Source organism: Actinomycetospora soli (assembly GCF_021026295.1).
Lineage (GTDB): Bacteria > Actinomycetota > Actinomycetes > Mycobacteriales > Pseudonocardiaceae > Actinomycetospora > Actinomycetospora soli.
On sequence record NZ_JAJNDA010000009.1, the window covers coordinates 1 to 224,546 of the forward strand.

Here is a 224,546-nt window from a genome sequence, read left to right on the forward strand (position 1 = left end):
CGGTCGAGCAGGCCGGACGACGGACCGGAGCCGCGGGACGTCGTGGAACCGCCGGTCGCCAGGGTCGACGTCGCCGCCGCGGCGACCGCCGCGTTGGCCACGCCGGCGGAGGCGGCGGACGTGCTCGCGGCGCGTCGGGGGGCCGCGGCGCGGGGGGCGACCGCGAGGACCGCGCCGACCGCGATCGCGGTCTTCGGGTCCGCGTCCACGGCGACCGGACGGCCGAGCTCCTCGGAGACCATCTGCGCCACGAGCGGGATGCGCGAGGAGCCCCCGACGAGCAGGACGGCCTGCAGGTCGTCGGCGGACAGACCGGCGGAGGCGACGGTGCGGGTCAGCGCGGCCACGGTGTGGTCGAGCGAGCCGCGGATCATCGCCTCGAACTCGCGGCGGGTGAGCCGGACGTTGGTGCGGACCGTGGGCAGCAGGACCGGGATGGTCACCTCGGTGTCGGAGGAGAGCGCCTCCTTGGCCTCGACGCACTCCTGCCGCAGGCGGGTGATCGCGGAGACGACGTCCGGGTCCTCGGGGTCGAGCTCGTCGAACGCGGCGCCGACCCCGGCCCGGGCGTGGTCGAACACGCGGTCGTCGAAGTCGACGCCGCCCAGCTGCTCGATGCCCTCCGGGGCGCCCGGCAGCTCGAAGCCGTCGGCGGTCTTCCGGACGACGGCGGAGTCGAAGGTGCCGCCGCCGAGGTCGTACACGGCGACCGCGCCACCGGTCCCGACGTGCTCCTTCGCGGCGTACGCGACCGCGGCGGCCTGGGGCTCGGGGAGGAACGTGGTGGCCGGCAGCCCGACCTCGCGCAGGGCCGTGGCCAGCAGCTCGCGCTTGTGCCCGCCCCAGCTCGCGGGGTGCGTCACCGCGACGGTCTCGGCCGGCCCGCCCTCCCGCTCGGCGACCTTGTCGGTGACCCAGCGGGCCATCCGCGCGGCGAGCTCCTGGGCGGTGTGCACGGCGTCGCCGACGACGAGCGGGACGTCGTCCCCGATCCGGCGCTTGAACTGGCGGACGACCCGCTCCGGCTCGGTCCGGGCCCGACGCTCGGCGGACTCGCCCACCAGCACCGTGCCGTCCGGGGCGAGGTAGAGCACCGACGACACCGACGCCGACCGGCTCCCGAGCGCGACGATCTCGGGCTCGCCCCAGGCGGACCCGCCCGCGGGCCGCGAGACGGCGGCCGCGGTGTAGGTCGTGCCCAGGTCGATGCCGAGCCGGTAGCGCGGGCTGCTCATGCCGTCGTCCCCTTCCTCGTGCCGTGCGGTCGTGACCGGCCGAGTATCGCGGGCTCGCGATGGACTCAGCGGGGTCGCGACGGGGACTAGGGCCAATCCCCGCATCCGATCGGGTGACGTGCCCCCTCCCACCTATCACCGTGGGTCAGCACACTCCGCACTCGTTCCCCCTCGGCCGACGGATTCGCCCCGATGGCCCGGGGGCTGCCGATTCCTAGCGTTCTCGTCATCGCCGCACCGGAGGAGACCGGGACGGCCGCCGACCGGCACCACGACCGAGGAGTGATCCCGATGAGCCAGGCCCCGATCGCCACCAACGAGTCCCAGAACGACCTCGCCGAGGCGTGGGACCGCGTCATCCAGTACCTGATGGGCCTCTCGCCCGACGCCCGGGCGGAGGCGCTCGCCAACCCCGGCGACACGCTCGACAACGCCGGCCTCGGCGACGTCGACGGCCCGACCCTGCAGCAGGCCATCGTCAACTCGGGCAGCTTCAACCGCGAGTACAACATCGGCAACCAGAGCGGCGGCTCGGGTGGCTCCGGCGGCGGGCACGGTGGCGGTGGGCACGTCGCGCCGCCGCCCCCGCCGAACTGCGACCCGCTCCCGGGCGAGACGCACCACGAGGCCGCCGAGCGGGTCATGAACTACTACATCAACAACACCTACACCTCGATCGTCGACCAGTCGACGAACATCGGCGGCAACAACTACGGCGACATCACCAACCGCCAGGTCGCCGGCGACAACAACCAGGTCGGCGACGGCAGCACGTTCGGCGACAACCTCGACATCGACGGCGACGACGCCGTGGTCACCACCGGCGACAACAACCAGGTCGCGCCCGGCAACGGCAACGTGCTGATCGGCGACAACAACACCCTCGACGACATCACCACCGGGAACGGCAACGCCGTCGGCGACGGCTCCGCGGTGGGCGCAGGCAACGCGACCGGCGACGGCGCCGTCGCCCTCGGCGGCGGCTCGGTCGGCGGCAACGTCAACACCGGTCAGGGCGCGCAGGTCGGTGACGGCTCGGCCTTCGGGACCGGCTCGGCGGCGGGCGGCGGCTCGGTGTCCAACAGCGGGGTGCAGGGCAACGGCAACACCACCGGCTTCGGCGACGGCGGGGTCAACAGCGGCTCCATCGACGCCTCGCACGGCGGCGCGGTCGGCACGGGCAGCGGCCCGGTGACCTCGAACAACACCGAGGACAACGACGGCGTCGACAACGACAACTCGCACAACGACAACTCGACCGACAACTCGGACAACTCCGACAACTCGACGAACGACTCCTACAACCAGGACAACGACCAGGACAACGACACCAACAACGTCGACGCCGAGGTCGACGTCTCCGTGATCTGACCCCCGTCGTCCCCGGCCCGGCCCGCCTCCGCGGGTCGGGCCGGTGCCCGGACCCGGTACGACGACGAGGAGGTGACCACGCGTGACGGACACGGCGCCCGGGGCGGAGAGCCTGCTCGACTGGATGACCGGCCTCGTCGCGGACCCCGTCGCACGGGCGCGGTTCGCCGCCGACCCGCAGCACGAGATCGACGCGCAGGGCCTCGCCGACCTCGACCCGGCGGACGTCGCGCACTCCATGCCGCTCGTGACCGACACGGTCGCCGCCCGCTTCGACGCGGTCGTCGACCTCCCCGCCACGCCCGTGCAGCTCGTGGGGGAGAGCGCCGTCGACGCCCTCGCCCGGCACTTCGGCGTGGTCCCGTCCGTCGTGGACGCGGGGGCCGCGCCCGTGGAGGACGACCTCGACGACTGGACCGAGACCCTCGTCGACGATCTCGCCGGCGCCCCGGACGGGCTCGAGGGGGTCGTCGACGCCGGCCCCGGGATCGACCTCGACCTCGACGGCACGGGCGACCTCGACGGCGCCCACCACGACCACGACCTCGACGTCATGACCCGCCTCGACGTCGACCACGACCTCGACGGCTCGCACGCGGCCGTCGCCGCCGCGGCCCCGACGCTCGCCTTCCTCCCCGGAGCGGGGGCGCCGCCGCCCGGCGCGTCGACGCCGCCCGACGAGCCGGTCGAGCCCGACGAGCCGGTCGACCTGCACGACCACGCGGCGGACCCGTCGCCCGATCACCCGCCCGAACACCCGGCCGAGGACGAGCTCGACGCCCACCACCCCCTGGCCGACGACCACCACGGCCTCGATCCCGACCTCGACGTGGCCCCGTGACCGGGCGCTCCAGGAGACGATGACCATGACCACCGCCGGTTCCCCCGTGGACGACCCGCTCGGCGAGTCGGGCGACGCCCTGCCCGCGCCGGGCACCGACGAGGGCTGGGCGGCGCTCGCCGCCGAGGCCGCGAGCCACGGCTACCCCGACCCGCAGTCCTACGTCGCCGCGTACCAGGCGGGCCACGTCAATGTCGGCTTCGCCGGCTACCAGCCGGGCAATCCGCACACCGGGTTCGGGCAGCTCCAGGCCTACGACCGTGCCGCGGGCGAGGCCGGCGTCCCCCTCGGCGAGTACGCCGAGATGCACACCCCGGAGGCCCTGGCGGCCGCCCGCGGCGAGACGCCCCCGGGCGTCGACCACCCCTTCACGCCGCCCGCGAACTTCACCGCCGACGGGCACCCGATCGAGTACGGGCCGGACGGGACCGGGATCGTCACCAACGACCACCGGGAGCTGCCGGACGGCGTCGACCACTACGACCGCTACACCGGCGAACCGCTCGACGCGGAGGGACACATCGTGCCGGGCGTCGCGAACGCCGGGGACGGCTACGCGTTCTCCAGCGCCCGCGACCAGCGCATCGGGCTCGACGAGCACGGGCGGCTCGACCCGGAGGAGATCGACCGGCTCGAGGCCGGGGCGCGCGAGCACGGCCGCGCCACCGTGTCCGACGACATCGCCGCGACCACGCGCCCGTTCCCGGGCCACCCGCTCTCCGACACCGGGGCGTACGCGCGCCCCGTCGTCGGGCCGGGGCAGCCACCCATCGCCTACTCCGGACCCGACGGCACCTACGTCATCGCCGGCGACGGCATGGTGCTCACCGGGGAGCCGGGCCGCGAGCTGCTCTATGAGGGCGAGCACGGGTCGGCCGTCGTGGGCGCGGACGGGCGGGTGATCACGACCGACGAGCACGGGCGGATCACGGTGACCGAGCCCGCGGTCGAGTACCGGGAGGAGCACCAGGCCTTCCTGCCCGAGGACGACCTCGTCCAGAACATCCTCCACGAGCGCCTCGACGTCGACGACCCCGACTTCCCGCGGGACGCCGGCCTCGACGACGAGGACCCGCCGGCCGGTGAGGACCACGGGCTCGACGAGGGGTTCGGCCCGGGGGGACCGGCGACCGACGACGCCGGGCCCGCCGCTCCGGATGCGGACGGCACCTTCGGGCACGGTGCCCCGGACCCGCGGGTCACGACGACCGCGGACGACCTGCGGCCCTCCGACGATCCCGACGACGCGTCCGGCCCCGGCTCCGGCGCCGACCCCGACCCGCGGGACGAGGACCTGTCGTCGGGCGCGGACCACGACCTCGACACCGCCGGGCACCACGGGTCGGGCGAGGACGGCTCGGACCACGGCTCGGACGGGGGTCCGGACGACAGCTCCGACCACGACTCCGACCACGGCGCCGACGCCCAGCTCGACCCCGCCTGACCGACCTGCCCCGACCAGCCCCCGGAGGGAGACGACGGTGGCGGAGACGAACCGCTCGCTCGCGTTGATCGACCTGGCGCTCCAGGCCACCGAGGCCTACGACCGCCCCGACCTGTCCGAGCGGCTGCGCGCCACCCGCCGTCGTATCGCCGACCCCGACATCCGGGTGCTGATCGTCGGGGAGTTCAAGCAGGGCAAGAGCGCGCTGGTGAACGCCCTGGTCAACGCGGAGATCTGCCCCGTCGACGACGACATCTCGACCGCGGTGACGACCGTCGTGAAGTACACGAGCGGGCAGCCGTCGGTGACGGTGGTGCGCGAGCAGGCCGTCGACGGGCAGGGCGAGTCGCGGGAGGAACGCACCGACGTCGACCTCGGCGACATCCGCCGCTACGTCTCGGAGGCCGGCAATCCCGGCAACCGGGAGAACGTCAGCTACGTCGAGGTGCGGCTGCCGCGGCGGGTGCTCTCGACCGGCCTCGTCGTCGTCGACACCCCGGGCGTCGGCGGCCTCGGCTCGGCGCACGGGCAGATGACGATGGGGGCCCTCCCGACGGCGGACGCGGTGCTGCTGATCTCGGACGCCGCGCAGGAGTACACGGCGCCCGAGCTGCGGTTCCTGTCCCAGGCGATGGCGCTGTGCCCGAACGTGGCGTGCGTGCTGACGAAGACCGACCTGTACCCGGAGTGGCGGCGGATCGCCGAGCTCGACCGCGGGCACCTGACCCGCGCCGGGATCGCCGCGGAGCTGCTGCCGACGTCCTCGGTCCTGCGCCAGGTCGCCGCGCGGACCAACGACGCCGCGCTCAACGAGGAGGCCGGGTTCAAGGCCCTGGTCGGCTACCTGCGCGACCGCGTCACCAAGCAGGCCGAGGTCATGGACCGGCGCTCGGCCTCCCGGGACGTGCAGTCCGCCGTCGAGCAGATGTCGCAGAAGATGCGCACCGAGCTGGAGGCGCAGCAGGACCCGGGGAACGCGGAGCTGCTGATCGCGCGGCTCAAGGAGGCCCAGGAGCGCGCGGAGAACCTCAAGAAGCGCTCCGCGCGCTGGCAGCTGACCCTCAACGACGGCTTCGGGGACCTGACGTCGGACATCGAGTACGACCTGCGCGACCGCATGCGGTCGATCCAGAAGGAGGCCGAGGAACGCATCGACGAGAGCGATCCGGCCGAGATCTGGGACCAGTTCGCCGACTGGGTGCACACCGGCGTCGCCGCCGCGGCGTCGACGAACTTCGTGTGGGCCTCGCAGCGCGCGCGGCACCTGGCCGGGCAGGTGGCCGACCACTTCGTCGCGGGCGGCCAGGCGGCCCTGCCGGACGTCGACCGCATCTCCTCCCGCGGGCTCGGCGGGCAGGTCAACCCGATGGTCCGCCCGGACATGGAGCGCTACCGCTTCGGGCAGAAGCTCTTCACCGGCATCCGCGGCGGCTACGGCGGCATGCTCATGGCCGGCATGGCGACCTCGTTGGCCGGCCTCGCGATGATCAACCCGATCTCCGGGGGCGTCGCGCTCGTCCTCGGGGTGAAGGGCGTCAAGGAGGAGAAGGCGCGCCTGCTCGCGAAGCGTCGCAACGACGCCAAGACCGCGGTGCGCAAGCACGTCGACGACGTGTCCTTCCAGGTCGGGAAGGACTCGCGCGACATGCTGCGCATCGTCCAGCGCACGCTGCGCGACCACTTCCAGGAACTCGCCCAGGAACTGACCACGTCGATGGCGGAGTCGGTCAAGTCGGCGCAGGAGGCCGTCCGGACGGTCACGACCGACCGGGAGCGACGCATCGCGGACCTCGAGGCGGAGCTCGGCCGGTTGGCCGCCCTCGAGACGCAGGCGCGTGAGCTCGTTGCGGGGGACCCTCAGCGATGACGACGACCGCGCCCCGACAGAACCTCGGCTCGCGGGCCCGCTCGCTGCTGCGGGCGGCCCTCGACGAGTACGGGGACAGCCCGCGGGCGGCCGGCTGGCTGCGGCACCACCTCGACCGGTTCGACGAACCGCTGCGCCTCGCGATCGCCGGGAAGGTCAAGGCCGGCAAGTCGACGCTGCTCAACGCCCTCGTCGGGGAGGAGATCGCGGCGACCGACGCGGGGGAGTGCACGCGGGTCGTCACCTGGTACTCCGACGGCCCCAGCCCGCGGATCGTCCTGCACCCGCGGCGCGGGGAGCCGCGCCCGCTGCGCACCCACCGCGACGAGCACGGCGGTCTCGTCATCGACCTCGACGGCACCGACCCCGAGACCGTCGACCGGCTGATGGTGGACTGGCCGTCGGCGGGACTGCGGACGACCGCGCTGATCGACACGCCCGGCATCGCCTCGCTGACCGTCGACGCGGCGGGCCGGGCGGGGGAGTTCCTCACCCCCGAGGACGCGCCGGGGCAGGCCGACGCCGTGCTCTACCTGATGCGCCACCTGCACGCGGCCGACGCCCGGTTCCTCGAGTCGTTCCACGACCGGCACGTCGCCCGCGCGACCCCGGTGAACACGGTCGCCGTCCTGTCCCGGGCCGACGAGATCGGGTCCGGCCGGCTCGACGCGCTGATCTCCGCGCGGCGGATCGCGGGTCGGTACCGCACCGACGAGAAGCTCTCGACCCTCTGCCAGACCGTCGTCGCCGTGGCCGGGCTCCTCGCGCTGACCGGACGGACCCTGCGGCAGGACGAGTACCTCGCGCTGCGTGCGCTCGCCGGGGTCGATCCCGACGTCACCGAGGCGATGCTGCTGTCGGCCGACCGCTTCGTCGCGCCCCCGCCCTCGGTGGTCGCGGCCCTGCCCGACGACGTCGGCGGCGCGGGCCGGGCGGCCCTGCTCGGCCGGCTCGGGCTGTTCGGCATCCGGACGTCGCTCGCCCTGCTCCGTCAGGGGACCGACGCGGGGGCGCCCCCGGACGCGGCCGCCCTGGCCGCCGAACTGGTGCGGCGCAGCGGTCTCGACGAGCTGCGGGAGGTGCTGGCGACCCAGTTCGCCGAGCGGCGGGACCTCTTGAAGGCCCGGTCGGCGCTGCTCGCCGTCGAGCTGGTGCTGCGGCGCGAGCCGCGGCCCGCGGCGACGGCGTTGGCGACCGAGGTCGAGCGGGTGTTCGCGAGCGGCCACGAGTTCGCCGAGCTCCGGCTGCTGGCGGCGCTGCGCTCGCGGGCGGTGGGCCTGCCGCCCGAGGTGCGGGACGAGGCCGAGCGCCTCGTCGGGGGCGCCGGGACGCGGACCGCGGTGCGCCTGGGGCTCGACCCGGAGGCCGACGCGGCCACGGCCCGGGCCGCGGCCGTCGAGGCCCTGCAGCGGTGGCGCAGGCGGGCGACCTCGCCGTTGTCGGACCGGACGACGACCGACGCGTGCGGCGTCGTCGTGCGAAGCATCGAGGGCATGCTGGTGTCGCTCACGAGCACCTGACACTCGAACGAGTGGTGCTTACGGACGCAGAGTCAGTGCACCGATCGGAGTATCAGGAGCGCCATACGGACGCGCCGTTGTCGGTGGTGGACAGCGCGCGGCCGGATCGTCTCCCCGGCCGGGCGGCCCCTCGGACAACGGAGGCACTGTGGGCGGGCTGGCGGATCCGGAGTTCGTGCGTCTCGGCGAGGCCCTGCAGCGCCGGCACCGGGTGCAGGGCCGGGTGCGGCGTACGGCGGTCACCGTGGCCTGCGCGGTCCCGGCGGTGCGTGAGCGGGTGCCGGCGCTGGCCGAGCTGCCGCAGCTGACGGTGACCTGCTCGGACTCCGCCACGGGGGACCGGATGGCGGCCAAGTACGACGGGTCGCGCTCCGGCGTGCCGCGGCGTCTCGCGGTGTCGGTGCTCGCGCTGCCCGGGTCGGTCGAGGACTACCTGCGCGGGCGCTCGAAGCAGGCCCTGCGGACGAACAGCCGCCGGGCCCGCGAGGCCGGCGTGACCTGCCGTCGGATGGGCCGGGTGGAGGCCGAGGTCCGGCTCGCCGCCCTGCTGCGTGCCCGCGAGGAGGAGGACCTGCTGCCCGAGGTGCGCGGCGACCTCGTCGCCGGCGTGGTGCAGGCGTGGGTGGCGCGCGACGCCGACGACGCGACGGAGGTCATCGCCCTCACCTCCGTCGACGGCACCTTCGCGCGCCTCGACCTGATGCTCTCCGCGCCCGACCGCGAGGCCGGCCCCGCCCGCTACCTGCTCTCGGCGCACCTCGTCGAGGCGCTGATCGAGCGCGGCGTGCGGCACCTCGCCGTCGACACCGCGCTCTGGCTCGACGCCGGGCTGCGCCACTTCCAGCGCCTCCTCGGCTTCGCACCGACGACGCTCGAGTTCGCCCGGGGAGCCGCCGTCGAGGCCCTTTCCGACGACGGGCCGTTCCCGGCCCCGCGCGTCTCCTCCGGTCCGCTCCCGGTGCCGGCCGGGGTGGGCTCGGCGGCGTCCTGATCCCGTCCCGTTCCTGCGTCCCGGGCCTGACGGGGGTCGGGCCCGGGACGCGTCCCCCTCAGGTCGCCCAGCCACCCGAGATCGGGATCAGCTGGCCGGCGAGGAAGTCGCTCGCCCCCGTCGCGAGGGCCAGTGCCAGCTCCGCCGCCTCGTGGCCCTTCCCGAGCCGCCCGGCCGGGATCTGCGACTCGAACGACTCCCGCACCGCGGGGTCGGCCAGCATCTCGTCGGTGTAGTACATGTTGTTCTCGATGTGCGCCGGCCCGAAGGCGTTGACCTGCACGCCGTGCGGAGCCGCCTCCGCGCCCACCACCTGCAGGAACGCGTTCTGCGCCCCGCGGGCCGCGGAGTAGATCGACAGTCCCGGGATCGCCCGCACCGGCGACGCGCTCGTCGCCGCGACGATCTTGCCGGCCCGCCGCTCGATCATCTGCGGCAGCACGGCGCGCACCACCCGCACGAGCGGCCACACCAGTTCGTCGAGGTAGCCCTGGAACGCGTCGTCGGTGAACGCCGTCGGATCCACGAGCATCGAGGTCACCGGCATCGTCGAGCGCGGCCCGGCGAAGTTCGCGACCAGGACGTCGATCGGCCCGGCCTGCGCCACGAGCCGGTCGGCGTCGCCGGCCACCGTGAGGTCGTCGGTCGAGTCGAGCACCTCCGCCCCCTCGGCGCGGAACAGCTCCACCACGGGCGGCCCCATGTAGCGGTCCGCGTGGGTCACGAGCACGCGGCGTCCGTCGAGTCGTCCACTCATGGGCGATCTCTACCCCGGACCGCCCACCAACTCCCGCAACCGGGCGAACAGTTCGCCGCGGCTCGTCGACCCCAGCCGTTGGCGGATGCGGGCGACGTGGTGCTCGACGGTCTTCGCCGAGATGTAGAGCTGCGCCCCGATCTGCTTGTGCGTGAGCCCGGCGAGCACGAGCCGCGCGACCTCCCGCTCGCGCTCGGAGAGCGAGACCTCCCCGGGCTCGGCGACCAGACCCGACGTCGGGACGGGGTCTCCGCCGTCGGCCGCCGGCCGGCCCGCGTCCGCGAGGGAGCGGGCGCAGGCCAGGAGGGTCGCCATGGCGCGCCGGTCGCGCGTGCGGATGGCGGCCTCGCCGGCGAGCCGCGCGCCGTCCCACGTCCAGCCGAGCCGGTGCAGACCGCGTGCCGCGTTCTCCACCGTCGCCGGGTCGACCTCCCCGGCCAACGCCGCGAGCCACACCTCGGCGCACCGCGTCAGGGCACCGGCCAGCACCGACGAGTGCGCCACCCCCTGCAACGCCGCGAGCTGCCGCTCCGCCTCGGGGACGTCCTCCGCGGTGACGGCGGCCGTCAGGGCGTACCAACTGGTGGTCGCCCGCCACAGCGGCGGGTCGCCGAGCGCGGTGAGCAGCGCGTCGGCCGCGTCCCACGCCACCCGCACCGCCGACCGCTCCCGCAGCCGCGCCGCCCCCACGAGCAGCTCGCCGAGGGGGAGGAGCACGAACAGGTCGACCGGGTGGCGCACGAGCGCCTCGCGGGCCCGGCTCCACCCCGCCTTGAGGCCCGCCGAGTCGCCGGTCCGGCGCGCCACGGCGATCTCCAGGACCGCGGCCGGCAGCTCGTCGCGCGGCTCCAACGTCCGGTCCGCGCGGGCGGCGGCGACCTGCTCGCGCACCGCGGCCACGTCGCCGCGCACCATCGCCACCCACGCCAGCAGCAGCCGGTGCCGCGGCACGAGGGCGGGTCCGCCCGGGGTGGTCTCGATCGCGCGGCGCAGCACCGACTCCGCGACGTCGACCTCCCCGGCGTGCAGCGCGACGAGGGCGGCCAGCGCCGACGGCGAGTCGGGCAGCAGGACCCCCGACCCGAGCGGCTCGAGCAGCGACGCCGCGCGGGTCAGCTCCGAGAGGGCGGCCGAGGCCGCGCCGGGGTCGGTGCGCAGGGAGGTGAGGACGCCCTCGGCGGTCAGCGCGACCGCGGACCGCACGGTGGTCGACCCGATCGTCGTGCCGGCCTCGGGCAGGACGTCGGCCCGCTCCCGGTCCCCGTTCCCGACGAGGCCCGGCGCGGCCAGGGCCCGCAGGCCCGGCTCCGCGTCGAGCATCGCGGCGGCCCGTCGGCCGGTGCCGCGGTGCGCCATCACGGTGGCGACCACGGTGACGGCGCGCGCCCGCTCCTCCTCCACGCGACTCGCCGTGAGGGGATCGGCCAGGCGGAGGGCCGTGTCGAGGTCGCCCGCGAGCGCGGCCGCCTCGGCGCGGCGCAGCACCACCGACTCCGGAGGCGCGCCCGCGGCCACCGCGTCGGCGTACAGGGCCCCGGCGAGGTGCGGGGCCGACGCGAGGGCCTCGTCCCCGGCGACGGTGAACACCCGCGGCAGGTCCCCGCCGCGCAGGCCGGACCCGAGCAACCGCCGCGCCGGCCCGAGGACCGAAGCACCGCGCGCGAGCGCCTGCTCGGCGATGCGGCGCTCGAGGTCGAGCCGTTCGTCGGCCGCGGCCAGCCGGACGAGGCTGCGCCGGGCCAGCGGCGGCACCGTCTCCACCGGGGCGCCGAGCTCGGGCGGGGCGTCGGGCGCCGGCAGCAGCAGGCCGCTGGCCCGGGCGCGCTCCCGCCGGTCCTCGAGGGTGGTGCGGTCGACCCCCAGGACGTCCGCGAGGGCGGCGGGCACGCGCGGCGCCCCCACGGCGAGGGCGAGGAGCAGCCGCCGCGTGCCGTCGTCGAGCCCGCCGACCTCGTGGCGCAGCAGGTCGAGCACGCCGGGCGGGATCTCCTGCGAGCCCCGCTCGGCCGCGGCCGACACCCCGCGGGGGCCGCCGTCGCGGATCTGGGTGACGAGCCGGTCGACCACGGCGGGCGATCCCCCGGAGAGCCGCCGCAACGTCGTCGCCAGGGTCGGGGGGCACCGCGAACCGAGCACGGCCGACGCGCGGTCGCCCGTCCCGGCCGCCGTCAGCGGCTCGAGCGTCACGGGCGCACGCTCGCGGCCGAGCGCGAGCCACAGGGTCGAGAGCGCGCGCGGGCAGGGCCACGGGCGGGCGGTGACGACGAGGCGGGCGTCCGGGTCGTCGGCGACGTCGGTCAGCTCGGCGAGCGTCGCCTCGTCCAGGGTGTGCGCGTCGTCGACGAGCAGCAGGGCGTCCTCGTCGGAGGGGAACGGCACGGTGTCGCCGGAGCGGATGCGCCGGGTCGTCACCCCTCGTCGTCGGGCCGAGCGGACGAGCGCGGAGATCACGGCGCTCTTCCCCGATCCGCCCGGCCCGACGACGGCGGCCGCGAGCGGCGCGCGGGGGTCGGCGCGGTGCGCCGCGAGGAGCGCCACCGCACCCGGCAGCCCCGCGACCATCGGGTCGCGTGCCGCCTCGACCTCCTCGCCCCCCGCCGCCCGCAGCCGCCCGGGCATCGTCAGGATCCCTGACGACGGGTCGCACGGGCCCGTCCCGCACGCGGGTGCAGGCCGTCGGACATACGCCGGATTGTCCGCGACGGTGGGTGACGACGGAACCGGTCAGGGCGGAGTGCAGTAGTCGGAACGCCGACTACTGCAAGCGGAGCGTGACGGGGTAACCACACGTGTGGGCGGCGTCGCGGTCCGGTGGTGACGGTGAGCGCCGCTCCGCGCGAGCGGGCAGACTCGGAACACCACCACTCCGACGTCGAGGGGACCGCCCATGCGGATCGCCGTCGTCGCGACCTGCCTCGGGGACGCGATGTTCCCGCAGGCGCCGATCGCGACGGTGCAGCTGCTCGAACGGCTCGGTCACCAGGTCGTCTTCCCGGCCGACCAGACCTGCTGCGGCCAGATGCACGTCAACACGGGCTACCTGGACGCGGCGCTGCCGGTGGTGCGCCACCACGTCGAGGTGTTCGGGCGGGCCCTCGACGACGGGGTGGACGCGATCGTGGCGCCGTCGGGCTCCTGCGTGGGGTGCGTGCGCCACCAGCACGCGATGGTCGCGCGGCGGGCCGGCGACGAGGGGCTCGCGCGCGCCGCCGAGGAGGGCGCGGCGCGCACCTACGAGCTCTCCGAGCTGCTCGTCGACGTGCTCGGGGTGACCGACGTCGGCGCCTACTACCCGCACCGCGTCACCTACCACCCGACGTGTCACTCGCTGCGGATGCTGCGGGTCGCCGACAAGCCGCTGCAGCTGCTGCGGAACGTGCGCGGCCTCCAGCTCGTCGAGCTGCCCGAGGCCGAGGTGTGCTGCGGGTTCGGCGGGACGTTCGCGGTGAAGAACGCGGAGACCTCGACGGCGATGCTCGCGGACAAGATGGCCAACGTGCTCTCGTCGCGCGCCGAGGTGTGCACGGCCGGCGACTCGTCGTGCCTCATGCACATCGGCGGCGGCCTCTCGCGGCTGCGCTCCGGGGTCCGCACCGTGCACCTGGCCGAGATCCTCGCGTCGACCGACCGCGACTCCGCTGTCCCTGCCTCGACCGACATCGTCTTCGAGGAGGCCTCGCGATGACCGCGGTCGAGCTGGGCATGCCCACCGTCGCGTCCGACCCGCACGGTCACCTCCGCGGCACCGAGTCCTTCCCGCGGGCCGCGCACCGCGCGCTCGCCGACACCCAGCTGCGGCGCAACCTCGGCCACGCGACCCGCACGATCCGGGCGAAGCGGGCCGCCGTCGTCGGCGAGGTCGACGACTGGGAGGAGCTCCGCCGCGCGGGCGAGTCCCTCAAGGCCGACACCATGGCGCGCCTGCCGGAGCTGCTCGTGCAGCTCGAGGAGCAGGTGACCGGGCGCGGCGGGACGGTCCACTGGGCCCGCGACGCCGAGGAGGCCAACCGCATCGTCGTCGACCTCGTGCGCGGCACCGGGGCCGACGAGGTCGTCAAGGTCAAGTCGATGGCCACCCAGGAGACCGGGCTCAACGAGGCCCTCGAGGCCGCCGGGGTGGCGGCGTTCGAGACCGACCTGGCCGAGCTCATCGTGCAGCTCTCGCACGACCGGCCCTCGCACTTCCTCGTCCCCGCCATCCACCGCAACCGGGCCGAGATCCGCGAGATCTTCCTGCGCGAGATGCCCGGGGTGGACCCGTCGCTCACCGACGAGCCCCGGCGGCTCGCGATGGCGGCCCGCGCCCACCTGCGGCGCAAGTTCCTGACGGCGAGGGTGGGCATCTCGGGCGTGAACTTCGCCGTGGCCGAGACGGGCACGCTCTCGGTCGTCGAGTCCGAGGGCAACGGGCGGATGTGCCTGACGCTGCCCGACACGCTGATCACGGTGATGGGCGTGGAGAAGGTGGTGCCGACCTGGCGCGACCTCGAGGTGTTCCTCCAGCTGCTGCCGCGCAGCTCGACCGGCGAGCGGATGAACCCGTACACGTCGACCTGGACCGGTGTGACGCCCGGCGACGGGCCGCAGACCTTCCACCTCGTGCTGCTCGACAACGGCCGCTCGAACGTGCTGGCCTCGCCCGACGGGCGCCAGGCGCTGCACTGCATCCGGTGCTCGGCGTGCCTCAACGTCTGCCCGGTGTACGAGCGGACCGGCGGCCACGCCTACGGCTCGATCTACCCCGGACCGATCGGTGCGGTGCTCTCCCCGCAGCTCACGGGCATCTCCGGGCCGGACGACGTGAACGCCTCGCTGCCCTACGCCTCGTCGCTCTGCGGGGCGTGCTTCGACGCGTGCCCGGTGCGCATCGACATCCCGCACCTGCTCGTGCAGCAGCGCGCGGCGGCCGTGGCGGCGCACACGCGCCCGACGGGGCAGGACCTGACGATGCAGGCCGCGGCGATCGCCATGACGACGCCGGGCCGGTTCAAGCTCGCCGAGAAGGCCCTCGGGCTGGGGCGTGTCCTCGCCGGTCGGAAGGGCCGGATCACCGGTCTGCCGTGGCCGATGTCGGGGTGGACGAACGCCCGCGACCTCCCGGCGCCGCCGGCCGAGACGTTCCGGCAGTGGTGGGAGAGGACGCACTCGTGAACGCGCGTGAGGAGGTCCTCGCCCGGCTGCGCACCGCGCGGGACGCCGGCAACCCGGCCACACCCGTCGTCGTCACCCGCGACTTCGCGACGACGGGTCGGCTCGACCCGGGCAGCGCGGCGGTGCTGGAACGGCTCGACGAGACGCTGACCGACTACAAGGCCACGGTGCACCGCGTGGCCTCGGAGGCCGAGATCGCCGGCGCGGTCGTCGGGGTCCTGGGCGAGGCGCGCAGCATCGTCGTCCCGGCGGGGCTGCCGGGCGACTGGCTCCGCGGGTATGCGGGCCAGGTCCGCACCGACGGCCCGCCGCTGGCGGTCGACGAGCTCGACGCGGTGGACGCGGTGGTCACCGGCGCCGCCGTGGCGATCGCCGACACCGGGACCTTCGTCCTCGCGTCCGCGGCCTCCGACCAGGGTCGACGCGCGATCACGCTCGTCCCCGACCACCACGTGTGCGTGATCCGCGCGGCCGACGTCGTGTGCTCGGTGCCGGAGGCGATCGCCCGGCTGGACCCGTCGTCGCCGTTGACGTTCGTGTCCGGGCCCTCGGCGACGAGCGACATCGAGCTGGACCGCGTCGAGGGCGTGCACGGGCCGCGCCGCCTCGACGTCGTGCTCGTCGGGCCCGGGTAGCTCAGCTCATCCCAGAGGCGGCGAGCGGGTCGTAGCCCGGCGTCCGGAGCAGCGCCTGGAGCTGACGGCGGCGGACGCCGATGTTGCTGCCCTCGATGAGCGGGTAGGCCAGGGCCTCCTGCAGGTACTCCGCGAGGGGGAACCGCTCGTCGTAGGCGGTGACCCCGACGACCTGCATGAGGCGTTGGACGACCTCGACGGCGGTCTCGGAGCCGAGGACCTTCGCGTGGAGCCCGAGTTCGAGGGCGCTCGGGTGCTGTGACATCACGGCGTCGAGGGCACGCCAGGACAGCAGGCGGACGGCCTCGATGCGGCCCTTCGCGTCCGACAGTGCATCCGCGACCGCCTGGTGGGCGATGATCGGCTCCGCTCCACCGCGAGTCTCGGTGGTCGCGAAGCGGTGGGCGAGCTCGAAGGCCCCGCGCATCGCCGCGACGGCGAAGATGCCGATCGAGGCGCCGCTCGGCAGGAAGGCGTTCCGGGTGAGGGCGACCCCCTGCCCCTCCGCGCCGAGCAGGTTCGCGCGCGGGACGCGGACGTCGCGCAACCGCACGCGCGAGGTGAGGCAGCCGCGGAGCCCGGGGAGGTCGTAGTGCTCCTCGACCTCGAGGTGGCCGGCGAGATGCTCCCGCTCGGCGACGAGGAGGGACACACCCCCGGGGGCGCGGCAGACGATCGTCATGAGGTCGGGGCCGTCGCCGTCCCAGCCGGAGAGGTGCGAGGCCCAGGCCTTGGTGCCGTTGACGACGTAGTGGTCGCCGTCGGGGACGGCCGTCGTGGTGGTCCCCGCCGCCGGGGCCTCGGCGTCGAAGTTGGCGCTCCCGCCGGGCTCGCTGAACGCCATCGCGGCCAGGGGCGCCCCGGAGTCGGCGAGGAACGGTGCGACGAACCGCTGCACCTGCTCCGGCGTGCCGACCTCGTAGACCGGCATGAGCGCGATCAACGGGCCCGCGAAGGAGATGGTGAAGTCGGGGCTCTGGGTCGCCCACTCCTCGACGAAGATCGCGGCGTCGACGCCGCTGCCGGCCGCCCCGCCGACCGCGGTCGGGATGAGGCCCTTGAGGAAACCGGCGCCGACGGCCTTCTCGAACGCGGGCCGGGCGAGCAGGGCCCGGGTCAGGGGGTCGGGCTCGGCGCGCACGGCCGCCGCGAGGTCACGCAGGTGTTCCTCGGCGAACGCCCGAGCCCCCACCTTGAGCTGCTCCTGCTCCGGGCTCAACTGGAACGACACGACCACGGCGGCCTCCTCGACCTCGGCTCCTCCTGCGCAGCCTGGCCCCCGGGGTACGCACGGTCTCGGCGTTCCGTGCACGGCGACCGTGCCGTCCGTGCAGGTCGGTGCAGGACGGTGCAGGTTCAGTCCCGCGCCGCCGCCCGCACCTCCCGCGGGGAGACACCGAACCGGCGACGGAAGGCGCGGGTGAACGAGGTCGGGTCGTCGAAGCCGTGCGCGGCGGCGAGCGCCGTCACCGTCGCGGTGGTGCCCGGGTCGCGCAGCATCGCCGCGCACCGGTCCAGCCGCAGCCGGCGCACGGTCGCGGCGTAGGACTCGTCGCCGTCGGCGAACAGGTTGTGCAGCGTGCGCGGCGAGACGGCGAACCGGCGGCAGACCGCACTCACCCCGAGGTCCCCGCCGAGGTGTGCCTGGACGTGGGCGAGCACGGCCGAGCGGGTCAGCCCGACCCGCTCGTCGGGCGCCGCGGTGGCGGCCGCGACGGCGCTGGTGAAGGAACGCACCAGGTCGTCGCCGCCTGCAGCGTCCTCGTCGACTGACCACAACGTCGTCATGAGGGTGCGCACGACCGTGCCGGCGCCCTCGGCGCCGATCGGGCGTCCGAGGGCCGGACGCCGACCGGCCAAGGGCTGCGCGAGCAGGTGGTGGGGTACGCGGTAGGACACCATCTGCCACGGCCGGTCGAAGTCGAAGAAGTACGGCTCCGCGGTGTCGACCACCACGAACTGGCCCTCCTCCACCACCTCGGTCCGCCCCCGGACGGTCGTCGCGCACCGTCCGCGCAGCTGCAGGTTGACGAAGTAGAAGCCGGCGTCGGTCCGGGCGACCTCGCGGGGGCCGTGGTCGGTCCGCTGCGGCCGCGACCGGATGCGGGCCCGGTTGACGCCGGCGAGTGTGCGGGTCTCGACGGTCGCGGCGAAGCCGTCCTCGGCGAGGGTGCGGTGCGGCGTGAGCGGGACGAAGGCCTGGCAGATGACCTCGTGCCAGAAGGCGAACTGCTCGCGCGGCGCCAGCCCGCCGCTGTCCCAGAGCCCCATGGGCCCACCTCAACGCATCGGTCGTCGACGCGACAAGGGTCAGACCGTCGGGACGGTGCCGCCGTCGATGACGTACTCCGCGCCGACGATCGCCGTGGCGCGATCGGAGACCAGGAAGCCGACCAGGTCTGCGATCTCCTCGGGCCGCGCGAACCGACCGAGGGGCACGCCCCCCAGGGAGTCGAGGATCTGCTGCTTCGCCGCGTCGCGGGTGATGGCGTTGCCCTCGGCGATCCGGTCCACGAACTGCTCGTAGGCCTCGGTCTCGATCCCGCCGGGGCTGACGGCGTCGACCCGGATCCCCGCGGGGCGAGCTCGTTCGCCAGCCCCTTGCTGTACGTGCGCAGGGCCGCCTTCGCCGCCGCGTACGCCAGGGACGCGTCGTACTGCGGCAGTTCCCGTTGGATCGAGGTGGTGTGCACGACGACGCCCGACCCGGCCTCGAGCATGGCCGGGAGGAGCGCCCGGTCGAGCCGGACCGCGCCGAGGAGGTTGAGGTCCAGCTCGGCGAGCCACTGGTCGTCGGTGATCACCGCGAAGCCGCCGGGCGCCCGTCGAGGCGATCACGATCGTTGCCCATGGGTCGTCCCCTCAGGACTCGTGGCCGGCGATGACGAGCTCGGCCACGAGGTCGTCCCGCAGCGCGAACCGGTAGTCGAGCTCGGCGACGCCACCTGGGAACGTGCCCTCGAGCCGGACGGTGACCACCGCGTGGGTGTCGTCGACGCGGCGGGCGCCGATCGGCGTCGTCGTCGTCACCGGCGACGTGGGCGGCCATGAAGTCGCGGACGGTTCTCGGGAGCGAGTCGGAGCGCAGGGCGATGTTCTCGGTCATGGGCCCACCGTGTGGCCTCGCGAGGCGGGAGGGTCGAGGCGTGGACTCTCCCCCGGGGAGAGGGTCCAGGCTGCAGGAGTGCTGACCATCGGGGAGTTCTCGCAGCTGACCCACCTGAGCGTGCGGACGCTGCGCCGCTACCACGAGGCGAGCCTGCTCGAGCCCGCCGTGGTCGACGAGGCCACCGGCTACCGCTACTACGCGGTGGAGCAGATCCCGACCGCGCAGGTCATCCAGCGGCTGCGGGAGCTCGACGTCCCCCTGGGCGACGTCCGGCGGATCCTGCGGACCCCCGACCCGGAGGTCCGGGCGACGCTGGTCGCCGACCACCTGGGGCGCCTCGAGGACGAGCTCGCGCGGACGCGGGCCGCGGTCGTCTCGCTCCGCCGCCTGCTCCGGCCCGACCCCGCGCCGCTCGACGTCGAGCTGCGCGCCGAGCCCGGCCGGACGGTCGCGGCGGTGGAGGGCGTCCTCGCGCACCACGAGGTGGAGAGCTGGTTCGCCGGCGCCGTCGCCGAGCTGGACGCGGCCGTCGGCCTCGCCGCGGCCGGGCCCCTCGGCGGCACCTACGAGAACGCCCTCTTCCAGCAGGAGCGCGGCCACGCCCTCCTGTACCTGCCGACCGCGGCGCCGCCGCGCACCGGACGCGTGCACCCCGCGGACCTGCCGCCGGTGGAACTGGCCGTCACCACGCACGTCGGCGAGCACGACGGCATCGAGGTCACGTACGGCCAGCTCGGGACCTGGGTCGTGGAGAACGCGATGGCGGTGGCCGGGCCGGTGCGGGAGCGCTACCTCGTCGGGCCGCGGGACGACCCCGACCCGGCCGCCTGGCGCACCGAGATCGGGTGGCCGGTCTTCCGGGTCGGCTGATCACGGGCGACCCCACGGCCGCGACACCTTCCACCTCGTGGAGCAGGAGGAGTCGTCATGAGCACGACGGAGCAGATCCTCGCGATCGTCGGGTCGGTCCCGCCGGGGCGGGCGACCACCTACGGCGCGATCGCCGACGTCGTCGAGGGCGCGAGCGCGCGCAGCGTGGGACACGTGCTGCGCACGGACGGCCACGACGTGCCGTGGTGGCGGGTCGTCACGGCGGGCGGTCGTCCCGCGCCCGGGGTCGAGGCCACCGCGTACGAGCGCTTCCGTCCGGAGGGGACCCCGCTGGTCCCGACCGGCGACGGGGGTTACGCGGTCGACGTCGCGGCCGCGATGTGGTGAGGCGGCCGGAGACCGCGGACGAGGTCGATCGCGCGGCCGAGCGTGGTGAGGCGCTCGTCGAGGGTGTCGCCGGCCGGGTAGAGCCGGACCGTGTCGACGCCCGCGTCGGACCACACCCGCAGGCGCTCGCGGACCCTGTCCTCGGTGCCGATCAGCGTCGTGGCCAGCACCATCGCGTCGGGGACCAGCTCGGCGGCGCCGTCCCGGTCGCCCGCCTGCCACCGGTCGCGCACGGCCACGGCGACGTCGGCGAAGCCCTGACGGGCGTAGGCGTCGTGGTAGAAGTTCGTGCTCGCCGTGCCCATGCCGCCGAGCGAGAAGGCGAGCCCCTTCCGCCGCGCGGCGATCATGCCCGCGAGCTCGTCCTCGTCGTCGGCGAAGGCGACCTCGGCCCCCTGGCAGACGGTCAGGTCCCGCCGCTCGCGCCCGGCCGCCGCGAGCCCGGCGTCGAGGTGCTCGAGGTAGGCCGCGGCGCCCTCGGGGACGAAGCTGGTGCCGAGCCAGCCGTCCGCGACCTCCCCGGTCAGGGCGAGCATGCGCGGCGAGAGCGAGGCGACGTAGACCGGGATGTCGGGGTTCGCGCGCGTCGAGAGCCGCATCGGGCGGCCCTCGCCGTCGGGCCGCGGGATCGTGATCGAGCGTCCCGCGAACTGCACCTTCTCGCCCGCGAACACCTGGCGGACCACCGCGATCGTCTCGCGCATCCGGGTCCGCGGACGGTCGAAGGGCACGCCGTGCAGGCCCTCGAGGACCTGCGGTCCGGAAGCCCCGAGGCCGAGGGAGAAGCGGCCGCCCGAGAGCTCCGCGAGCGTGAGCGCGGCCTGTGCGATCGCGACCGGGGACCGGGTGCCGAGCGGGATCACCCCGCTGCCGAGCCGCATCCGTCGCGTGCGCGCCGCGAGGAACCCGAGCGTCGACACCGCGTCGCTGCCCCAGGCCTCGGCCACCCAGCACTCGTCGAGCCCCAGGTTCTCGGCCTCGACGACGAAGGTGGCGAGCTCGGGGTCGGAGGACGCCTCGACGGTCGTGGCCGTCCTCATCCGGCGGCCTCCGCCTCGGCGCGGATCGACTCCAGGGTGTGGGTGATCGCGGCCTCGAACTCGCGGAGCCGCACGAAGACGATCTTCTGCTCCTTGTCCGGCATGGCGTCGATCGCGCGGCTCAGCCCGGACCGGCCCGGGCCCATGCGGGCCCGCTGGATCAGCCGCGTGCCGCCGTCGTCGGGAACGAGCTCGAAGCTCCACCGCGCCGACGGCGCGTCCTCGCCGTCCATCTCCCAGGCGAAGCGCGTCGGCGCCTCGCACTCCACGACGGTGCCCTCGACCGACCAGGTGCCCAGCGAGGGGTGCGCGTTGTGCCCGACGAAGCGGGCGCCCGCGGCCGGACCGTCGGAGCGCCACGACAGCGACACGAGCTCGGTGCTCCGCGCCGGCATCCGCTCGAGCTCGGCCACGAGCGGCCACACCCGCTCGGGCGCGGCGGCGATCCAGGTGTCCGCGGACACCTCGGGCTGGTCGGCGTAGCGCGCTCCGGTCCACTCCATGGAAGGAGCGTAGAGGGCTGAGTTTCTCGTGGCTACTCAGATGTGAAGTACCGCCGCGGGTTGTCCACCATCATCGTCGTGATCTGGGCGTCGGTGACCCCGGCGGCACGCAGGGCGGGCAGCACGTCGCGGCTGATGTGCTCGTAGTGCCAGTTGGGTGCGGCGGCCCGCAGGGCCCGCTGGGTCTCCTCCCCGGCGTAGAAGTCGATGTAGCAGGACGCGTCGTGGGACAGCGCGATCCGGTCCGCGTAGCCCTCTTCGCACAGCGCGGCGATCGTCGCGACCCGCCGGTCGGTGGTGTTGTACTTGTCCAGCCCGAAGCGGTCGCAGCCCAGCGTGGCGCCGCGGTCGGCCAGCGAGCGCAGGTAGTCCAGGTCGTTGGAGTCGCCCGCGTGGCCGACCACGACCTTCGTCAGGTCGACGCCGGCGGCGGCGTAGAAGTCGAGCGCGAGCGTGCCGGTACGGTGCGCGGCGTTGGTGTGCACCGTGATCGGCACCCCGGTCTCGCGGTGCGCCGTCGCGATCGCGGCGTGGACGCGCTGCTGGTCCGGCGTCAGCCCGATCTCCTCGACGACGCCCTTGAGCAGGGCGGCCTTCACGTCGGTGCCGCCGATGCCCTCGCGGATGTCGCGCAGGAACATCGCGGTCAGGGGCTCGTCGCCGCCGAACGGCGTGCCCGGCCCGCGGTTCTGCAGCTGGCGGGGCAGCTCGGCGAACGTGTAGAGCCCCGTGGCGACGACGATGTTGAGGTCGACCTCGGCGTTCACCCGGGCCACCCGCGGGACGTAGCGGCCGAGCCCGACGACCGTCGGGTCGACGATGGTCTCGACCCCGAGCTCCCGGAGCCGGCGCAGCTTCGTGATCGCGTCCGCGACGCGCAGCTCCTCGTCCCAGTAGTCCGCGCCGTAGTTGGCGAGCAGGTCCGGGGTGAGGACGAAGACGTGCTCGTGCATGAGGGTCGTCCCGAGCTGCGCCGCGTCGACGGGGCCGCGCACCGTGTCCACCATGGCGCCATCGTCGCGCGGGCGCGGCGGAGGTCGCTCAGCGGTGCCGGGCGGCGAGGGTGAGCAGGCGGCGCAGCCGACCGGCGAGCGCGTCCTTCGACAGCGGCGGCTCGGCCCGGGTCGCGAGCTCGGGCAGACCGAGGTCGGGGTGGGCGAGGCGCAGCCGACCCGCCGCGGCGAGCCCGGCCGGGATCGCGACGCCGGCCCGCTCCAGGGTCGCGAACGCCTCCGCGACCGCCGCGCCCGCCCGGGAGGCGGCGACGGTGGCCCGCGCGTCGTTGGCGGACGCGCGGCCGTCGGTGTCCTCCGGCGGCGCGACCCCCGCGACCTCGGCGGTGCCGCGCCCGCCGCAGGTGGTGAGGAGCAGGGCGACCTCGGTCGGTTCCGCGACCGTCAACCGCGTCCCGGAGCCCTGTCGACGGGCCCGGACGCCGAGCCGCAGGCCGAGCTCGGCGAGCGCGAGCGCGGCCGCCGGGGCGGGACAGTCCAGGGTGACCGCGCCGTCGGCCAGCGCGCCCCGCGCGAGCAGGGCGCCGCGCCACGTGGCGACCGCCCCGGGCAACGACCCGCCGGTCAGCCAGTCCGGCGGGGTCGGCAGCGGGCGGCCCCGACTGTCGACGAGGCCGAGCCGGACCGCCAGCGGGTCACCGGTCGAGGTGTCCGGGCCGACGTCCACCCGCCACCGGTCCCGCGCCGCGTCGCCGTGGACCGTGCCGTCGTCGGCGCCGAGGCGGGTGAGGAGCGAGACGAGGCGGGAGGCCGCCTCGGGGGTGTCGAGGTCGGCCGCGAGCGTGCCGCGGCGGTACCGGGCGCCGGACCACCGGACGACGGCCGCCGCCTCGGCGCCCGCGTCGCGGTCGCGGGCGGGCGGGGCGACCCCGGCCAGCGCGGCGACGACCGCTCGCGTGTGCGCGGAGCGGACGGGGGCGGGTGCGGGCGCGTCCTGCCGTCCGGCCGTGCTCATCCGCTCGCCTCCTCCCGTCCGTCGCGCCGTGGGACTCACGGCAGCGTCACACACGAGAACGCGCGACGGCCGAGGGGGCTGCTGCCCACGCGACGAGGCGGACATCCACCCGAACGTGTGTCCGGGCCCCGGCGGAGCACCCTGCAGGGGGACGTGCGGCGGCGGTCGGCGACGACGCTGGGCCGACCGTGCGGCGCGGCGCGCGGGGACGCCTCGCCCAGTCCGGGCGTGCCGGTGACCGCATGCCGTCGGACCACTCGATCGGTGGATCACCCTGCCGTGCGGGAGGCGCGCCGGGGTCCCCGATCCGCGTCACCGGCCCGGCTATACCTGGACCGTCCGTGATCGAGGAGACCCGGGAGGGCCGACGCCGTGACGGTCACACCGATCTTCGACGACCTCGCGGCGGCCTGGGCGGCGGACCGGGCGCCCGCTCCCCACCGGGTCGTGTCCCCGTCCCGCCGCCCGTCCCCGCGGCCCCGTGTCGCGGCCCGGCAGGGCGCCGTCGTCGGGGCCGACGCCTTCGGTCGCGGGTGCCTGGAGGCGGGGATCGAGGAGCCCGTCGCGACCGACGACGAGGTCACCCGGCTGCTGGAGGGCGCCCGCCGGGAGGCGGTGGCGCTGGGCCGCCACTGGGTGGACACGGTGCACCTGGCGCTGGCCGCGGTGCGGGCCGGGGGCGACGTCGGACGCGTGTTCGGGATGCGCGGGGTCGGACCGGCCGTGCTGCTGGCCGCGCTCGACGGCGCTCCCGCGGACCGGACGGCGGCCGACGACCCCGGCGGCGACCCGGCGCGGCCGGCGCTGAGCTCGGTGGCGCGGACCGTGCTGCACCGGGCGGGCCACTGCGCCGCCCGCGAGGGCCGCGCGGTCACTGCCGCCGAGCTCGCGGCCGCGGTGGCCCGCACCGGGCGGGTGGCCGACCTGCTCGCGGGGCTCGGCGTGGACCTCGACGATCTCGCGGACGCCCTGGCGGCCACCGCGGGCCCGGAGGCGTGCCCCGGGGCCGACCCGGGGACGCACCCGGTGCCGCGGTCCGACGGGCCGACCCGACGACCGCCGGTGCCGGCGGGCGTGGTCGCACCGGTGACCGTGATGCTCCCGGTCGCGGCCGCCACCGCACCGCGGCCGCGGGCCGACGTCCCCGCGTGACGCGGGCCCGGCGTCAGGGCCGGTAGGCGAGCAGCCGGACCCCGAGGGCGGACTCGACGCGCCGGACCTCGGCGAGCTGGTCGTCGGACAGCTCGGCGTAGGGGCTCTCGGGCTCGTAGGCCACCACCGGCGCCCCGAGGGTCTCCTCGAGGCGGCGGACGTCGGCGAGGGCGGTCTCGTCGAGGGCGGCGGGACGGAGTTCGGGGCTGGTCATGGGAGTCCTCCTCGGGTGCACCTGCTGCTGCGATACCCCGCGACCGCACACGTGACGCCGATGACACGGACGAGTCCGCTCACCGGCGCGTCGGCCGCGTCGGCAGGGCCCGCACGAGGGGCAGGACCCGGGCCGGAACCCGCTCGGTCAACGAGATCTCCGACTGCGTCCGCTCCACCCCGGGGGAGGCCAGCACACCTTGGATCACCTGCTCGAGGTGGGCGTTGTCGCGGGCGACCACCCGGCACCAGAGGTCGCCGTCGCCGGTGATCGAGTGGGCCTCCACCACCTCCGGGATCGACGCCAGGTGCTCGGCCACCGCGTCGAGCCGGCCCTGCGCGATGTGCAGCGTGACGAACGCGAGGACCCCGTACCCGAGCGCCGACGGGGCGACGCGGGGCGCGAAGCCGGTGATGACGCCCGCCTCCTGCAGCCGCTCGAAGCGGGCCTGGACGGTGCCGCGGGCGACGCCCAGGGAGCGGGCGTGCTCCCGCAGGCCCACGCGGGGGCGTTCCAGCAGCGCGAGGAGCAGCGCGCGGTCGAGGTCGTCCAGGGTCATCCGCGTCTCCCGGCTGGTCCAACGGTCCGCCCGTGGCCGTCGTCGATCGCACTGAACTGTACCAACGGCTCAGATCATTCCGGATCGCTTGGACCACTGGCGAGTAGGTGGCTAGCTTCTCGGACCATCCGAGCACGAACACCCGGGCGGACCGGCGCCGGCGATCCCGACGGCGGGTCCCGTCCCGCCCCGATCGGAGGTCGCCACCATGACCCTCGACCTTCCCGCCCGCCCCGCACCCCGCGTGGCGCCGCAGGCCCCCGCCGCCCGTCCGTTCACCCTGCGCGACCGGTACACCGAGACCGACGGCACCGTGCAGCTGACCGGGGTCCAGGCCCTCGTACGCCTGCCGATGGACCAGCGCCGGGCCGACGCCGCGGCCGGCCTGCACACCGGGGGCTACGTCTCGGGGTACGAGGGCTCGCCGCTCGCGGGCTACGACCTCGAGCTCGCCCGGCAGCGTGAGCTGCTCGACGCCCACGGTGTCGTGTTCGCGCCCGGGCTGAACGAGGAGATCGCGCTGACCGCCGTGCAGGGCGGCCAGCTCGCGCCGTCGACCGGCGCGCTGCGCGAGGACGTCGCGGACGGCATCACCGGCTACTGGTACGGCAAGGCGCCCGGCCTCGACCGCGCCACCGACGCGCTGCGGCACGCCAATCTCTCCGGGACCTCGCGGTACGGCGGTGCCCTGGCGATCGTCGGTGACGACCCGGCCGCGAAGTCCTCGTCGGTCCCCTGCGCCTCCGAGGCCGCCCTCGCCGACATGGCGCTGCCGGTCCTCTACCCGGCCGACGTGCAGGACGTCCTCGACCTCGGCCGGCACGCGGTGGAGCTCTCCCGCGTCTCCGGGCTCTGGGTCGGGTTCAAGATGGTCACCGCCGTCGCCGACGGGTCCGGCACCGCCGTCGTCGCGCCGGACCGCGTCCTCCCGGTCCTCCCCGACGTCACGTTCGACGGCCGGCCGTTCCGGCACGAGCCGCACGCGAAGCTCCTCGGTCCCCGCCTCGCCCCGCTCGAGCGCGACCTGCACGCGAAGCGGCTCGTCGTCGCCCGCCGGTACGCGGCCGCGAACGGGCTGAACACGATCGTCGGGTCCGGCCCGGCGAGGATCGGGATCGTCGCGGCCGGCAAGTCCTGGCTCGACCTCCGTCAGGCCCTCACGACCCTGGGGCTGGACGACCGCGAGCTCGCCCGCCGCGGGGTGCGCCTGCTGCGCGTCGGCATGCCCTGGCCGCTGGAGGACGGCGTCGTCGACCGCTTCGCCGACGGCCTGGACGAGATCGTCGTCGTCGAGGAGAAGCGGGCGTTCCTGGAGACCCAGATCAAGGACCGGCTCTACGGGCGGACCGGGGCGCCGGCGGTGCACGGCAAGCGCGGGCCGGACGGTCGTCCGCTGTTCGCCGAGCACGGCGACCTCGACCCGGACGCGGTGGCCCTCGGGCTGGCGTCGCGTCTGACCGGCATCCCGGGCGTCGAGGCGTGGGAGACCAGTCGTCGGGAGCGGCGCACCCGTATCGACCTCCCGCTCGCGGGCGCGACGCGCAACCCGTACTTCTGCTCCGGCTGCCCGCACAACACCTCGACGACGACCGCGCCCGAGGGCTCGCTCGTCGGCGCCGGCATCGGCTGCCACACGATGGTCATGCTCATGCCGGAGGCCCAGGTCGGCGAGGTCACGGGCATCACGCAGATGGGCGGCGAGGGCGCGCACTGGCTCGGCACCGAGCCGTTCGCCGATCCGGCGAAGGCCGCGCACTGGGTGCAGAACATGGGCGACGGCACCTTCCACCACTCCGGCAGCCTCATGGTCCGCGCGGCCGTCGCCGCGGGAGCGCACGTGACGTTCCGCCTGCTGCGCAACGGCGCGGCGGCGATGACCGGCGGGCAGGACGCGGTCGGCGAGCTGTCGATGCCGCAGCTGGTGCGGGTGCTGCTCGACGAGGGCGTCGCCCGGGTGATCGTGACGACCGAGGACACGGCTCGCTACCGGCGCGTGAGGCTCGCGAAGGGCGTGCCGGTCTGGGACCGCTCGCGCATCGACGAAGCGCAGGAGCTGCTCGCGGCCACTCCCGGGGTCACCGTCCTGATCCACGACCAGGAGTGCGCGGCGCAGAAGCGGCGCAAGCGCAAGCGCGGGAAGCTGGCCGACCCGACCACGCGCGTGGTCATCAACGAGCGGGTGTGCGAGGGCTGCGGCGACTGCGGGCAGACCTCGAACTGCCTGTCGGTGACGCCGGTGGACACCGAGTTCGGCCGCAAGACCCGCATCCACCAGGCGTCCTGCAACAAGGACTACTCCTGCCTCGACGGCGACTGCCCGGCGTTCACCGTCGTCGAGCCGGGCGGGGACCGCGTGGCCGCGGCCGTCGAGCCGCTGGGCGCGGACGTGCTGCCGGCGCCGCGGCGGTCCGTTCCCGACGACGCCGTGGTCCGGCTGGCGGGCATCGGCGGCACGGGCGTCACCACGATCGCCCAGGTGCTGGCCGCCGCCGCCCGGATCGCCGGCCGACCGACCCGCGGGCTCGACCAGACCGGGCTCGCGCAGAAGGGCGGCGCGGTCGTCTCCGACGTCAAGATCGGCGACGGCGAGCTCGCCGGCCGCGCAGCCGAGGGGGAGTGCGACCTCTACCTGGGCGCCGACCTGCTCGTCGCGGCCGACCCGGCGTACCTGAGGGCGGCCTCGTCGTCGCGCACGGTCGGCGTCGTGTCGAGCGCGAAGATCCCGACCGGCGACCAGGTGGTCGACCCGACGGTGACCTACCCGCCCGTGGACGCGGTGCTGGGTCGCATCCGCGGGGCCGTGCGGACCGACGTCGGCGCGGTGCTCGACGCCCGGGCGCTCGCCGAGGCCCTCTTCGGCGACGACCAGTTCGCCCTGACGATCCTGCTCGGGGCGGCCCACCAGCTCGGGGCGCTCCCGCTGCCGGCCGCCGCGGTGGAGGCGGCGTTCGAGCTCAACGGTGCGGCCGTCGAGAAGAACGTGCAGGCGTTCCGGCGGGGCCGCCAGTCGGTCGCGGACCCGACCGCGTTCGCCGCGGTCGTCGAGGCGGCGACCCGTCCGGCGTCGGACGGTGTCCCCGGCCTGACGACGGCGGGTGCGGCCGCGGCGGCGGAGATCGTCGCCGCGATCGGGGCGCCGACCGGGTCGGAGCTGGAGCGGCTGGTGTCGGTCCGGGTGCCGGAGCTCGTCGCCTACCAGGACGCCGCGTACGCGCGGTCGTACGCCGACGTGGTGCGCGGGCTGGTCGACGGGCCCGCCCGGCTGGCCGAGGCGGTGGCGGTCGGGCTGCACAAGCTGATGGCCTACAAGGACGAGTACGAGGTCGCCCGGCTCTCGCTCGACCCGGCCTTCGGGGCGTCGGTACGGGCGGAGTTCGGGGCCGACGCGCGGATCTCGTGGAAGCTGCACCCGCCGTCGCTGCGGGCGATGGGGCTGCGCCGGAAGCTGACGCTCGGGCCGTGGTTCCGGCCGGGGTACGTCTCGCTGCGCGCGCTGCGTCGGCTGCGGGGGACCCCGCTCGACCCGTTCGGGCGCGCCGAGGTCCGGCGGGTCGAGCGTGAGCTGGTGGGCGAGTACCGGGCGCTGGTCCCGCGGTTGGCGGAGCTCGCGGCCGCCGGGGAGGTCGACCGGGCGGCGCGGGTCGCGGCCCTGCCGGACATGGTCCGCGGCTACGAGGACATCAAGCTCGCCAACGTCGCGCGCTACCGGGAGGCCCTCGCCGACGAGGGGCTCTGAGCCCCGGCGGCGAAGTCGAGCCACCAGCGGCGCAGGGACCGGCCGAGCGGCTCGACGTCGTCGTCCCAGGACGCCCCGGCCAGCATCGGGGCGTCCTGCCAGGCCTCGCGGCCGCCGAAGAGGAACGGCAGCTCGATGGCGTGGCAGGCCCCGAGACCGGACCCGGGCGCCGACCACGTGAAGCGGTAGGTGCTCACCGTGGTGCCGGCGGCCGCGGCGCGGGTGGCCAGGCGCTGCGCCGGCGCGGTGAACACCCGCTGCGTGGCGAGGCGCGACCCGACGTCGACCAGGGTCGGGAACCGCCGCCGGAGCCGCCGGAGCCCCGGGGCGATGTGGACGAAGGTGTTCGCCTCGTCCGCCGTCGTCCCGATGATCATCGGGTGGCCGGAGTGTGCGGCGGCCACCCACGGGTCGGCGGCGGCCACCCCGACCAGCGGCTCGATGCCGGCGACGGGTGTGAACGCGGGCGCCGAGTTGATCCCGCCGGGGCCGGCGTGCCGGACCATGGCACGGCGCTGCGCCTCGAGCAGGTCGTCGATCGGCACGGTCCGCGGGTCGGCGCCCGCCAGGGCGTCGCGCACGTACCCCGCCACCCGGGCCGCGGTGCGGTCGGTGCCGAGCCCGAGTCCGAGCTGGCCGGACTGGAGGACGACCCGCTGGAACAGGCCGCGCAGCGCGGGTGCGCCCATGAGGCAGGTGATCGCGTGGGCGCCCGCCGACTCTCCGACGAGGGTGACCGCCCCCGGGTTCCCGCCGAACGCCCCCACGTGGGTGCGGATCCAGCGCAGCGCGGCCGCGAGGTCGGCGAGGCCGAGGTTGCCGGGTGAGACCCCGGGCATGCGCAGCCAGCCGAGGATCCCGAGCCGGTAGCCGAGGCTCACGGTCACGACACGGCCCTCGCGGACGAGCCGGGACGTGTCGTACCAGGCCAGGTCGACGCCGCCGATCACGTACGCGCCGCCGTGGATCCACACGAGCACCGGCAGCCGCTCGCCGGGCGCGAGGTCGTCCGGGGCGCGGACCGTCAGGCGCAGGCAGTCCTCGTCCTGGCCGAGGTCGTCGGCGTTCGACGGCCCGGCGATCGCGTCCATCCGCGACGCGAGCTGCGGACACTGCGGGCCGGGGGTGCGGGCGTCGCGGGTGCCGGTCCAGGCGGGCTCCGGCGTGGGCGCGCCGAAGCGCTCCGCCCGGGCGAAGCGCAGGCCGAGGAACTCGACCACCCCGCCGTCGCGGTGGAGCCGGCCCCGGACCGTGCCGGAGGGGGTGTCGACGACGGGTGCGTCCGCGTCGGTCGTGACCGTCACCGCGACGCGTCCCGGGTGTCCCCGCGGGCGGGTCCACCGTCGGTGCCGCCGGTGCGGTCCCCGTGGGTCCCGTCGTCGTCCCGGTCGCCGTGGTCCGCGTCGTCCCGACGTGCCCCGGCGGGCTCGTCGTCGGCCCGGTCGTCGGTCTCGTCGTCGTCGGCCTCGATCACCCGGGGCTCGTCCTCGCGGGCGCGTTCCTCCCGGGCCCACTCCTCCTCGCGACGGCGGCGGTAGGCGGTCTCGTCGTCGTCGTACCCGGTGCCGTCGTCCTGCTCGGAGGGTGACGGCTCCCAGTCCGCCTCGTAGAACTCGGCGTCGACGATGTCGTCGTGGTCGCCCGAGGACATGACGCGGGTGGCGTGCCGGTCGGGGTCGTACGGGGCGCCGTCGTCGGTCGCGGGACCGAGGTCGGGCTCGGGCTCCGGCCCGTCGTCGACGTACCCGCCGGGGTCGGAGCGCCAAGACCGTTCGTCCTCCTCGAGGCGCTCCCGGGCCCGTTGCCCGGCGTACAGCCCGCCGCCGGCGAGCACGCAGAGCACCCCGAACACCGCGAACCCCACGGAGCTCATCAGCACGGCGGTGATCAGGGCGACGACACCGAAGCCGGCCCAGACGATCCCGATGACGACGAGCTTCGGTCGGGGGCCGTCCTGGCGCGGGGTTCCGAACAGGCCCCCGTCGCTCGTCACGTGGTGAAGCCCTCCCGGGCCGCCCGGTCGACGGAGGCCTGGACCTCCTTCTCGGCGGCCGCGCGGCCCACCCACTCGTGGCCCTCGACCGCCTTGTCGGGCTCCAGCGCCTTGTAGACCTCGAAGAAGTGCTGGATCTCCATGCGGTGGTACTGGTCGAGGTGGTGGATGTCGCGCAGGTGCTCCAGGCGCGGGTCGTCCACCGGCACGCAGAGGACCTTGTCGTCGCCGCCGGCCTCGTCGGTCATGCGGAACATGCCGATGGCGCGGCTGCGGACCAGACAGCCCGGGAAGGTCGGCTCCTGCACCAGCACGAGGGCGTCGAGCGGATCGCCGTCCTGCCCGAGGGTGTTCTCGATGAAGCCGTAGTCCGCCGGGTACTGCGTGGCGGTGAACAGCGTCCGGTCCAGCCGGAGCTTGCCGGACTCGTGGTCCAGCTCGTACTTGTTGCGGCTGCCCCGAGGCACCTCGACGAAGACGTCGAAATCCACGACCTGCCCCTCTCGGTCACCGACGGTGGGGAGCCAGTGTGGCGGGTGTGATCCCGCCCGGCCACCCCGGGCGGATCAGGTCGGGGCCTGGCCGATCGTCCGGCCCAACCGGTACCCCAGATCGGCCGCCGCCGACCGACCGGCGGGGTCGAGCGCGGCCCGACCGGGGCCGGCGAGGTAGTCCGGGTCGGGCCCGACGACGGTGATCCCGGCGCCGGTCGTCCGCAGGTCCGCGAGCTCGTCGTCGAGGGACCGCAGGCCCGTGCCGCCGGCCGCGGGGAACGGGACGAGCACGACGACGTGGTCGTACCCGGCCGCCAGGTCGGCGTGGCAGAGCGACGCGACGCCGCCGTCCATGAGGTCACGGTCGCCGATCCGGACCACCGGCCACACGCCGGGCACCGCGCAGCTCGCCGCCACGGCGTCGTCCAGCTCCACCCCGGCGGCGGCGTCGTGGACGACGACCTCGCCCGAGTGCGCGTCGACCGCGGTGACGCGCAGCGGCGTGGTGGGCCACGCGTGCACGGGGAGCCGCGCGGCCACGGCCGCCCGGCGGTCGGCCGACACCGCACGGTCGACGCCGAGGGCGAGCTCGCCGACCTCCCGCCGTGCCGCGCGCGGGTCCGTCGTCGTGGTGGCGGTCATGCGCTCGAACAGCGCGTCGAGGTCGACGGCGCGCGGCAGTTCCGTCGTCGAGGGCGCGCGCTGGGCGGCGAGGGCGTCCGCGAGGTCCCAGTCGGGACCGCGGTCGGCGGCCGCGGCCACGAGCGTGCCGACGACCGACCCCGCGGAGGTCCCGACGACGAGCGCCGGGGCGTCGAGCGCCGCGGCGAGCGGCCCCCCGACGGCCCGCAGCCCGGCCAGGACGCCGATCTCCCAGGCGATGCCGGTGACTCCACCGCCGCCGAGGACCAGGGCCGTCCGACCGGGCTGCGCTGCCGTGCTCATGGGGCGCTGTCCATCAGGCCTGCTTGATGGCCGAGATGTCGAACTCGAGGCCGACCTTGTCGCTCACCAGCACGCCGCCGGTCTCCAGCGCGGCGTTGAAGGTGATGCCGTAGTCCTTGCGGTTGATCGTGGTCGAGCCCTCGAAGCCGGCGCGCTCGTTGCCGAACGGGTCCTTCGCCACGCCGTTCTGCTCGAAGTCGACGGTGATCGAGTTGGTGACGTCGCGGATCGTGAGGTCACCGGTGATGCGCCAGACGTCGTCGGAGACCTTCTCGACCGCGGTCGAGCGGAAGGTGATCTCCGGGTAGACCTCCACGTTGAGGAAGTCGCCGCTCTTGACGTGGCCGTCGCGCTGCTCCTGGCTGGAGTCGAAGCTGGCGGCGGCGATGACGATCTCGGTGGACGACGCGGCCGGGTTCGCCTCGTCGATGACGGCGGTGCCCCGGAACTCGCCGAACGAGCCCCGCACCTTCGTGACCATCGCGTGGCGGGCGGTGAAGCCGATCCGGCTGTGGGCCGGGTCGATCTGGTAGGAGCCGGCCAGGGTCAGCTGCGGGGCGGCGGTCTCGGTCATGGTGTTCTCCAGACGCTTGAAGCATCAACTGATAGGGGTGAGCCTAGCACTCGAGCTTCAAGCTTCAAGTGTCAGGGGTGTGGTGTGGGCCTCGTGCCCACACCGGGAGGGATCAGGCGGCGGCGGTCTCGGGCGCGCCGACCTCGACGGCGCCCGACCAGCGCGTCCGCAGACGGGCGGCGAACGCGGGGGCACCCGCGCCGAGCACGCGCACCACGAGCCGGTCGCCCGCGAGCCCGCTCGCGCTGGTGGCGAAGCGGGCGACCGCCTCGACGTCCCAGGCGCGCGCACGGATCGGCACGATCACCTGCACGCGGGTGGTGGCGAGCAGGACGGCGAGGGCCTGGGCGGTCGCCGGCCAGTGACGCGGCGCCGGGGCGCCGGCCCCCGCGGCCGGCACGAGCACGGCGGCGGCGCCGGCCCGCTCGGCCTCGCGGGCCTCGTCGAGCATGGCGTCGAGATCGCGGCTGCCGCCCGCGGGATCGACGAGCCCGTGGTGGACCGGGTCGAGGGCGACGGTGGCGGGGGTGGAGACGCTGACGGTGGACATGGCGGATGAGGTCCTTCGAACGAGGGTCGCGGAGCGGACGCGCAGGTCAGACGCTCGGGCGACAGAACTCGTCGAAGGCGTCGAGGCGGCGGCTCGGCCAGAACCGCTCCAGATCCTCGGTGCCCACACGCAGTTCCTACACCGCCGACACCCCTCGGTGCCACTCTCGACGTCGTGATCCACCACGCTCTCCTCGACGACATGACCCCGCGGGACCTCCACGACGTGCTCGCCCTGCGGGTCGCCGTGTTCGTCGTGGAGCAGGACTGCGCCTTCCTGGAGATCGACGGCCGGGACCCCGAGGCGGAGCACTGGTGGTCGCGCGGCGCGGACGGCGCGCTCACCGCCTGCCTGCGGGTCCTGGCCGAGGCGGACGGGACCACCCGGATCGGACGGGTGGTCTCCGCTCCGGCCGCCCGCGGGACCGGCGCGGGCGCAGCGCTGTTCGCCGCGGCCCTGGCGACCCTCCCGGGGCCCGTCGTGCTCGGGGCGCAGGTCCGCTCGCAGGGGTTCTACGAGCGGTTCGGCTTCGTCGTCTCCGGTCCGGGCTACGACGAGGACGGCATCCCCCACGTCCCGATGCTCAGGGCCGCCACAGCCGACGCACAGCCGCCGGGCGGACCGTCGGGGACGTGACCGTCCTGCTCGTCCTCCTCGTCGTCGTCGGACTGCTCGCCCTCGCCCTCGGCCGCCGCCCCGGGCGACCCACCGCCGCGGGTCCGGCCGACCTCGCGGACGCCGAGGCGGAGGCCCGCCGCTGGTACGACCGGCTGGGCGGCCAGGTCCTCGCCCTCACCGGCACCGACGAGCCGTCGCGACAGGCCCTCGCCGACGCCGCGGAGCGCTACACGGCCGCGGGCTCCCAGCTCGCCTCCGCCTCGACGCCCGCGCAGTGGCGGCTCGTCACCGACACCGCCCTCGAGGGGCTGCACTTCGTCCGCGCGGCCCGCATCGCGGTGGGCCTCGACCCCGGCCCCGACCTGCCGACGGGGGCCGACCGTGCCCGCGCCGGCACGCTGACCGGGGAACGCGCCGTCGACGTCGGCGGCCGGACCGTGCTCGGCTCGCCCGACCCGTCCGCCCGCACCGCGCACTACTACCCGGGCGGCACCGTCGCCGGGCGCCCGGTGGCCGCGGGCTGGTACTCCGAGCCGTGGTGGAAGCCGATGCTGCTGGGCGGCGTCGGCGCGGTGGGCGGGGTGCTGCTCGCCGACGCGTTGTTCTCGGGCTTCGGCGGCGGTCCCGACGTCGGGTGGGGTGGTCCGGGGTTCGACGCCGCCGGCTGGGGCGGTGATCTCGACGACGGGTTCGACGGCTTCGGCGGCTTCGGCGACGGGTGGTGAGCCGACCGCTCACGTGCCCCTGACCTGCGGTTGACCCGGGCTGGAGGTGCGGCGGAGGCTTCGGGTGGGCGATTTCGGAGAGTGATTACGGGGCTACGTTCCGCGCTCGTCCGGACGGGCTGGCCGTCCGGCGTCGGGGAGAGGAGCTCGTCATGGCGAGCACGTTCCGCAGGATCACCGTCGCGGCCGGCCTCGTGGCCGCCGCCTCCGTCGGGGCCGTCGGGGTCGCGAACGCCGCCCCGGTGGCGCCCGCGCCGCACGGCGGGACCGGCACCACCACCGCGCCGACCGCCCACGCGCACGGCACGAGGGTCCACGCCACGAAGGCGCACGCCATTAAGCACCACACCGCCGGGCACCACGCGGTGCAGGGTCACGCGGCGCCGGCGCACGTGGCGCCCGCCCACCACGGGGTCACCACGAAGCGCTGACCCGGTCCGGCGCCTTGTCGCGCGTTCCCGGCCTCCTCGTCCCGCCTTGTCGTGGTGAATCGCAACGACAAGGTGGGGGTGCACTGTGGGTTCCCCGCGACAAGGTGTGCCGGCGCAGGGACGTCACCGCAGGTCGGGCACGTCCCAGCCCGTGGTGCCGGCTGCGGACCCCACGTCCTGCAGGTCCGCGACCGAGAGCAGGCCCAGGTAGTCGACGAGGTCGGCCGCGATCTCGCGGTCGTCCGCCCCGAGCACCCGACCGTCCGCACCGACGAGCAGGAGCCCGTCGTCGCCCTCGCCGAGCGGCCAGCGCCCGACCATTTCCCGCTCGCCCGCGAGTTCGCCCGCCCGCCGGAGCGGGCAGAACACCCGGGCGGGGAACAGGGTCGGCCCACCCACCTGCGCCGGGTCGGCCTGGCCGTCGGTGAGCGCGTACACCGCGCGGACCGGGTCGGGCAGGGCGAACCCCACGGCCTGCTCCGCGGCCGCGATCGCGCTCGGCGCGGCGCCGGGGCGCAGGACCGGTGACGGGTCCCGGCCGCGGGTCCGCAGCGTGCCGAGCCAGCGGGACCAGGCCGCGCGGACCTCGTCGTCGGGGACGCCGCCGCGGGCGGTGCCGCGGGGCCGGTCGGAGAGCGGCTGCCGGCCGTCGGTCACCGGCGGGTCTCCCGCCGGCCCGCGGGCTCGTCGTCGACGAAGCGCAGCAGCGCGTCCATGCCCTCCGGGGCAGTGCCCTGCGCGAACCGCACGCCCTGGCGGGCCCCGTCGTCGTCGTCCACGGTGACCTCGTAGGAGAAGCCGTCACGCAGCGCCGGGGCGACGGGGCCGGACCGCTCGCGGAACGAGCAGCCCGCGACGAGCGTGCGCAGCGCCTCGGTGCGGGCGTCGTCGAGGTCGGCGGCGTCGAGGGTCGTCGTCACGACCATCCCGGCGATCCCGCCCGCCCGCACCACGGTCACCCTCATCGCGGGTCCGGGGTGGGCACGACCTTCACCGCGTCCCACCCGCCGCGCACCGCGTCGTGCTCGCGCGAGCCGTCGCCGTAGCGCTCCGCGGCGACCGCGACGGTGGCCGCGGCGGCGTCCGCGAACTGCGCGTTCGCCCGCAGCCGCTCGGTGAGCACCGTGTACCAGACCGGCCCGACCGTCTCCCACGCGTTCCCGCCGAGGGTGCGCGCCGCCTCGGCGAACGCGCGGTTGGGGATGCCGGAGTTGATGTGGACGCCGCCGGAGTCGTTGCGCGGGTCGTCGTCGACCGGGAGGTCGCGGTAGGAGTCCATGTCGGCCGGCTGGTCGTCCCCGGTGTACGCGGTGCCCGGCGCGAGCATGCTGCGCAGCGCGGTCCCGAGCGAGGGCTCGAGCGCGCCCGCGCCGATCAGCCAGTCCGAGGTCGCCGCGTCGATGCCTCCGGCCCGCTGCTTGACGAGGATGCCGAAGACGTCGGAGAAGGACTCGTTGAGCGCGCCGCTCTGGGCCTCGTAGACCAGGTTCGCGGTGTACTGGGTGACCCCGTGGGTCAGCTCGTGGGCGATGACGTCGAGCGAGCGGGTGAGGGCGCCGGCGACGAACGTGCCGCCCCCGCCGTCGCCGTAGACCATCTGCTCGCCGGTCCAGAACGCGTTGTCGTAGCGCTGTCCGAAGTGCACCGACGACACCAGATCCAGCCCGCGCCCGTCGATCGACTCGCGGGCGAACACGTCGCGGTAGAAGGCGACCGTGGTCGCGGCGTTGTCGTAGGCCTCGTTCACCGCGGTGTCCGACGAGGGCGGGTCGCCGTCCGTGCGGAGCCGGCGGCCGGGCAGCGCGGACTCCTCGCCGCCCTCGACGTCGAAGACCGTGTTCGCGGTGACGCCCGGCCGGTCCGGCGGCACCGCCGCGCCCTGCTCGCGCAGCGCCCGCGCGACCGCGATGCGGCGACCGCGGAGGCGCTCGGAGACCCGCTGCGTCTCCAGCGCCGCCTCGCGGGCGGCCGCCGACCCGGACTCGGCCAGGCGCAGCAGGAGGGACGGGGGCGCGATCGCGCACAGGTGCATGGCACGCAATGTGGCACACCGCACCGACGGCCCGGCACCGCTGATCAGGAGACCCCTACGCGGTACCGCGCGTAACACGAACCGATCGCCCCGCTCCGGTTCCGTAGCGTGGGAGGACGTGGTGGCCCCTCCGGCCGACTGGACGATCGACCGTCTGGCGGCGCACGCCGGGATGACGGTGCGCAACGTCCGCGCGCACGCCGCCCGCGGCCTGCTCCCACCGCCCCGGATGCAGGGCCGGACCGGCTTCTACGGCGCCGACCACCTCGCCCGTCTCGACCTCATCACGCACCTCCAGGCCGAGGGCTTCTCGCTCGCCGCGATCGAGCGCCTCGTCGAGGCGACCCCGAACCAGTCCGCCGAGCGGGCGCTCTCGCAGTACCTGGAGATGCTCACGCCCTGGCGCGCCGAACCGCCGGTGGAGCTCACCCGCGAGGAGTTCGGCTCGTGGCTCGGGGACGAGCCCGCCTCCTTCGCCGCCCTCGTGGCGGCCGGGATGGTCGAGGAGCTCGCCGACGACCGCATCCGCGTGCACAGCCCGGAGATGGTGCGCGCCGGGGTGGAGGCGGCCGCGCTGGGCCTGCCCGTCGAGGCGCTGCTGCGCACCCGGGAGACCGTGCTCGCCCACCTCGACGAGGTCGCCGACGGCTTCGTCGACCTCTTCCGGCGCACCGTCTGGCAGGAGTTCGTCGCGGCCGGCCTGCCGCCGGAGCGGCTCGACGACGTCCGGCACGCGGTGACCGACCTGCAGCCGATCGCGGCCCGGACGGTCATGTCGGCGTTCCGCGAGACGATGCCCCGCGCGGTCGGGGAACTGGTCCGCGAGGCCTCGCAGATCCTCGAGGACGGCGGCGGCGACCCCATGTGACATCCCGGGATGTCATATGACACCCGAGGATGTTTTGATCTGCCTCACAGCGGACATCCCGGCGCCACGCTCCCCGGCTCACCCGTCGGGACGCGTCGCAGGGACCGGTCAGTGGCGATACGGAGGCGGTCGTGAACGAGGCGTCGGCGAAGCTCCCCCGACCGGTCCAGCGGCTCCGTGCCGCGGCGTCCCGGTTCACCACCCCGCTGTTACCGGACGACTACCTCACCCTGCTCAACCCGCTGTGGTCCGCGCGTGAGCTGCGGGGCAAGGTCGTCAAGGTCGTGCAGGAGACCGACGACGCCGCCACCCTCGTCATCAAGCCCGGCTGGGGCTGGTCGTTCGACCACCAGGCGGGCCAGTACGTCGGCATCGCGGTGCAGGTCGACGGCCGCTTCCACTGGCGGTCCTACTCCCTGACCTCCCCGCCCAAGCGCGACGCGGGGCACCTGTCGGTGACCGTCAAGGCGCAGCCCGAGGGTTTCCTGTCCCAGCACCTCGTCCGCGGCGTCGCGCCCGGCACGATCGTGCGCCTGGCGCCCCCGCAGGGCGACTTCGTCCTCCCCGACCCGCCGCCGAAGAAGATCCTCTTCCTGACCGCGGGGTCGGGCATCACGCCGATCATGGCGTTCCTGCGCACCCTCGACCGGCGCGCGACGATGCCCGACGTCGTCGTCGTGCACTCCGCGCCGGACCCCGAGCACTTCCTGTTCTCCGACGAGCTGGACGAGATGGAGGCGAAGCACGGCAGCCTCACCGTCGTCCGGCGCCACACCCGCGAGGACGGGCACCTCGACCTGGACGCGCTGCACGAGGTGTGCGCCGACTGGGCCGAGCGCGAGGCCTGGGTGTGCGGGCCGAACGAGATGCTCGACGAGGCCGAGCGGGTGTGGGGCGAGGCCGAGCTGGACGACCACCTCCACGTCGAGCGGTTCTCGGCGAACCTCGCGGGCGGCGAGGCGGAGGGCGGCACCGTCACGTTCTCGAACTCCGACGCCGAGATCGAGATCGACGGCGCGACGACGCTGCTGGAGGCCGGCGAGCAGGCCGGGCTGCAGCTCCCGTTCGGCTGTCGGATGGGCATCTGCCACACCTGTGTGGTGCCGCTGCGCTCCGGCGTGGTGCGGGACCTGCGCGACGGCACGGAGCACCGCGCCGACGGCACCGGCGGCCAGAGCTGGGACGCCGTGAAGATCCAGACCTGTGTCACCGCGGCAGCGGGCGACTGCGTCGTCGACGCCTGACCCGAGAACGACCCACCGAGAAGGAGAACCGACGTGGCCATCCGGGACGTCAAGGAGTTCGCGCACCTCACCGAGGCGGACGTCGAGGCGCTGGGCCGGGAGTTCGACCAGATCCGGGCCGACATCGAGGAGTCGCGGGGCGACAAGGACGCCGCGTACATCCGGCGGTTGATCACGATCCAGCGGCGGCTCAACGTGGCCGCCCGCGTGATGATGTTCGGCAGCCACCGCCGCGAGCTGTGGTGGGCCGGCGCGATCACGCTCGGCGTGGCCAAGATCCTCGAGAACATGGAGATCGGCCACAACGTCATGCACGGCGAGTGGGACTGGATGAACGATCCGGAGATCCACTCGTCGACGTGGGAGTGGGACAACGTCTGCCCCGCCGACCAGTGGAAGCACTCCCACAACTACCTGCACCACACGTACACGAACGTGATCGGCAAGGACAAGGACGTGGGGTACGAGATCCTCCGCGTCCGCTCCGACCAGCCGTGGCACCCGTACTACCTGACGCAGCCCGTGGTGAACGCGCTGCTCATGACGTTCTTCGAGTACGGCGTCTCGCTGCACGACCTCGACATCGACGGCCTCGTGAAGCTCCGGCTCGAGGACCCCGAGGAGTTCAAGCAGAAGTTCCTCGACATCCTGCGCAAGCAGGCCCGCCAGGTCGGCAAGGACTACGTCCTGTTCCCGGCGCTGACCGGGCCGAACGCGGTGCACACCGCGTCGGCGAACTTCACCGCGAACATCATCCGCAACGTGTGGTCCTACGCGATCATCTTCTGCGGGCACTTCCCCGACGGCGCCGAGGTGTTCACCGAGGAGGAGCTGGAGAACGAGACGCAGGGCGAGTGGTACCTGCGCCAGCTGCTCGGCTCGGCCAACTTCACCGGCAACCGGCTCATGCACATCATGTCCGGGTCGCTGGGCTACCAGATCGAGCACCACCTCTACCCGGACCTGCCGTCGAACCGGTACCCGGAGATCCAGACCCGGGTGCAGGCGCTCTGCGAGAAGTACGAGCTGCCCTACACCACCGGCTCGTTCCCGCGGCAGTTCTGGCAGGCCACCCGTTCGATCTGGCGACTCTCGCTGCCCGCGCGGAAGATCCGCGAGGCGAACCAGCAGCGCATCGACCGCGGCCTCCCGCGCCAGCACGGCAAGATCTCGCCCGGGGGCGCCGAGAACGCGTCGGTCGCGCCGGCCCCGTCGTCGACGCCCGGACACCCGACGTCGGTCTCGCCGGCCGACGCGTGACCGGCGCCGGGGGCGACCCGGCGCACCGCGACCTGCAACGACGCACCAAGGTCGTCCTCGGTGGCTTCGTCGTGGTCGCGAACGTGGTGGGCGCGGCGGTGGTCCTGACCCTCGCGGGCTGGGTGCTGCCGACGCGCTCGCTGGTCACCGACGTCGACGGGGCGGTCGCGGCGAACGTCGCGCTGTTCGCGGCCTACCTCGCCGTCGCCGTGGTGGTCGGCGTGGTCTGGGGGATCGCGTGGAGCCGGGTCCCCCGTCCGCCCGCCGACCCGGCCCCGGCGACGCGCTGGGTCCGCCACCGTCGGGCCACCCGCCGCGTGGTGCTGCGGGTGCCGACCCGGCTCGCCGTCGTGCAGGCCGTGCCGTGGGCCGTGGCGGTCGCGGTGTTCGCGGCCCTGAACGCGGCGTGGTCGCTGCGCCTGGCCCTGGTGGTCGGCTGCGTGGTCGCACTCGGCGGGCTCGCCACCGTCGCGGTCGCCTACCGGCTCTCCGAGCTGGCCCTGCGCCGCGAGGTCGCCCGCGTCCTCGCGTACGACCCGCCGAGCGGCTACCGCCTCTCCGGGGTGGGCGTGCGCTCGGTCGGCGGCTGGGTGCTCGGCACGGGCGTCCCCGCGCTCGGCGTGGCCCTCGTGGCGGCCACGAGCCTGCTGGTCCCCGAGCAGTACACGGTGCGGTCGCTCGGGCTCGCCGTCCTCGTCCTCGCCCTGATCGCCCTGGTGGTGGGCTTCGGCCTGAACGCGCTCACCGCCGCGTCGATCGCCGGCCCGGTGGTCGCGGTGCGCCGCGCGCTCGGACGGGTCGAGAACGGGGACCTCGACGTCACGGTGGCGGTCACCGACGCCACCGAGCTGGGGCTGCTCCAGGCCGGGTTCAACACCATGGCGGGCGGCCTGCGCGAGCGCGACCGCATCCGCGCCCTGTTCGGCCGCCACGTCGGCGAGGACGTCGCGCGCGCCGCCATGGAGGGCGAGCTCGAGCTGGGCGGGGAGGTCCGCGAGGTCGCCGTGCTGTTCGTCGACCTCGTCGGCTCCACCCGCATGGCCCTCGACCGTCCCCCGCAGGAGGTCGTCGAGCTCCTCAACACGTTCTTCGGCGAGGTCGTCGACGCCGTCGAGGCCCACCACGGCTGGATCAACAAGTTCGAGGGCGACGCCGCGCTCGCCGTGTTCGGCACCCCCGGCGACCTTCCCGACCCCGCCGGCTGCGCCCTCGCCGCCGCCCGCGACCTCGCCGCCCGGCTCGATGCACTGGACACGGTCTCGGCGGGCATCGGGGTGTCCGCGGGGCCCGCCGTGGCCGGCAACATCGGCGACGCCCGGCGCTACGAGTACACCGTGATCGGTGACCCGGTGAACGAGGCCGCGCGGCTCACCGACCTGGCGAAGACCGTCCCGGGCTGCGTCGCCGCGTCGGGCGCGGCCCTGGCCCGGGCGAACGACGAGGAGCGCGCCCGCTGGCAGGTGGTGGGCCTGCAGCAGCTCCGCGGCCGGCACGAGGAGACCGAGTACTCCGCGCCCGCCGAGCGGCTCGCGGCCCACGAGCCGTGCGAGCCCGACGCGACCACACCCGGCGTCGGGAACGGGAAGGACCTGGCCGCGCAGGCCTGACCCGGTCGGGTCGATCCGGCCACATCGAGCACCCGGACGCCGGTGGTGTCACTACGTTCGGTGACGTGCCGGACGAGACGCGGGAGGCCCCGCACCAGGTCGCGTGGTCGACCAAGGTGCTGGTCGGCGCGCTGATCGTCGCCTCGAACGTGGTGGGCGCGGCCATCCTGGTCGGCCTCGCGGGCTGGGTCCTGCCGTTCCGGGCGCTGGTGGCGGACGAGACGACCGCGCTGCGGGCGAACCTGGTGCTGCTCGGCGTCTACGCCCCGCTGGCCGGGCTCGGGGCGTTCGCCTTCGGGTGGGCGTGGCTGCGGGTGCCGGAGCCCCCGGGTCCGCACCCCTCGGCGGCGGAGCTGGCGTGCCACCGGCAGCGGGCGCGGCGCGTGGTGCTGCGGGCGCCGGTGCGCCTCGCCGTGGTGCAGGCCGTGCCGTGGGTGATCGGGGTGGCGCTGTTCGCCGTGGTCGACGCGACGTGGTCGCGCACGCTGGCCGTGGCCGTCGCCTGCATGATCGCGCTCGGCGGCATCGCGACCGTCACCGTGGCCTACCGGTTCTCGGAACTGGTGATGCGCCGCGAGGTCGCCCGGGTCTTCGTGCACGAACCGCCGACCGAGAAGGGGCTGCCGGGCGTCGCCGTGCGCTCGCTCGGGGCGTGGGTGATGGGCACCGGGGTGCCGCTGCTCGGCGTCGTCATCACCGCCGGGACGTCGCTGGTCTACGCCGACTACTTCACCGTCGAACGGCTGGGGCTCGTGGTCCTGGTGCTGGCGTTCGTCGCGCTCGGGGTCGGGTTCCTGGTCACGGTCCTGTCGTCCACCTCGATCGTCGCGTCGGTGACCGCGGTGCGGCGCGCCCTGCAGCGGGTGGAGGGCGGCGACCTGGAGACCCGCGTCCTCGTGTCCGACACGACCGAGCTCGGGCTGCTGCAGGCGGGCTTCAACACGATGGTCGCGGGCCTGCGCGAGCGCGACCGGGTCCGCGAGCTGTTCGGCCGCCAGGTCGGGGAGGACGTGGCCGAGGCCGCGCTGGCCGGGGACGTCGAGCTCGGCGGGGAGGTCCGCGAGGTCGCGGTGCTGTTCGTCGACCTCGTCGGCTCCACCGCCCTGGCCGCCGCGCGGCCCCCGCAGGAGGTCGTCGCGCGGCTGAACGCCTTCTTCGGCGAGGTGGTCGACGCGGTCGAGCGGCACGGCGGGTGGGTGAACAAGTTCGAGGGCGACGCCGCGCTCGCCGTGTTCGGGGCGCCGCAGCACGTCGACGACCCGGCCGCCCGGGCCCTCGCGACCGCCCGCGAGCTCGCCGACCGGCTCGAGCGCACCGGGGCGTACGCCGGCATCGGGGTGTCCGCCGGGGAGGCCGTCGCGGGTCACGTCGGCGACGCGCGGCGCTACGAGTACACCGTGATCGGCGACCCGGTGAACGAGGCCGCGCGGCTCTGCGACCTCGCCAAGCGCAGCCGTCGCTGGGGCGAGGGCGGCGACGCCGCGTGGCGCGGGGTGGCCGCCTCGGGGGCCGCGCTGGAGCGGGCGGACGTCGCCGAGGGCCGGCGTTGGCTGGTCATCGGGGCGGAGCGGCTGCGCGGCCGCACCGCCGACACGCGGGTCGCCGTGCCCCGCGACCGCCACGTCTCGTCGTCGGCCGCTCCCGTTCGGGCCACGTCGGAGGTCACCCGCGGTTAAGGTCCCCGCTCGTGACGACGGCGGGGGCGGCACCGTCCGGGCGAACGCGCCCGGGCACGCGGACGGAGCGCTTCGTCATCTGCGGGGAGAACCTGCTCACCCTCCGGATCGTGGAGGCGCTGCGGCGCCAGCGGGGTGACGGCACCGAGATCGTCGTCGTGGTCGCCGACCGCGGCGGGCGCTACGTCGACCGGATCGAGGCCGCGCCCGGCGTGCGGGTGGTCGAGAGCGGGCCCGCCGACGACGACCGGACGCTGCTCGCGGCGGGCGTCCACGGCGCCACGGCCGTCGCCCTGGTCGACCGCGAGGACGTCACCAACATCCACCGCGCGCTGCGCGTGCAGGAGATCGACCCCTCGGTCCGGCTCGTCGTCCGGCTGTTCAACACCCGCCTCGGCGCCCGCATCGAGGGCATCCTCCCGACGGCGACGGTGCTCTCGGTCTCCGAGACCGCGGCGCCCTCGTTCGTGGCGCAGGCGATCGGCCGCACCACCCGCCAGCACGTCCGCCTGGCCGGGCGCACGTTCGTCGTGGCCGGGCGCCGCGAGGTCGACGACGGGGCGGTGCTCTGCGGGCTGGCCGCCAACTCGCAGACCGGCGCGACGGGCGGCCCGCGGCTGCTGCCCGACGAGGGCGCGGACCCGGCCGACTACGTCCTCGCGCTCGCCGTGTCCCGCGCGCGGGTCACCGACCAGCTGCACCGCCCGCGCACCGAGCGCGTCCGCAACCTCGTCGACCGGGTCGTGGTCCGCGTCCGCGGCACCCTCACCCGCCGGCTCGCCCGCGCCACGCTCGCGCTGTTCCTGCTGTTCGTGGCCGGGACCGTCGCCTTCGCGACGGCGGGTGGCTACTCGCTCGGCGACGCGATCTACCTCGCGGTCCTGGACTCGGCGGGCGCGGCGCAGCCCGACACCTCGGCGAGCGTGCCCGTGCGGGTCATCCAGGCCTTCGTCACCGTCGTCGGCATCGCGATCATCCCGCTCGTCACGGCCGTGGTGGTGGAGAGCGCCGTGAGCGCCCGGACCGTCGGCGGGCCGGTGCGACGGATGCCCCGGCGCGACCACGTGGTGGTCGTGGGGCTCGGCAACGTCGGCCTGCGCATCGTCACGACCCTGCGCGAGCGTGGCGTACCCGTCGTCGGGGTGGAGCGCGAGGAGGACACCGCCGGCGCCGCCGCGGCCGCCCGCGCGGGGGTGCCGGTGGTGCTCGGCGACGCCACCCGCGAGCGGGTCCTGCGCGAGGCCGGGGCAGAGGAGGCGCGCGCGATCGTCGCCGTGACCAGTGACGACGCCACCAACCTGCAGGCCGCCCTGACCGCCCGCTCGGTGCAGCGCACCGTGCGCGTGGTGCTGCGCCTGCGCGACGACGACCTCGCCGCCCGCGTGGAACGCAGCATGGACGCGATCTCGCGCAGCGTCTCCTACGTCGCGGCCCCGGTCTTCGCGGCGGCCCTGCGCGACGGGCAGGTGCTCGCCACCATCCCGGTCGGCCGCCGCATCCTGCTGATGGCCGAGGTGGCGGTGGGCCGGGCGTCGTTGATGACGGGGCTGCCGGTCGCCGTGCTCACCGAGGCCGGCCAGGTCCGCGTCGTCGGCGTGTTCCGCGGCGCCGGGCCGGAGGCGGTCCTGGAGATGCCGCCACGTCCGCGCCGCGCGCTCAAGGTCGGCGACCGGCTGCTCGTGGTCGCCACCCGCGGCGGGCTCGGGACGGTGCTCGAACGCTGCAGCTCGCGGACGGTCGTCGCAGGATGAGCACCGTGATCCGCAACGTCGTGGTGGGTGTGGCGAAGGACGGCGTGACCGCCGAGCAGATCGAGGAGGCGCTGCAGGCCCTGCGCGACCTGCGCGTCGAGGGGCTGACGTTCGACCTGCTCGCGGGCCAGGACCGCGGGCTGCGGCCCGGGAACGCGTCCTACTGCCTCACCGTCGACTTCCCCGACGACGAGGCCTACCGCGTCTACGACGCCGACCCCGAGCACAACCGCATCCGCCGGGAGTTGTTCGCGCCGATCTCGACGGAGATCCGGCGGATCCAGTTCGCGCTGCCGGGCCATCTCTGACGCGCCCGCCCGCCCTTGTTGAACGAAGGGCACCTTCGGTCGCATAGATCGACCGGAGGTGCCCTTCGCTCAGAACGAGCCGCGCCGGCGCAGGGCGCCCACGGGCGGATAGACCGACCGAAGGTGCCCTTCGCTCAACAGTGGCTGGGTGGTGCGACCGTCAGGCCACACCCTCCGGCGAGGCGCCGGAGACCTGCACGCCGTCGGCGGTGATCTTCTCGATCTCGGCGAGGTCGTCGGCCGACAGCTCGACGTCGACCGCCGCGAGCGAGCGCTCGATGTTGCGGTCGGAGCGGGCGCCGACGATCGCGACGTCGATGCCCTCCTGGGCCAGCACCCAGGCGATGGCGAGCTGCGAGACCTCGACACCCTTGTCGGAGGCGAAAGAGCGCAGCCGCTCGACGACCGCGAGGTTCTGCTCGAACTTCTCGCCCGAGAACGCCGACGCCTGCGAGCGCCAGTCCGAGTCCTCGAAGGTGGTCGACGAGTCCATCGTCCCGGTCAGCAGACCGGAGCCGAGCGGCGAGTAGACGAGCGTGCCGATGTCGTTCGCGCGGACGTAGGGGAGGATCTTCTCCTCGATCCCGCGCCGGAACAGGTGGTACGGCGGCTGCAGCGTCTCGACGGGGCGGCGCCGGTCGAACGCGGCCATCTGCGCCTCGTCGTAGTTCGAGACGCCGACGTGGCGGATCTTGCCCTCGTCGACGAGTTCCTGCAGGTAGCCCGCGGTGTCCTCGAACGGCGTGCGCTCGTCGGGCCAGTGGATCTGGTAGAGGTCGACGTGGTCGATCTTCATCGCCTTCAGGCTCGACTCGACGCCGGAGCACAGGTACTCGCGGCTGGAGTCGCGGGGGTGGTCGCCGCCCGGGTTGATCCCGCCCTTGGTCGCGATGACGACGGAGTCGCGGTTCGAGTCGAGCTCGGAGCGCAGGGCGTTCGCGAGCACCTCCTCGGCCTCGCCGAACCCGTAGGCCTGCGCCGTGTCGAAGAAGTTGACGCCGAGGTCGAGGGCGTGCCGGATCGCGCGCTGCGCCTGCTCCGCGTCGTAGGAGCCCCACTCCCCGGACACCTGCCACGTCCCGAACGCGATGCGGGACACCTCGAGCTCCGTCTTGCCGAGCCTGGTCGTCTTCATCCGGTCGGCTACCCGGGTGGTCCGGGATGTATCGGGCAGGGCCGCACGCCGGCCCGCGACGTTCGGCACAGTACGTCGGCGTGCGCATCCTCGTGGCCGCGCTCGGTTCGCCCGGGCACGCCTTCCCGCTGGTCCCGCTCACGATCGCCCTGCACGACGCCGGGCACGACGTCACCGTCGCCACCGGTCCGGATCTCGAGCCCACGATCGCGACGGCGGGTGTGCCCACCCGCCCCGTCGGCCGTCCGTTGTTCGAGGTGTTCCGGGAGACCATGGTGGCCCGGGGGATGACGGGGCCGCCGACCACGATCCAGGCGACGCGCGAGATCGCCGGCGAGGTGTTCGGCGCCGCGATGCCGCGGCTGTACGCGCCGGCGCTGCGCGACCACCTCGCCGACCGTCCGGCCGACCTGGTGATCGCCGAGACCGGCGCCCCGGGGGCGGCGCTCGCGGCCCGGGCGACGGGCACCCCGTGCGTGCTGCACTCCTTCGGCCGACGCCCGATGCCGGTCGCGCCGTTCGCGGTCCTGGTGCGCGAGCCGCTCGCGCGGGTGGCCGCCGAGGTCGGGATCGACGTGGCCGCCGGGGACCCGCTCGCGCACGCCTACCTCGACGTCTGCCCGCCGTCGATGCAGGACGCGGAGACCGTCGACGTGCTCGCGGGCCTGACCGAGCTGCCGCTGCGGCCGACGGGCTGGAACCCGCCGACCCCGTTCACCGCGCGCCGCCGCCCCGACGTGCCCTGGGTCCTGCTGACGCTCGGCACCGCGTTCGGCGACGCCGGTGTGCTGCGGGCCGCCGTCGAGGGCCTCGCGTCGCCGGACCTCGACGTGCTCGTCGCGACCGGGTCGGTCGACGCCGGCGAGCTCACCGACCTCGACCGCGACGGCGTGCAGGTCGAGCCGTTCGTGCCGCAGGCCGAGCTGCTGCGCGGCGACGACCCGCCCGCCGTCGTGGTCCACCACGGCGGCTCCGGCACGACGCTGGCGTGCGCCGCGGCCGGGGTGCCGCAGCTGTTCCTCCCGCAGGGCGCCGACCAGTTCTTCAACGCCGCGGCCGTGGTGCGGGTCGGCGCGGGCCGGCAGCTCCTCGGGCCCGACGCGACCCCACCTGCCGTCGGGAAGGAACTGCGGGACCTGCTCGACGACGGGCCCGGGCGCGCGTCCGCCCGGGCGCTCGCGGCGGAGATCGCCGCGATGCCGTCGCCGGGGGACGTCGCCGCGCGGGTGGCGGACTGGGCTCAGCCCGCGATGTAGGCCTCGAGCTGGTCGCGGTGCGCCTCCAGCATGTCGAGGCGGGTCTTGACGACGTCGCCGATGCTGACGATGCCCGTCAGCCTCCCGTCCTCGAGGACCGGCAGGTGGCGGATGCGGCGCTCGGTCATGACCGCGCCGAGGGAGTCGACCTCGTCGTCGGGGCCGCAGGTGGTCACCGGGCCGGTCATGATCGAGCCGACGGTGTCGACGAGGACCTCGCGGCCCCGGTGGTGCAGGTGCCGGACGACGTCGCGCTCGGAGACCATGCCGACCACGGACCCCGTGTCGTCGACGACCACCGCCGCCCCGACCCCGCGGGCCGCGAGCGCGGAGAGCAGGCTGGGCACGGGTGTGGTCGGTTCGACCGTGAGGACCCCGGCGGGCTTGGCGTTGAGCACGTCGCGGATACGCATCGTCGACTCCCTCGTCCGGCGACTGGTGTGACGACGATCGCATGTCCGGATCGCGTCGGAAAGGCTCCCGACGGGCGTTCCTCGACGCCCGCGGCGGCGGGGCGCGGCGGCTAGGGTCGGGGGCGTCGGTCGAGCTGATCAGGAGGACGTGCGCGCGATGGTCGGGATCGTGGAGGTCAGCCCGCGCGACGGGCTGCAGAACGAGAAGACCCTGCTCGAGACCGACGCGAAGGTCGAGCTGATCTCGCAGGCGATCGCCGCGGGGGTCACCCGCATCGAGTCCTGCTCGTTCGTGCACCCGAAGCTCGTCCCCGCGATGGCCGACGCCGAGGCCGTGATGGAGCGGGTGCCGCGCCCCGAGGGCGTCTCGCACATCGGGCTGGTGCTCAACCGGCGTGGCTTCGACCGGGCCGTGACGGCGGGTGTGGACGAGGTCAACGTCGTCGTCCCCGCGTCCGACACCTTCGCCGAGCGCAACCAGAACTCGACCACCGAGGCGCTCACCGCGGTGGCCGAGGAGGTCCTCGCCGAGGCGGCGTCGACGGGCCTGTTCGCCACGGTCACCATCGCCACCTCCTTCGGCTGCCCCTTCGAGGGCGAGGTCGACCCGGCCCGGGTGGTCGAGGTCGCACGCCGGTCGGCGGCCGCCGGGGCGAAGGAGATCGCGATCGCCGACACCATCGGCGTCGGCGTACCGACGCAGGTGCGGACGCTGCTCGACGGCGTCCGCTCGGTGGCGCCCGACGTCATCACCCGCGCGCACTTCCACAACACCCGCAACACCGGCTTCGCCAACGCGGTCGCCGCGTACGAGTGGGGCGTGGACTGGCTGGACTCGTCCAACGGCGGGATCGGCGGCTGCCCGTTCGCCCCGGCGGCGACCGGCAACATCGCCACCGAGGACCTCGTCTACCTGCTCGAGCGGACGGGCGTGTCCACCGGCCTCGACCTGGACCGGCTCCTCCCGATCGCGGGCTTCCTCTCCGACCAGCTCGGCTACCGGGTCCCCGCCCTGCTGCCGCGGGCGGGCACGTTCCCCGGCTGACCCGCCGTCGGTAGGCGAGGATGGACGCCATGTCCGAGACCCCGGCCGACACCGCAGCCGTGCCCGACCCGCTCGACACCAACACCGCAGGCAGCGTCTGGCTGCAGCGCGCCTACACCCTCAGCGGTCCCGACGACGCCCGCGCGCTCTACGACGAGTGGGCCGAGAGCTACGACGACGAGCTGACCGGCGAGGCCCAGGGCTACGTCGGTCCGGAGGTGGCCGCGCGGACGGTCGTCGCCGAGGCGGGGGTCGAGGGCGAGATCCTGGACGCCGGGTGCGGGACGGGGCTGGTCGGCGTCGCGCTGGCCGCGGCGGGTGCCCGGCAGATCGACGGCGTCGACCTGTCGCCGGGCATGCTCACGCGGGCGAAGGCGACCGGGGTGTACCGGCGGCTGGCACCGGCGGACCTGTCGCGGGCCCTGCCGAGCCCGGCCGACGCCTACGACGTGGTGGTCTGCGTCGGCACGCTCACCCACGGCCACGTGGGTCCGGCCGCGTTCGGCGAGTTCGTCCGGCTGACCCGGCCGGGCGGGACGATCGTCGCCACCGTGCTCGACGACATCTGGGACTCCGGCGGGTACCGCGCCGAGGTCGACCGGCTCGCGCAGATGGCGATGGTCGAGATCGTGTCGACCGAGGTCGTCGACTACCGCCGCGCCGCGGACGTGGGCGCGCGGATGGTGGTGCTGCGGGTGGCGTAGCCGCCCGTTCCGGGACGAACGACCCGTTCGTCCCGGAAGGACGGCGCCCGGCTACAGCGCGCTCGTCAGCTCCGCGCCGGTCTTCTCGCGCACCTCGTCCTCGGTGACGCCGTCGGCGAGTTCACGCAGGACGAGGCCGGACTCGGTGACGTCGATGACGGCGATGTCGGTGATGATGCGCTGGACGACGCCCTCACCGGTCAGCGGCAGGTCGCACTTCTCGACGATCTTGTGCGAGCCGTCCTTGGCGACGTGCTCCATGAGCACGATGACGGTCTTGGCGCCGTGGACGAGGTCCATCGCCCCGCCCATGCCCTTGACCATCTTGCCGGGGATCATCCAGTTGGCGATGTCGCCGGTCTGGGAGACCTGCATCGCGCCGAGGATGGCGGTGTCGACCTTGCCGCCGCGGATCATCCCGAACGACAGCGCGGAGTCGAAGAACGAGGCGCCGGGCAGCGTCGTCACGGTCTCCTTGCCGGCGTTGATCAGGTCCGGGTCGACGTCGGCGTCGTAGGGGTAGGGGCCGACGCCGAGCAGGCCGTTCTCGGAGTGCAGCACCATGCCCACGCCCTCGGGCAGGTAGTTCGGGACCAGGGTGGGCAGGCCGATGCCGAGGTTGACGTAGGAGCCGTCGCGGAGCTCCTTCGCCGCGCGGGCGGCCATCTGCTCGCGGGTCAGGCTCATCGGTTCATCGTCTCCTGGGTCGTGCGCTTCTCGATGTGCTTGCGGCCGACCTCGTCGGGCGAGAGCTCGACGACGCGGTGGACGAAGATGCCGGGCAGGTGCACCTCGTCGGGGTCGATCTCGCCGGGCTCGACGAGCTGCTCGACCTCGGCGATCGCGACGCGGCCGGCCATCGCGGCGAGCGGGTTGAAGTTCCGCGCGGACTTGTTGAACACGAGGTTGCCGTGCCGGTCGCCCTTGAGGGCCCGCACGATGCCGAAGTCGATGTCCAGCGCGGTCTCCAGGACGTGGGCCTTGCGCACCCGGGTACCGTCGGCGAGCGTCACCTCGAACTCGCGGACCTCCTTGGCCGGCGAGGTGATGGTGACGTTGCCGTCGGCGTCGTAGCGCCACGGCAGGCCGCCGTCGGCGATCATCGTGCCGACCCCGGCGGGGGTGTAGAAGGCGGGGACGCCGGTGCCCGCGGCGCGCAGCCGCTCGGCCAGCGTGCCCTGCGGGTTGAGCTCGACCTCGATCTCGCCGCCGAGGTACTGGCGGGCGAACTCCTTGTTCTCGCCGATGTAGGAGGCGACCACCCGGGAGATGCGGTGCTGCTCGAGCAGCACGCCCAGGCCCCAGCCGTCGACGCCGCAGTTGTTGGAGGCGACCTTGAGGTCGGTCGCGTCGGTGCGGTTGAGCGCGTCGATCAGCACGATCGGCACCCCCGACAGGCCGAAGCCGCCGACCGCCAGCGAGGAGCCGCTGGCGATGTCGGCCACCGCCTCGTCGGCGCTCGCGACCACCTTGTCGATCTCGCTCATACAGAACCTTTCAGATGCTCGGCCAGCAGGGGCGTGACGATCTCGGGTCGCTGGTAGGACGCCAGGTGCGCGGCGTCGGCGACGACCTCGAAGCGGGCGTCGGGGATGCCGTCGGCGAGCAGGCGCCCGTGCTCGGGCGGGGTCGCCGGGTCGTGCTCCCCGGAGATCACGAGCGTCGGCGCGGCGATCGCGCCCAGCCGGGCGCGCGAGTCCCACACCGCGATCGCGTCGCAGCAGGCGGCGTAGCCCTCGGCCGGCGTCGCGGCGATCATGTCGCGCATCGCGTTCCGGACGGCGGGTGCGGCCTCGGCGTAGGCCTCGGTGAACCAGCGGGCGACCACCGCGTCGGCGATGGCGCCCGTCCCGTCGGCGCGGACGGTGGCCGCACGGTCGCGCCACGGCTCCGGGTCGCCGAACCGCGCGGAGGTGCAGACCAGGGCGAGGCCCGCGACCCGCTCGGGCGCGCGCAGCGCGATCGCCTGGCCGACCGCGCCGCCGAGCGACACCCCGGCGAACACGGCCCGGGTGACGCCGAAGCCGTCGAGCGTCTCGAGGACGTCGTCGGCGAGCTCCTCCACCGTGTACGGCCCGTCGGGCACCGGGGAAGCGCCGTGCCCGCGCGTGTCGACCGTGACGACCCGGTGCTCGACCGCCAGGTCGCGGCGCTGCGGCGCCCACATGTCGACCGTGGAGCCGAGCGAGCACAGCAGGACCAGGACCGGCCCCTCGCGGGGACCCTCGTCGGTCACGTGGAGACGCACGGGGTCACCTTCTCCCATCGGACCGTGTGTGCCCATGGGACTTCCGGCCACCGGCAGTGTGCGCTCCTCACAGGTCCAGCTTCGAGGGGTGCCGGGTCAGGGCGGTCACCTCGATCTCCATGTAGGGGAAGAGCGGCAGGCTGGAGAGCAGCTCGTGGAGCTCGTCGCCGGACTCCACGTCGAACCGGCTGTAGTTCGCGTAGCGCCCGACCACGCGCCACAGCTCCGGCCACTTCCCGGACCGCTGGATCTCGTGGGCCCGCTCCCGCTCGCGGGCCCGCAGGTCGTCGGCCACGTCCTGCGGCATGTCGTGGGGCAGACGGACGTCCATCCGGACGAGGAACTGCACGGGGCCTCCCAGTTCGACGGTGTGGCTTTCCTGCCACTGGTTGACAGCAACGACGCTTTCCTGCCACCTCGGGGGCGTCCACCCCAGGCGGCGTCAGTCGACGCGGTAGTGGGCGAGCTTGTCGGGGTCGATCGTGGCCCCGAGGCCGGGCGCCTGCCGGGCGGCGAGGCGGCCGTCGGTGATCACGGGCGGCTCGGCGAGGACGTCGTCGGTCATGAGCAGGAAGTTGGTGACCTCCACGGGGTGGCGGGCGAGCGCGGCCAGGCCGCAGCCCAGGGCCGCCGAGGCCACCGTGTTGACCATCCCGTCGATCTGGTTGCCGATCATCGTGCTGACGCCGAGGCCCTCGCAGAGCCCGACGATCTTGGCCGAGTCGGTGAACCCGGTGCGGGCGACCTTGACGCTGATCGACTCCGCGTCGCCGTCGAGCAGCGCGCGGGCGACCCCGCCGAGCGTGATCGTGGACTCGTCGCCGACGACCGGGATGGGGGACGCCGCGACGATGCGCCGCCGGCCGAGGACGTCCGCGGCGTCGTTCGGCTCCTCGAGCATCGTCACGCCGTGGTCGGCGAGCCGGCGGGCCGCGACGATCGCGGTGTCGGCGTCCCACCCGCGGTTGGCGTCGGCGTAGAGCTCGACGTGGTCGCCGAGCTCGTGGCGCAGGGCCCGCACCGCGGCCAGGTCGACGCCGAGGTCACGGCCGACCTTGACCTTGAAGGCCTCGACGCCGTGCTCGTCGCGCATCTGGGCGGCGTCGGCGACCATCTCCTGCGGCGTGCCGAGCCCGATCATGTGCGCGACCCGGACCTCGTCGGCGGCGTGGCCGAGCAGGACGTGCACCGGCTGGCCGCAGGCCTGCCCGACGAGGTCCCACAGCGCGATGTCGACCGCGCCCTTGGCGGCGTTGTTCGCGACCGTGCGGCCCAGCGCGGCGCGGATGCGCTCGCGCGCGAACGGGTCGGCGCCGACGAGCACGGGCGCGAAGAGGTCCCGCACCACGGCGACGACGGAGGCGGCGGTCTCGCCGTAGGTGTACGGCCGTGGCGGGGCCTCGCCGACGCCGACGAGCCCGTCGTCGGTGGTGATGCGCACGAGCACGTGGTCGGCGGCGGTCACCGCGCCGCTGGCGAACGCGAACGGCCGGCGGTAGGGGACGGCGAGGGGGATCGCCTCGACGGAGGTGATCTTCACGGGTGCTCCTCCAGGAGGACGGCGAGGGCCCGGGCGAGGGCGGGGGAGGGGTCGTCGGAGCGCCAGGCGAGGGCGACGTCGGTCGTGACCTCACCGCTGGTCAGGGGGTGGTACCGGACGCCGGAGACGGACACGGCGAGGACGGACTCGGGGAGCAGGGCGACCCCGAGACCCGCCGCCACCAGGGCGAGCACCGTGGACGTCTGGCCGGCCTCGTGGGTGTGGCGCGGGACGAACCCCGCGGCCCGGCAGGCGCGGTCCGCGGCCGCGCCGACCACCGACCCGGGCGCCGCGTAGACGACGAAGTCGGCGTCGGCGAGCGCCGCGAGGTCCACCGCGGCCGCCGCACCCGTCGTCGGGAAGGCCTCCGGCACGGCGAGGACGAGGCGCTCCCGCGCGAGGACGTGGGTCCGCAGGCTCTCGTCGCGCACCGGGGGGCGGAGCACGGCGAGGTCGATGCGGTGGTCGGCCAGGGCCGCCTCGAGGTCCGGGGTCAGCATCTCGGTGCGGAAGGTCAGGGCCAGGCCGGGCAGGGCGGTCGAGAGGCGTCGGACGAGGTCGGGCACGTGGCGGTAGGTCGCCAGCCCGGTGGCGCCGACCCGCAGCGAACCCAGGTCGCCCGCGGCCACCCGCGACACCTGGTCGCGGGCGGCCGAGACGGACTCCAGGATGCGGACGGCCTCCGGCAGCAGGGCCTCGCCGGCGGCGGTGAGGTCGACCCGGCGCGTGGTCCGCTCGAAGAGCGGGGCGCCGAGGTGCGACTCCAGCTGCCGGATGGCCTGGGACAGCGGCGACTGCGCGATGTGCAGCTCCTCGGCCGCACGACCGAAGTGCCGCGTCCGCGCCACCGTGACGAAGTAGCGCAGCTGCCGGAGATCCACCGTCAGGCTTCGGGCTCGAGCACGAAGTCCCGGTCGGAACGGACCTCGGCACCGTGGCCGGTCGGCTGCGGGTCGAGGGTGAGCTCGGGCTTGTCGGCCGAGGCGACGTCGTTGCCCAGGTAGGGGTCGCCGGTGAAGAACAGCTGGGTGGTCAGCGTGCGGTGGCCCGGGGCGGTGACGAGCAGGTGGATGTGCGCGGGGCGCCACGGGCTCCAGCCGGCGGCCAGGGTCATCTGCCCGGTCGGGCCGTCGAGCGGGATCGTGTACGGCGCGGGCTTGCGGGTGTGGATCTCGTAGCGGCCCTGGTCGTCGCAGGTGACGACGCCGCGCAGGTTCCCGGCCGGCGGCTTCGAGGCGAAGCCGGAGTACCAGCCCTCCTCGTCGGTGTGCCAGATGTCGACCTTCGCGCCGGCCAGCGGGGTGCCGTCGGTGCTGGTCACCTGCCCCGCGAGGATCATCGGGGTGCCGGGCTCGTCGTCGCGCATGGGCAGGGTGGCCGGCGAGTCGAGCTGCGCCTGCCCGTCGAGCCAGAACGGGCCGAGGATGGTGCCGACCGAGCCGTCCTGGGTCTCGGCGGCGACCTTCTCGACCTCGAACTCGAGGTAGACGTCGAGGAACAGCGGCCACTCGCCCGTGTCGGACACGCTGATCAGCCAGCGCTTGAAGGCGTCGAACTCCTCGTAGGTGACCTTGTGCTCGCGGATGGCGGCGCGGATGCCCTCGAGGGCGGCGCCGACGACGGCGGAGACGCGGGCGGGGTCGGCCTCGCCGCCCCCGGTGCGGAAGGTGGCCGCGCCGGAGCGGGCGATGTCGGTGGCGTGCGACCCGGCGGTGACGGCGTCGGAGACGGACTGGTCCTCGGTGGTGGTCATGCGGCGTCCTTCGTGGTGGGTGCGGCGGTGGTGGAGGTGGCGGAGTACTCGTGGACCCAGGCGTTGCCGTCGAGGTAGCCCGCGAAGCGCGCATCGCGCGCCTTCAGGCCGTCGACGTCGTCGTCGGGCAGGTGCAGCAGCGTCCCGGTGTCCCAGGCGCTCGTGGAGACGGCGCGGGTGCGGGCCCGGCGTCGTCGGGGGTAGTCGGCGAGGGCCCGGTCGGCGTCGCCCGCGGCGAGCAGGTCGGCCAGCACGACCGCGTCCTCGATCGACTGGTTCGCGCCCTGCCCGTGGTGGGGGAGCATCGCGTGGCAGGCGTCGCCGATCAGGGCGACCCGGTCCCGGGTCCACCGGGTCAGGTGCGGCTGGGAGAGCAGCGGCCAGCGCGGGCTCTGCGGGACCGCCGCGAGCATCTCGACGACCGCGGGGTGCCAACCGTCGAAGGCGGCGAGGAGCTCGCCGTCGGGAACCTCCCGGTTCCCCCCTTCCCAGGACGAGGGCCCGCACAGGACCGCGAAGAAGTTGACGGTGTCGTCGTCGCGCTCGACCCCGCCGAGGGCGTAGTGCAGCAGGTGCGCGTGCGGTCCGGCCCAGAACTGGACGGCCAGCGGGTCGGGCAGTGACGGCAGCGCGGACCGGGGGACCAGGCCACGGAACGCGCTGGTGCCGGAGTAGCGGGGCCGGGCGCCCGGGACGACGAAGTCCCGCACCACGGAGTGCACCCCGTCGGCCCCGACGACGACGTCCGCCGTGACGGTGGACCCGTCGGCGAAGGCGATCGAGCGCCCGTCGTCACCGATGCCGGCGACGGCCCGCGAGAGGTGCAGGTGCTCGTCGCCGAACGCGCGGGCCAGCCCCTGCTGGAGGTCGACGCGGTGGATGCCCCAGTAGGGCGCGCCGAAGCGGCGGCGGTACTCCGCGCCCCCGGCGTGGGCGGCGATCCGCTCGCCCGTCCGGCCGTCGCGGTAGATCAGCTCCGTCGGCATCGTCGAGACCCGGTCCAGGGCCTCCCCGAGGTGCCGACCTCGCGTCGCTCCGCTCGCCTCGCCGAGCCGGTACAGCTCGCGGGTCCCGTTGGCCGAGAGCGCGACCGCGGCGCCGACCTCGCGCAGCTCGTCGGCGCGCTCGTAGAGGTCGACCTCGATCCCCCGGGCCCGCAGCGCGAGCCCGAGGGTGAGGCCGCCGATGCCGGCGCCGACGACGGCGACTCTCATCCGACCGCCTTCAGGAACGCGTCCGCGAGCTCCCCGGGGCGGGTGAAGTTGGCCTCGTGGCTGCCGGGGGCCTCGATGGCGGTGACGCCGAGGCGCTCCGGGAAGCGGGTCCAGCCGTACTCCCCGGGCGGGAGCGCGATGTCGTCGACGGAGAGCACGTAGCTGCTCGGGACGTCGAGATCGAAGAACGGCTTCTGGTTCGGGGCCTCGGTGAAGGTGCCCATCGGCTGCGGGGCGAGCAGGCCGAACACCGCGCGCTGCGCGTCCTCGCTCGCGTCCTGCATGAACGCGCCCTGCCACACCTCGAACGGCAGCGAGACGGTGTTCGCCTCACCGCTCGCGGCCGCCTGGGCGCGGAACAGGTCCGCGTAGTGCGGGGGCACCGCGTCCATGAGCGACTCGCCGTCGTGCGGCACGAAGGCGCTCCAGAAGACGGTGCGCCGCAGCCGCGGCGCGAGGCGGGGCGCGGCGCCGCACAGCACGAAGCCGCCCCAGCTGTGCCCGAGCAGCGTCACGTCGGTGAGGTCCTCGCGCTCGACGAGGTCGACGACCGCGTCCGCGCAGTCGGTGAGGGTGACCCCGCGGGGGTCGTCGCCGAGGTCGAGACCGGGCAGCGTCGGGGTGTACACCCGGTGCCCCGCCGCCCGCAGCTTCGTCGCGACGGGCCGCCAGCTCCAGCCGCCGTGCCAGGCTCCGGTGATCAGGACGAAGGTCTCCACGCTGAACGCCTTCCTCTCGTACGACTCTCGGCGAGCAGCGTGACACGAGTCATCCCGGAGGAGAAAGCACTGAATCGCGCACGATTGAGATGTCGAGCATCTGAGTAGGGGAACGGTTGACCCGTCGTCGGGAATCCCCCTAGCTTCACCTGAACTCTTCGGTTCAGGAAAAGGGGACGCCGTGGTCCGCATCCGCACGACGCACGTCGGCAGCCTGCCGCGCCCGAGGGCCCTGCTCGACCTGCTGGCCGACCCGCAGGCCGATCCGGCCGCCCGGGAGGCGGCGACGCGCGACGCCGTGGCCGGGATCGTCGCGGAGCAGCGGGCGCACGGGATCGACGTGGTGACCGACGGCGAGATGGGCAAGCTCGGCTTCTTCAGCTACGTCACCGAGCGGCTCGGCGGGCTGGAGCGCCGGCCCGGCGCGGAGACCGTCTACAGCTTCGCCGCGGAGCAGGAGGCCTTCCCGGAGTACTACGAGCGGTACTTCGCCCAGGCGATGATGGGCGGCACCGTCGGGACGATCGAGCCCGTGGTGTGCACCGGGCCGCTGGTCTACCGGGGCGAGGCGGCGCTGCGGCGCGACCTCGAGAACCTCGCCGCCGTCGTGGACCCGGCCGAGGCGTTCGTCCCGTCGATCGCGCCGAGCGGGGTCGGCGTCAACGAGTACTACGACAGCGAGGAGGCGTACTACTTCGCCGTCGCGGACGCCCTGCACACCGAGTACCGGGCGATCGTCGACGCGGGGTTCACGCTGCAGGTCGACGACCCGTTCCTCACCGAGATCTTCAGCTTCCACGGCTACGACTCCGCCGAGCGCGACCGCCGCGGCCGGATGTACGTGGAGGCGGTCAACCACGCCCTGCGTGGCATCCCGGCCGAGCGCGTCCGGTTCCACACCTGCTACTCGATCAACGAGGGACCGCGGGTGTTCGACGTGCCGCTGGCCGACGTGATCGACCTCGTGCTCGCGGTGGACGCCCGGTACGTGTCGTTCGAGGCCGCGAACCCGCGCCACGAGCACGAGTACCACCTGTGGGAGTCCGTGGCGCTGCCCGCGGACAAGGTGCTCGTGCCCGGCGTCATCACGCACGCCTCCAACATCGTCGAGCACCCCGAGCTGATCGCCGAGCGCCTCGGGCGCTTCGCCCGGCTCGTCGGCCCGGAGCGGGTGATGGCGGGCGCGGACTGCGGGTTCTCCTCCCAGGCGACCTACGTCCCGGAGGTCGACCCGCGCGTGATGTGGGCGAAGTTCGACGCGATGGCCGAGGGGGCGCGGCTGGTCAGCGCCCGGCTCTGACGAGGCCGCCGAGGGCGAGGTCGACGACCGTGGCGGTGTCGGTCGCCCGCCCCGCCAGGTGGTCGGCGTAGAGGGTCCCGACGACGAGGCTGGTCGCGGCCCCGACGTCGAGGTCGGCCCGGAGGTCGCCCCGCTCGACCCCGGCGGCGAGGACCGCGGCGAACAGCGCGCGGCGGGGGAGCAGCGTGTTCTCCCGCACGATGTCGAGCAGGCCGCCGTCGGCGTCGGTGAGGCAGGTGCCGAGGATTCCCATGGCGTCGACCGCGTCGTACTGCGCGCGCATCGCGTCCAGCAGGGCGACGAGGTCGGCCCGGACGTCGCCGGTCGGCTCCGGGACGTCCCCGAGCCGCAGGTGCGCGAGGGCCGCCCCGACCAGCGCGTTCTTCGTCGGCCACCGCGTGTAGACGGTGACCTTCGAGACCCCCGCGAGCGCGGCCACCCGGTCCATCGAGGTCCCCGCGACCCCGTGCTCGGCGAGCAGGCGCACCGTGGCGTCGAGCACGGCCGCGTCCTTGCTGCGGTCCTTCGGGCGGCCCCGACGCGGCGACGGGGGCGGGGCCGGAGGCGACACGGGCTCCATGGGCCCCGGAGCGTACGTCCGCGCGCGTGGCCCTCCCCGGCGAGAACGCCTAGCGTGATCTCCCGACGGCACCCGAGACCTGGAGGACGCATGCCGAGCACGGACCCGACGACGATGCGGTCGGTCCTGGGGCACTTCCCGTCCGGCGTGACGATCGTGACCGGGATCGTCGACGGCGAGCCCGCCGGCTTCACCTGCCAGTCGTTCTCGTCGCTCTCGCTCGACCCGCCGCTGGTGCTGATCCTGCCGGGGCGCAACTCGTCGTCCTGGCCGCGGATCGAGGCGACCGGGCAGTTCTGCGTCAACGTCCTCGCCGAGGACCAGGGCGAGCTGTCGACGCAGTTCGCGAAGTCGGGCACCGACAAGTTCGCGGGCGTCGAGTGGACCCCAGCCGCCGTCTCGGGCTCGCCGGTGCTCGCCGGCGCCACGGCCTGGATCGACTGCACCCTCGACGCCTCGCACGACGGTGGCGACCACCTCATCGTCGTGGGAGCCGTGCAGGCGCTCGAGACCGCCGAGCTCCCGCCGCTGGTGTTCCACCGCGGCGCCTACGCGCGGACCCACGCGGCGCTCTGAGCCCGTTCGGGCCTTGACGGTCCTTCGGGCGTTCGCTCGGATGGTCCGACCATGACCGTCCGCCTCGACCATCTCGCCCTCGCCGCCCACGACGCCGAGGAGTCGGCGCGCTTCCTCGCCGACGTCCTCGACCTGCCCGCCCCGCGCCCCGCGCCGCCCTTCATCGCCGTGGACGTGAACGACACCCTCACGGTCGACTACGCGGTGCCGCCGTTCGAGTTCCCGGGCCAGCACGTCGCGTTCCACCTCTCCGAGGAGGAGTTCGACGCGGTTCGGGCCCGGCTCGAGGCGCGCGGCATCACCTACTGGCCGGGCCCCGGGTACCGCGAGCCGAACACGATCAACGAGAACCACGGCGGGCGCGGGCTGTACTTCGACGACCCGGGCGGGCACCACTTCGAGATCCTCACGGCCCGGTACGAGGGCAGCCCGGGCGCGCGGAGCTAGACCTTCCGGAGCCGGATCGGCCCCTTCGCGGTGGAGGGGTCGACGACGTGGCCCTGCTGCGTGATCTCGATCGTCCCGGCGTCGACCAGGCGCCGGGCCGCGCGCCGGGCGGGCTCCATCAGGTCGCGCCAGTCGTCGCCGCCGACCTGCTTCGCCGCCTCGGAGGGGCAGATCGTCTTCCCGGCCGCCCGCCGGTCGAGCAGCTCGACGATGGTCGTCTCGAGCGCCCGGTCGGTGTCGCCCGGCCTGTGCCGACGGCAGGCGTCGGAGCAGTAGCGGACGTTCTCCCAGTCGCGCGCCCACTTCTTGCGCCACTCGATGCGTCGCCCGCAGGTCGCGCAGGTCTTCTCCTCCACGCCTCCGGTGTACCCGCTGCCACCGGAGCCCGAGTGGCTCTGCCGCCACGACCCGTCGTCGGGAAGGTTCTCCGGCGTGCACCGCTTCACCCAGGTCGACGTGTTCACCGACGAGCTCTTCGCCGGCAACCCGGTCGCGGTCGTCCACGACGCCGACGACCTCACCGACGCGCAGATGGCGGCCGTCGCGTCGTGGACGAACCTGTCGGAGACGACGTTCCTGCTGCGCCCGATGCAGCCGGGCGCGGACTACCGGCTGCGCATCTTCACCCCGCGCCGCGAGCTGCCGTTCGCCGGGCACCCGACGCTCGGCTCGGCCCGCGCCTGGCTGGAGGCGGGAGGTGTTCCCGACGACGGGTCGGGGCCGGTCCAGGAGTGCGGTGCCGGCCTCGTGCGGGTGCGCTCGACGTCGCGGTTGTCGTTCGAGGCGCCGCCGCTGGTGCGCTCGGGGCCGGTCGACGCGGCGGACCTCGCCGTGCTGACGGCGGGGCTCGGCGTCGACGAGGTGGTCGACGCGGCCTGGGTGGACAACGGGCCGGGGTGGGTCGCGCTGCTGCTGCCCGACGCGGCGACCGTGCTCGCCCTCGAACCCGACCTGCGGTCGCTGGCCGAGCACGAGCTGAGCCACGCGGTCGGGGTGGTGGGCCCGCACCCGGCCGGGTCGGAGGTCGCGTTCGAGGTGCGGGCGTTCGTGCCCGCGATGGGCGTCGGCGAGGACCCGGTGACGGGCTCGCTCAACGCGGGCCTGGCGCAGTGGCTGGTCCCGGCCGGGCACGCCCCGTCGTCGTACGTGGCGGCGCAGGGGACGGCGCTCGGGCGACGCGGGCGGGTTCACGTCGAGGACGCCGGCGAGACGGTGCTGATCGGCGGCGACACGGTGGTGGGGGTGTCGGGGACGCTCGCGGTGTGAGGCAGCGGCGCCCGGGTCGCCGACCCGTCCGCGAGAGGTGCACCAGGCAGGATCCGGGACCGCTGGACCTGCCCTGTGTGCACCTCGCGCCCGGGCTCACCGCTCGAGCGCCAGCACCACCACCTCGCGCACGGAGCCGTCCCGGAGCCGCCGGGCCGGGTCGACATGGTCCTCGACGAACCCCGCCCTCCGCGCCACGCCCAGCGACGCCACGTTGGCCGGCTCGATCGTCAGCTCCAGACGTCGGCAGCCTCGCTCGGCGAACGCCCAGGCGGCCACCGTCGCCAACGCGTCGGCGGTCCACCCGCGCCCCCGCACCTCCGGCGTGCACCAGTAACCGACCTCGCCCACGCCCTCCCGGATGTGCAGCAGCGCCATGCTCCCCGCCACCCGCCCCGGCTCGGCCAGGCCCTCGACGCAGAACGACGCCCCGCCCTCGGCCTCGACGTCGTCGATGTGGTGGGCCAGGAACCAGTCGGCGTCCTCGCGGCGGTAGGGGGAGGGCACGGTCGTGAAGCGCTGCACGTCGGCGTCCTGGCACGCCCGGAAGATCGCCTCGGCGTCGTCGTCGCGCCAGGGTCGGAGTCGGGTCAGCGCACCCAGCAGCACGGTCACGGGTCCATCATCACCACGTGCGCATCCGAGATCTGGCGCCCGACGAGCACGACGCGGCGATCGCCCTGTGGCACGCCGCCGGGCTCACCCGACCCTGGAACGACCCGCGCTCCGACCTCGACCGCGCCCTCGCCGGGCCCTCCTCCACGGTCCTCGCCGCGGTGTCCGACGACGACGGTCTCCTCGGAACGGTCATGGTCGGCCACGACGGGCACCGCGGCTGGATGTACTACCTCGCCGCGGCGGTCCGCGGCCGCGGCGTGGGACGGGCGCTCGTCGCCGCGGCGGAGGACCGGTTGGCCGCTCACGTCCCGAAGGTCCAGCTCATGGTGCGGGCCGACAACGAGGCCGCCGCGGCCTTCTACGGCCGCCTCGGCTACGCGCGCTCCGACGTCACGGTGTGGCAGCGGGTGATCCCCGACGACCCCGCGCGACCGGGGTCCCCGACGCTCCTAGGCTCTCGGGAGTGAAGTTCCCGATCCTGCGCCGCGTCCTGCGCGGCCTCGTCGGGCTGCCGCGTCCGCTCAAGCGTGCGATCGCCGGACGACGCGTGGAGCTCGACGGCCAGGTCCTCGACCTCGACGTCCAGATGGTCATCAAGCTCATCTCGCTGGCCGCGAACCCCGGGGAGGACCCACCCCTGTCCGACCAGCGCCGGCTCACCGACGAGGCCGCCACCGGGCTCGCCGAGGTGACCCGCGGCGTCGTCAGCCGGTCGCTGACGATCCCGGTGCCGGTCGGCCCGTCCCGCGAGGTGCCCGGCACCCTCGACGCGCGGCTCTACGAGCCGGTCGACGTCGCCGGGGGGACCGCGGGCCTGCTCGTGTTCTTCCACGGCGGCGGGTTCGCGCTGGGCAGCGTCGCCTCGGGCGACCCGCTCTGCCGGGCTCTCGCGCAGCAGGCGGGCGCCCGGGTGCTCTCGGTCGAGTACCGCCTGGCGCCGGAGCACCCTTTCCCGGCCGGCCTGGCCGACGCCGTCGCCGCGCTGCGCCACGTCGTGGCCCGTCGCGAGGAGTTCCGGGCGGGGGCGATCGCCGTGGGCGGCGACTCCGCGGGGGCCAACCTCGCGCTCACCGCGGCCCACCAGCTGGCCCGGCGCGGCGAGCCGACGGCGGAGTTCGTCCTCGCGCTCTACCCGGTCACCGACGCCGGCCGCCAGGGCGGGTCGCGCGAGATGTTCTCGGTCGGGTTCGGGCTGCGCACCCAGGACGTCGAGTGGTTCGAGGGCCTCTACCTGCCCGACGGGCTCGACCCGATCCGTCCGACGGCCCTGCTCGAGGCGGACGACCTCGCCGTCATGCCGCCCTGCTACGTCGCCACCGCCGGGTTCGACCCGCTGCGCGACGAGGGCGAGGAGCTGGTCACGGCGCTGCGGGGGGTCGGCGTGCCGGTCGTGGCCCGCCGCTTCCCGGGCCTCGTCCACGGCTACGCGGGCTTCGCCGGGCTGATCCCGGCCGCCCGGGACGCCGTGCTCGACGCCGCCTCCGCCCTGCGGGCGGGCATCGCGCTCACGGGCGCGCACCCGTCGTCGGGGACGATGGCCCTGGACACCCCGGGCGTGGAGGACCGCGGGGCGGGTATCTCCTGAGCATGGCGGGACCCGTGAAGGAATCGATCTCCATCGCTGCACCGGTGTCGGCCGTGATCGACGTCGTGTCGGACCTCGAGAACACCGACCGGTGGGCGAACGAGGCGAAGGGCGCGGAGGTGCAGGCCCGCGGCGACGACGGCCGGCCCTCCCGGATCAAGGTCACGCTCGGCGCGATCGGGTTCACCACGGCCGCGGAGTACGAGGTGGCCTACACCGACTCGTCGGTGACGCTGACCTGCACCGGCGACGGCGGACGGCTGATCCGGGAGAGCGTGATCAGCTACGAGGCCGCCGAGTCGGGCGACGGGACCGAGCTGACGATGACCTCCACGATGGAGGTCACCGTCCCCGTGCCCGAGTGGGGCCTCGAGCGGGCGATGGGCCGCTCGGCCCGCAAGAACCTGGCGTCGGTCAAGAAGGACGCCGAACGGTCCTGACGGCTCAGTGCCGCAGGGCGCCCATCATCGCGGACGGGTAGCGGTCGCCGGTGGCGGCGCCCAGCGGCGCGGCCTCGTCGATCGCGGCGAGCTCGTCGGCGGTGAGGGTCACGTCCACCGCGGACACGTTCTCCTCGAGGTAGTGGCGGCGCTTGGTGCCGGGGATCGGCACGACGCCGGGTGCGATCTGCTTCGCGAGCACCCAGGCCAGCGCGAGGACCGTCGTCGGGACGCCCTTCGACGCCGCGATCTCCTCCACCCGCTCCAGCACGCGCAGGTTGGCCTGCAGCGCGTCGCCGGAGAAGCGCGGTGCGTTGCGGCGCCAGTCGCCCTCGGGGAGGTCGTCGGCGCTGCGGATGTCGCCGGACAGGAATCCGCGACCGAGCGGGCTGTAGGGCACGAAGCCGATGCCGAGCTCGCGGCAGACGTCGAGCACGCCGTCGTCCTCGACCTCGCGGGTGAACAGCGAGTACTCGGTCTGCACCGCGCTGACCGGCGCGACCTCGTGCGCCCGGCGGATCGTCTCCGGCGCCGCCTCGGAGATGCCGAGGTAGCGCACCTTCCCGGCGGCCACGAGCTCGCCGAGGGCGCCCCAGGTGTCCTCGATCGGCACCGTGGGGTCGACCCGGTGCTGGTAGTAGAGGTCGACGTGGTCGACGCCGAGGCGCGCCAGGGACGCGTCGATCGCCTGCCGCAGGTACTCCGGCGACCCGTCGACGCGGCCGGCGGGCTTCCCGTCCGGCGCGACGGCGTTGCCGAACTTCGTCGCGATCTGCACCTCGTCGCGGTGCGCGCGCAGCTCGCGGCCCACCAGCTCCTCGTTGGTCCGCGGGCCGTAGATGTCCGCGGTGTCGAAGAACGTCACGCCGAGCTCGAGGGCCCGGGCGATCGTCGCGCGCGACTCGTCGTCGTCCTGCCCGCCGTAGGCGTAGGTCATGCCCATGCACCCGAGACCGAGCGCGGACACCGTGAGGCCCTGGGATCCGAGGGATCGTTGCTCCATGCCCCGGGACTACCCCGCGAGCGACCGCCCGACCGTGCGGCCGCTGAACAGGCAGCCGCCGAGGAAGGTGCCCTCGAGCGAGTTGTACCCGTGCACGCCGCCGCCCCCGAAGCCCGCGGCCTCGCCCGCGGCGTACAGCCCCGGGACGGGCGTGCCGTCGACCCCGAGCACCCGCCCGGCGAGGTCGGTGTGCAGCCCACCGAGCGTCTTGCGGGTGAGGACGTGCAGCTTCACCGCGACGAGCGGGCCGGCCGCCGGGTCGAGCAGCCGGTGCGGCGGCGCGACTCGGATGAGCCGGTCGCCGAGGTAGCCGCGCGCGTTGCGGATCGCGGCGAGCTGGGCGTCCTTGCCGTAGGGGTTGTCGAGCTCGCGGTCGCGGGCGACGACCTCCCGCTCCACGTCCTCGAGGCGCAGCAGCGGCTCGGGGGTCAGCGCGTTCATCCGGTCGACGAGCTCGGCGAGCGTCGCGGCCTGCACGAAGTCCGCGCCGCGGCGCTGGAACTCGCCGACCGGGCCGGTCGGGCCGGGTCGCCCGCGCTGCAGCGTCAGCCGGATGTCGCGGCCGGTGAGGTCGGGGTTCTGCTCGGACCCGGAGAGCGCGAACTCCTTCTCCAGGATCCGCTGCGTGGTGACGAACCAGGAGTGGTCGTGCCCGGTGGCCCGCAGGTGCGCGAGCGTCGCCAGGGTGTCCGAGCCGGGGAACAGCGGCGCCGGCAGCCGGTGCCCGGTCGCGTCGAACCACATCGACGAGGGCCCGGGCAGGATGCGGATGCCGTGCAGCGGCCAGACCGGCGAGTGGTTGGCGATGCCCTCGACGTAGTGCCACATCCGGTCGCGGTGGACGACCGCGCCGCCCGCCGCCTCGGCGATGCCGATCATCCGGCCGTCCACGTGCGCCGGGACCCCGGAGATCATCGTCTCCGGCGGCGTCCCGAGGCGGGCCGGCCAGTACTTGCGTACTGCCTCGTGGTCCCCGCCGATGCCCCCGCTCGTGACGACGACCGCGCCCGCGGCGACCTCGAAGCTGCCGGCCTCGGTCCGGGAGCTGGACTGCCCGCGGGAGACGTCGCTGGGCTCGAGCACCGCGCCGGCCACCCCGGTGACCACACCCGCCGTCGTGACGACCCGGTCGACCCGGTGCCGGAACCGGATCTCGACCCGCCCCTCGGCCACCGCCGCCCGCACCCGCCGGGCGAACGGCTCGACGAGGCCGGGCCCGGTGCCCCAGGTGATGTGGAAGCGCGGGACGGAGTTGCCGTGCCCGGTCGCGGAGCCGGAGCCGCGCTCGGCCCACCCGACGACGGGGAAGAGCCGCACCCCCTGCGCGCGCAGCCAGGACCGCTTCTCCCCGGCCGCCCACTCGACGTAGGCGCGGGCCCAGGCGCGGCCGTGCTCGTCGCCGGTCGCGTCGAACCGGGCCGAGTTCTGCCAGTCCGACCAGGCGAGGTCGAACGAGTCGTGGATGCGCAGCCGGCGCTGCTCCGGCGAGTCGACGAGGAACAGCCCGCCGAACGACCACCAGGCCTGGCCGCCGAAGGAGGCCTCCGGCTCCTGGTCGAGCAGGACCACCCGACGGCCGGCGTCGGCGAGTTCGGCGGTGGCGACGAGGCCGGACAGGCCGGCCCCGACGACGACGACGTCAGGAGCGCTCACGTCGCCATCATGCCAAGTCGGATCAGCGCATCCCGAGCTTCTTGGTGCAGGTCGGCCAGGCCTTCCAGCCCTGCTCGGCCTGGACCTTCTTCGCCACGGCGATCTGCTCCTCGCGGCTGGCCTCGTCGGCGGAGTCCGCGTACTTCTTCCCGCCGAACGCCTTCCACGTGGAGTCGGTGAACTGCAGGCCGCCCTTGAAGCCGTTGCCGGTGTCGGCGTCCCAGTTGTTGGTCGACTCGCACTTGGCGAGCCGGTCCCACGTCGCGTTGCTCTGCGGCGAGGCCTCGGCGGACGGCGCGGCCATCGCGGTGCCGGCCAGGGCGACCGGCGCGGTCACCGTCGCGGCGACGACGCCGACCTTGAGCGAGGCGAGGGCGAGGCTGCCCGTGGTGTCCGCGAGGTTCTCGGACAGGGTGGACGGCTTGCGGTGGCGACCAGACATACGTCGGCTCCAAGTCGAGTCGGGGACACTCGGGCCGGGGTGCGTGGGGAGCGGACCGGCAGCCGGGACCGTAATCGAACCGAGACCAAGCGTCACCTCGTGTGACCGGACGGCCGCCGTGTGTCGCGGTGAGTGGCCGACCGGGGGCGGTGGGCGGCGAACGGAGCAACCCCCACACGGCTGAATCGGCCGAACGGGCGCTCAGCGCACGAAGCCGACCGCGGCCCAGTGACCCCGCGGGTCGGTCGGGGCCGGGGGACGCCCGGCCTCCGGTCGCCACTCGCCGGCCCACGTCAGCCCGGGCTCGACGAGGTCGGTGACGGCGACGATGCGGGCGACCTCGTCCCGCGTGCGCGGCCGCGGCGCGCTGTGGGCGTAGCGCGCGGTCAACCGCTCCACGTGCGCGGTGGCCCGCCCGTCGTCGGCGGTGAAGTGCGAGACGGCCAGCGCGCTGCCCGGGGCGAGCCGCGCCACGTACCGCTCGACGAGTCCGGCCGCGTCGTCGCGCACGTGCTGCAGGACCGAGAAGGCGAGGAGCCCCACGGGGCGGCGCAGGTCGAGCAGGCCGCGCACCCCCGGCGCGGACAGGACGGCGTCGACGTCGGCGACGTCGGCCGTGCTGTAGCTCGCGGTGGGCACGTCGGCGAGCAGCGCCTGGCCGTGCGCGGCCGCGATCGAGTCCACGTCGGTGTAGGCGACCCGCGCCGCGGAGCGGCTGCGGGCGACGACCTCGTGGACGTTGCCCATCGTCGGGACGCCGGACCCGAGGTCGAGGAACTGGTCGATGCCGGCCGCGAGCAGGAACCGCACCGCGCGCCGCAGGAAGGCGCGGTTCTCGCGGGCGAGGGTCACGACGTCCCCGGAGGTCCGGGTCAGCTCGTCGCCGAGGCGGCGGTCGACCGCGCCGTGGGCCGCCCCGCCGAGCAGGTAGTCGTAGACCCGCGCCGAACTCGGACGCTCGAACTCCTCGGGCACGACGCGCGGGCGGCCGTCCTCGCCGGCGGGCCGGCCGGACTGGCCCGGCACCGCGCCGGGTGGGAGACCGAGCGCGGCCCGGGGCGCCACCGCCCGCTCGGCCACCTCGGCGGACGGGGTCGCGGCGGGCGGCGCGGGCCGGCGGCGGCGCGGCGGTCCGAGCACGCTGCCACCTCCGACGTGACGCTCCCGGGCGGGGGCGGTCGTGGGGCCAGTAGGCGGCGGTGCGCGGGTGGTGTCAAACGGGCAGCACGGACGGTCCAGCGAATCCGGGCCACGACGACCCCGAACAGTGAGCGGACTGTCCGGAAAACGCTGCCGCTGTCCGACGGGTACGGCTCGCCACGACCGTTGCGCTCACCGACGGTCACCGGTCACGACTGGGTCACACCGGGGCCCGTCCGAGCTGTTGGGAGAGGGTTCGACGGGAGGTCACGTCGTCGTCGCTCACCCGGACCTCACGGCGGCGAACGTCCACAGCGTGCGCGTCGCGGTCGTGACCGAGTCCTTCCTGCCCCAGGTCAACGGGGTCACGAACTCGGTCCTGCAGGTCATCGCCCATCTCCGTCGACGGGGCCACGACGCCCTCGTCCTGGCCCCGGGCGTCGGCCCCGACGAGGTGGAGGGCACCCCGGTCATCCGGGTGCCCGCGCTCGACCTCGCCGTGGTCGACAGCCTCCCGGTCGGCGTCCCCACCCCGGCGGTCCGTGCGACCCTCGAGGAGTACCGGCCGGACGTCGTCCACCTCGCCTCGCCCTTCGTGCTGGGCGCCCGCGCGATCACCGCGGCCCGCCGGATGTCGGTGCCGACGGTCGCGGTCTACCAGACCGACGTGGCGGGGTTCGCCGCCTCGTACGGCGTCGGGCTCACCGCCCGGGCGGCCTGGCGCTGGACGCGCCGCCTGCACAGCCGTGCCGACCGCACGCTCGCCCCGTCGGCGTGGGCCGTCGACGCCCTGCGCGAGCACGGCGTCCCGCGGGTGCACCGGTGGGGGCGCGGGGTGGACACCGCCCGGTTCCGCCCGGCGTCGGAGCACGCCGACCACGGGGCCGCCGCGGCGGCCCTGCGCCGCGAGCTCGCCCCGCGCGGCGAGATGCTCGTCGGCTACGTCGGCCGCCTCGCGCACGAGAAGCAGGTCGAGCGGCTCGCCGCGCTCGCCGGGCTGCCCGGCGTCCGCACCGTCGTCGTCGGCGACGGGCCCGCCCGGGGACGCCTCGCCGAGCTGCTGCCCGACGCCGCGTTCCTCGGCTTCCGGGGCGGCGCGGACCTGGCCACCGCCTACGCCGCCCTCGACGCCTTCGTGCACACCGGCCCGTTCGAGACCTTCTGCCAGACCGTGCAGGAGGCCAAGGCCTCCGGGCTCCCGGTGATCGCCCCGGACGCGGGCGGCGCCCGCGACCTGGTCGAGCCCGGCGCCACCGGCTGGCTCTTCGACGTCGACGACCCCGCGGGCGGCGACCTGCGTGAGCGGGTCCGGGCCTGGCGCGACGACCCGGCGCTCCGACGTCGGACCGGCCTCGCCGCCCGCGCGTCCACCACCGGCCGCACCTGGCCCGCCGTGTGCGAGGAGCTGCTCGGGCACTACACGGCCCTGACCGACCGCACCGCCGACGATTCACGCGGAGCACACCGCGTCGTCATGCGCGGGTCGGCGCAGCGGCGCTCGGGCACCGTAGACACCGCGGCATGACCAGCACCGAGGTCCTGCTCACGACCGGGACCGGCCCGGCCGCCCCGGCCGGTCCCGCCCCGGCCCGGGACGACATCGCGCGGCCGGAGGACTCCGGGCGCTACAGCCTGCTCGTCTCACGCGACTCCGACGCCGTGCGCGCCGCGCAGCGGCTGCGCCACGACGTGTTCGCCGTCGAGCAGGGCGCCCGCCTCGCTCCCGGCACCGCGGCCGACGAGGGCCGCGACGAGGACCGCTTCGACGCCTTCTGCGACCACCTCATGGTCCGCGACGACACCGACGGCTCGATCGTCGGCACCTACCGCATGCTCACCCCGGAGGGCGCGCTCGAGGCGGGCGGGCTGTACTCCGACACCGAGTTCGACCTGCGTCGACTCGACCCGCTGCGCCCGCGCCTCGTCGAGGTCGGGCGCTCCTGCGTGCACCCCGACCACCGCACCGGCACCGTGCTCTCCCTCGTCTGGGCCGGGATGTGGCGCTACCTGGTCCTCTCCGGGCACCGCTGGCTGATCGGCTGCGCCAGCGTGCCGCTGACCGACGCCGGCGAGCTGCCCGGAGCGGTGTGGTCGCTGGTCCGCGAGAAGCACTACGCCCCCGACGAGCGTCGGGTCGTCCCGCACCGCCCGGCTCCCGTCGGTCCGGACGAGGGGCGCCGCGCGGCCCGCGCGCAGACCCCGCCGCTGCTGCGCGGCTACCTGCGCCTCGGCGCCGAGATCGGCGGGGCGCCCGCGGTCGACCACGACTTCGGCGTCGCCGACCTGCTCGTCCTGCTCGACCACACCGCGATCGACCCGCGCTGGCGCCGCCACCTGCTGGGGGAGGACGGATGACGAGCTGGTTGCCGTCCTCGCCCTGCACCCCGGCCTGCCTGCCCGCTCCCCGTCCCGACGCCGGGTGGGCCCGGTTCCGGCGTCGGCTGCGGACCGTCGCGCGGATGACCGCCCTCGTCGCGGTGCTGCTCGTCGGCGTGCCGCTCGCGGCGCTCGCCCCGCTGCTCGGGCCGCGCCGCGTCGGCCGGGTGCAGGCGCTGTGGTGCTCCGCACTGCTCGGCGCCGCCGGGGTCACCGTGCGCGTCACCGGTCCGCGCCCGGTCGCCGGGTCGCTCGTCGTCGCCAACCACGTCTCCTGGCTCGACGTGCTCGCCCTGAACCGCATCACCCCGGTCCGCATGCTCGCCAAGGTCGAGGTGCGCACCTGGCCGCTGATCGGGGCGATGGCCGCCCGCGTCGGCACCGTGTTCCTCGAGCGGGACCGGCTCCGGGCCCTGCCCGCCGCGGTGGCCGCCGTCGCCGACGCCCTGCGCGACGGGGGCTGCGTCGGGGTGTTCGCCGAGGGCACCACCCGGTGCGGGCGCGACCTCGGCCGCTTCCGGCCCGCCGCCTTCCAGGCCGCCCTCGACGCGGGCGCGCCGGTCGTACCGGTGGCGCTGTCCTACGCCGACGCCGGCGGGACCGTCGACGCCACCGCCGCGTTCGTGGGGGACGACGACCTGTTCTCCTCGCTGCTGCGGGTCGCCGCCGCACCGCGCACCGTCCTCACCGTGCGGGTGCTGCCCGCGTGGACCGGCGCGGTCGACCGGTGCCCCGGTGACCGCACCCCCGTCCGCCGGGCCTGCGCCCGCGCGGCGTCGACGGCGATCGGGGCGGCACTGCCCGCCGCCGCGGCCGACCCCCGGCCGCTCCCGTCCGTGCACGTCGTGGCGCACCCGGTGGTGCGCCGTCCGGAGGTGACCCGTGCCGCCTGACCACGACCGGGTCCCGACGCGCGGGTGGCGCGACGACGCCCGGTTCGCCGCCCAGTTCGTGCGGGCCCCGGTGGCGACCGCCTCGGTGTGGCCGAGCTCGACCGCCCTCGCGCGCACCGTCGCGGACGCGGCGCTGGGGCCGGCCGGGACCCGTCGTCGGGAACGGCCCGTCGTCGTGGAGCTCGGTGCCGGGTCCGGGGCCTTCACCCTGGAGCTGGCGCGGCGCCTCGAGGGCCGGGGACGGCACCTGGCCGTCGAGCTGAACCCCGCGCTGGCCCACCACCTGGCGGCCCGGCTGCCGACCGTGGAGGTGGTCCCGGCCGACGTCGCGGAGCTGCCGACGCTGCTCGCGGTGCGCGGGCTGCCCGCGGTCGGGGGCGTCGACGTCGTGGTGAGCGGACTGGGCTGGTCCGCGACGCGCCCCGGGCGGGACGACTCGTTGCTGCCGGTCGTGGCGACCACGCTCGCCGACGACGGCGTGTTCGTGCAGTTCGGATACTCCTTCACCCGCTGGGCGGGCCCGGCCCGCGCGCTCGAGCAGGAGCTCCACGAGCTCTACGGCGAGGTCACCACCGGCCCCACCGTGTGGCGCAACCTGCCGCCCGCCGTCGTGCACCGCGCCGCCCGCCCGGTCCGGACATGACACCGGCCCGGCCCCGGGAGCCGTCGGCTCCCGGCGCCGGGCCGGTCATCTCCCCCCCTCGGGATCAGCCGCTGATCACCGTCGACGCCACCTCGGCCATGGCCGGGTTGTCGGTGTCGAACGCCGAGGCGGCGGCCTGCATCGAGCTCTGGGTCGTCGCCTTCCCCATGGCGTCGAGGTCGGCGAGCACCTTGTCGACGGCCGGGATCAGCCGGGCGTCGACCTCGGCGCGCTGCTCGGCCGGCAGGTCGGCCGCCACGACGGTGTCGCGGAACGTCTGCACCGCGGCGCGGTACTCGGCGAGGTCGGCCTTGAGCTCGCTGATCTGGTCGTGCGCCTCGAAGTTCTGCGTCAGCGTCTGGTTGGCGCCGATGAGGTCGAGGTAGGCGCTGAGCAGGTCGGCCTGCCCGCTGCTGCTGCCGGTGCCGGTGGTGCCCGCCGTGCCGGGGGCGGTCGCGGCGGGGGCCGGCGAGCTCGCGGCCGGGACCGGCGCGGGAGCCGGGGCCGGACCCGACGTGTACGTCACCGTGGTGACCATCGAGAGCACGAGGATCGTCGAGACGATGCCCATCAGGGTGAACACGATGCCGAGCGCGATGCCGGTCGTGGCGAGGCCGCGACCCCGCTCCCCGGTGCGGGCGATCTGCCGCCGCGAGATCGCGCCGAGCACGATCGCCACCGGCGAGACGACGAACGCCGACACCACCGAGAGCCAGGACAGCGTGTTCAGCGGGGGCTCCGGGGCGACCGGACCGACGGCCCCGGGGACGGTCCCGGCGGGAGCCGCGTAGCCCGCCGTGGGCGGCGGCCACCCCGGGTTCTGGACCCCGGGTGTGCCACCCGCGGGAGTGGTGACGTCGGCGTCCACGGAGGCGTCGATCATCGGGGTGACGGGGCGGTCGAGGTGCTGCGTCATGGCGGTCTCCCTGGTCGGCCGGCGGGTCCGGCGGTGGCTCCGGGCGGTGCCGGGTACGGGAGTACCGTCACTCTTCGTGCATCGAATTGCCAAGCGATCCGGACAATAGCCACCCGTTCGGCCCAGTACCAATCACAATGAGCGATAACAGCAGGTCAGCCCGTGGTGGTGGACCGGTGCCGTGTACGGTCCGGCCACCGTCACGACGGTGGGTCCGACCACCTGCCCCCGCCGTCGGCCACCGAGACGCGGTGCGCGATGGTGTGTCGCGACCGGGGAGGAGCACGTCGCCCGGTCACGACGGGACCGGCCGGCCCGTCCGGGCCCGGTCGCACCGAGACCACGAACCTGTGCAGGTGAGGAGAGAGGGAGACCATGCCACTCCCCACGTTGACCCCCGAGCAGCGCGAGGCCGCCCAGGCGAAGTCCCGCGAGGCCCGTCAGGCCCGCTCGGCCCTGCTCGCCGGGATCAAGAGCGGTGACGAGACCATCCCGGCCGTGCTGGACCGCGGCAAGGAGGACCCGATCGCCGGCAAGACCAAGGTCTCGCAGCTCGTGCGCGCGCTGCCGGGGTACGGCCCCGCCAAGGCCGCCGCGGTCCTGGAGCAGGCCGGCATCCCCGAGGATCGGCGTGTCGCCGGGCTCGGCGCCCGCCAGAAGGAGGCGCTGGTCTCGGCCCTCGGCTGAGCCCACCCGCTCGTACGACGACGGGCCCGGTCACCTCGTGAGGTGGCCGGGCCCGTCGTCGTCGTGGGGGACCGTCAGTCGGTGCCGCCCGGGAGGTCCTTGCTGACCGAGCCGAGGCTGGTGCCGATCGCCCAGCTGCCGAACGAGAGCTTGCCGGCCTGGCCGATGGAGCTGTCGCGGTAGATGCCGGTCTTCACGTAGCTGTCCTTGCCCTCGTAGAGGGTTCCCGACGGCGGGGCGAAGTCGGCGAAGCGCTGCACACCGTCCTGCCAGGCGCTGACGGTCCCGTCGGAGGACGAGAACTTCACCTTGAGCACGATGTGGGTCCACTGGCCGGGCGTGGCCGGCCCGACCTCGCGGGAGAACCCGCCGCCGTCCCCGTCGATCAGGAACTTCCCGTCCTGGACCTTGAGCTCGAGCGGCGGCGTGCCGGTGCCGTCGTTCTTGAACTGCGTGATCACCTGCCAGTCCGAGGTGTTCACCGGGAAGTCCGGGGCGAGGCGCACCGAGAAGCCGAAGTAGTACTCGTCGCCCTCGGACAGGCTCTTGAAGTCCGGTTCGACCTCCGAGCGCTTCCCGCCGCCGGGCATGAGGAAGTTGAGCAGCCCACCGGCGAGGGTCGGCGACTTGGCGCCCTGGTTGTTCCACGGCGTCGACTTGAAGTTCGACAGCCCCGCCTCGCGGAAGTCCGCCGACCAGAGCGTCCGGCCGCCGTCGTCCCGCCGGGCGGGGGCCTCGGTGGTGGTGGGGGCCTCGGTGGTGGTGGTGGTCGGGGCCGGCGCGGTGGTGTGCGGGACGACCTGCGGGGCGACCGCCTCCGAGACCCCGGCGGGGGCGACGGCGAGGGTGTCCGGCCGGGCCAGCTCGCCGGTGTCGGCGGGCGGGTCGGCGAGGAACGACGGTCCGGTGCTCGCCGCGGCCACGCTGGCGCCCGCGAGGGCACCGAACAGGGCGAGGGCGCCGGCGGCGCGGGTGGGCGTGAGCGCCCGGCCCCGGGGGGCGCGGTGGGTGCGGGACGACGGGGCCGGAGCCGCCGTCGTGGCGGGATGCTGACGTCGGACGTCAGCGGTGGGCCACGGCTGCGCCCCGGTGGCGGCCGTCGGCTCCGTGCCGCGCGCCTCGGCGGCGGCCCGGGCGATGGCGGCGAGGTCGAGCGGGGTGGTCGCCGGGTCGCCGCGGTGCCGACCACCACCGTAGGGGCGTGGTCCGGTCGCCGGGGCGTCCAGCGCCGCGGGCCAGGACCCGGTCCGGGGGGTCTGGCCCCCGGAGCGATGTCGAGCCATGGGTCGGTCCTCGGTCGTGGCGCACGGGACCCGGCCGGAAGGGGGAGCGAGCCGGTGCCGCGACGGGATGCCGCGGCGTGTCCGCCTGTCCCGCACCGGTTCGGGGGGCCGGGCTCGCCGGGACAGGCGGGCGCGTCGAGTCCGGGACCGTCACCACGTCGGGTGGCGATCACGTCCCACCGTAGGGAAGTCCCCGCGGCCCCGTCGCGCGGGCGCGAAGCCCGCGCGCAGGGACCGGATCACGAATCGGTCACGTTCTGCCTGCTCACGGCCCGGTCGCGGTCGCGAGACGTGCAGGTCACGGCGGAGGGCCGTGGTGACGAGTGACACACGTCACCGTCAAGTTGCTCCGAACGGCTCCCGAGCAGGGCGTCGACCCCCCTGGACCCGTTCGTCGGCGTCCGTACCATCGTCTGCCGAGGCCCCGCGCGACCCCCGACGCGAGACGAGGACCATGACCGACGCTGCCTTCGACCCGCGCGACCTGCTCCCCGGATCGCGGGGTGAGCACCGGCTGCAGGAACGGCTCGGCACCACCGCGCGCGCCGAGCGCTTCTACGACGACCAGGTCCGCGACCGGCTGCTCCCGACGATGGTCGACTTCGTCCGGCGCATGAGCATGCTCTTCGTGGCGACCTCCGACGGCCACGGCGAGTGCGACTCGTCGCTGCGGGCGGGGCCCGAGGGCTTCGTGGAGGTGCTCGACGAGCGCCACGTGGCCTACCCCGAGTACCGCGGCAACGGGGTGATGGCGAGCCTGGGCAACATCGCCGAGAACCCGCACGTCGGGCTCATGATGGTCGACTTCGTCGAGGACCTGATCGGGCTGCACGTCAACGGCACCGCCCGGGTCGTCGAGGACGCCGAGCTGCGCGACGAGTACCCCGACCTGCCCTCCGACCCGGTGCCCGGGCGGCGGGCCGACCTCTGGGTGGTGGTCGAGGTCGAGGAGGCCTACATCCACTGCCGCAAGCACATCCCCCGCATGGTCCCCGCCGACCGCCGCCGCCGGTGGGGCACCGATGCCACGGCGCCCAAGGGCGGCGACTTCTTCGGCTCGGCCGCGACCCGACGGGCCGAGCAGGCCGCCGACGCGGCGGAGGGGGACCGGGCGACCCAGGTCACGTCCCCGGCCGACGAGCGCGAGGGGGCGGGCGCGGCATCCTGACCGGATGAGCGACGCGCCCGACCGCCACGCCTGGAGCCGACCCGAGCCGGAACAGGTGGCGCCCGGCGTGCTGCGGGTCCCGCTCCCGCTGCCGATGGACGCGCTGCGGGCGGTCAACGTCTACGTGCTCGCCGAGCCCGGACGGCTGACCCTGGTGGACGGCGGCTGGACCCTGACGACCGCCCGCGAGGTGCTCGAGGGCGCGCTCGCCTCCTCCGGGGCCGCCATCTCCGACGTCGGCCGCTTCCTCGTCACGCACATGCACCGCGACCACTACACGCAGGCGGTCGCGCTGCGCCGCGAGACCGGAGCCGAGGTGCTCCTGGGCGCGGGCGAGCGGGACTCGCTGGAGCTCATGGCGACCCGACCCGCGCCGATGGGTGCGCAGCTCGCCGGGCTGCGGGTCGCCGGGGCGGGAGCGCTCGCCGACGAGATCGCGGGGACGATCCCCGCGCCGACCCCCGAGGAGATGGCCGACTACGCGCTGCCCGACCGCTGGCTCGACGACGGGGAACGCGTCGCGGTGGGCGACCGGACCCTGACCGCGCTCGAGACCCCCGGCCACACCCGCGGCCACCTGGTCTTCGAGGCCGACGGCACGGGGGACGCCGAGCCGCTGCTCTTCGCGGGGGACCACGTGCTGCCGCACATCACCCCGTCGATCGGCTTCGAGCCGGACGCCCGGCCGGGCGCCCTGCAGCGCTTCCTGACCTCCCTGGCGCGGCTGCGCGAGCGGCCCGACCGTCGCCTGCTGCCGGCCCACGGCCCGGTCGCGCCCAGCGTGCACGCGCGCGTCGACGCGCTGCTCGACCACCACGACGCCCGGCTGGCCGAGATCGAGCGGCACGTCGTGACCGGCGACGTCACGGCCGCCGAGGTCGCGCGCGCGATGACCTGGACGCGGCGGGAGAGCAAGCTCGACGACCTCGAGGGGTTCCACAAGGTGCTCGCGATCCTCGAGACCGACGCCCACCTCGAGGTGCTCGGCGCCCAGGGCCGGCTGCGGCGGGTCGTCGGCGAGGACGGCGTCGCCCGGCACGCGGTCGGGAGCTGACGGCCGGGCGGCCTCCGGCCGCACCCGTCGTCGGTGACGGGAACCGGGGCCTCACGCCGGGCGGTTACGCTGGAGAGCCCTCACAGGAGCAGGCACGCACGAGCGCGAACGAAGGTCGTCCTTGTCCCACCCCGCCTCCCCCGCAGCGCCGGAGATCGAGCCGGTCGGAGATCCGGTCGCCGCCGAGCAGCCGTACGTGACGATGCTCTACGGGCGGCTCGACGCGCGCCGCACGGAGACCGCCGGGCTGCTCGCGCGGGTGCTGCGCGACGAGACCACCGGCACGCCCCAGGCCGTCTCCGAGCGGGACGCGGCCGCGGCGATGTACTCCGAGCAGCTCGCGACGCTCTCCGCGGTCGAGGAGGGGCTGTGCTTCGGGCGGCTCGACGTCGAGCCCGAGGCCCTCCTCCCCCGGGGGGACGCGACGGCCGCCGACCCGGAGACGCCCGGTTTCGACCAGGAGACGGTGTACATCGGCCGGCTCGGACTCCTCGACGAGGACCACGACTACGAGCCGCTGCTCATCGACTGGCGCGCCCCCGTCGCGCGGCCGTACTACACCGCGACGGCCGCCAGCCCGGACGGCATCCGGCGTCGGCGCCACCTGCGCACCCGCAGCCGCAAGGTGCTCGCGGTCGACGACGAGATCCTCGACCTCGCCGAGGCCGCCGCCTCCGCGGGCGCCCAGCGCGGGGGGCTCACCGGCGAGGCCACCCTGCTGGCCGCGCTGACCGCCGGGCGCACCGGCCGGATGGGCGACATCGTCGCCACCATCCAGGCCGAGCAGGACCGCATCATCCGCTCCGGGGTCAACGGCGTCCTCGTCGTCGAGGGCGGCCCCGGCACCGGGAAGACCGCCGTCGCGCTGCACCGGGCGGCCTACCTGCTGTACACCCACCGCCGGCAGCTCGCGAAGCGCGGCGTGCTCGTCGTCGGGCCGAACCCGACCTTCCTGCGCTACATCGAGCAGGTCCTGCCGTCCCTCGGCGAGACCTCGGTGCTCCTGCAGACGGTCGGCGAGCTCTACCCCGGGCTGGCCGCGCAGGGGCACGAGGCGCCGGAGCGGTCGGCCCGCAAGGGCGACCTGGACATGGCGAAGGTCCTCGCCGCCGCCGTCCGGGACCGCCAGGAGCTGCCGCGTCGCCCCGTCCGGCTCGTCGTCGACGGGGAGCCGGTGGAGATCGACCGCGACCTCGTGGCGCAGGCCCGCACCCGGGCGCGCCGCACCCGGCGGCCGCACAACGACGCCAAGCGCACCTTCCTGCGGGAGGCCGTCGACCTGCTCGCGCGCCGCGAGCGCGACCGGATCTCGAGCCAGGGCTCGCACCCCGACGTGCCCGGGTCCGACCGGCGGCTGCTCGACCGGGGCGACCTCGCCGACATCCGGCAGACGATGCGGGACGACGCCGACCTCATGGCCGCGCTCGACGCCTTCTGGCCGACGCTGACCCCGCCGCAGCTGCTCGCGGACCTGTTCACCGACCCGAAGCGGATCACCGCCGCCACCCGGGGCTGGTCCGACGCCGACCGCGCGCTGCTGCGCCGCGACTCCGGCCCGCGCCACCCGCTCGACCCGCAGTGGTGGACGCCGGCGGACGCGGTCCTGCTCGACGAGGCCGCCGAGCTGCTCGGCGAGGACGACACCGCCGAGCGGGAGCGGGCGGAGCGCAAGCGCGAGGCCGACGAGGCCTACGCCGCCGGCGTGCTGGAGATCCTCGCGATGGAGGAGGACTGGGACCCGGAGCTGCTGCGCCCCACCGACGTCGTCGACGCCTCCGTGCTCGCCGACCGCAGCCGCGAGGTGTCCTACGCCAGCGCCGCCGAGCGGGCCGCCGAGGACCGCACGTGGACCTTCGGCCACGTCATCGTCGACGAGGCGCAGGAGCTCTCGCCCATGGCGTGGCGGGTGCTCATGCGCCGCTGCCCGAGCCGGTCGATGACGCTGGTCGGCGACGTCGCCCAGACCGGCGCCCGCGACGGCGCCTCGTCCTGGCACGCGGTGCTCTCGCCCTACGTCGCGGCCCGGTGGCGCCGCGAGTCGCTGACGGTCAACTACCGCACCCCGGCCGAGATCGCGGCCGTCGCGGCCGACGTGCTCGCCGCGATCGACCCCGGGCAGAAGCCGCCCGAGTCGGTCCGGGAGTCCGGGGTGGCGCCCCGCGCGGTCGCCACCGATCCCGAGGCGCTGGACCACCAGGTGGCCACCACCGCCCGGGCCGCCGCCGACGAGGTGGTCGACGCCGAGGGCAACGGCCGGGTGGCGGTGCTCGCGCCGGAGAGCCGGGTCGAGGCGCTGCGGTCGCGGCTGCTCGCCGACGGTCTCCTCGCCGGGGACGGTGCGGCCGCGGAGGACGAGCGCGGCGGCTCCGACCTCGAGGTGGCCGTCGTGGTCTCCACGGTGTCCGACGCCAAGGGCCTGGAGTTCGACGCCGTCGTGCTGGTCGACCCGGACGGGATGATCACGGAGTCGCCGCGCGGGCTCAACGACCTCTACGTGGCGCTCACCCGGGCGACCCGCTCGCTCGACGTCGTGCACCCCGGCCCGCTCCCGTCGGTGCTCGCGGCCCTCGGGCGCCCCGGGGTCGACACGCCCGGCGGCTGAGCCCTACCGGGCGGTCGGCGCAGCCGGGGCGTCCGCTCCGTCACGATCCGGACACCCCTGCTCACGGAGGCGTAACGACGCGCGTCCAGGACCCGACGTCGTCGTTGACCAGGGATGAACCCCGGACGGGTCCGTGCGTAGCGCGGACGCGGACCCGGGTACGGGGGGATGATGGACCCCGCGGAGAGGACAGGGGGTGGCGCCGTGAGCACGACCGAGGCCGGGCCGCCCACCGTCGTGGGGGGCCGCTACACCGTCGGCGACCTCATCGGCCGCGGCGGCGCCGCGGACGTCTACCGCGCCCGCGACGAGCTGCTGGGCCGCGACGTCGCGATCAAGATGTTCGGCACGGGCGGCGAGGTGGTCGCGGCGGCGAACGCCGAGGCCGAGCGGGCCCCCGACGAGGCGCCCGCTCCCGACGACGCCGCCGCGCGCTACGGCCGCGGGGACGGCGGCTCAGGGCCGCGCCCCTCGGCGCCGCCCGCCGAGCTCGTGGGGGACCTCGAGGAGGGCTCCGACGCCCGCAACCGCCGCGAGGTGCTCACGCTCGCCGCGCTGTCGCACCCCGGTCTCGTGACGGTCTACGACGTCGGCGACGACCGCGGCCGCGCCTACTTCGTCATGCAGCTCATCGAGGGGGACACCCTCGCCCAGCGGATCCGCCGCGGGCCGCTGCCGCTCGGCGACGTCGTCGCGCTCGGAGCCGCCCTCGCCGACGCGCTCGGCTACGTGCACCGCCGCGGCGTGGTGCACCGCGACGTCAAGCCCGGCAACGTCCTGCTCGACGCCGAGGGCCGCGCCCACCTCTCCGACTTCGGGATCGCCGCGGTGCGCGACGCCGCCCCGGTCACCGCCGCGGGCATGGTCATCGGCACGGCGTCCTACCTGAGCCCGGAGCAGGTGCGCGGCGAGTCGGTGACGCCCGCCGTCGACGTCTACGCCCTCGGTCTGGTGCTCATCGAGTGCCTCACCGGGCGCCGCGAGTACCCGGGCAACGCCCTCGAGGCCGCGGTCGCCCGCCTGCACCGCCGTCCCGCCGTGCCCACCCAGCTCCCCGACTCGCTGCGCACCCTGCTCGTCGCGATGACCGCGGACGAGCCGGCGGCCCGCCCCGAGGCCGACGAGGTGCTCGCCGCCATGCGGACCGTGTCCCGGGAGATCGGGCTCGACGCCGAGACGGTCCTGTCGCCGGCGTTGATGGCCGCCCCCACGGGCGCGGTCCCGCTCGCCGCCGGACCCGCCGCCCACGCCTCGGGGCCGCTGACCGCGGCCGGGGCGCCGACCGGACCCGCCGTCGTCGGTCCGCCGACCGGTGCGTCCACCTCTCCCGGGCGCCGGCGCGGGCTGCTCGTCGCGGTCGGGGTGGCGCTGGCCGCGGTGCTCGTGGCCGGGTCGGCGCTGGCGTACACCCTGGTGGCAGGGGCCCGCGCCACGCCGCTGCCGAGCGTGCCCAGCACGATCCCGCCGCCCCCGGCGCCCGCCGTCGTGGTGCCGACCACCACCGAGGCACCCGAGCGGGTGGAGTCGACCCGGCCGCGCGTGACGACCACGCGGGCCCGGGTGCGCACCACGACGCCGACCCCCACGCCGGTGGCGCCGGTCCCGGTGCCCGTGCCGCCGGTCGCCACGACCCCCGTCGCGCCGCCGGTGACCACCACCGAGGCGCCCCGGTCCGAGACCCCGCCGACGAGCGACCCGACGGCACCCGACTCGCCGGTCGCGCCCCGGCAGGCCCTCGCCGCGGGCGGCTGATCAGCTCAGGGGCCGCGTCGCGGCCTCGACCGAGAGCGGTGCCCCCGTCGGCAGCAGCCCGATGACGGCCTGCGGGGCCGCGGTGAGGGTCCCGCCCAGTCCGAGCGCGGCCGCGGTCGGCGCGTCGGGCACACCGTGGACGGAGCCGGTGGCCGCGACGACGACCAGGGCCCCGTCCTCCTCGCGCACCGCGATCCCCGTGCCGGGGAGCACCGCCCGGTCGGCGCGGTCGCCCGACCCGTCGGCCTGACGCAGGGCGACGCCCGGCGGCAGCGGGTCCGCCACCACGGTCACGCCCGCGCCGGGGCCCGCGCCGCGGTCGGCGCAGGCGGTCGGTGCCCGGTCCGGCGGCAGCGGCACGGGCGCCGGGTCGGGGTAGGCGGCGACGTCGACGGCCCGCGAGACGGGGGTGCTCGCCACCTGCGCGGGTGAGACCGTCGGGATCGGGACGCCGGCGAGCGCGGGGTCGTCGAGGCGGATCAGGCGCGCGAGGAGCTCGGGCACCACCTCGACGCCGTCGGTGAGCACCAGCAGGTAGGTGTCGGTGCTGCCGGCGCCGACGAGCCGGACGACGCCGCCGGCCCGCTCCCCGGCGAGGTCGACCGGCACCGGGGCGCCGCGGCGCGGGATCACGGGCGGCGTGATCGGCGGGGCCTCGGGCAGCGCGCTCAGGAACCCGCTGCTCGCGGGCCGCGGGAGCAGCCCGCCGAGTCCGAGGGCCTCCACGACGGCGGGTCGGGTGACGTCGAGCCGAGCCCGTGTGCCGCCGGAGACGAGCCACGTCCCGCCGGCCCGGTCCACCACGACGAGGCCCTCGGCCGGCGCGAGCGGACGCCCCGGCGGGCGGGGGCCGGCGAGCACCGTGGTCGTCGTGCGGGGGCGGGCCGCGTCGGGGACGGGGTCGGTGGTGTCGCAGACCGACCAGACCGCCGGCCCGGGGAGGTCGGGCGGCGGGAGCACGGGGGCGTCCACGATCCCGACCGGCCGGGCCCGCGGTGCGGCGGCGAGCACGTCGTCGTCGATCTCCACCGGGTCGGCCGGCACCGGTGCCCCGGCGACGGCCGCCGCCGCGAGCCGCGCCGACGCCAGGTTGGGGACCCCGATGAGGGCGGGCGGATCGGCCCGCGTCACCACGGCCAGCGCCCCGGACCGCTCGGCCACCACGATCGCCGCGGTGCGCCAGTCGGCCGGCCGGTGCACGGCCCCGATCACGGCGGCCGCCCCCAGCCCCAGCGCGGCGAGCAGCGCGCCCGCGATCGTGGCGCGGGAGTGGGAGCGCAGCGGGTCGACCGCCGGCGCCGGGTCGCGCCGGACGAGCGCCGAGGTGAGACGGCGGGCCGAGAAGCGTGCCGCGGCCACCTGACCCGTCGTCGCACCGCGGCGGCCGGGGGACTCGGGCGGGGCGGTCATGGTCCCGCCGATCGTGGCACACCGGCCGGGTGCGGGTGCCCTACTTCGGCGGACGCGGGGAGACGCGGAGGTGGATCGAGGCGTGCACGGCCTCGGTGCCGCGGTCGTCCCGGATCGCGACCTCCACCGTGACGTCCTCCTTGTCCGGGCCGAACTGCGGCGGGGTCGCCCACTGCGCGTCGGCGGTGACCGCGGTCTTCGCGGTGGCGAGGTAGCGGACCTCCATGCCGATCGGGATCCAGCGGTGGTGCGGCGGCACCGCGGCCTCGGCGAGCACCCCCATCGCGTACTCGGCGAGGTTGCACGAGGCGATGGCGTGCACGGTGCCGAGGTGGTTGTGCACGAGCCACCACTTCGCCATCCGCACCCGGCTGTGCTTCGCGTCGAGCTCGGAGATGACCGGGGCCGCCGTCAGGAAGTACGGCGCCCGCAGCCACACCGCGCCGCTGACGAGCAGCCGGCCGGGCAGTGAGCCGGAGAGACGGTTCCACGAGGACAGGACGGCGCTCATGCCCCGAGAACCTACTCATGGGTAACCGATGGTGCACACAGGTCCGGCGAGGAGGGTCGCGCCCGATGCGGTCCCTCCTCGTGCTCCTCGCCGCGCTCCTCGTGCTCGGGGCCGCGGCCGACGCCCCCGCGACGCCGCTCGCGCCCGTGTCCCTCGCCGTGCCGCCGATGGGAGTGAACGACTGGAACGCGACCGGCTGCACCGACGCGTTCGACGAGGCCTGGATGCACGCGCAGGCCGACGCGCTGGTGTCCACCGGTCTGCGCGACCTCGGCTACCGCGACGTCGACCTCGACGACTGCTGGGCGGCGCCGCAGCGCGTGGACGGCCGCCTCGTGGCCGATCCCGTCCGCTTCCCGCACGGCATCGCGGCCCTGGCCGACGACCTGCACGCCCGCGGTCTGCGTCTGGGCCTGTACACCAGCGCCGGGACCATGACCTGCGACCCGCGCGGGTTCCCGGCCTCCCTCGGTCACGAGACGGCCGACGCCGCGACCTTCGCGGCGTGGGGCGTGGACTACGTCAAGGAGGACGACTGCTCCACCGCAGGCACCGACGCGATCGCGCGCTACACCGCGATGGCGACCGCGCTGCGGGCCACCGGGCGCCCCGTCGTGTTCGCGGTCTGCGACAAGGGGAACTCGGCGCCGTGGCGCTGGGCGCCCGGGATCGCCCAGGTCTGGCGCACCACCCACGACGTGGCCGACGACTGGGGGTCCGTCGCGGACATCGTCCGTCGGACGACCGCGATCCCCGTCGTGCGCGGGAACGACCCGGACATGCTCGAGGTGGGGAACGGCGGCCTCACCCCGACCGAGCAGGCCACGCAGATGGCGGTCTGGTCGATGCTCGGCGCGCCGCTGCTGGCCGGCACCGACCTCGCCGCGGCGGCCCGGACCGACCCGGCGACGATCGCACTGCTCGGGAACCGCGTCCTCGTCGCGATCGACCAGGACCCGGCCTGGTCCACCCCCGCCGTGACCTGGGACGGGAACCGGCTGACCCTGCGCCGAGGCCTCGCGGACGGCCGCACCGCCGTCTCGGTGACGGCGCTCGGGGACGCCCCGGAGGCGGTGCCCGCCGGGGTCGCGGGACGCGACGTCGTGGCCGGGGGCACGGTGGCCCCGCGGACGGTGGTGCCCCCGCACGCCACCGTGGTCGTCGTCGGACGATTCCGGTGACCGGAACGTTCGACACTCTTCTGGTGCACAACGAGGGTTATGGAACATGACGGCCGGGCATCTCAGGAGCGCAGCGGCATGGCGCCGCGGACCTGGAGGAGCACCCGATGCCCAGCACCCCACGCCCCGAGCCGGTCGCCGTACCGGGTCTCCCGCTGCGCGAGTGCTCCCCGGCCGCTCTCGCCGAACGGCTCCTGCCGATCCTGCGCGAGCTGCCGTTCCCGGCGCGGCGCTGGCAGATCCTCACCGCCGGTGACCTCTACGGCTGCGACACGGTGACCCGCGAGCTGCTCGGCCGGGTGCCCGAGGCCGACTACGCCTCGGCCTCCGACGTCCTCGGGGTGCTCGCTGCGGTGCTCTCCGGCCGCCCGCTGCCGCTCACCCCCGCGATGCGCGGCCCCGTCCCGGCCGGGCGGGTCGCACGCCCGGTCGCCGGGCGCCCCGTCGCCCCGGCCCGGGTCCCGCACCGCGCCCTCGCCGCGAGGCGTCCCGCGTAGGTGCGCTTCGCGCGCGTGAGTAGTTCCGACGGTGACAGCCGTCAGAACTACTCACACGGCGCAGCCCCCTCGAGCGTCCACCGCCGGGCCACCGTCTCGAACGGCACCTCGACGGGATCGGGTCCGGCCACGAGCTCGTCGAGCCGTGCCCGGGCGGCGTCGAACACCTCCCGCTGCGCGGCAGGGTCCAGCTCGAGCACCCCGCTGTAGGTGCAGACCATGCCGGCGATCTCGTCGCGGGTCATCGTCCGGGTCCAGCGCACGTGGACCGCGGTGGGCGTGTCGTCGACGAACCCGTGCCCCTCGGGCAGCGTGCACGCGAAGCCGCGGCGGGAGAGGCGGGCGGACCCGTCGGTCGCGGCGCGCCCGATGGTGCGGACGTCGTCGACCCAGTCGACGGTCGGGTCCGCCCGGCTCCACAGCAGGCCCAGCGTGCCCCCGGGGCGCAGCACGCGGGCGATCTCGGCGGTGGCGGCCTCGGCGTCGAACCAGTGCCAGGCCGACGAGGCGAGCACGGCGTCGACGCTGCCGTCGCGCAGCGGCAGGTGCTCCGCGGCGCCCTGCGCGCGCGCCGCGCCGTCGACCCGGGCGAGCATCCGGGCGTCGGGCTCGATCGCGATCACGACGGCGGGCGGGGTCGGGCGGGCGAGGAGCGCGCGGGTCACGAGGCCGGTGCCCGCGGCGAGGTCGACGACGGTCGCGGCCCGCTCGGGCAGGACGCGGTCGAGGGCCTCGGGGTGCGGGGTGGGGCGGTAACGGTCGTAGTCCGCGGCGCGGAGGCCGAACGACGTTGCACGGGGCACGACCCGACGCTAGGCGTGCCGGGCGCCGTCGGAAACACCGCGCGTGGGACGTTCCGATCGTCCTAACCTCGGCCGATCGTCTCTGTCGGGGGGTGGCTCTACCGTGCGCGGCATGCGAGCGATCCGGCCGTTGCGGCACCCGGCGTACCGGTGGTTGGCGGGCAACCTCGCCTTCTCGGTCCTCGCCGAGGGCCTGTGGGTCGTGGCGCTGGTGTGGCAGGTCGTCGCGCTGGGTGGCGGGCCGGCGCAGCTGTCGGTGATCAGTGCCGCCCTGGCCGTCGGGGTCCTGGTCACGGCCCTGCCGGGCGGCGTCCTGGCCGACCGGGTGCCGCAGCGTCGGATCCTGGTCCTCGTGGCTGCCCTCCAGGCCGGGGCGGTCGGTGTGGTGGCGGCGCTGTCGGTCGCCGGCCTGCTCGGCTGCGCCGCCCTGACCGTCGCGGCCCTCCTGATCGGCGTCGCGGGCGGCCTCATGTTCCCGGCCTACTCCGCGCTGGTGCCGCGGCTGGTCCCCGCCGACGAGCTGCAGGCGGTCAACGGGCTGGAGGGCATGCTGCGGCCGGCGCTGCTCAACGCCGGCGGGCCCGCCCTCGCGGGCGTGGTCGTCGCCGCGGCCGGGCCCGGGCCGGCGCTGGCGGTGGTCGCCGCGGCCGCGGCCGCCGCGCTCGTCTGCGCGGTCGGACTGCCGCGTGCCGCCCCACCGGCCGCCGGGACCGGCGAGGAGAGCTCGACCGGCTCGCCGCTCGCCGACCTGCGCGAGGGCCTCCGCTACATGCTGCGCACCCGGTGGCTGCTGGTGACCCTGCTGTTCGCCTCGGCGATGATCCTCGTGGTGCTCGGGCCGATGGAGGTGCTGGTGCCCTTCGCGGTCAAGGACCGGGCGGGCGGCGGGCCGGCCGAGCACGCCTTCGTCCTCGCCATGTTCGGGCTCGGCGGGTTCGTCGGGTCGTTCCTCGCCGGGTCGATGCGCCCGCCGCGGCGCTACCTCACCGCGATGATCTCGGTGTGGGCGGTCGGCTGCCTGCCGATGGCGGTGTTCGGTCTCGCGGGCTCGCTGGCGCCGATGGCAGTGGCGGCGTTCGTCGTCGGGGTGCTGTTCAACGCCCCGCAGGTGCTGTGGGGGACGCTGCTGCAGCGGCGGGTCCCGCGCGCGCTGCTGGGGCGGGTGTCGAGTCTGGACTTCTTCGTCTCACTGGCGTTCATGCCGGTGTCGATGGCGTTGGCCGGGCCGGTGAGCACCGCGGTCGGGCTGACGCCGGTGTTCCTCGTCGCGGGGATCGCCCCGGTGCTGATCGGTGCGGTCGCGCTGCTGCTCGGGCGGCTCGGCCCGGACGAGCTCGCCCACCCCATGGACGGCTTGGACGGGGCCGACGCCGACGCCGACGGCCCGGCCACCGTGGTGGCCGGGCCGAGGGAGGAGGAGGTCAGCCCGCGGTCGGCGCGGTGAGGTCGTAGACCGTCTGCCCGCCGACGGTGGTCGCCGTGTAGTGCTCGGACACCCAGGTCGTGATCTGCGTGCCGACCGAGTCGGAGCCGCCCTGGCCGCCCATGCCGCCGCCGTCACCGGAGGCGAGCAGGTAGTGGACCTCGCCCGCGGCGACCATGGCCTGGAACTGCTCGAGGGTCGGCGCCGCGTCGGAGCCGCTCCACCCGCCGATCGCCATGACGGCCGTGCCGGTGGAGAGCTCCAGCGAGGCCGCGCTCTGCGAGCCGACCACCGCGGCCGACCAGGTGGTGCCGGCCTGCTGCAGCAGCGTGGTGAGCTCGGCGGAGGTCGTCAGGCCACCGGGGCCGCCCTGAGCGCCCCCGCCCTGGCCGCCCGGTTGCCCGGACCCGGCGTCGGGACGCTGACCCGAGGGCGGCTGACCCCCCTGCCCGCCCTGACCACCGGGTCCACCCTGACCGCCGGGACCGCCGCCCGCTCCGCCGTCGGCACTCGCCGGACCGGCCGAGACGATCGAGCCGGAGTGGGTCGTGGCGGCCGTGTCCAGCGCGTAGGCCACCGAACCGCCTGCCCCGGCCAGCACGGCCCCGACCAGCAGCACCGGCAGCGCGCGGTGCGCCCAGGCGCGGCGGGTCACCGCGCCGGCGAGCAGCCCGAGGACCGCGACGACGCCGACGACCGCGACGACCCAGCGCAGCCAGGGCAGGAACTCGGGCGTGCGACGCAGCAGCACGACGCTCCACGCGGTCGTGGCGGCGAGGGCGGCGACGAGCGCGAGGCGGGCGGTCCAGAGCTCGCGGCGGCGCCACAGCAGGCCCCCGCCGACGGCCAGGGTCCCGGCCAGACCCGGCGCCATCGCCACCGCGTAGTAGGCGTGCACGGTCCCGCTCATGAAGCTGAACACCAGCGCGTGCACCAGCAGCCAGCCGCCCCAGAGGACGAGCCCGGCCCGGGTGCGGTCGGTCCGCCCGGCCCGCCGCGTGATCCAGAGGCCCGCGACCAGCACGATCAGCGCGGCCGGCAGCAGCCAGCTGATCTGGCCGCCGAACGACTCGTTGAACATCCGGGTGATCCCGGTCGAGCCGCCGAAGCCGGTGTTGCCGGAGCCGCCGCCGGGGCCGCCGCTGCCGCCGCCGTTGCCCGAGCCGCCGAGGATGCGGCCGAGCCCGTTGTAGCCGAGCACGAGGTCGAGGAAGGAGTTGTCGGTCGAGCCGCCGATGTAGGGGCGCTCGGAGGCCGGCCACAGGTCGACCAGCAGCACGTACCAGCCGGTCGAGACGACCATGGCGACCAGACCGACCGCCAGCAGCGCGAGCCGCCGTCGCCAGGACACGGCGGCGGCCAGCACGATCACGGCGGCGAGCGCGGGCAGGACGAGCCAGGCCTGCAGCATCTTCGTCAGGAAGCCGAGGCCGAGCAGGGCGCCGGTCGCGGCGGTCCACCCGAGGCCGGCCCGGCGGTGCGCGACGTCGACCGCGCGGACCGTGGTGTACGCGGCGGCGGTCATGGCGAGCACGAGCAGGGCGTCGGGGTTGTTGAAGCGGAACATGAGGACCGCCACCGGCGTGAGCGCCAGCAGGGCCCCCGCCGCGAGCCCGGCACCGGGGCCGGCCCAACGGCGCACGGCCGCGCGCAGCAGGGCCACCGACGCGATGCCCATGAGCGCCTGCGGCACGAGCATCGACCACGCGCCGAAGCCGAACAGGCGTCCGGACAGACCCATGACCCACAGTGCGGCCGGGGGCTTGTCGACGGTGATGAAGTTCGACGCGTCCAGGGACCCGAACAGCCAGGCCTTCCACGACTGCGTGCCCGCCTGGACCGCGGCGGCGTAGAACTCGTTGGCGGTGCCGCTCGCGCCCAGGTCCCAGAGGTAGAGCAGGGCTGTCCCGACGAGCAGCGTCAGGAGCAGGGGGCGTTCCCAGGGCGGGGCGTCGTCCGGGCCGCGCCACCGGGCGCGGGGCGGGCGGGCGTGACGGGCCCCGGCCCGCGCGTCCGGCGCCGACCGGGGTGCCGGACGGGGTGCGGGCCGCGCGGCGGCACGCAGGTGGGTCGTCGTGGTCATGGTGTCGACCCTCGTGGCCGTCGATGTCCGGTTCCTGGGCCGTCGTTGTGGGGCGGCTGTGAGCGGCTGGACCGATCAGGTCTCGGGCGCGTGAGCTGTGCCGGCGCCGGATCACGATCGGGTCTCGACCTCGAGGGTTACGTCCGATCTCACGGTGACGATCGGGCGTGGACGGGGAACCATGACGAGGTGAGCGGAACCACGAACGGGCGGCGTGTGCGCGTGGCCCTGCGCGCCGTCGTCGTGGCGGTCTCGCTCGCCGTGCTCTCGGCCTCCGCGTTCGCCTGGGTACAGGTCCGTTTCCTGGATCGATCCACCGCGTCGGCCTCGGTGATCCAGGGAGCGGTGCCGGCGGGCCCCGCGGCCGAGCAGAACATCCTGCTGCTCGGCGTGGACAGCCGGACCGACCCGCAGGGCAACCCGCTCCCGCCGGACCTGCTCGCGGCCCTGCACGCGGGTGACACCGGCGACGGGGGCGACACCGCCGACTCCATCACCGTGGTGCACATCCCGGCCGGCGGCGGTCGGGCGACCGCGATCTCGATCCCGCGCGACTCCTACGTCCAGCTGGCCGACGGCTACGGGAAACACAAGATCAACTCGGCGTACTCGCGAGCGGCCGCGTTCACCACCGAGTCGCTCACCGAGAACTCCGCGGGCGGGGCCGCGACCTCGCCCTTCGCCCCGGAGTCGGCCGGCCCTGGCTCGCCCGACGACCCGGCCGTGCGACGCGCGGCCCTGGAGGCCGGCGCCCGCACCACGATCGCGACGGTCGAGGCCCTCACCGGGCTGCCGATCACCCACTACGCCTCGGTCAATCTCGCGGGCTTCGCCGACGTCAGCCAGGCCCTCGGCGGCGTGCCGGTGTGCCTGCGGGCCCCCGTCGACGACCCCTTCTCCGGGCTGCGCCTGCCCGCCGGCCCCCAGGAGGTCGCGGGCGCCGAGGCGCTCGCCTTCGTGCGGCAGCGCCACGGCCTCCCCGGCGGCGACCTCGACCGGATCACGCGCCAACAGACCTTCCTCGCGAGCGCGACCCGGCAGCTCCTCTCGGCCGGCACGCTCGCGAACCCGTTCGCCCTCGACCGGCTCACGGGCGTCCTGTCCCGCTCGGTGACCCTCGACGCGAACTGGGACGTGCTCTCCTTCGCCGGGCAGCTGCAGGGCCTGACGGCGGGCGCGGTCACCTTCCGCACCATCCCCACCGGCGACACCGAGCTCGCCACCGCCTCCGACGGCACCGCCGTGGAGGTCGACCCGGTGGCCGTCCGACAGTTCGTCGACGACTCGATCGCGGTCGACGGCGGCCGGCCGCTGCCGGTCCCGCAGCCGATCGGCTGGTCGGACGCCGCGCGGGAGCACGCGGCCGAGGCGGGGGACGACGGGGCCTCCGACGAGGACCGGACCGTCCCGACGACGGGTGCGGTCGCGGCGCCCGTGCCGGTCACGCCGCCGATCACCGCCGCGGCGCCGGGGTGCATCAACTGAGCGCTGGCGTCGGGGCCGCGGTCCTGGTGCGATGGGCGCTCGGTGACCGGCAGTCCCAGGAGGCGCGATGCTGACCCGGATCGACCTGAACGCCGACGCGGGGGAGAGCCTCGGGCTCTGGACGCTCGGGCACGACACCGCGCTCATGGAGCACGTGACCTCGGTGAACGTCGCCTGCGGCTACCACGCGAGCGACCCGGTGACGATGCGCGAGGCGGTGCGCACCGCCGCCGCGACGAACACCGCGATCGGGGCCCACCCGGGCCTGCCCGACCTCGTGGGCTTCGGCCGCCGGCGCATGGCGCTGCGCCCGGACGAGGCCGCGCAGATCGTCGTCTACCAGGTGGGGGCCCTGCAGGCGACGGCTGCGGTGGAGGGCGCCGAGGTGGTGCACGTGAAGCCGCACGGCGCCCTCTACGGCATGGCGCTGACCGACGACGCCATCACCACCGCGATCACCGAGGCCGTGCTGCGCCTCGACCCGGACCTGATGCTGTTCTGGCTCGCCGGGCCCACCGCCGACCTCGCGCGCTCCCTCGGCGCGAAGGTGGCCCGCGAGGGGTTCGCCGACCTCGAGTACGACGACGAGGCCCACATCATCGTCGAGCCCCGGCCGATGGCGAAGGACCCGGCCGCCGTCGCGCAGCAGGCCGTGGACCTGCTGGAGGGGCACGTGACCTCGACGTCCGGGAAGCACCTGGACGTCGAGGTCGACACCATCTGCCTGCACGGCGACCGCCCGAACTCGCCGGACATCTGCGCGGCGATCGTCGCGCGGTTCGACGAGCTGGGCGTCGAGCGGGTGCCCGCGCTGCAGCTCGTCTAGCCGAGGAGCCGCTCGAGGGTCGTGATGTCGTGGGTGCCGTCGACGAGCGCGGGCTCGTCGACGAGGCGCCGGTGCAGCCCGAGCGTGGTCGGCACCCCCTCGACGCGGTACTCGGCGAGCGCGCGGCGGGCCCGGGCGAGGGCCGTCGCGCGGTCCGGTCCCCAGACCGCGAGCTTCGCGACCATCGAATCGTAGAACGGCGGGATCACGTCGCCGACGGCGAGCGCGGTGTCCACCCGCACGCCCGGGCCGCCGGGCAGCTCGAGCGCGGTGATCTCGCCGGGGCTGGGCAGGAAGTCGTCGTCGGGGTCCTCGGCGTTGACCCGGAACTCGACGGCGCTGCCGCGGACCGCCACCTCGTCCTGGGTCACCGAGAGCGGGCGGCCGTCGGCGACGCGCAGCTGCTCGGCGACGAGGTCCACCCCGGTAACCAGCTCACTGACCGGGTGCTCGACCTGGATGCGGGTGTTCATCTCGATGAAGAAGAACTCCCCCTCCTCGACGAGGAACTCCACCGTGCCGGCGCCGACGTATCCGACCTCCCGGGCGAGGTCCGCGGCCGCGGTGCACATCCGCTCCCGCAACGCCGGGTCGAGCCCGGGCGCGGGCGCCTCCTCCACCAGCTTCTGCCGCCGGCGCTGCAGCGAGCAGTCCCGCTCGCCGACGTGCACCACCGCGCCGTGGCGGTCGGCGAGCACCTGCACCTCGACGTGCTTGGGGGCCCGCAGCATCCGCTCCAGGTAGACCGCGTCCGACCCGAACGCCGACGCCGCCTCGCGGCGGGCCTCGTCGACCACGCGCCGCAGCTCGTCGTCGTCCGACGCCGGACGGATGCCGCGGCCCCCGCCGCCCGCGGACGCCTTGACCAGGACCGGGTAGCCGACCTCGGCGGCCGCCGCGACCGCGTCGTCGACCGAGGCGACCACCCCGCTGCCGGGCACCACCGGCACCCCGGCCGCCTGCGCCGTCGCGCGGGCGGTCGCCTTGTCGCCCATCCGCTCGATGACCTCGGCCGCGGGGCCGACCCAGGTGAGGCCGGCGTCGGCGACGGCGCGGGCGAAGGCGGCGTTCTCGGAGAGGAAGCCGTAGCCGGGGTGGACGGCGTCCGCGTCCGACTCCCGCGCGGCCGCGAGGAGCGCCTCGGCGTTGAGGTAGCTCTTCCCGGCCGACGACTTCCCGACGTGCACGGCCGCGTCGGCGTGCCGCACGTGCGCGGCGCCGGCGTCCGCGTCGGAGTACACGGCCACCGCGCGCAGCCCGAGGTCCCGGCAGGCCCGCACGACCCGCAGGGCGATCTCGCCGCGGTTGGCGACCAGGACCGACCTGATCGTCACGTGTCCAGCTCCACCAGCTCCTGACCGATGGTCACCTCGTCCTCGTCGTCCACGTGCCAGGTCGAGACCGTGCCCGCGGCGTCCGCCTTCACCTCGCGGTAGGTCTTCATCACCTCGATCAGCCCGATGACGTCGCCCTCGGCGACCGTGGCGCCGTCGGCGACGTAGGGCTCGGCGTCGGGGGAGGGCTTGCGGTAGAAGACGCCCGGGGTCTTCGCGGTGATGGTGTGTCCCATGGGTGCTCCTCAGGCCAGCGCGGTGCGGATGCGGTCGAGCTGGGCGGCCCGGTCGCGGCGGATGGTCAGGGCCTCGTCGAGGTCGACGGCGACGAAGCGCGTGCGGTCGCCGGTCTTGGTCTGGGCGAGGCGGTCGCGGTCGACCGAGACGACGGTGCCGAGGGTGGCGTAGCCGCCCCCGGTGACCGCGTCCTGCAGCAGGACGATCGGCTCCACCCCGCCGGGGACCTGGACCGACCCGACGGGGTAGCCGCAGTCGGTGACGTTGGCCGGGTCGCTGCCCGCCCCGAACGGCTGCTCGCGCGGCACGAACTCCAGCTCCGCCCCGCGGTAGCGGTACCCGACCCGGTTGGCGTCGGGCGTCACCTTCCAGGCGGTGTCGGTGAACCGCTCGAGGCTGTCCGGGGTGAGCCGGTAGCTGTGCAGGCCCACGAGCAGGCGCAGCTCGGCGATCTCCGGGTAGGTCGGCACGTCGTCGTCGGACAGCCGCCGGCCCGCCCGCGGGGACACGGCGTCGTCGCCCAGGGTCAGCTCGTCGCCCTCGGCGAGGCCACGGCCGCCGAAGCCGCCCATCCCGACGAGGGTGTAGGTCGAGCGGCTGCCGTAGACCGCCGGGACGTCGATGCCGCCCGCGACCGCGACGTAGGGCCGCGCCCCGCCCGTGAGCTGCCCGAAGGCGAGGGTCTGCCCCGCCCGGACCGCGACCGACTCCCACGTGGGGACCGCCTCGCCGTCGAGCGTGGCCGGGATGTCCGCGCCGGTCACCGCGATCACGGTGTCCGCGGTGAACTCCAGCGTCGGGCCGAGGTAGACCGCCTCCAGCGCCGCGGCGCCGGGCGCGTTGCCCACCAGGGCGTTGCCCACGTGGTAGGCGAACGAGTCCAGCGCCCCGGAGGGCGGGAAGCCGATCGCGTAGTGCCCGAAGCGGCCGGTGTCCTGCACGGTCGTCTCGAGGCCGGGGTCGTGCACGAGGATGCTCATCGGTACAGGGCCTCCAGCATCGCGGCGTTCGTGCCGTCCGGGTCGGCGAGGAAACGGCTCGGCGAGAAGTCCACGGGGGCGGTGCGGTAGCGCCACTGCTTCGCGGCGACCTGCTCGCGGACCTCGTCGTACCCGGCCTCGTCGACGCGACGGAAGTTGATGACGTCGCCGTGGCGGAAGAACACCACGGAGTCGTTCTCCGCGAAGTCCGGCTGCTCCTGCGCGGCGTCGAAGATCGGGGCCGGGGCGGAGCCGAACAGCTGGTACCCGCCGGCGCCCTTCACCGGGTAGATCACCGCGAACGCGCCCCCGAAACCGAAGGCGCGCTCCGGGGTCTCGGTCCGCGGCCGGATGTACTTCGGCACCTCGACCTGGCGTTCCCGGGGGACGAGCTGGAAGCACCAGGGCAGGCCGGGGACGAACCCCATCATCGTGACGAGGTACGGCGAGCCGGCGAGTGCGTCGATGAACGCCTCGGTGGTGTCGTAGCCGTTGATCCGGGCCCCGTAGTCGAGGTCGGTGCCGTTCGGGTCCTGGTGGCGGTCCCGGAACTTCATGAGGACCTCGTGGGTCCACGGGTCGTTCAGCATGATCGGCACGTCGACGATGCGGGTGTCGATGGTGAACGACGGGTCCGCGGACGCCTTGTCCCCGACCTCGGACTCGATGCGCTGCAGCTCCCGCACGAGGTCGCGCGGGTGGAGCCGGTCGGGGTCGACCCGCACCATGTACGACGCGTTCGACGGGCAGATCTCCTCGACGCCCGGGATCGCCTCCTCGGCGAGGCGCCGCGTGATCGCCAGCGCGGTGAAGTGCGCGGGCAGGCTCATCGCGGTGGACACCTCGGCGTAGACGAACTCGTCGCCGCCGTGGTCGTAGCGGATGCCCTCGTGCTCGGCCATCAGGACACCTTGGCCGCGTCGGCGAGGGCGCGCCAGACCTGCTGCGGCGTCGTCGGCATGTCGAGGTGGGTCACCCCGCGTGCCGCGACCGCGTCGATCACCGCGTTCACGACGGCGGGGGAGGACCCGATGGCCCCCGACTCGCCGATGCCCTTGACGCCCATCGGATTGGTCGGCGACGGCGTGACCCGCTGCTCGAGGTCGAAGCCCGGCAGGTCGGAGGCCGCGGGGATGGCGTAGTCGGCCATCGTCGCGGTCGTCGGCTGCCCGGCCTCGTCGTAGGTGGCGTGCTCGTAGAGCGCCTGCGCGATGCCCTGCGCGATGCCGCCGTGCAGCTGCCCGTCGACGATCGTCGGGTTGACGATCCGCCCGCAGTCGTCGACGGCGACGAACCGGCGGATCGTCGTGAAGCCGGTCTCGGTGTCCACCTCGACCACGCAGACGTGCGTGCCGAACGGCCACGTGAAGTTCGGCGGGTCGAAGTGGTAGTCGGCCGTGAGGTTCGGCTCCATGCCCTCGGGCAGATTCGCGGCGAGGGAGGCCGCCCCGGCCACCTCCTGGATGGTCACCGCGGCGTCGGTGCCCCGCACCGCGAACCGGCCGTCGGCGAAGTCGAGGTCCTCCTCGGCGGCCTCGAGCAGGTGCGCCGCGATCGTCCGGGCCTTCGAGACCACCTTCTCGGCGGCTCCGAACACCGCGGTCCCGCCGACGGCGAGGCTGCGCGATCCGTAGGTGTCGCGGCCGAACGGCGCGATCATCGTGTCCGAGTGCAGCACCTCGATGTCGGCGGGATCGATGCCGAGGGCGTCGGCGGTGATCTGCGCCCACGCCGTCTCGTGGCCCTGGCCGTGCGGGCTGGTGCCGGTGACCACCTCGGCCCGCCCGGCGGTCGTCATGCGGACGGTCGCGGCCTCCCAGCCGCCGGACTGCAGCCGGACGCCCGCCGCCACCTTGGACGGGGAGAGCCCACCGGACTCGGTGAAGTTGCCGATCCCGATGCCCAGCTCGACGTGGTCGCCCCGGCGGCGGCGCTCGGCCTGCTCGGCGCGCAGGGCGTCGTAGTCGACGAGCTCGAGCGCCCGGCGCATGCAGGGCTCGTAGTCCCCGGAGTCGTAGAGCACCCCGCTCGGCACCGTGCGCGGCTCGGAGAACGCCGGGTGCAGGTTGCGCAGCCGCAGTTCGGCGGGGTCCATCTCCAGCGCGCGGGCGAGGTCGTCGAGGATGCGCTCGTGGGCGTAGGCCGCCTCCGAGCGGCCCGCGCCGCGGTAGGCGTCGGTCGGGGTGAGGTTGGTGAACACCCCGCGGCACTCGAAGTCGTAGGCGCCGAAGTCGTAGAGCCCGCAGTAGGTGAACGCGCCGAACACGGCGATGCCGGGCGTGAGCAGCTGCAGGTAGGCGCCCATGTCGGCGACCAGCCGGATGCGCATGCCGAGGATGCGGCCGTCCTTCGTCGCCCCGACGGTCATGTACTGGACCTGACCGCGCCCGTGGGTGGTGGCGACGTGGTGCTCGGACCGGGTCTCGGTCCACTTCACCGGCTTCCGCAGCCGCCGCGCGAGGACGAGGGCCAGTGCCTCCTCGGCGTAGACGTTGAGCTTCGCGCCGAACCCACCGCCGACGTCGGGGGCGACGACGCGGAGCTTGGTGTCGGACACCCCGCAGATCGCCGCGAGGATGTCGCGGACGAAGTGCGGCACCTGCGTCGCGGTGTGGACGGTGAAGCCGCCGCCGTACGCGTCGGGCGTGACGACCACGGCGCGCGTCTCCATCGGGCTCGGCAGCACGCGCTGCTGCACGTAGCGGCCCTCGACGACGACGTCGGCCTCGGCGAACGCCGCGTCGACGTCCCCGACGGCGAGCGGCCAGGTGTAGCAGTGGTTGGTGCCGAACTGCTCGTGCACCAGTGGCGCGCCCGGCTCCAGCGCGGCCTCCACGTCCACGACGGCGGGCAGCTCGTCGTAGTCGACGACCACCAGTTCGCTCGCGTCGCGGGCCGCCGTCGGGCTCGTCGCCACGACGACCGCGACGCCGTCCCCGACGTGGTTGACCTCCCCGCGGGCCAGCGGCATGTGCTCGGGCACGAGGATGTCCTCGGTGACCGGCCACCCCGTCGGGATGCCGGCGACGAACTCGCCGGCGACGTCCTCGCCGGTGAGCACCGCGACCACGCCCGGGTGCTCCCGCGCGGCCGTGGTGTCGATCCCGGTGATCCGGGCGTGGGCCACGGGGCTGCGGACGATCGCGAGGTGCACGGTGCCGGGCGGGGTGATGTCGTCGGTCCAGGTCCCCCGACCGGTGAGGAGGGCCTCGTCCTCCCGGCGCGGGAGGCTCTGTCCGACGAAGGGCGATCTGGTCTGGGTCACGGCACGACTCCCGGGACGGCGTGTCGGTGGTCTCGATCACACTGACCTGAATGTCGGGATCCGTCCAGCCCTGCCGTCGGGCGCCGCGAGGTGCTAGGGGCGGCGCCGCGCGGCGCGCACCCACAGCCCGCCGACGACCGCCAGGACGACGATCACGACGACGGTGAGGAGCTGGGACACGGCGACGCCGACGCTGACCGGGAGCGCCAGGACCAGGGGCACCCGCAGCAGCGCCTCGGCGAGCAGCCCGACGCCCCACATCGCCGTCATCCCCCGCAGGGTCCGGCGCACCGCGGGCTCCTCCGCGTAGCGGCGGCGCAGCTCCGTCGCGCGGGCGGACCCGGTGCTCTCGAGCGCGGCGAGCACGAGCGGCCGCCCGCGGACGAGGCTGACCAGGAAGGCGACGCCCACCACGGCGGTGCCCACGGAGTCCTTGAGCAGCATCAGCTTCGGGTCGCCGGTCACGAACGAGGCGGCGAGCCCGACCCCGTAGACGCCGAGCATCACCGCCGCGAACGCACTGATCCGCCGGGCCCGGATCGCGACCGCCGCCATCCGCGCGCCCGCGGCCACGGTCGCGGCGAGCAGGGCGGTGGTGTCGCCGACGCCGAGCGCGTGCAGGCCGTAGTAGGTGCCCAGCGGCAGGCCGACGTCGAGGAGCAGACCCTGCAGGCCCTGCCGGACGTCGGCCCGGGGCGAGGTGGCGGGGGCCGTGGTGGTCGCGGTGGTGGTCGCCGTGGTGGTCATGTCGACCACCCTGCGCGGCGGCCGCGGCCGGCACGTCGGCCGCGGGGTGGAGGCGGGGTGGAGATCCTCGCCCGACGACGAACGGGCCGCCCGTCACGGTCGATCGTGACGGACGGCCCGTTCGTGGGTCGGACCCGGCTCAGCTCGAGGGCGCCCGCTCCGTGCCGAGGGTGACCTGGACCTGGCGGGGCGCGGCGTTGCCCGACTGCACGGTCAGCGTCACCTGCGCGCCCGGGTTCTGGGCGCGGACGGCGGCGACGAGGGCGTCACCGTCGTCGATGACGCGGTCGTTCACCTTCGTCACCACGTCGCCCTGCGCGAGCCCGGCGCCGGCGGCCGGACCGCCGGGGGTGACGGCGGCGATCGTCGCACCGTTCGCGTCCGCCCCCTGCTGACCCGACGCGACCTGGACGCCGAGGACCGCCTGCGTGGCGAAGCCCTGCTGCGCGAGCTGGTCGCCGATGCGCTTGGCCTGGTTGATCGGGATCGCGAAGCCGAGGCCGATCGAGCCGCCCTGCTGGCCGGAGGAGGAGCCGCCGAGCGTCGCGATCGAGCTCGTGATGCCCACGACGCGACCGTTCATGTCGACGAGCGCGCCGCCGGAGTTGCCGGGGTTGATCGCGGCGTCGGTCTGGATGGCGTCGGTGACGGTCGCCTGGCCGGAGCCCTCGCCGCCCGCCACGACCGGGCGGTTGAGCGCGGAGACGATGCCGCTGGTGACGGTGCCCGAGAGGCCGAGCGGCGACCCGACCGCGACCACGCCCTGCCCGACCTGCAGCTGCGACGAGTCGCCCAGCTCGACGGGCGTGAGGCCGGAGACGCCGACGGCGCGCACCACGGCGAGGTCGGCGCTCACGGCCGTGCCGACCACCTGGACCTGCGCGGTCTGCCCGTTCTGGAACACCGCCTCCAGCTGGGGCGCGGCCTGCTGTTGCTGCTGCTGACCACCGCCGAGCAGGCCGCCGAGCCCGCCGAGGCCGCCCGAGGACTGCTGCTGGGGCCGGCCGGCCTCGAGCACGTGGGCGTTGGTGAGGATGAGGCCGTCGGCGGAGATGACGATCCCGGAGCCCTCACCCGAGGCGCCCCGCAGCTGCACGACGCTCGGCAGCACCTTCTGCGCCACCGCCTCGACGGAGCCCGCGGCCGCGGGGGCGGCGGACGAGGAGGACTCCGTGGTGCCGGAGAGCACCGAGGAGCCGCCGGCCGAGGACGCGGCCTCGTAGCCGACGACCCCGCCGATCCCGCCCGCCACGAGCAGGGCGGCGAGAGCGGCCGAGACCAGCACGAGGGGGCTGCGCCGCTTCCGGCCACCCCCGCCGTCCCCGCCGCCGTAGGACGGCTCCCGAGTGGTCGGCGGCGGCGGGCCGGCGGGCGTCCCCGGCGTTCCCGACGGCGGGCCGGGCTGCCAGTGCTGGCCCGTCGGCTGGTTCCACGAGCCGGACGGCTGGTCGGCGCGCGGCATCGTCGCGGTGCCGCCCTGGGCGGGGTCCTCGTAGCGCACGCCGCCGGCAGCGGACCCGTCACGCGGGACAGGGCCGGCGGAGTGGGCGGGTTCGCCGGACTGCGGGGGCCGGGCGAACGGGTCCTGGTCGGTCATGGAAGCGAGGTTTCCCGCGTCGGCTGTGGAGTCACTGTGGACGAGTCTGCAAAGTTCCTGAGAGACGGACATCACCTCCGCGTGGAACCGGACACCGGGGCCCACAGCTCGCACACAGGTCTCCTCCAGCCCGCGGACATGCCCGCTGTCGACGCTGATCGGCATGCACAGGGCGATCACAGGCGAGGCCCACCGATCGTCCACGTCCGACTCCGACGGTGGGGACATGACCGCAACGCTCGCAGCTGCCCGGGCCCTGCCCCGCCCGGCCGTCGAGGCCGCCCCCGACACCCCGGTGCTCGACGTCGTCGTGCCCGTCCACAACGAGGAGCGCGACCTCGGCCCCTGCGTCGAACGGCTGCACGCCCACCTCGCGGCCGCCTTCCCCTACCGGTTCCGCATCACCGTGGCGGACAACGCCTCGACCGACCGCACCCTCGTCGTCGGGAAGGACCTCGCCGCGCAGTACGACGAGGTCCGGATCGTCCACCTCGACGAGAAGGGCCGCGGGCGGGCGCTGCGCGCGGTGTGGTCGGCCTCCGACGCGCCGGTGCTGGCCTACATGGACGTCGACCTGTCGACCGACCTCGCCGCGCTCCTCCCGCTGGTCGCCCCGCTGATCTCCGGGCACTCCGACCTGGCGATCGGCTCGCGCCTGTCCCGCGCCTCGCGCGTGGTCCGCGGCGCGAAGCGCGAGATCATCTCCCGCTGCTACAACGTGCTCCTGCGCGGCACGCTGCGCGCCCGGTTCTCCGACGCGCAGTGCGGGTTCAAGGCGATCCGGCGCGACGTGGCGCAGCGGCTGCTCCCGCTCGTCGAGGACACCGGCTGGTTCTTCGACACCGAACTGCTCGTGCTCGCCGAGCGCTCCGGGCTGCGCATCCACGAGGTGCCGGTGGACTGGGTCGACGACCCCGACTCCCGCGTCGACGTCGTGGCCACCGCCGTCGCGGACCTCAAGGGCGTCGCCCGGGTGGGGAGGGCGCTCGCGACGGGTGCGCTGCCGGTCGCGCAGCTGCGGCAGGAGTTCGGCCGGGAACCGTTGGGCCGAGCCGACGAGACCGCGGGCGTCGCCCCCGGGACCACCGCCCAGATCGTGCGCTTCGCCGCGATCGGCGTCGTCTCGACCCTCGCGTTCCTGCTGCTCTACTCGCTGTTCCGCACCACCCTGCCCGCGCAGGTGTCGAACCTGCTCGCGCTCGTGATCACCGCGGTCGGCAACACCGCCGCGAACCGCCGGCTCACCTTCGGCATCCGCGGGCGCCGCCACGCGACCCGCAGCCAGGTCGAGGGACTCGTCGTCTTCGGGCTCGGCCTCGTCCTGACGTCGGGCTCGCTCGCCCTGCTCGACGTCCTCGCCCCCGGCGCCTCGCACGCCGTGGAGCTGCTCACCCTCGTCATCGCGAACCTCGTCGCGACCCTGCTCCGCTTCGTCGCCTACCGCGCCTGGGTGTTCCACCCGCGCCGCCAGTCCGCCTGACGCCCCTCCCGGTGCAAGCAATGCGTCACCGCGTGCACTGAACGCCAGGAAATCCACACCGTCGATCCGCTCGCCAGGAGCCCGCACCCCGCCATGAGCACCGTCGCCGACGCGCCCGCGTCGACCGCCCCGCCCGAACCACCCGTCGTCGGGAACACCCCGGCCGATCCGCGCTGGGTCCGGCCCACCTTCTGGGTCCTGCTCGCCGCCACCGCGGTGACCTACCTGTGGAACCTCGGCGCCTCCGGCTACGCCAACTCGTTCTACGCGGCCGCCGTGCAGGCCGGGACGCAGTCGTGGAAGGCCTGGCTGTTCGGCGCGCTGGACGCCCCGGGCCTCATCACCGTCGACAAGCCCCCGGCCTCGTTGTGGGTCATGGCGCTGTCGGGGCGGATCTTCGGGTTCTCGTCGTGGTCGCTGCTCGTGCCGCAGGCGCTGATGGGCGTCGCGTCGGTCGCGTTGGTGTACGTGACGTGTCGACGCTGGTCGGGGCCCCGGACGGCCCTCGCCGCGGCTGCGCTGCTGGCCTTCATGCCGGTCGCCGCGCTCATGTTCCGGTTCGACAATCCCGACGCGATGCTCGTGCTCTGCATGGTCGCCGCCGCGGCCGTGACGGTGCGGGCGGTCGACGCGGCCGGCACCCGGGCGGGTACCTGGTGGCTCGTCGCGGCGGGCGCGCTGGTCGGGCTCGGGTTCCTGACGAAGCAGCTGCAGGTCATGCTCGTCGTCCCCGGTCTCGCCCTCGTGTACGCGGTCGTCGCGCCCACCACGCTGCGACGGCGGATCGGTGACCTGCTGGCCGCGGGGGTCGCGGTCGTCGTCTCCGCCGGCTGGTACGTCGCGCTCGTCGAGCTGTGGCCCGCGGCCGACCGGCCCTACATCGGCGGGTCGACGGACAACTCCCTGCTCGAGCTCGCCCTCGGTTACAACGGCTTGGGTCGCATCCTCGGCAACGAGCGCGGTGGCGGTGGCGGTGGCGGTGCCGGGGCCGGGCCGGGCGGGATGCCGGGTGGGATGCCGGGTGGGATGCCGGGGGGCGGGATGCCGCCCGGCGGAGGCCCCGGCGGCGGCGGGTTCGGCGGGTCGCCGAGCCCCTGGCGGATGCTCACCGCGGAGTTCTCCGGCAACGCGTCCTGGCTGCTGCCGGCCGGGTTCGTGCTGCTCGTGGCCGGTCTGTGGTTCACCCGCCGCGCGCCGCGGACCGACCGGACCCGCGGGCTGCTGCTCCTCGGCGGCGCGTGGATGCTCGTCCACACCGTCGTCTTCTCCGCGATGAGCGGGATCATCCACCCCTACTACACGGTTGCGCTCGCCCCCGGCGTCGCCGTCACGGCCGCCGCCGGCGCGTCGGTCCTGTGGCGCGCCCGGGCGTCGCTCGGGGCCCGGATCGTGCTCGCGGTCGTCGTGCTCGGGACCGCGGTGTGGAGCGCCGTCGTCCTGACCCAGGCGGACGCGCTGTCCTGGCTGCGCTGGGTCGTCGTGGTCGCCGGGGTCCTCGGCGCGGTCGGGCTGCTGCTGCCGCGGCTGACCGGACGGCGCGTCGGCGCGGTGGCGGTCGCCGTGCTCGCGCTGATCGGGACGGTCGGCGCCTCGACCGCCTTCGCCGCGGTGACCGCCGCGACGCCGCACCAGGGCTCGATCGTCTCCGCCGGGGCGAACTCCGGGATGGGCGGACCCGGCGGGATGCGACGCGGTGACGACCGACGTCCCGGTGGTCAGCGCGGTGGCCCGGAGGGCGAACAGGCCTCGCCGCAGCTCGTCGCGCTGCTGCAGGGCGCCGGCACCCGGTGGGCGGCCGCGACCACGGGCGCCATGAGCCAGGCCTCGATCCAGCTCGCCGCGGGCGTGCCGGTGATGGCCCTCGGCGGCTTCAGCGGGAGCGACCCGGCGCCCACGCTCGCCCAGTTCCAGGAGGACGTCGCGACCGGCCAGGTCCGGTACTTCGTCCAGGGCGGAGGCCCCGGCGGCGGGGGACCGGGTGGTTTCGCGACGCCGGGTGGGGCCGGTTCCGGCACGGACCGCGCCGACCGCGGTGGGTTCGGCGGCGGCCGCGGTACGAGCGGTGAGATCGCCACGTGGGTCACGACCCACTTCACGAGGATCGACGTGGGCGGGAGGACCGTCTACGACCTGGGCCGTCCGCTCGCCTGAGGGCGTGCGGAGCGGGTCGACGCGGCGGTGTCCTGCCCCCCGGGACACCGTCGCGTCGGCGTGTCCGGCGCGGATCCCACAGACGGCGCTCAGGCTGCGTCCAGGTCCGCGGCGCAGCATCGCTGCCATGAGGTTCTCGCTGCGGTCCGGGCGGCACGCCGTTCCCCACCCGCGGACGCCGGAGCCGGTCGTGCGGGAGCCGCATCCCGGCGCACCGCTCCCGGTGTCGCCGGCCCCCGACCCCCGGCTCGACGACGATGCCCCCGCGACGGTCGAGGTCGTCGCGTCCCGCTCGACGGCCCGGCTGCTCGGCGAGGTGGCCCCGGCGAGCTGGCGGGTCGTCGCCACCGAGCGTCCCTCGCACCACCCCTGCGTCGACTTCGTCGTGCTCGTCGAGCCCGACCCCGCCGTCGTGGTCGACGTGATCGAGCGCCAGCCCGGTGCCGAGGTGGTCGTGCTCCTCGCCCGCCAGGCCCCGACCGAGCGGATCGTGACGATGCTCGACGCCGGCGTCTCGATCTGCCTGCGGGAGAGCCCGGCCCGGCTCGTGGCGGGCCACATGGTGGCGCGGCGGCGCCGTGGGCGGTCGCCGGTGCGGGGCTGAGGCCCGCACGATGTCAGTGGCACGGAGCGCCCTGACGGGCCCGCGGTGCCACTGACTTCTGCCCGGCAGCAGGTGGCCGGCGTCGGCGTCCGGATCCGGACGATGTAACGCCAACGGGATCTCCGGGCGATGCGCCCCTCGAACGGACCTGCGACGACGCGGGTCGGCGAGTCGAGGAGAGCACGTGAGGGTTGGCAGGGGGACCCGCGCCGCCGCGGTCCTGATGGCGGGTCTGGTCGGCGCGGCGGTGATCGCGCCGGGCGTGGCGTTCGCGCAGGCGACCACGCAGGCGGCGTGCGTCGCCGAGAACGGTACGTGGGACGGAACGACCTGCACCCCCGCCTCCGCACCCGACTCCACGGGCGACGGCGGCAGCTCCACCACCGGCACCCCGAGCGACGCGACGGTCGAGCTGACGCCGTCGACCCTGCCGTCCGTCCCGGCAACGCCCGACTCGCCGACCTCCGATGTCCCGGACACCAGCACGACGACGACGCCGGAGAGCGCCGACGCCACGGAGAACGCAGAGGCCCAGGAGCAGGCCGCCGACGACGCCGCCGCGAAGGACGCGGCCGACGCGGTCGCGGCGCAGCAGGTCGCCGCCTCGGCCGTGAGCCCCGCGGAGGTCACCGACTCCCTGCGGAACCTCACCGGGCTCGACCTCGTGTCGGGCCTGCCCATCGCCGACGCCCTCGAGGACCTGCCGACCGGCAACCTCGACCTCGGCGATCTCGAGATCCCGGAGTTCCCCCTCGTCCGGCTCCTTCTCGAGCCCGCGGGACGCCTGTCTGTTCCTGGCCAGCAAGGTCACCGTCGACGACGCGATCAAGGGCGCGGTCGGCCAGCAGTTCGCCTCGTTCTGCGGCGCCCTGCCGGGCTCGTTCGACCCGTCGACCGGCTACGGCAGCCTCCCGGACCTCGTCGTCGTGGTCGACCGGCTCTGCCACCACCTCAAGGACACGCACCACCATCACCACCGGGGTGCCTGGTACTCGCGTGACCTCGACTGCGGTGACTTCGACACCCAGGACGCCGCGCAGGCCGTCTACGAGGCCGACCGCTCCGACCCGAACAACCTCGACGGCGACAACGACGGCGTCGCGTGCGAGGACAACCCGGACGGCTACCGGACCGTCGTCGCGGACTACGACGGCTACCCCCAGGGCGGCGTCGCGACCGGCGACTCCCTCCCGGGCGGTGCGTCCGGCGGTGCGGCCGCCCTCGCGGGTCTCGGCGTCGCGAGCCTGACCGGCGCCACCCGCCGTCGGGACGAGGACGAGCACGAGGAGCTGGTGTGACGCGCACCCGCTCGCCCCTCCTGGTCTGGGCCCTCGCGGCGCTCGCCGCCGTGATCGCCCTGACGGTCCTCATGAACGTCGGTCCGAGCTCGGCGCGCACCGGCACGTCTACGGTCTCGGTGCCGGCCGGGGCGGCGACCGAGGCGCTGCCGCTGGCGGCGTCCGCGCCGGTCGGGATCGAGATCCCGGCGATCGGGGTGACCCGGGACTCGGTGATGAAGCTCGGCTACAACGAGGACCTGTCGCTGCAGGTCCCCACGGACGCCGCGACGGTGGGCTGGTTCTCCCGCGGCGCCGCCCCCGGGACGAACGGGCCCGCGGTCTTCGCCTCGCACGTGAACTACAAGGGCGTCGAGGGCGGGTTCGCGCACCTCGACGCGCTCACCGCCGGCGACGAGATCCTGGTGCACCGGGCGGACGGGTCCGCCGTGGTGTTCGTCGTCGACCGGGTGGAGCAGGCATCGAAGCAGGCCTTCCCCACCGCCCAGGTCTACGGCCCGACCGGGGACGCCCAGATCCGGCTGATCACCTGCGGCGGGGACTTCGACGCCTCCCGGCGCAGCTACGAGGACAACGTCATCGTCTTCGGGCACGCCGAGCGCGCCTGGCGGTAGCTCTCTCACGTCATCCTCAGGTCCGGCGGGGACCCTGGACGCATGACCACCCTCGCGACGCGGCCCACCGTCCCGCTGCATCCGGTCGTCCGGCCCGGCGGGGGGTGGGCCGCGCGCGTGGTCGGCGGGCTCGTGCTCGCGGTGCTCGGGACGGTCGTCACGGCGGCGAGCTGGCTGCTGCTGGTCGACTCCGCCTCCGGTCGACGCCTCGACCACACGGTGATGGTCGCCGTCGAGGACGTGTTCTCCGGGGTGCGCGGCGACGTCCTGGACCTGTTGCGGGTGGTCAGCGTGGCCTCGGTCGGGCTGGCCCTGCTCGCGATCGCGGTGATCGGGCTGTCCCGACGACGGGTCGGTGCGGTCGCCGCGGGCATCACGCTGGTGCTCGTGAGCCAGGCGATCACGCAGGGCCTCAAGGCGGTGCTGCCCCGCGAGGGCGCGGGCGAGAACTCGCTGCCGAGCGGGCACGTGACCGTGATCAGCGCGCTCGTCGTCGCGACCGTGCTCGTGCTGCCCGCCGCGCTGCGCTACGTGGCCGCGGCCGCGGGCCTCGTCGTGATCGCCGGGGCGTCGGTCGCGGTGGTCGCCGCGGGCTGGCACCGGCCCGGGGACGTGCTCGCCGCCTACGGGGTGATCGCGGCGGTCGGGGGCGGGCTGCTCGTGCTGGACGGACTGCGGCGGGCCCTGACCTCCTGACGCCGTCCTGCCGCGTGGGCGGGACCCTCAGACCGGCGCGCTCGCGTCCACGACCCGGATGCCGCCCAGGGAACGCTCGGAGACGTCCGACCACCCGAGGTCGCGCAGCGCGCCCGAGAGCTCGCCCGGCCCGAAGAACCGCGCCTGGCCGACCCGGGCGAACAGCTCGCTCAACGGTCGCAGCAGGCCCGGCGCGTGGGCCGGCACCGCGAAGGCCGCGGTCCCCGCGGGCCGCAGGACCCGGGTGATCTCCCCGAGCGCGGTGGGCAGGTCGGGGACCAGGTGCAGGCACAGCGAGCAGGACACGGCGTCCACCGCGGCGTCGCGGTACGGCAGCGCCATGGCGTCGACGCGGGCGAAGTCGACCTGCGCGAAGGCGGTCGACCGGGCGGCGCGCGCGAGCATCGACTCGGAGAGGTCCGCCGCGAGCACCAGGCCCCGGCGCCCGACCGCCCGGGCGAGCCGGCGGGTGAGGGTGCCCGGGCCGCAGGCCAGGTCGAGCACCGTCTCGCCGCCGACGAGGCCGAGGCGCTCGTCGACCCGGTAGAAGGCGCGCAGGTTGCCGCCGCCGACCAGGCCGGGGACGTAGGCCTCCACCCGGTCGCCCACCGCGAGCAGCCCGTCGTAGCCGCTCGCACCCGACGTCGACTCCCACGCGTCCTGGATGCGACCGCGCGAGCCGGGCCGGCCGTGCACGAGGTCGAGCCACGGACCGCTCGTGTCGGCGGGGACGTCGTCGAGCAGGGCCAGCTGCCGGTCCCGCGCGGTCACGACCCGTCCGGGGAGTGCAGGGCGTGGAACTCCTCGGCGATGAGGTCGACCAGGCGGCGCAGGTCCGGCACGAGGCGGGCGCAGGACACGAGGCCGATGTCGACCGACCCGTCGTAGCTCTGCACCGTGATGTTCAGGCCCTGGCCGTCGGCGACCGCGCTCACCGGGTAGTAGTGCCGCGCCCGCGCCCCGGACATGTACAGCGGCTCCTGCGGGCCGGGCACGTTCGAGACGATCACGTTGAACGGGACGAGGCCGCGGGCCGCCGTCCGCGTCGTGACCCGGCTGATCAGCGTGGTCAGCGCCGGGACGCCCAGGCTCGCGCCCTCCGGGGCGAGTGCGCCGGGCGTCGCCCGGAACACCGCCTTCGCGGTCTGCAGGGCGCGGTGCGACGCGGCGAGGCGCTCGTCGCGATCGGCGACGTCGGTCGGCAGGGACGCGACGGTGGCCGACACCCGGTTCGTCCACCTGTCCGGCTCCCCGCCGGTGCGCAGCGAGACCGGGATCATCGCCGAGAGCGGGGCGTCGGGCAGCGCGTCGTGCTCGAGCAGGTAGGTGCGCAGCGCGCCCGCGCAGGCGGCGACCACGACGTCGTTCACGGTGGCGTCGTGCGCCTTCCCGGCGGCCTTCACCTCGTCGAGGGGCACCGAACGCCGGGCGAACCGGCGGTAGCGGCTGACCGGGGCGTTGAACGGCGTCGCCGGGGCGGGGGTCGCGGGCAGTCGGGGCGACTCGGCGTCGCCGTCGCGTGCGCGCCCGACGTTGAGCACCGCGCCGAGCTGTCCGCGCAGGCTGCGCCGGACCCGGTCGGCGAGGTCGATGACGGCGGGATGGCGCGTCGCGGTCGCGACCTGCTGCCCGGCCTGCGCGGCGAGCAGCAGCGCCCGGCCGGGGCGCTGGAGGCCGTGCCAGGCGGCGCGCCCGAGCAGCCCCGGGAACGACGGCGGGTCCTCCGGGCTCCACCGTCCGGCGTCGGACGGCCGCTCCGCGTCCGGGGCGTCGTCGAGCATGAGCGTGAGCAGCTCCGCGCCGGAGGCCCCGTCGACCGCCGCGTGGTGGACCATCGTCAGCAGCGCGAACCGGCCGTGCGGGGACTCCTCGGTGGGCGCGAGCCCCTCGATGACGTGCGAGACCCACAGCGGGTGCTCGCGGTCCATCGGACCGGCGATGAGTCGCCCGACGAGCTCGTCGAGCTGCTCGTCCGTGCCGGGCGGCGGCACCGCCGAGTGCCGGACGTGGAAGTCCAGGTCGAAGTCGGGGTCGGCGATCCAGTACGGGTGGTCCAGTCCGAGCGGCACCTCCACCAGCCGCCGCCGGAGCGGTTCGAGCAGGTGCAGGCGGTCGGCGAGCTGGCGGCGCCAGGCCGTGAAGGGCTCGTAGTCCGGGTCCGGCTTGTCGAGCACCACGAGTTGGCTGACGTGGGTGAACTGGTGGTCGTCCTCGGCGGCGAGGAACACCGCGTCCAGACCCGACAACTGCTGCACGCGTCTCCTCCCACCGGCCCCGACGCCCTGTGGGCAGGAGTCTGGTCGGTGGCGGGGACGGCGGCCAGTCGGCCGAGTCCTGACCACGGAGAGCGAGATGCGGTGACGCACGGTGTCACCGGGTCGGCGGATCCAGAAAGTCGCGACGTCGCCCGTAACGGTGGCGCGCCGGGCGCGTTAGGGGCTCTGAGTGGTCATGCCGCCGTACGTCGGGGGACGGCGGCGGGCCCGGAGGACGACATCCGCTTCGGAGAGGAACCCCATGGCTCGCCCGCGCCACGCCATGCGTGTGCACCCCCTGCGTTCGAAGGGCGTGGTCGTCGGTGTCCCCGTCGCGGCCGCGGTCGCGTTCGGTGCGCACTCGGTGCTGGGCGTCACGCCCCTCTCCGACCAGCAGGACGTCCCCGCGAGCGCGGCGGCGCCGTCGGCGGCCCCGCTGCAGAGCTACGGCCTGGCGGCCACGCCGCCGCCCACGACGCTCGACCTGCTCTCCGCGCCCGGTGACGAGACCCCGGCGTCGGCCCCGACCGCCGACGCGTCGTCCTCGCCCGCGACGCGCGCCGACACGACCACGACGAAGATCGCGGGCGGTCGGGCGACCGGCGCGTCGGCGGCGCCCACCGCGCAGGCCGAGACGCTCCCGATCGCGGCCCCGGCCGCCGCGCCTGCACCGTCGATGATGACGTTCTCCGGCGGCGACGCCCCGCAGGCGCGGACGGCCGCCGCCGCGCCGCAGCGGTCCGCCCCGCAGGAGCAGGTCGCGTCCCAGCCGCAGGCGGCCGAGGACGACGGCGGGTCGCAGCGCTCCTCGGGCGGGGCGCTGCTCGGACTCGACCTCGGCGTCGCGAAGGTCTCGGTGCTCTCCTTCGGCGGGTGATCGACCGGCGGACCGGCCTGCGGAAGGATGCCGGTCCATGAGCAAGGCCCTCGACGAACTCGTCGGTGACGTCCTGGACCTCGAGGACATCGAGCGCGACATCTTCCGCGGCCGCAGCCCGCAGGAGTCGTTGCTGCGTGTCTTCGGCGGCCAGGTCGCCGCCCAGGCGATGGTGGCCGCCGGGCGCACGGTCGACGACGACCGCGCCGTCCACTCCCTGCACGGCTACTTCCTGCGCCCGGGCGACCCGTTCGCCCCGATCGTCTACGAGGTCGACCGGGCCCGCGACGGCCGGTCGTTCACCACGCGCCGGGTCACCGCGGTGCAGCACGGCGAGACGATCTTCACGATGTCGGCGTCGTTCCAGCGCCCGGAGGAGGGCGTGGAGCACCAGGCGCCGATGCCGGAGACCCCCGGCCCGGACGGGCTCGCGCGCCGGGACATGCCGCCGGTCCCTGCCGACCGCCCCGCCTGGACGACGACGGGCAAGGCGCTGACCTGGCCGCTCGACGTCCGCTACGTCGATCACGCGCCGTGGGACGACACCGCCGACCGTCCGCCCCGCAACCGGGTCTGGATCCGCGCGGACGGCGACCTGCCCGACCCGTCCGCCCCGGGCGGGCGGCTGCTGCACGTCTGCGTGCTGACCTACGCCAGCGACCTTACCCTGCTCGAGGCGGCCGTCTTCCCGCACGTGCAGGGCGGCGCCGCGGCCCGCGACGTCAGCCTCGCGAGCCTCGACCACGCCGTCTGGTTCCACCGGCCGTTCCGCGCCGACGACTGGCTGCTCTACGTGCAGGAGTCACCGAACGCGGGCGGCGGGCGCGGCCTCGCGTCGGGCCGGCTCTACCGCGCCGACGGGACCCTGGTGGCGAGCGTCGTGCAGGAGGGCCTCATCCGGCGTCGCCGCCCGGCCTGACCCGCGTGGCAGGAAAGCGTCGTTGCTGTCACGCGGTGACAGCAACGACGCTTTCCTGCCATCGGGCGGGGCGGCACCGGGAGGTGCTCAGACCGGGGACGGGACCGCCGCGCGGGCATCCGGGCCGGCCGCACCCGTCGTCGGGAAGTCCGCGGCGCGGCCGAAGAACTCGAAGTCCTCGGGTCGGAAGCGTCGGGTCTCGGCCCAGTACCGCACGGTGAAGCCGGGCCAGATGGTCCGGTTCACCCCGGCGGAGTCGAGGTACCACGACGTGCAGCCCCCGCGTGTCCAGATGCCCTTCTCCAGGCGTTCCATGACGGCGGCGTTGGACCGCTGCATCACCTCGGAGCGGACGTCGAGGCCCGAGCAGCCGTAGCCGTGGACCGCCGAGATCGCCTGGGCGACGTAGCGCGCCTGGCACTCGATCATGAACACGACGGAGTTGTGGCCGAGACCGGTGTTCGGGCCGAGCAGGAGGAACAGGTTCGGGAAGTCGGTGACCGTGATCCCGTAGTGCGTCCGCATCCCGAGGTCGCCCCACGTCTCGCGCAGGGTGCGCCCGCCGCGGCCGGTGAACGTCAGGCCTTCGAAGGCGTCGGTGACGTGGAAGCCGGTGCCGTAGATGATGACGTCGGCCGGGTGCTCGACGCCGTCGTGGTCGACCACGCCGTGCTCGGTCACCTCGGCGATCCCGCTCGACACCACGTCGACGTTCGGGCGCGCGAGGGCCGGGTAGTAGTCGTTCGACACGAGCACCCGCTTGCAGCCCAGCGAGTAGCGCGGGGTCAGCCGGTCGACGAGGTCCGGGTCGGAGATCGAGCGTTCGATGTGCTTGCGCGCCACCCACTCGGCGGGGCGCAGCAGCTCCGGTCGGCTCATGAACCCGAACGCCCGGGACTCGAGGCCGGCGTAGAGCGCGGCCCGGTACGCGCGCTGCACGACCGGCGCCTTCTCGAAGAGCCGCTTGCGCCACTCGCCGATCGGGTGGTCGCCCTTCGGCAGCACCCACGCCGGGGTCCGCTGGAAGAGCGTGAGCTGCGCGGCGAGCGGGGCGATGCGGGGCACGAACTGGATCGCGCTGGCCCCGGTCCCGACGACCGCCACGCGCTTGCCGCGCAGGTCCACGTCGTGGCGCCACTGCGCCGAGTGGAACGTCTCGCCGCGGAAGCGCTCCGCGCCCGGCAGCGTCGGCGTCGACGGCAGGTGCAGGGCGCCCACGCCGGAGATCAGGAAGCGGCAGCGGTACTCACCGGTCGTCGTGTGGACCGTCCAGGTCCGCGACTCCTCGTCCCACGTCGCGCCGGTCATCTCCGTGGAGAACCGGACGAGCCGACGCAGGTCGTGCCGGTCGGCGAGCCGCTCGAGGTAGTCGTGGATCTCCGGCTGGGGCGAGTACGAGCGCGACCAGTCCGGGTTCGGGTCGGTCGAGAGCGAGTACATGTGCGACGGGATGTCGCACGCGCACCCGGGGTAGGTGTTGTCCCGCCACGTGCCCCCGACGCCGCGGTCGGCCTTCTCCAGGATCACGACGTCGGTGATCCCCGCCTCGCGCAGCGCGAGCGCCTGCCCGAGCCCGGAGAACCCGGTCCCGACGATCACGACCTCACTGAACAAGGGACGCCTCCTTCTCGACGGCAGGTGCGGGGACGCCGGCGGCCTCGAGGAGGCCCTGCAGGTGCGCGGCCACCTCCGGCGACCGTTCGAAGGTGATCATGTGGCCCGCGCCCGGGAGCACGACGAGCTCGGCGTCGGGCAGGGCGGCGGCGATGGTGTGCGCGTGGTCGACCGGGCAGAGCCGGTCCCGCGAGCCCACGAGGACCACCGTCGGGACGCCGTGCAGCGACTCCAACGACGACGTCCGCCGGTGCTCGCCGATCGAGTTGCGGAAGGCGAGGACGGCGACCGGGTCGGCCGCGAAGGTCTGCTCGGCGACGCTGAGCACGTCCGCGCGGCGGGGCCGGCGGCCGAACACGAGGGCCTGCACGAGCGGCGCGAGGGCGATCGACCGCGCGTGGGTGCCGCTGCCCTCGGGATCGGCGCGCGCGACCGGCGCCCGGTTGCCCAACGAGGCCAGGAACGGCATCACGGCGCGCTCCCCGTGGGCGACGAAGGCGCCCCGGCGGCCGGGCAGGCCGAGGGTCAGCTCGGCCATGTCGTCGCTGGCGGTCGCGACGAAGCCGGCGCCGCGCACCCGCTCGCGCACCAGGTCGGGGTGCCGCTCGGCCAGCGCCATGAGCGTCATGCCGCCCATGGAGTGGCCGGCGAGGACCACCGGACCGTCGACGTGGTCGCGCAGCAGGGCCGCGAGGTCGTCGGCGGCCTTGCCGATCGTGGACGCGTGCTCGCCGCCGGACTCCGACCCGCCGTGCCCGCGGTGGTCGTAGCGCACGATCTCGCTCGTCACGCCCGCGCGGCGCAGGTCGCGGACGACGCGGTCCCAGGTCCGGAGATCCTGGGACCAGCCGTGGGCGAGGACCAGGGTGGGCACACCGGCCGTCCGGGACCCGCTCCGCGCCACGCGCAGCGTGATCCCGGTGGCGAGGGACAGCGGACCGACGGATTCGTCCATGATCACTTCTCCAGCAGGAAGGACTTCTTCCACAGGGCCTTACCCGGTCCGGCGACCATCCCCGCCTCGTCCAGGAACGCGAGGATCTTCTCGCCGCCGAAGCGGATCATCTCGCGGTGGTGCGGGTTGGCCAGCGCGGCGCGGCGGCCCTCGGCGGGGTCGATCCCGACGGCGGCGTAGACCTTCGGGTTGATCAGGCTGCGGACCACGAAGAACGACGTGAAGGCGCACATGAAGCGCTGGTAGGCGAGCTCGGCGCGGGAGAGCTCGGCGAGGCCGCGCGTGACCTCGTCGCGGGCGAAGGCGACGTGGCGCGCCTCCTCCATGATGTGGATGCGGTTGACCTGGCGCATCAGCGGCTGGATGCGGTCGTCGTTCGCCTGCTCGCGCTGCAGGCGGTCGAGCACCTCCTCGGCGACGAGGATCGAGGCGTACGCGGCCGGGCCCCAGTTGACGACCGAGAACAGCTTGCCGAGCTGGTGCACGAACGGGATCGGGCCGTAGGGCTCGACCCCGGCGCGGTGCACGAGCCGCGCGAACATCTGGGAGTGCCGGCACTCGTCGGCGACCTCGGTGAGGGCCCACTGGGCGCGCTCGCTGGTCGGGTCGTCGGCGTAGAAGTCCTTGAGCAGCCGCTGCATCAGCAGGGTCTCGAACCAGAGCCCGACGCTCGCGACGCTGCAGGCCTCGTGCTTGCCGAGCTCGATGCGCTGCTCCGGGGTCAGGCGCTCCCACAGCTCGGTGCCGTAGAGCGACACGCGGTGCTCGGGCACCCAGATCTTCCCGTCGACCAGCGGCGCGTCCCAGTCGATGTCGACGTCCGGGTCGTAGGACTTCTTGGCGGCGGAGCGCAGCAGGCGCGCCGCGACGGCCTGACCGTCGGGGTCGCTGGGGCGGGTCGTCGCGGGCGCCGACATGGCGTCGTCCTCTCGATGGCCTCACGGAGGCGTCGTACGGGGGAGCAGCTGAGGGGTACGAACTGTATCCCCAACTTCTTGTACGTCTTACCGCTGGTAACCGTAACTGGTGGTAGCGTCTTCGCCCATGGCCGACGGTGTCAAGCCGACGCGGGGCGGTAAGCCCCCATCTCGTGACGGGCGTCGCACCCGCTGGACGAAGCACCGTGAGGAGCGGCGGGCCGAGTTCGTCGAGGCCGCGATGCGGGTCCTCGCCGAGGTCGGACCCGACTTCGGGATCGAGCAGGTGGCGATCGAGGCCGGCGTCACGAAGCCGGTGCTCTACCGCCACTTCTCCGACAAGGCCGACCTCGTCGAGGCCATGGGTGAGCGCGGGACGCACATCCTGCTCGACCGGCTGATCCCCGCGCTGAACTCGGAGGAGGCCCCGCTCCCGCGCATCCGCAAGTCGATCGACGCGGTGCTCGGGACGCTCGAGGACTACCCGAACCTCTACTGGGTGCTGGCCCGCCACGGCCACGGCCAGGAGGTGGTCCAGGCCGACAAGGAGATCATCGCGACGGCCCTGTCCGCCCTGCTCGGGGACTACCTGCGGGCGTTCGGGCTGGACTCCGGCGCCGCCGAGCCGTGGGCGTACGGCGTCGTCGGGCTCGTGCAGAACACCGCGGAGTGGTGGCTGGAGCGGCGCTCGATGAGCCGCGACTCGGTGACCGAGTACCTGACCATGCTCGTCTGGGCGGCGATCGACGGGTTCGCGCGCCAGCGCGAGGTCGTCATCGACCCGAACGTGCCGCTGGAGATCAACAAGGTGATCCAGATGTCTCCCGGAGGATCGTCCGGGAGCAGCGAGTCCGATGTCGCCGAGGCTGGGAACGGGGATCGATGACGACCACCGATCACGACGACGATGACGACGGGTACCGCGGTCCCGCCTCGCTGCGGTTGGCCGACGGCCAGGTGCTCGAGGTCGAGGTGACGCTGCGCGGGTACGTCGAGCCGCTCGACGGCCGCTACCACTGGTACGGCCGCGTGGCCGTGCACGCGGAGCTCGAGACCCTGCTGGGCGGACGGCGCGCGCAGGCCGTCGTGTCGACGCCGCAGGGCGAGGCGGCGGGGGAGCTCTCCGACGTCGACCCGTGGGGCCGCTACCGGATCACCGGCGTCTCCACGCCGCCGTTCGCCGTGGGCACGGAGGTGTCGGCATGAGCGAGCGCGACGCGATCATCGACGCCATCGCCTCCCCGCAGCGCGCGGTCCGCGACATCTCCGGTCTGATCGGCGACCGCGTCGCCTTCGGACCGGTGCCCGCGGGGCCCGGCGGCATGGCCACCGCCACGGCCGTCGGCACGGTCGGCGCCCTGCGGGGACGCCAGCAGGGGCACGGCCGGACCGAGGTGCACGTCCCGGTCCACCTCGACGTCACCGTCGACCTCGGTGCCCGCACCGTCCCGGTCGACGCCCGCATGACGGTCCGCATCGGACTCGAGGCCTGCCTCGCGCCCGACGCCGACCACATCGTCGTCGAGGTCGACGAGATCGGCCCGGGCGACATCGCGCTGGAGACGAAGACCTCCGGCATCGGCGGTGTCCTCGTGCGGCGGCTCGGCAACCTCGACGCCGAGATCCGCCACCACGTGATCGGCTACGTCACCGAGATCCTGGCCTCCCCCGAGGCCCGCGACCTGCGGCGCATCGATCTCGACGAGGCGTCGGACACCGCGTAGCGGCCGCCGTGCCACCGGTCATGACGTCAGGACCGGTGGCACGTCACCGAGTGGCGCGGTCCCGACGTCGGGGATGAGCGGTCGCCGCGGCCTTGCGCCCGGCTCGGCGGACCGCACTCAGCCGGAGCGACGACGGGCCGGCCGGTCGGACGCCGAGCGTCGCGGGGTCTGGCGGGCGTTCTCCGCGTCGTCGGTCCGGATGACGTCCGACGTCGAGCGCCGCGGTCGCTGCCCTCCGTTCCGCGTGCCGGTCGCGGACCACTGGGGCTTGTCCGAGTCGGCGCGACCCGACTGCTGTCCGCCGGTCCGGGTGCCGGTCGCGGACCGTTGGGGCTTGTCCGAGTCGGCGCGACCCGGTCGCTCCCGACGCGAGGACTGCTCGCCCGTCCCGGTCCGGCTGCGGCGTCGTGTGGCGGTGCCGTCCTCGGGGTCGTCCCGGCCACTGCTGTCCGCGTCGGCGATGGAGCTCCCGACCTGTTCGTCGACGTCGGACGTGGTGTTACCCGTGTCCTCGTCCTGGTCGTCGTCCTCGTCGTCGTCCGACGAGCTCGCGGCGTCGTCGTCCTCCCCGGCGTCCTCGGATGCCTCGTCGGTGTCCCAGCCGTCGTCGGAGTCCGTGTCCGTGTCGTCGATCTGCTCGTCGTCGGAGTCGTCGTCGGAGTCGTCGTCGGCGGTCAGTCCGGTGTCCTCGGCCTGCCCGGTGTCGGCGTCGGTCTCGTCGGCGTCGGTGTCGGTGTCGTCCGACTCCTCGTCGCCGGCGTCCTCCACGGAGTCCTCGTCCTCCGCGGACTCATCGGTCGTGGCGCTTTCCTCGCTGTCCTCGGCGACCCCGTCGGACTCATCGGTCTCGTCGGACTCAGCTGACTCGTCGTCGGTGTCCACGGTCGCGTCGGCCTGGTCGTCGGCGTCCTCCGCCACGACGTTCTCGCCATCGGCGTCCTGCTCGTCGGCGTCCTGATCGTCGGCGTCCTGCTCGTCGGCGTCCTGGTCCTCGGCGTCCTCCGCCACGACCTCCTCGCCGTCGTCGTCCTGCTCGCCGGCGAGCGTGTCGCCGTCGGTGTCGACGTCGGCCTCCGGGACGGCGCTCTCGGCGTCGCCCTCCGGCGGCGCGTCCGACCCCGCCCGGCGGCCCTCGCCCGACTCGCCCGCCGGGATCATCGCCACCGCCTCGCCCGGCGCGAGGATCGCGTGCGCGAACCGTCGTTGGGCAGCGAGCATCCGCTCGAGGACGTCGAACATGTCGTCCACCAGGACGGCGGCCGCCGTGCGGTCCGGCCGGGGGAAACCGCCCAGCAGGCGGATGGTGTCGTCGGGCTCGCTCATGGCACTCCTCGTCCGTGGTCCGCGGGGGCGCTCCCCGGGATGCGCGGGCGTGCCCGCTCCGTGGGGTCGCCTGACCGTCGAGGCGCGAAGTGGGTGCCGAGGGCGGAGCGCCGTCGACCGAACCGCCGCGGCGCCCGCGCATCTGCGGCGTCGCCGTGCCAGCGTCTGCCGGATCGGTCCGCGGTCAGCTTGTCGTGGGCCCTTGGCGGTCGCCCCGGGTCTTGTCGTGGTGATTCACCACGACAAGGTGGCCGGTGGGTGGGCGCAGGCCGCGACAAGGTGGCTGGGGTCGGCCGGTGGGTGGGCGCAGGCCGCGACAAGGTGGCTGGGGTCGGCTGGTGGCTGGGGGTCGCCGTGTCCGCGTGTGCCGGATCGGTCTGCGGTCAGCTTGTCGTGGGCTCTTGACGGTCGGCCCGGGTCTTGTCGTGGTGATTCACCACGACAAGGTGGCCGGTGGGTGGGCGCAGGCCGCGACAGGGTGGCTGGGGTCGGCTGGTGGCTGGGGGTCGCCGTGTCCGCGTGTGCCGGATCGGTCCGCGGTCAGCTTGTCGTGGGCCCCTGGGGGTCGGTCCGGATCTTGTCGTGGTGATTCACAACGACAAGGTGGCCGGCGGGTGGGCGCAGGCCGCGACAAGGTGGCCCGGGGCGGTCGGCGGGTGGCAGTAGGCCGCGACATGGCGGGCGCCGGCCACCACGGTCGGACGCCCCCGGAAGGCGACCCGACCCGCCGTCGGGAACGCCACCTACGTCGGGCGCACCAGGTCCATGAACGCCGCGCGGTCGACGACCTTCACGCGCGGCCGACCGCCGGGCTCCCCGGCGGCCCGCTCGTGGGCGTCGATGGCCTCCCAGCCGTCGAGGTCGACGAGGTCGGAGCAGCGGCCCGACAGCCACTCCTCGACCTCTTCCGCGCTCGCGACGGACGCGCCGTCGCGGGCGCCGGTCGCGAGGTCGGCGAGCAGCCCGCGGACGGTCTCGTTGGCGTCCTTGCGGTTCGTGCCGATGATCCCGGTGGGGCCCCGCTTGATCCAGCCGACGACGTACTCGCGCTCCCGGCCCTCGATGCGGCCCTCGGTGTGCGGGATCGTCCCCGAGCCCTCGTCGAAGGGGACCCCGGGCAGCGCCATGCCCTTGTAGCCGACCGCCCGGAACACGAGGCCGCACTCGACGGTCTCGCGCTCCCCGGTGTCGACGGGCCGCACCCGGCCGTCGTCGGAGGTCTCGAGCCGGTTGACGGCGAGCTCGACGCCCGTCACCGGCCCGTCCTCGCCGTCGCCCAGGAGGCGCAGCGGCGAGCGCAGGAAGCGGAACTCCATGCGGCGGGCCGCGTCGGGGTCGGGGCCGCGCTCGGCCCAGCCCCGCAGGATCTCCACGTTGCGCCGGGTGCCCTTGGCCAGCTCGGCGTCGCCGTCGGCGGACGGGATCTGGGCCGGATCGACCACCGTGGTCAGCCCCTCGATGTCGTCGAGCTCCCGCAGCTCGGTGGTGGTGAAGGCGGCCTCGACGGGCCCGCGCCGGCCGCACACCACGACCTCGCGCACCGCGGAGCCCACGAACCCCTCGATCGCGTGGTCGGCGGTGTCGGTGGCGCGCAGGTCGGCCTCGCCGAGCAGCAGCATGCGGGCCACGTCCAGCGCCACGTTGCCGGCGCCGATCACGACGGCGCGGTCGGCGGAGAGGTCGGGATCGAGGTCCACGTAGTCGGGGTGGCCGTTGTACCACCCGACGAAGTCCACCGAGGCGAGGCTGCCGGGGCGGTCCTCGCCTTCGATGCCGAGCCGGCGCTCGGTCTGCGAACCCACCGCGTAGATCACGGCGTCGTAGCGGTCGAGGAGCTCGTCGACGGTCACGTCCTCGCCGATGTGCACGTGTCCGAAGAACCGGAACCCGGGCCGGGCCGCGATCTTCTCGTACTGGTTGCTCACCGACTTGATCTTCGGGTGGTCGGGGGCGACCCCGGCGCGGACCAGACCCCACGGGGTGGCCAGCCGGTCGTACATGTCGACCCGGACCGGTGGGTCCTCCGAGTCGAGGAGGGCGCCCGCCGCGTAGAACCCCGACGGGCCCGAGCCGACGATCGCCACGGCATGGGTCCTCATGTCGTGATCCTGTCGGAGGCGGGCGTGATCCGCACCCCCTCCTCCGGGAGAGGCGCCACGCCGACGATCGGGTGCGCCCCCGGGGACGGCGCGTCGGAAAACGGCCCTCGATCGAGTCATCACTCCATGCGGCATCAGGCCTGTGGAGGCGCCCGACCTGCGCCGACGATGTCAGTGATGATCAGGAACGGGCAGCATGCGTCGTGGCGTCGGGGCCGGGAGGTCCTCGACGACTACGACCTCGACCGCGTGCTCACGGAGGAGCTGGCGGACGACCTCGTCAACGAGCTCGCCTGCCTGCGCCCCCGGCGCGGGCGCCCCGCCTGTGCGGTGGGCGCACCGCTGCCCGCGCCGGCGCCGGTCCGCCGGCCCCGCCTGCAGGTGATCCGGGGCGGGCTCGCCGACTAGCGCTTCACCGCGGCGAGCACCAGGTAGTACAGCTCGTGGCCGGCCATCGAGAGTCGGTGACGGAAGGAGCGGCGCACCACGATCTCGGTGTCCGAGCGGGCCGCGATCATCGCCTCCACGTCGGACACGTCGTGGTCGTCGGGGGCGTCCTTGAGGGTGAGCGCCAGGACCGAACCCGCCGGGAACGCCGACCAGAGCTCGTCGAGGGCGTCCACCGGCACGTGCCCCTCGCCGACCGCCCCGGCGGCGACCAGCGCGTTCAGTCGCTCCTCGCCGACCAGTCGGGCGACCTCGGCGCTCTCCAGCCGCTCGCCGACCAGGTAGTGCGCGTACAGCCCCGGACGGTCGCGGTGCGCGGCGTCGCGGGCCTCCGGGATCCCGTCCGCGCCGACCACCACGGTGACGCCCCGCGCGCGCAGCTCCTCGCCGACGACCCCGTTGCCCGCCCCGAGGTCGAACGCGCGCAGGTCGGCCGCCGCGACGTCGAGCGCGGCGCCCGCCTCCACCGCGGCGTCGGCGACGGTCGCGGGCGAGGCGCACTCCAGCTGCCGCTGGACGACCTCCTCGTAGAGCCCCGGCACGTCGTAGACGGTCGCGTAGTCGTGCAGCGTCACCCGCTCGGTCCCGCCGTCGCGGTGGAGCAGGAACTGCTCCTCGCCCTGGCGGCGGCCGGGGGTGGGGTCGAGTTCGACGGTGAACGGAGCGGTCATGGCCTCATCGTGGCCGCCACCGCTCCCCGTGGCACGGCCGATGTGTCGTTGCTCCCCCGACCGTTTCCCGGCGGCGCGCGGGCGTCCACCCTGCAGACAGCGCCGCCGACGCCGCCCGCGCACGTCGTCCCACCGCCGATCCCTGCCGTGGACCACCCACCCGGGATCGCCGACGACAGGAGGCTCGCCATGAGCACGTCGTCCCCCGCCCACGCCCTGCTGCGGCCGGCGCAGTCCCGCGCCGCCGAGGTCCCGGCCCCCGACCGGGAGCACGCCGCGACCGTCGTCGCGGACCTGCTGCACCGCGAGTGCACCGAGTGGAGCTGGACCTCGCACCGCCCGGAAGCGCACCGGGCGGACGCCCGACGCATCGTCGGCGCCCTGTGCCGCGAGGGATGGGCGCCCGTCTCGTAGGGAGCGCTCGAGCTCTCGATGTCTCGCGACGAGACAGAACCCGGTAGGCTGATAGGCCGATCGGCGCAGGGTCGGACACGTTACGGGCGAGTCCCCCGGCGTCAGCGGGGAGGAACGTCGTGACTACCTGGGACATCGACGGCCGTCAGGTGCGGGAGTCGAGCCGGCGCTCCGGGGCCGTCTGGACCTGGCAGTCGCTGAGCGAGCAGCCCATCGACTACGAGATCGAATGGGTCCAGGAGAAGGACGTCTTCCTCTACGGCACCCGCGTGCGACCGGGCGGGTGGAACGTCTCACGCCTCGACGAGTCCGTGTGGAGCAACGACGGCACCCTCGAGGGCGCGCGGGAGATCGTCGAACGGCGCCTCCCGACGATGCCCCGGTAGCACGACGTCCCGACGACGGGTCCGGCGTCCGGACCCGTCGTCGGGAACGGGACCGCTAGGAGCCCCCGCCGAGCACGCCGGCCTCGCTGAGCTTCTTCATGACGGCGTTCGGGCCGTCGAACTGCTCCTTGTCGAGCCCGCGGAGGGACTCGACCAGCTGGTCGTCGGCGCCCTTCGACTTCGCGTGCTCGGCCAGCTCGTCCGGTCCCCCCGGGTAGTCGAAACCGCCGAGGGACTTCTGTACCTGCGTGACGTCGTAACCCATGGGCCGGGGATGGTCCACGGGGCGGACGGCCAATCGTGGAATCCTTCGTCCTCGTGCTGACGTGTCCCTGGTCGTGTGTCGTCTGGGATCTCGACGGCACGCTGCTCGAGCGTGGCTCCCCGACCCCGGTCCCGGGGGTCGAGGCCGTGCTCGCGGCCTGGTCCGCGGCCGGGGTGGAGATGGCCGTCGCGACCTCGGCCTCCACGGCCCTCGCCCGGCGGGTGGTGGACGAGCTCGGGTGGTCGGCCTGGTTCGGGCACGTCGCCGGCACGGGCCCCGGGGTCGCGGGCAAGGACGAGGTGCTCGTCGAGGCGCTGCTCGGGCTCGGCCGGGTCCTGCCCGGGGGCGCGGCCGGCGCCGCGATGATCGGGGACGCCCCCACCGACGTGGCGGCGGCCCGGCGGCACGGGCTGACCGCGGTCGGCGTGACGTGGAGCGGGACGCCGGCCGACGTGCTGGGCGGCGCGGACCTGATCTGGAGCCGCGTGCCGTCGTGACCGTCCCGACCGGCCGCTGGGTGGTCCACCTCGACCTCGACTCGTTCTTCGCCTCCGCCGAGCAGCTCACCCGGCCGACCCTGCGCGGCCGCCCGGTGCTCGTCGGGGGACTGGGCCCGCGCGGCATCGTGGCGGGCGCGTCGGGTGAGGCGAAGGCGTTCGGCGCGCGGTCGGCGATGCCCATGGCGCAGGCCCGCCGCGCGTGCCCGACGGCGGTCGCGCTGCCGCCGCGGACGGCGGTCTACCGGACGCTGTCGGAGTCGTTCTTCGCGGTCGTGCGCGCCGCCGCCCCGGTCCTCGAGCAGGTGGCCTACGACGAGACGTTCGCCGAACCCGCCGCGCTCGTGGGAGCGGGGGCCGACGAGGTGCGCGCCTGGGCCGAGGAGGTCCGCGCGCAGGTGCGGGAGGCGACGGGCCTGGCCGTGTCGGTGGGGGCGGGGTCGGGCAAGCAGGTCGCGAAGATCGCCTCGGGGCTGGCCAAGCCGGACGGCGTGCACGTCGTGGCGCACGGCGGGGAGCGGGCGCTGCTCGACCCGCTGCCGGTGCGCTCGCTGTGGGGCATCGGGCCGGTGGCCGAGACGGCGCTCGCGCGGGCCGGGGTCACGACGATCGCGGCGTTCGCGGCGATGCCGACCGCCGAGGTGACCGCCCTGCTGGGCTCCGCCGTCGGCTCGGCGCTGCACCGGCTCGCCCGCGGGATCGACGACCGCGCGGTGACCGAGCGCGGCGAGGCCAAGCAGGTCAGCGCGGAGACGACGTTCGACACCGACCTGTCCGACGTCGCCGCGGTGCGCCGCGCCGTCGCCGACCTCGCGGCCTCGGCCCACCGGCGGCTCGTGGCCTCGCAGCGGGCGGCGCGCACGGTGACGGTGAAGGTCCGCGGTGGGGACTTCGTGACCCACACCCGCTCCGAGACGTCCTCGGTCGCCTCGACCGACCTGCCGGCCCTCACGGGGGTGGCGCAGCGGCTCGCCGTCGACGCGCTGCCCGACGCCGGTGTGCGGCTCGTCGGGGTCTCCTACGCCGGCCTGACGACCGCGGTGCAGGGCACGTTGTTCGAGACGGGGGACGAGGCACCCGTGGCGCCCGCACCCGACGTCGGGACGGAGCTGGAGGAGGACCCGGCTCCGACGCCGGAGCGGGGGTGGCGCACCGGGGACGACGCCGCGCACCCCGAGCACGGGCACGGGTGGGTGCAGGGCGCCGGGCACGGCCGCGTCACGGTGCGGTTCGAGACGCGTTCGACCGGCCCGGGACGCGCGCGGACCTTCGCCGCGGACGACCCGGAGCTCACGCGGGCCGATCCGCTGGTGTCGTTGACCTGACATCGCGTGGCAGGAACGCGTCGTTGCTGCCACGCGGTGACAGCAACGACGCTTTCCTGCCACGGGGCGGGGCGCCCTCAGAGCAGCAGTTGCGATCGCGCGAGCTCGGCGTAGAGCGGGCTGGCGTCGAGCAGCTCGGTGTGCGTGCCGGTGGCGACCACCCGGCCGCCGTCGAGGACCACGATCTGGTCGCAGTCGACGACCGTGGAGAGCCGGTGCGCGACGATCAGCAGCGTCCGGTCGGCCGCGGCGGCGACGTCGATCGCCTCCTTGAGGGCCGCCTCGTTGCGGGCGTCGAGGCTCGCGGTGGGCTCGTCGAGCAGCATCAGCGACGGCTCGGCGAGCAGCGTGCGGGCGATGGCGAGGCGCTGGCGCTCGCCGCCCGAGAGCAGCACGCCGCCCTCGCCCACGGGCGCGTCCAGCCCGAGCGGGGACCGCGCGACGAGCCCGGAGAGGTTCACCGCCGCGAGGACCGCGAGCTGGTCGGTCTCGGGGGCGTCGGGGGCGGCGAGCACGAGGTTTCCCCGCAGCGTGCCGGCGAGTGCGGGGGACTCCTGCTCGACGTAGCCCAGCCGCGCCCGCAGCGCGTCGCGGGGCCGGTCGCGCACGTCGACCCCGTCGACGAGGACGGCCCCCGCGGTGACGTCGTAGAACCGCTCGACCAGGGCGAACACGGTCGACTTGCCGGCACCGGACGGGCCCACCAGCGCCGTGCGGGTGCCGCGCGGCACGGTGAACGACACCCCGCGCAGCACCGTGGTGCCGCCGGCGTAGCCGAAGTCGACGTCCCGCAGCTCCAGGGCCGGGGCGCTCGGGGCGGCGTCGGTGGCCGTCACGACGTCGCCCGCCGACTCGGCGGGCAGCGCGGCCACCTCCTCGATCCGCGCGAGCGCACCGAGGCCGGTCTGCAGCTGCGTCCAGGCCTGGGTGAGCCGCGCGAACGGCAGGACGAGCAGGAAGAGGTAGAGCACGAAGGAGACCAGCTCGCCGACGGTGAGCTCGCCGGCCGCGACCCGGGCGCCCCCGATCCCGAGCACGGCGATGAACGAGCCCTGGGTCGCGATCGTCACGGCGGGCGAGACGAGGGCCTGCAGGCGGGCCGCGCGCACGCCCACCGCGTACGCGTCGGTGGCCGCGCCGACCACGCCCACCGCCTCGCGGTCGGTGGCACCGCTCGCGCGGATCGTGCGGACCGCTCCGAGCGCACGCTCCACGGCCGCGGTCATCTCGCCCACCCGCGCCTGGGAGAGCGTCGAGAGCGCCCGCAGCCGCCGCGACGCCGCCCCGATCACCACGACGCCCGCCGCCACCGCGAGCAGCGTGACCCCGAGCAGCGTGAGGTCGACCAGCGCCATGGCGACGGCCGCGCCGATCACGACCACCACCGAGCTGCCCAGCTCGAACAGGCCCGACGTGACCACGGCGCGCAGCAGCGTCGTGTCCGACCCGATGCGGGAGATGAGGTCGCCGGTGCGGCGCGCGTCGTACTCCGGCACCGACAGGCGCAGCACGCGGTCGACGAGCGTCCGGCGCGTCGACAGCACCAGACCCTCGGCGGTGCGCTGGAGCAGGAACGACTGCACGGCCCCGACGAGCGCGCCGCCGAGCAGGACCGCCACGAGGACGACCGCCGACCCCAGCACCGGGCCGGCGCCCTGGACCGCGGCGATCACCCGCCCGACCAGCAGCGGCTGGGCGAGCGAGGTCCCCGCCGTGACCAGCGAGAGCACGGCGACGACGAGCAGGGTGCCGCGGTGCGGCCGCAGGTAGGGCCACAGCCGCCGCAGCCCCGTGTCGGGCGCGGTCAGCACACCACCCCGTCGAACGAGGCGCGGAGCTCGGACACGAACACGTCGGGCACCTCGAGCGACGCGAAGTGGCCGCCGCGCTCCAGGACGCTCCAGCGCCGGACGTCGGTGTAGCGCGCCTCGACCCAGGACCGCGGCATCTTCGCCATCTCCGCGGGGAAGATCGAGATCGCGGCCGGGACGGTCACCTCGGAGCGGCGGTCGACCTGGGCGTTCTCCCAGTACATCCGGGCCGAGGACGCGCCGGAGGCGCCGAACCAGTACACGGCCACGTTGTCGAGCAGGCGCCGACGGGCCACGGAGGCGAGGCCCCCGTCGGTCCACACCCCGAACTTCTCCGCGATCCACGCGAGCTGGCCGACCGGGGAGTCGACGAGCGCGTAGCCGAGGGTCTGCGGGCGGGTGCGCTGCTGGCCGGAGTAGCCGCTGCCGGTCTCCCGGAACTCGCGGGCCTGGGCCAGCCACCGCTGCTCGAGCTCGGGGAGGTCCTCGGTCCGGGCGCCCTCCGGCCGGTCGGCGAGCGGCATCGTCGTGTGCAGCATGGCGACGCGGTCGGGGTGCCGGACCCCGAGCGCCGTCGTGATCATGGCGCCCCAGTCGCCACCCTGGGCGAGGAAGCGGGGGTAACCCAGACGCGACATGAGGACGGCCCACGCATCCGCGACGTGGTCGATGCCCCACCCCGTGACGGTCGGCTTGTCGGAGAACCCGAAGCCCGGCAACGAGGGCGCGACCACGTGGAACGCCGGGCTCGCGGGGTCGTCGGGAGCCGTCAGCGGCCCCACGACGTCGAGGAACTCGACCACCGACCCGGGCCACCCGTGCGTGAGCAGAAGTGGCTGTGCGTCACGTCGTGGTGACTGTACGTGCAGGAAGTGGATGCCGAGCCCGTCGATCTCCGTCCGGTACTGGCCGAGCCCGTTCAGCTCGTCGGCCAGGGCGCCGATCTCGTGCTCCTCGAGCCACGTCCGGGCCAGCTCCGCCACGACCGTGGCGGGGATGCCCTGCGACCAGTCGGCCACCGGCTCCGGCTCGGCCAACCGTGCCCGGCGGAGGCGTTCGTGCAGGTCAGCGACCTGGTCGTCGGGGATGTCGAGCACGAACGGGGTGATCTCGTCGGGGGTCGTCGGTCGGGTCGACGACGGGTCGGCGGGGGTCGGCTCGGCGTCGGAGGGGGCCATGGGCGCGACGCTAACGGCCGAGGTCCGAACGCGCCGTGGGGAGGCATCCGTCCGGGTGTCACCCCGACACGCCGCCGGATGGAAGCTGTCCCCCGAAGGTGGCGTCTTCCGCCCACGCTGTCACACGGGCCGTCATCGTGGCGATGAACGGAGCGGAGGTGATCATCGTGCTGAACGAACGGCCCGCGGCACTGCTGGCGGCAGCGGCGGATCTGGACGAGTGCGACGGCTACGTGGTCCTGGTGTTCGACCCGGAGACCGGTGAGATGGACGCCCACGGCCCCTACGAGGGGGTCGCGGCGACACTCCGCGCCGAGGAACTGCGCAACAACTTCGACTCCGACGACCTGCGTGACGTCGTGGTGCGGGTGAGCAGGCTGCACCTGCCCGCGCCCATCCCGCAGCAGGCCTGGTGAGTTCGTCCGCCGCAGGGTAGATCCTGCGGCGTGACGACAGTGCGCGCTGCCGCGCTCGAGCTGTTCCGGGCGCACGGCATGACGACGGTCTTCGGGAACCCGGGCTCGACCGAGCTCCCGATGCTCCAGGACTTCCCCGACGACTTCACCTACGTCCTCGGGCTCCAGGAGGCCGTCGTCGTGGGGATGGCCGACGGGTACGCCCAGGCGACCGGTCGGCCGGCCCTGGTCAACCTGCACACCGCGCCCGGCGTCGGGAACGCGGTGGGCGCGCTGGTGAACGCGGCGGCGAACAGGACCCCGCTCGTGGTCACCGCGGGCCAGCAGGTGCGGCCGATGATGACGCTGGAGGCGATGCTCGCGAACCCGCGGGCCTCCGAGCTCCCGCGTCCCACCGTGAAGTACTCGGCGGAGCCGCCCCGGGCCCAGGACGTCGTCGCGACCCTGGCCCGGGCGATCCACCTCGCGACCACGCCGCCCACCGGCCCCGTGTTCGTGTCGATCCCGATGGACGACTGGGACGTCGAGCTCACCGGCGACGACCTCGAGGTGGCGCAGCGGGCGGCCCGACGCCGGGTCACGACGCCGCTCGCGCCCGCCGGTCTCGGCGCGATGGTCGCCGCGCTCGACGGCGCGTCGGCGCCCGCGCTGGTGGTCGGCGGCGAGATCGACTCCGGCGGCGGGTTCGACGACGCCGTGGCGCTGGCCGAACGGCTCGGCTGCGCGGTCTACGGGCCGCCCGCCGACGGCCGCGTCGGCTTCCCCGAGACCCACCCGCAGTTCCGGGGCGCCCTGCCGATGGCGATCGCCCCGGTCGCGCAGACCCTCGCGGCGCACGACGTCGTGCTCGTCCTCGGCACGGCCGTCTTCCGCTACTACCCCTACGTTCCCGGCGGGTTCCTGCCCGAGGGCACGACGCTGCTGCACGTGACGTCCGACCCCGACGAGGCCGCCCGCGCGCCGATGGGCGACGCGCTCGTGGCCTCCCCGGTCGCGGTCGTGCGATCGCTGCTCGAGCGCGTCGCGTCGTCGTCGCGGGTGCCCGCGGGCTCGGCGCCCTCGGCGGCGCCCGCGCAGGCCTCGGCCGTCCCGGGCACGCTGACCGCCGAGGCGGTGTTCGACGTCGTCGGCGCCGTGTGGCCGCAGGACGGCGTCGTCGTCGACGAGTCCCCGTCCAACCGGGGCGCCCTGCACGCGAGGCGCCCGGTCTCCCGGCCGTCCACGTCCTTCTTCACGACGTCGGGCGGGCTCGGCTTCGGGCTGCCCGCGGCGGTCGGCGTGGCGTTGGCCGACCGGTCCCGCCCCGTGCTCGCGGCGATCGGCGACGGGTCGATGCAGTACGCGATCCAGGCGCTGGGCTCCGCGGCGATGCTCGGTGTGCCGCTCACGGTGCTCGTCCTGGAGAACCGGGAGTACGCGATCCTCAAGTGGTTCGCCGCCCGGGAGAACACCCCGAAGGCGCCCGGGCTGGACCTGCCGCCGGTGGACTTCGTGTCGTTGGCCGCGGGCTACGGCGTCCCGGCGGAGTCGGTGTCGACCGCCGGGGACCTGCGCGCAGCCCTGGAGCGCGGGCGCGACTCCGACGGGCCGCGGTTGATCGCGGTGCCGGTCGGTCGGGCGGCCGGCTGAGCACCACCCGCGTGAGGGTTCCCCTCACGCGGGGACGGGTGGGCGCGCTTGACCTCAACTGTCGTCGAGGTCGCAGGCTAGCGACCGTGCTCACCCGGGATCGAGATGCCCCGCCCCGGCACCTCCGCGTAGCGTCGCGGCACGTGTCGACCCAGACGCAGCCCACCGGAATCCACGCCGGGCCGGCCGCCACTCCCGCCGTCGAGGTCGTCGACCTCGTGAAGCGCTACCCCAAGGCGAAGGTCAACGCCGTCGACGGCATCTCGTTCGCCGTCGCCCCCGGCGAGGTGTTCGGCCTCCTCGGTCCGAACGGCGCCGGCAAGACGACGACGATCGGCGTGCTCACCACCCGCGTCCGCAAGACCTCCGGCCACGCCGCCGTCACCGGCATCGACGTGGCCCGGGACCCGGTCGGTGCCCGCTCGGTGATCGGCGTCGTCCCGCAGCGCCCGAACCTCGACCGCAGCCTCGACGCCAAGGGCAATCTCGTCTGGCACGCGGCCTATCACGGCGTCCCACGGCCCCGGCGCGGTCCGCTGGCCGACGAGCTGCTCGAGCGCATGGGCCTGAGCGACAAGGCCGACACCAACCCCGACGAGCTCTCCGGCGGCCAGGCGCAGCGGCTGATCATCGCCCGCGGCCTGATGCACGACCCCCGGGTGCTCTTCCTCGACGAGCCGTCCACCGGGCTCGACCCGCAGGCGCGGCTGTTCGTCCACGACCGGGTCGCGGAGCTCGCCGCCAACGGCGTGACGATCGTGCTGACCACGCACGACATGGACGAGGCGGCCAAGCTCTCCGACCGGGTCGGGATCGTCGACCACGGCGAGCTGCTGAAGCTCGACACGCCCGCCAACCTCGTCGCGGGACTCTCCGGCTCCGCCACCGTCGACCTCGACGTCACGGGCCTCGACCCCGAGCAGCTGCGCCACCGGCTCGGCGCGGTCCGCGGCGTCGCGGGCGCCGAGGTCCTCGCGACGCCCGACGAGGGGCCCGCCCGCCTGCGCGTGCGCGTCGAGGGCGAGGCCGGTGCCGCCCTGCCCGGCCTGCTCGAGGAGGTCACGACGGCGGGTGGCCGGGTGTCCGACGTCGGGCTCGGCGAGCCCACGCTGGAGGACGTCTTCATCGACCTGACCGGGAGGGGACTGCGGTGACCGCCGTGACTGAGACCGAGCCGTTCCGCCGGGTGTCGCCGGGGCGGGCGTTCCTCGGCGTGCTGGGCCGCGACGTCGCGGTCACGGGCAAGGAGCTCGGCAGCTTCATCTCGCAGGTGCTCGTCCAGCCGTTCTTCCTGCTGTTCGTGTTCGGCAAGGTGCTCTCCGAGCTCGGCTACATCGCGCCCGGGTACGCCCAGCTGCTGCTGCCGGGGCTGCTCGCGCTCAACGCCTTCCTCGTCGCGGTCCAGGCCGTCGCGCTGCCGCTGGTGATCGACTTCAGCTACACGAAGGAGATCGAGGACCGGCTGCTCGCGCCGCTGTCGACGCAGATGGTCGCCGTGGAGAAGATCGTGTTCGGTGCGCTGCGCGGGCTGATCGGGTCCCTGGTGATGATCCCGGTCGGCTACCTCGTGCTCGACGAGGTCAGCTGGGACCTCTCCGGCCTGCCGCTCTCGGCGCTGCTGCTCGTCCTCGGTGCCCTCGCGGGCGGCGCGTCCGGCCTCGTGATCGGCACGCTGGTCAGCCCGCGGCGGATCAACATCGTGTTCGCCGTGGTGATCACGCCGCTGCTGTTCACCGGCTCGACGCAGTTCCCGTTCCTGCAGATCGGGTCGCTGCGCTGGTTCCAGGTGATCTGCGCGCTCAACCCGATCACGTACGTGGCGGAGGGGCTGCGCGGGGCGCTGACCCCGCAGATCCCGCACCTCCCGGCGTGGCTGTGCCTGGCGGCGCTGGTGTTCGCGTGCGTGCTGTTCGGGGCGATCGGGATCCGGGGCTTCGTCCGGCGCGCGCTGGACTGAGCCCGCTCCGCGTGCCGGCAGTGCGTCACTGCCGGCACTGGACGCCGGATTCGCCGCACCGTCGTGGGCCCGCGCGACGGTGCGGCTCTCCTGGCACCGGGTGCAAGCAGTGACGCATTGCCGGCACCGGGAGGTGCTCTCAGTCCGAGAGCCGGCCCGCGACCTGCGCGAGCCGCGTCCCCTGCACGCGCGCCGCGCCGAGCGCCTCGTCGTCGGGGGCCGCGGACTTCCGCGACACCCACGACGCGCCGTACGGGTTCCCCGACGACATCAGCGACGGGTCGGCGGCGTAGCCGAGGGGCATGATCAGCGTGCCCCAGTGGTAGAAGGTCATGTTCATCGCGACGGTGGTCGTCTCCAGGCCGCCGTGACCGGTCGAGGCCGAGGTGAACGAGGTCCCGACCTTGTTCGCGAGCTTGCCCTGCGCCCACAGCCCGCCGGTGGTGTCGAGGAACGACTTGAGCTGCTCGGCGGCGCCGCCGAAGCGCGTCGGGCTGCCGAGGGCGATCCCGTCGGCCCACTCGAGGTCGTCGAGCGAGGCGACGGTGTCGTAGGGGTTGTCGTCCACCCAGGCCTTCCAGCGGCGGTTGGCCTCGATCGCCTCGCGCGGCGCGCGCTCGGCCACCGGGCGGACGCGGACCTCCGCGCCCTCGCCGCGCGCCCCCTCGGCGAGCGCCTCGGCGAGGGCGGCCACGTTGCCGGTGGCGGAGTAGAAGACGACGGCGATGTTGGCCACGGGTCCTCCTGTCGACGGGGATGTCGTGATCACTCTCTCGCGCGCGCCCACGCGCGGCACACTGGACCGGTGGCGGCGGAGGACCCGACGACGGGTGCGCGGGAGGCGGTGGCCGACCCGCCCGCCGGGACGCTGCGCGGGCTGGTGCTGCTCCACCGGCGCATCTCCGGGCTCGCGGCGGCCGACGACGGGCCGGTGGCGGTGACGCGGCTGCTCGCCGAGCGGCTCGGCGCGGTCGCCGCCGTGGTGTCGGCCGACCCGACGCGCACCGTCCTCGCCGCCTCGGCGCCCGGTGTGGACGAGCCCCGCGCCGCGGCGGTGCTGCGCGCGGAGATCGCGGAACCGCGCTGGGTGCGGGTGCTCGAGGCGGCCGGTCGGGGTGGCCGGGCGATGCGGGTCCCCGGCCACGGCACGTGGGTGCGGGTGGTGGTCCCCGTCGAGGTCGCGGGCGAGACCGCGGCGTTCCTGGTGGCCGAGGAGGACCCCGCCGATCGCGCGCGCCCGGCGGCGCTCGACGGCAGCGCCGCCGACGACGTCCTGCTGCTCGCGGCCGAGCACGCGGCGACGATCGTCGGGGTGCTGCTGGGCCGCGAGCGGGTGCTCGCCGCGGCCGCCGGCCAGGTCCGCGACGACCTGCTCTCCGGGCTCCTGCTCGGCCGCGCCCGCTCGGCCGGCGAGGCGGCCCAGTGGGCCGAGCACCTCGGCCTCGACGTCCCCGGCGCCCGCGTCCTCGTCGTCGTTCCCGACGACGGGCGTGCGCCGGCGGGGCTGCTGGCCACGGCCCGCGACCGGCTGGGCCGCCTGCTCCCGGACGTGCTCGCCGTGCTGCGCGACAACGAGCTCGTCGCGGTCGTCGGGGAGGACGTGGACCCCGCCGACCTCGCCGCGCGGCTCGCGTCGGGGCTCGTCCGCGGCGGCGGCCCGTGGCCGGTGACGGTCGGGCTCGGGCGCGCGGTCGGCGACCTCGCGGGGCTCGCCGCCTCCTACGACCAGGCGCGCCGCACGGTCGAGGCCGCCCGCCGGCTGGGCCGCGAGGGCCGCCTCGTGCGCTTCGAGGACCTCGGGGTGCACCGGCTGCTGCTGCAGGTCCCCGACCCGGAGGACGCCCGCGCCTTCGCCCGCGAGGTGCTCGGGCGGCTCGCGGACGACCGCTCGGAACGCGCGGGCGAGCTCGTCCGCACGCTGGCGCGCTACTTCCGCGAGGACGGCAGCCCGCAGCGCACCGCGAAGGCGCTCTCGGTGCACCCGAACACGATCGGCTACCGGCTGCGGCGCGCCGAGGAGCTCTCCGGGCTCACCCTCGACCACTACTCCGACCGGCTCGCCGCGCAGGTCGCCCTGGAGATCCTCGGCCACATGGACGGGGCCGTCGACGGGACCGGGGACCGATGACGATCGCCGACGCCCTCGCCGCCGGGACCCTGCTCGGCGACGGCGCGATGGGCACGCTCGCGCAGGCCACCGGGGTCCGCGCCGAGGGCGCGGTCAGCGAGCTCGTGCTGCTCGCCCCCGAGCTCGTCGGGGCGCTGCACCGGCGCTACCTCGACGCGGGCGCCGACGTGATCCAGACCCACACCTACGGCGCGAGCCGGGTCCGCCTGGCCCGCCACGGGCTGGCGCGGCAGGTGCACGAGATCAACGTCGTCGCCGCGCGCCTCGCCCGCGAGGCGCGGGACGACGCGGAGCGGCCGGCGTTCGTCGCCGGGTCCGTGTCGCCCGCGACGTCGCCGCGCCTCGCCGGGCCGGTCGACCCCGCCGCCGTCCGCAGCGCGCTGCGCGAGCAGGCCGCCGCGCTCGCCGAGGGCGGGGTGGACGTCCTGGTGTGCGAGACGTTCGCGCACGCCGACGAGCTGGCGGAGGCGGTCGAGGCGGTCCGGGAGGCGACCGACCTGCCGGTGATCGCCCAGGCGACGTTCGTCGAGGAGGACGGCGGGCCGGTGACGACCCTGGGGGAGAGCCCCGAGCACGTCGCACGGGTGGTGGGCGCGCTCCGGCCGGTGGCGCTGGGGTCGAACTGCACGCTCGGGCCGCAGGGGCTGCTCGCGGTGGTCCGGCGCCTGGCCGCCGCGGTGCCCGACGGGGTCCCGGTCACCGCCCTGCCCAACGCCGGTCTGCCGCACGTCGTGTCCGACCGCAGCGTGCGCTTCGCCTCCGACGCGTCCCACTTCGGGCGGTACGCCGCTCGTTACGCCGCCGCCGGCGCCCGGTTGGTCGGCGGGTGCTGCGGCACGACCCCGGCGCATGTGGCCGCGGCCGCCGCGGAGCTCGCCCGCGGCCCGGTCGTCGACGAGCCGCCGGTGGCGCTGCGCCCGGGTGCGGTGGTCGGGCGCGGCGCGGCTCCGTCGCCCTCCCCGGGTGGCAGCGACGCCTTCCTGCCACGCAGTCCGGGGCCGGGTCCGGGGCCGGGTCCGGCGCCGGGGGAGGGACCGGGGCGCGGCGCGATCGCCCGCTGGCTCGACACGTCCCGGCGGGCGCCGCTGCTCGTCGCCGAGGTCACCGGCCCGGGCACCGACGACCTCGACGCGCACGTCGCCCGCGGTCGGGTCGCGCTGGCCGCGGGGGCGGAGGCACTGTGGGCCGGCCGCGAGCGCACGCGACGCCGCCGCTCGACGACGGCCGGCGTGGCCGCGGGTCTGCACGAGCTGCTCGACACCGACGTCGCGCTGACGGTCACCAGCTGGAACACCAGCCGGATGGCGTTGCAGGCCGACCTGCTCGGGCTCGACGCGCTCGGGCTGCACACGATCGTCACCGAGACCGGCAACCCGCCGGTGCACGCCGACCGGGCCGTCCGCGACGGGGTGTGGGAGGTGGACGCGGTGGGCCTGGTCGGGCTCGCCGCCTCCCTCGCGGCGGGTGTCGACACGGACGGCGCGCGGGTGACGCCGTCGCCGTTCCGCGTGGGCGTGCGGGTCACCCCCGGCACCGACGACCTGGAGCGCGAGATGCACCGGGTGCGGCTCAAGGTGCGGGCGGGCGCGGAGTTCCTCGTGACGCGCCCGGTCTACGAGCTGGACCGCCTGCGCCGGGTGCTGGGCGGGGTCGGGGTGCGGGTCCCCGTGCTGCTCTCGCTCGCCCCGCTGTCGGGGTTCGCCGAGGCCGAGCACCTGCGCCACGAGGTCCCCGACGTGGTCCTGCCCGACGCCGTCCTCGCGCGGATGCGGGCGGCCGGCGAGGACGCCGCGCCGGGCCTCGACCTCGCGGCCGACCTCGCCGCCGAGGCCCTGGCGGAGGGGCTGGTCGACGGCGTCGTCGTGCGCCGCCCCGGGCCGCCCGCCCTGCTCGCCGAGGCGGTGTCCCGCCTCGGCGCCGTGCTCACGGCCGGAGCACGCGCCCCTCGCGCGCGCTGACGTCGAGCCGCACGACGGTGCCGTCGGCCGGGACGACCTCCCCGCGGTCGGTCTCGACGCCGTCGGTGAACACCGTGCTCATCACGCACGGGATGCCGAACTCGCGGGACAGGATCCCGAGGTGCGAGGTGGGCATGCCCTGCAGGGTGATCAGCCCCTTGATCCCGGAGGCGAGCGCCGGGGCCATGAACGTGGTCGTCCCGCCGCGGGAGATCGCGATGACGTCGGCGATGTCGCCCGACCCGACGAGGTCGAGGACGGCGTCGGGGGAGTCGAGCCAGCGCACCGGGCCCTCGACGACGGTTCCGGCGGTGTAGGCCGACGTCCCGCGGCCGATCTCGGTGTCGCTCATGCGGACCTCCGGTAGTTCTCGATGACGGGTGCGAGCTCGGCCGGGGTGGACGCGTGCATGATCACGCCGTCCACGCCCAGGTCGAACTGGGCGGCGACGGCCTCCGCGCACCGCGCGGGGCTGCCGGTGGCGGCGGGCGCCAACCAGTCCTCCGGCAGGACCGTCGCGATGTGCTCGATCTCCTCGCGGGTGGCGACGATGTCGGCCCACCCGCCGAGCCCGGACACCACCGGGTCGGTGCGGAAGCGCTCCAGGTCGGCCGGGTCCCAGTCGTTGGTGCGGACCATGAGGTCGCCGTAGACCTGCAGGTAGGTCGCGAGGCGGGCCACGGTGCGCTTGAGGCGGACCTCCTCGGGGAGGTGGTCGGGCACCGTCGCGAAGCACGACCAGACCGCGACCGACGCCGGGTCGCGTCCGGCGCGCTCGGCCGCCTCCCGCACCGTGCGCACGCAGCGGACCGTGGTCTCGTCGGTGAAGAAGGTGTGCAGCACGACGGCGTCGGCCGCCCGGCCCGCCAGCGCCAGGGTCTGCGGCCCGAACGCGGTGAGGGCGATCGGGATGTCCTCGTCGAACGTCGGGTCGAGCTTCAGGGCGGGCCAGTGGCCGGCGGGCCCGTCGTGGTCGACGACTCTCTCCCCGCGCCAGAGCCGGCGCATGAGCCCGATGAAGTCCTCGAGCTGCGCGGTCGTCACCGGCGGCAGACCGAAGGCCTTCAGCTGCGGCGCGAGCCCGCGGCCCAGCCCGAGCGTGAACCGGCCCTCGGTGAGCCGGTGCATCGTCGTGGCCCAGGCGGCCGTGACCGCGGGGTGGCGGGTGTTGTGGTTGGTGGCCGCCGTCGCCACCCGCAGGTCCGTCGTGACCGCGCCCATCGCCCCGGAGAGCGACGCGGCCTCCTTGACGGAGAAGCGCTCGGAGAGGAAGGCCGTGCCGAACCCCAGGTCCTCGCCGAGGCGGACCTCGTCGAACATCTCCCGCGGCGAGGTCGGCTGGCCGCCGAGGGTGTAGAAGCCGAGCTCGGGGTGCCTCACGGTGCCGCCACCGGGTCCTGTCCGTGCACCGGGACGAAGCCGTCGCCGGCGATCAGGACGCGGGGCAGCAGCTCGGCGGCCGTGCCCGCGTCGGTCAGCAGGGGCCACGAGCGCTGCGCGAGCTCCCCGAGCGACTCCCGGGTCGGGAGCCGCAGGCCGAGCTCGGTCAGCGTGGTCTCGTCGGCGAGGCCCGCGAGCCGCAGGAAGGGCAGGACGAAGTCGAGGACGTACATCTGCACGCCCGCACTGATCAGCTCCTCGCGGGACATGCGGGCGTAGCGGGCGTACAGCCCCGCGTTCCGGGTCCGGGCCTCCCGGGTGATCGAGGCCAGCTCCTCCTCGCCGAGCAGGCGGACGTCGGGGGAGTCCCACCGGTCGCGGGCGTAGACGGCCGACCCGACGAGGTGGGGCAGGTAGTCGCCCGGCTCCGCGAAGGTGGTCGACAGGTCGTTGACCGTGAACCGCATCCCCTCCGGCGGGCGGAAGAACAGCGCCTGGGTGACCGCGTGCGGGAGGCCGACCGAGGCGTCGAACCAGGGATAGGCCTCGTCGTGCAGGAAGTGGTCCCGGACGATCAGCACCGTGCCGTCCGGCTGCGGGTACGGCCCGGAGTCGCCGAGGCCGAGCCGGTTGTCCAGGTGCAGCAGGAACGCGAAGAGCTGCGTCATCGCGTTGAACGAGCGCCGCGCCGGCGCGGCGTCGGAGTCGGAGTCGAACCAGGTCACCTCGACGCGGAATCGCTCGAGCCACCCCGACCCGGCGAGCAGCGGGGCCGCGTAGCCGCGCCCGGTGGCGAACATCGGCCCCTCGTCGCCCCACATCCCGCGGTAGAGGCGGCGGGGGAACTGGAGGGCCTGCGCGAGTTCGGGTCCGCGGTCGGACGGGGAGGCGAGGCCGAGCCCGGTGGCGAAGCCGCGCCCGGTCAGGACCGGCATGCAGCAGCACCAGGCGTGCAGGAGGTTGACCTTGGTGCCGATCTCGCGGCGGGCCGTCGCGCCGAGCTCGACGACCCCGTCCGCGCCGATGCGGTCGGTGATGCGGGCGAAGACGCCGGGGTAGGCGTCGTACTGCTGGACGCCCGCGATCGTCTCGTACTCCTGACGCGGGATCAGGCCGGACTCGCCCTCGGTCGCGCGGCTGCCGAGCATGTCCCAGACGTTCCAGCCGCCGTAGGCGATGAGCTCGTCGAGGTCGCCGTCGGCGAGCGCGGACGGGGCGAGCGAGCCGTCGGACAGGGTGAGGACGTCCCCGCGCAGCACCCCGGCCACGGCGTCGTGGCCGGCGGACCCGGCGGGGAAGCGGGTGCGGTAGTGGGCCAGCAGGTCGGCGAACGCGGCGCTCACCGGCCACTCCGTCCGCGGGTCGCGGCGATGCCGCCCCAGTCGTGCGCGGCGGCGCAGTTCCGTTCGAGCAGGGCGAGGATCAGCGTGTTGACCTGCTCGACGTCGGGCAGCACGGCGATCGCCGCGGTCGTGATCATGAGCCCCGACAGGACCTGCGTGCGGTAGTCCTCGAACGCCTCCTCGGCGGAGTAGCCGGGGGCGATCGCGGCGAACTGCGCCAGGTAGTCGGAGATGAGCCGGCGCTCGTGGGTGCGCCGCAGGTCGGCGTCGATGCTGCCGGAGAGGAAGTACCCGACGTCGTACATGGGGTTGCGCAGCCCGGTGACCTGCCAGTCGATCAGCACGGCCCCGGTCCCGCCGTCGACGGGCTCGAAGAGGACGTTGTCCACCCGCGGGTCGCCGTGGGTGAGGGTGAGCCGCGTCTGGGGCAGCAGGTGCCAGTCGTGCGCGATCTCGCCGGCGGCCGCGACGACGTCGAGGTCGGCCCGCGGCAGGCGGTCGCGGAACCGGTCGGTGATGATCGCCGCGCCGCGGCGGATCGTCGGGCTCCAGTAGTCCGCGGCCTCCGTCATGCGGATCGGCCACGCCGGCGCGGTCGCCGGGTCCTGCGGCGTGAACGTCGCGTGCAGCCGGGCGAGCTGGGTCAGCACCGCGGCGGCCTCGTCGACGCCGCAGCCCGCGACCTGGTTGCCGGGCGTGGCCGCGGTGAGGTCCTCGATGACGAGGTTGATGTTGGTCTCGTCGCCGTCGACGTGGAACAGGTGCGGGATCCGTGCCGCGTGCCGCTCGGTGATCGCGCGGTACCCGCCGATCTCCCGGTGGTAGGCGCCGCTGCCGAGCCCGTGCTGGTGCACCTCCGGCGAGCGCGGCCGGAACTTCGCGACGACCGCGTCCGGCGCCCCGTCCGGCCGGGTGCCGTACTCCAGCGTGAGGTGGACGGTGTCGCTGACGTTGCCCGCGCCGATCGGGCGGGCGGTGACCCCGGTGACGACGACGCCCGGGAGGCGGGCCGCGAGCGCGGCGGAGAGCCACGCGGGGTCGATCTCGTCGGTGGTGTCGAGCACCGGGACGGCGGGGGAGCTGGTGATGCTCATGGCGCGCTCGATTCGCGGGCCGGGGGCTTCGGGAGCCTCAGGCCCAGGGCTCGGTGGAGTAGGGGGTGTTCCAGACGTCGGTGATGCGGCCGTCGACCACGCGGAAGACCTCGATCCCGGACAGCACCCGCTCCGCGGTGCGCCCGCGGGCGGTCCAGACGAGGACGGCGTACTGGTCGTCACCGGCGAGGACCTCGGCGGTGAACCACGGCTGCCACTGCGGCAGGTCGGCCCGGATGCGGGCGATCTGGGCCTCGTGGTCGAGGACCCGGGTGCCGCCGGGGTCGTGGCGCACGACGCCGTCGGCGGTGATCTCACGGACGAGCTCCACGTCCCCCGCGTGGTAGATCTCGTCGAGGTAGCGGCGGACGACCGCCACCGGCCCCTCGGCCGGTGCGGCGGCGGGCCCGGTGGCGGTCACGTCCGTCAGCCGATGATCGTGACGGTCGCGGCGGTGCCGTCGACCTCGATGGTGGCGCCGTCCGGGATGCGCCCCGTGGCGTCGGTCGCGGACACCACGCACGGGATGCCGAGCTCGCGGCTGACGATCGCGGCGTGCGAGAACGGCGCGCCGACGTCGACCACGACGGCGGACGCGGCGACGAACAGCGGCGTCCAGGAGGGGTCGGTGATCGGCGCGACGAGGATGTCGCCCGGCTCCAGCTCGGCGTCGTCGTCGGGGTCGGTGAAGATCCGGGCGCGGCCGCGGGTCACGCCGGTGCAGCCGGAGACGCCCTGGATGACCTCGCCCGCCTGCGCGGCCGTGCGCGAGCGGTCGGAGCGGCGCTTCCACTCCGAGAGCGGCGGCGGGTCCCCGATCACCACGAACGGCGGCTCGTGGTCGAAGAGGTCGAGGTAGACCTTCTCCCGCTCGCGGACCGTGTCGGTGAACGCGCCCGGGTCGGCGAGGTAGGTGTCGAGCTCCTCGGCGAACACCATGTAGATCTGCTCGGGCGTGTCGAGGTGGCCGGCCGCGGCGCCGCGCCGGCCCAGCTCGAGGGCGGGGAGCCGCAGCTCGTGCACGAGCATCGCCGACGTCGTGCGGGAGCGCTCACGCCCGCGCAGCCACAGCGCCGCCGCGTGCAGGGCCGCCTCGAACTGTCCGGCCGCCTCGGCGTTCCCGGCGAGCATCTCGCGCATCGTCGCCGTCGCGGCCTCCCGGTCGGCGGCCCGGGCGGCGTTCTTGACGGCGGGTGCCTCGTCGTCGCCGACGGTGCGCATGCGGTCGACGGTGTGCAGCGCGAGCTCCGGGGCGAGGCCCCAGGTCTTCGAGCGCAGCTCCCACTCGCCCGGCCCGCGGAAGTCCCACTCGGCGAGGAACGCGTCGAGCTGGGCCCGGAAGGCGACGACGGCGGCCTCGTCGGACGCGGTGATCCGCTCGTACAGCCCGGACACCCCCGCGTCGAAGAGGGCGGCGACCGGCCCGGAGCGGGCGAGGCGACTGAGGCTCCACATCCCGTTCGACGGGCCGGCCGAGTCGACGTCGCCGATCCCGCTGACGAGGGTGAGGCCGAGCTCCGGGCGGCCGACGGCGGCCGCGACCTGCGCGACGGCGCCGAGGCCGACGCCCGACTTCAGGCTCGACTCGATGTGGTGCTGGAAGAACCGACGCTGCACGTCGCCGAACGAGCGCAGCCGGGCGACGAGGTCGGCGTCGGAGAGGGCGGCGATGTCGGGCCGGTCGGCCCGGATGGCCAGCACCTCGGCGCGGTCGGCGTCGTAGGCCGGGAGGCCCTGCGCGAGCAGGACCTCGTTCATCAGCCAGGCGCCGGCCTTCTCGGAGTACGCGGGGTCCTCGTCGAAGTCCCGCTTCTCGCTCTCGTAGCTGGGGATGCCGGGCATGTCCCCGAAGTACTGCAGGTCGACGGCCTCGGCGCCCATCCCGGGCACGCGCACGCCGAACAGCCGCATCAGCGACATGTTGATGTACAGGTAGCTGCCGAACGCCGGGAGGATGTTGCGGGAGACGCCGCCGTCGTAGACGTCGTGGTCCCACACCCCGCAGGCGACGAAGGCGTCCCGCCACCCCGGCTCGAGGTACTCCTGGAAGCCGACCGACGCGTTCAGCGGCGAGATGGGGTCCGGGAAGATCTCGCCGACGTTGGCCCGCGAGTACAGCGGGAACGTCTTCGAGGTGGCGTCGAAGATCGGCCAGTCGGGCATCGGGGTCTGCTCCCTCACGATGTGAACGATGCGTCGCATCGTGATGGGCGCCACGTCAGGCTGTCAAGCCTCGTCGCGCTCCACGAGGGGCAGCGCCCGGTGCCACACCTCCCCGACGGCGACCGCGAGCTGCTCGATGCGCTCGCGGCGGGGGGTCGCGGCGGGCAGGCCGATGTGCACGTAGGCGGTCTGCTCGATGGCCGAACCGAGCACGTCGGCGAGCAGGTCGAAGTCGGTCTCGGTGAGCTTCCCGCGGCGGTGCAGGTCGCGCAGCCAGCGCGCCGTGCGCTCCACGTAGTTGGCCCGCTGGGCGAGCCACAGCTCGGAGAAACCCTCGTCGGTACTCGTGGCCGCGGCCTCGCGCATCACCCGCAGGATGCGCCGGTTGCGGGCGTACGAGGTCAAGTACGCGCTGGTGAGGGCCACGAGCGTGGCCCGGTCGGTGCCGTCGCCGGTGCGGACGGTGCGGTGCGTCGAACGGGTCAGCTCGTCGAGGCTGGGGCGCAGCGCCTCGAGGAAGATCTCGTCCTTGCTCGCGAAGTGCCGGTAGAAGTTGCCCTGCGAGACGCCGGCCGCGAACACGATGTCCGCGATCCGGGTCCGGCTGTAGCCGTACTCGGAGAAGCAGGTGACCGCTGCCTCGAGCAGCTCCGAGCGGGTGCGCAGACCGCGGGTGTTCTTGCCGCGCCGGGCGGGGGTCGACCCGGCGTCGGCGCCTCCGGGATCGCTGTCCGCAACGCTCACCGGGCGCCTCCTCGGGGTCGAGCCGTGATGCCGTAATCACCCTAGCTCAGGTCCCGACCTGCGAGAACGTGTTCGGGACTGCCGCTAGATGCGACTCGTCGTATACATTCTCGCCGTCCACGGCCGTGAGGGGAGTCAGCTGGTGTATCCCGGCAGCGTCGCCCGGCACGCGCCGGACCGTGCGGCGGTGGTCCTCGCCGAGACCGGCGAGACCGTCACCTACCGCGACCTCGACGAGCGCAGCGCCCGTCTCGCGACCGCACTGCGGGCGCGGGGCCTGGGCGACGGCGACGCGGTCGTGGTCCTGCTCGGCAACGACGTGCACTGGGGCGAGGTCTGCTGGGCGTGCTGGCGCAGCGGCCTCGTGCTGGCCGCGGTGAACCACCACCTCGCCGCCCGGGAGCTGCGCGCGGTACTCGCCGAGGCCGCGCCGCGGGCCGTCGTCACCACCGCCGACCTGCTGCCCGCAGCGGCGGCGGCGCTCGAGGGTGCCGAGGTCTCGTGGCTCGTCGTCGGGACGGTCCCCGACGACGCCCCCGCGGGGACGGTGGCGCTCGACGAGCTGGTCGCGGACACCGGGCGCGACCCGGAGCTCCCGGAGAGCGCGGGCGGCCGGCTGCTCTTCAGCTCGGGTACGACCGGACTGCCCAAGCCCGCGCGGGTGGCCCCGCGCGACGTGCATCCCGACGAGGTCGGGGTGCGCTCGGCCGGCCTGATGCGCACGCTCGGGTTCAGCGAGCCCGGGGCGGGGGTCGACGTGCTGCTCGTCCCCGGCCCGGCCTACCACGCGGGCCCGATCGGCTTCCTGCAGTCGGTGCACCAGGCCGGTGGCACCGTCGTGCTGATGCGCCGCTTCGACGCGGCGGCCGCGCTCGCCGCGATCGAGCGGTACCGCGTCACGCACAGCCAGTGGGTCCCGACGATGTTCGTCCGGCTGCTGCGCCTGCCCGACGAGGTGAGGGCGGGCCACGACCTCTCGTCCCACCGCGTGGCGGTGCACGCCGCCGCGCCGTGCCCGCCGGCGGTGAAGCGGGCGGTGCTCGAGTGGTGGGGCCCGATCGTCCACGAGTACTACGGCGCGAGCGAGGGCTACGGGCGGACCGTGATCGGGCCGCAGGAGTGGCTCGCGCACCCCGGTTCGGTGGGGCGGGCGGTCGGCAGCGGCGTGTCGATCGCGGACGAGGCGGGACGGCCGCTGCCGTCCGGGCAGGTCGGGACGGTCTGGTTCAGCGCGCCGGGTGCTGCGGAGCCGGACCGCGCCCCGGACGGCGCGGCCGACCTCGCCGCGACGCCGGGCTGGGGCGCGGTCGGCGACCTCGGCTACCTGGACGACGACGGGTATCTGTATCTCACCGGCCGGGCGAGCCAAATGATCATCACCGGCGGCGTCAACGTCCATCCCCGCGAGGTCGAGCTCGTGCTCCTCGAGCACCCGGAGGTCGACGACGTCGCCGTGGTCGGCGTGCCCGACGACGAGTTCGGGGAACGGGTGACCGCCGTCTTCGTGCCCGTCCCGGACGCCGCGCCCGACCTGGCGGACCGGCTCGTGGCCTGGGCCCGGGACCGGCTCGCGTACGTCAAGTGCCCCCGCACCGTGCACCTGGTGGAGGACCTGCCCCGCAACGACGCCGGGAAGGTCCTGCACCGCGTCCTCGTCGACCGCCTGACCCCCCACCCCGGAGGCTCGTGATGGAGATGGTGCTGATCCGCCACGGGCGGCCGGCGGACGCGGCGCAGTCCGACCCCGGCCTCGCCCCGGACGGGTACGCGGCGGCCGAGCGGCTCGCCGAGCACCTCGCCGGCGGGGCCATCCGGCGCCCGGACGCCGTGTGGTCGAGCCCCATGCAGCGCGCGCTGGACACCGCGGCGCCCCTCGCCGAGCGCCTCGGCCTGCCGGTCCGCACCGACGAGCGGCTGCGCGAGTTCGACCACGGGGTGCCCGTCTACGTGGCCGCGGACCGGACGACGGACGCCGAGGAGCGCGCCGAGATGTGGCGGGCGCTGGAGACGGGTCGCTGGGGGGAGCACCGGTTCGACCCGGAGGCGTTCTGCCGCGACGTGGACGCGGCCCTCACCGACATCGCGACCGAGCACCCCCGCGGGGTCGTCGCCGTGGTGTGCCACTCGGGCGTCATCAACGCGCACCTGTGCTCGGTGCTGGAGCGACCCCTCAGCATGTTCTGCCAGCTGGAGCACACGTCGTTCAGTCGGCTGCTGGTCTCGCCGCAGGGCAAGCGGCTGCTGCACACCCTGAACGAGACGGCGCACCTGCAGCTCGCGGCCCGCCCCGATCCGAGCGAAGGGGCCCTTCGGTCGGTCTAGTCGACCGGAGGGGCCCTTCGGTCGACACGGAGGAGCCGTCAGCCCTCGTCCGCGGCGTCCCGCGTGCGGCCGAGCGAGAGGATGAGGTCCTGGTGGAGCTCCATCCAGATGTCGTGGTAGGAGTCCTTCATCGGCGCTGTGAACGCCGATCGCTCCCCGTCGCGGACGCGCTCCAGGGCGGCCGAGAGCCGCGGCCGGTAGCCCGACATGCGGTCGACGGCCGCGCCGACCCCGTCCAGGACCTCGCCCGCGCGCCCGTCGACCTCGGCGAGCCGGGACACGACGCCGTCGTCGTACGTGGCGTCGGTGTGGTCGTTCGGCGCGTCGTCGTCCCCGCGGGTCTGCCACGCGTGGCAGACCGCCTTGAAGTCGCCGTTGAGCGGCAGGAACGCCTGGTAGGCCTGCTCGAGGGCGGCGCGGGCGTCGTCGTCGACCGAGCCGGCGACGAGCTCGGCGTGGGCCGCCTTCCCGTCCTTGGTCAGGCTCCATCCCTCGATCCGGCCGCCGGATCGGTGCCGGACGAGGCCCTCGGCGCCGAGCTCGTCGAGGGCCGCCGCGATCTCGTCCTCGGGCGCCGCGACCACGGCGGCCGCGACGGTCGCACTGGTCATCCCCTTGACGCGCAGGGCGTGCAGGGCGCGGAACCGGGCGTCGTCCATCGCTCCTCCTCGAGCTGTTTTGTGAACGCTAGTTGCATCTGGGGCGAGACTAGTGTTCCCTGTCACCACCCGGCAAGCAGCGGCCGGCCGATTCCGGGGAGCCACGGGTGACCACCGCGAGTATCGACCTCACCGACGTGTCGGCCTTCGCGCAGGGACGCGACGCCGACATCCTCCGCGCACTGCGCGACGAGGACCCGCTGCACTGGAACCCCGAGCCCGACGGCGGGCCCGGCTTCTGGTCGGTGACCCGCTACGCCGACATCCGGCGCATCGCCACCGACCCCGGCGTCACCGTCCGCGAGGGCACCCAGATCCCGAGCCGGCGGGCGGAGGGCGACGGCGACCGCAGCATCCACCACCTCGACGCGCCGGAGCACATGAAGCTCCGTCGCCTCGTCATCCCGGCGCTGCGCCCGGCCGCGGTGGCCCGGTGGGAGGACGAGATCACGCGGGTGGTCGACGAGCTGATCGACCCGTGCGTCGGCGCGGGCGAGTTCGACCTGGTCCCGACGATCTCCGCGCAGCTGCCGCTGCTGGTGCTCGGCCGCCTCCTCGGGGTGCCCGCCGAGGACTGCCCGGACATCCTGCGCTGGACGAACCAGATGGCGTCCGCCGACCCGGAGTACGCGGCCGGCCCCGAGACCGCGGTGACCGCGCGCGACGAGGTCTTCGCCTACTTCCGCGAGCTCGAGGCCGCGCGGCGGGAGGCCCCCGACGACGGGCTCGTCTCGGTGCTCGCGCAGGCGGAGGTCGACGGCGGGCCCCTCACGCGCGGCCAGCTCGACGCCTACTACCTGATCCTCACGGTCGCCGGGAACGAGACGACCCGGAACCTGCTCTCCGGCGGGGTGCACGCGCTGAACCTGGAGCCGGACGCGTGGCCCTGGGTCACCGCCGACCCGGCCGCCCGGCTCCGGCCGGCGATCGAGGAGATGCTGCGCTGGGTCTCCCCGGTGCTGTGCATGCGGCGCACCGCGACCGAGGCGCTGGAACTGCACGACCGGGCGATCGCCCCTGGCGACAAGGTCGTCATGTGGTTCGTCTCGGGCAACCGCGACGACCGCGTCTACACCGACCCCGACCGCTTCCGCCCCTGGCGCGACGAGGCCGACCACCTCGGCTTCGGCTGGGGTGCCCACGCCTGCCTGGGCGCCCACCTCGCGCGGCTGGAGGCGACCGTGTTCTTCCGCCGCCTCGCCGAGCGGGGGCTGACCGTCACGCAGACCGGCGAGATCGACCGGCTCGCGTCGAACTTCTTCCGCGGCACCAAGCACCTCCCGGTGCGGATCGACGAGGGGGGCGCGCGTGCCTGAGACCGCGCTCGTCACCGGCGCCGCCTCCGGGATCGGCGCCGCCCTCGTCGGGCTCCTGCTCGACGACGGGTGGCGCGTGCTGGCGCTCGACCGCGCCCCGGTGCCGGCCCGTCCCGGCGTCGAGGCCCTCACCTGCGACCTCGCCGACCCCGCCCTGATCGCCGCCGTGGTCGCGCGGGTCCGCGGTGAGGTGTCGGCGGTCGCGCACGTCGCGGGCGTCCCGGGCACCGCGCCCGCGCCGACCGTGCTCGCGGTCAACGTGCTCGCGCCCCGGCTGCTGATCGAACCGCTGCTCGGCGAGGTCGACGCCGTCGTCACCGTCGCCTCCGTGGCCCAGCACCGCAGCCCCGAACCCGACGACGTCCTCGACGAGCTCCTGGCCTGCGCCGACGCCGCGGATCTCGACGCCTGGCTGGCCCGTCACCCGCACGACGGTCCGGCGGCCTACGACACCTCGAAGAAGGCGCTCGTGCGCTGGACGCGGCTCGCCGCCGGGCGCCACGTCGGCGGGACCCGGCTCAACGCGGTGAGCCCCGGCCCCGTCGAGACCCCGATCCTCGGCGACTTCCGCACCTCCATGGGCGAGGCCGACATCGACCGGGCCGCGGCCGCGGTCGGGCGGCACGGCCGCCCGGACGAGGTCGCCGCCGCCGTCGCCTTCCTGCTCGGCCCGTCCGCCTCGTGGGTCCGCGGCGTCGACCTCCCGGTCGAGGGCGGCCTGCTCGCGGCCCGCGCCGCCGCCACCGTCCCGACGACCTGAGGAGCCACCGTGACCACCGGCCTCGACGCCGCCGTCGTCGCCCTCGACGGCACCTGCCCGTACGGCCGCGAGCGGCTGGGAGGCAAGGCGCACTCCGTGAACCGGATGCGCTCCCTCGGCCTGCCCGGCCCGCCCGCCTTCGCCATCACGACCGACGTCTGCGCGCGCTACCGGGAGTCCGGGCTGCCCGACGAGGTGTGGGCGGGGGTCGTCGACGCGATGCGCGCCCTCGAGACCGACACCGGGTACCGGTTCGCGGACCCCTCCTCCCCGCTGCTCGTCTCGGTCCGCTCCGGGGCGGCACAGAGCATGCCCGGGATGATGGACACCGTCCTCAACCTGGGGCTGACCCCGGCCGCGGTCGAGGGGCTCGCGGAGGCGACCGGCGACCGCCGGTGGGCGGAGGACACCGACGCCCGCTTCCGACGCTCGTACGCCGAGGTCGTCGACCCGGCGGGCCCGCCCGAGGACCCGTGGGAGCAGCTGCGCGCGGCGATCGGCGCGGTGTTCCGCTCCTGGGACAGCCCCCGCGCGCGGGTCTACCGCGACCGGTACGGCCTCGACCACGACGCCGGGACGGCCGTGACCGTGCAGGCCATGGTCTTCGGCAACCGGGACGAGGCCTCGGGGACCGGCGTCGCGTTCAGCCGCGACCCGTCCACGGGTGAGTCGGTGCTCTACGGCGAGTGGGTACGCGGCGGGCAGGGCGAGGACGTCGTCTCCGGCACGGTGACCCCCGTGCCGATCGCGACCTTCGCCGACGAGCTGCCGGCGCTGCACGCGGAGCTGGTCGAGGCCGCGACGGTCCTCGAGGGTGAGTACCGGGACCTCGTGGACGTCGAGTTCACCGTGGAGTCCGGGCGGCTGTACGTGCTGCAGGCCCGGGCCGGGAAGCGCTCCCCGACGGCCGCCCTGCGCGTCGCCGTCGAACTCGCGACGGCGGGGATGATCACGCGCGAGGAGGCGCTGGGTCGCCTGACCGCCGACCACGCCCGCGGGCACCTGGAGGCGTCGGCGACGACGGGCGGCGAGACGGTTGCGAGCGGCATCGGCGCGGGACCCGGGGTGGCGTCCGGGGTGGTCGTCACCGATCCCGACGACGCGCTGGACGCCGACGGACCGGTGGTCCTGGTGCGGCCGTTCACCGCGCCCGACGACGTGCCCGCGATGTACGCCTCGGTCGCGGTGGTCACCGAGCACGGGGGCACGACCTCGCACGCCGCCCTGGTGGCGCGTGAGGCCGGGCTGCCCTGCGTCGTCGGCTGCGGGGACGGCGTGGTCGCCGCGCTGGAGGGGCGGGTCGTCACCGTCGACGGCGCGCGCGGCGTGGTCCTCGAGGGCGACGTCACCGGTGAGACCGGTCCGCACGCGGCCGCCCCGTGGGAGTCCACCCTGCTGGAGTGGACCGGCGCGACGACGCCCGCGGACCTGCCCGACCGGCTCGGGACGAACTAGACCGCGACCGGACGCGGGGCGCTGCCGTGCACCGCCGCGCGCAGGCGGGCGACGGTCTCGCGCAGGTAGGTGACCTCCCGGGTCAGCGACTCGACGGTCTCCCCGGCGAAGTCGAAGGCCATCTCCTCCGGCATGACCACGACCCCGCAGCAGGGGCAGGTCGCGGGGGTCGTCATGAGGTCCACTCCTCGGGTGCGTCGAACCGGTTCACCCTCCAGTTTCCTGACCGTCGACGCGCCCGGCACTGTCGTGCGCCCCAGCGTTGTCTCCCCGGACTTTGTGGTCGACCACAGGGTGCGCGGCGGCTACTCCACCAGGAGCGATCGCCACTGCTCCACCCGGTCGTCGGCCAGGCCGGCGCCGCGGGTGATCTCGCGGGCGCCGTCGCCGTCGAGGCGGTCGAGGACCCCGAGGAGGTGCTCGCGGGTGACGCCGATGTCCCCCGCGGGCACGATGCCCGGCCGCAGCAGCGGGCGGCGCTCCAGGCGGCGCTGCAGCCCGATCCGGCGGGCGTTCGTGCGGGTGAAGTCGGCGTCGACGGCCGCGCGCGTCACGCCCGCCAGTCGCAGCAGCAGCGCCACCGACACCCCGGTGCGGTCCTTGCCCGCGGCGCAGTGCACGAGCACGGGGTGCGGCCCGTCGAGCACGGCGTCGAACAGCGTCGGCAGCCAGACCGGGGCCGCGTCCAGCAGCGCGAGGTAGAGCTGGTCGGTGGGCAGCCGGTCGTTCTCGTCGCGGGCGAGGATCGTCGGGTCGAGCGCGTCGATCATCGACAGGTGCACCCACCGCGTCGTCGCGAGCGGGTACGGGTGGTCGAGCTCGCGCTCGCTGCGCAGGTCCACGGCCACCCCCGGCGGCCAGGCCAGACCCTGCGGCCACCCGGGGGAGTCGGGCCCGTCGTCGGCGAACGGGGCGTCCCCGCGCAGCAGGATCCCGGGCCGGGTGCGCCGGCCGTCGACGGTGGGCAGCCCCGCCACGTCGCGGATGTTGTGGGTGGGCGGGCCGGGCGGCACGTGCGCGATCACGGCGCGCCGGTTGGCGGCTTCCCGACGGAGACGGCGGATGCGGTTGAGGGGGTTCCTCACGCCCGCATCCTCACAGGCCCGACGGTCCGGCGGTGATCGCCCCGTCGTCGCGACGCCTCAGACCGAGAACCCGAACGGGAGCTCCAGGCGGTGCTCGGCCAGGAAGGCGGTGTCGGCGAGGAGCTCGCGGGTCGGTGCGTCCGCGACGACGACGCCGTCGTCGATCACCACCGAGCGTGGACAGAGCTGCAGGGCGTAGGGCAGGTCGTGGGTGACCATGAGCATCGTGCGGTCCAGCCCGAGCAGGACCTCGGCGAGCTCGCGACGGGCCACGGGGTCGAGGTTGGACGAGGGCTCGTCGAGCACGAGGATCTCGGGGTCGCAGGCGAGGACGGTGGCGAGCGCGACCCGTCGTCGTTGACCGCCCGAGAGGTGCATGGGGGAGCGGTCGGCGTGCTCGCCCATCCCGACCGCGCCGAGCGCCTGCTTGACCCGCAGCGACAGCTCCGGCTCCACCACGCCGAAGTTGGCCGGGCCGAAGGCCACGTCGTCGCCGACGGTGGGCATGAACAGCTGGTCGTCCGGGTCCTGGAAGACCACGCCGACCCGACGACGGATCTCCTGCAGGTTCGGCTTCGCCACCTCCAGCCCGCCGACCCGCACGGTGCCCGCCCCGGCGCGGTGCACCCCGTTGAGGTGCAGCACGAGCGTGGTCTTGCCCGCCCCGTTCGGGCCGAGCAGCGCCACGCGCTCGCCGCGCTCGATGCGCAGGTCGACCCCGAAGAGGGCCTGGTGGCCGTCGGGGTAGGCGAAGGCGAGCCCCTCGACGTGCAGCGACGGCTCGGTCGACGGTCGAGCTCCGCCGCGCGGCGTCTCCCCGCTCACGCGTACCCCGCCGTCGCCAGGAGGACCGCCGCGGCGGCCGGGACGAGCGCGAGCGTCCAGGACCGACGGCTCGTCGTGCCGTCTCCGAGCAGGGGCATGGCCCCGGTGTACCCGCGGGCGAGCATCGCCAGGTGCACGCGCTCGCCCCGCTCGTAGGAGCGCAGGAAGAGCGTGCCGATCCCGCGGATCGTCGGGCCGATCTGCCACAGGAACCGGGGGTCGTGCCCCCGCGCGACCCGGGCCAGGCGCATACGCCGCGCCTCGGCGGCGATGACCTCGAGGTAGCGGACCATGAGCGTCGCGATCGTCGTGACCAGGCCGGGGACGCGCAGGCGCGTGAGGCCGGCGAGCAGGTCGCGCACCGGCGTCGTCATGCCGAGCGTCACCGAGACCAGGACGCCGAGCGTGCCCTTGACCAGGATGTTCCAGCCCGCGAGCAGCCCGTCGACGGACAGCGAGAGCCCGAGGAACTCGGTGCGGGGCCCGGTGGCGAAGAACGGCAGCAGCACCGCGAGGACCACGAACGGCGCCTCGATCAGCGACCGGGCCGCGATCGCCGCGACCGGGAGCCGGGCGGCGACCCAGATCGCGACGAGCAGCAGCAGGTGCGCCCCGAACACCCAGAACGCCTCCCGCGGGGTGGCCACGACGGCCACCACCATGACGAACGCGGCGACGATCTTGACGTGCGCGGGCAGCCGGTGGACGACGCTGTCGCCGGCGTGGTGCAGCGTGTGGGCGTGTCCCGCCCCCATCAGGGGCCCGAGCGGCGGCGGAGCAGCCAGAACAGGGCGCCGGCCACGGCGAGCGTGGCGATCACCCCGATGACGCCCGCCACGCCGGTGAACGCCTCGTCGCCACCCACCGCGTAGTCGGCGAACGGGCTCCCGGCTGCGGGGTGCTCGCCGGCGTTCTGCGCGATGCACTGCCCCTGCAGCCCGGCGTCGGTCTCGCTGCAGCCGGTCTGCGTCACGGCGTCCAGCCCGTCGGGCGAGCTCGACGCGAGGTAGGAGGCGCCGCCCGCGAGCAGCAGCGCGACGAGGAGGAAGGCGCCGAGGAACCCGGCGTACCGGCGGTTGGTCGTGGCCGTGCTCATCGGACCGCCGCCGTCCGCAGCGTCAGCTCCGAACGCTGCCCGCGCAGCAGGTACACGAGGTCGGGTCGGACCGCGGCCACCGCGCCCACCGTGAGGGCGGTGATGATCCCCTCGCCGATCCCGATGAGGGCGTGGAAGCCGGCCATCAGGCCGAACACCGTGCCGAGCGCGAGGCCCTGGCCGCCGAGGGCGTACTCGACGACGAAGCCCATCGACGCCACGACGGTGTTCACCCACGCCGCGACGAAGGCCGTGAGCAGCAGCCCGGCCCGCGACCGGCGGGCGAGCGGACGCATCGCCACGGCCACCGCGAAGCCGACGAAGGTGCCGATCAGCGCCATGTTGGTGATGTTCGTGCCGAGGGCGGAGAGCCCGCCGTCGGCGAACAGCAGGGCCTGCAGCACCAGCACGATCGCCACGCACAGGGCCCCGACGTACGGGCCGACCAGGATCGCGGTGAGCGCACCGCCGAGGAGGTGGCCGCTGACACCGGGCAGCACGGGGAAGTTGAGCATCTGGACCGCGAAGACGAAGGCCGCGACCAGGCCCGCGAGGGGCGCGGTGCGGTCGTCGAGATCGCGCCGGGCCCGGGCGACGCAGACCGCGAGCCCCAGGATCGCGACGACCCCGAAGCCCAGCGACACCGGCGCGTTCACGATGCCGTCGCTCATGTGCATCCCGACCAGCTCGGTCGTCATGCGCTCTCCTCACCCGTTCGTGATGTCCGGGTGAAGAGTGTCGCAACGACGTGCTTGTCGCACTAGTCCTGCGACAACCTCGTCCTGGCCGTTCGGAGGGTGGCGTCCGGCGCGTCGAGGAGGGTGTGGAGCGCGGCGACGAAGCCGTCGACGTCCCGGTAGCCGAACACGGCCCGCTGCATGACGAAGCCCGGGATCACGGCCATGACGACGTGCGCGCCGCTCTCCGGGGGGAGCGCGGCGGGGACGAGACCGGCCTCCTGACCCCGGCGCAGTCCCGTGGCGACCCGGTCGCGCAACGCCCGGAAGCCGCGGTGGACGCGGTCCTGCAGCGGCCCGGGCCGGGTCGCCTCGCCCCACGCCTGCACCCCGCAGCGCACCAGTTCGTCGAGGTCGATCTCCGAGCCGTCCGGCAGGCGCACGTGCTGCGCGCCGAAGGTCCCGACGACGGCGGTGACCAGGTCGGCGACGGTCGGGGCGGCGTCGGCGGTGACCACCTCGTCCAGCCGGCCGGCCAGGATCGAGAAGGCCTGCCCCGCGACCTCGAGGACGACGTCGTCCTTGCTCGGGTAGTAGCGGTAGAACGCGCCCGTCGACAGGCCGGCCTCGCGGGCGATGTCCGGCATCGAGGTCTGGTGGAAGCCGTCGCGGGCGAAGCACCGGCGGGCGGCGTCCAGGATGCGGCGCCGGTTCTCCGCGCGGCGTTCGTCGGTGAGGCGCGGCACGCCCACCACCCTTTCCGTGAATGCTCGTTCGCCTTGACGGGGGTCCTCCGTCGGGTCCACCATAGTGAAAGCTCGTTCACGGTGGCTAACGAGGAGGCGGTCATGGAACGGACGACGTGCTGCGTGGTGGGTGGTGGCCCGGCCGGGATGGTGCTCGGCCTGATGCTGGCCCGGGCCGGGGTCGAGGTGACCGTGCTGGAGAAGCACGGCGACTTCCTCCGCGACTTCCGCGGCGACACGGTGCACACCTCGACGCTCACGCTCATCGACGAACTCGGCCTCTGGCCCCGCTTCGAGCAGCTGCCCTACCGCGCGCTGACCCGGGCGCGGGTCCGCCTCGACGCCGGCGAGATCACGATCGGCGACCTGACGCGGCTGGACGCCCCGCACCCGATGGTGGCGATGACGCCGCAGTGGAACCTGCTCGACCTGCTCGCCACCGCCGCCCGCGAGGAGCCCTCGTTCACGCTGCGGATGTCGACCGAGGTCGCGGGGCTGGTCCGCACCGGGGACCGGGTCACCGGGGTGCGCCTGGCCGACGGCGGCGAGATCGCCGCCGACCTCGTCGTCGCCTGCGACGGCCGGGACTCGCGCGTGCGCGCCGACTCCGGGCTGCCGCTGCACCGCTACGACGTGCCCATCGACGTCGAGTGGTTCCGGGTGCCCCGCCACGACGACGATCCCGACGGCGGGTTGGGGCGGATCGGCCGCGGCCGCTTCCTCGTGATGCTCGACCGCGGCGACTACTTCCAGTGCGCCCTGATCATCGGCAAGGGCACCGACGCCCGCCTGCGCGCCGGCTCGGTCCAGGCGCTGCGGGACCTGCTCGTCGATCTCAACCCCTGGCTCGGCGGGCGCCTCGACGACCTGGCGTGGGACGACGTCAAGCTGCTCGAGGTGTCCCTGGACCGCCTCACCCGCTGGTCGGCGCCCGGGCTGCTCTGCCTCGGCGACGCGGCCCACGCGATGTCGCCGATGGGCGGGGTCGGCATCAACCTGGCGGTGCAGGACGCGGTGGCGGCGGCCCGCGTGCTGGCCGACCCGCTGCTGGCGCGCGACCCCGCGGCGGTGGACCGGGCCGGTCGCGCCGTGCAGCGGCGCCGCACGCCGCCGACGGTGGTCACGCAGACCGCCCAGGACCTCGCGCACCGGCGGGTCCTCGTGCCGATGCTGGAGAACGCGCAGGAACTCGACGCGGCGACGGTGCCGTGGCCGATCCGGATGGTGCAGCGCTTCCCGGCGCTGCAGTGGGTGCCGGCGCGCGCCATCGGGATCGGCGTGCTGCCCGAGCACGCGCCGGACTTCGCGCGGCGGCCGCCGCTGCCGGTGGCCGCCCCCTCGTCTTGACAGGCCCCTCGTCCTGACAGACCCCTCGTCCCGGCAGGCCCCTCGTCCTGGCAGGAAAGCGTCGTTGCTGTCGGTGAGTGGCAGCAACGACGCTTTCCTGCCACGGGGAGCGGGGTCAGCCCGCCAGCATGAAGAACTCGAGCGCGTTCCCGTCGGGGTCCTTCACCGACAGGGCGAGCCCGTAGTCGGCCTCGACGATGCCGGAGTGCTCGATGCCGACGCTGTCGAGGTGGTCGCGCCAGGCGGTCACCGCGTCGGCGTCGGCGCAGCCGAACCCGACGTGGTCGAGGCCGACGCGGGCCGGGTCGAAGCGGTCGTCGGGCGAGACGGTGTCGTGCTGGGTGAGCCCGAAGAGCTGGCCGTCGGCGAGGGCGAAGACGCGGCGGTGGAACGGGCCGTCGGACAGCGTCATGGCGGGCTCGGCGCCGAAGAGCTTCGAGTAGAAGGGCTCGCTGACCGACAGGTCGCGGACGGACATGGCCACGTGGTGCACGGCGGGGATGGCAGGCATGACGGTGCCCTGCCCGGTCGCGCGCAATCCCATGCGCGTCCGGCGATGCCTGACCGATCCGGACGCTCAGGCGGCGACCGGGAACCGCCGGGGCCCGCGCAGCACCGTCGCCGTCCTGGGCACCGCCCGGCCGGCGGCGCGCAGCCCCGGCAGCCGCTCGGCGAGCAGGCGCAGGGCCACCTCGCCCTCGAGGCGGGCCAGGGCCGCACCGAGGCAGTAGTGCGCGCCCCCGGAGAACGCGAGGTGCGGGGTGGTCTGCTCGCGGGCGATGTCGAAGCGGTCCGGGTCGGGATGGGCCTCCGGGTCCCGTCCGGCGGCCGCGAGCAGCACGAGCAGGCCCGAGTCGCGACGGATCGGGACGCCGTCGATCTCCACGTCCTCGTGCGCGATCCGGGCGGTCAGCTGGACGGGCGGGTCGAAGCGCAACGTCTCCTCGACGGCGCCCGCGGCCAGCCCCGGGTCGGCGACCAGCGCCTCCCACTGCCCGGGCGCCGACTGCATGGCGCGGACGGCGTTCCCGACGAGGTTCGTCGTCGTCTCGAACCCCGCCACGAGCAGCAGCTGGGCCAGCGAGACCAGCTCGTCGATCGTCATCGAGCCCGCGTCGAGAGCCCCGACCAGCTGCGAGACGACGTCCTCACCGGGGTCGACCCGACGTCGGGACACCAACGACTCGAAGAGTGCGCGGACCTCCGCCGTGGTGCGGGCGAGCTCGCGCGCGTGCGCGACGGAGCGGACGCCGTCGAGCGCCCCGCCGAGGGCCCGGCCCCAGGCCGCGAAGCGGTCGGCGTCGACCTCGGGGATCGCGAGCAGGCGGGCGATCACCGTGATCGGCAGCGGGGCGGCGAGGTCGTGCACGAGGTCGAACCGGCCGCGCGCGGCCGCACGGTCGAGCAGGTCGCGGGTGAGGGTCTCGGCGATCTCGCGGTACCGCTCGAGGCGGCGCGGCGCGAAGGTGGGCTGCGCGAGGCGGCGGAGCCGGGTGTGGTCGGGGGCGTCGAGGTTGAGCAGCGACAGGTCGACCGGCTCGAGCAGTGACGGCCCCTCCTCCGGCGCGAACGGGACGCGGCCGTCGGCGAGCCGGACGCCGAAGCGCCGGTCGCGCAGCACCTGCTCGCAGAGGGCGTGCGTGGCGACGGCGCTGATCCCGGTGCGGCTGCGGACCACCCGACGCAGGGTGCGTACCGTCCGATAGGTCGGATACGGGTCGTGCCGCCAGGGCCGGTGCATCAACCGGGCGACCGGATCGCCCCGCAGCGCCAGGGCCAGACCACCCGCGCGCATCGCCGCGATGCGGCTGCCGAGGGCGAGATCGTCACGGAGGGTCACTGATCTCCTCGCGATGCGTCGCGTGTCACGTGGCCGGGCCGGGCGGTCCGGGTGAGAGTGGACGTACGGGATATCCACTCTGCCAGCGGATCGGCACGAGTGCGGCGATGATCGGCTGACCCGAGCGGGAGGAGCCACCACGTGACGAGCGAGGCCACGGCCGGCCTGCTGGCCGTTCCCGGCACTCCACTGACGGGGTCCGGGGACTCGGCGGAACTGCTGGACCGCTGGCGCCCCGGCGAGGGCACCTGGTTCTCCGGGCCGCGCGGCGGCCTGCTCGCCGAGGGCGTCGCCCGTCGCGTCGACGATCCCGACGAGGCCCGGCGCGTGCTGCGGGAGACCGACGCGGCCGGCGGCGCACCCGCCGTCGTGATCGGGGCCCTGCCGTTCGACCCGACCGCCCCCGCGGCGCTCGTCGTCCCCGAGGCCGTGACGTGGGCGCCGCCGCTGCCCGGTTCCGTCGGCCGCCGCGGCGAGGGTGCGGACCCGACGCACTGGCAGTCCCGTCCGGTCCCCGAGCCCGCCGGCTACGAGGCGATGGTGGCCGACGCGCTGCGGCGGATGCGTCGCGGTGAGCTGGAGAAGGTCGTGCTCTCCCGCGTCCTCGACCTCGTGCGCGACGCCCCCATCGACCAGCCCGCCATGCTCTGCGAGCTCGCCGCCCGAAACCTCGCGGGCTACGTGTTCGCGGTGGACCTGCCGTCGTCCGCCGGGGCGCGCTCGCTGATCGGGGCGAGCCCGGAGCTGCTGGTGTCGCGGCGCGACGGCGAGGTCGTCGCCAACCCGCTGGCCGGTTCGGCGCCGCGGCGCTCGGACCCCGACGACGACGAGGCCACCGGCGCGGCCCTGCTCGCCTCGGCCAAGGACCGGCACGAGCACGCGCTCGTCGTCGACGCGGTCGCGGCCGCGCTGGCCGGGACCTGCGAGGACCTCGAGGTCCCCGACGAGCCGACCCTGATCCGCACCGACGCGCTCTGGCACCTCTCGACGACGATCCGCGGGCGTTCGGCCGCGGCGTCGCTGGACATCGCCCGGGGCCTGCACCCGACACCCGCCGTCGGCGGCGTGCCGCGCGACGCGGCCCGGCGCGCGATCGACGAGCTCGAGCCGTTCTCGCGCGGCTTCTACACCGGCATGGTCGGGTGGATGGACGCCGACGGCGACGGCGAATGGGTCATCGCGCTGCGCTGCGGCGAGGTCTCCGGGGCGGCGGCGCGGCTCTACGCCGGGGCCGGGATCGTGCCCGCCTCGGTGCCCGCGTCGGAGCTGGCCGAGACCACCACCAAGTTGGAGACGATGCTCGCCTCGCTGTGACACTGGCCGACGTGACCACCTGGGCCGACCTGCGCGCGGCGCGCACGCTGTACGAGGACGACGGGGCGCTGGTGCTCGACAAGCCCGTCGGGTGGTCGGTGATGGGCGAGCGGCACGACACCGACCTCGTGCGGCTCGCCGCCGACGACGGCGAGAAGCTCTGGCCGGCCCACCGGATCGACAAGGTCACCAGCGGTGTCGTCCTGTTCGCCACGCGGCTCGAGGCGCACGGGGACCTGACCCGCCAGTTCAACCGACGCACCGTCGGGAAGAGCTACCTGGCCGTGACGGGCACGGTCGGCCTGCCGGACGAGGGACGGATCGAGCTGCCGCTGTCGGTCGGGCGCAAGAACCGGGTGCGCATCGCGGCGCCGCGCGAGGCGATCGCGCTGGTCGACGGGGTGTGGACCGTGCCGGACGACGCGGTGGACACGTCGAAGGAGACCTACCCGAGCACGACGACGTTCACGAGGCTCGAGTCGCGGGAGCGGGCGACGCTGCTCGAGGTCCACCCGCTGACCGGGCGGCGCCACCAGATCCGCGTGCACCTGGCGTGGATCGGGCACGCGCTCGTCGGCGACCCGCTGTTCGAGAAGAACCCGACGACCCGCACCGGGCTGCACGCGCACCGGCTCGCCTTCGATGCCCCGGACGGTCAGCGTCGCACCGTGACAGCGGAGCCGGACGACGAGTTCCGGGCCCTGCTCGGCGGCGCCGCGAGTGGTACGTAGCGCAGGTCCGGAGCCGCCGGAACCTGCCTGACGTCCCTCTCGCGAACGGCGCAGAGGGGCGCGCGTTCGCCAGTGGCACACAGGACAGGTCGACGGGCTTCAGAACCTGCGTGCTGTACCTCTCGCGCGGAGCGCTACCCGCCGAGCGCGGGTGTGGCGCATTCCTGACACTCGACGTCAGCCGTGTGCCACCGCTGACGCCACAGCCCTACGCCAGCGCCTCCGCCAGCAGCCCGAGCGAGGCGTCCAGGGTGTCCGCGTCGACGACCGGGAAGAACTCGAGCAGCTGCGGGTCGGTGACGGCGGACCAGTCGTAGGTCAGGGTGACCCGCGTGCCGTCGCCCTCGGCCTCGAACGTGTAGGTCCACGTGTAGCCGGCCGGGCGCTGGCCGGGGCCCGCCGGCGCCCACCCGAGCGCGGCGTCGGGCTCGTAGACCACGACGTGGTTCTCGACGATGTAGTCGCCCATCTGCTCGTTGTGCATGTCCATCGTGAACACGTCGCCGAGCTCGGTGAGCGCGAGATGGGTCTGCGAGGCGCGGACCATGCCCGAGGCGTCCAGGTCGGGGTGCCGGTCCGGGTCGGCGACCAGGGCGAAGGCGCGCTCCGGCGGCGCGTCGACCAGGCGGGACACCTCGATGCTGCGGTCCGACGTCATACGCATGATCGTGGCACGGCCGGGGGTACTGGCGTGCCGTGGGAGCGCGCATCACCCTCGTGCAGGGCGACATCACGACGCAGGAGGTCGACGCCGTCGTCAACGCCGCCAACTCCGGCCTGCTCGGCGGCGGCGGGGTGGACGGGGCGATCCACCGCCGCGGCGGGCCCGAGATCCTCGCGGAGTGCCGACAGCTGCGGGCGACGAGCCTGCCCGACGGCCTGCCCACCGGTCAGGCGGTGGCCACGACGGCCGGGAAGCTCCCCGCGCGACACGTGATCCACACGGTGGGGCCGGTCCACGCGACGTCCGAGGACCGCTCGGAGCTGCTCGCCGGCGCCTACCGCGAGTCCCTGCGCGTCGCCGACGAGCTCGGCGCCCGCACCGTCGCGTTCCCCGCGATCTCGGCGGGCGTCTACGGCTGGCCGATGGACGACGCGGCCCGCATCGCCGTGGGGACCGTCGAATCCACCCGGACGGCCGTGGAGGAGGTCCGCTTCGTCCTGTTCGGCGACGACGCGTACCAGGCGTTCACCCGCGCGGCCCAGTCCTGACACGGCGCGCTGCCCGTTCGCCGAGGACCTTCCCGACGACGGGTGTCGGGCGCCCGGGTTGCCCCGGAGCGACCCATCTCGCGTCATCAATCCGGTTCGTGACCCTCCCCGTACCGCGTCGTTGTCCCCATCGTGCGCGCTCGGGGGGAGCCGTGCGTGCATGCCGGCACGGCGCGTGGCCGGCGCGTGGACGAACGAGCGAGGTTCATTGAGCAAGGGCAGGCACCGCAAGCAGCAGCGCCCGGGCACGGGGCGCTTCGTCCTCTCCGCGGCCGCCGTCGGGATGGGCCTGGTCCAGGCCTCCGGCATCGCCGCCGCCGCTGCACCGGCCGGGACCGCACCGGGCGTGGGCGGCACACCGTGCACCACGCCCACGATCAAGGCGTGCGTCGACCTCTCCGAGAACAAGGCGTGGCTGCTGGACGGCAAGGGCACGGTCGTCTACGGCCCGGTCGCCAACACCCACGGCGGGCAGGGGCACGAGACGCCGGTGGGCGACTACGTCATCCAGCGCAAGGACCAGTACCACGTCAGCCAGGAGTTCGAGGGCGCGAGGATGCCGTACGCGGTGTTCTTCGACAACAACGGCCGCGCGTTCCACCAGGGCACGCTGGACCGCCAGTCGGCGGGCTGCGTGCGGCTGAACGAGGCCGACGCGAAGCGCTTCTTCGAGCACCTGAACCCGAACGACCGGGTGCAGATCGTCCAGTAGCGCACCCCGAGCCGGGCGAAGGGCCCCGCCGGTCGACCAGGTCGACCGACGGGGCCCTTCGCTCGTCCCGGCGGGACGAGGCCCGCGTCTACGCCCGGCGGCGCAGCACCAGGGCGACCGCGCCGATCACGACGACGACCGCCAGCAGCACGAACGGCCACGCCGGGGTGCCGCCCTCGTCGGCCGCGGGGGCCGCCGAGGCCGCGGGGCTGGGGGCCGCCGCGGAGGGGGCCGCGGGGGCACCGGCCGCCGGCGCGGTGGTGGCCGGGGCGGCGGCTGCGGGCCCGGGGGTCGTCAGGGTGAAGGACAGGGCCCCCGAGACGGGGTGGCCGTCACCGGAGACGACCCGGTAGCCGATCTCGTAGCGCCCGGCCGCCCCGAGCGGGGCGACGCCGACCGAGATCGTCTCGCCGTCCGAGGTCGGGGCACCGGACTCGTAGTGCGTGGTGCCGTCCGGCCCCACCACGGTGATCGTGGCGGTGTTCGGGGTCGGGGCGTCGCCGAAGGTCAGGGTGATCCGGGACGGGGCGGTGGCGACCTGCGCGCCGTCGGCGGGGTCGCTGCCCTCGAGCACGTCGTGCGCGGCGGCCGGACCGGCGCCGAGCAGTGCCAGCAGGCCGATCAGCGCCGCCACGAGGGCAGGGCGGAGGAACGCGCCACGGGGCGCGGAGGAGGTGGTCATGGTCCCTTCACGGGTCGGAGGTGGTCACGCGACGGCGGGACGCACCGGGGGACCACGCAGGGGACGCACCCGCAGCAGGGCGGCGGCGACCACGGGCGTGGCCGCCGGTCCGGGGACGGCGGGCGGGGCCGACGGCGCCGCCACGACCGGACGGGACCCCAGCAGCGCCAGCACCGCACCGACCCGGCGCGCGAGCAGTGTGCGCACCGCCCGGTCGGCCCCGGCGGCCCCGAGCGCGACCAGCAGGGTGGCGAGCGCGTGCGCGGCGACCATGCCCGGGGACGGGAGCGCGTGGGCGACGTCGTGGCCCGCGTGCGGGTCGCCGGGGCCCGCGCCCATCGTCAGGTGCCAGCCGACCTGCCCGGCGCCGAGCACCGCCACGAGCCGCACCACGGGCACCCGCCGGCGGACGGCCAGCGCGGCCACACCCGCCGTCAGGAACGCGACCAGGACGACCGGGGCCGTGAGGTCGGGCGTGCCGCCCCCCGCCTCGACGTGCGCAGCCACGCCGAGCGCGGGCGCGAGGGCGCCCACGCCGAGCGCACGGGCGCCGGTCGAGGTCACGGCTCCACGGTAGGCGAGCCCCCTGACGGCCCCAGACACGTGCTCACCCACGACCCGACCTCCCACGCGGCCTGGTGGGCCGTCGTCGCGAGCAGCCGGGGCATCGAGATGTAGCCGTGGCAGGCGCCCTGGTAGTCGGTGTAGCGGACGGTGACGCCGGCCGCGGCGAGCGCGTCGGCGTAGCGGATGCCGTGGTCGCGCAGCGGGTCGTGCTCGGCGGTCTGGACCAGTGCGGGCGGTAGGTCGGCGAGGTCCGCGCGCAGCGGCGAGGCGTAGGGGTCGGTGCCGTCCGCGCCGGCGAGGTAGAGGCGCGAGAAGCCGCGGATGTCGCTCGCGTGCAGGATCGGGGCGGTCGGGATGGCGCGCTCCGAGGGCAGGACGTCGACCATCTCGGCGCCCGGGTAGACCAGGCACTGCGCGCCGATCGTCGGGGCGTCCTCGCCGCGCCGGCGGGCGTCGCGGGCCATGAGGCAGACGACGGTGGAGAGGGTGCCGCCCGCGCTGTCGCCCATCACCGCGACGCGCTCCGGGTCGATGCCCCACCGTCCGGGATCGGCGACGAGCGCCCCGACCGCGGCGTAGCAGTCCTGCGCGGGCACGGGGAACGGGTGCTCGGGGGCGAGCCGGTAGTCGACCGACACCACCACGGCACCGGCCACGAGCGCGACCTGACCGCAGAACCAGTCCGACTGGTCGAGGTCGCCCTGGACGAACCCGCCGCCGTGGAAGTTCACGACGACGGGTGCGGGCACCTGCGCGACGTGCGGCGGCCGGTAGACGCGCACCGGGAGCACCGCGCCGGGGACGTCGAGCGACGCGTCCTCGGTGACCACCCGCCGGTCGTGCCGACCGACCACGGCGCGCCCGGCCGGCCCGGCCTGGATGCGGCCGGACCGTTCCCGTGCGGCGGGTACCTCGGCCGGCGGGAGGTCGGCGACCGAGCCGGCGAGGGAGCTGCGCAGGGCGCCGAGGACGCGGGTCCGGAGGGGGAGACGCACGGGGTGAGCTTCGCTCAGGTGAGCAGAAAGGGTCGCTATGACGACCGTTACTGCTCACGAGACGAGAGCGACCACCGACACGTCGACGTTGCCCCGGGTGGCCTTCGAGTACGGGCAGAGCTCGTGGGCGCGCGCGACGACCGCGTCGGCGGTCTCCTGGTCGAGGCTCGGCAGGTGCACGGTGATCGAGGCCTCGATGCCGAAGCTGTCGCCGTCCGGGCCGAGCCCCACCTCGGCGTCGACGACCGAGTCCTTCGCCGACACCTTCTTCTCCCCGGCGGCCATCTTGACCGCCTGGTGGAAGCACGCGGCGTAGCCGGCGGCGAACAGCTGCTCGGGGTTGGTGCCCCTGCCGTCGCCCCCGAGCGCCTCGGGGAGCCGGACGTCCTGGTCGATGTAGGAGTCCGACGACCGGACGTGCCCGTCCCGGGCGTTGCCGGTCGAGGTGGCCTCGGCGAGGTAGGTGATGTCCATGACCGGACCAGTACCCCTTCAGGTTGCGCGCAACCAGAGGATCACGCCGGCCACACCGGCGCCCGCTTGCCGACGAACGACGCGACGCCCTCCCGGCCCTCCGCCGACAGCCCGCGGTCGCCGATCGACTTCGCCTCGACCTCGAAGTGGCTGTCGGTGAGCACGCCGCCCGCCGCGTGCACCAGCTTCTTGGTCGCCGCCAGGGCCTGCGGCGGCCCACCCGCGATCGTCGCGCTGATCGCCGCGACCTCGGCGTGCAGCGACTCGTCGGGCACCACCCGCGAGGCCAGCCCCGCCGTCAGGGCCTCCGCGGCGCCCATCGGCCGGTTCGTGAGGAACATGTCGAGCGCGCGGGCGCGGCCCACGGCCGCGGGCAGGGTCGCGGTCATCCCGCCGTCGGGGGTCAGCCCGATCGCGGTGTACGCCGGGCGCAGGCGCGCGCCCTCGGCGAGCACGATCACGTCGCCGGTGAGCACGAGCGACAGCCCGATCCCGGCGGCCCAGCCCTGCACCCCGATCACCACCGGGACCGCGAGGTCGAGGAGCAGCCGCTGGCAGGCGTGGAAGTCGTCGGCCAGGGCGGACAGCGACGAGTCCGGGTTCGCCGCGAAGCCGCGCACGTCGCCGCCCACGCAGAAGTTCGGCCCCTCGGCGACGATCTCGACGACCCGTGCGCCCTGCGCCGGGCCCGCGAGCGCCGCCCGGAACTGGGCGCCGAACTCGAAGTCGACCGCGTTGTGTCCCGCCCCGTTGGCCAGGACCAGCCGCACGACCCCGTCGGACTCCTCGACCCGCACCCGCACGTCCGCCACGAACTCCTCCTCGATCACGCGATGTCGCCGCGAGCCTGCCACGCTGGGCGCCTCGCCACGCAGAGGAGGAGACGCGGTGCCCGACCTGCACATCCCCGCCGCCGAGGGGTCGCACCAGGAGGCCTACCTGGCCACCCCCGCCGGGCCCGGCCCGCACCCCGGGGTCGTCGTCCTCCAGGACGCCTTCGGCATGGGGCAGAACCTGCGCGCGCACACCGACCGGCTCGCCGCGGCCGGCTACGTGGCGGTCGCGCCGCGGCTCTACACCCCGCGCGGCGGGGGCGTCCGCTGCGTCGCCGCGGTGTTCCGCGCGATGACGAGCGGCCAGGGTCCGGTGTTCGACGACATCGAGGCCGCCCGCGTCTGGCTCGCCGGCCGGGAGGACTGCACCGGTCGGATCGGCGTCATCGGCTTCTGCCAGGGCGGCGGGTTCGCGCTGCTCGCGGCCGCGCGCTACGACTTCGCGGCCTCCGCCCCGAACTACGGCCACGTCCCCACCGACGCCGAGCGCGAGCTCGAGGGCATCTGCCCCGTCGTCGCGAGCTTCGGGGCGAAGGACGTCTCCCTGAAGGGGCACCCGGAGCGGCTGGAGGCGGCGCTGACCACGCTCGGCGTCGAGAAGGACGTGAAGACCTACGAGGGCGCGGGCCACTCGTTCCACGAGCGGTTCTACGCCGAGAGCCTCGTCCGCCCCCTGGGCATGGGCTACGACGCCTCGGCGTCGGAGGACTCCTGGCGGCGCATCCTGACCTTCTTCGGGGAGCACCTGGCATGACCGAACCCGAGCTCGACAGCTACCTCATCGACATGGACGGCGTGCTCGTCCACGAGGAGAACGCGCTCCCGGGCGCGGACGAGTTCATCCGCCGGTTGACGGAGGCGGGCAAGACCTTCCTCGTCCTCACCAACAACTCGATCTACACCCCGCGCGACCTGCGGGCGCGCCTGCACGCCAGCGGCATCGACATCCCCGTCGAGAACCTCTGGACGTCGGCTCTCGCCACCGCCCAGTTCCTCGACGACCAGCGCCCGAACGGGTCCGCGTTCGTCGTCGGGGAGGCGGGCCTGACGACGGCGCTGCACGAGATCGGCTACGTCCTCACCGAACGCGACCCGGACTACGTCGTCATCGGCGAGACCCGGACCTACTCGTTCGAGGCGATCACCCGCGCGATCCGGCTCATCGAGAAGGGCGCGCGCTACATCTGCACCAACCCCGACGCGACCGGTCCCAGCGCCGAGGGGACCCTCCCCGCGACCGGCTCGGTGGCCGCGCTGATCACCCACGCCACCCGGAAGAAGCCCTACTTCGTCGGGAAGCCGAACCCGCTGATGATCCGGGCCGGGCTGAACACCATCGGCGCGCACTCCGAGACCACGGCGATGATCGGCGACCGGATGGACACCGACATGGTGGCGGGCATGGAGGCGGGGCTGCACACGATCCTCGTGCTCACCGGGGTGACCGACGAGGCCGAGCTGGACCGCTACCCCTACCGGCCCAACCAGATCGTGCAGAGCGTCGCCTCGCTGGAGGTCGGCTCGCGGGGCTGATCCGGGTACCCGGCGAGCATGCCGGATGACTTCGAGGACCTCCCGTCGACGCTGCAGCGATCGGACGAGAAGGCCCGTGACACGTACGCGCAGGCCAAGGAGTCCGCGGAGGAGACCTACGGGAAGGGCGAGCGCGCGAGCCGGACGGCCTACGCGGCGCTGAAGCACACCCACGAGAAGGTCGGCGACCACTGGGAGCCCAAGGAGGAGTACGGCCCCTCCGACTCCCGGGCGGAGAGCGGCGGCGCCGATCCGGACGGGAAGCCGGCGGGCGGCGTCGACGCGAACGCCAGCAAGGAGCACCTCTACGAGCGGGCCAAGGAGCTCGGCGTCGAGGGCCGCTCGACGATGGACAAGGACGAGCTCGTCGACGCCCTGCAGAAGGCGAACGACCGGGAGACCCGGAAGGCCCGCGAGTGAGCGTCCCGCCCCGCGACGAGGCCTTCCCGACGACGGGTCCCACCGCATCGGGCGAGGACGCACCCGTCGTCGGGACCGGCCCGGCGGGCCTGGGCGACGCCCCGCTGCCCCCCGCCCCGACCGAGCCCGGATGGAGCCCGCGCGGCCGGCGCCTCGGGCTGCCCGAGCTCGTCGTCGCCGCGGTGGTCTACGTCGCGATCCAGGTCCTCGCGGGCTTCGCCCTCATCACCGCCACGGGGGCGCTCCCGCCCGCGCCGGTCCTGCTCGCGATCTCCGCGGTGTCGGCGTTCGGTGCGGTCGCGGTGGCCCTCGCGCTCCGGGTCCGCTCGCTCGCGGCCCTCGGGATGCGCCGGGTGCCGTGGCGCACGGTGGGCCTCGCGGTGCTGCTCGGGCTGGCCGTCTGGCTCGTGTCGCGCGTGCTGATCGTCGTGTACGTGTCGGTCACCGGGGACCTCACCGACCCGCAGGCGGCGCTCACCCAGTTCTCCGGCGGGCTCGCCGCGGCGCTGGTCGTGGCGCTCGGCGGTCTCGCGGTGCCGCTGGGGGAGGAGCTGCTGTTCCGGGGGATCGGCTACGGCTCGCTGCGCCGCTTCGGCCGGGTGGCCGCGACGGTCGTGTCGTCGCTGGTCTTCGCGATCGCGCACGGGTTCAACGTCGTGTTCCTCGCCGTGCTCGTCCTGGCCGTGCTCAACGCCGTCCTCTACGAGCGCACGCGGTCGATCTGGCCGTGCTTCGTCACGCACGCGACGTTCAACCTGACGTCGTTCGCCCTGCTGCTGATCGCGCTGTAGGGGCGCCCGGGCTCGTCAGCGGTGGCCCACGGCTGACACCTGACGTCAGGATCGCGCCACGGCCACGGCCACGGCCACGGCCACGGCCACGGCGCCGGGCGGGCACCACGGGTGGGGCGGGAGCTCGGTGGGCACCCCCGCCCGACCGTCCCGACACCTGCGAAGGAGCCCCATGACCGCCGCCACCGCCGAGATCGAGATCCGCGACCCCGCGACCGACGAGGTGGTGGGCCGCGTCCGGCCCGCCGGTCAGGACCAGGTCGACGACGCCGTCGGCCGGGCGGTCGCCGCCGGGCGGGACTGGGCCCGGACCTCGCCTGCGGACCGGGCGGGCATGGTGAAGGACGCCGCGGCCGCGGTGCGCGGGGTCGCCGAGGAGCTCGCGAGGCTCAACGAGACCGAGACCGGACGCCCGTTCGAGGACGGGCTCGGCGGCGTCCTCGCCGCGGCGGGCACGCTGGAGCAGTACGCCGAGCTGGGCCCCCTGCACCGCGGCCGCTCGCTGCAGGGCGACTGGTCGGCCACCGACCTCATGGTCCCCGGCCCCCGCGGGGTGGTCGCCGTGATCACGCCCTGGAACGACCCGGTCGCCGTGGCCGCGGGCCTCATCGGGGCGGCGCTCGTCACCGGGAACACCGTCGTGCACAAGCCCTCCGAGCGCTGCCCGCACCTCGGGCGCCGCTTCGCCGACCTCCTGGCGTCGTTCCTGCCCGACGGCGTGCTCACCGTCGTGGACGGCGCGGGACCGACCGGCGCGCTGCTCTCGTCGCACGCGGGCGTCGACGTCGTCGCGCACGTGGGGTCGATCGCGGCCGGGCGGGCGATCGCCGAGGCCGCCGCGGCGACCGGGGCGAAGGTGCTGCTGGAGAACGGCGGCAACGACGCGCTCATCGTCGACGACGGGGTCGATCCGGTGTGGGCGGCCGGCCAGGTGGCGCTCGGCTCCTACGCCAACGGCGGCCAGGTCTGCGTCTCGGTCGAGCGCGTGTACTGCCACGCCGCCGTCGCCGAGGAGTTCCTCGCGGCGCTGGCCGAGGAGGCCACGCGGTGGGTGTACCGGCCCGCCGCCGAGGGCGAGAAGGCGCTGGGACCCCTGGTCGACCGGCGGCAGCGCGAGCACGTCCACAGCCAGGTCGCGGAGGCGCTCGCGAGCGGTGCGGTCGCCCACGTCGGCGGGGCGGTGCCCGACGGCGCCGGCGCGTTCTACCCGGCGACCGTGCTCTCGGGGTGCACCCCCGACATGCGGATCCTCCGCGAGGAGACGTTCGGGCCCGTCGTGCCGGTGCGCGTGGTCGACTCGTTCGAGCAGGCGCTGGCCGAGGCGATCGACGACCCGCACGGGCTCGCGGCCACCGTGCTCACCCCGGACATGGCGCACGCGCAGGAGGCGTGGCGGGCCCTGCCGGTCGGCACCGTGAAGATCAACGCCGCCTTCGGGGGCGCTCCGGGCGGTGCGGCGCAGCCGCGCGGGCTCTCGGGCGCGGGCTTCGGGTACGGCCCGGAGCTGCTCGACGAGATGACCACGACGAAGGTCGTGCACATCGAGCCGTGCCCGCCGCGCGACGATCGGTAGTCGCGCATCACCCAGCGTGGTGATCGGGTTGAGACCCGTCACCCCTGATCGGGTGATCTCGTTACGCCGACGTGATGTCTCAGCCACCCGCCGGTCCCCCGTCGGCGCCCGAGTCGGAGACCGCGCTCATCCGGCCGACCCCGCGCCGGCGGTCGCGGGCCGGGCGCGGGCCGGGGATCCAGCCGGCGCACTCGCTGCTGGCGTTCGTGGTGTCCGCGACGGCCGCGCTCGGCGTGGTCGTCGCGACCGGCGTGGCGCCGGTGACGAGCCTGGCGGCGATGGCCGGGGTGGCGACCGTCCCGGCGGGGTCGTCGGTCGCGGGGGTGCCCGACGCTCCGGTGCTGCCGGTGCTCGGCCCGGCGCCGTCCTCGGTGGACGAGGAGACCGTGGTCGCGGAGCCCACGACCACCACGGTCGCGCCGCCCGTGCGCTCCACGGTGGGGCGCCCGGTGCTCCCGGTGCGTCCGCCCGCGGCCGTGCCGCCGGCCCCACAGGCCCCGCCGGAGCAGGCCCCGCCGGAGCAGGACCCGCCGCAGGAGCCGCAGCCGACGACGACGACGGACCCGGCGCCCTCCGACCCGCCGTCGCAGGACCCCGAGCCCGCGCCGGACCCGCCGGGGACGTCGACGACGCCCGGCGAGCCCCGGCGCTGAACTCCCGGCCGCCTCAGCGCATCAGTTCCACGAGGTCACCCGGCAACTGCTCGAGGGTGCGGTCGACGTCGGACTCGGGCAGCCACTCGCGCAGCAGGCGCAGGACCTGCTCCACCTGACGCCCGACCTCCTCGGCGTCCACCGAGTGCACCGCGCCGCTCACGGCGTCGACGAACTCGGCGCGCCCGACCGAGCGGGCCTGGTCGTCGGACGGCCGCTGCGCGCGCAGTTCCGCCGACAGCTCCGGCGGCAGGCTGATCGTGAGGTCCTGGGCGAGTCCGGCGCTCACGACCTTGCCGAACTCGTTCAGCGTCGCGCGGGTGAGCACCTCGGCCTCGCTCTCGGTGTCGAGCCCGAGTCGGCGCTGCACCTGGCCGGTGAACGCGGAGAGGGTGGCGCTCGAGCGCGCGGGGTTCGGGTCGTTCGGGTTCGGGTCGTCCTGCAGGGGCGGGGTGGTCATGGTGTCGACTCCCCGCTGGGGAGCCGATCAGAAACCCTCCTCGGCCGCGCGGTCGACGCCGGCCGTCCAGCGGGCCCGGCGGTCGTCCGCGGACTGCTCCCACCAGGGATCCCCACGCTCGCCGAGCGCGGTCTTCGCGGCGTGGACCCGGTCACGCGCGGCCCGCTCGGCGGTCGGGTCGTCGGCCTTCTTCGCCCGCCCCACGTCCCGCCGGGCGGCCATCAGCCAGCGGCGCAGCCGGGCCGCGTCCTCCTCCGGGATAGCCGGGTCGGTGGCGCGCCAGCGGCGGCCGTCGATGACGATGAACCGGGGCTCCGCCATGTGAGCAGCTCCCGTGCCTAGACCGACGGACGGTGCGCACGAGGCGGAGCCACCCGGCCCACCGCGTCGACCACCCGCTCCGGGTCGATGTCGAGGCACTCCTGGTCGAACGGGCAGACGAGCTGCCGGCAGGGCGAGCAGCTCACCGGGCGGGTCAGCACCTCGGCCGGCACGGACCGCGGCGCGTACTGCCCGACCTCCTCCGTCCCCGCGAACAGCTCCACGACCGGGGTCCCGACGGCGTCGGCCAGGTGGGCGCCGCCGGAGTTGTTCACGACGACCGCGTCCGCGTCCGACACGAGCGCCGCGAGCCCGGGGAGGTCGAGCACGCCGACCATCGGGACGGCCCCCGGCACGTCGGCGGCGGCGCGGCCGACGAGGTCGGCCTCCTTCGCCGTCCCGGTGACCACCACGGTCCAGCCGCGGGCGGCGAGCCCGCGACCCGCCGTCGCGAACCGCTCGGGGGACCAGCGCCGGGAGGAGCAGCTCGCCCCGGGGGCGACGACCACGTAGCGGCCCGCGGGACGCGCGCCGGACGGGCCGGGGACGGTGACGGCGAGGTCGGTGCCGCGGGACGGCACGCCCACGGCGGCGAGCACGGCCAGGGCCCGGTCGACCTGGTGGCCGTCGTCGGGCGGGGCCGGGACCCAGTGGGTCAGCCCGTCGCCGCCGAACTCCTTGCTGGTGCCCACGCGCACGCCGATCCCCGCGCGGCGGCACAGCGCGGCGGCGGGCCAGGGCGACTGGGAGAACGAGGTGAGGACGACGGCCGCGTCGTAGTCCCGCACGGCGAGCGTCGCCACCAGGTCGGCGTCGGGGTCGGGGTCCTCGGCCGCCGCCACCGACGGCAGGCGCTGCCAGGACACCGAGGCGACCACCACGTCGTCGAGCTCGTCGATCAGCGGGGCGACCGCCGCACCGGCCGGCGAGGCGAGCAGGTCGATCCGCGCCTGCGGGGCCGCGGCGCGCAGCGCCCGCAGGGCGGGCACCGTCATGATCACGTCGCCCACGTTGTCGGGCCGCACCACGAGGATGCGTGCCATCGCCGTCCAGTCCGGGTCGTCGATCCCGGGACGGTGGGCCGCCGGGTGGGCGGGCAGGGGCAGCAGGGACGGCGGGGACGTCACGAGGTGCAGGTACCCGCCGCGCCCGGGGCCACGCGACGTGTTCCCGGGAGCGAATCGCCCGTTCGGGGAGCAACGGTTCGGTCACGGCCGTAGCGCGCTGGTCCGAACGGACCACATAGTCGCTGCCCCCCGTCACCGACCGACGGCGGGGAGCCATCACCGGGCCCGACCACCCGGGCGTGTCCACGCGGGGACGCGCTGCGGTCCGCGCCCGCCACGACCGGGGAGGACACCAGTCGTCGACCTCGCGGCACGTTTCCGGACATCGCTCGATCGAGGAGACGGATCGCGTAGCGGACTGCTCCGTCCGGACGACACACCTGATGCCGCTGCGTTACCGGTCGACCACGAACCGTGCTCGACCGCCGCGAGGCGTGTCCGTGCGGTGACATGCCCGGCCCGCTGTTCCGAGGAAGTCCGACCGAGAACCCCTGGAGTCCCCGCATGTCGTCGACGACCCGTCTCTCCGCCGTCACGGCCACCGCCGCGATGGCCCTGTTCTTCCTGCCCGGCAGCGCCAGCGCGGCGCCCACGCAGGCCCTCCCGAGCCAGTGCGCGCAGTCCGGCAGCAGCGTCACCTGCACGTACCTGGCCGCGGGCGGTCAGCAGACCCTCGCGATCCCGGCGAACGCCACGAACGTGCGGGTCACCGTGCGCGGCGGCGCCGGGGGCGCGGGCGGCGACGGCGGCGGGGCCACGGCCGGGGCCGCCGGCGGCAACGGCGCCGTCGTCTCCGGCGCGCTCCCGACCGCGGCCGGCACCACCCTCACGATCCGGCCCGGCGTGCGGGGTGCGGACGGCACCGACGGCACGGCCGCGGCCGGGACCGGCGGCGCGGGCTCGGGCACGGGTGGCGGCGGCGGGACCGGCGGGATCGGCGGCGGGGCCGTCGGCGGCGGCGGCGGGGGTGGCGCCGGCGGTGCCTCCTCGGTCGTCCTGCAGGGCGACGCGGCCGTGGCCGTCGCGGCCGGTGGCGGCGGCGGTGGCGGTGGAGCGGGCGGCACCAACGCCGCCCGCGTCGGCGGCGCCGGTGGCGCGGCCGCCGCGAACGGGAGCGCCGGCGTCGGCACGGGCACCGCGACGGGCGGTGCGGCCGGGGCCAGCGCCACGCAGACCGGCGCCACGGCGGCCGCGGCCACCGGCGAGCGGGCCGGCGGCGGGGGGGGGGGTGGCGGCGGGCTGCGCGGCGGCGACGCCGGCGCGACGGCCGCCAACACCGGCGGGGGCGGCGGCGGGGGCGGCACCAACCGCGTCCCGACCGGCGGCACCGTCGCCGCGACCAACACCGCCGCCGGCTCGGTGGTCGTCACCTACCAGGGCCCGGTCGTGAAGCCGGCCTCGGTGCGCGGCGACGTCCGCTACGGCGTCGACGGTCGCGCGTCGATCTCGCTGTCCGGCTCCGCGAACTCCGGGTCCGGCACCTGCTCGTTCCGCGACGGTGACGTCCGGATCGTCTGCCGCACGATCACCTCGGCGACGAGCGACGGTGCCGGCACCGCCACGGTCACGGGCACGGCCCTGACCCAGTCCGGCGCCGTGGTCGGCTTCACGCTCGTCGTCAAGGACGGCGCCCGGACCGGTGCGCTCGACTCCCTGTCGCTGACGCTGGGGACGCAGGCGAGCCCGGTCACCAGCGGCGTCGTCACCCGCGGGGACCTCGTGGTCGGCTGACCCCGCTCGAGGCCGCTCGACCCACGGACTCCGCCGTCCGTCACCTCCGCGGGGTGACGACGGCGGGGTCCGTGCTGCACGGGCCCGCGTTGTGGGTACCGGTCCCCGTGCCCCAGCCCTCCGTCGCGATGCTCCACGGCCGCGCCGATCCCGCCCACGACGGCGTCGCCGACTACACCGCCCGCCTCGTCGCCGCCCTGCGCGCCGACGGCACCGAGGTCCGGGACGTCCCGGTCGACCCCGGTCCGCGCGGACTGCTCGCCGCGGTCCGCGCCGCCCGCGGCGCCGACGTGGTGCACCTGCAGTTCGCCCCGTCGGCCTACCGGTTCTCCAGCTGGCCGGGCCTGCTCGGCGATCTCGTCGGCGCCCCGCTGGTCACCACCGTCCACGAGTACGGCTGGTGGTCGCCCCGGCCCTGGCGCCTCCCCGCCCGCCTCGGGCTCGCCGACCCCGAGAGCGGCCGGCTCGTCCCACGCAGCGCGCGCGTCGTCACCACCAACGGCGCCCACGAGGCGGTGCTGCGGGCCCGCTTCCCGACGAGCACCGTCGTCCGGCTGCCCATCCCGCCGAACGTCGTGGTGGGCCCTCCGGCCGATCCGGCCGCGACCCGCCGCGCGCTCGGGATCGCCGAGGACGCGACGCTGGTGGTGTTCTTCGGCTTCGTGCACCCCGTGAAGGGGCTGCGCTACCTCGTCGACGCGGTCGCCCGGCTCGCCGCGGAGCACCCGTCGCTGCACCTCGCGATCGTCGGCGGGTTCACCTCGCTCGCCCTGCCCGACGACGAGGCGGCCGCGTTCCGGGCGGAGCTCACGAAGCACGTCGCGGACGCCGGGGCGACCGACCGCGTCACGATCACCGGGCACCTCCCGGCCGGCGAGGTCTCCGCCGCCCTGCAGGCCGCCGACCTCGCCGCGTTCCCGTTCACCGCCGGGGCGACGACGAAGAGCGGCGCCCTGCTCGCCGCGTTCGACCACGGCCTCCCGACGATCGTCACCCAGCTCGCGGACGACACGGAGCTGGTCGACGGCCGCACCGTCGTCGTCGCCCCGGCCGTCCGCGACGTCGACGTGCTCGTCACGGCCCTGCGCCGGCTGCTCGACGACGCCGGGCTGCGCGAGCGGGTCGCCGCCGGCGGCCGCGCCCTGCTGAGCGGCCGGGACTGGCCGACCCTGTCCGCCCGCCACCGCGCGCTGTACGCGGAGCTCGCGTGAGGACGCTGGTCGTCGACCTCCTCGGGGGCCTCGGCGACCTGATCATGGTCCTGCCGTCGGTCCACGCGCTCGCCGACGCCGACCCGGGCGGCGAGCTGGTCGTGCTCACCCACGAGCCCGGCGCCGCGCTGCTCGCCCGCGACCCCGCGGTGACCGCCGTGCGGACCGCGGAGAAGCACGCGGAGCGATCCGCCGTCGGGACGGCGCTGGCGGAGCTGACGCCGGACCTGGTGGTGACCACCACCCGCTTCGACGGGATCGGCGACCTGATCGACGACGACGCGGCGGCCCGCGGGACGCGCGCCGTGACGAACCTCTGGCGCTCCCCGCCCGCGGACGAGCTGGTGGGGGAGCGCTACCAGCGGATCCTCGCCGCGGAGGGCGTGATCAGCGGTCCGCCGCGGCCGCCGCGGATCGTGCTCGGCGACGACGAGCGCGTCGCCGACCCGGAACCCGGCACGGTGGTGCTCGTGCCGGACGCGGGCATGGCGGTGAAGCGCTGGCCCTGGTGGCGCGACCTCGTGGCGTCGCTGGACGCACGACCCGTCGTCGCGGTCACCCCGGTCGCGAACGTGCCCACCTGGGAGCCGACCGACCTGCGCGGCCTCGCCGCCCGCTTCGCCGCGGTGGGCCGCGCCGGGGGCGTCGTCGTGGGCGGGGACACGGGCCCGGTGCGGATGGCGGCGGCGGTCGGGGCGCCGACCGTGGCGCTGTTCGGCCCCACGCTCGCGAGCCGCTACGGGCTCGAGGAGGGCCGCAACCTGCAGGGACACCCGGACTGCCCCGTCCGGCGACCGACCGCGATCACCGAGCAGGAGTGCTGGTGGGAGGCCGCCTGCCCCTTCTCGACGACGGGTCCGGCCTGTCTCGAGGCGCTGCCGGCGGCGGACGTCGCGGCCGTCATCGGGTAACCAGGAGGCATGCGCTATCTGGAGCTGCCGACCGCGAAGCGCTGGTCGGCCATCGGGCTCGGCACGTGGCAGTTCGGCTCGAACGAGTGGGGCTACGGCGGCGACTACACCTCGGGGCCGGACTCGGAGGCCGCGCGGATCGTGCGGCGCGCCCTGGAGCTGGGCATCACGGTCTTCGACACCGCCGAGGTCTACGGCTTCGGCCGCAGCGAGCGCATCCTCGGCGACGCCCTGGACCGCGCCGACGCCGACCCGGCCACCACGGTCGTCGCGTCGAAGGTGTTCCCCGTGTTCCCCGTGGGACCGGTCGTCGAGCAGCGCGGGGTCGCGAGCTCCGGCCGGGTCCGCCGCCCGCTCGACCTCTACCAGGTGCACCAGCCGAACCCGCTCATCGGCGACCGCCGCACCATGCCCGGCATGCGCACGCTGCAGGCCGCCGGGGTGGTCGACGAGGTCGGCGTGTCGAACTACTCGCTCGACCGCTGGCAGGACGCGGAGAGCGCGCTCGGCTCCCGGGTGATCTCCAACCAGGTGTCCTACAGCCTCGTCTCGCGCGACCCGGAACGGGAGCTGCTGCCCTACGCCGCCGAGGCCGGCCGCGCGATCATCGCGTACAGCCCGCTCGCGCAGGGCCTGCTGTCGGGCAAGTTCGACGCCGACCACCGGCCGGCGAACCGGGTGCGGCAGATCAACCCCCTGTTCCTGCCCGAGTCGCTGCGCCGGGCCCAGCCGCTGATCGACGTGCTCCGCGAGGTCGCCGCCGCCCACGACGCGACGCCGTCGCAGGTCGCGCTGGCCTGGACCATCCACCGCCCCGAGGTCGTCGCCATCCCCGGCGCGTCGAGCGTGGCGCAGGTGGAGAGCAACTGCGCGGCGGCGGAGATCGTGCTCGCGCCCGACGAGTGGACCGCGCTGAACGAGGCCTCCGACCGGTTCTCCCCGGTGCGCGGGGTGTCGGCGGCGGTCGGGATCGTGCGGGGCGTGGCGGGCGTGTAGGTCACCGGACGTCAGCGGTGGCCCACCACTGACGTCGGGTGTCAGCGGTGGCGCACCGCTGACACCCCGGGATCACGGCCCGACGGACACCAGCATCGTCCGGTTCCGCGCCCCGGTCTTGCGCAGCAGCGAACCGACGTGCTTCTCGACGGTCTTCGCCGAGATCCGCAGGGCCGTGGCGATCTGGCGGTCGGTCATCCCGCGCGCGACGAGGGCGCAGACCTCCCGCTCGCGCGCGGTGATGCCCCGGACCCGCGGGGCGTCGGCGAGCCGGCCGAGCTGGTCGGGGCGGAACGTCGACTCGCCGCGGCCCGCGGCGGTGACGACCTCCACGAGCCGCTCGCCGTCGTCCGGCCCGACGCAGCCCTTGGCGCCCGCGGTGACCGCGGTGCGCAGCGCGTGGTCGGCGCCCGCGTCGGCGAGCAGGACGACGGCGGGCGCGGTCGGCAGGGTGGCGAGCCGGCCGAGGGCGCCCGCGAGGTCGGCGGGCAGCAGGTCGGGCTCGACGACGAGGACGTCCGGCCCGAGCAGGCGGCACGCGGCGGCGAGGTCGTGACCGGCCCCGAGGTCCACCTCGGAGACCATGCCCAGCTCGGGGGCGCCGAGCTGCAGCTGGCGCACCACCCCGGCCCGGATCACCGGGCGGCCCGCGGCCACCAGCACCGACGGCCGCGGCCGTCCGGGCGTCGACGCCTCCGGCCCGCAGGGCACGGTCAGCCGGAGCAGCGTGCCGCCGCCGGTCCCGGAGCCGATCTCCAGGTCGCCGTCGAGGCGCCGGGCCCGCGCGCTCATGGCGACGAGCCCGCGGTGCGCCCCGGACGCGGCCTCGGCGAGCCCGCCGTGACGGGTGGCGTCGAAACCCGAGCCGTCGTCCTCCACGAGCACGGTCACCGTGCCCGGCCCGTGCAGCACACCGACCTGCACGCGCCCGGCCCCGGCGTGGGCCACGACGTTGACCAGCGCCTCCTGGACGATGCGGAAGACCTCCTCGGCCCGCGCGTCGTCGAGGGTGCCGTTGCCGACGGTGACGAGGTCGGTGCGCGGCACCCCCGCCCGCTCCACCCACCCGAGCTCCTGGTGGACCGCCTCGAGCAGGGGCCGCCCGGCGAGCGACCCGTGGTCGACCAGGGCGAGCGCGGCGTAGTCGGCGAACAGCTCGGCGAGGCCGCGGTCGGTCGCCGAGAGCCGGGCGCCGGCGACCGCGCACACGCCGATCACCCGCGGCCCGCGACGGACCGGGACCCCGAGCACGGCCGTGCCCGCGACCGTGGCGGTGACGGGCGCCCGGTCGCGGACCACGGCGGCGACCAGGTCCTCCGGCGGGGCGGCAGCGCCGTCACCGACGTCGACGCACCAGGAGCCCGCCGCCTCGTCGACCCGGACCACCCACGCGGAGCGCGCGCCGGTCAGGGCCCGCAGCTGCGTGACCACCCGCCCGAGCAGCGACCCCGACCCGCCGTCGGGAACGCCCGATCCCATCGCGCGCGACCCGATGACCGGGTGCAGGAGGTCGAGCTGTCGTGCCGGCGACGTCACCGTCATGCGTCCTCCTCGGACCCCGACCCCCGAGATCGGGATGCATACAAGATGCATCAATGCGGGCGAGAGTAGGGTCACACCGGCCCGTGGGCAAGGTGTCCGGGCGTGGCGGACGGGAGCCGGTGGCGGTGGACGTGACGCGTGCGGGGCACTCGGCGAAGGAGCGCGCCTATCGGCACACGAAGGCGGCCATCCTCGACGGCAGCCTCCCCGGGGGCGACCTGATCAGCGAGGGCCAGGTCGCCGAGGTGCTGGCGATGAGCCGGACGCCCGTGCGCGAGGCCTTCCTCCGGCTCGAGGCCGAGGGGCTGCTGCGCCTGTTCCCGAAGCGCGGCGCGCTGGTCGTGCCCGTCTCGCCCGCCGAGGTCGAGGCGGTGCTCGAGGCCCGCGAGCTCGTCGAGGGACACGCCGTGGCGAAGCTGTGCGCGGCGGGGGAGGCCGAGCGCGCGGCGGTCGTCGCACGGCTGCGCGACGTGCTCGCCGAGCAGCGGGACGCGTCCGCCGCGGGCAACGAGCAGGCCTTCGCCGAGGGCGACCGCAGCTTCCACACCGTGCTCGTCGAGAGCGCGGGCAACCCGATCCTCTCCGAGCTGTACGCCTCGCTGCGCGACCGGCAGCTGCGGATGAACCTCGGCTCCCTGCTCGGCCACGGCCCCGGCCGCGCCGAGGAGATCCTCGGCCAGCACGAGGCGATCCTGGCCGCGCTCGGCCCCGACCGGACCAGCGAGGCCCACGGCCGCCTCTCCGAGCACCTCGAGGCCACGCGCACGGCGGTCCTCGGCCGGTAGCCGGGTCCCGACGGCGGGTCGGGCCGGGCCGGGTACCGCGGCCGGCGGCTGCCCGCGGCACGGTGACCCGGCGCGGGCGCTCCGTCGACCCGCCGTCAGGACGGGCCCGCCCGCTGCGGCGGCCGGGCTACGGGAGATCCCCCATCGGACGGGGGTGGGGACACTCCCCGTGGCCGGGTGAGCGGCCGCACTCCTAGCGTCGTGGCGTCGGGCACACCGCCCGGCCCCGCCACGTGACCGGCCGAGCCTCCGTGGCGCCGACGTGCACCCCCGTGGAGGTACACCCATGCCGGGCCTGACCCTGGCCGACGCCCGCGCCGCCCTCGACGCCGGACTCGCCGAGGCCGACGCGATCGGCCAGCCGATGAACGTGGCCGTGGTCGACGACGGCGGGCACCTGCTCGCGTTCGCCCGCCAGGACGGGGCGATCCGCGCCAGCATCGACATCGCGCAGCGCAAGGCGCGGACCTCGATCCTCATGGAGGCGCCCACCGCGGCGCTGATGTCGCTCGTCCAGCCGGGCGCCGAGCTCTACGGGCTCGAGCAGACCGCGGGCGGGATGGTCATCTTCGGCGGCGGGGTGCCGGTGTACCGCGACGGCGTGCTCGTCGGCGCCGTCGGGGTGAGCGCGGGCTCGGTCGACCAGGACGTGCAGGTCGCCGAGGCGGCGGTCAAGGCGGTGTCGGCATGACGCCGGCGCTGCGCCGCGAGCTCGTCGGCGAGTTCGCGGGCACCTTCATCCTGCTGATCTTCGGCACCGCGTCGGTGGCGCAGATGGTCGTCTCCGAGGGCGACGCCGGAGACTGGGCCACCCTCACCTGGGGCTGGGTCGCCGGCCTGATCATGGGCATCTACGTGGCCGGGCGGCTCGGCGCGGGGCACCTGAACCCGGCCGTGTCGGTGGCCATGGCGGCCTACCGGAAGTTCCCCTGGCGCCACGTGCTGCCCTACACCGCGGCCCAGACCCTCGGCGCGTTCCTCGCCGCCCTCGTCACGCGCGGCGTGTACGGCTCGGGCATCGCGAAGGTCGACCCGGGCCTCACCTCGGCGTCCCAGACGATCTTCTCGACGCTGCCCAACCACGGCGTCACGACGGCGTTCTTCGACCAGGTCGTCGGCACCGCGCTGCTGGTGTTCGTGCTGTTCGCGCTGCTCGCGACCCTGCAGGGCGCCGCGGGTCAGCTGCTGCCGCTCATGGTGGGCCTGCTGCTGCTCGGCATCGGGTTCGCCTGGGGCACCAACGCGGGCTACGCGATCAACCCGGCCCGCGACTTCGGCCCGCGCCTGGCGTCCTGGATCACCGGCTACGACACGGCCTGGGTGACGCCGGACGGCACGCCCTACTGGTGGCTCCCGATCGTCGCGCCGGTGATCGGCGCCCTGCTCGGCGGTGGGCTCTACGTCCTGCTCGTCGAGCGCCTCGAGGTCCCCGCGGCGGCGGACACCCCTGCTCCCGCACCCACCCCGGAGTCGGCGGAGGCCGGCGCCAACGCCGACCCGCGCCACCCCGCCGACGTCGTCGTCCCCGACCGGGACGCCACCCGCAAGGAGGCCACCCGATGACCAGTGACGTCACCGACCTGACGCCCGCCGACTATCCGCTCTCCATCAACCGCCCCGAGCTGCTGCGCACGCCCACCGGCAAGGCGCTCGCCGACATCACCATGGCCGCCGTCGTCTCCGGGGAGGTGACGAACGAGGACCTGCGCGTGACGCCGGAGACCCTCGTCCTGCAGGGCCGGATCGCCGAGTCGATGGGCCGCCGCCAGCTCGGCGAGAACTGCCGGCGGGCGGCGGAGATGACCGCCATCCCCGACGCCGAGGTGCTCGCGATGTACAACGCGCTGCGCCCCAACGCCTCCACCGCCGCGCAGATGGAGGAGATCGCCGCACGGCTCGAGGGCACCTACTCCGCCACCACCTGCGCCGCGCTCGTCCGCGAGGCCGCGCAGGTCTACGCGGCCCGGAACCTGCTCGCCGAGGAGTCCTGATGACCGCCGTGGAACCGCGCCCGCAGACCTCCGAGGTCCGCCCCTCGAAGCGCACCGAGGTCCTCGAGAACCGCCCCGTGAACCTCGACGGCTTCGTCGAGGAGTGGCCCGAGAAGGGCCTCGTCGCGATGGAGTCGGACTTCGACCCGCAGCCGAGCGTCCGCGTCGAGGACGGCCGGATCGTCGAGCTCGACGGTCGGACCCGCGACCGGTTCGACTTCATGGACACCTTCATCGCCGACCACGCGATCGACGTCGACACGTGCGAGGCCGCCATGGCCACGCCGTCGGTGGAGATCGCGCGGATGCTCGTCGACCCGCGGGCGAGCCGCGCGGACGTCGTCGCGCTCGGCCGCGGGCTCACGCCGGCCAAGATCCTCGACGTCGTCAAGCTGATGAACGTCGTCGAGATCATGATGGGCATCCAGAAGACCCGGTCGCGGCGCACGCCCGCGAACCAGGCGCACTCGACGAGCGCGAAGGACAACCCGATCCAGGTCGCCGCGGACGCGGCGGAGGGCGCGGTCCGCGGGTTCGCGGAGCTGGAGACCACCCTCGGCGTCGTGCGATACGCGCCGCTCGTGGCGATCGGGCTGCAGGTCGGCGGCCAGGTCGGGCGCGGCGGCGTGCTCACCCAGTGCGCGCTGGAGGAGGCCACCGAGCTCGACCTCGGCATGCGCGGCATCACCGCCTACGCCGAGACGATCTCGATCTACGGCACCGAGTCGGTGTTCGTCGACGGCGACGACACGCCCTGGTCGAAGGCGTTCCTCGCCTCGGCCTACGCCAGCCGCGGCATCAAGATGCGCTTCACCTCGGGCACCGGCTCCGAGGTGCAGATGGGCAACGCCGAGGGCCGCTCCATGCTCTACCTGGAGATCCGCTGCATCCTCATGGCCAAGGGTGCCGGGGTGCAGGGCCTGCAGAACGGCTCGATCTCCTGCATCGGCGTGCCCGGCGCGGTGCCCGGCGGCATCCGCGCGGTGGCGGCGGAGAACCTCGTCGCGAGCTGGATGGACCTGGAGTGCGCCTCCGGGAACGACCAGTCGTTCTCGCACTCGGCGATGCGGCGCACCAGCCGGCTCCTCCCGCAGATGCTGCCCGGCACCGACTTCGTGTGCTCCGGCTACTCGGCCGTGCCGAACAAGGACAACATGTTCGCGGGCTCGAACCTCGACACCGAGGACTACGACGACTGGAACACCATCCAGCGCGACATGCAGGTCGACGGCGGGCTGCGCCACGTCCGCGAGGACGTGATCCTCCAGGTCCGCAACAAGGCGGCCCGGGCGCTGCAGGCCGTGTTCGCCGAGCTCGACCTCCCCGCGATCACCGACGAGGAGGTGGAGGCGGCGACCTACGCCGACTCCAGCGACGACTACCCCGACCGCGACGTGCTCGCCGACCTCGAGGGCGCCCGCAGCGTCATGGAGCGCGGCGTCACCGGCCTCGACCTCGTCAAGGCCCTCGAGCGCAGCGGCTTCGGCGACGTCGCCGAGAACTACCTGCAGGTGCTGCGCCAGCGGGTGTCCGGCGACCTGCTGCAGACCGCCGCCATCTTCACCGGCGACTTCGTCCCGCTCGCCGCGATCAACGACGCCAACGACTACGCCGGGCCCGGCACCGGTTACCGCCTGACCGGCGAGCGGTGGGAGCAGCTCAAGAAGCTGCGCCACGTCACCTCCGCCGAGAACCCCGAGGAGGAGGTCGTATGACGACCGCGACCGGCACCCGCACCCTCTCGCTCCGCGAGACCGGGCCCGCGGAGCGCGGCACCCGGCCCGAGGAGGTCGTCATCGCGCTGTCCCCGGCGTTCGGGGACCCGTTCACCAAGACGATCGTCGACGTCCCGCACGCCGAGGTGATCCGCCAGCTGCTGGCGGGCGTCGAGGAGCAGGGCGGCGTGGCCCGGCTGATCAAGGTCTACCGGACGGCCGACCTCGCGGCGATCGCGCACTTCGGGGCGAAGCTCTCCGGCTCCGGGATCGCCGTCGGCATCCTCGCCCGGGGGACCACCGTGATCCACCAGCGCGACCTCGCCCGGCTGTCCAACCTCGAGCTCTTCCCGCAGGCGCCGCTCCTCGACGCCGAGGTGTTCCGGATGATCGGCGCCAACGCCGCGCAGTACGCGCAGAGCCGCTCGCCGCGCCCGGTGCCGACGCGCAACGACCAGATGGCCCGCCCCCGCTGGCAGGCCAAGGCCGCGCTGCTGCACCTCAAGGAGTTCGAGTGCATCGACCACGCGCGGGCGGCGGTGGAGGTCGAGCCGGTCATCACGCGGGTCGACTGACGTGCGACTGGTCGTCGGCGTCGACGTCGGCAACTCCACCACCGAGGCCTGCGCGGCCGAGGTGGACGAGGGGCGGGAGACCGAGCGGCTCGCCGCGTCGCTCACCCCGACGACGGGGGTGAAGGGCACCCCGGCCAACGCGGCCGGGGTGGTCACCGCCGTCCGGCGGGCCCTGGAGGCCGCCGGCCGGCCGGGGGCGGTGGTCGACACGGTGCTGCTCAACGAGGCGACGCCGGTCATCAGCGGCCTCGCCATGGAGACCATCTCCGAGACGATCATCACCGAGTCGACGATGATCGGCCACAACCCGGAGACCCCCGGTGGCGAGGGCCTCGGGGTCGGGACGACGGTGGCCCTGGACGAGCTGGGTGGACAGGACGGACCCGTCGTCGTGGTGGTCGGCGCGGGCGCGGACTTCGACGACGTGGCGCACGCGCTCAACCGCGCGGTCGAGCGGGGCGTCGACGTGGTGGCCGCGGTGCTGCACGGCGACGACGCGGTGCTCGTGGCGAACCGGCTCGACCGCCGCGTCCCGGTCGTCGACGAGGTGGCCGCCGTGGACCGGGTGCCGCTCGGCATGCTCGCGGCGGTCGAGGTGGCGCCGCCGGGCCGGACGATCCGCACGCTCGCGGACTCCTACGGCCTGGCGTCGACGTTCTCCCTCGACGCCGAGCAGACCCGCCAGGTCTCGCCGGTGGCGCGGGCGCTCGCGGGGACCCGCTCGGCGGTCGTCGTGCGGACCCCCGAGGGCGACGTGACCGACCGGCGCATCCCGGTCGGGACGCTCACCGTCACCGGGGCGACCCGCTCGATCGACGTGGGGGTCGACGAGGGCGCCGACGCGATCATGGCCGCGATCGGCCGGGTGGCGCCGCTGCAGGACGTGGCGGGGGAACCCGGCACGCACGTCGGCGGGATGCTCGCCGCGGTCCGGGACACGATGGTCGACGTGACCGGGCAGCCGGCCGCGGAGATCCGGATCCGGGACGTCCTCGCCGTCGACACCATGGTGCCGGTGACCGTGCAGGGCGGGCTCGCGGGCGAGGTGTCGCGGGAGAACGCGGTGGCGCTCGCGGCGATGGTGCGCACCTCGCGCAGCCGGATGCAGGCGGTCGCCGACGAGGTGGCCGCGGCGCTGGGCTGCGACGTGCGGATCGGCGGGGTGGAGGGCGAGGTCGCGGTCCGCGGCGCGCTGACCACCCCCGGCTCGGCCGTCCCGATCGCCGTCGTCGACATGGGGGGCGGCTCCACCGACGCGGCGCTGCTCGACCGCGACGGCCGGACCGACGCGGTCCACGTCGCGGGCGCGGGCGAGCTGGTGACGAAGCTGATCGACTCCGAGCTGGGCCTCGACGACCGGGAGGCCGCGGAGTCGGTGAAGCGGCACCCGCTGGCGAAGGTGGAGAGCTTCTTCCACGTCCGCCACGAGGACGGCTCTGTGCAGTTCTTCGCCGAGGCACTGCCACCGCACGTCTTCGGGCGCGTGGTGACGGTGACTCCCGAGGGCCTCGTCCCGGTACCGGTGCGCCGGCCGGTGGAGGCGGTCCGCGTGGTGCGGCGGGAGGCGAAGCGGCGGGTGTTCGTGGTCAACGCGCTGCGGGCGCTCGCCCAGGTCGCACCGCAGGGGTCGCTGCGGCTGCTGGGCTCGGTGGTGCTGCTCGGCGGGTCGGCGCTGGACTTCGAGATCCCGGCGATGGTGGCCGACGCCCTCGCCCCGCACGGCGTGGTGTGCGGGATCGGCAACGTCCACGGCACCGAGGGGCCGCGCAACGCCGTCGCCGCGGGCCTCGTCGACGCCCACGCGGCCGCCCTGGTGGCCCCGTGAGCGACGCGGCCGAGGGCCCGCCGACCGTGGTCGTCGCCGCACACCCGGGCGCCCCGCCCGGAGTGCTGCGGGAGGTGCGAGCGGGGGCCGAGGAGCAGGGCGTCCCGACGGCGCTCCTGCCCGACGCCGGGTCGTCCCCGGACGCCGCCGCGCGGCGCGGCGCGGCGGACTCGCGGCTGCAGGTCGGCGTCGGGATCGGCGACGACGGGGCCGTGGTGGTGCGGCACGCGCTGGTCCCGGACGCGGTCCTCGTCCTGGGTCCGGACGCCCCGGCGGGGGAGCAGCGGCAGGCCGGCGCGGACGCGGCGCGGATCGTCGGGGGAGGTGCGCTGCGCGCGGGTGAGCCCGCTGCGGGGCTATGACGAGACGGTCCGCTCCCGGGCCGGGGGCACCTCCAGGGCCGGCTCGACCAGCGCCCGCAACGTGTCGCAGCCGGTCTCGACGCCACGGCGCAGCCGGTCGGGATCGGTCTCGAGCGGGTTGATCGTGTCCGCACCCTCGGGCGGGCGGACCTCGAGCAGGTGCGGCGGCTCGCTGCCCTCGTCGAGGCTCGCCGCCGCCAGCCGCTCGTCGTCGGCCCGGCGGGTCTCCAGCCGGTTGCCGAGCACGTGCACGAGCCCCGGCACCTTGGCCTGCCCGAGCCGCGTCACGAGGGCCTTCTCCAGCCGCGTGGCGTCGATCGCCTCCTGGTCGGCGCGCCGGGTGCGCAGCATGAGGACGTGGGTGGCGCCCTGGTCGAGGGCGGTGTGGAAGGGGAGGGGCTCGGCGACCGCCGCGTCGACCAGCCGTCGTCCGTGGATCTCGATCGGCAGCCCGGCGAGCAGGGGCACGTTCGCCGAGGCCCGCAGCGCGAGCTTGAGCGAGACCGGGTCCGAGATGGTGCCGTGCAGGTCGAGCGCGTCGCCGGTGTCGACGTCGGTGGCGACCGGGTGCAGCGGCACCTCGGCGTCGACGATGGCCTGCCAGTCGACGGGGACGATCTTCTCGCCGACCGTCTCGACCAGGTACTCGACGTCGACCACGGGCCGGCCCCGCAGCCCGCGCACGGGCCGGGTCACCCGCTCCATCAGCCCGGGCTCCCACCAGCCCGCGCAGCACTTCTCGGTCTGGCCGCCGACGAGCCAGCTCCCCGCGAGCGCCCCGGCGGAGGCGCCGTAGACCGCGTCGAAGCAGCGGGTCAGCCCGAGGCGCTCCAGGCCGAGGACCATGCCCGACGAGTACGTGGCCCGGCTGCCGCCGCCCTCGATGGCGAGGGCGACGCGGTGGCCGTCGGTCCGGTCGCCCGGGCCCGATCCCTCGGCGCGGCGGGCGGCGAGGACCTCGAGGACAGCATGACGCCGGGGCACGCGCTCATCCTCACGGGTGCGGACCGATCGGGCGAGACGGACCCGGCTCACCCGGCTCACCCGGCACGGCGCTCCAGCGTGACCCGGTCGATCTCGGTGCCGGTGTCGGTGATCGTCCGCAGCGTCATCGTCGTGGTCTGCCCGGGCCCCGGCGGCGGGACCACGTCCACCGTCACGTAGGCGTAGTCGAGGTAACGCGCCTGCGACCAGTCGACGGCGTCCGGGATCTTCGCGTCCTCGCCGACCGCCTGGTAGCTCACCACGTTCACGTCGCCCTGCGGGGCGGGGTTGCCGCGGTAGCGGTCGACCTCGCCGGGCTGCCAGGAGTAGCGCGGGCGCCCGCCGGAGCCGACGCAGACGTAGGTGGTGCCGTCGGTCTCCGGGCGCACCGTCCCGCCGTCGGGGGCCTGGGTGGTCGAGCGGCCCCCGCGGATCGGGTTCGAGCGCTCGTACTGGTGGTTGTGGCCCTGAAGCGCGAGGTCGACCGAGAACTCGTCGAACAGCGGGGCGACCGCGGCGCGCACCCCGGCGTCGGAGGCGTGCGTCGAGGACGTCGCGTAGGCGCAGTGGTGGAAGAACGCGACGACGAAGTCCACGCCCGAGTTCGGCGTGCGCCACTGGCCCAGCGTCTGCCGCAGCCAGGCGACCTGCGCGCCGTCCGAGTAGCCGGCGTTGGTGGGGATCTCCGTCGACAGGTCGTTGGCGTCGACGCTGATCACGCCGACGTTGCCGTAGCGCATCGAGTAGACGCTGGGGCAGGCGCTCGGCCCGGTCCGCGGCAGGTCCAACCGGGCCGCGTGGCCGCCGTAGCCGTGCGTGGCCCCGCGCCGCTGGTTGTCGTCGTAGAGGGCCTCCATGTCGTGGTTGCCGGTGGCGAACATCCACGGGGTGGAGGCGGCACTGCGCTCGATGAGCCCGAAGTAGGTGGTCCAGACGGTGGGGTCGAACGAGTCGAAGCCGGTCGGCGACTTCGAGGTCCCGGTGCTGCGCACCGGCTGTCCCTCCCCGGAGGGATCGGCGTAGCAGATGTCGCCCGCGAGCAGGTGGAACGCCGGACGGGTGGTCGCGATCCGGTCCACCATCGACGTGGAGGGCGTCATCGTGCGCCGGGTGTCGTCCGGCTTGTAGTAGGCGTTGGTGAACCCGGAGAGCCCGCTCGGCGGCACCATGTCGACGCCCTGGTCGGCGAAGGCGGTGAAGCTCCACGGTCCGCTCGGCTCCCGCGGCGCCGTGTGGAAGGTCGCGGTGTCCGTGGTGGTGCCGTCGGCGAGCCGGAAGCGGTAGTCGTAGGCCTGCCCGGGCTGCAGCCCGGTGGCGAGCGCGTGCACGAAGTACTGGTCGGCGGCCCGGATCGACCCGTCGGCCTGCGGCACCTGGGAGACGAGCCGGCGGACCTCCACGGGCAGCCGTGCGCCGAACGAGCCGTTCTGCCCGAGGTCGACGACGACCGCGCCCTGCGGCGGGGCGGTCAGCTCCCCGGCCATCGCCATCGAACGCATCGGGTCGTCGCCGAAGGACAGGTGGCGGCCGACGACCGACAACGGCGCCTGCGCCGCCGAGGCGCACGCCGTCAGCGTCCACGGCGCGGAGGCCAGACCCATCGCCGCGATGACCCCGGAGCCGCGCTTGAGGGCGCTGCGCCGCGAGACCGGGTGGCGGCGCAGGAAGCCCGCGATCCAGTCGTGCTGCTCGGCGACGGTCATGTGCTCGGCGAGGTGGGCGGGCACGCCGACGTCGGGTGCCTCGCCACGGGGGGTGCGCGTCACGACGGCAGCGTCGCCCGGAGGTGGGTCGTGCGCATCCGAACGTGGTTGAACACGAGATGAACACGATCGGTGAAGGGGACGAAACGGTCAGTGACGAGTCCGGAGGGTGGGGTGACGTCAGCGGTGGCCCACCGCCGACGTCGGGTGGCAGCCGTGTGCCACCGCTGACATCGGCGTCGCGTCATGATGGAGCCCATGAGCCCCGTCACCCGACTGCTGCGACGCGGGATCGGACTGCCCGCCCCCCGCGTCCCGCGCGTGCGCGTCGCCCGGGACGTCGCGGTCCCGATGCCGGACGGGACCGTGCTGCGCCACGACCACCACCGCCCGGCCGGCGTCACCCGCGGCCCGGTCGTCCTCGTCCGCAGCCCGTACGGCCGGGCCGGGTGGGTCGGCCAGGTGTTCGGTCGCGTCGTCGCCGAGCGCGGCTACCACGTCGTCGTGCAGTCGGTGCGCGGCACGGCCGGCTCGGAGGGGGAGCTCTCGCCGTTCGACGAGGCCGACGACGGCGTCGCCACCGTCCGCTGGCTCGTCGCCCAGCCGTTCTGCGACGGCCGCATCGCCACGCTCGGACCGAGCTACCTCGGCATCACGCAGTGGGCGCTCGCCCCCGAGGCCGGGGACGCCCTCGCGGCGATGGGCACCCTGGTCACCGCCTCGCAGTTCCGCGACCAGACCTATCCCGGCGGCGCGTTCTCGCTGGACAACGCCCTGTCGTGGGCCGCGATGATGACCCACCCGTCGCTGCGCGGGCGCCTCGTCGAGGCGGTGCGCCACCGGGTGCAGGCCGGGTTCGGCACCATCCCCCTCGCGCAGGCCGACCTCGTCGCCGCGGGCGTGCCGATCGACTTCTTCCAGGACTGGCTGCGCGAGGACGACCCGGACTCCGCCTACTGGGCCAAGCGGTCCTACGCCGGCGGCGTGCGCGAGGTCGGTCGGCGCGGCGTGGCGATCAGCATGACCGGCGGCTGGCAGGACATCTTCCTGCCCTGGCAGCTCGCCGACCACGCCGCGCTCCGGGCGGCCGGCGCCCGGCCGCTGCTGCGCATCGGCCCGTGGGTGCACACCACCCCGGCCGGCATGGCCGCCGGCATCCGCGACGCGCTGCGCACCTTCGACGAGACCTTCGGGCACGCCGTTCCCGACGACGGGCCCCGGGTGCACCTCGAGCTCTCCGGCGGCGGGGGCGAGCGCCGTCTCGAGGACTGGCCGCCGGACCACACCCGCGAGCAGGCGTTCTACCTGCGCACCGACCACGGGCTCGGCACCGAGCCGCCGACCTTCCCGACGCGCGACGACGCCTACTGGGCCGGCACCCGGATCACCTACGACCCGAACGACCCCACCCCCGCCGTCGGGGGCCCGATCCTCTCCGGGGCGTCCGGTCCCCGGGACCAGACCGAGCTCGAGGCCCGCGACGACGTCGTCGTCTTCACCGGTCCCGTCCTCGACGCCGACCTCGTGGCGCTCGGTCCGGCCCGGGCCACCGTGCACGTGCGGGCCGAGGTCGAGCACCTCGACGTGTTCGTGCGGGTCTGCGACGTCGATCCGAGCGGCCGCTCGGTGAACGTGACCGACGGGATCCGGCGCCTCCGGCCCGGCAGCCCAGCCCCGTCCGACGACGGCACCGTGGCGGTCGAGGTCGAGCTGTGGCCGGTCGGGCACCGGTTCGCCGCCGGGCACCGCCTGCGCGTGCAGGTCTCCGGCGGGGCGCACCCGCGGTTCGCCCGGCACCCCGGCACGGGTGCGTCCCTGGGCGACGGCCGGGTGCTCGTGCCGCGCGAGCGCGAGGTGCTGCACGACGCCGCCCACCCCTCCCACGTGGTGCTCGCCGTGGAGTGAGTCGCCGCCGACGTGGGGCTCGTGGCCGTCAACACATCCGTTTATAGTGCGCGGGCCGCCGGTCTCCGGCGGGGCACGGTGGACGCCCTCCCCCCGGGTGTCCACGGTGTCGAGCGGGCCGGCCGTCCCCCCGGCCGGTCCGCTCCCACCACCTCCCGCGTGTGATGCCCGTGTGATCGGGTCCTTGCGTTGCGTGGTCCCCGGCTGGAACGCTGTCCCGGCTCGAAGTCCTCCGGTTCAGCCCGCAGCCGCGATGACGAGGCTCGGACTCCCGCGCCGGAGCGCGGCGTGCCGTGCCTCGGACGCGGTGGCGGGGGCACGACATGGCGTCGACGACCACGGCCCACCAGGGCAAGCAGGGCAGATCCGGGAAACCGGAGGAGGACTACCGCGCGCTCGCGCCGTTGCTGGCCGAGCACGCGGGCTACGCGGCCGACGACCCGCGGCGCGCCGACCTGCGCAGTCGGCTCGTGGTGGCCTACCTGCCCGTCGCCCACAACATCGCGCGACGGTTCGCGCGGCGCGGCGAGCCGACCGAGGACCTCGAGCAGGTCGCGACGGTGGGTCTGATGCACGCCGTCGACCGGTTCGACCCGGGCCGCGAACGGGACTTCCTGTCCTACGCGGTGCCGACGATCATGGGCGAGGTCCGCCGCTACTTCCGCGACTCGGCCTGGTCGGTGCGCACGCCGCGCAGCGTCAAGGACCGCTACCTCGCGGTCGGCGGCGCGACGGCGACGCTCTCGCAGCGCCTCGGGCGGGCCCCGACGGCCGCCGAGATCGCCGAGCACCTGGGGATCTCGCGCGACGAGGTCACCGAGGCGGTGTCCGCGCACGGCTCGTACCACCCGGCGTCGCTCGACGAGACCCTCGGCGAGGGCGACGACTCCTCGCTGGTGAACGTGCTCGGCACGGTCGACCCGGAGTTCGACCGGGTGGAGGTGCGCGCGCTCGTGCACGGCCTCGTGGCGTCGCTGCCCCGCCGCGAGCGCACGATGCTCGCGCTGCGCTTCGTCCACGAGCAGACCCAGGCCGAGATCGCCGCGGTGCTCTGCATCTCCCAGATGCACGTCTCCCGGCTGCTCGCCCGCACGCTCGCGCAGCTGCGGGCCCAGGTGGAGGCGCAGCTGCTCGCCGACGACGACGCCGGGCCGTCGCTGGCGAGCTGAGGGCGCCCCTCGTCCCTCGTTCCTCGTCCCTCGTTCCTCGTCCCTCGTCCCTCGTCCCTCGGCGGCAGGAAAGCGTCGTTGCTGTCATCCGGTGGCAGCAACGACGCTTTCCTGTCACGGGGCGGGTCCCCCGGGCGGCTGACGGGCGCGAATCTTCGTGACGTTCTGGTGACGGGCTGTCCGATTGTTCCGCCGTTGTTCACCGGCCGGTCCGGTTTCCCCTGGTCAGGGGGCGGATGACCGGCTCGCGCGGCGGCGCACGGGTGAGCACCATCCCGGGCGCGAACACCGCGCGAGCCCCGGGAGCGCCCATGTCCACCGTCGCCGACCGCCCCGTCGCCTCCGGACCCGGCCTGCGCCGCACCGTCGGCTTCAGCGCCCTGATGTTCATCTCGCTCGGGTCGATCATCGGCTCGGGCTGGCTGCTCGGTGCGCTGACCGCGGCCAAGTCGGCGGGCGGGGCGTCGATCCTGTCGTGGGTGCTCGCCGGGGTGATCGTCATCCTGCTGGCGCTCGTGCACGCCGAACTCGGCTCCACCTATCCCGTCGCCGGCGGCACCGCCCGCTACCCGCGTCTCGCGTTCGGGGCGATCGCCGGGTTCACCGCCGGCTGGGTCGGCTGGATCCAGGCGGTGGCGATCGCGCCGATCGAGGTGGAGGCGGTGCTGTCCTACCTCGACCAGCTCGTCCACGGCTTCGTCGATCAGGACGGCAACCTCACCGGGCTCGGGCTGCTCGTCGCAGCGGCCCTCATGGTGGTGTTCACCCTCGTCAACCTGGCCGGGGTCGCGCTGCTCGCGGAGACCAACCGGATCACGGTGCTGTGGAAGATCGCGATCCCGGTCCTCACCGTGATCGTCCTGGTGTTCGTCGCCTTCCACGGCAGCAACTTCACCGCCGGTGGCGGCTTCGCCCCCTACGGCGCGCACGGCGTGTTCGCGGCCCTCCCGCTCGGCGTGGTCTTCGCCCTGCAGGGCTTCGAGCAGGCCGCGCAGATGGGCGGCGAGGCGCGCAACCCGCAGAAGGACCTGCCGCGGGCCCTCATCGGCGCGGTCGCGCTCGGCGTCGTCATCTACCTCGCCCTCGAGGTGGCCTTCGTCGGCGCCCTCGACCCGGCCGCCCTCGCCGCCGGCTGGGAGAACCCGATCGGCGAGGGCGACTTCGGCCCCTACGTGACGATCGCCGGGGCGCTCGGCCTGACCTGGCTCTCGATCCTGCTCTACGTCGACGCGTTCATCTCGCCGGCCGGGACCGGCCTCGTCTACGTCGCGACCTCGGCGCGTCTGTCCTATGCCCTGGGCCAGACCGGGTTCGCGCCGAAGGGCCTCGCGAAGATCTCCCGACGCGGCATCCCGTGGGTCTCCACGCTCGTCGCCCTCGTCGTCGGGCCCATCTCGTTCGCGCCGTTCCCGAGCTGGCAGTCCCTGGTCTCGCTGGTCACCTCGGCCACCGTGATCATGTACGGCTTCGCCCCGCTGACCCTCGCGGCACTGCGCAAGGTCGACCCCGACCGGCCGCGGCCCTACCGGATGCCCGCGGCGACCGTCATCGCCCCGCTCTCGTTCATCGCCGCGAACGAGATCATCTACTGGTCGGGCTGGACGACCGACTGGAAGCTCGCCGTCGCGATCGTCATCGGGTTCGTGCTGTTCGCGGCCTACCGCGCCTACCGGGCCTCCCGCGAGGGGCTCGCCTTCTTCGGCACGGACCTCCAGCCGCGGTCGCTCGGCTGGATCTTGCCCTGGCTCGGCGGCATCCTCGTCATCTCCGCGCTCGGGCAGTACGACGGCGCCGGGATCATCCCGGAGTGGATCGACCTGCTGGCCGTGGCCGTGTGGTCGCTGGTGATCTTCTTCGTCGCGGTGGCGATGGTCATGCCCGCCGACCAGGTGGCCCGCGAGGTCGAGGCCGAGGCGTCCGAGGCGGGGGCGGAGACGGCGGAGCTGCACGGGTAGCGACCGGGGCAGCGGGTACCTCCGGCCGGTGCTGAACGGACTGGCGGAGCGTGCCTGGACCCGGGTGCGTCAGGCGTGGGTGCGGATCGCGCTGGACGGGGCGACGGCGGTGGCCGCCTTCGTCGTGGCCCAGCTGGTCCTGCGCCAGCCCGCGCCGATCTTCGCCCCGATCGCGGCGGTCGTCTGCCTCACCGACGCGCCCGCCGCGCGGGGGCCGCGGGCGCTGCGACTGCTGCTCGGCGTCGTCGCCGGGGTGGCGGTGGGGGAGCTCGCGAAGGTCGTGCTCGGCAGCGGCTGGCTGCAGGTCGGGGCGGCGGTCGTCGTCGGGATGCTCGTCGTGTCGCTGGGCAGCATCAACCCGCTCGCGCTGCTGCAGTCCGGGATCGCCGCGCTGCTCGTCGTCGGGATCGGCTCGTCCCAGGCCGGCTGGACCCGGCTCGCCAGTGCCCTGATCGGCGGCGCGCTCGCGCTCGTCGTCAGCCAGGTCCTCGTCTCACCGAGCCCCACCCGGCAGCTCGGCGAGGCCGTCACCGCCGCGTTGCGGCGGATCGCCGACGGCCTGCACGACGTCGGGTCCGGGCTGCGCTCGGGCACGTCGGAGGAGCTGCGGGACGCGGCCGAGAGCCTGCGGGGCGGGCACGACGACGTGGCGGAGTTCTTCGACGCGCGGACCACGTCGAACCGGCTGGCCCGCACCACCCTGCGCGGCCGGCGCGAGCGGGCCGCCCTCGCGGCGATGCAGCGACGGTTCGAGGGGCTGGAGTACGTCCACGCCGGGTCGGTGCTGCTCGCGCGGACCGCGGCCGAGGTCGTCGCCCGGGGCGACGAGGTGCCCGCGAGGCTGGTGGACGGGGTGTCCGAGCTGGCCGCCGTGGTCGCGGCGTTGGCCGACCACCCGCGCGACACCGACCCGACGCCCGACGGCACCCGGTCCGCGCACGACGTCGCCGACGGCCTCGCCGCCACGGACCCCGAGTCGTGGGCGGCCGGGGCGGCCCGGCTCGCCACTCAGCTGCACCTGCTCGCCGAGGACGTCGACGCGCTCACCGACCCGCGCTCACGAGTCGCCGCGTAGGTCCCGGGGCGGCCGGGCGGGCACTTGCAGCGGCCGATCGGGCCCCGCGACCGCCGACGGTGCTCGATGATCATGACGACGGCGGGTGCGACCGGGCAGGATGCGCCCCGTGAGCGAGGAGGCGGAGGGCCCGGGGTTCGAGGACGCGGCGGACGAGCTCTACGGGCTGCACCCCGACCACTTCGTGCCGCGCCGCACGGAGCTGGTCAAGGCGGCGAGGGCGGTCAAGGACAAGGAGACGGCCACCGCGATCGGGGCCCTGCGCAAGCCGTCGCTCGGGGCGTGGCTGGCGAACGTCCTGGCCCGCGAGTCACCCGACGAGGTCGGCGCCCTGGAGGAGCTCGGCGGGCAGCTCCGGCAGGCCCAGGAGACGCTCTCCGGTGACGCGCTGCGGACGTTGACCGGGCAGCGCCGGGAGCTGGTCGGCGCGCTCGTCGCGCGGGCGCGCCGGCTCGCGCGGGAGGACGGCGAGAAGGTCGGCGACGCGGTCGCGCGTGACCTGGAGCAGACGATCGCCGCCGCGCTCGCCGACCCGGAGGCCGCGCGGGCGTTCGCGGCCGGGCGCCTGACGACCGCGCTCGAACCGGGCGTGGGCTTCACGGGCGGCTCGACCGCGCGCGGTGCGGGCGGCACCACGCGTCGGCCCCCGCCCCGCGGGTCGACGGCGCCGCGACCGGCACCCCGTCGTCAGGAGGAGCCGGAACCGGAGCCCGGGCCGGACCCCGCGGAGGCGGAACGCGAGCGGGCCCGTGAGGCGGCCGACCGGGCCGTCGAGCGGGCCCGGGAGGAGCGGGACGACACCGCCCGCGCCGCCGAGCGCGCCCGGCACCGCGCCGACCAGGCCGGGTCCGACCACGACGAGGCCGCCGCGGCGGCGCAGTCGCTCCGGGAGCGGCTCGAGCGCGCCGAGGCCGAGGAGACGGCCGCCCGCGAGGCCCTGGACGCCGCCCGGCGGGCCGCCGAGGAGGCCGACGCCGCCGCCGACGAGGCGCGCCGCGCGCTGGACCAGGCCGAGGCGGAGCGGGCGGACCTGGAGTAGCGCCCTGCGGGTGCCAGCATTGCTGGCACCGGAGTGCGGGTCAGCCCGCCGTCGCGTACGCCTTCAGCGGCGGCTCGGCGAACACGCGCGGGTACGTGGCGATCTGGTAGGCGGCGCCCGCGGCGTAGGCGGCGAACCGGGCCGGTCCGGTCACGGGGTCGACGCCGGGCTGGAAGGGCTGCAGGCACACGGCGCGGTCGATGCGGGCGGCGGAGGCGAGCCCTCCGTGGTCGAGCGCGTCCACCACGAGCGCGTAGGCCACCGGGTCGATCGAGCCCATCGACAGGTGCTCGGCGAGGTGGCCGGGGCAGACGTCGAAGGTCGAGATGTTGGCGCGACCGCCCGCGCCGGTGTCGAGCCGCGAGCTCTCGGCCGGCGGGAGGTTGGGGACGACGACCTCGTCGGTCGGGGTCCACATCGACGTGTAGTTGATGCCGGCGAAGGTCTCCCCGCCGGCGTTGAGCGCGTCGAGGAACCGCGAGAACGTCGCCTGCTGCCAGATCGACGGGGCGCACCCCACGGTGCACACCGGGTAGGAGTCCAGCGTCCCGTGGTTGGAGGGGTCGATCCCGATGACCGACGCGGTCCGGTTCCGGGTGTCCGGCCAGTACTTCAGCGCCCAGCGGCCGATCATGCCGCCCTGCGAGAAGCCGACGACGGCGACCTTCTGCCCGCTGCGCGCCGCCACGGTGCGGATCGCGTTGACGACGTACTCCGCGGAGACCTGGATGTCGCTCATCGCGTGGTTGGGCAGCTCGACCGAGCAGTACGGCCGCCCCGCGGCGCGGAACGCGCGGAAGTAGTTCCAGGAGAAGTTCTCCTCCGGGGTCAGCGTCGTCCCCGGGATGAACAGCGCGACCGGCCGGGAGGTGTTCGTCGTCCCGGGCCCGCACGCGACCGCCGCGTCGAGCCGCGACTGGGGCACCGTGAACGCGGGTCCGCCGCTGCTGGACGACCAGGCGGGTGCCGGTACGACGGCGGGTGCCGCCGCCGCGGCGGGTGCCGCGAGGCCGGCCGCGAGGGCCAGTCCGAGCACGCCGGCGCCGAGCGCCCGGGCCCAGCGAGGCGTCGTCGGGAACGGACGCATGTCGGTCTCCTGTCACCCGGGAACTCGAGTACCGGGTAGTAGACCTCACACTGCGTTCACGACGACGGGCGGGGTACCTCCGGACGGACCGCCCGCTGCGTCCGGGTGGGGGTAGGTGCACCGAGCGCGCGGGAGATGCCGCGGGCCGCCGCGCGGACCGCCGGGACGAGCGTCCGCGGCTCGATCCCGCCGGGGGTCGACGGCGAGGGCACGACCACCGAGATCGCGGCGACGACGGCGTCGGCCTCCCCGCGCACCGGCGCGGCGACCGAGAGCGAGGCGAGGTCGATCATCCCGTCGCAGACGGCCACCCCGTCGCGGCGGATGCCGGCGAGCGTGCGGCGCAGGACGGCCGGGTCGGTGATCGTCCGGGCGGTGAACGAGGTGAGCGTGCTCGCGAGCACCGACTCCTGCACCACCGGCGGCGCGAACGCCAGCAGCACCTGCCCGACCCCCGTCCCGTGCAGCGGCCACCGCCCACCGACGCGGGAGAGCAGCCGGACGGCGTCGGGGTGGGCGAGGCGCTCGACGTAGACCCCCTCGTGGCCGTCGCGCACCGCGAGCTGCACGTTCTGCCGGGTGGCCTCGTAGAGGTCCTCGAGGAACGGCATCGCGCGCTCGCGCAGGCCGATGCTGCGCGGGGCGAGGGAGCCGACCTCCCACAGCCGCAGCCCGATCCGGTAGGCGCCGTCGCCGCCCCGTTCGAGCGCGCCCCAGCCCGCGAGCTCGCCGACGAGGCGGTGCGCGGTGGACACCGGCAGGGCCGCGGCGCGGGCGATCTCGGTGAGGGTCAGGGCCGTGTGGTCGTGATCGAACACCTCGAGGATCGAGAAGACGCGGCCGGTCACGGTGTCGCCGCCGGAGCGGGGGCCGCGGCGTGCGCGCGAGGAGGTCAGACCGCTGCCCGCGGGCAGGCCGGGCCGCGGCGGGCGGCCGACCGGCCGGGACGGAGCGGGCTCCGGGACGTCGGGGGTCACCGTCGGCTCCTTTGCTTCCGGTGGACGGAAGCCAGCCTCTCGCAGCCCCGGGATCCCCGCCACCCTGAGCGGTGTGAGCCCAGCAGCACCCGAGCGCCGACGCACGGAGCAGGACGAGGTCACGGACGCGATCCGCGAGGCCTCCGCCGTCGACCCGCAGCGCGGCGGACACCCCGACCGGGCCTTCGCGCCCTACCGTTCGACGAGCCTGCGGGCGCCGTCGCAGCCGCTGGTCGTCGCCCCGCCCAGCCTGCTCGAGCTGACGGCGCCGGTCTTCGGCGCGAAGGACGTCCGGCCGAGCGACGCCGACCTGACGCTGCACTCCACCGGCGAGCCGCTCGGCGAGCGCATCGTGGTGACCGGGCGGGTGCTCGACCGCGACGGCCGCCCGGTCCGCAACCAGCTCGTCGAGGTCTGGCAGGCCAACGCGTCCGGTCGCTACGCCCACGACGGCGACCGCCACCCGGCCCCGCTCGACCCGCACTTCACCGGCGGCGGCCGCTGCCTCACCGACGACGACGGGCGCTACCGCTTCGTCACGATCAAGCCGGGCGCCTACCCGTGGCGCAACCATCACAACGCGTGGCGGCCGGCCCACATCCACTTCTCCCTGTTCGGGACGGCGTTCACGCAGCGCCTCGTCACGCAGATGTACTTCCCGGGCGACCAGCTCTTCGCGCTCGACCCGATCTTCTCCTCGGTCACCGACGAGAAGGCCCAGCAGCGCCTGGTCGCGCGCTACGACCACGACACGACCGTCGCCGAGTGGGCGCTGGGCTACCAGTGGGACATCGTCCTCGACGGCCCCGGCGCGACCCCGCCCGACCCGGACGAGGTGTGAGATGACCCTGGATCCGTCCCCCTCCCAGACCGTCGGCCCGTTCTTCGCCTTCGGCCTCCCGTTCGACGGCGGCGGTGACGTCGTGCCGCCCGGCACCGCGGGCGCGATCTCGCTGCACGGCACCGTGCGCGACGGTGCGGGCTCGCCCGTGCCCGACGCGCTGCTCGAGTTCTGGCAGGCCGGCCCCGACGGCCGCATCCCGGTCCGGGCCGGCTCGCTCGCCCGCGACGGCCGGTCCTTCACCGGCTTCGCCCGCGTGCCGACCGACCGCGCCGGGGACTACGTCGTGCGCACCCTGCGGCCCGGCCCGATCACGGGGTCGCCCGAGGCGCCGCACCTCGCCGTCACGGTGTTCGCCCGCGGGCTGCTGCACCACCTGTTCACGCGCGTCTACTTCCCGAACCACACCGAGGCGAACGCCGCGGACCCGCTGCTGTCCGCGCTGCCCGAGACGCGCGCGGCCACGCTCATGGCCGTGCCCGACGGCTGGTTCGGCGGGCCCGGCTACCGGTTCGACATCCGGCTGCAGGGCCCGGGGGAGACGGTGTTCCTCGACCTCGTCGGGGGCGACGCGGCCGAGTCGGGCGCGACCGTCGACGGGGCCTCGTCGTGACCGCCCCGGACCGGACCACCGTCGCGATCGTCGGCGGCGGGCCCGCGGGCCTCATGCTCGCCCACCTGCTGCGGGCGCGGGGCGTGGACTCCGTGGTGCTGGAGTCGCGTCCCCGCGAGCGGGTGGAGTCGCGCCAGCGGGCCGGCATCCTCGAGCACGGCACGGTCGACGCGCTGCGCGAGGTCGGCGCGGACGCCCGCATGGTCGAGTCGGGGATGCCGCACGACGGGTTCGCCTTCCACGTGCACGGCGAGCGCATCCACGTCGACATGCAGGCCCTGACCGGGCGCCACGTGATGATCTGGGCGCAGACCGAGGTCGTGAAGGACCTCGTCGCGCTGCGCCTCGAGCAGGGCGAGCCGCTGCTGTTCTCCGCCGAGGTCCTGGCCGTCGACAAGGTCGACGGGCCGCTGTCCCGCGACGGCGAGGCGCTCGTGCGCTACCGGTACGACGGCGCCGAGCACGAGCTGCGCGCGGACGTCGTGGTCGGGGTCGACGGCTTCCACGGGGTGGCACGCCGCGCGATCCCGGACGACGCCGTGCGCACCTACGAGCGCGTCTACCCCTTCTCCTGGCTGGGGATCCTCGCCGACGCGCCGCCGTCGTCGGACGAGCTGGTCTACGCCCGGCACGAGCGCGGGTTCGCGCTGCTCTCGATGCGCTCGCCCTCGGTCACCCGGGCCTACATCCAGGTACCGAACGACACCGACCCGTCGTCGTGGTCGGACGAGGCCATCTGGGACGAGCTCGAGGTGCGGACCGCGCTCGGGGACGGCTCGTTCCGGCTGAACCGCGGCCCGGTCACCGACAAGAGCGTCACGCCGATGCGCTCGTTCGTCGCCGAGCCGATGCGCCACGGCCGGCTCTTCCTGGCCGGCGACGCCGCCCACATCGTCCCGCCGACCGGGGCGAAGGGGCTCAACCTCGCCGTCGCCGACGTCCGGGTGCTGGCCGGGGCGATCTCGTCCTGGGTGGCCGACGGCTCGCAGGAGCTGCTCGACGCCTACTCCGACACCGCGTTGCGCCGGGTGTGGCGGGGCGAGCACTTCAGCTGGACGATGACGACGATGCTGCACCGCGACCCCGACGCGGACCCGTTCGACGACCAGCTCGCGCTCTCGCACCTGCGGCTGGTCGCGCAGTCCGAGGCGTACCGGACCGCGATCGCCGAGAACTACCGGGGCGTGCCCCTCGGCATGTGAGCAGAAAGGGTCGCTATGGCGACCCTTTCTGCTCACCAGAGCGAAGCTCACATGTTCGTGAACCGGTCGACCAGCCCCGACGTCGCGACCATCGTCGTGAACCGCGCGACGCCGGGGATCTGGGCGAGCGTGCGGCGCAGCAGCACGTCGAGGGCGTGCACGTCGGCCACGTCGACCCGCATCAGGTAGTCGACGTCGCCGGTCACGTGGTGGCAGCTCACGAGGCCGTCGAGGTCGACGATCCAGCGCTCGAAGCGCCCGACCGTGTCCGCGGTGTGGTCGACCAGCACCACCGACAGGTGCACCACGAGCGCCCGCCCGATCGCCTCCGGGTCCAGCACCGCCCGGTACCCGCGGATCACGCCCTCGGTCTCGAGGCGGCGCAACCGCCGCTGCGCGGAGGACGCCGAGACGGTCACGGCCTCGGCGAGGTCGGCCAGGCTGGACCGCCCGTGGTCGACGAGGTGGGCCAGGATCAACCGGTCGACGCGGTCGAGCTGGGTGGTTCGTCCATCGGACGCGGCGGTCATGACGGAATCATGCACCTGCTCGCCGTCGTGCCGCGGAAGTCGCCCGGCATCGCCCACCATGATCGACGCACGATGGTGTCATGACGAGGAACGTGGCCCTGCTGGCGATGGTGGTCGCCGGCGCGGCGTGGGGAGCGGTGTTCGTGGCGCCCGGACTGGCGCCGCTCGCCCCGGCCCTGCTGCTGGCGACCGGGAGGTTCGTGGCGTTCGGGGCGGTCTCGCTGCCCCAGGTCCGCCGGGTGCTGCGGGCCGACGTCCCCTGGGGCCGCGTGATCGCCCACGCCCTGACCGGCTCGGTCCTCTACTACGCCCTCGTCGCCGTCTCCGTGCGGCTGGCCGGCCCCACCGTCGCCGTCGCCACCATCGGCCTCGTCCCCGTCGTCATGGCCCTGGTCTCCGCGCGCGGCACCGGTCGCGTCGCCGGGCTCGTCCCCGCGCTCGTCCTCGTCGCGCTCGGGCAGGTGCTGCTGCACGTCGGGCCCGGTCAGGACTGGTCGCTCGAGGCGCTCGTCGGGCTCGCCCTCGCCGTCCTCGCCCTGATCTCGTGGTCCTGGTACGGCCTGGACTCCCACAAGCTCCTGCACGACCGCCCCGACATCGCCCCCGTCCTCGCCGCCGCCCAGGGCCTCGCCGCGGGGGCCCTCGCCCTGCCGGCCGCGGCCGCCCTGCTCCTCGTCGACGGGGTCCCGGCGCAGCCCCTGCGGGCGCTCGTCGTGGTGCTGTTCCTCGGCCTCGTGTCCTCCTGGCTCGCCGTCCGCCTCTGGCACGCGGCCGCCGGACACCTCTCGCCGGTCCTCGTGTCCCAGCTCATGGCGCTGGAGACCGCCTGGGGCTTCGTGTTCGCCGCGATCGTCGAGGGCGGCGTCCCCGGCCCGCTGCAGCTCGCCGGCGAGATCACGCTGGTCGGCGGCGTCGTGCTCGCGGTGCTCGTCGACGCCCGCCGCTCCCGGCGTGCGGTGCCGGTCCCCGAGGTCCCCGAGGTCCCCGAGGTCCCCGAGATTCCCGACGGCGGATCGGTGCCGGAGCCGGTGTCGACCGGGCGTTCCTGAGCGTCCCGGTCGGTCGGGTCGGGTCGGCTCGCGGTTCCCGTGGCACGGGGGCGAGCTGAGTGCGCCCGGTGCCGTTGGGATCGGACGGCCGGCACCGACCCGTCGTCGGACCCCTCCCGTATTATCAGGTTTCCTGTTAATGTCCCGGGCATGAGCACGCCGCCGTCGTTCGAGACCGTCGCGATCGAGGTCGGGCAGGGCCCGGAGGAGGCCGGCATCGGCTGGCTGTTCTTCGACCGGCCCGACAAGCGCAACGCGATGAACCCGACCCTCAACCGCGAGATGATCGCGGCGCTCGACTGGCTCGAGGGCGCCGAGGACGTGCGGGTCGTCGTGCTCACCGGCCGCGGCGACGCCTGGTCGGCGGGGATGGACCTGCAGGAGTACTTCCGCGAGGTCGACGCCGCCCCGCCGCACGTGGAGATCCGGGCGCGCCGGGACTCGGCCGAGTGGCAGTGGCGCCGGCTGATCCACTTCGCGAAGCCGACGATCGCGATGGTCAACGGCTGGTGCTTCGGCGGCGCCTTCACCCCGCTCGTGTGCTGCGACCTGGCGATCGCCGCCGAGGACGCGAGCTTCGGGCTCTCCGAGGTCAACTGGGGCATCCCGCCGGGCGGCCTGGTCTCCCGGGCGCTGGCCGAGACGATCCCGGCGCGCGACGCCCAGTGGTACGTCATGACCGGCGAGCGCTTCGACGGCCGGCAGGCCTCCGCGATGCGCCTGGTCAACGAGGCCGTGCCGGGCGAGCGGCTCCGCGCGCGGACCGTCGAGGTGGCCGCCAGGCTGGCGGGCATGAACACCCACGTGCTGCGCGCGGCGAAGGTCGGGGTGAAGAAGGTGCGGCAGATGTCGTGGGACGTCGCCGAGGACTACCTGTACGCCAAGCTCGACGCCGCGACCGGGCACGACCCGGAGCAGGGCAAGCAGCAGGGGCTCACGCAGTTCCTCGACGCCAAGACCTACCGGCCCGGCCTGGGGGCGTACGAGCGGTCATGACCCCGCCGCCCGGCCTCGGCACCTGGACCGCCCGTCGCGCCCGCAACTCCCCGGAGCGCGTGGCCCTGGTGCACGGCTCCACCCGGGTCACCTACGCCGAGCTCGACGACCGCGTCCGGCGCCTCGCCGCCGGCCTGCGCGGGCTCGGCGTCGGGCCCGGCGACCGCGTCGCCTACCTCGGCCCGAACCACCCGGCCTTCGTCGAGACGATGTTCGCGACGACGGGTCTGGGCGCGGTCTTCGTCCCGCTCAACACCCGGCTCGCCGCCGCCGAGATCGCGTTCGCGCTGTCGGACACGACGCCGCGGGTCGTGGTCACCCTCGATGACAGGAATGCGTCGCTGCTTGCACCCAGTGCAAGCAGCGACGCATTGCTTGCACTGGAGGTCGGCGGCGCCTACGACGACCTGATCGCGACGAACGACCGCGCGGACCTCGTCGACGCCGACCCCGACGCGCTCGCGGTCCTCATGTTCACCTCCGGCACGACCGGCCGGCCCAAGGCGGCGTGCCTCACGCACGCGAACCTGACGTGGAACGCGCTGAACGTCGTCGTCGACGTGGACCTGCGCTCCGACGAGGTGTGCCTGCTCTCGGCGCCCCTGTTCCACGCCGCGGCGCTGGGCATGACCTGCCTGCCGGTGCTGCTCAAGGGCGGCACCCTCGTGCTGGAGCAGGCGTTCGACGTCGACCGCACCCTCGACCTCGTCGAGCGGGAGCGGGTCACGGTCATGTTCGGCGTCCCGACCATGTTCGCGACGATCGCCCGTTCGCCGCGCTTCGCCGGGGCCGACCTGTCGAGCGTCCGCTACCTGCTCTGCGGCGGCGCCCCCGTGCCGCCGGGCCTGCTCGACGTCTACACGGGACGGGGCCCCGCCTTCCTGCAGGGCTACGGCATGACCGAGGCCGCGCCCGGCGTCCTGCTGCTCGACCCCGCGCACGCCCGCTCGAAGGCCGGGACGGCGGGCCGCCCGCACTTCTTCACCGACGTCGCGCGGTCGGAGGCGGGCGAGATCCTCGTCCGTGGCCCGCACGTCGTCGCCGGCTACTGGCGACGGCCGGACGAGTCCGCCGCGGCCTTCGACGACGGCTGGTTCCGCTCCGGCGACGTGGCCGAGGTCGACGACGACGGCTTCCACCGGATCGTCGACCGCGTGAAGGACCTCTACATCTCCGGCGGCGAGAACGTCTCGCCGGCCGAGGTCGAGGGGGTGCTCGCCGGCCACCCGGAGGTCGTGGACGCCGCGGTGGTGGGGGTTCCCGACGACCGCTGGGGCGAGGTCGGGCACGCGTGGGTCGTCCTCGCGGAGGGCGGCACGACGACGCCGGCGGACCTGCTGGCGTGGCTCGACGGCCGGCTCGCCCGGTTCAAGACCCCGCGGACGGTCGAGGTCGTCGACACGCTGCCGCGCAACCCGACGGGCAAGCTCGACAAGCCGGCGCTGCGCCGCTCACTGGGCCAGTGAGGCCCGCGCCGCGTTGAGGTAGCCGCGGAAGCGTTCGCGCTCGTCGTCGTCGAGATCGTGGACCATCCGCTCCTCGATGGCCGCCACCGGCGCCGCGTAGCGCGCGAGCAGGTCGTGGCCCGCGGGGGTCAGCGAGATGAGCAGCTGGCGGCGGTTGTGCGGGTTGCGGTGCCGCACGATCAGCTCGCCGCGCTCGAGCGCGGTCACCAGGTCCGCCATCGCCTGCGGGGTGACGAAGGAGTTCCGGGCCAGCTCGGCGGAGGTGAGCCCGTCGCGGGCCGCGAGGACGGTCAGGGCCGTGTACTGCAGGGCGGTCACACCCGAGTCGCGCAGCAGCTCGTCGAGGCGGGCACGGACGATGAGCTCGACCTGCTTGACCGCGTAGAGCAGCGACGGCCGTGCGCGCGCGGGCCCCGGGGTCACCCGGCGCATCATGGCACGTCCGCGGCGCACGTTCCGGGGTACGGGAGGTTGCGCGCGCGCCGGGGGCCGGGCGCGTGAGAATGTGCTCCGCTCCCCGATGAGGTGTTGGAGGTCCTTCGGTGCCCCTGTTGCGCGCGCTGCTCGACGGCGGCCTCGACGATCCCGAGGCGGTCCGGATCGGCGACACCGCGTTCTCCGGTCCGGAGCTGTTGGGGGCGGCGGCGGTGGTGGCCGACGAGATCGCCGACCGGAGCGCCCCGGGGTCGCCGGTCGCGGTGGGCGCCACGCCGACCGCGGAGACCGTCGTCGCGATCGTCGGCTGCCTGCTCGCGGGCGCGCCCGTGGTGCCGGTCCCGCCCGACTCCGGGCCGGCCGAGCGGGCGCACGTGCTCACCGACTCGGGCGCGACCACGTGGTTCGGCGAGAAGCCGCGCGACGTCACGCTCACCGCTCGCCGGGTCGACCTCTCGCGCCGTGCGGGCCACGCCGTGTCCGAGGCCGCGGGCGACGGGCCCGCGCTCATCCTCTACACGTCCGGCACGACGGGCTCGCCGAAGGGCGTGCTGCTCTCCGCCGACGCGATGGCGGTCGGGCTCGACGGCCTCGCCGACGCCTGGGCCTGGACCGACGCCGACACGCTCGCCCACGGCCTGCCGCTGTTCCACGTGCACGGGCTGGTCCTCGGGGTGTTCGGGGCGCTGCGCACCGGCTCCCGGCTGGTGCACACCGGTCGTCCGACCCCGGAGAACTACGCCGCCGCCGTCGCCGAGCACGGCGGGTCGCTCCTGTTCGGGGTGCCCACCGTCTGGTCGCGCATCGGCAACGACCCCGCCGCGGCGGCCGCGCTGACCGACGCCCGCCTGCTCGTGAGCGGGTCCGCGCCGCTCCCGGTGCCGGTGTTCGAGCGCATCCGGGAGCTGACGGGGCAGGCGCCCGTGGAGCGCTACGGCATGAGCGAGACCATGATCACGCTGGCCGTGCGGGCCGACGGCGAGCGCCGCGCCGGGTGGGTCGGGGTGCCGGTGGAGGGCGTCGAGGCGCGCCTGCGGGCGGTGACCGAGGACAGCGACGACGCAGCCGGGGAGACCCGCGTGACCGACGAGGACGTGCCGGCCGACGGCGAGTCGATCGGCGAGCTGCAGGTCCGCGGCGCGTGCCTGTTCGACGGCTACCTCAACCGGCCGGAGGCGACCGCCGGCACCTGGACCGACGACGGGTGGTTCCGCACCGGCGACGCCGCCGTCGTCGACGCGACCGGCTACCACCGCATCGTCGGCCGCCGCTCGGTCGACCTCATCAAGTCCGGCGGCTACCGCATCGGCGCGGGCGAGGTGGAGACCGCCCTGCTGGCCTACGAGGGCATCAGCGAGGCCGCCGTCGTCGGGGAGCCCGACGACGACCTCGGGCAGCGCATCGTCGCCCACGTCGTGTGCCCGGACGGCGCCGTCGACGCGCAGGCGGTGATGGACTTCGTGGGCGAGCGGCTCTCGAAGCACAAGCGGCCCCGCGAGGTCGTCGTGGTCGAGGAACTGCCCCGCAACGCGATGGGGAAGGTGCAGAAGGCGCGGCTCCGGCGCTCATAGGACGGCGCGCAGCGCACCCAGGAGGACCTCCCGGTCGTCGAAGGGTTCCGCCGTGTCCGCCCGCACGAGCGCCGGGTCGGCGCCCCGGCCGGCGACGAGCACGGTGTCCCCGGGCCCGGCCGCGCCGACGGCGTGGGCGATGGCGGCGCGCCGGCCCGGGCGCGTCACCACGCGGGCTCCCCGGGCGCCGTGGGCGCCCGCCGCGACCGCCGCGCGCAGGGCCGCGGGCTCCTCGTCGTGCGGGCTCTCGTCGGTGACCACCACGAGGTCGGCGCGCTCGGCGACGCAGCGGCCCAGGGCGGTGCGCTTGCTGCGGTCGCGCCCGCCGGTGGCCCCGAGCACGACGACGAGCCGGCCCGGCGTGATCCGGCGCAGGAACGGCAGCACCCGCAGGTGGCCGCCGACGTTGTGGGCGAAGTCGACCAGGGCGAGGAAGGGCTGTCCGGCGTCGACGACCTCCAGGCGCCCGGGCAGGGCGTGGACGCCCTCCAGCCCGCGCACGGCGGCCGCGGGATCGGCCCCGGAGCCGACCGCCGCGGCGAGCGCGGCCAGCGCGTTCGGCACCTGGTGCGCGCCCAGTACGCGGAGCCGCACGCGGAGGTCGACGTCGGGTCCGCACGCCCGGAACGTGGTCCCGGAGGCGTCGGTCGCGACGTCGAGCGCGCGCCAGTCCGCGGGGCGTCCGGTCGCCGAGACGGTGGTCAGGGGGCACGCGGTCCACGCGGCCAGCCGTCGCCCGGCGTCGTCGTCGACCACGACGACGGCGGCCTCGGCCCGGTCGGGCGTGAAGAGCGAGGCCTTGGCGGCGTAGTAGTTCTCGAGGTCGGTGTGCAGGTCGAGGTGGTCGGGGCTGAGGTTGGTGAACACCGCGGTCCGGAAACGGGTCCCCGCGACCCGGTGCAGGGCGAGGCCGTGGCTCGACACCTCGAGCGTCACGTCGTCCGCCGCCGCGGCCCGGCAGCGCGCGAGCAGGTCCTGGACGTCGGGTGCCTCGGCGGTGGTGCGCTCCGCGGGCCGCTCGTCGTCGCCGGTCCGTACGACGAGGCTGCTCGCGGTCCCGGTCCGTCGTCCCGCGGCCCGCAGGGCGGCGTCGAGCAGGTGGACGGTGCTGGTCTTGCCGTTCGTGCCGGTCACGCCGTGGACCGCGAGCGCGTGCGAGGGGTCGTCTCGCAGCCACGCGGCCAGCGGGCCGAGCACCCGGCGCGGGTCGGGGACGACGAGGCTGGGGAGCTCCGGCGACGCGCGGTCGGACAGGAGGGCGACCGCGCCGGCGACCCATGCCTCGTGCGCGGACTCCGCGCCGTGGGCGTGCGCGCCGGGCAGCCCGGCGAACAGGTCGCCGGGGCGGACCCGGCGGCTGTCGAGGGTCACGGCCCGCACGACGTCGGGCCGGCGCCGCTCGGGCAGCTCGAGCCGGACCGTGGGCGCGTGGGCGCGCAGGAAGGCGACGAGCTCGTCCACCGTGCGCGCCACACCGCCTCCTCCGGACGCGGGGGGATCGGGTCCGACCCGCTCCCGGCAAACGCCGACTACCCTCCGGGGCGGGGAGGTGCGGCCGTGACCGACGAGGAGCTGATCGTCGCCTTCGCGCTGACGCGCCTGGACCACCCCGGTCTCGATCTCGAGGAGATCGCGTCGTTGCTGGTCCGCCGGCTCGGCCCGGACCGCACGCTCGACATGGCGCAGCAGAACCTCGCCGACCGCGGCGAGCTCCGCGGGTCGCTGTTCGCCGCCGCCGTCGAGCGCGTGATGCGGGTGGTGCTGACGCTGCGGGACGCGCCGGGCTGACCCGGGCTCACCCGGCCGTCGGTCGCGGGAGCAGCAGGACCAGCAGCGCCGCCAGGGCGGCGGGGACCGCGAAGGCCACGAAGTTCATCGCGAAGCCCAGGCCGGAGGCGACCACGAGCCCGCCGTAGAGGGGCCCGGCGATCGCACCGAGGCGGCCGATCCCGAGCGCCCAGCCCAGGGCCGCCGCCCGCAGGTGCTCCGGGTACGACGTCGCGGTGAAGGAGTTGACGAGGATCGTCGTGCCGATCGTGCACGCGCCGGCGACCGCGATGACGGCCAGCAGTAGCGGCGTCGGCAGGGGCGTCGTCAGCACCAGGATCGCCGCGGCCGCCGTCAGGAACATCCCGACGACGACGCGGCGCGCCCCGACGCGGTCGGCGAGGGCGCCGAGCAGGGGTGTGCCGACGATGGCGCCGAGGTTGAGGGCGAGCAGGAACGCCAGCGCCCCGCCGAGCGCGTAGCCGGCCTGCCGCATGATCTGCGCGAGCCAGGTGTTCAGGCCGTAGACCAGCAGCAGCCCGATCCCGGTGACGAGCCAGAACAGCAGCGTGGTGCGCGGCGTCGCGAGCAGTTCGCGCAGCGGGGTCCGTCGGGCCGGTCCCGCGGCGACCGGCTCCGGGGCGCCGTAGCGCCGGGCGAGGGCGACGGCCTCCTCGGCGCGGCCCTGCGCGAGCAGGTACGCCGGGGACTCCGGCAGCGCGGCGACGACCACCACCAGCAGCACGAGGCCCACCGCGGCCCCGGCCCAGAACAGCGACCGCCACCCGAGGGCCTCGAGCATGGTGATCCCGCCGAGGGCGGCCAGCACCCCGCCGACCGAGTAGCCGGAGAACATCAGCGCGTTGGCGGCGTTGCGCCGCCCGGCGGGCGCGTACTCGACGGTGAGGGCGATCGCGGTGGGGACGACGCCGCCCAGCCCGATGCCCGCGACGAGGCGCAGCACCCCGAAGACCTCCGGGCCCGGCGCGAGGGCGCACAGCGCCATGGCGACCGAGAACCACGCGATGCAGCCGATCATCAGGCGCCGCCGTCCGACCCGGTCGGTGACGACGCCCGCGAGCAGGGCGCCGGCCAGCATGCCGACGAGGGCGGCGGAGCCGATGCGGCCCGCGGCGGCGGCCGAGAGCGCCCACTCGCCGGAGACGAGGGCCGGGAGGACGCTGCCGTAGACGATCAGGTCGTAGCCGTCGACGACGATCGCGAGCCAGCACAGCCCGATGACGAGGGCGGGGGAGCGCGTCGCGGTGCCGACGGGCGGACGGGTCGTCTCGGTCATGGCGCACTCCCGGCGGCGAATCGGGCGAATGCGACATGCCTAGAGCGCGCGTGCGGCGTCGGTCAAGCCGTGCGGCGGACCGTGCGGCCCCCGGTCCGGATCGGGACCCCCGACGTCCTAGCCGGTCGCGCGCAGCTTCGCGAGACGCTCCTCGCGCGGCCAGCGGACGTTCCAGGCCCAGCCGAGCTTCTCGAACACGCGGATGGTCTCCGCCGACAGGTCGATCTCGAACCGGCCCACGCCGTGGCGGGCGGAGGTCGGGTCGGCGTGGTGGAGGTTGTGCCAGGACTCGCCCATCGACAGCAGCGCGAGCGGCCACACGTTGGTCGAGCGGTCGCGCGCCTTCCACGGCCGCTCGCCGACCATGTGGCAGATCGAGTTGGTCGACCAGGCCACGTGGTGGGACAGGCACACCCGCACCAGACCGGCCCAGAAGAACGCGGTGAACGCACCCCAGACCGACCACGTCGCGAGCCCGCCGATCGCGGCCGGGACGACGAACGAGGCCGCGGTGATCCAGCCGAAGGCCCGGCTGACCCGCACCACGTCCGGGTCGGCGAGCAGGTCCGGGCAGTAGCGCTGCTGGTCGGTGAGCGAGCGCTCGAGGATCCAGCCCATGTGGGCGTGCCAGAACCCCTTGGCCAACGCGGCCGGGGAGGTGCCGTAGCGCCACGGGGAGTGCGGGTCGCCCTCCTTGTCGGCGAAGGCGTGGTGGCGACGGTGGTCGGCCACCCAGTGCAGCACCGGTCCCTGCACCGCGAGGGAGCCGGCGACGGCCAGGGCGATCCGCAACGCCCGCCCGCACCGGAAGGCGCCGTGGGTGAAGTAGCGGTGGAAGCCGACGGTGACGCCGAGCATGGAGATCACGTAGAGCACCACGGTGAGGCCGACGTCCAGCCACGAGAGGCCCCAGCCCCAGGCCAGCGGCACGGCCGCGAGCAGGGCGAGGAACGGCACGATGACGACGAGATAGGTCATCACGTGCGGGGCGAGCGGGCGTGGATGGACATGGGTCGTCGTCATCGGTTCCTCACGCTACGGGCGGCGGGTGACCGTCGCGGGTCGCATCCGGAGCAACCGGACGGCTGCCAGGTGTCCGCCGCTTCCCGATCCGGACCCGGGGCAAACGCGACGTGACCGGTGGATGACGTTACGCAGCCGTGGCTGGCTCCCGAACGAGTGGTGCGGTCACGATCCGTCGGTGCTCACTCGCTCACTGTTCATCAGCATGCTCCTCGCTGCCCTGATCGGACTCGTGCCGGCGGCCGCGTGCGCCGCTCCCGCTGCGCCCGCCGTCGGGACCGTGACATCCGTCGCATCGGCCGTTCCCGGGTCCGACTCCGGCCTGCCCGTGCGGGCGCTCTCGAGCCTGCCGTCCCAGGCGACCGACACGGTCCGGCTGATCCAGCGGGGCGGGCCGTACCCGTACAGCCAGGACGGGACCGTGTTCGGCAACCGCGAGGGCGTGCTCCCGGCCCGGTCGAGCGGCTACTACCACGAGTACACGGTGATCACGCCGGGCTCGTCGGACCGTGGCGCCCGACGGATCGTCACCGGCTCGTCGGCCGAGTACTACTACACGGGTGATCACTACGAGAGCTTCGTCGTCGTGGACGTGAGCCGATGACCGATCTGCACGCGGCCGCGACCCGCGCCCGGGAACGGGCGCGGACCGTCGGCGTGGTGGCCGAGGTCGCCGACAAGCAGTCCACCCTCACGGCGATCGGCCGGGCCCTGCAGTTCCCCGGGTACGTCGCCGCGAACCTCGACGCGCTCGAGGAGAGCGTCCGCGACCTGTCGTGGCTGCCCGCGGGCCCGGTCGAGCTCGTCTGGGTCGACGGCCCGCTGCGCGACGCGGACCCGCCGACCCACCGGGCCATCCAGGAGATCCTCGACGGGGCGGCCGGCACGGAGGGCGATCGTCCGTTCCGGGTCACGCGTGTAGGGTGATCGCCGTGCAGCGCTGGTACCGGTTTACGTGCCCGGCCCGGGAGGGGTCGGCGGGTAGACCGCTGCGCTAGACCCCATCCCGCGAGCCGTTCCCGGCTCGCGGTGCACGTCGGCGGGTCGGGTCCGGTTCCTTCTCCCTGGAGCCCCCGATGACCGCCCTGATCGACGCCGGACCGCTCGACGGTGCCCGGACCGTCGCCGTCACGCCCCTGCCCTCACCCGCCCTGCTGCGGCACGAACTGCCCGCCTCCGACCGGGTCGCGGACGCCGTCCGTCGTGGCCGCGCCGGCGCCGAGGCGATCCTGCGCGGCGAGGACGACCGCCTGCTCGTGGTCGTCGGCCCGTGCTCGATCCACGACGTCGACGCCGCGCGGGAGTACGGCGCCCGCCTGGCCGCCGAGGCCGAGCGGCACGCCGATCGCCTGCACGTCGTCATGCGGACCTACTTCGAGAAGCCGCGCTCCACGGTCGGCTGGAAGGGTCTGATCAACGACCCGGGCCTGGACGGCTCGTTCGACGTCGCCCGCGGGCTGCGGACCGCCCGGTCGCTCATGCTCGACCTGGCCGAGCTCGGGCTGCCCCTCGGCTGCGAGTTCCTCGACCCGATCACCCCGCAGTACCTCGCCGACCTCGTCTCCTGGGGCTCGATCGGCGCGCGCACCGCGGCGAGCCAGGTCCACCGCCAGCTCGCGAGCGGGCTGTCGATGCCGATCGGGATCAAGAACGGGACCGACGGCGACGTCGGGGTCGCGGTCGACGCGATCGGGGCGGCCGCGGCGCCGCACGCGTTCATGGGCGTCACGCCCGAGGGCCTGGCGGGGCTCATCACCACCACGGGGAACGCCGACGCGCACCTGATCCTGCGCGGCGGCTCGTCCGGCACCAACTACGACGAGGCCTCGGTGGCCGCGGCCTGCGCGGCGCTGCGGACGGCGGGGCACGGCGGCCGGGTCGTCGTCGACGCCAGCCACGGCAACTCGGGCAAGGACCACCGTCGCCAGCCCGCCGTCGTCGCCGACCTCGCGCGGCAGCGCGCCGCGGGCGGGCCGGTGGCCGGCGTGATGGTCGAGAGCTTCCTCGTCGAGGGTCGCCAGGCGATCGGGCCGGACATGGTGCGCGGGCGCAGCGTCACCGACGCCTGCGTCGGGTGGGACACGACGGTGTCGCTGCTGGACGAGCTCGCGTCAGCGGTGGCCCACCGCTGACGTCAGGTGTCAGCCGTGTGCCAACGCTGACGTCCGGGGGCCTGGTCTGCACCGATTCCGTGACGCATGCCGTCGTGGGATGAGCCATCGGTGTCCGACCGGTCCGCGCTGACCGTTCTACGATCCCGCCCATGACAGCACCCGAGGCGCCCGAGGAGCTCGTGCTCGCCGGCGAGTTCCCGACGCCGGCGCGCGACGCGTGGCGCGAGCTCGTCGCGGGCGTGCTCGCGAAGTCCGGGCGCGAGGTCGACCCGGCCGACGCCGAGGCGGCGCTCGCCACCGCCACCGACGACGGGTTCGGCATCGCCGCGCTCTACACCGCCGACGACGCCCCCGACGTGCCCGCCGGGGTGCCGGGACTCCCGCCGTTCACGCGGGCGTCCCGGCCGGAGGGGCACGTCGCCGACGGCTGGTACCGGCGGCAGCGCCACGCGCTCACCGACCTGGAGTCGGCGCACGACGTCGTGATGGCCGAGCTGGAGAACGGCGTCTCCTCGCTGTGGCTGGTGCTCGGCGAGGCCGGCGGCCCGGCCGTCGACGCGCTGCCCCGCCTGCTCGACGGCGTGTTCCTCGACCTCGCCCCGATCGCGCTCGAGGCCGGTCGGGACACCCCGGACGCCGCCGCCGCGCTGCTGGCGCTCGCCGACGGGAACGGCGTGACCAGCGCCCTCGGCGGGTCGCTCGGCTACGACCCGCTCCTGGCCCGGACGCGGGGCGGGGAGCCGCTGACCGACGCGTACCGGTCGGCGATGGTCGAGCACGCCCGGACCGCCGCGGAGAAGCACCCGAGCCTCGCCACGGTCGTCGCCGACGGCCTGCCCTTCCACGAGGCGGGGGGCTCCGACGGGCAGGAGCTCGGCGCCGCCCTGGCCACCGGCATCCACGCCGTCCGTCTGCTGAACGACGCCGGGCTGTCGGTCGACGACGCCTTCGCCCGCGTCGAGTTCCGCCTCGCCGCGACCGCCGACCAGTTCGCCACGCTCGCGAAGCTGCGGGCGGCCCGCCGCTGCTGGGACCGGATCGGCTCGGTCGCGGGCGCCTCCGCGGCCGCCCGCGCGATGCGCACCCACGCCGTCACCTCCCCGGCGATGCTCACCGGCCGCGACCCCTGGGTGAACATCCTGCGCACCACGGTCGCCGCCGTCGGGGCCGGCCTCGGCGGCGCCGACGCGGTGACGGTGCTGCCGTTCGACTCCGTCCTCGGCCTGCCCGACGACTTCTCCCGCCGCGTCGCCCGCAACACCCAGGCGCTGCTGCTCGAGGAGTCCCACCTCGCGCACGTCATCGACCCGGCCGGCGGCTCCTGGTACGTCGAGTCGCTCACCGACGCCCTCGCCCACGCCGCGTGGGACGTCTTCACCGGCATCGAGCGCGACGGCGGGATCGAGGGCGTTCTCGACGACGGGTCGCTGGCGGCGGCGCTCGAGGAGACCTGGACCGCGCGCGCCGACCGGATCGCGCACCGCACGGACCCGATCACCGGCGTCAGCGAGTTCCCGAACCTGCACGAGACCCTGCCGACCCGCACCGCCCCGCCGTCGGGAACGGGGGACGCCGAGGGCGGCCTGCCGCGGCGGCGCTACGCGCAGGTCTTCGAGGACCTGCGTGACCGGGCCGACGCCGCGTCGTCGCGCCCCACCGCGTTCCTCGCGACCCTCGGGTCGCTCGCGCAGTACACCGCGCGCGTCTCCTTCGCGACGAACCTGCTGCACGCCGGCGGCATCGACGTGACCGAGGGGCCGGGCGGGACCGACGTCGACGAGATCGTGTCCGCGTTCCGGTCGGCCGGGACGACCGCGGCCGTGATCGCCTCCTCGGACAAGGTCTACGCCGAGCACGCGGCGCCGCTCGCGCGGGCGCTGGCCGAGGCCGGGGCGACCCGGATCGTGCTGGCCGGATCGCCGAGGTCGCTGGACGACGACGCCCTGACCGGGCATCTGTACACCGGGTGCGACGCCGCGGCGCTGCTCACCGACCTGCTCGACGAGCTGGGGGCCTGAACCATGAGCATCGGATCGTTCGCCGACGTCGAGCTCGGCACGCCCGCCGGGGACGGCGACTGGACGGCGGCGCTGGAGGAGGCGACCGGCAAGGACGCCGACGACCTGCTCTGGGAGACCCCCGAGGGCATCGGCGTCAAGCCGCTCTACACGGCGGCCGACACCGAGGGCCTCGACTTCCTGGGGACGCTGCCCGGGCTCCCGCCGTTCCTGCGCGGGCCCTACCCGACGATGTACCGCACCCAGCCGTGGACGGTGCGCCAGTACGCCGGGTTCTCCACCGCCAAGGAGTCGAACGCGTTCTACCGGCGCAACCTCGCCGCCGGGCAGAAGGGCCTGTCGGTCGCGTTCGACCTGCCGACGCACCGCGGGTACGACTCCGACAACCCGCGCGTGTCGGGCGACGTCGGGATGGCCGGCGTGTCGATCGACTCGATCCTCGACATGCGGCAGCTCTTCGACGGCATCCCGCTGGACCGGATGTCGGTGTCGATGACCATGAACGGGGCCGTGCTCCCCGTGATGGCGCTCTACGTGGCCGCGGCCGAGGAGCAGGGCGTCGCGCCCGAGCAGCTCGCCGGGACCATCCAGAACGACATCCTCAAGGAGTTCATGGTCCGCAACACCTACATCTACCCGCCGAAGCCGTCGATGCAGATCATCTCCGACATCTTCGCGTTCACCTCGCAGAAGATGCCGAAGTTCAACTCGATCTCCATCTCCGGCTACCACATCCAGGAGGCCGGGGCCTCGGCCGACCTGGAGCTCGCGTACACCCTCGCCGACGGCGTGGAGTACCTGCGGGCCGGGCGGGACGCCGGGCTCGACGTCGACAAGTTCGCGCCTCGGTTGTCGTTCTTCTGGGGCATCGGCATGAACTACTTCATGGAGATCGCCAAGATGCGGGCCGCGCGCCTGCTCTGGGCGAAGCTCGTGAAGGGGTTCGGGGCGAAGAACGACAAGTCGCTGTCGCTGCGGACCCACTCGCAGACCTCGGGCTGGTCGTTGACCGCGCAGGACGTCTACAACAACGTCGTCCGCACCTGCATCGAGGCGATGGCCGCGACCCAGGGCCACACCCAGTCGCTGCACACGAACGCCCTCGACGAGGCGCTCGCGCTGCCCACCGACTTCTCCGCCCGCATCGCCCGCAACACCCAGCTGCTGCTGCAGCAGGAGTCGGGCACGACCCGGACCGTGGACCCCTGGGGCGGCTCGGCGTACGTCGAGCGCCTGACCCGGGAGCTCGCGGGCCGGGCCTGGGCGCACATCGAGGAGGTCGAGAACACCGGCGGCATGGCGAAGGCCATCGACGAGGGCCTCCCGAAGATGCGCATCGAGGAGGCCGCGGCCCGCACGCAGGCGCGGATCGACTCCGGGCGCCAGGCGCTCATCGGGGTCAACAAGTACCCGCTGCTCGGCGGCGAGGACGTCGAGGTGCTCAAGGTCGACAACGCCGACGTGCTGCGCCAGCAGGTCGCGCGGCTCGAGGAGCTGCGGGACGGCCGGGACGGTGACGCCGTCGAGTCGGCGCTCCACGCCCTGACGAACGCCGCGTCCGAGGCGGCCGAGGGGAAGCGCGGCTCCGACCTCGACGGCAACCTGCTCAAGCTCGCGATCGACGCCGCCCGGGTGCACGCCTCGGTCGGCGAGATCTCCGACGCGCTGGAGAAGGTCTACGGCCGGCACCGCTCGGACGTCCGGACGATCTCCGGGGTCTACCGTGACGAGGTGGGCGAGAACTCCGCGGTGGAGCAGGCGCGGTCGGCGGCCGCCGCGTTCGAGGAGGCCGAGGGACGTCGTCCCCGCATCCTCGTCGCGAAGATGGGTCAGGACGGCCACGACCGCGGCCAGAAGGTGATCGCCACCGCGTTCGCCGACCTCGGCTTCGACGTCGACGTGGGCCCGCTGTTCCAGACACCCGAGGAGGTCGCGCGCCAGGCCGTCGAGGCCGACGTGCACGTCGTCGGGGTGTCGTCGCTCGCGGCCGGGCACCTCACGCTCGTGCCGGCGCTGCGTGACGCGCTGGCCGAGCTGGGCGCCTCGGAGATCCTCATCGTGGCCGGTGGCGTGATCCCGCCCGGCGACTACGACGAGCTCTACGCGGGCGGCGCGACGGCGATCTTCGGTCCGGGCACCGTGATCGCCGACGCGGCGACGGAGCTGCTGGGGTCGCTGCGGGAGAAGCTGGGGCACTCGGCGTCCTGATCCCCGCCGCGCGAGGGGAGCTTTCACGCCACAAGAGCGCTCGAATCCTCCCCTCACGGAGCTGGGGTGCTCGGCTGCCGGCGCGCGCTCGGCGCGAGTGGCACGTGACGCAGGTCTTGGGGCGCCCGGACCTGCGTGGGTGACCACTCGCGAGCGGGGTGCTCGGCTGCGGCGCGAGTGGCACACGGCGCAGGTTTCGGGGCGCCTGGACCTGCGTGGGTGACCACTCGCGAGCGGCGGGGTACTCGGCCGCCCGCGCGCTCGGCGCGAATGGTGCATGGCGCAGGTTCCGGGGCGCCCGGACCTGCGTCAGTGACCACTCGCGGCGGGCTCAGAGGCGAGCGGTGAGCAGTTCGACCAGGGCGGCGGTGACGTCGGGGAACGTCCCGGCCACGTCACCGCCCACCTTGTCGAGCAGGCGTGGCCCGGTGCCGTCGAGCGTCACGACGAGCAGGTCCATGTCGGTGTCGCCGAGCACGAGGACGTCGGCGCGCCCCGGGGCCTCCCGCCAGACGCGGTTCATCTCCACCAGCCCCGGGCCGGACGCACTGCCGTAGAGCACCAGCCCGTCGTGATCGAGCCCGTCGCAGTGCTGCAGGAACTCCGTGTACGCGGCGGGCAGGTCGGCGCCGAACTCCTCGGAGAGCGCTGCACGCACCGCGGCGACACCCGCCCGCCCGGCCGGTGCCCGCACGATCTCGCCGTGCCGACGCTTGTCAGCGAGGACCCGGGCGAGCACCTCGCCGAGGGTCACGAGATCAGCGCACGGATGTCGTCGGCGTCGAGCGTGGCCGCGAAGGCCGCACCGTCGTCCATGACCCCGGCGGTGAGTTCAGCCTTCCGCTGCGCGAGCGCCCGCACCTTCTCCTCGACCGTGTCCTGCGCGATCAGCCGGTAGACCATGACCGTCCGGTCCTGGCCGATGCGGTGCGTCCGGTCGACCGCCTGCGCCTCGGTGGCGGGGTTCCACCACGGGTCGAGCAGGAAGCAGTAGTCGGCCTCGGTGAGGTTGAGCCCGAACCCGCCCGCCTTGAGGCTGATCAGGAACACGGGCGCGTCGCCGTCCTTGAACCCCGCGATCGCCGCGGCGCGGTCACGCGTGGTGCCGTCGAGGTAGGCGTAGGCGATGCCGGCCGCCTCGAGCGCCTCCCGCACGTGGGCGAGGAAGCCGGTGAACTGACTGAACACGAGGGCGCGGTGGCCGCCGCCGATGACGTCGCCGAGCTGGTCGACGAGGAGGTCGATCTTGGCCGAGCCGCCGGGCTCGTCCTCCCCGATCAGGGCGGGGTGCAGGCTCAGCTGCCGCAGCTTCGTGATCGAGGCGAGGATGGCGATCCGGTTGTCGTCGACGTCGTCGAGCAGCTGCAGGATGCGGGCCCGCTCGCGCTGCAGCACCCGCTGGTAGAGCCGCTGGTGGGCCGGGGCGAGCTCCACCGGGAGCACCTGTTCCTGCTTCGGCGGCAGGTCCGGCGCGACCTGTTCCTTGGTCCGCCGCAGCATCAGCGGCCGGATCCGCCGGCGCAGGCGTGCGAGCAGCTCGGTGCCCGTGTTCCCGCCCTTCTCGATCGGCTTCGCGAACGTCTCCCGGAACTGCTCGGAGTTCGGGAAGAGGCCCGGCGCGGTGATCGAGAGCAGCGACCACAGCTCCATGAGGTCGTTCTCCATCGGCGTGCCGGTGATCGCGAGCTTCACCGGCGCGGGCACCCGCCGGGCGCAGGAGTACACCTTGGACCGCCGGTTCTTGAGGAACTGCGCCTCGTCGAAGAGCACCGCCGACCAGCCGATGCCCTCGTGCGCCTCGACGTCGAGCCGGAAGAGCGTGTACGAGGTGACGACGACGTCGGCGCCCGCCACGATCGACGTCAGGTCCTGGCCGCGCCGCCGCAGGGTGTCGGTCAGCGCCACCACCCGCAGCGCGGGCGTGAAGCGGGCGGCCTCCGCCGTCCAGTTCGGCACGACGCTGGTGGGCGCGACGATCAGCACCGGCCCGGCGTCGGGCTCGGTCTCGCGGGCGTGGGCGATCAGGGCGAGGGCCTGCACGGTCTTCCCGAGCCCCATGTCGTCGGCGAGCACCCCGCCGAGGCGGTGCCGCGCGAGGAACGCCAGCCACTCGAAGCCGGCGCGCTGGTAGGGCCGCAGCTCCGCCCGCAGCGTGGTCGGGACCGGCGCGGGGTCGAGGGAGCCGGCGGCGAGGAGCCCGCCGACCTGCTCCCGCCACGCGTCGGCCTCCCGCGCCACGACGCCGAGCCCGGCCAGCTCCTCCCACCAGCCCGCCTGGTAGCGGCTCACCCGGAGCGGCCCGCCGGGGCGCTCCTGCATCGCGCGCGCCTCCTCGATGAGGCGGCGCAGCGCCACCAGCTCGGGCTTCTCACGCGAGAAGTACGCGCCGTCGGGCAGGAGGAGGTGCGAGCGTCCCTTCGCGAGGGCCGTGAACACGTCGCTGAACGGGACCTCGCGGCCCTCCGCGCTGATCGTGATCCCGAGGTCGAACCAGTCGGTCCCCGCGTCCGGCCCGTCCTGCGTCGCCGTGGTGGACACACCGATCGTCAGGGCGTCGCCGACCTCGCGGTAGTGCGCGGGCTCGCCGGTCCGCTCGACCCGGATCCCCGGCGTGTCCTCGAGGACGGGCAGGATCTCGGTGACGAACGAGGCCGTGCCGAGCTTGATCAGCCGGTGCGGGTTCGGCCCGTCCACCGGCCGGACCCGGAACCGCCCCCAGTCGACCGGGAGGTCGGCCAGCCGGTCCAGCGTCCTCTGCTCGGCCGGCACGTCACGGAACTCCTCGCCCGGGGCCGGCCGGTCGAGGGTGGCCCGCACGTCCGTGCCGCCGACGTCGTACGACCACTCCCAGCGCAGCGACAGGGCGTGCTCGGCACCGAAGGTCGCCTGCAGCACCAGCACGGGCGGGCCGATCCGGGGCGGGGTGAACGCGCCGTCGGACGACGTGACGCCGCGGACCTCCGCGAGCCGGGAGGCGAACCGCGACCGGAACCGGTCGACCGCCCCGGCCGGGACGCTCACGTCGGCGCCGTCGAGGGCGGCCTGCCACACCGCGCGGCCGACCGGCGGGTCGAGCCGGACCAGCGACAGCCGCGACGCGGCGGGCCCGACGCTCTCCTGCGGGACGACGGCGACCCCGTGGGCCGTGTCGCCCCCGAGGAACGCGACGGGACGCAGGTCCTGCGCCGGGGGTGCCGCGAACCGGAGCGTCGGACGGATGGCGAGGGACCCGTCGTCGGGACCGGCCGTGACGTCGAGTTCCAGCGTGGCCCGGTCCCCGTGCTCGACCGGCCCGAGGCGGTGCCGGGCGGGCAGCACCGCCAGCCCGGCGTCGGCCGCCGCGTCGAGCAGCGTCCAGAGCCGGGGGCTCGCGACGAGGGTGAGGTCGATCGTCTTCTCGTCCAGGCCGTAGCCGTAGTACCGGTACGGGAAGAACCCGGACTGCGACCGGGCGGCCTGGTGGAGCAGGTAGAGCTCCCGGACCACGGCGAGCTGGTCGGCGTCGTGCTGCGCCGGCGCGGTCGGCTGGAGCATGCGGTTCCACAGCAGCCCGCCGTACACCCAGCCCTTCGCCCCGGGCCGCATCAGCCGGGCCGTCAGCCCGCCCACGCCGTCGGGCGTGAGCTCGACCGCCAGCGGCACCTCGACCGCGGGCTCGACGGTCGGCGACGGCGGCGGCCCGAGCAGCGCCTCGAGCGTGTCCTCCCACGACGGCGTCGGCGGCGCCGGGGGTTCCGGCACGGCGGCGAACGCCATCGCCGCGACGTGCTTGCACATCGACCCGACCGGGCACGAGCACTCGCCGTCGACGAGCCGCGGGCCACCGCGCCCGCCGTCGTCGAAGCGGACGATCGTCGAGTAGATCTGTCCCTCGCCACCGCGCACGACGCCCCGCAGCTGCAGCGTGCCCCGGTGCCACTCCGCGTACAGCACCGCGCCATCCCGCGCGTACCGCCGCCCCCGCTCCGACACCACCGGGCCCAGCACCTCGGCCAACCCCTCGGCGTCGAGCCCCTCGACCGTCACACGTTCCACCATGTGAGGCCCCCTCTCGATCTCTCGGGCCCGACGGTAGAGCGGGGGTCCGACAGTCTCGTCCGGTCCCGGGTGGCGTCCCCGACGATCACCGTCGCCCGACCGGCGCCCGCCGTAGGATGACCGACCATGTCGACGACGGACCCCGGACTGGCGACGTGACCGACATCGATCTCGAGAAGTACGTCGAGGGCGTCCGGTCGGGCTCGCGACTGTGGATCGGACGGGCGATCACGCTCGTCGAGTCGACGCGCGCCGACCACCGCGACGCTGCGCAGGAACTCCTCGTCGAGCTCCTGCCGCGGGCCGGCGGGGCGAGACGGATCGGGATCTCGGGCGTACCCGGCGTCGGGAAGTCGACCTTCATCGGGGCACTGGGCTCCCAGCTGACCGCCGCCGGCAGCAAGGTCGCCGTGCTCGCGGTCGATCCCAGCTCCACCCGCTCCGGCGGCTCGATCCTCGGCGACAAGACGCGGATGGACGCGCTCGCCACCGACGACCACGCCTTCATCCGGCCGTCCCCGACGGCAGGCACGCTCGGCGGGGTCGCGAAGGCCACCCGCGAGACGATGGTCGTGATGGAGGCGGCGGGCTACGACGTCGTCATCGTCGAGACGGTCGGGGTCGGGCAGTCCGAGACCGCGGTCGCCGAGATGGTCGACTCGTTCCTCTTCCTCACCCTCGCGCGCACCGGCGACTCGCTGCAGGGGATCAAGCGCGGCATCCTCGAGATCGCCGACGTCATCGCAGTGAACAAGGCCGACGGGCCGCACGCCCGCGACGCGAAGCGCGCCGCGCGCGAGCTCGAGTCGGCGCTGAAGATGCTCCGCGGCGAGCGGGACCCGTGGACGGTGCCGGTGCTGACCTGCTCCGCGCAGGAGCGGACGGGGCTCGACGACGTCTGGTCGGCGCTCGTCGGGCACCAGGAGTTCCTCGACGAGCGCGGGGAGTTCGACGCCAAGCGCGCCCGCCAGCAGGTGGACTGGACCTGGCAGATGGTCCGCGAGCGGCTGCTGAGCAAGCTCAAGGACCACCCGCAGGTCAAGGAGCTGCGCTCCGAGCTCGAGCGCGAGGTCCTCGACGGCGAGCTCACCCCGGCCCTCGCGGCGGACCGGATCCTCGAGGCGTTCGGCTCCACCGGGGAGTGACCCGTTCCCGACGACGGGTGAGGAACCCGCCGTCGGGACCGTGGGGCTCAGGCCTGCGCCACCGGTCGGGGTCGCGCCGCACCGGCCTCGGGCCAACTCAGTGCCACTGCGGTGAGTCGACCCTCTCGTTCTGCCTCCGCGAACGACGGCGGCAGCGCCGTGCCCCGCGCCGACGAGGCCACCGACTCGTTGCGACCCACGCGCGGCGGATCGCCCACCTCGCGCCCGAACTCCCGGTCGGCCAGCCCCCCGGCCAGGCCCCACCAGAAGCCCTGCGTCGACGGCTCGCTCCCTGCGTCCGGGTGCACCGTCTTGCCGCGGCGCCGGGCCTCCCTGGTCGCAGGCCCCGGGTCCTGGAAGGCGTCGTCGACGAAGGCGAGTCCGTTCGAGTGCGCCCGCTCGGCGAGCCAGAGCAGGGCGATGTCGGACAGAGCGGCATCCGACGCGCCACCCCCGACCTCGGAGTGCACCCCACGGAACCAGACCTGCTCGACGTCCTGACCGGCTCCGCCCTGGGTCCACAGCGACGGCTGGTAGGCCTTGCGGCGCTCGTCGATGGCCAGAGCGTGGCAGGCGTGGCGCACGGACGGGCCGAGATCGGTGTTGTGGAACGCCCACCGCCCGTTCAGCACCTTGCCGAGCCTCGGGCCGGAGAACGGGATCCCGAGTGCGCCGACCGTGTCGAACACGCCGAGGAAGCGGATCTCCACGCGTCGACCGTAGGTCCGGCGGAAGAGATCGGCGGCAATCCGGCCCGACGGGTCATCGGGCTTGGTGCCGCGGTAGATCCGGTAGGCCTCATCCACCCGGTGGGCGTGTGCCGGACGGAGCAGGCCGCAGTTCTCGATGAGCCCCGCGACGCTGCGCACCGTGAAGGCACCCCGGCTGAAGCCGACGAGGTGGATCTCGTCGCCATCGTCGACGTTCTCGGCCAGGAAGCGGTATGCCTCCCGTACGTTGCGGGAGAGACCGAAGCCGAACACGCCGCCGCGAACGCGGTCGCCCACGCCCGTGCCGACCCCCGGGTCGTAGGACACGACCTGCTCGACCCCCGCGCCGTCCCGCTCCGCCACGTTGAGGGCGAACTTCACGACGTTCGTGGGGGACCCGTCGGTCGGGTCCGCCACGTTCCAGGTGCCGTCGCAGCACACGACGACGCGCTTCATCGTCACAGCACTCCGGCGAAGCGGAGCAGGTCCGCGATCTTGCCGATCGGGTTCGCGCCCAGGTCGACGAGCGTCCTGCTCCCGCCGGCGACACCCTTCGCGCGGGGGTCCCAGGCGGGTTCCTGCGCCAGGTACGACCCGGAGTCGTGTTTCAGCTGGCCGATCAACGTCTCTGCGACGATGCGTCCCCCCAGGGGCCCGAGCTGATCGCCACCGCTCAACTCGGCCTCCTTGAGCACGTAGAACCACAAGGGCGTGGCCTCCAGGAACTCGCCGTCGGTCAAGGCGTGCTTCAGGACACGGTTCGTTCCCGTGAGCAACTCGGCGGACGACAACGGGGTAAGGCCGTACTCACGCGCGACGGCCTGTCCGGTCGGTATGGCCAGCTTGTAACCGCGCAAGAGGTTGCGAACGGCGAGACGCTTGAGGATCTCTCGGACGCGGCGCGCCGTGTTGACGTCGTTGCCCTCGTTGCGCAGCTCGTCGAGCGGGAAGGCAACTCGGGTGTCGATCTTCCGTGCGAAACGAGCGGGCGACTCGTCGTTCGTCGCCGGCGGGAACCCGGGCTCGACATCCACGAGGCGGTCCCACTCCGCCGGCCAGTTGTCGGGCAGCGTGTCGGCGCCGTTGATGAAGCCCCCGCCTCCGGTGAACTGGAAGAGTTGATCGAACGTGGCTCGGGTGAAGAACCCCGTGCTCGGGTCGCCGAAGTTGCGGTTCCAGTCATATGCCGACCGAACCATGGAGTGGCCGAAGCGGTAGGCCGCGACAGAGAACTCGAGCGGCATGTAGACGCCACGCGTGGTCGGGACGAACCTCGGGGCCTCCTCGACCGCGTCGATGGCGTCCTGCGGCACCAGCCGTACGAGGAAGTCGTTGCGCACCAGCCACTGGTAGGTCCAGCGCAGCAACCTCCGCGCCTCCACGAATGTGGCGTCATTATTCTTCACCGACTCCGGAGCGGGATTCGGGAGATTCGGATCGACCAGGTTGACGGCCCGGTTGTGCGCGAGCAGGAAAGCCGTGTGCAATTGCGCGACGATGAGGTTCTCATCGTTGCGTCCGTCACCGATGCGCGCTCTGCGGATGTTCTCACCCGACTCGTGCCGAGGCAGGTCCCTGGACCTGTCGGCGCCGGCCGGCGAGATCGGTGGGATCGGGATGGTCGGGGACTGCTGGTCGTCGCCTGCGTCCGCCAGCTTCCCTTCGAGCAGTCGCGCTCCCACGAACGGAACCGCGTCGTCACCTTTGCCCTCGGGGCCGTCCCCGTAGAGCGAGTCGAGATTGAGGCTCGGTTCGCGGAGGTTCTGCAAGTGGTCGGCGACGAACTTCGGTGACGCCGGGACGAGGTGCCGGTCGACGATGCTCAGGTCGTCGTCGCGGTCGGTGTTCGCCGTGATGTCGTGGTCGATGAACTGGCCCCAGTAGGTGTAGATCGGAGTGATCGTCGAGTCGAGCGCCAGGTCCGTTGCTCCGGGCCGCGGATCGGTCGGGACGCTTTCGCTGCCGTCGTCCGCCAGGCTGTCGTCCCCCTCGACCATCGCCGAGCCGAGCGCCTTCAACGCGGCGACCACCGCCCCCGGGTCTCGGGTAGGGAGATGGTCGGCGGGCCAGCGGTCAGCGAGGTCCGGGAAGAGGTAGCCGAAGGGGGTGCCGGACGCGAAGACGTGACCGACGCCCGCCACCACACTCTCGGCGACGACATCAGTACGCCCCGACGCGTCGGGAAGGTTCTCGATCACGCGGTCGGCGAGCACCCGACCGCCGTGACGGAGATGGGCGAACGCTTTCGTGGGCGTCGGCGCCGTGGACTCGTCCGGAAGCCGAGGTGCGGGGAGAGCCACCTCGGGTGGGCTCGTGGCCGCGCTCGTCCCGTTCCCGCCGGTTGTCTGAGTCGTCATCGCGAAGCCCCCGTGGTGTCGGTGATCCGTATGTCGGAGGGACCCTCGCGGTCCTCGACGCGCGGGGGCATCGGGGAGCGCTCAGGGGTATAGCCGAGCCCAGCGCCGGCGGTCGCCCGCGTGCTGGCTGACGGTGGCTGAGCGCATGCATCGCGTCACAGAGGCGTTCATTCCGTCAGGGTTCGGTCATCGGGCGTGAGCACTTTCGGTGGTGCATCGGGGAGGTGTTCGGGGATTCGGGAGCGCTTTCCTGGGCCTTTCATCGCCCGTACCCGACAGGCGGATTCACCCACGTGCGCCACGCGGCCAGGCTGTTCGTGACGATGCGGAGGGGATCGGGTGCGACGACGGCCGACGGCGCTGAGCGCCCCGCTGGCGCGTCGGCGGGAGATCGCCCTCCTCGCCGACGAGGTGCGCTCGAAGCGTGAGGACGGCGTCGTCCGGGTGGTCCGAGGCGAGCCGGGCAGCGGGAAGACGACGCTCGTCGGGCAGGTGGCCGACCTGTCGGGTCGACGGGTGCTGCGAGCACGGGCGGCGCCGGGCGAGAGCGCCCTCCCGTTCGCCGTGGCGGCCGACCTCCTCCTCCCGCTGCGGCCCAGATTCGGGGCGCTGC

Annotated in this window: 222 protein-coding genes and 1 pseudogene (1 of these 223 running past the window's edge); 118 read left to right on the plus strand and 105 right to left on the minus strand. The window is 74.9% G+C overall.

Going from position 1 to position 224,546, the window contains the following annotated elements; genetic code table 11:
- A partial coding sequence (locus LN037_RS15790) for an Hsp70 family protein (RefSeq protein ID WP_230754252.1) occupies positions 1-1,235 on the minus strand: 1,235 nt, incomplete at its 3' end.
- 291 nt (positions 1,236-1,526) lie between these two features.
- Between LN037_RS15790 and LN037_RS15795 the strand changes: the two genes are divergently transcribed.
- From LN037_RS15795 to LN037_RS15820, 6 genes are all read left to right on the plus strand, one after another.
- Positions 1,527-2,606: a hypothetical protein gene (locus LN037_RS15795; RefSeq protein ID WP_230754254.1), complete on the plus strand. Its 1,080-nt coding sequence runs from the start codon at positions 1,527-1,529 to the stop codon at positions 2,604-2,606.
- A gap of 82 nt (positions 2,607-2,688) precedes the next feature.
- Positions 2,689-3,447, plus strand: coding sequence for an IniB N-terminal domain-containing protein (locus LN037_RS15800; protein WP_230754256.1), 759 nt, complete (start codon positions 2,689-2,691; stop codon positions 3,445-3,447).
- A gap of 25 nt (positions 3,448-3,472) precedes the next feature.
- Positions 3,473-4,891, plus strand: a complete 1,419-nt coding sequence (locus LN037_RS15805; RefSeq protein ID WP_230754257.1) for a hypothetical protein — start codon at positions 3,473-3,475, stop codon at positions 4,889-4,891.
- A 37-nt stretch (positions 4,892-4,928) separates the two neighbouring features.
- Positions 4,929-6,758 (plus strand): dynamin family protein, encoded by a 1,830-nt coding sequence (locus LN037_RS15810; RefSeq protein ID WP_230754259.1) that lies wholly within the window; start codon positions 4,929-4,931, stop codon positions 6,756-6,758.
- A complete protein-coding gene (locus LN037_RS15815; protein ID WP_230754261.1) occupies positions 6,755-8,278 on the plus strand; it encodes a dynamin family protein in 1,524 nt (507 codons plus the stop codon). The genes LN037_RS15810 and LN037_RS15815 overlap by 4 nt, the downstream gene beginning before the upstream one ends.
- A 148-nt stretch (positions 8,279-8,426) precedes the next feature.
- Positions 8,427-9,269 carry a hypothetical protein gene (locus LN037_RS15820; protein ID WP_230754263.1) on the plus strand — a complete coding sequence of 281 codons (843 nt, stop codon included), beginning with the start codon at positions 8,427-8,429 and terminating at the stop codon, positions 9,267-9,269.
- A gap of 58 nt (positions 9,270-9,327) precedes the next feature.
- On the opposite strand, the gene LN037_RS15825 is transcribed toward LN037_RS15820, so the two are convergent.
- Positions 9,328-10,026 (minus strand): SDR family NAD(P)-dependent oxidoreductase, encoded by a 699-nt coding sequence (locus tag LN037_RS15825; protein WP_230754265.1) that lies wholly within the window; start codon positions 10,024-10,026, stop codon positions 9,328-9,330.
- Positions 10,027-10,035: 9 nt separating this feature from the next.
- Positions 10,036-12,645: a helix-turn-helix transcriptional regulator gene (locus LN037_RS15830; protein WP_230754268.1), complete on the minus strand. Its 2,610-nt coding sequence runs from the start codon at positions 12,643-12,645 to the stop codon at positions 10,036-10,038.
- 268 nt (positions 12,646-12,913) lie between these two features.
- On the opposite strand from LN037_RS15830, the gene LN037_RS15835 reads away from it, so the two are divergent.
- From LN037_RS15835 to LN037_RS15845, 3 genes are read left to right on the plus strand one after another with little or no spacing between them, the layout of a single operon-like run.
- A complete protein-coding gene (locus tag LN037_RS15835; protein WP_230754270.1) occupies positions 12,914-13,711 on the plus strand; it encodes a (Fe-S)-binding protein in 798 nt (265 codons plus the stop codon).
- Positions 13,708-15,177, plus strand: a complete 1,470-nt coding sequence (locus LN037_RS15840; protein WP_372460464.1) for a LutB/LldF family L-lactate oxidation iron-sulfur protein — start codon at positions 13,708-13,710, stop codon at positions 15,175-15,177. Before LN037_RS15835 ends, LN037_RS15840 begins: the two co-directional genes overlap by 4 nt.
- A complete protein-coding gene (locus tag LN037_RS15845; protein WP_230754271.1) occupies positions 15,174-15,812 on the plus strand; it encodes a LutC/YkgG family protein in 639 nt (212 codons plus the stop codon). Before LN037_RS15840 ends, LN037_RS15845 begins: the two co-directional genes overlap by 4 nt.
- Before the next feature lies 1 nt (position 15,813).
- Here LN037_RS15845 and LN037_RS15850 read toward each other — a convergent pair whose 3' ends face one another.
- The 4 genes and pseudogenes from LN037_RS15850 to LN037_RS15870 form a co-directional block, all read right to left on the minus strand.
- Positions 15,814-17,049: an acyl-CoA dehydrogenase family protein gene (locus tag LN037_RS15850; protein WP_230754273.1), complete on the minus strand. Its 1,236-nt coding sequence runs from the start codon at positions 17,047-17,049 to the stop codon at positions 15,814-15,816.
- A 119-nt stretch (positions 17,050-17,168) separates the two neighbouring features.
- On the minus strand, positions 17,169-18,083 hold the full coding sequence (locus LN037_RS15855; protein ID WP_230754275.1) for a helix-turn-helix domain-containing protein: 915 nt from the start codon (positions 18,081-18,083) through the stop codon (positions 17,169-17,171).
- A 39-nt stretch (positions 18,084-18,122) separates the two neighbouring features.
- Positions 18,123-18,616 (minus strand): annotated as a pseudogene (locus LN037_RS34050) (oxidoreductase).
- Positions 18,617-18,674: 58 nt separating this feature from the next.
- Positions 18,675-18,842 carry a hypothetical protein gene (locus LN037_RS15870; protein WP_230754277.1) on the minus strand — a complete coding sequence of 56 codons (168 nt, stop codon included), beginning with the start codon at positions 18,840-18,842 and terminating at the stop codon, positions 18,675-18,677.
- 154 nt (positions 18,843-18,996) lie between these two features.
- Here LN037_RS15870 and LN037_RS15875 point away from each other — a divergent pair, with 154 nt between their 5' ends.
- Both LN037_RS15875 and LN037_RS15880 read left to right on the plus strand, forming a co-directional pair.
- A complete protein-coding gene (locus tag LN037_RS15875; RefSeq protein WP_230754279.1) occupies positions 18,997-19,791 on the plus strand; it encodes a MerR family transcriptional regulator in 795 nt (264 codons plus the stop codon).
- 57 nt (positions 19,792-19,848) lie between these two features.
- Entirely contained in the window at positions 19,849-20,139 is a 291-nt protein-coding gene (locus LN037_RS15880; RefSeq protein ID WP_230754281.1) for an MGMT family protein, read from the plus strand.
- On the opposite strand, the gene LN037_RS15885 is transcribed toward LN037_RS15880, so the two are convergent.
- From LN037_RS15885 to LN037_RS15900, 4 genes are read right to left on the minus strand one after another with little or no spacing between them, the layout of a single operon-like run.
- Positions 20,106-21,179: an LLM class flavin-dependent oxidoreductase gene (locus tag LN037_RS15885; RefSeq protein WP_230754283.1), complete on the minus strand. Its 1,074-nt coding sequence runs from the start codon at positions 21,177-21,179 to the stop codon at positions 20,106-20,108. The two genes, LN037_RS15880 and LN037_RS15885, sit on opposite strands and share 34 nt — an antisense overlap.
- The gene (locus LN037_RS15890; protein WP_230754285.1) at positions 21,176-21,682 is read right to left on the minus strand and encodes an SRPBCC family protein; all 507 of its coding nucleotides are present in this window, start codon (positions 21,680-21,682) and stop codon (positions 21,176-21,178) included. The genes LN037_RS15885 and LN037_RS15890 overlap by 4 nt, the downstream gene beginning before the upstream one ends.
- A gap of 32 nt (positions 21,683-21,714) precedes the next feature.
- Entirely contained in the window at positions 21,715-22,689 is a 975-nt protein-coding gene (locus tag LN037_RS15895) for a phosphotriesterase family protein (protein WP_230754287.1), read from the minus strand.
- A 34-nt stretch (positions 22,690-22,723) separates the two neighbouring features.
- Positions 22,724-23,650: a helix-turn-helix domain-containing protein gene (locus LN037_RS15900; RefSeq protein WP_230754289.1), complete on the minus strand. Its 927-nt coding sequence runs from the start codon at positions 23,648-23,650 to the stop codon at positions 22,724-22,726.
- A 372-nt stretch (positions 23,651-24,022) separates the two neighbouring features.
- Here LN037_RS15900 and LN037_RS15905 point away from each other — a divergent pair, with 372 nt between their 5' ends.
- A complete protein-coding gene (locus tag LN037_RS15905) occupies positions 24,023-24,802 on the plus strand; it encodes a Clp protease N-terminal domain-containing protein (RefSeq protein ID WP_230754291.1) in 780 nt (259 codons plus the stop codon).
- A 13-nt stretch (positions 24,803-24,815) separates the two neighbouring features.
- On the opposite strand, the gene LN037_RS15910 is transcribed toward LN037_RS15905, so the two are convergent.
- Together LN037_RS15910 and LN037_RS15915 are read right to left on the minus strand one after the other, a co-directional pair.
- Positions 24,816-25,016 carry a hypothetical protein gene (locus tag LN037_RS15910; RefSeq protein WP_230754294.1) on the minus strand — a complete coding sequence of 67 codons (201 nt, stop codon included), beginning with the start codon at positions 25,014-25,016 and terminating at the stop codon, positions 24,816-24,818.
- Positions 25,017-25,095: 79 nt separating this feature from the next.
- Entirely contained in the window at positions 25,096-25,575 is a 480-nt protein-coding gene (locus LN037_RS15915) for an Lrp/AsnC family transcriptional regulator (protein ID WP_230754296.1), read from the minus strand.
- Positions 25,576-25,783: 208 nt separating this feature from the next.
- On the opposite strand from LN037_RS15915, the gene LN037_RS15920 reads away from it, so the two are divergent.
- Positions 25,784-29,311, plus strand: a complete 3,528-nt coding sequence (locus LN037_RS15920) for an indolepyruvate ferredoxin oxidoreductase family protein (RefSeq protein ID WP_230754298.1) — start codon at positions 25,784-25,786, stop codon at positions 29,309-29,311.
- Here LN037_RS15920 and LN037_RS15925 read toward each other — a convergent pair.
- From LN037_RS15925 to LN037_RS15950, 6 genes are all read right to left on the minus strand, one after another.
- The gene (locus LN037_RS15925; RefSeq protein WP_230754300.1) at positions 29,278-30,615 is read right to left on the minus strand and encodes a carboxylesterase family protein; all 1,338 of its coding nucleotides are present in this window, start codon (positions 30,613-30,615) and stop codon (positions 29,278-29,280) included. The two genes, LN037_RS15920 and LN037_RS15925, sit on opposite strands and share 34 nt — an antisense overlap.
- Positions 30,612-31,304, minus strand: a complete 693-nt coding sequence (locus tag LN037_RS33665; protein ID WP_230754302.1) for a hypothetical protein — start codon at positions 31,302-31,304, stop codon at positions 30,612-30,614. Before LN037_RS33665 ends, LN037_RS15925 begins: the two co-directional genes overlap by 4 nt.
- The gene (locus tag LN037_RS15935) at positions 31,301-31,795 is read right to left on the minus strand and encodes an inorganic diphosphatase (protein WP_230754304.1); all 495 of its coding nucleotides are present in this window, start codon (positions 31,793-31,795) and stop codon (positions 31,301-31,303) included. The genes LN037_RS33665 and LN037_RS15935 overlap by 4 nt, the downstream gene beginning before the upstream one ends.
- A 75-nt stretch (positions 31,796-31,870) precedes the next feature.
- Entirely contained in the window at positions 31,871-32,743 is an 873-nt protein-coding gene (locus tag LN037_RS15940; protein ID WP_230754306.1) for a patatin-like phospholipase family protein, read from the minus strand.
- Between the two features lie 13 nt (positions 32,744-32,756).
- Complete coding sequence (locus LN037_RS15945; protein ID WP_230754309.1) at positions 32,757-33,317, minus strand: YceI family protein; 561 nt, start codon at positions 33,315-33,317, stop codon at positions 32,757-32,759.
- Positions 33,318-33,429: 112 nt separating this feature from the next.
- Positions 33,430-33,867 (minus strand): hypothetical protein, encoded by a 438-nt coding sequence (locus LN037_RS15950; RefSeq protein ID WP_230754311.1) that lies wholly within the window; start codon positions 33,865-33,867, stop codon positions 33,430-33,432.
- Positions 33,868-34,041: 174 nt separating this feature from the next.
- Here LN037_RS15950 and LN037_RS15955 point away from each other — a divergent pair, with 174 nt between their 5' ends.
- From LN037_RS15955 to LN037_RS15965, 3 genes are all read left to right on the plus strand, one after another.
- On the plus strand, positions 34,042-34,503 hold the full coding sequence (locus tag LN037_RS15955; protein ID WP_230754312.1) for a GNAT family N-acetyltransferase: 462 nt from the start codon (positions 34,042-34,044) through the stop codon (positions 34,501-34,503).
- Positions 34,500-35,210 (plus strand): hypothetical protein, encoded by a 711-nt coding sequence (locus LN037_RS15960; RefSeq protein WP_230754314.1) that lies wholly within the window; start codon positions 34,500-34,502, stop codon positions 35,208-35,210. Before LN037_RS15955 ends, LN037_RS15960 begins: the two co-directional genes overlap by 4 nt.
- Before the next feature lie 152 nt (positions 35,211-35,362).
- Positions 35,363-35,641 (plus strand): hypothetical protein, encoded by a 279-nt coding sequence (locus LN037_RS15965; RefSeq protein ID WP_230754316.1) that lies wholly within the window; start codon positions 35,363-35,365, stop codon positions 35,639-35,641.
- 123 nt (positions 35,642-35,764) lie between these two features.
- Here the strand turns inward: LN037_RS15965 and LN037_RS15970 are convergent, their stop codons facing one another.
- The 3 genes from LN037_RS15970 to LN037_RS15980 are packed head-to-tail and all read right to left on the minus strand — an operon-like array spanning position 35,765 to position 37,673.
- Entirely contained in the window at positions 35,765-36,298 is a 534-nt protein-coding gene (locus LN037_RS15970; protein WP_230754318.1) for an SMI1/KNR4 family protein, read from the minus strand.
- Positions 36,295-36,606: a protealysin inhibitor emfourin gene (locus LN037_RS15975; protein ID WP_230754320.1), complete on the minus strand. Its 312-nt coding sequence runs from the start codon at positions 36,604-36,606 to the stop codon at positions 36,295-36,297. The genes LN037_RS15970 and LN037_RS15975 overlap by 4 nt, the downstream gene beginning before the upstream one ends.
- Positions 36,603-37,673, minus strand: coding sequence for a M4 family metallopeptidase (locus tag LN037_RS15980; protein WP_230754322.1), 1,071 nt, complete (start codon positions 37,671-37,673; stop codon positions 36,603-36,605). Before LN037_RS15980 ends, LN037_RS15975 begins: the two co-directional genes overlap by 4 nt.
- A gap of 118 nt (positions 37,674-37,791) precedes the next feature.
- On the opposite strand from LN037_RS15980, the gene LN037_RS15985 reads away from it, so the two are divergent.
- The 7 genes from LN037_RS15985 to LN037_RS16015 all read left to right on the plus strand — a co-directional run bounded on the left by LN037_RS15985 (position 37,792) and on the right by LN037_RS16015 (position 46,387).
- A complete protein-coding gene (locus tag LN037_RS15985; protein WP_230754323.1) occupies positions 37,792-38,541 on the plus strand; it encodes a MerR family transcriptional regulator in 750 nt (249 codons plus the stop codon).
- A 131-nt stretch (positions 38,542-38,672) separates the two neighbouring features.
- Positions 38,673-39,785: a ferredoxin reductase gene (locus tag LN037_RS15990; protein WP_230754325.1), complete on the plus strand. Its 1,113-nt coding sequence runs from the start codon at positions 38,673-38,675 to the stop codon at positions 39,783-39,785.
- A gap of 33 nt (positions 39,786-39,818) precedes the next feature.
- On the plus strand, positions 39,819-41,045 hold the full coding sequence (locus tag LN037_RS15995) for a fatty acid desaturase family protein (protein WP_230754327.1): 1,227 nt from the start codon (positions 39,819-39,821) through the stop codon (positions 41,043-41,045).
- Positions 41,042-42,652 (plus strand): adenylate/guanylate cyclase domain-containing protein, encoded by a 1,611-nt coding sequence (locus tag LN037_RS16000; protein WP_230754329.1) that lies wholly within the window; start codon positions 41,042-41,044, stop codon positions 42,650-42,652. The genes LN037_RS15995 and LN037_RS16000 overlap by 4 nt, the downstream gene beginning before the upstream one ends.
- 65 nt (positions 42,653-42,717) lie before the next feature.
- A complete protein-coding gene (locus tag LN037_RS16005) occupies positions 42,718-44,328 on the plus strand; it encodes an adenylate/guanylate cyclase domain-containing protein (protein WP_230754331.1) in 1,611 nt (536 codons plus the stop codon).
- Positions 44,329-44,339: 11 nt separating this feature from the next.
- A complete protein-coding gene (locus LN037_RS33670; RefSeq protein ID WP_230754333.1) occupies positions 44,340-46,079 on the plus strand; it encodes an NAD-binding protein in 1,740 nt (579 codons plus the stop codon).
- A complete protein-coding gene (locus tag LN037_RS16015) occupies positions 46,076-46,387 on the plus strand; it encodes a Dabb family protein (RefSeq protein WP_230754335.1) in 312 nt (103 codons plus the stop codon). Before LN037_RS33670 ends, LN037_RS16015 begins: the two co-directional genes overlap by 4 nt.
- Positions 46,388-46,547: 160 nt before the next feature.
- Here the strand turns inward: LN037_RS16015 and LN037_RS16020 are convergent, their stop codons facing one another.
- Complete coding sequence (locus LN037_RS16020; RefSeq protein WP_230754337.1) at positions 46,548-47,522, minus strand: aldo/keto reductase; 975 nt, start codon at positions 47,520-47,522, stop codon at positions 46,548-46,550.
- Between the two features lie 80 nt (positions 47,523-47,602).
- On the opposite strand from LN037_RS16020, the gene LN037_RS33675 reads away from it, so the two are divergent.
- The gene (locus LN037_RS33675) at positions 47,603-48,778 is read left to right on the plus strand and encodes a glycosyltransferase (RefSeq protein ID WP_230754339.1); all 1,176 of its coding nucleotides are present in this window, start codon (positions 47,603-47,605) and stop codon (positions 48,776-48,778) included.
- On the opposite strand, the gene LN037_RS16030 is transcribed toward LN037_RS33675, so the two are convergent.
- Positions 48,763-49,191: a CBS domain-containing protein gene (locus LN037_RS16030; protein ID WP_230754341.1), complete on the minus strand. Its 429-nt coding sequence runs from the start codon at positions 49,189-49,191 to the stop codon at positions 48,763-48,765. The genes LN037_RS33675 and LN037_RS16030 overlap by 16 nt on opposite strands.
- A gap of 157 nt (positions 49,192-49,348) precedes the next feature.
- On the opposite strand from LN037_RS16030, the gene LN037_RS16035 reads away from it, so the two are divergent.
- The gene (locus LN037_RS16035; RefSeq protein ID WP_230754728.1) at positions 49,349-50,236 is read left to right on the plus strand and encodes a hydroxymethylglutaryl-CoA lyase; all 888 of its coding nucleotides are present in this window, start codon (positions 49,349-49,351) and stop codon (positions 50,234-50,236) included.
- 29 nt (positions 50,237-50,265) lie between these two features.
- Positions 50,266-50,940, plus strand: coding sequence for a class I SAM-dependent DNA methyltransferase (locus LN037_RS16040; RefSeq protein ID WP_230754343.1), 675 nt, complete (start codon positions 50,266-50,268; stop codon positions 50,938-50,940).
- A 51-nt stretch (positions 50,941-50,991) separates the two neighbouring features.
- On the opposite strand, the gene LN037_RS16045 is transcribed toward LN037_RS16040, so the two are convergent.
- The 9 genes from LN037_RS16045 to LN037_RS16085 all read right to left on the minus strand — a co-directional run bounded on the left by LN037_RS16045 (position 50,992) and on the right by LN037_RS16085 (position 58,414).
- Positions 50,992-51,627 (minus strand): CoA transferase subunit B, encoded by a 636-nt coding sequence (locus tag LN037_RS16045; protein WP_230754344.1) that lies wholly within the window; start codon positions 51,625-51,627, stop codon positions 50,992-50,994.
- On the minus strand, positions 51,624-52,427 hold the full coding sequence (locus LN037_RS16050) for a CoA transferase subunit A (RefSeq protein WP_230754346.1): 804 nt from the start codon (positions 52,425-52,427) through the stop codon (positions 51,624-51,626). The genes LN037_RS16045 and LN037_RS16050 overlap by 4 nt, the downstream gene beginning before the upstream one ends.
- Positions 52,424-53,188 (minus strand): 3-oxoadipate enol-lactonase, encoded by a 765-nt coding sequence (gene pcaD / locus LN037_RS16055; RefSeq protein ID WP_230754348.1) that lies wholly within the window; start codon positions 53,186-53,188, stop codon positions 52,424-52,426. The genes LN037_RS16050 and pcaD overlap by 4 nt, the downstream gene beginning before the upstream one ends.
- Before the next feature lie 67 nt (positions 53,189-53,255).
- Positions 53,256-53,537: a muconolactone Delta-isomerase gene (gene catC, locus LN037_RS16060; RefSeq protein WP_230754350.1), complete on the minus strand. Its 282-nt coding sequence runs from the start codon at positions 53,535-53,537 to the stop codon at positions 53,256-53,258.
- Between the two features lie 93 nt (positions 53,538-53,630).
- On the minus strand, positions 53,631-54,728 hold the full coding sequence (locus tag LN037_RS16065) for a mandelate racemase/muconate lactonizing enzyme family protein (protein WP_230754352.1): 1,098 nt from the start codon (positions 54,726-54,728) through the stop codon (positions 53,631-53,633).
- Positions 54,725-55,609, minus strand: a complete 885-nt coding sequence (locus tag LN037_RS16070; RefSeq protein ID WP_230754354.1) for a LysR family transcriptional regulator — start codon at positions 55,607-55,609, stop codon at positions 54,725-54,727. The genes LN037_RS16065 and LN037_RS16070 overlap by 4 nt, the downstream gene beginning before the upstream one ends.
- 2 nt (positions 55,610-55,611) lie before the next feature.
- Positions 55,612-56,481, minus strand: a complete 870-nt coding sequence (locus LN037_RS16075; protein ID WP_230754356.1) for a dioxygenase family protein — start codon at positions 56,479-56,481, stop codon at positions 55,612-55,614.
- On the minus strand, positions 56,478-57,695 hold the full coding sequence (locus tag LN037_RS16080) for an FAD-dependent monooxygenase (protein WP_230754358.1): 1,218 nt from the start codon (positions 57,693-57,695) through the stop codon (positions 56,478-56,480). Before LN037_RS16080 ends, LN037_RS16075 begins: the two co-directional genes overlap by 4 nt.
- Complete coding sequence (locus LN037_RS16085; protein WP_230754360.1) at positions 57,692-58,414, minus strand: alpha/beta fold hydrolase; 723 nt, start codon at positions 58,412-58,414, stop codon at positions 57,692-57,694. Before LN037_RS16085 ends, LN037_RS16080 begins: the two co-directional genes overlap by 4 nt.
- A gap of 181 nt (positions 58,415-58,595) precedes the next feature.
- Between LN037_RS16085 and LN037_RS16090 the strand changes: the two genes are divergently transcribed.
- A complete protein-coding gene (locus LN037_RS16090) occupies positions 58,596-59,714 on the plus strand; it encodes a cobalamin-independent methionine synthase II family protein (protein WP_230754361.1) in 1,119 nt (372 codons plus the stop codon).
- Here the strand turns inward: LN037_RS16090 and LN037_RS16095 are convergent.
- Entirely contained in the window at positions 59,698-60,294 is a 597-nt protein-coding gene (locus LN037_RS16095; RefSeq protein WP_230754363.1) for a TetR/AcrR family transcriptional regulator, read from the minus strand. The genes LN037_RS16090 and LN037_RS16095 overlap by 17 nt on opposite strands.
- A gap of 90 nt (positions 60,295-60,384) precedes the next feature.
- On the opposite strand from LN037_RS16095, the gene LN037_RS16100 reads away from it, so the two are divergent.
- Positions 60,385-60,870 carry a flavin reductase family protein gene (locus tag LN037_RS16100; RefSeq protein ID WP_230754365.1) on the plus strand — a complete coding sequence of 162 codons (486 nt, stop codon included), beginning with the start codon at positions 60,385-60,387 and terminating at the stop codon, positions 60,868-60,870.
- Positions 60,871-60,921: 51 nt separating this feature from the next.
- Positions 60,922-61,317 carry a VOC family protein gene (locus LN037_RS16105; protein WP_230754366.1) on the plus strand — a complete coding sequence of 132 codons (396 nt, stop codon included), beginning with the start codon at positions 60,922-60,924 and terminating at the stop codon, positions 61,315-61,317.
- Here the strand turns inward: LN037_RS16105 and LN037_RS16110 are convergent.
- A complete protein-coding gene (locus LN037_RS16110) occupies positions 61,314-61,781 on the minus strand; it encodes a DUF2256 and DUF3253 domain-containing protein (protein ID WP_230754368.1) in 468 nt (155 codons plus the stop codon). The genes LN037_RS16105 and LN037_RS16110 overlap by 4 nt on opposite strands.
- Here LN037_RS16110 and LN037_RS16115 point away from each other — a divergent pair.
- Entirely contained in the window at positions 61,750-62,583 is an 834-nt protein-coding gene (locus LN037_RS16115; protein WP_230754369.1) for a PhzF family phenazine biosynthesis protein, read from the plus strand. The genes LN037_RS16110 and LN037_RS16115 overlap by 32 nt on opposite strands.
- A 96-nt stretch (positions 62,584-62,679) precedes the next feature.
- On the opposite strand, the gene LN037_RS16120 is transcribed toward LN037_RS16115, so the two are convergent.
- Positions 62,680-63,198 carry a GNAT family N-acetyltransferase gene (locus tag LN037_RS16120; protein ID WP_230754371.1) on the minus strand — a complete coding sequence of 173 codons (519 nt, stop codon included), beginning with the start codon at positions 63,196-63,198 and terminating at the stop codon, positions 62,680-62,682.
- 17 nt (positions 63,199-63,215) lie between these two features.
- On the opposite strand from LN037_RS16120, the gene LN037_RS16125 reads away from it, so the two are divergent.
- From LN037_RS16125 to LN037_RS16135, 3 genes are read left to right on the plus strand one after another with little or no spacing between them, the layout of a single operon-like run.
- The gene (locus tag LN037_RS16125; protein ID WP_230754373.1) at positions 63,216-63,668 is read left to right on the plus strand and encodes a GNAT family acetyltransferase; all 453 of its coding nucleotides are present in this window, start codon (positions 63,216-63,218) and stop codon (positions 63,666-63,668) included.
- Positions 63,665-64,786: an alpha/beta hydrolase gene (locus tag LN037_RS16130; RefSeq protein WP_230754375.1), complete on the plus strand. Its 1,122-nt coding sequence runs from the start codon at positions 63,665-63,667 to the stop codon at positions 64,784-64,786. The genes LN037_RS16125 and LN037_RS16130 overlap by 4 nt, the downstream gene beginning before the upstream one ends.
- A 2-nt stretch (positions 64,787-64,788) precedes the next feature.
- A complete protein-coding gene (locus tag LN037_RS16135) occupies positions 64,789-65,226 on the plus strand; it encodes an SRPBCC family protein (protein ID WP_230754377.1) in 438 nt (145 codons plus the stop codon).
- Positions 65,227-65,230: 4 nt separating this feature from the next.
- Here the strand turns inward: LN037_RS16135 and LN037_RS16140 are convergent, their stop codons facing one another.
- The 4 genes from LN037_RS16140 to LN037_RS16155 all read right to left on the minus strand — a co-directional run bounded on the left by LN037_RS16140 (position 65,231) and on the right by LN037_RS16155 (position 69,464).
- Positions 65,231-66,229 (minus strand): aldo/keto reductase, encoded by a 999-nt coding sequence (locus LN037_RS16140; protein WP_230754379.1) that lies wholly within the window; start codon positions 66,227-66,229, stop codon positions 65,231-65,233.
- Between the two features lie 9 nt (positions 66,230-66,238).
- Positions 66,239-67,882: an FAD-binding dehydrogenase gene (locus LN037_RS16145; protein ID WP_230754380.1), complete on the minus strand. Its 1,644-nt coding sequence runs from the start codon at positions 67,880-67,882 to the stop codon at positions 66,239-66,241.
- A gap of 22 nt (positions 67,883-67,904) precedes the next feature.
- The gene (locus LN037_RS16150) at positions 67,905-68,324 is read right to left on the minus strand and encodes a transglycosylase family protein (protein ID WP_230754381.1); all 420 of its coding nucleotides are present in this window, start codon (positions 68,322-68,324) and stop codon (positions 67,905-67,907) included.
- 201 nt (positions 68,325-68,525) lie between these two features.
- Positions 68,526-69,464 (minus strand): SAM-dependent methyltransferase, encoded by a 939-nt coding sequence (locus tag LN037_RS16155; protein ID WP_230754382.1) that lies wholly within the window; start codon positions 69,462-69,464, stop codon positions 68,526-68,528.
- 316 nt (positions 69,465-69,780) lie between these two features.
- Between LN037_RS16155 and LN037_RS16160 the strand changes: the two genes are divergently transcribed.
- The 4 genes from LN037_RS16160 to LN037_RS16175 are packed head-to-tail and all read left to right on the plus strand — an operon-like array spanning position 69,781 to position 73,376.
- Positions 69,781-70,989, plus strand: a complete 1,209-nt coding sequence (locus tag LN037_RS16160) for a glycosyltransferase family 4 protein (RefSeq protein WP_230754384.1) — start codon at positions 69,781-69,783, stop codon at positions 70,987-70,989.
- On the plus strand, positions 70,986-71,819 hold the full coding sequence (locus tag LN037_RS16165; RefSeq protein ID WP_230754385.1) for a GNAT family N-acetyltransferase: 834 nt from the start codon (positions 70,986-70,988) through the stop codon (positions 71,817-71,819). Before LN037_RS16160 ends, LN037_RS16165 begins: the two co-directional genes overlap by 4 nt.
- The gene (locus LN037_RS16170; RefSeq protein WP_230754386.1) at positions 71,816-72,733 is read left to right on the plus strand and encodes a lysophospholipid acyltransferase family protein; all 918 of its coding nucleotides are present in this window, start codon (positions 71,816-71,818) and stop codon (positions 72,731-72,733) included. The genes LN037_RS16165 and LN037_RS16170 overlap by 4 nt, the downstream gene beginning before the upstream one ends.
- Positions 72,723-73,376: a class I SAM-dependent methyltransferase gene (locus LN037_RS16175; RefSeq protein WP_230754741.1), complete on the plus strand. Its 654-nt coding sequence runs from the start codon at positions 72,723-72,725 to the stop codon at positions 73,374-73,376. Before LN037_RS16170 ends, LN037_RS16175 begins: the two co-directional genes overlap by 11 nt.
- A 64-nt stretch (positions 73,377-73,440) precedes the next feature.
- Here LN037_RS16175 and LN037_RS16180 read toward each other — a convergent pair whose 3' ends face one another.
- Positions 73,441-74,292 (minus strand): DUF4190 domain-containing protein, encoded by an 852-nt coding sequence (locus LN037_RS16180; protein ID WP_230754387.1) that lies wholly within the window; start codon positions 74,290-74,292, stop codon positions 73,441-73,443.
- Positions 74,293-74,667: 375 nt separating this feature from the next.
- Here LN037_RS16180 and mihF point away from each other — a divergent pair, with 375 nt between their 5' ends.
- A complete protein-coding gene (gene mihF / locus LN037_RS16185) occupies positions 74,668-74,979 on the plus strand; it encodes an integration host factor, actinobacterial type (RefSeq protein WP_026204617.1) in 312 nt (103 codons plus the stop codon).
- A gap of 74 nt (positions 74,980-75,053) precedes the next feature.
- On the opposite strand, the gene LN037_RS16190 is transcribed toward mihF, so the two are convergent.
- The gene (locus LN037_RS16190) at positions 75,054-76,262 is read right to left on the minus strand and encodes a heparin lyase I family protein (protein WP_230754389.1); all 1,209 of its coding nucleotides are present in this window, start codon (positions 76,260-76,262) and stop codon (positions 75,054-75,056) included.
- A 454-nt stretch (positions 76,263-76,716) separates the two neighbouring features.
- Between LN037_RS16190 and LN037_RS16195 the strand changes: the two genes are divergently transcribed.
- From LN037_RS16195 to LN037_RS16210, 4 genes are all read left to right on the plus strand, one after another.
- Entirely contained in the window at positions 76,717-77,430 is a 714-nt protein-coding gene (locus LN037_RS16195; protein ID WP_230754391.1) for a pyridoxamine 5'-phosphate oxidase family protein, read from the plus strand.
- A 4-nt stretch (positions 77,431-77,434) separates the two neighbouring features.
- Positions 77,435-78,484: an MBL fold metallo-hydrolase gene (locus tag LN037_RS16200; protein ID WP_230754393.1), complete on the plus strand. Its 1,050-nt coding sequence runs from the start codon at positions 77,435-77,437 to the stop codon at positions 78,482-78,484.
- 121 nt (positions 78,485-78,605) lie between these two features.
- Positions 78,606-81,086, plus strand: a complete 2,481-nt coding sequence (locus tag LN037_RS16205; RefSeq protein WP_230754395.1) for a HelD family protein — start codon at positions 78,606-78,608, stop codon at positions 81,084-81,086.
- Between the two features lie 204 nt (positions 81,087-81,290).
- Positions 81,291-82,838 carry a serine/threonine-protein kinase gene (locus LN037_RS16210; protein ID WP_230754397.1) on the plus strand — a complete coding sequence of 516 codons (1,548 nt, stop codon included), beginning with the start codon at positions 81,291-81,293 and terminating at the stop codon, positions 82,836-82,838.
- On the opposite strand, the gene eccB is transcribed toward LN037_RS16210, so the two are convergent.
- Positions 82,839-84,248 carry a type VII secretion protein EccB gene (gene eccB, locus LN037_RS16215; RefSeq protein WP_230754399.1) on the minus strand — a complete coding sequence of 470 codons (1,410 nt, stop codon included), beginning with the start codon at positions 84,246-84,248 and terminating at the stop codon, positions 82,839-82,841.
- A 40-nt stretch (positions 84,249-84,288) separates the two neighbouring features.
- The gene (locus LN037_RS16220) at positions 84,289-84,759 is read right to left on the minus strand and encodes a hotdog fold domain-containing protein (protein WP_230754401.1); all 471 of its coding nucleotides are present in this window, start codon (positions 84,757-84,759) and stop codon (positions 84,289-84,291) included.
- 65 nt (positions 84,760-84,824) lie between these two features.
- Between LN037_RS16220 and LN037_RS16225 the strand changes: the two genes are divergently transcribed.
- Positions 84,825-85,940: a glycoside hydrolase family 27 protein gene (locus tag LN037_RS16225; protein WP_230754403.1), complete on the plus strand. Its 1,116-nt coding sequence runs from the start codon at positions 84,825-84,827 to the stop codon at positions 85,938-85,940.
- 107 nt (positions 85,941-86,047) lie between these two features.
- Complete coding sequence (locus LN037_RS16230; protein ID WP_230754405.1) at positions 86,048-86,437, plus strand: hypothetical protein; 390 nt, start codon at positions 86,048-86,050, stop codon at positions 86,435-86,437.
- A 47-nt stretch (positions 86,438-86,484) separates the two neighbouring features.
- Here LN037_RS16230 and LN037_RS16235 read toward each other — a convergent pair whose 3' ends face one another.
- A complete protein-coding gene (locus tag LN037_RS16235; RefSeq protein WP_230754407.1) occupies positions 86,485-87,240 on the minus strand; it encodes a class I SAM-dependent methyltransferase in 756 nt (251 codons plus the stop codon).
- Between the two features lie 112 nt (positions 87,241-87,352).
- Between LN037_RS16235 and LN037_RS16240 the strand changes: the two genes are divergently transcribed.
- Positions 87,353-88,684 carry an MFS transporter gene (locus tag LN037_RS16240; RefSeq protein WP_230754409.1) on the plus strand — a complete coding sequence of 444 codons (1,332 nt, stop codon included), beginning with the start codon at positions 87,353-87,355 and terminating at the stop codon, positions 88,682-88,684.
- On the opposite strand, the gene LN037_RS16245 is transcribed toward LN037_RS16240, so the two are convergent.
- Positions 88,662-90,746: a glycosyltransferase family 39 protein gene (locus tag LN037_RS16245; RefSeq protein ID WP_230754411.1), complete on the minus strand. Its 2,085-nt coding sequence runs from the start codon at positions 90,744-90,746 to the stop codon at positions 88,662-88,664. The genes LN037_RS16240 and LN037_RS16245 overlap by 23 nt on opposite strands.
- 189 nt (positions 90,747-90,935) lie before the next feature.
- Here LN037_RS16245 and LN037_RS16250 point away from each other — a divergent pair, with 189 nt between their 5' ends.
- Together LN037_RS16250 and LN037_RS16255 are read left to right on the plus strand one after the other, a co-directional pair.
- The gene (locus LN037_RS16250; RefSeq protein ID WP_230754413.1) at positions 90,936-92,231 is read left to right on the plus strand and encodes an LCP family protein; all 1,296 of its coding nucleotides are present in this window, start codon (positions 90,936-90,938) and stop codon (positions 92,229-92,231) included.
- Between the two features lie 67 nt (positions 92,232-92,298).
- Positions 92,299-93,057: a LamB/YcsF family protein gene (locus LN037_RS16255; protein WP_230754415.1), complete on the plus strand. Its 759-nt coding sequence runs from the start codon at positions 92,299-92,301 to the stop codon at positions 93,055-93,057.
- Here LN037_RS16255 and LN037_RS16260 read toward each other — a convergent pair.
- The 7 genes from LN037_RS16260 to LN037_RS16290 all read right to left on the minus strand — a co-directional run bounded on the left by LN037_RS16260 (position 93,054) and on the right by LN037_RS16290 (position 101,217).
- Positions 93,054-94,391: an acetyl-CoA carboxylase biotin carboxylase subunit gene (locus LN037_RS16260; RefSeq protein ID WP_230754417.1), complete on the minus strand. Its 1,338-nt coding sequence runs from the start codon at positions 94,389-94,391 to the stop codon at positions 93,054-93,056. The genes LN037_RS16255 and LN037_RS16260 overlap by 4 nt on opposite strands.
- Positions 94,388-94,627: an acetyl-CoA carboxylase gene (locus LN037_RS16265; RefSeq protein WP_230754419.1), complete on the minus strand. Its 240-nt coding sequence runs from the start codon at positions 94,625-94,627 to the stop codon at positions 94,388-94,390. Before LN037_RS16265 ends, LN037_RS16260 begins: the two co-directional genes overlap by 4 nt.
- A gap of 9 nt (positions 94,628-94,636) precedes the next feature.
- The gene (locus LN037_RS16270) at positions 94,637-95,608 is read right to left on the minus strand and encodes a 5-oxoprolinase subunit C family protein (protein WP_230754420.1); all 972 of its coding nucleotides are present in this window, start codon (positions 95,606-95,608) and stop codon (positions 94,637-94,639) included.
- Positions 95,605-96,510 carry a 5-oxoprolinase subunit B family protein gene (locus LN037_RS16275; protein ID WP_230754421.1) on the minus strand — a complete coding sequence of 302 codons (906 nt, stop codon included), beginning with the start codon at positions 96,508-96,510 and terminating at the stop codon, positions 95,605-95,607. The genes LN037_RS16270 and LN037_RS16275 overlap by 4 nt, the downstream gene beginning before the upstream one ends.
- On the minus strand, positions 96,510-98,873 hold the full coding sequence (locus tag LN037_RS16280) for a xanthine dehydrogenase family protein molybdopterin-binding subunit (protein WP_230754422.1): 2,364 nt from the start codon (positions 98,871-98,873) through the stop codon (positions 96,510-96,512). Before LN037_RS16280 ends, LN037_RS16275 begins: the two co-directional genes overlap by 1 nt.
- A 93-nt stretch (positions 98,874-98,966) precedes the next feature.
- Positions 98,967-99,620 (minus strand): VC0807 family protein, encoded by a 654-nt coding sequence (locus LN037_RS16285; protein WP_230754423.1) that lies wholly within the window; start codon positions 99,618-99,620, stop codon positions 98,967-98,969.
- A 139-nt stretch (positions 99,621-99,759) separates the two neighbouring features.
- Positions 99,760-101,217 (minus strand): S1C family serine protease, encoded by a 1,458-nt coding sequence (locus LN037_RS16290; protein WP_230754424.1) that lies wholly within the window; start codon positions 101,215-101,217, stop codon positions 99,760-99,762.
- Between the two features lie 226 nt (positions 101,218-101,443).
- On the opposite strand from LN037_RS16290, the gene LN037_RS16295 reads away from it, so the two are divergent.
- The 7 genes from LN037_RS16295 (at position 101,444) to LN037_RS16325 (ending at position 108,060) form a co-directional block, all read left to right on the plus strand.
- Complete coding sequence (locus tag LN037_RS16295; RefSeq protein ID WP_230754425.1) at positions 101,444-102,697, plus strand: bifunctional glycosyltransferase family 2/GtrA family protein; 1,254 nt, start codon at positions 101,444-101,446, stop codon at positions 102,695-102,697.
- Positions 102,698-102,790: 93 nt separating this feature from the next.
- Positions 102,791-104,848: an ArnT family glycosyltransferase gene (locus LN037_RS16300; RefSeq protein ID WP_230754426.1), complete on the plus strand. Its 2,058-nt coding sequence runs from the start codon at positions 102,791-102,793 to the stop codon at positions 104,846-104,848.
- A 127-nt stretch (positions 104,849-104,975) separates the two neighbouring features.
- Complete coding sequence (locus LN037_RS16305) at positions 104,976-105,452, plus strand: hypothetical protein (protein WP_230754428.1); 477 nt, start codon at positions 104,976-104,978, stop codon at positions 105,450-105,452.
- A gap of 184 nt (positions 105,453-105,636) precedes the next feature.
- A complete protein-coding gene (locus LN037_RS33680) occupies positions 105,637-106,452 on the plus strand; it encodes a hypothetical protein (RefSeq protein ID WP_230754429.1) in 816 nt (271 codons plus the stop codon).
- Entirely contained in the window at positions 106,379-106,750 is a 372-nt protein-coding gene (locus tag LN037_RS16315) for an excalibur calcium-binding domain-containing protein (protein WP_230754431.1), read from the plus strand. The genes LN037_RS33680 and LN037_RS16315 overlap by 74 nt, the downstream gene beginning before the upstream one ends.
- The gene (locus LN037_RS16320) at positions 106,747-107,364 is read left to right on the plus strand and encodes a class F sortase (protein ID WP_230754433.1); all 618 of its coding nucleotides are present in this window, start codon (positions 106,747-106,749) and stop codon (positions 107,362-107,364) included. Before LN037_RS16315 ends, LN037_RS16320 begins: the two co-directional genes overlap by 4 nt.
- A 42-nt stretch (positions 107,365-107,406) precedes the next feature.
- On the plus strand, positions 107,407-108,060 hold the full coding sequence (locus tag LN037_RS16325) for a phosphatase PAP2 family protein (protein ID WP_230754435.1): 654 nt from the start codon (positions 107,407-107,409) through the stop codon (positions 108,058-108,060).
- Positions 108,061-108,087: 27 nt separating this feature from the next.
- Here LN037_RS16325 and LN037_RS16330 read toward each other — a convergent pair whose 3' ends face one another.
- Complete coding sequence (locus tag LN037_RS16330; RefSeq protein ID WP_230754436.1) at positions 108,088-108,831, minus strand: methyltransferase domain-containing protein; 744 nt, start codon at positions 108,829-108,831, stop codon at positions 108,088-108,090.
- Positions 108,828-110,315 carry a WS/DGAT/MGAT family O-acyltransferase gene (locus LN037_RS16335; RefSeq protein ID WP_230754438.1) on the minus strand — a complete coding sequence of 496 codons (1,488 nt, stop codon included), beginning with the start codon at positions 110,313-110,315 and terminating at the stop codon, positions 108,828-108,830. The genes LN037_RS16330 and LN037_RS16335 overlap by 4 nt, the downstream gene beginning before the upstream one ends.
- A 262-nt stretch (positions 110,316-110,577) precedes the next feature.
- Here LN037_RS16335 and LN037_RS16340 point away from each other — a divergent pair, with 262 nt between their 5' ends.
- Both LN037_RS16340 and LN037_RS16345 read left to right on the plus strand, forming a co-directional pair.
- On the plus strand, positions 110,578-111,192 hold the full coding sequence (locus tag LN037_RS16340) for a hypothetical protein (RefSeq protein ID WP_230754440.1): 615 nt from the start codon (positions 110,578-110,580) through the stop codon (positions 111,190-111,192).
- 37 nt (positions 111,193-111,229) lie between these two features.
- Positions 111,230-112,111, plus strand: a complete 882-nt coding sequence (locus LN037_RS16345) for an acyl-CoA thioesterase (protein WP_230754442.1) — start codon at positions 111,230-111,232, stop codon at positions 112,109-112,111.
- An 87-nt stretch (positions 112,112-112,198) separates the two neighbouring features.
- On the opposite strand, the gene LN037_RS16350 is transcribed toward LN037_RS16345, so the two are convergent.
- Genes LN037_RS16350 through LN037_RS16360 form a run of 3 tightly spaced genes read right to left on the minus strand, consistent with a single transcriptional unit; the run spans position 112,199 to position 115,597 of the window.
- A complete protein-coding gene (locus LN037_RS16350) occupies positions 112,199-113,725 on the minus strand; it encodes a flavin-containing monooxygenase (RefSeq protein ID WP_230754444.1) in 1,527 nt (508 codons plus the stop codon).
- On the minus strand, positions 113,715-114,680 hold the full coding sequence (locus tag LN037_RS16355) for an alpha/beta fold hydrolase (protein ID WP_230754446.1): 966 nt from the start codon (positions 114,678-114,680) through the stop codon (positions 113,715-113,717). Before LN037_RS16355 ends, LN037_RS16350 begins: the two co-directional genes overlap by 11 nt.
- Before the next feature lie 2 nt (positions 114,681-114,682).
- The gene (locus tag LN037_RS16360) at positions 114,683-115,597 is read right to left on the minus strand and encodes an AurF N-oxygenase family protein (protein ID WP_230754448.1); all 915 of its coding nucleotides are present in this window, start codon (positions 115,595-115,597) and stop codon (positions 114,683-114,685) included.
- A 127-nt stretch (positions 115,598-115,724) separates the two neighbouring features.
- Here LN037_RS16360 and LN037_RS16365 point away from each other — a divergent pair, with 127 nt between their 5' ends.
- The 3 genes from LN037_RS16365 to LN037_RS16375 are packed head-to-tail and all read left to right on the plus strand — an operon-like array spanning position 115,725 to position 117,321.
- Positions 115,725-116,483 (plus strand): TetR/AcrR family transcriptional regulator, encoded by a 759-nt coding sequence (locus LN037_RS16365; protein ID WP_230754450.1) that lies wholly within the window; start codon positions 115,725-115,727, stop codon positions 116,481-116,483.
- On the plus strand, positions 116,480-116,803 hold the full coding sequence (locus LN037_RS16370; RefSeq protein WP_230754452.1) for a DUF4873 domain-containing protein: 324 nt from the start codon (positions 116,480-116,482) through the stop codon (positions 116,801-116,803). The genes LN037_RS16365 and LN037_RS16370 overlap by 4 nt, the downstream gene beginning before the upstream one ends.
- Entirely contained in the window at positions 116,800-117,321 is a 522-nt protein-coding gene (locus LN037_RS16375) for a hypothetical protein (protein ID WP_230754454.1), read from the plus strand. Before LN037_RS16370 ends, LN037_RS16375 begins: the two co-directional genes overlap by 4 nt.
- Before the next feature lie 117 nt (positions 117,322-117,438).
- On the opposite strand, the gene LN037_RS16380 is transcribed toward LN037_RS16375, so the two are convergent.
- A complete protein-coding gene (locus LN037_RS16380) occupies positions 117,439-118,644 on the minus strand; it encodes a hypothetical protein (protein WP_230754455.1) in 1,206 nt (401 codons plus the stop codon).
- A gap of 743 nt (positions 118,645-119,387) precedes the next feature.
- Positions 119,388-120,743 carry an FAD-dependent oxidoreductase gene (locus LN037_RS16385; RefSeq protein WP_230754457.1) on the minus strand — a complete coding sequence of 452 codons (1,356 nt, stop codon included), beginning with the start codon at positions 120,741-120,743 and terminating at the stop codon, positions 119,388-119,390.
- A 177-nt stretch (positions 120,744-120,920) separates the two neighbouring features.
- Between LN037_RS16385 and LN037_RS16390 the strand changes: the two genes are divergently transcribed.
- The gene (locus LN037_RS16390; protein ID WP_230754459.1) at positions 120,921-121,151 is read left to right on the plus strand and encodes a hypothetical protein; all 231 of its coding nucleotides are present in this window, start codon (positions 120,921-120,923) and stop codon (positions 121,149-121,151) included.
- Here LN037_RS16390 and LN037_RS16395 read toward each other — a convergent pair.
- On the minus strand, positions 121,148-121,861 hold the full coding sequence (locus LN037_RS16395; protein ID WP_230754461.1) for a class I SAM-dependent methyltransferase: 714 nt from the start codon (positions 121,859-121,861) through the stop codon (positions 121,148-121,150). The genes LN037_RS16390 and LN037_RS16395 overlap by 4 nt on opposite strands.
- A 189-nt stretch (positions 121,862-122,050) precedes the next feature.
- On the opposite strand from LN037_RS16395, the gene LN037_RS16400 reads away from it, so the two are divergent.
- Positions 122,051-122,275, plus strand: a complete 225-nt coding sequence (locus tag LN037_RS16400) for a hypothetical protein (protein ID WP_230754463.1) — start codon at positions 122,051-122,053, stop codon at positions 122,273-122,275.
- A gap of 119 nt (positions 122,276-122,394) precedes the next feature.
- Positions 122,395-122,661: a hypothetical protein gene (locus LN037_RS16405; RefSeq protein WP_230754465.1), complete on the plus strand. Its 267-nt coding sequence runs from the start codon at positions 122,395-122,397 to the stop codon at positions 122,659-122,661.
- 55 nt (positions 122,662-122,716) lie between these two features.
- On the opposite strand, the gene LN037_RS16410 is transcribed toward LN037_RS16405, so the two are convergent.
- The gene (locus LN037_RS16410) at positions 122,717-122,926 is read right to left on the minus strand and encodes a DUF2795 domain-containing protein (RefSeq protein WP_230754467.1); all 210 of its coding nucleotides are present in this window, start codon (positions 122,924-122,926) and stop codon (positions 122,717-122,719) included.
- Positions 122,927-122,961: 35 nt separating this feature from the next.
- On the opposite strand from LN037_RS16410, the gene LN037_RS16415 reads away from it, so the two are divergent.
- A complete protein-coding gene (locus tag LN037_RS16415; RefSeq protein WP_230754469.1) occupies positions 122,962-123,423 on the plus strand; it encodes an HAD family hydrolase in 462 nt (153 codons plus the stop codon).
- Positions 123,420-124,748, plus strand: coding sequence for a DNA polymerase IV (locus LN037_RS16420; protein ID WP_230754471.1), 1,329 nt, complete (start codon positions 123,420-123,422; stop codon positions 124,746-124,748). Before LN037_RS16415 ends, LN037_RS16420 begins: the two co-directional genes overlap by 4 nt.
- Positions 124,749-124,825: 77 nt before the next feature.
- On the opposite strand, the gene LN037_RS16425 is transcribed toward LN037_RS16420, so the two are convergent.
- Entirely contained in the window at positions 124,826-126,559 is a 1,734-nt protein-coding gene (locus LN037_RS16425) for an ABC transporter ATP-binding protein (protein WP_230754473.1), read from the minus strand.
- A complete protein-coding gene (locus LN037_RS16430; protein ID WP_230754475.1) occupies positions 126,553-127,737 on the minus strand; it encodes an epoxide hydrolase family protein in 1,185 nt (394 codons plus the stop codon). The genes LN037_RS16425 and LN037_RS16430 overlap by 7 nt, the downstream gene beginning before the upstream one ends.
- A 143-nt stretch (positions 127,738-127,880) precedes the next feature.
- Here LN037_RS16430 and LN037_RS16435 point away from each other — a divergent pair, with 143 nt between their 5' ends.
- The 4 genes from LN037_RS16435 to LN037_RS16450 all read left to right on the plus strand — a co-directional run bounded on the left by LN037_RS16435 (position 127,881) and on the right by LN037_RS16450 (position 131,739).
- Positions 127,881-128,153, plus strand: coding sequence for a hypothetical protein (locus LN037_RS16435; RefSeq protein ID WP_230754477.1), 273 nt, complete (start codon positions 127,881-127,883; stop codon positions 128,151-128,153).
- A 30-nt stretch (positions 128,154-128,183) separates the two neighbouring features.
- Positions 128,184-129,782, plus strand: coding sequence for a benzoylformate decarboxylase (gene mdlC / locus LN037_RS16440; RefSeq protein WP_230754478.1), 1,599 nt, complete (start codon positions 128,184-128,186; stop codon positions 129,780-129,782).
- A 143-nt stretch (positions 129,783-129,925) separates the two neighbouring features.
- Positions 129,926-130,936, plus strand: coding sequence for an ABC transporter ATP-binding protein (locus LN037_RS16445; RefSeq protein ID WP_230754480.1), 1,011 nt, complete (start codon positions 129,926-129,928; stop codon positions 130,934-130,936).
- Entirely contained in the window at positions 130,933-131,739 is an 807-nt protein-coding gene (locus LN037_RS16450) for an ABC transporter permease (RefSeq protein ID WP_372460470.1), read from the plus strand. The genes LN037_RS16445 and LN037_RS16450 overlap by 4 nt, the downstream gene beginning before the upstream one ends.
- A 139-nt stretch (positions 131,740-131,878) precedes the next feature.
- Here LN037_RS16450 and wrbA read toward each other — a convergent pair whose 3' ends face one another.
- Entirely contained in the window at positions 131,879-132,475 is a 597-nt protein-coding gene (wrbA, locus tag LN037_RS16455) for an NAD(P)H:quinone oxidoreductase (protein ID WP_230754482.1), read from the minus strand.
- 69 nt (positions 132,476-132,544) lie between these two features.
- Between wrbA and LN037_RS16460 the strand changes: the two genes are divergently transcribed.
- Both LN037_RS16460 and LN037_RS16465 read left to right on the plus strand, forming a co-directional pair.
- Complete coding sequence (locus tag LN037_RS16460) at positions 132,545-133,867, plus strand: helix-turn-helix domain-containing protein (RefSeq protein WP_230754483.1); 1,323 nt, start codon at positions 132,545-132,547, stop codon at positions 133,865-133,867.
- Complete coding sequence (locus tag LN037_RS16465) at positions 133,864-135,825, plus strand: homocysteine S-methyltransferase family protein (RefSeq protein ID WP_230754485.1); 1,962 nt, start codon at positions 133,864-133,866, stop codon at positions 135,823-135,825. Before LN037_RS16460 ends, LN037_RS16465 begins: the two co-directional genes overlap by 4 nt.
- Here the strand turns inward: LN037_RS16465 and LN037_RS16470 are convergent.
- Genes LN037_RS16470 through LN037_RS16500 form a run of 7 tightly spaced genes read right to left on the minus strand, consistent with a single transcriptional unit; the run spans position 135,791 to position 142,549 of the window.
- Positions 135,791-136,177, minus strand: a complete 387-nt coding sequence (locus tag LN037_RS16470; RefSeq protein WP_230754487.1) for a PEP-utilizing enzyme — start codon at positions 136,175-136,177, stop codon at positions 135,791-135,793. The two genes, LN037_RS16465 and LN037_RS16470, sit on opposite strands and share 35 nt — an antisense overlap.
- Positions 136,174-137,205 (minus strand): TIGR03857 family LLM class F420-dependent oxidoreductase, encoded by a 1,032-nt coding sequence (locus LN037_RS16475; RefSeq protein ID WP_230754489.1) that lies wholly within the window; start codon positions 137,203-137,205, stop codon positions 136,174-136,176. Before LN037_RS16475 ends, LN037_RS16470 begins: the two co-directional genes overlap by 4 nt.
- Complete coding sequence (locus LN037_RS33685; protein WP_230754492.1) at positions 137,202-138,548, minus strand: hypothetical protein; 1,347 nt, start codon at positions 138,546-138,548, stop codon at positions 137,202-137,204. The genes LN037_RS16475 and LN037_RS33685 overlap by 4 nt, the downstream gene beginning before the upstream one ends.
- The gene (locus tag LN037_RS16485) at positions 138,545-139,642 is read right to left on the minus strand and encodes a phosphotransferase family protein (RefSeq protein WP_230754493.1); all 1,098 of its coding nucleotides are present in this window, start codon (positions 139,640-139,642) and stop codon (positions 138,545-138,547) included. The genes LN037_RS33685 and LN037_RS16485 overlap by 4 nt, the downstream gene beginning before the upstream one ends.
- Before the next feature lie 37 nt (positions 139,643-139,679).
- Positions 139,680-140,063 carry a nuclear transport factor 2 family protein gene (locus LN037_RS16490; RefSeq protein WP_230754494.1) on the minus strand — a complete coding sequence of 128 codons (384 nt, stop codon included), beginning with the start codon at positions 140,061-140,063 and terminating at the stop codon, positions 139,680-139,682.
- Positions 140,064-140,068: 5 nt separating this feature from the next.
- Entirely contained in the window at positions 140,069-141,823 is a 1,755-nt protein-coding gene (locus tag LN037_RS16495; RefSeq protein WP_230754496.1) for a PEP-utilizing enzyme, read from the minus strand.
- Between the two features lie 45 nt (positions 141,824-141,868).
- Positions 141,869-142,549, minus strand: coding sequence for a TetR/AcrR family transcriptional regulator (locus tag LN037_RS16500; RefSeq protein ID WP_230754498.1), 681 nt, complete (start codon positions 142,547-142,549; stop codon positions 141,869-141,871).
- Positions 142,550-142,691: 142 nt separating this feature from the next.
- Here LN037_RS16500 and LN037_RS16505 point away from each other — a divergent pair, with 142 nt between their 5' ends.
- Positions 142,692-144,239 (plus strand): AMP-binding protein, encoded by a 1,548-nt coding sequence (locus LN037_RS16505; protein ID WP_230754500.1) that lies wholly within the window; start codon positions 142,692-142,694, stop codon positions 144,237-144,239.
- Complete coding sequence (locus tag LN037_RS16510) at positions 144,239-144,871, plus strand: histidine phosphatase family protein (RefSeq protein ID WP_230754502.1); 633 nt, start codon at positions 144,239-144,241, stop codon at positions 144,869-144,871. Before LN037_RS16505 ends, LN037_RS16510 begins: the two co-directional genes overlap by 1 nt.
- A 38-nt stretch (positions 144,872-144,909) precedes the next feature.
- Here LN037_RS16510 and LN037_RS16515 read toward each other — a convergent pair whose 3' ends face one another.
- Positions 144,910-145,530 (minus strand): MarR family transcriptional regulator, encoded by a 621-nt coding sequence (locus LN037_RS16515; RefSeq protein WP_230754504.1) that lies wholly within the window; start codon positions 145,528-145,530, stop codon positions 144,910-144,912.
- A 107-nt stretch (positions 145,531-145,637) separates the two neighbouring features.
- On the opposite strand from LN037_RS16515, the gene LN037_RS33690 reads away from it, so the two are divergent.
- The 3 genes from LN037_RS33690 to LN037_RS16530 are packed head-to-tail and all read left to right on the plus strand — an operon-like array spanning position 145,638 to position 149,061.
- The gene (locus tag LN037_RS33690; RefSeq protein ID WP_230754506.1) at positions 145,638-146,846 is read left to right on the plus strand and encodes a cytochrome P450; all 1,209 of its coding nucleotides are present in this window, start codon (positions 145,638-145,640) and stop codon (positions 146,844-146,846) included.
- Positions 146,839-147,606, plus strand: a complete 768-nt coding sequence (locus LN037_RS33695; protein WP_230754508.1) for an SDR family oxidoreductase — start codon at positions 146,839-146,841, stop codon at positions 147,604-147,606. Before LN037_RS33690 ends, LN037_RS33695 begins: the two co-directional genes overlap by 8 nt.
- Positions 147,607-147,615: 9 nt before the next feature.
- On the plus strand, positions 147,616-149,061 hold the full coding sequence (locus LN037_RS16530; RefSeq protein ID WP_230754510.1) for a pyruvate, phosphate dikinase: 1,446 nt from the start codon (positions 147,616-147,618) through the stop codon (positions 149,059-149,061).
- On the opposite strand, the gene LN037_RS16535 is transcribed toward LN037_RS16530, so the two are convergent.
- The 7 genes from LN037_RS16535 to LN037_RS16565 all read right to left on the minus strand — a co-directional run bounded on the left by LN037_RS16535 (position 149,058) and on the right by LN037_RS16565 (position 153,490).
- Entirely contained in the window at positions 149,058-149,237 is a 180-nt protein-coding gene (locus LN037_RS16535; RefSeq protein WP_230754512.1) for a hypothetical protein, read from the minus strand. The two genes, LN037_RS16530 and LN037_RS16535, sit on opposite strands and share 4 nt — an antisense overlap.
- A gap of 129 nt (positions 149,238-149,366) precedes the next feature.
- Positions 149,367-150,146 carry a tyrosine-protein phosphatase gene (locus tag LN037_RS16540; RefSeq protein ID WP_230754514.1) on the minus strand — a complete coding sequence of 260 codons (780 nt, stop codon included), beginning with the start codon at positions 150,144-150,146 and terminating at the stop codon, positions 149,367-149,369.
- Between the two features lie 57 nt (positions 150,147-150,203).
- Positions 150,204-150,971: an energy-coupling factor ABC transporter ATP-binding protein gene (locus tag LN037_RS16545; protein WP_230754516.1), complete on the minus strand. Its 768-nt coding sequence runs from the start codon at positions 150,969-150,971 to the stop codon at positions 150,204-150,206.
- Positions 150,968-151,726 carry a cobalt ECF transporter T component CbiQ gene (gene cbiQ, locus LN037_RS16550; RefSeq protein WP_230754518.1) on the minus strand — a complete coding sequence of 253 codons (759 nt, stop codon included), beginning with the start codon at positions 151,724-151,726 and terminating at the stop codon, positions 150,968-150,970. Before cbiQ ends, LN037_RS16545 begins: the two co-directional genes overlap by 4 nt.
- Positions 151,726-152,067, minus strand: a complete 342-nt coding sequence (locus LN037_RS16555; RefSeq protein ID WP_230754520.1) for a PDGLE domain-containing protein — start codon at positions 152,065-152,067, stop codon at positions 151,726-151,728. Before LN037_RS16555 ends, cbiQ begins: the two co-directional genes overlap by 1 nt.
- Positions 152,064-152,765 carry an energy-coupling factor ABC transporter permease gene (locus tag LN037_RS16560; RefSeq protein ID WP_230754522.1) on the minus strand — a complete coding sequence of 234 codons (702 nt, stop codon included), beginning with the start codon at positions 152,763-152,765 and terminating at the stop codon, positions 152,064-152,066. Before LN037_RS16560 ends, LN037_RS16555 begins: the two co-directional genes overlap by 4 nt.
- Before the next feature lie 62 nt (positions 152,766-152,827).
- Positions 152,828-153,490, minus strand: coding sequence for a TetR/AcrR family transcriptional regulator (locus tag LN037_RS16565; protein ID WP_230754524.1), 663 nt, complete (start codon positions 153,488-153,490; stop codon positions 152,828-152,830).
- A gap of 102 nt (positions 153,491-153,592) precedes the next feature.
- On the opposite strand from LN037_RS16565, the gene LN037_RS16570 reads away from it, so the two are divergent.
- A complete protein-coding gene (locus tag LN037_RS16570) occupies positions 153,593-154,837 on the plus strand; it encodes an FAD-dependent oxidoreductase (RefSeq protein WP_230754526.1) in 1,245 nt (414 codons plus the stop codon).
- A 115-nt stretch (positions 154,838-154,952) separates the two neighbouring features.
- On the opposite strand, the gene LN037_RS16575 is transcribed toward LN037_RS16570, so the two are convergent.
- Both LN037_RS16575 and LN037_RS16580 read right to left on the minus strand, forming a co-directional pair.
- On the minus strand, positions 154,953-155,348 hold the full coding sequence (locus LN037_RS16575; protein ID WP_230754528.1) for a VOC family protein: 396 nt from the start codon (positions 155,346-155,348) through the stop codon (positions 154,953-154,955).
- Between the two features lie 66 nt (positions 155,349-155,414).
- Complete coding sequence (locus tag LN037_RS16580) at positions 155,415-156,677, minus strand: cytochrome P450 (RefSeq protein ID WP_230754530.1); 1,263 nt, start codon at positions 156,675-156,677, stop codon at positions 155,415-155,417.
- A gap of 141 nt (positions 156,678-156,818) precedes the next feature.
- Between LN037_RS16580 and LN037_RS16585 the strand changes: the two genes are divergently transcribed.
- Complete coding sequence (locus tag LN037_RS16585; protein ID WP_230754532.1) at positions 156,819-157,991, plus strand: isochorismate synthase; 1,173 nt, start codon at positions 156,819-156,821, stop codon at positions 157,989-157,991.
- An 11-nt stretch (positions 157,992-158,002) separates the two neighbouring features.
- On the plus strand, positions 158,003-158,722 hold the full coding sequence (locus LN037_RS16590) for an RluA family pseudouridine synthase (RefSeq protein ID WP_230754534.1): 720 nt from the start codon (positions 158,003-158,005) through the stop codon (positions 158,720-158,722).
- 208 nt (positions 158,723-158,930) lie between these two features.
- On the opposite strand, the gene LN037_RS16595 is transcribed toward LN037_RS16590, so the two are convergent.
- On the minus strand, positions 158,931-159,380 hold the full coding sequence (locus LN037_RS16595; protein WP_230754537.1) for an SRPBCC family protein: 450 nt from the start codon (positions 159,378-159,380) through the stop codon (positions 158,931-158,933).
- Between the two features lie 38 nt (positions 159,381-159,418).
- Here LN037_RS16595 and LN037_RS16600 point away from each other — a divergent pair, with 38 nt between their 5' ends.
- Positions 159,419-159,934 (plus strand): O-acetyl-ADP-ribose deacetylase, encoded by a 516-nt coding sequence (locus tag LN037_RS16600; RefSeq protein ID WP_230754540.1) that lies wholly within the window; start codon positions 159,419-159,421, stop codon positions 159,932-159,934.
- A gap of 208 nt (positions 159,935-160,142) precedes the next feature.
- Positions 160,143-160,646, plus strand: a complete 504-nt coding sequence (locus LN037_RS16605; protein WP_230754543.1) for a L,D-transpeptidase — start codon at positions 160,143-160,145, stop codon at positions 160,644-160,646.
- A gap of 88 nt (positions 160,647-160,734) precedes the next feature.
- On the opposite strand, the gene LN037_RS16610 is transcribed toward LN037_RS16605, so the two are convergent.
- Genes LN037_RS16610 through LN037_RS16630 form a run of 5 tightly spaced genes read right to left on the minus strand, consistent with a single transcriptional unit; the run spans position 160,735 to position 164,194 of the window.
- Positions 160,735-161,328 carry a copper resistance CopC family protein gene (locus tag LN037_RS16610; protein WP_230754544.1) on the minus strand — a complete coding sequence of 198 codons (594 nt, stop codon included), beginning with the start codon at positions 161,326-161,328 and terminating at the stop codon, positions 160,735-160,737.
- Between the two features lie 24 nt (positions 161,329-161,352).
- Positions 161,353-161,892, minus strand: coding sequence for a hypothetical protein (locus LN037_RS16615; RefSeq protein ID WP_230754547.1), 540 nt, complete (start codon positions 161,890-161,892; stop codon positions 161,353-161,355).
- Entirely contained in the window at positions 161,889-162,890 is a 1,002-nt protein-coding gene (locus LN037_RS16620; protein WP_230754550.1) for an alpha/beta hydrolase, read from the minus strand. The genes LN037_RS16615 and LN037_RS16620 overlap by 4 nt, the downstream gene beginning before the upstream one ends.
- A gap of 54 nt (positions 162,891-162,944) precedes the next feature.
- Positions 162,945-163,364: an organic hydroperoxide resistance protein gene (locus LN037_RS16625; RefSeq protein WP_230754552.1), complete on the minus strand. Its 420-nt coding sequence runs from the start codon at positions 163,362-163,364 to the stop codon at positions 162,945-162,947.
- Between the two features lie 41 nt (positions 163,365-163,405).
- Positions 163,406-164,194, minus strand: coding sequence for an enoyl-CoA hydratase/isomerase family protein (locus LN037_RS16630; RefSeq protein ID WP_230754555.1), 789 nt, complete (start codon positions 164,192-164,194; stop codon positions 163,406-163,408).
- Positions 164,195-164,252: 58 nt separating this feature from the next.
- On the opposite strand from LN037_RS16630, the gene LN037_RS16635 reads away from it, so the two are divergent.
- From LN037_RS16635 to LN037_RS16660, 6 genes are all read left to right on the plus strand, one after another.
- Positions 164,253-164,951 carry a dienelactone hydrolase family protein gene (locus LN037_RS16635; protein WP_230754557.1) on the plus strand — a complete coding sequence of 233 codons (699 nt, stop codon included), beginning with the start codon at positions 164,253-164,255 and terminating at the stop codon, positions 164,949-164,951.
- The gene (locus LN037_RS16640; RefSeq protein WP_230754559.1) at positions 164,948-165,730 is read left to right on the plus strand and encodes an HAD-IIA family hydrolase; all 783 of its coding nucleotides are present in this window, start codon (positions 164,948-164,950) and stop codon (positions 165,728-165,730) included. The genes LN037_RS16635 and LN037_RS16640 overlap by 4 nt, the downstream gene beginning before the upstream one ends.
- Before the next feature lie 18 nt (positions 165,731-165,748).
- Complete coding sequence (locus tag LN037_RS16645) at positions 165,749-166,150, plus strand: ChaB family protein (RefSeq protein ID WP_230754561.1); 402 nt, start codon at positions 165,749-165,751, stop codon at positions 166,148-166,150.
- Complete coding sequence (locus LN037_RS33700) at positions 166,147-166,941, plus strand: CPBP family intramembrane glutamic endopeptidase (RefSeq protein ID WP_230754563.1); 795 nt, start codon at positions 166,147-166,149, stop codon at positions 166,939-166,941. The genes LN037_RS16645 and LN037_RS33700 overlap by 4 nt, the downstream gene beginning before the upstream one ends.
- 172 nt (positions 166,942-167,113) lie before the next feature.
- Entirely contained in the window at positions 167,114-168,514 is a 1,401-nt protein-coding gene (locus tag LN037_RS16655) for an aldehyde dehydrogenase family protein (RefSeq protein WP_230754565.1), read from the plus strand.
- 74 nt (positions 168,515-168,588) lie between these two features.
- Entirely contained in the window at positions 168,589-169,167 is a 579-nt protein-coding gene (locus tag LN037_RS16660) for a hypothetical protein (protein WP_230754567.1), read from the plus strand.
- A gap of 13 nt (positions 169,168-169,180) precedes the next feature.
- Here LN037_RS16660 and LN037_RS16665 read toward each other — a convergent pair whose 3' ends face one another.
- Genes LN037_RS16665 through LN037_RS16675 form a run of 3 tightly spaced genes read right to left on the minus strand, consistent with a single transcriptional unit; the run spans position 169,181 to position 171,075 of the window.
- Positions 169,181-169,627 (minus strand): DUF2267 domain-containing protein, encoded by a 447-nt coding sequence (locus LN037_RS16665; RefSeq protein ID WP_230754570.1) that lies wholly within the window; start codon positions 169,625-169,627, stop codon positions 169,181-169,183.
- Between the two features lie 27 nt (positions 169,628-169,654).
- Complete coding sequence (locus tag LN037_RS16670; protein WP_230754573.1) at positions 169,655-169,948, minus strand: hypothetical protein; 294 nt, start codon at positions 169,946-169,948, stop codon at positions 169,655-169,657.
- Positions 169,949-169,965: 17 nt separating this feature from the next.
- Entirely contained in the window at positions 169,966-171,075 is a 1,110-nt protein-coding gene (locus tag LN037_RS16675) for a glycosyltransferase family 9 protein (protein ID WP_230754576.1), read from the minus strand.
- 444 nt (positions 171,076-171,519) lie between these two features.
- On the opposite strand from LN037_RS16675, the gene LN037_RS16680 reads away from it, so the two are divergent.
- The 4 genes from LN037_RS16680 to LN037_RS16695 all read left to right on the plus strand — a co-directional run bounded on the left by LN037_RS16680 (position 171,520) and on the right by LN037_RS16695 (position 175,864).
- On the plus strand, positions 171,520-172,746 hold the full coding sequence (locus LN037_RS16680; RefSeq protein ID WP_230754579.1) for a hypothetical protein: 1,227 nt from the start codon (positions 171,520-171,522) through the stop codon (positions 172,744-172,746).
- Positions 172,747-172,853: 107 nt separating this feature from the next.
- Complete coding sequence (locus LN037_RS16685; RefSeq protein ID WP_230754581.1) at positions 172,854-173,957, plus strand: glycosyltransferase family 4 protein; 1,104 nt, start codon at positions 172,854-172,856, stop codon at positions 173,955-173,957.
- On the plus strand, positions 173,954-174,868 hold the full coding sequence (locus LN037_RS16690; RefSeq protein WP_230754585.1) for a glycosyltransferase family 9 protein: 915 nt from the start codon (positions 173,954-173,956) through the stop codon (positions 174,866-174,868). Before LN037_RS16685 ends, LN037_RS16690 begins: the two co-directional genes overlap by 4 nt.
- A gap of 9 nt (positions 174,869-174,877) precedes the next feature.
- A complete protein-coding gene (locus LN037_RS16695; RefSeq protein ID WP_230754587.1) occupies positions 174,878-175,864 on the plus strand; it encodes an aldo/keto reductase in 987 nt (328 codons plus the stop codon).
- A 72-nt stretch (positions 175,865-175,936) separates the two neighbouring features.
- Here LN037_RS16695 and LN037_RS16700 read toward each other — a convergent pair whose 3' ends face one another.
- Positions 175,937-177,406: a LuxR C-terminal-related transcriptional regulator gene (locus tag LN037_RS16700; RefSeq protein ID WP_230754589.1), complete on the minus strand. Its 1,470-nt coding sequence runs from the start codon at positions 177,404-177,406 to the stop codon at positions 175,937-175,939.
- A 125-nt stretch (positions 177,407-177,531) separates the two neighbouring features.
- Between LN037_RS16700 and LN037_RS16705 the strand changes: the two genes are divergently transcribed.
- From LN037_RS16705 to LN037_RS16740, 8 genes are all read left to right on the plus strand, one after another.
- A complete protein-coding gene (locus tag LN037_RS16705; protein WP_230754591.1) occupies positions 177,532-178,191 on the plus strand; it encodes a GntR family transcriptional regulator in 660 nt (219 codons plus the stop codon).
- Positions 178,192-178,477: 286 nt separating this feature from the next.
- Positions 178,478-178,882, plus strand: coding sequence for a GlcG/HbpS family heme-binding protein (locus LN037_RS16710; protein ID WP_230754594.1), 405 nt, complete (start codon positions 178,478-178,480; stop codon positions 178,880-178,882).
- Positions 178,879-179,754: an MIP/aquaporin family protein gene (locus LN037_RS16715; RefSeq protein ID WP_230754596.1), complete on the plus strand. Its 876-nt coding sequence runs from the start codon at positions 178,879-178,881 to the stop codon at positions 179,752-179,754. The genes LN037_RS16710 and LN037_RS16715 overlap by 4 nt, the downstream gene beginning before the upstream one ends.
- Positions 179,751-180,182, plus strand: coding sequence for a diol dehydratase small subunit (locus LN037_RS16720; RefSeq protein WP_230754598.1), 432 nt, complete (start codon positions 179,751-179,753; stop codon positions 180,180-180,182). The genes LN037_RS16715 and LN037_RS16720 overlap by 4 nt, the downstream gene beginning before the upstream one ends.
- Positions 180,182-181,897 carry a propanediol/glycerol family dehydratase large subunit gene (locus tag LN037_RS16725; RefSeq protein WP_230754600.1) on the plus strand — a complete coding sequence of 572 codons (1,716 nt, stop codon included), beginning with the start codon at positions 180,182-180,184 and terminating at the stop codon, positions 181,895-181,897. Before LN037_RS16720 ends, LN037_RS16725 begins: the two co-directional genes overlap by 1 nt.
- Positions 181,894-182,472: a propanediol/glycerol family dehydratase medium subunit gene (locus LN037_RS16730; RefSeq protein ID WP_230754602.1), complete on the plus strand. Its 579-nt coding sequence runs from the start codon at positions 181,894-181,896 to the stop codon at positions 182,470-182,472. Before LN037_RS16725 ends, LN037_RS16730 begins: the two co-directional genes overlap by 4 nt.
- A gap of 1 nt (position 182,473) precedes the next feature.
- Positions 182,474-184,297, plus strand: coding sequence for a diol dehydratase reactivase subunit alpha (locus LN037_RS16735; RefSeq protein WP_230754603.1), 1,824 nt, complete (start codon positions 182,474-182,476; stop codon positions 184,295-184,297).
- Positions 184,294-184,659, plus strand: coding sequence for a glycerol dehydratase reactivase beta/small subunit family protein (locus LN037_RS16740; RefSeq protein ID WP_230754605.1), 366 nt, complete (start codon positions 184,294-184,296; stop codon positions 184,657-184,659). The genes LN037_RS16735 and LN037_RS16740 overlap by 4 nt, the downstream gene beginning before the upstream one ends.
- Here the strand turns inward: LN037_RS16740 and LN037_RS16745 are convergent.
- Both LN037_RS16745 and LN037_RS33705 read right to left on the minus strand, forming a co-directional pair.
- The gene (locus LN037_RS16745) at positions 184,654-185,643 is read right to left on the minus strand and encodes a patatin-like phospholipase family protein (protein WP_230754607.1); all 990 of its coding nucleotides are present in this window, start codon (positions 185,641-185,643) and stop codon (positions 184,654-184,656) included. The genes LN037_RS16740 and LN037_RS16745 overlap by 6 nt on opposite strands.
- A 56-nt stretch (positions 185,644-185,699) precedes the next feature.
- Positions 185,700-187,409: a metallophosphoesterase gene (locus LN037_RS33705; RefSeq protein ID WP_230754610.1), complete on the minus strand. Its 1,710-nt coding sequence runs from the start codon at positions 187,407-187,409 to the stop codon at positions 185,700-185,702.
- Positions 187,410-187,604: 195 nt separating this feature from the next.
- On the opposite strand from LN037_RS33705, the gene LN037_RS16755 reads away from it, so the two are divergent.
- From LN037_RS16755 to LN037_RS16775, 5 genes are all read left to right on the plus strand, one after another.
- The gene (locus LN037_RS16755; RefSeq protein ID WP_230754612.1) at positions 187,605-189,251 is read left to right on the plus strand and encodes a CocE/NonD family hydrolase; all 1,647 of its coding nucleotides are present in this window, start codon (positions 187,605-187,607) and stop codon (positions 189,249-189,251) included.
- Positions 189,252-189,574: 323 nt separating this feature from the next.
- A complete protein-coding gene (locus LN037_RS16760; RefSeq protein ID WP_230754614.1) occupies positions 189,575-190,420 on the plus strand; it encodes a SigB/SigF/SigG family RNA polymerase sigma factor in 846 nt (281 codons plus the stop codon).
- 311 nt (positions 190,421-190,731) lie between these two features.
- Positions 190,732-192,375 carry an APC family permease gene (locus tag LN037_RS16765; protein ID WP_230754616.1) on the plus strand — a complete coding sequence of 548 codons (1,644 nt, stop codon included), beginning with the start codon at positions 190,732-190,734 and terminating at the stop codon, positions 192,373-192,375.
- A 28-nt stretch (positions 192,376-192,403) separates the two neighbouring features.
- Complete coding sequence (locus LN037_RS16770) at positions 192,404-193,450, plus strand: FUSC family protein (protein ID WP_230754618.1); 1,047 nt, start codon at positions 192,404-192,406, stop codon at positions 193,448-193,450.
- A gap of 109 nt (positions 193,451-193,559) precedes the next feature.
- Positions 193,560-194,489 (plus strand): hypothetical protein, encoded by a 930-nt coding sequence (locus LN037_RS16775; protein ID WP_230754622.1) that lies wholly within the window; start codon positions 193,560-193,562, stop codon positions 194,487-194,489.
- A gap of 40 nt (positions 194,490-194,529) precedes the next feature.
- Here the strand turns inward: LN037_RS16775 and LN037_RS16780 are convergent, their stop codons facing one another.
- The gene (locus LN037_RS16780; RefSeq protein WP_230754624.1) at positions 194,530-195,576 is read right to left on the minus strand and encodes an esterase/lipase family protein; all 1,047 of its coding nucleotides are present in this window, start codon (positions 195,574-195,576) and stop codon (positions 194,530-194,532) included.
- 56 nt (positions 195,577-195,632) lie between these two features.
- The gene (locus LN037_RS16785) at positions 195,633-196,553 is read right to left on the minus strand and encodes an IclR family transcriptional regulator (RefSeq protein WP_230754627.1); all 921 of its coding nucleotides are present in this window, start codon (positions 196,551-196,553) and stop codon (positions 195,633-195,635) included.
- A 130-nt stretch (positions 196,554-196,683) separates the two neighbouring features.
- On the opposite strand from LN037_RS16785, the gene pcaH reads away from it, so the two are divergent.
- The 3 genes from pcaH to LN037_RS16800 are packed head-to-tail and all read left to right on the plus strand — an operon-like array spanning position 196,684 to position 199,209.
- Complete coding sequence (pcaH, locus tag LN037_RS16790; protein ID WP_230754730.1) at positions 196,684-197,394, plus strand: protocatechuate 3,4-dioxygenase subunit beta; 711 nt, start codon at positions 196,684-196,686, stop codon at positions 197,392-197,394.
- A 1-nt stretch (position 197,395) separates the two neighbouring features.
- Positions 197,396-198,007, plus strand: coding sequence for a protocatechuate 3,4-dioxygenase subunit alpha (gene pcaG / locus LN037_RS16795; RefSeq protein ID WP_230754630.1), 612 nt, complete (start codon positions 197,396-197,398; stop codon positions 198,005-198,007).
- Positions 198,004-199,209 (plus strand): 4-hydroxybenzoate 3-monooxygenase, encoded by a 1,206-nt coding sequence (locus LN037_RS16800; protein ID WP_308286153.1) that lies wholly within the window; start codon positions 198,004-198,006, stop codon positions 199,207-199,209. The genes pcaG and LN037_RS16800 overlap by 4 nt, the downstream gene beginning before the upstream one ends.
- A 47-nt stretch (positions 199,210-199,256) precedes the next feature.
- On the opposite strand, the gene LN037_RS16805 is transcribed toward LN037_RS16800, so the two are convergent.
- Entirely contained in the window at positions 199,257-199,739 is a 483-nt protein-coding gene (locus LN037_RS16805) for an Lrp/AsnC family transcriptional regulator (RefSeq protein ID WP_230754633.1), read from the minus strand.
- Between the two features lie 80 nt (positions 199,740-199,819).
- Here LN037_RS16805 and LN037_RS16810 point away from each other — a divergent pair, with 80 nt between their 5' ends.
- The 3 genes from LN037_RS16810 (at position 199,820) to LN037_RS16820 (ending at position 203,250) form a co-directional block, all read left to right on the plus strand.
- Complete coding sequence (locus LN037_RS16810; RefSeq protein ID WP_230754635.1) at positions 199,820-200,788, plus strand: EamA family transporter; 969 nt, start codon at positions 199,820-199,822, stop codon at positions 200,786-200,788.
- Positions 200,789-200,938: 150 nt separating this feature from the next.
- The gene (locus LN037_RS16815) at positions 200,939-201,784 is read left to right on the plus strand and encodes a p-hydroxycinnamoyl CoA hydratase/lyase (protein WP_230754636.1); all 846 of its coding nucleotides are present in this window, start codon (positions 200,939-200,941) and stop codon (positions 201,782-201,784) included.
- The gene (locus tag LN037_RS16820; RefSeq protein ID WP_230754638.1) at positions 201,781-203,250 is read left to right on the plus strand and encodes an acyl-CoA synthetase; all 1,470 of its coding nucleotides are present in this window, start codon (positions 201,781-201,783) and stop codon (positions 203,248-203,250) included. The genes LN037_RS16815 and LN037_RS16820 overlap by 4 nt, the downstream gene beginning before the upstream one ends.
- Here LN037_RS16820 and LN037_RS16825 read toward each other — a convergent pair.
- The gene (locus LN037_RS16825) at positions 203,236-203,682 is read right to left on the minus strand and encodes a MarR family winged helix-turn-helix transcriptional regulator (protein WP_230754735.1); all 447 of its coding nucleotides are present in this window, start codon (positions 203,680-203,682) and stop codon (positions 203,236-203,238) included. The two genes, LN037_RS16820 and LN037_RS16825, sit on opposite strands and share 15 nt — an antisense overlap.
- 110 nt (positions 203,683-203,792) lie before the next feature.
- On the opposite strand from LN037_RS16825, the gene LN037_RS16830 reads away from it, so the two are divergent.
- The gene (locus tag LN037_RS16830) at positions 203,793-205,256 is read left to right on the plus strand and encodes an acyl-CoA synthetase (RefSeq protein ID WP_230754640.1); all 1,464 of its coding nucleotides are present in this window, start codon (positions 203,793-203,795) and stop codon (positions 205,254-205,256) included.
- Here LN037_RS16830 and LN037_RS16835 read toward each other — a convergent pair.
- A complete protein-coding gene (locus LN037_RS16835) occupies positions 205,251-206,729 on the minus strand; it encodes a Mur ligase family protein (protein ID WP_230754642.1) in 1,479 nt (492 codons plus the stop codon). The two genes, LN037_RS16830 and LN037_RS16835, sit on opposite strands and share 6 nt — an antisense overlap.
- 84 nt (positions 206,730-206,813) lie before the next feature.
- Between LN037_RS16835 and LN037_RS16840 the strand changes: the two genes are divergently transcribed.
- On the plus strand, positions 206,814-207,044 hold the full coding sequence (locus LN037_RS16840) for a hypothetical protein (protein ID WP_230754644.1): 231 nt from the start codon (positions 206,814-206,816) through the stop codon (positions 207,042-207,044).
- 7 nt (positions 207,045-207,051) lie between these two features.
- On the opposite strand, the gene LN037_RS16845 is transcribed toward LN037_RS16840, so the two are convergent.
- A complete protein-coding gene (locus tag LN037_RS16845) occupies positions 207,052-208,320 on the minus strand; it encodes an MFS transporter (protein ID WP_230754646.1) in 1,269 nt (422 codons plus the stop codon).
- A 117-nt stretch (positions 208,321-208,437) separates the two neighbouring features.
- Positions 208,438-209,343 carry an acyl-CoA desaturase gene (locus LN037_RS16850; RefSeq protein ID WP_230754648.1) on the minus strand — a complete coding sequence of 302 codons (906 nt, stop codon included), beginning with the start codon at positions 209,341-209,343 and terminating at the stop codon, positions 208,438-208,440.
- A 205-nt stretch (positions 209,344-209,548) separates the two neighbouring features.
- On the opposite strand from LN037_RS16850, the gene LN037_RS16855 reads away from it, so the two are divergent.
- The 5 genes from LN037_RS16855 (at position 209,549) to scpA (ending at position 215,683) form a co-directional block, all read left to right on the plus strand.
- The gene (locus LN037_RS16855) at positions 209,549-209,947 is read left to right on the plus strand and encodes a guanyl-specific ribonuclease (protein ID WP_230754649.1); all 399 of its coding nucleotides are present in this window, start codon (positions 209,549-209,551) and stop codon (positions 209,945-209,947) included.
- Positions 209,944-210,270 (plus strand): barstar family protein, encoded by a 327-nt coding sequence (locus LN037_RS16860; RefSeq protein WP_230754651.1) that lies wholly within the window; start codon positions 209,944-209,946, stop codon positions 210,268-210,270. Before LN037_RS16855 ends, LN037_RS16860 begins: the two co-directional genes overlap by 4 nt.
- 149 nt (positions 210,271-210,419) lie before the next feature.
- Positions 210,420-211,475 (plus strand): 3-deoxy-7-phosphoheptulonate synthase, encoded by a 1,056-nt coding sequence (locus LN037_RS16865; protein ID WP_230754653.1) that lies wholly within the window; start codon positions 210,420-210,422, stop codon positions 211,473-211,475.
- A 131-nt stretch (positions 211,476-211,606) separates the two neighbouring features.
- Complete coding sequence (locus LN037_RS16870; protein WP_230754655.1) at positions 211,607-213,475, plus strand: methylmalonyl-CoA mutase family protein; 1,869 nt, start codon at positions 211,607-211,609, stop codon at positions 213,473-213,475.
- Between the two features lie 3 nt (positions 213,476-213,478).
- A complete protein-coding gene (gene scpA / locus LN037_RS16875; protein ID WP_230754657.1) occupies positions 213,479-215,683 on the plus strand; it encodes a methylmalonyl-CoA mutase in 2,205 nt (734 codons plus the stop codon).
- Positions 215,684-216,014: 331 nt separating this feature from the next.
- Here scpA and LN037_RS16880 read toward each other — a convergent pair whose 3' ends face one another.
- A complete protein-coding gene (locus tag LN037_RS16880) occupies positions 216,015-216,437 on the minus strand; it encodes a YrhA family protein (RefSeq protein WP_230754659.1) in 423 nt (140 codons plus the stop codon).
- Positions 216,434-219,709, minus strand: coding sequence for a DEAD/DEAH box helicase (locus LN037_RS16885; protein WP_230754661.1), 3,276 nt, complete (start codon positions 219,707-219,709; stop codon positions 216,434-216,436). The genes LN037_RS16880 and LN037_RS16885 overlap by 4 nt, the downstream gene beginning before the upstream one ends.
- A 128-nt stretch (positions 219,710-219,837) precedes the next feature.
- On the opposite strand from LN037_RS16885, the gene meaB reads away from it, so the two are divergent.
- Positions 219,838-220,866: a methylmalonyl Co-A mutase-associated GTPase MeaB gene (meaB, locus tag LN037_RS16890; protein WP_230754663.1), complete on the plus strand. Its 1,029-nt coding sequence runs from the start codon at positions 219,838-219,840 to the stop codon at positions 220,864-220,866.
- 47 nt (positions 220,867-220,913) lie between these two features.
- Here meaB and LN037_RS16895 read toward each other — a convergent pair whose 3' ends face one another.
- Together LN037_RS16895 and LN037_RS16900 are read right to left on the minus strand one after the other, a co-directional pair.
- The gene (locus tag LN037_RS16895) at positions 220,914-222,032 is read right to left on the minus strand and encodes a T6SS phospholipase effector Tle1-like catalytic domain-containing protein (protein ID WP_230754665.1); all 1,119 of its coding nucleotides are present in this window, start codon (positions 222,030-222,032) and stop codon (positions 220,914-220,916) included.
- Between the two features lie 2 nt (positions 222,033-222,034).
- Entirely contained in the window at positions 222,035-223,789 is a 1,755-nt protein-coding gene (locus LN037_RS16900) for a peroxidase family protein (RefSeq protein ID WP_230754667.1), read from the minus strand.
- A gap of 483 nt (positions 223,790-224,272) precedes the next feature.
- Between LN037_RS16900 and LN037_RS16905 the strand changes: the two genes are divergently transcribed.
- On the plus strand, positions 224,273-224,546 hold the 5' end (the start) of the coding sequence (locus LN037_RS16905; protein WP_230754669.1) for a helix-turn-helix transcriptional regulator. It continues 2,465 nt past the right edge of the window; only the first 274 of its 2,739 coding nucleotides appear in the window; the start codon lies at positions 224,273-224,275; its stop codon lies beyond the right edge, outside the window.

Excerpts from the sequence above, each read along its gene's own strand:
- LN037_RS15795 (WP_230754254.1), top strand. The coding sequence starts at position 1,527 with ATGAGCCAGGCCCCGATCGCCACCAACGAGTCCCAGAACGACCTCGCC.
- LN037_RS15805 (WP_230754257.1), top strand. The coding sequence starts at position 3,473 with ATGACCACCGCCGGTTCCCCCGTGGACGACCCGCTCGGCGAGTCGGGC.
- LN037_RS15815 (WP_230754261.1), top strand. The coding sequence starts at position 6,755 with ATGACGACGACCGCGCCCCGACAGAACCTCGGCTCGCGGGCCCGCTCG.
- LN037_RS15825 (WP_230754265.1), bottom strand. The coding sequence starts at position 10,026 with ATGAGTGGACGACTCGACGGACGCCGCGTGCTCGTGACCCACGCGGAC.
- LN037_RS15830 (WP_230754268.1), bottom strand. The coding sequence starts at position 12,645 with ATGCCCGGGCGGCTGCGGGCGGCGGGGGGCGAGGAGGTCGAGGCGGCA.
- LN037_RS15835 (WP_230754270.1), top strand. The coding sequence starts at position 12,914 with ATGCGGATCGCCGTCGTCGCGACCTGCCTCGGGGACGCGATGTTCCCG.
- LN037_RS15840 (WP_372460464.1), top strand. The coding sequence starts at position 13,708 with ATGACCGCGGTCGAGCTGGGCATGCCCACCGTCGCGTCCGACCCGCAC.
- LN037_RS15855 (WP_230754275.1), bottom strand. The coding sequence starts at position 18,083 with ATGGGGCTCTGGGACAGCGGCGGGCTGGCGCCGCGCGAGCAGTTCGCC.
- LN037_RS15880 (WP_230754281.1), top strand. The coding sequence starts at position 19,849 with ATGAGCACGACGGAGCAGATCCTCGCGATCGTCGGGTCGGTCCCGCCG.
- LN037_RS15885 (WP_230754283.1), bottom strand. The coding sequence starts at position 21,179 with ATGAGGACGGCCACGACCGTCGAGGCGTCCTCCGACCCCGAGCTCGCC.
- LN037_RS15890 (WP_230754285.1), bottom strand. The coding sequence starts at position 21,682 with ATGGAGTGGACCGGAGCGCGCTACGCCGACCAGCCCGAGGTGTCCGCG.
- LN037_RS15895 (WP_230754287.1), bottom strand. The coding sequence starts at position 22,689 with ATGGTGGACACGGTGCGCGGCCCCGTCGACGCGGCGCAGCTCGGGACG.
- LN037_RS15900 (WP_230754289.1), bottom strand. The coding sequence starts at position 23,650 with ATGAGCACGGCCGGACGGCAGGACGCGCCCGCACCCGCCCCCGTCCGC.
- LN037_RS15910 (WP_230754294.1), bottom strand. The coding sequence starts at position 25,016 with ATGACCAGCCCCGAACTCCGTCCCGCCGCCCTCGACGAGACCGCCCTC.
- LN037_RS15915 (WP_230754296.1), bottom strand. The coding sequence starts at position 25,575 with ATGACCCTGGACGACCTCGACCGCGCGCTGCTCCTCGCGCTGCTGGAA.
- LN037_RS15920 (WP_230754298.1), top strand. The coding sequence starts at position 25,784 with ATGACCCTCGACCTTCCCGCCCGCCCCGCACCCCGCGTGGCGCCGCAG.
- LN037_RS15940 (WP_230754306.1), bottom strand. The coding sequence starts at position 32,743 with ATGAGCACGGCAGCGCAGCCCGGTCGGACGGCCCTGGTCCTCGGCGGC.
- LN037_RS15945 (WP_230754309.1), bottom strand. The coding sequence starts at position 33,317 with ATGACCGAGACCGCCGCCCCGCAGCTGACCCTGGCCGGCTCCTACCAG.
- LN037_RS15950 (WP_230754311.1), bottom strand. The coding sequence starts at position 33,867 with ATGTCCACCGTCAGCGTCTCCACCCCCGCCACCGTCGCCCTCGACCCG.
- LN037_RS15965 (WP_230754316.1), top strand. The coding sequence starts at position 35,363 with ATGGCGAGCACGTTCCGCAGGATCACCGTCGCGGCCGGCCTCGTGGCC.
- LN037_RS15975 (WP_230754320.1), bottom strand. The coding sequence starts at position 36,606 with ATGAGGGTGACCGTGGTGCGGGCGGGCGGGATCGCCGGGATGGTCGTG.
- LN037_RS15980 (WP_230754322.1), bottom strand. The coding sequence starts at position 37,673 with ATGCACCTGTGCGCGATCGCGCCCCCGTCCCTCCTGCTGCGCCTGGCC.
- LN037_RS16015 (WP_230754335.1), top strand. The coding sequence starts at position 46,076 with ATGAGCACCGTGATCCGCAACGTCGTGGTGGGTGTGGCGAAGGACGGC.
- LN037_RS16020 (WP_230754337.1), bottom strand. The coding sequence starts at position 47,522 with ATGAAGACGACCAGGCTCGGCAAGACGGAGCTCGAGGTGTCCCGCATC.
- LN037_RS16030 (WP_230754341.1), bottom strand. The coding sequence starts at position 49,191 with ATGCGTATCCGCGACGTGCTCAACGCCAAGCCCGCCGGGGTCCTCACG.
- LN037_RS16035 (WP_230754728.1), top strand. The coding sequence starts at position 49,349 with ATGGTCGGGATCGTGGAGGTCAGCCCGCGCGACGGGCTGCAGAACGAG.
- LN037_RS16040 (WP_230754343.1), top strand. The coding sequence starts at position 50,266 with ATGTCCGAGACCCCGGCCGACACCGCAGCCGTGCCCGACCCGCTCGAC.
- LN037_RS16045 (WP_230754344.1), bottom strand. The coding sequence starts at position 51,627 with ATGAGCCTGACCCGCGAGCAGATGGCCGCCCGCGCGGCGAAGGAGCTC.
- LN037_RS16050 (WP_230754346.1), bottom strand. The coding sequence starts at position 52,427 with ATGAGCGAGATCGACAAGGTGGTCGCGAGCGCCGACGAGGCGGTGGCC.
- LN037_RS16075 (WP_230754356.1), bottom strand. The coding sequence starts at position 56,481 with ATGACCACCACCGAGGACCAGTCCGTCTCCGACGCCGTCACCGCCGGG.
- LN037_RS16080 (WP_230754358.1), bottom strand. The coding sequence starts at position 57,695 with ATGAGAGTCGCCGTCGTCGGCGCCGGCATCGGCGGCCTCACCCTCGGG.
- LN037_RS16095 (WP_230754363.1), bottom strand. The coding sequence starts at position 60,294 with ATGGAGCCCGTGTCGCCTCCGGCCCCGCCCCCGTCGCCGCGTCGGGGC.
- LN037_RS16100 (WP_230754365.1), top strand. The coding sequence starts at position 60,385 with ATGCCGAGCACGGACCCGACGACGATGCGGTCGGTCCTGGGGCACTTC.
- LN037_RS16105 (WP_230754366.1), top strand. The coding sequence starts at position 60,922 with ATGACCGTCCGCCTCGACCATCTCGCCCTCGCCGCCCACGACGCCGAG.
- LN037_RS16135 (WP_230754377.1), top strand. The coding sequence starts at position 64,789 with ATGGCGGGACCCGTGAAGGAATCGATCTCCATCGCTGCACCGGTGTCG.
- LN037_RS16140 (WP_230754379.1), bottom strand. The coding sequence starts at position 66,229 with ATGGAGCAACGATCCCTCGGATCCCAGGGCCTCACGGTGTCCGCGCTC.
- LN037_RS16150 (WP_230754381.1), bottom strand. The coding sequence starts at position 68,324 with ATGTCTGGTCGCCACCGCAAGCCGTCCACCCTGTCCGAGAACCTCGCG.
- LN037_RS16165 (WP_230754385.1), top strand. The coding sequence starts at position 70,986 with ATGACCAGCACCGAGGTCCTGCTCACGACCGGGACCGGCCCGGCCGCC.
- LN037_RS16170 (WP_230754386.1), top strand. The coding sequence starts at position 71,816 with ATGACGAGCTGGTTGCCGTCCTCGCCCTGCACCCCGGCCTGCCTGCCC.
- LN037_RS16180 (WP_230754387.1), bottom strand. The coding sequence starts at position 74,292 with ATGACGCAGCACCTCGACCGCCCCGTCACCCCGATGATCGACGCCTCC.
- mihF (WP_026204617.1), top strand. The coding sequence starts at position 74,668 with ATGCCACTCCCCACGTTGACCCCCGAGCAGCGCGAGGCCGCCCAGGCG.
- LN037_RS16190 (WP_230754389.1), bottom strand. The coding sequence starts at position 76,262 with ATGGCTCGACATCGCTCCGGGGGCCAGACCCCCCGGACCGGGTCCTGG.
- LN037_RS16195 (WP_230754391.1), top strand. The coding sequence starts at position 76,717 with ATGACCGACGCTGCCTTCGACCCGCGCGACCTGCTCCCCGGATCGCGG.
- LN037_RS16200 (WP_230754393.1), top strand. The coding sequence starts at position 77,435 with ATGAGCGACGCGCCCGACCGCCACGCCTGGAGCCGACCCGAGCCGGAA.
- eccB (WP_230754399.1), bottom strand. The coding sequence starts at position 84,248 with ATGACCGCCCCGCCCGAGTCCCCCGGCCGCCGCGGTGCGACGACGGGT.
- LN037_RS16220 (WP_230754401.1), bottom strand. The coding sequence starts at position 84,759 with ATGAGCGCCGTCCTGTCCTCGTGGAACCGTCTCTCCGGCTCACTGCCC.
- LN037_RS16225 (WP_230754403.1), top strand. The coding sequence starts at position 84,825 with ATGCGGTCCCTCCTCGTGCTCCTCGCCGCGCTCCTCGTGCTCGGGGCC.
- LN037_RS16230 (WP_230754405.1), top strand. The coding sequence starts at position 86,048 with ATGCCCAGCACCCCACGCCCCGAGCCGGTCGCCGTACCGGGTCTCCCG.
- LN037_RS16240 (WP_230754409.1), top strand. The coding sequence starts at position 87,353 with ATGCGAGCGATCCGGCCGTTGCGGCACCCGGCGTACCGGTGGTTGGCG.
- LN037_RS16245 (WP_230754411.1), bottom strand. The coding sequence starts at position 90,746 with ATGACCACGACGACCCACCTGCGTGCCGCCGCGCGGCCCGCACCCCGT.
- LN037_RS16255 (WP_230754415.1), top strand. The coding sequence starts at position 92,299 with ATGCTGACCCGGATCGACCTGAACGCCGACGCGGGGGAGAGCCTCGGG.
- LN037_RS16265 (WP_230754419.1), bottom strand. The coding sequence starts at position 94,627 with ATGGGACACACCATCACCGCGAAGACCCCGGGCGTCTTCTACCGCAAG.
- LN037_RS16270 (WP_230754420.1), bottom strand. The coding sequence starts at position 95,608 with ATGAGCATCCTCGTGCACGACCCCGGCCTCGAGACGACCGTGCAGGAC.
- LN037_RS16275 (WP_230754421.1), bottom strand. The coding sequence starts at position 96,510 with ATGGCCGAGCACGAGGGCATCCGCTACGACCACGGCGGCGACGAGTTC.
- LN037_RS16285 (WP_230754423.1), bottom strand. The coding sequence starts at position 99,620 with ATGACCACCACGGCGACCACCACCGCGACCACCACGGCCCCCGCCACC.
- LN037_RS16290 (WP_230754424.1), bottom strand. The coding sequence starts at position 101,217 with ATGACCGACCAGGACCCGTTCGCCCGGCCCCCGCAGTCCGGCGAACCC.
- LN037_RS16295 (WP_230754425.1), top strand. The coding sequence starts at position 101,444 with ATGACCGCAACGCTCGCAGCTGCCCGGGCCCTGCCCCGCCCGGCCGTC.
- LN037_RS16300 (WP_230754426.1), top strand. The coding sequence starts at position 102,791 with ATGAGCACCGTCGCCGACGCGCCCGCGTCGACCGCCCCGCCCGAACCA.
- LN037_RS16305 (WP_230754428.1), top strand. The coding sequence starts at position 104,976 with ATGAGGTTCTCGCTGCGGTCCGGGCGGCACGCCGTTCCCCACCCGCGG.
- LN037_RS16325 (WP_230754435.1), top strand. The coding sequence starts at position 107,407 with ATGACCACCCTCGCGACGCGGCCCACCGTCCCGCTGCATCCGGTCGTC.
- LN037_RS16340 (WP_230754440.1), top strand. The coding sequence starts at position 110,578 with ATGGCTCGCCCGCGCCACGCCATGCGTGTGCACCCCCTGCGTTCGAAG.
- LN037_RS16345 (WP_230754442.1), top strand. The coding sequence starts at position 111,230 with ATGAGCAAGGCCCTCGACGAACTCGTCGGTGACGTCCTGGACCTCGAG.
- LN037_RS16355 (WP_230754446.1), bottom strand. The coding sequence starts at position 114,680 with ATGGACGAATCCGTCGGTCCGCTGTCCCTCGCCACCGGGATCACGCTG.
- LN037_RS16360 (WP_230754448.1), bottom strand. The coding sequence starts at position 115,597 with ATGTCGGCGCCCGCGACGACCCGCCCCAGCGACCCCGACGGTCAGGCC.
- LN037_RS16365 (WP_230754450.1), top strand. The coding sequence starts at position 115,725 with ATGGCCGACGGTGTCAAGCCGACGCGGGGCGGTAAGCCCCCATCTCGT.
- LN037_RS16370 (WP_230754452.1), top strand. The coding sequence starts at position 116,480 with ATGACGACCACCGATCACGACGACGATGACGACGGGTACCGCGGTCCC.
- LN037_RS16375 (WP_230754454.1), top strand. The coding sequence starts at position 116,800 with ATGAGCGAGCGCGACGCGATCATCGACGCCATCGCCTCCCCGCAGCGC.
- LN037_RS16380 (WP_230754455.1), bottom strand. The coding sequence starts at position 118,644 with ATGAGCGAGCCCGACGACACCATCCGCCTGCTGGGCGGTTTCCCCCGG.
- LN037_RS16385 (WP_230754457.1), bottom strand. The coding sequence starts at position 120,743 with ATGAGGACCCATGCCGTGGCGATCGTCGGCTCGGGCCCGTCGGGGTTC.
- LN037_RS16390 (WP_230754459.1), top strand. The coding sequence starts at position 120,921 with ATGATCAGGAACGGGCAGCATGCGTCGTGGCGTCGGGGCCGGGAGGTC.
- LN037_RS16395 (WP_230754461.1), bottom strand. The coding sequence starts at position 121,861 with ATGACCGCTCCGTTCACCGTCGAACTCGACCCCACCCCCGGCCGCCGC.
- LN037_RS16400 (WP_230754463.1), top strand. The coding sequence starts at position 122,051 with ATGAGCACGTCGTCCCCCGCCCACGCCCTGCTGCGGCCGGCGCAGTCC.
- LN037_RS16410 (WP_230754467.1), bottom strand. The coding sequence starts at position 122,926 with ATGGGTTACGACGTCACGCAGGTACAGAAGTCCCTCGGCGGTTTCGAC.
- LN037_RS16430 (WP_230754475.1), bottom strand. The coding sequence starts at position 127,737 with ATGGCCCCCTCCGACGCCGAGCCGACCCCCGCCGACCCGTCGTCGACC.
- LN037_RS16435 (WP_230754477.1), top strand. The coding sequence starts at position 127,881 with ATGAACGGAGCGGAGGTGATCATCGTGCTGAACGAACGGCCCGCGGCA.
- LN037_RS16465 (WP_230754485.1), top strand. The coding sequence starts at position 133,864 with ATGACGATCGCCGACGCCCTCGCCGCCGGGACCCTGCTCGGCGACGGC.
- LN037_RS16470 (WP_230754487.1), bottom strand. The coding sequence starts at position 136,177 with ATGAGCGACACCGAGATCGGCCGCGGGACGTCGGCCTACACCGCCGGA.
- LN037_RS16485 (WP_230754493.1), bottom strand. The coding sequence starts at position 139,642 with ATGAGCATCACCAGCTCCCCCGCCGTCCCGGTGCTCGACACCACCGAC.
- LN037_RS16510 (WP_230754502.1), top strand. The coding sequence starts at position 144,239 with ATGGAGATGGTGCTGATCCGCCACGGGCGGCCGGCGGACGCGGCGCAG.
- LN037_RS16515 (WP_230754504.1), bottom strand. The coding sequence starts at position 145,530 with ATGGACGACGCCCGGTTCCGCGCCCTGCACGCCCTGCGCGTCAAGGGG.
- LN037_RS16535 (WP_230754512.1), bottom strand. The coding sequence starts at position 149,237 with ATGACGACCCCCGCGACCTGCCCCTGCTGCGGGGTCGTGGTCATGCCG.
- cbiQ (WP_230754518.1), bottom strand. The coding sequence starts at position 151,726 with ATGGGGGCGGGACACGCCCACACGCTGCACCACGCCGGCGACAGCGTC.
- LN037_RS16555 (WP_230754520.1), bottom strand. The coding sequence starts at position 152,067 with ATGAGCACGGCCACGACCAACCGCCGGTACGCCGGGTTCCTCGGCGCC.
- LN037_RS16560 (WP_230754522.1), bottom strand. The coding sequence starts at position 152,765 with ATGACGACCGAGCTGGTCGGGATGCACATGAGCGACGGCATCGTGAAC.
- LN037_RS16570 (WP_230754526.1), top strand. The coding sequence starts at position 153,593 with ATGGAACGGACGACGTGCTGCGTGGTGGGTGGTGGCCCGGCCGGGATG.
- LN037_RS16575 (WP_230754528.1), bottom strand. The coding sequence starts at position 155,348 with ATGCCTGCCATCCCCGCCGTGCACCACGTGGCCATGTCCGTCCGCGAC.
- LN037_RS16595 (WP_230754537.1), bottom strand. The coding sequence starts at position 159,380 with ATGACGTCGGACCGCAGCATCGAGGTGTCCCGCCTGGTCGACGCGCCG.
- LN037_RS16610 (WP_230754544.1), bottom strand. The coding sequence starts at position 161,328 with ATGACCACCTCCTCCGCGCCCCGTGGCGCGTTCCTCCGCCCTGCCCTC.
- LN037_RS16625 (WP_230754552.1), bottom strand. The coding sequence starts at position 163,364 with ATGGACATCACCTACCTCGCCGAGGCCACCTCGACCGGCAACGCCCGG.
- LN037_RS16640 (WP_230754559.1), top strand. The coding sequence starts at position 164,948 with ATGACCGAACCCGAGCTCGACAGCTACCTCATCGACATGGACGGCGTG.
- LN037_RS16645 (WP_230754561.1), top strand. The coding sequence starts at position 165,749 with ATGCCGGATGACTTCGAGGACCTCCCGTCGACGCTGCAGCGATCGGAC.
- LN037_RS16655 (WP_230754565.1), top strand. The coding sequence starts at position 167,114 with ATGACCGCCGCCACCGCCGAGATCGAGATCCGCGACCCCGCGACCGAC.
- LN037_RS16660 (WP_230754567.1), top strand. The coding sequence starts at position 168,589 with ATGTCTCAGCCACCCGCCGGTCCCCCGTCGGCGCCCGAGTCGGAGACC.
- LN037_RS16665 (WP_230754570.1), bottom strand. The coding sequence starts at position 169,627 with ATGACCACCCCGCCCCTGCAGGACGACCCGAACCCGAACGACCCGAAC.
- LN037_RS16670 (WP_230754573.1), bottom strand. The coding sequence starts at position 169,948 with ATGGCGGAGCCCCGGTTCATCGTCATCGACGGCCGCCGCTGGCGCGCC.
- LN037_RS16680 (WP_230754579.1), top strand. The coding sequence starts at position 171,520 with ATGTCGTCGACGACCCGTCTCTCCGCCGTCACGGCCACCGCCGCGATG.
- LN037_RS16695 (WP_230754587.1), top strand. The coding sequence starts at position 174,878 with ATGCGCTATCTGGAGCTGCCGACCGCGAAGCGCTGGTCGGCCATCGGG.
- LN037_RS16700 (WP_230754589.1), bottom strand. The coding sequence starts at position 177,406 with ATGACGGTGACGTCGCCGGCACGACAGCTCGACCTCCTGCACCCGGTC.
- LN037_RS16710 (WP_230754594.1), top strand. The coding sequence starts at position 178,478 with ATGCCGGGCCTGACCCTGGCCGACGCCCGCGCCGCCCTCGACGCCGGA.
- LN037_RS16715 (WP_230754596.1), top strand. The coding sequence starts at position 178,879 with ATGACGCCGGCGCTGCGCCGCGAGCTCGTCGGCGAGTTCGCGGGCACC.
- LN037_RS16720 (WP_230754598.1), top strand. The coding sequence starts at position 179,751 with ATGACCAGTGACGTCACCGACCTGACGCCCGCCGACTATCCGCTCTCC.
- LN037_RS16725 (WP_230754600.1), top strand. The coding sequence starts at position 180,182 with ATGACCGCCGTGGAACCGCGCCCGCAGACCTCCGAGGTCCGCCCCTCG.
- LN037_RS16730 (WP_230754602.1), top strand. The coding sequence starts at position 181,894 with ATGACGACCGCGACCGGCACCCGCACCCTCTCGCTCCGCGAGACCGGG.
- LN037_RS16755 (WP_230754612.1), top strand. The coding sequence starts at position 187,605 with ATGAGCCCCGTCACCCGACTGCTGCGACGCGGGATCGGACTGCCCGCC.
- LN037_RS16760 (WP_230754614.1), top strand. The coding sequence starts at position 189,575 with ATGGCGTCGACGACCACGGCCCACCAGGGCAAGCAGGGCAGATCCGGG.
- LN037_RS16765 (WP_230754616.1), top strand. The coding sequence starts at position 190,732 with ATGTCCACCGTCGCCGACCGCCCCGTCGCCTCCGGACCCGGCCTGCGC.
- LN037_RS16780 (WP_230754624.1), bottom strand. The coding sequence starts at position 195,576 with ATGCGTCCGTTCCCGACGACGCCTCGCTGGGCCCGGGCGCTCGGCGCC.
- pcaG (WP_230754630.1), top strand. The coding sequence starts at position 197,396 with ATGACCCTGGATCCGTCCCCCTCCCAGACCGTCGGCCCGTTCTTCGCC.
- LN037_RS16805 (WP_230754633.1), bottom strand. The coding sequence starts at position 199,739 with ATGACCGCCGCGTCCGATGGACGAACCACCCAGCTCGACCGCGTCGAC.
- LN037_RS16810 (WP_230754635.1), top strand. The coding sequence starts at position 199,820 with ATGACGAGGAACGTGGCCCTGCTGGCGATGGTGGTCGCCGGCGCGGCG.
- LN037_RS16815 (WP_230754636.1), top strand. The coding sequence starts at position 200,939 with ATGAGCACGCCGCCGTCGTTCGAGACCGTCGCGATCGAGGTCGGGCAG.
- LN037_RS16820 (WP_230754638.1), top strand. The coding sequence starts at position 201,781 with ATGACCCCGCCGCCCGGCCTCGGCACCTGGACCGCCCGTCGCGCCCGC.
- LN037_RS16825 (WP_230754735.1), bottom strand. The coding sequence starts at position 203,682 with ATGCGCCGGGTGACCCCGGGGCCCGCGCGCGCACGGCCGTCGCTGCTC.
- LN037_RS16845 (WP_230754646.1), bottom strand. The coding sequence starts at position 208,320 with ATGACCGAGACGACCCGTCCGCCCGTCGGCACCGCGACGCGCTCCCCC.
- LN037_RS16850 (WP_230754648.1), bottom strand. The coding sequence starts at position 209,343 with ATGACGACGACCCATGTCCATCCACGCCCGCTCGCCCCGCACGTGATG.
- LN037_RS16855 (WP_230754649.1), top strand. The coding sequence starts at position 209,549 with ATGCTCCTCGCTGCCCTGATCGGACTCGTGCCGGCGGCCGCGTGCGCC.
- LN037_RS16860 (WP_230754651.1), top strand. The coding sequence starts at position 209,944 with ATGACCGATCTGCACGCGGCCGCGACCCGCGCCCGGGAACGGGCGCGG.
- LN037_RS16865 (WP_230754653.1), top strand. The coding sequence starts at position 210,420 with ATGACCGCCCTGATCGACGCCGGACCGCTCGACGGTGCCCGGACCGTC.
- LN037_RS16870 (WP_230754655.1), top strand. The coding sequence starts at position 211,607 with ATGACAGCACCCGAGGCGCCCGAGGAGCTCGTGCTCGCCGGCGAGTTC.
- scpA (WP_230754657.1), top strand. The coding sequence starts at position 213,479 with ATGAGCATCGGATCGTTCGCCGACGTCGAGCTCGGCACGCCCGCCGGG.
- meaB (WP_230754663.1), top strand. The coding sequence starts at position 219,838 with ATGACCGACCATGTCGACGACGGACCCCGGACTGGCGACGTGACCGAC.
- LN037_RS16895 (WP_230754665.1), bottom strand. The coding sequence starts at position 222,032 with ATGAAGCGCGTCGTCGTGTGCTGCGACGGCACCTGGAACGTGGCGGAC.